This is a genomic window from Agrobacterium tumefaciens, from assembly GCF_013337285.1.
GTDB classification, from domain to species: Bacteria; Pseudomonadota; Alphaproteobacteria; order Rhizobiales; family Rhizobiaceae; genus Agrobacterium; species Agrobacterium burrii.
The window spans coordinates 57,672-288,357 of record NZ_SUPW01000006.1 but is presented as its reverse complement, the minus strand read 5'-3'; the positions used below and the strand labels follow the sequence as shown (position 1 = coordinate 288,357).

The window sequence follows — 230,686 nt, the reverse complement described above, 5'->3', positions numbered from 1 at the left end:
GACCGTGGTTCAATGGCACAGGAGCGCCAGCTTCTCCATCAGTACCGTGGCGCTCGGTGATGTTCTGCCGCTGGACAACAGCGCCTGCGGGCTGGTTTTTCAGGCTTACCTGCCGCCGGATAGAATTGCAGCCGTTCGCAAATTGCAGCCCGCCGCCTTTCGCGGCGCACGCCCCGAGGCGAAGGTTCTCAACACCATCCGCGAAACAGGCGGGGCGGAACTCAACGAACACCTGTTTTCCGCCCTGACGGGCAAGGCGGCCCCGGTTTTCGACGCCCAGCGCGAAATCTGTTGTGTCGTCACCACCGTATCCTTCCTGGCGACCGCCGAGGCCGAAGGACATTTTTCGCGACTGCTCCAAGCGGCCACAAAGGCGACGGGCGAATCCGGCGGATCGTAATTCTATTCGGCCAGATGCTCCGCAAAGGTGTGGCCGGAATAGCCGGTGCGAAAAAGCCCGGCATCGGCAAGCCTGGGAAGCAACCGCTCCAATACCAGCCGCATCGAAGCGACAGACCCGCCGGGCACCGCGACAAAACCGTCTATCGCACCCGCCTGCGCCCATTCCCGAATGCTTTCAAAAGCATCCTCGACGGTGCCGATGATCTGCCAGTGGCCTGACCCCATCACTTCCGGTCGTTGCAGCAGGTCCCCGACGCTTAACGTTTCCCGCTCGATCAACCGGCGGAGCAGATTGGCATGGGTGCGGCTTCTGGGTGTTTCAGGCGGCGATGGCAAATCCGAGGCGGTGACGATCCGCGTGAGCGGCCAGTCAGAGAGATCTAGGCCCGTCATGTCACGGATGGAGGCAAAGGCACGGGCGCGGTTGGCGCGGGTATGGGTCTCCGCGAAGAGGTCCTGCGCCTCCTTGCCGGTCTCCGCCAGATAGAGGCTGAGGCCCGGCATCAGCTTCACCCCATCCGGCTTTCGGCCATGCCCCTCGGCCCTGCGGCGCAGATCCGCCCTGAGTTCGATGGCGGCCTGCATATCCGGCGTCGAGGCAAAAACCGCATCCGCCACCGACGAAGCGAAATCGCGGCCCTCGGGAGAAGCACCGGCCTGCACAAGCGGAATGCGGCTGGCATGGGCCGGCAGGTTGAGCGGGCCTTTGACGCTGAAGTGCGGCCCTTCATGAGCAACCGGCCGCACCAGCGAGGAATCGGCAAAACGCCCGCTTTCCCTGTCGAGCTTCAACGCCTCGTTCGGAAAACTTGCCCAGAGTTGCCGCACCACTTGTGTGAATTCCGCGGCGCGTTCATAGCGCTCCTGCGGCGACGGCATCTCTCTCAGACCGAAATTTTCGTGGCCCTCCAGCGCCGTAACGATGTTCCACCCCGCCCGACCGTTGCTCAGCCAGTTCAGCGACTGAATCTGGCGGGCAACCACATAGGGCGGCAGGAAGGTCGTCGAAACGGTGGATAACAGGCCGACGCGACTGGTCTCCCGGGCGATTGCGGCCAGAAGCATTGTCGGGTCCATGCTGGCAAATCCGCCGCCGGTTTCCAGCCCCTCGGTGCGCAGAAAAAGCGTATCGGGCCGGAAGACGAAATCCACATGCGCCGCCTCGGCGCGCTGCGCCAGATCGACGAAATAATCGCTGGAAAACACCCCATCTATATCGCTGTCCGCGCGCCGCCACGCCTCGCCGCTGAGCCAGGTTGGGGCCAGCGACATACCGACATGGAGCTTGGCTGCGACTGACATGATGCACCTCGACTGAAATAACCGGGAAGAAATCTGCGGGTTGAATCGGCAAATTTCGATTTGTGGAGAGTTTTACTATAGTTTAGTGTCGCTTCAAGATCAGAGCGTCGCGCTTGCCGGAACGAGACCCGTTTTTCGCAGGATCGATATTTAAATTCAAATGCTTATAACGGCTGTGCGGCGTCTCGACGCATGGCCGCATGAATAACAGGAGTTGTATCCGGTGCTTGATGCGACGGACCTTCACGCCAGCTACGGACACGTCCCCGTCTTGAGAGGATTGTCCGCCCGCTTCCAAACCGGCCGGGTGACGGCGCTGGTCGGCCCCAATGGCTGCGGCAAGTCGACGCTGTTAAAAACCATCATGGGTTTCCTTCCCTTGTCATCAGGCAAAATAAGGCTTGGCGAGCGTTTGATCGGCGAAATCGGACGCCGGGAACTCGCCCGCCGCATCGCCTATCTGCCGCAGGAATGCCATTGCCCTGACTATATGACGCTTGGCGAGTTGGTCGAACTCGCGGGTTATGCGCGTTACGGGCTCGGCGGCGGTCCATCTGAGCGCGACCGAGCGCTTTTTGCCGAGGCGCTGAAGACCGTCGGGCTGGAAGACAAGGCGAAGGCGCAGGTCAACACGCTGTCCGGCGGCCAGCGCCAGCGCGCCTTCATTGCCATGGTGCTGGCGCAGGATACCGACGTGATCCTGATGGACGAGCCGGTCAACCATCTAGACATGAAATATCAATATGCCGTTCTCGGCCTCGTGCGCGAGTTGACCGACAGGCACGGCAAAACCGTGATCGTCGTGCTGCATGACCTCAACCTCGCCTCCACTTTCGCCGATGATGTCATCATGCTGAAAGCCGGACAGGTTCTCGCCTCAGGGCCGGTTGAAAAAACGGTCACCCCTGAAAATGTCGCCGAGGTCTTCGATCTCGAAGCCGATATCTTCTCCCGTCAGGGGCGGCTCATCTGCGTGCCCCGGCTGGACCGGCAGGAACAGGCCATTTCAGCATGACCTCGAAAGTAACGCTGATTTTTGCCGCCGCGCTGCTGCTGGCCGCCATTCTCACTATTAATCTGCTCGTCATGACCGGCGATATGCCGCTTGCCGAAATCGCGGCAACGCTCTGGCGTGGTGAGGCCGACACCTATGAACAGTCGGTGCTTCTCTATCAGCAAATCCCGCGCTTACTGATTGCGATTTATGTGGGCGCCACCACCGCCGTCAGCGGCTGCGTGCTGCAGGGGCTTGTCCGCAATCCCCTCGCCTCGCCCTCTACTCTGGGCTTGAATGCTGGCGCGACGCTTTTTGTGGTTGCCGGCGCGCTGGTGTTCGATTTTTCTCCTGACGTGCAGGGATTAGCGGCACTCGTCGGCGCCGGTCTCGGCTTTGGCGCCTGCTTCCTCGTCGCCCGTCTTGCCGGACGGTCGAACGATCCGCGCGGCCTGTCGCTCATCCTTTCCGGCGCGCTGGTTTCGATGCTGCTGATCGGCGTGACCAATGCCCTGCTGTTATCAAATCCGACACGGCGCAGCGAATTTCTGAGCTGGGTGGGCGGCAATATCAACCACGTCTATGCCGCGCGGCTCACCGATTTCTGGTGGATCGGAGCCATTGCGCTGGCAATATTGTTGTCGGTCGCCCGGCCGCTGACGCTCGTTCTGCTGGGCGCGGAAAAAGCCGCCTCCGCCGGTGTGAACGTGACGCGTATTTCCCGGCTCGCGCTCTTCGCCACCATGCTGGCGTCGGGCTCAGCGGTGGCGATCTGCGGCCCGATCGGTTTCGTCGGCCTTATCGTGCCGCATATGATCCGGCCGCTGGTGGGGGTGAACTTCACGCTCGCTCTGCCAGCCTCCGCCCTTGTCGGCGCGGGTCTCTGCGTGCTGGCCGATCTTGGTGCGCAGACCCTGTTTGCGCCTTATGTGGTCAATACCGGGCTGTTCATGGATCTGCTCGGCGGCCTCGTCTTCATTGTCATCGTCAAGCGCTTCTATCTTTCGCCTTCGCAAAGGGGGCTGTCATGAAACGCCATTTCGCCACCGACGGCAAAGCGGTGCTCAGGCTGCCCAGCGGCCTGCAAATCGGCATCGGCAATCTAAAAGCCGGCATCGCGCTGATGGGGCTGGCGCTTGTGCTCATCGCCATATCCGTTAGCCTCGGCAATACCGAAACAGGTCTATTCGATCTTTTGCGCGGCCTTGCCGGCGGGCATGTGGGCGACGATCAGGCCTATGCACTATGGACGGTGCGGCTGCCGCGCATTCTGCTCGGTTTCATGGCCGGCTGGAGTGTGGCGTTAGCAGGCGCCATGCTGCAATCCGTCGCCCGCAATCCGCTCGCCGATCCCGGCCTGTTTGGTCTGAGCCAGGGGTCGATGACCACCATCATGCTGCTTCTGGTGCTGGTGCCGGCCGCGCCGAAAACAATGGTAGCGCTGGCGGCCGTCGGCGGCGGTCTGGCTGTAGCCTTCCTCCTGATCACGCTCGTCGGGCGCGAACGATCGAGCGGTCTGGCCATCCTGCTGATGGGCATCGCAATCGAATCCGCCCTCTCGTCCGTTTCCTCGGTGCTTCTGCTTTACACGCCAGCGGAAACTTCGCTTTCACTGGCCGACTGGATGGCGGGTTCGCTGTTTCAGGCAAGCTGGTCCACCAATCTCGTTTTTGCTCCCCTCTTTGCCGCAAGTCTCGCCGGCATCTTTTTGCTCGGTCGGGCACTTGCGGTCTTCGATCTCGGCAACGAGATGGCCATGGCGCTCGGCGAAACCGTCAGGCATTCACGCCCGCTCGTCATCGTTTTCGCGGTCATCCTCAGTGCCTCAGCCGTCACCGCGGTCGGCCCGCTCACATTCCTCGGCGTCATAGCCCCACATCTCGCCACTTTCGTTTCGCCCGCCGTCGGCCGCGCCAGGCTTTTCCTGTCGGGGCTCACCGGCGGCATCTTGGTGGTAACCGCCGATACGCTGTCGCGCGGGCTGGTGGCTGATACGCCGATGCCGATCGGCCTTGCGCTGACGCTGATCGGCGTGCCGCTTTTCATCCTTACGCTGCGCCTGCAGGCGCTACGCAGAACCAACAGCCATTGAATGAACTGAATAAAGGGAATGCCATGCGAATTGCCATCCTACTCGCCGCCTTTTTGGCCGCTGGAACAAGCCTTGCCGCCGAGCGCAGCGTGACCGATGCTGCCGGCCGCACCGTCTCCGTTCCGGAGAAACCGCAACGCATCGTCGTCATGCATGAACCGCTCCTGGGTGTGCCGCTGATGGATCTCGGCGCCAATGTGGTCGGCGCCTATGGTCGCAATAGCGACGGCAAATTCGCCACCGCCGTCGATTTTATCGATACCGTTCTTGGCGAAGGCCGTACGAAACCCAAAGGTTTTGGCGCAGTCGGCCAGATTGATCTCGAAAAGCTGCGGGCGCTGCAACCGGACCTGATCGTGGCAACGGAAATGGATGGCGGCAAGGCCGAGCAGCTTTCCACCATAGCCCCCGTCTATCTGCAAAAGGTCAGCACTGGCCATGCCTATGGTTTCAACGTGGAAGAAAATCTTGCCGGTCTCGTGGGTCGGAGCGACGCTTTCGCCGAACGCCGGAAGGCCTATGACACCAAACTTGCCGCCGTCAAAAAGACGCTGGGCGAAGATGTCAAAGGCAAGACCTATCTGGCGATCCTGCTGACCGACCAGATCAATGCTGTCGGCGACATGTCCGGCGCAGTGCAGGCACTGGAGGATCTGGGTTATGCCCGATTGAAAATCGACAACGCCGCCTCTTCCGGCGGGCTTGGCTCCACCCTTACCATGCCGCTGAGCGCCGAGGCTTTCGGCAAGCTCAATCCTGATCTGCTGGTGGTGATGAACAGCTATAACAGCCCTGCCCGCGGCGAGGATGGAACGCGCGCGGCACTGGAAAAGATCATTCCCGGCTGGGAACGTTTCGTGAAACCGGCCCGCGAAGGCAGGATCGTGTTCCTCGATTCCACCAGGGTCACGACGCCTTCCATTCCCAGCGCCCTGCACACGCTGGACGCGGTGGAAGGCTGGGCGGGCCGTCCCTGATTTTCTCGAAAACGGCGCGTACCGGCGCGTATTTCATGCGTCGGTCATAAACTTGAGTTTTTGTGTAAAGTTATATTGCGACGGTCGGAAGCGCCTGTTATGGTTTGCACATCTTGACGCAACGATGCCGGATTATCGCACCGGATGACACTTCCGACTAGCGATCATCCCGCACGCCGATCCGGGACAGCGAGACTGCCGAACCCGTCGGCAACATCCCACGAAAGACAACAGCATGAGCATAACCGACAGCATTGAAACCGCCGTTCCGGACCGTACTCCGAAACGTCATCGCCACGCCGTCAAGCTGCGCTGCCTTGATGTTGCGCGGGTGGAACAGCTCAGCCGGTCCATGGTGCGCATCGTCCTCACCGGAGCGGAACTGGAGGGCTTTGCGAGCCTCGGTTTTGACGACCACGTCAAGATGTTCTTCCCGCTTCCCGGCGAAACCGAGCCGAACCTGCCGGTGATCGGCCCGAACGGCCTTGAATTCCCGGAAGGCGCGCCGCGCCCGCTGGCGCGCGATTATACGCCGCGCAGCTTCGATGCAGAGAAAGGCGAACTCGCCATCGATTTCGCCACCCATCATGACGGCCCCGCCAGCAACTGGGCGAAAGCCGCCAAAGTGGGCGACCGGGCGTGGATCGCCGGTCCACGCGGCTCTTTCACCGTTCCCTTCACCTATGACTGGCATTTGCTGATCGCCGACGATACCGGCCTTCCGGCGCTGGCGCGGCGGCTCGAAGAAATGCCGGAAGGCACACGGGCCGTGGCGCTGATAGAGGTCGAGACGGATGCGGATCGTCTGGACATCGCCACAAAGGCTGATGCTTCGATCGTCTGGGTGACGCAAAACACCGCAAGCGGAACCGATCACGACGCATTGACGGGCGCGCTGCGCAAGCTTGAGCTGCCGAAAGGCGATTTCTCCAGCTGGGTCGCCTGCGAATCGAAGACCGCAAAGGAGGTACGCACCCTCCTGATCGAAGAATTCGGCGCAAACCCCAAATGGACGCGCGCCTCCGGTTACTGGCGGCGGGGCGCCAGCGGCGTTCACGATCATTTCGATGAATGAACCGGCGGTCGCGGCGGATGCCATGCTGGAGGCGGGAACGATGCTGACGGACCTCAAGGCCCTTCTTGCCGGGGTTCTGGAGGATGAGGTGCGCGAGATCGAACCGGGGGACAACCTGTTCGGCCACGGGCTTCATTCGCTTGCCCTCATGCGCCTCATCCCGCCGCTTTCGCGGCTTGCCGGAACGCGTCTCGACTATGACGATCTGGCCCGCCAGCCCACGCTTGCCGCCTGGCAGGCGCTGATCGAACGGGCGCGCGTGGGAGACTGATCCCCGCCAACAGGATTTTTCGCGCCTGGCGCGATGTCCCTGAACATTTCCCGGAATATGAAGGAGAGGACCATGGCAGCAGACAATACGCGTATGCTCGCACGTCGCATCGAACAAAGCTTCGACAGAGGCGATGCAGCACCGCCGAGCCAATATGAAGAGCGGATCTGGTTCAAGCAGTTTCAGGAGCCCGATCAGGTCTTCCGGCATCTTCTCGCCTACCGCATCGGTGAAGAATGCGACCTGTTGCGCCTGACCGCAGCGCTGAAGACGATTGGCGAAGCCTGGCCTGAGCTTCGCGCACGCTTTACCTTCGGAGAGGATGGCGCCCTTTCAAAAAGCATCGAAGCGCTGTCCGCATCCGATGTGCAATTGCTGCAGGTGCGATCGTCAGCGGAAGCCCTCGCCCTTCTGCACGACCTTCAGGCAAGGCCCTTCGACGCCGAAACCGACCCATCCTTCCAGGCGGTGGTGCTGTTGAATGAAGGGGAAATCCTGCTGGCCTTTCTGGTCCATGGTCTGCTCGGCGAAGTCCTTTCACCAAAGATATTGCTGGATGGCATTTCCGCCGCCTATGCCGGTGAGACACCGAAACCGCTTTCCGCTCGCAAGGTCGAAGATGGCGGTATCAACCCGCTTCCACTCGGCTGGCTGCAGCGCCCGGCCTCCGGCTCAGCCGTCGTGGCGTTGCGGCAAAACAGGCTGGAGAGGCCGGCAAGCCACAGCCACGGCGTCGATCTTCCCACCACCCTGCTCGGCCTCAACAGTTCTACCGCGACGAATGCGCTTCTGGCGCGTGCCGGTGCGCGTTTCGCCCTGTTCCTCGCAGCAGGCGACGGTCCCGAAACCGTGACGCTCCGCCTGCAATCTGATGCCGCTACGCCACCTTCAGCGGAGGCTGCATCACGGATATCGATCTCGCGTCACCAATCGCCCGAACAGGCTGAAAAAGCCGTACTGGCGGGACTGGAACAGCGAAACGGCAATGATGACGAGGCCACCACCTTCACGCTGCATGCGCTGGCGGCACCTGTTCAGCCCGTATCGGAGCATGGCCTCCAGTTCGAACCCCTGCTCCTGCCCTCCCTGCAATCCGGTCTTGGCCTCACCCTTGCCGCCGGCCCGACAGCCGCTGGCGACATCCGTCTCGAACTGACGGGCGGCAAGGAAATGTCGCTGCATGCGACGGCCTTCCTGCTGGAGCGTTTCGTCAGCCATCTCGAAGGCGGCGCGGATTTTTCCGGCATCGCACCTCAAAATGCCTCCGCAGCACAGGAGCAGCCGGCTCTCCTATCCGCCCGCTTTGGCGATGACGCCACCGCCGCGATCATCCTTGCCGAATTCCGCGAGGCGCTTGCCTCACCCGATATGGGACCGGACGATGATTTCTTCGATTTCGGCGGTCATTCGTTGATTGCCACCCGCATCATCGGACGTCTGCTCAGCAATCACGGCATCGAGTCGCGTTTCAACGACCTGTTCAGCTATCCAACCGCCGCCGCGCTCGCCACCCAGGCGACCCGCCTCGAAACTGCAGCGCCCGCACATGCGGAAGCGACGGAAACCGGCTCACTGATCGCGCCGCTTTCGCTGGCGCAGATGTCGCTCTGGAAGGCCTATGCCGCCTTTGGTTTCGGCGACATATTCAACATCCCCTTCGCGCTCGATTTTCTCGATCCCGTCGATGAAAACGCTTTCGAATGCGCCTTCCTCGACATCATCGAGCGCCATCCCGGCCTGCGGACCCATTTTTACGTAGAGAACGACACGGTGCTGCAGAAGATCCTGCCGATGCATGATCTGCCCGGCTACAAATGGTTCTGGACCAGCGAAGAAAGTGAAGGCGTGGACCGGCATGCGGAAGCCGGCTGGCGCTTCGATCTTGCGCGTGAGTTACCAATACGACTGCGTTTCCTGCGGGATGCGCAGACCGGCAGGCAGGTGCTGTCCTTCCTCTTCCACCACATCGTCCTGGACGAATGGTCGGTGAACCTGATGATGGACGAACTGAGCGAGGCCTATAGGGCAAGGGCGGCGGGCAAGGCCCCGGTCTTTGCAACCAACCCTGCCCCCTTCCATGAATTTGCCAGAAAACAGGTCGCCTCAGGCGTCAATACCGGCCACCTTGCCTATTGGACCGATATGTTGCGGGATGCGCCGAAGGGCCTTGCCCTCAACGGACAGGATAGCGCGCCGCACGAGGCATCGCAGGACGAAGCACCGGCGGGCGGCTGGGTCGAATTCAAGCTTGAGAAGCACGTCAGCGATGGGCTTTACGCCATTGCCAAACAGAACAGCGCCTCGCTGTTCAACGTGGTTTATGCGGCAATCGCCGCATCGCTGCGTCACCTGGGTGGCTTGACCGATCTCGTGGTCGGCACCTCGGCTTCGGGCCGTACGGATAGCGGATATTTCGACACCATCGGCTATTTCACCACGGTCGTCGCCCATCGCGTGCGCTTCGGCGAGAACATGACTATTGGCGAGCTGATTTCCTCGGTGAAGAACACCATCAACGGCTCACTGGAACACAGCGAAATCCCGATCGATCTCGTTGAGGAAGCGCTGGGCATGACACCGGGCCGCGACCATCTCTTCGAGGTCTTCATCCAGATTCACGCCAGGAACAAGCTGAATGGCACGCTTGCCGGACCAGATGGCAAACCGGTAGAGTTTCGCCAGGTCGATCCCGACAAACACGAATCCATGCTGGGGCTGCAATTCGAGGTGATGGAAGAAATGATCGGCGGTGAACGCTCTATCCGCGTGCTGATGAGCTACCGCTCCGACCGTTACGGACCCAACGACGTCGAGCGGCTGCGCAACACCACCAGCGGCGTCTTCAGCCGCTTTGCCGAAGCCGGCGCTTCGAGCAAGGTGCTAACAACGCTCGCCTGAAACGCACAAAGGCAAATGGAAAACCCGGCTTCGCGTTGCGAGGCCGGGTTATTTTTTTGCTTATGACTGCTGATGCGAAAGTATCGTCACAGCCTCGGCATCCACGCGTCGACACACCGGATCAAATCCGGCAGGGCGGAGATCAGTCGCTTAAACCGCCAGACGGACGCTCGAAGACGCCTCTTCCGCCGCGAGCGTCAACACCTCCCCTTGCAACATGGCATCGAGGAACAATGGCAGTTCCTCGCGATAACGGGCGAAATCCTCCGCTTGCGTCAGTGCGGAATCCGCATCGATATGCAGGTTCAGGTCGCTGCCGTCATCTTCGCCACGGAAGGTGAGGTTGAAGCCGTCGCCGGGACCATTGGCAAGAATGTGCCGGGAAACAGCAAGACCGGCAAAGACCGGCGCGCTGAAGGGCAGGACATTGATGAGCGGCGAGAAGAAAAAGCGCCGGCCCTTCGAGATTTCCCGGTCGGCGGCAATCTGCTCGATGCGGTAGCGGCCATGCAGACGCTGGCGGCGCAGATTAGCGGCATTGCGCGCCAGAAATGCGCCGACGCTTTCCTGCGGCTCGATCGTGAGGTGGAAGGGCAGGATATTGACGAGCATCGCCGGCATATGCGCACCGACGCTGCCCCAGCGGCTCATGAAAGGCAGCCACAGGGTGAGCACATCACGGTCCGGACGCGGCAGGACCCGGTGCAGATAAAGACCGGACAGCAGTACCAGAAGATCAGGCCATCCGATTTCCAGACGGCCGGCTATCTGCTGTAACCGCATGCTGAAACCCGGCGGCAAGGCCGCATCGGCGTGCAGGCCGCCGCCGCCGTAATCCTCGCAATCCTTGTCCAGCACGGGCAGATCGGCGGATGCGACGAGATAGTCCGTCCAGAAATCGCGGTCCTTTTCGAAACGCCGGCTCTGCCTGTAGGCATCCTCTTCGGCGAGGAAACTGGCGAAGGGATGGAAATCCGGTCCCGCTTCGCCCTTGCCGCAATAATGCCCGTAAAGCTGGCCGCAACGCTGCTCCACCAGCGTCAGCCCATAGCCATCAACGACAATGTGATGGGCGCGGATGTACCAGAGATAACGATCATCGGCGATACGGTAGAGCAGCTGCGCGGAAAGCCTGTCGGTTCTGAGATCCAGCCTCGCCTCCACATCGGCGTTCATGCGCCGCAGCGCCTCTTCAAAGGGCGCCGGGTCCGTGCGGAGATCGACAAGCGCCACCACCGGGGCATGGCCGGCATCGCAGCATTGCTGCGGCGTCTCGCCATCCTCACCGATACGAAAACGGATCGACAGAACCTCGGACTCGCGCACCGTGCGGGTGATCGCCTGAAGCAGCGCGCTTTCGTTCACCGCACCGGAAAGATCGATGTAGTGGGCGACGGTGGAAACCGGCTCTTCGGGATGGAAGGAAAACTCCTCCCAGAAATCGAGTTGCGGCTGGGTCAGTGGAAGCCAGCCGCCGGCAGGATCGATATGCGCCATCTGTTTTTCCTTGAACTATTCCTGTTGTGGGACACCGCCCGAAATGGTTGGGATCACGCCGCCTTCGCAGCCAGAAGCGAAGTCACCTGCCTGGCGTTGCGGCACCGCAGAAGCTGCTGCGGCGTCAGTTCAACGCCGAAGGCGGTGCGGATTTCTGCCGAAACGGCCTTCAGATGCGATGGCAGGAGGCCAAGCGCGAGCAGGTCGCTGCCTGCATCCACCATCGCCGATTTTTTGCCCAGCACACCGAGATAGATATCCAGCACCCGGCGGTCGCCCTGATCAACGGCGGTAACCGCAGGTACGGAGATTTTTACCGGTTCCACACCGCCTGCCGCCGCCATCAGCAACTCCCGCGCCCGGCGGCGATCCGGCTTGCCATTGGCCGAAAGCGGCAGATCATCAACCTTGAGGAACCGGCCAGGCACATGCGATTCCGGCAGATGGCTGCGGGCGAAATTGCGCAGATCAGCGCTGGAGAGTTCAAGGCCGGGCGCGGTGACATAAAGCACGCCAATGGCGGCCTCGCCCTTTTGCTCGACGCCATAATCCACCACCAGCACCCGCTGGATGGCGGGATGGCGGATGAGTTCGTTTTCCACATCCGGCAGCGAGACGCGCACACCGCGCACCTTGACGTAGCCATTGACCCGGCTTGCAAACATGATCTTGCCATCCGGCCGGTAGCGCCCCCGGTCGCCGGTACGGAAGGTGCGCACCGGCTTGCCTTCGGGATCAGTCACCGTGACGAAATCCGTCTGGGTGATGGCGCCGTCCTCCAGATAACCGATCGCCACATTCACGCCGACCGTATGGATGCGGCCGACGACACCGGCCGGGCAATGCTGGCCCTGATCGTTGAGGATGAAATAACGATTGGCTGGCAGGGGATGGCCATAGGGGATGGCCGCGACATCCTCCGCAACGATCTCGTGCCAGATACTCCAGATCGTCGTTTCAGTCGGGCCGCCGAGCGATATCAGCCGCAGATCGGGCTTCAGCCGGCGCAACTCTTCGATGATGACAGGCTTGATGTAATCGCCGCCCTGCGCCACGAGCCGGAGTGAAGCAAGCTGGTCGCCACGGCGGCAGGACAGCAGCATTTCAAGGATGGCCGGCACCGAGCACCAGAGCGTCACGCCATATTCGGCCACCAATTCGTTCCAGCGCACCGCATCCTTTTCTTCGCCGGGTTCCGGCAGCACCAGAGTCGCGCCTGCGACCAGCGCGCCGAAAACATCGAAGACCGACATATCGTGGTGCAGCGGCGTGACCGAAATGAACACGTCTTTTTCCGTCACCGCCCATTCAGCAAGCGTGCTGCCGATGACATTGGCGGTGGCGCGGTTGGAAAGCACGACGCATTTCGGCTTGCCGGTGGTGCCTGACGTGTAGAGATAATAAGCTGGCGCTTCGCTGCGGGACAGCGCCGCCAGTTCCGCCAGGGCAACAGGCGTTCCCGCCGGTGCGGGCGTGGCGAGAAGCACCGCCGGATCGACGGCCTCGAAGCCCTGCGGAACGCTGCGGGCAACGATGATGGCCGGGCGGCAATTGGTCAGCAGATAGCGCAGCCGGTCTTCCGGCGAGCCGGCATCGACCGGTACCCAGATAGCCCCCATAAGTGCTGCGGCGAGTGTGATAGCCGTATGCTCAGGACTGCGCGGCAGGCACACCGCCACGACATCTCCCCGACCGATACCACGGGCTTTGAAGCCCGCTATCGCCCCGGCCATTATCTCACCGAGTTCGCCGTAGGAGATGCGCCTTTTGCCGCTGACGAGCGCGGTGCGCGACGGGTCACCCTCGAAAAGATGCGCGGCGATCCGTTCCAGAAATGGCGGGCAGACGAAACTCCGCTCGTCGCTATTCAGCCGATAATGGGACAGGTCGACAATATCGCATGCATTGAAAGCGTAAGCGCCGTTATCCGTGATCGCGGCAATCGTGCGCTCGATGGCAGCGAGAATATTCCCGACCATCGCGGCATCGATCGCCTCTTCCGCATAGTCGATATCGAGGACGAGATCACCCTGCGGATTTTGCGAAAAGCGGAAATCCAGCGCCACCTGCGGCGTCTGCGTGAGACCGTCCGTCCAGCGCATGGCCGATTCGGGCGACAGCGTCGGCCAAGTTAGGCCATTGGTGATGACAACAGGCAAAGCGAGCCCGCCCGCATTGGCGTTGAGAAGCACGCGATTAAGATCGATACCGGAAAAAGCGAGGTGGTTCAGCCCTTCCAGTACATCCGTCTGCAGCCCCGCGGCCCGCTCGGCAAACTCGCCCTTGGCTCCATCCCATTTGACCGCGATGAAGCTTGAGCGATTGGCAAAAGCCCCTTCCACCTGCGGCGCAACGGGAATGCCGACAACAAGCGCCCCCTCGTTAAGCCACAGCGACAGCACATCGAGGATTACCGCCGTCAGCGCCGAATTCTTGAACAGCCGCTCTTTTGCGCCGATGCGTGAAAAGGCGGCGAAGCGCTGCTTTTCCACCGTCAGGCTTTGGCGGCTGTAGCGGGAAACGGAAATGGTTTCGAGCGCGGCCTTCCACGGCAGTTGCAAGGGTACCTCGGCATCCTTCAGCTTGTCAGCCCAATAGGCGGCGTCCTCGGCACGAGCCGCCGCGATATCCGCCTGCGGCGTGGCTGCCACCGTGGCGGTCTCCAAAGGCAGAACGCCGTCGAAAAGTTCCGCCGCCAGGCTGGCGATGGCCCGACCGTCGAGGATAAGCGCATCAAAACGCAGGAAGGCCACGACACGGTCAGCCGTTGCCTCACGTGCCGGCAGGCGGAAGACCGTCACCTGCCAGGGAGAGGCGGCAAGATCAAAATGGGCATGAGAAAAATCACGGCGCACGGCGTCCATCCGCGCTTCCGCTTCGGTGGGAGACAGGGCGGAAAGATCAACAATATCAAGGTTGATCTTCAGCTCGTCGCTGACGACCTGCAACAGACGCCGCTCGTCGATGCGGGTGCGCAGGCTCTCATGTCGCTTCACCATTGTGGCGAGACGCGATTGAAGCAGCGCCGGATCGATGCTGCCGCGATATTCGCGAAACTCCTGCATCGCCACGCCACTGAGCGGCAGATGGGTGCCACGACCAAGAAGATAGGCCTGTTGCAGGGGCGAGAGCGGGCGTTCCATCAGTTTTCCTTTTGTTTCGGCTGTGGCTTTCGACACCTGTGCACCGAATCGCTCCGCATTCGCGGAGATGAGATCGGGGCTGGCAGCCAGTTGGCGAAGAAGGGCAGTGTAGGTGTCGAACAGGACGCGGAGCCAGCGTTCCGGCAAGGCGTCGAGCCGCACATCCCAGTTGATCAGCAATCCGCCATCCACCGCCGCGACCTGCGCATCCAGCGCGACCCCCGGCCCCTGCGAGACGGTGTGGACCATCTGACCGAACACCCGCCCAACCTTTTCAGAAAACAGCTCTCCTCCCGCCAGATCGACACCGGCGGTAAAGACGATTGGCGAGGTCTGCAAACCGCCGCGCAGACGGGAGAGGTCACGCATGACGCTGACGCCCGGATAGGCTTGATGGGCAAGAAGGTCGTTCATCTCGTTAAACAGCCGCCGGAGCAGCGCTTCGAGGCTTTCATTCGGCCTGATATCGACGCCAAGCACCAGCACATTGGAAAATTCGCCGACAATGCCATCGACCCCTTCCACCAGCGGCGCGCGCCAGAAAGCCGGCACGGAAAGCCTGAACTTTTGCGCCTGTGTCGCCTGCGACAATGCCACGGCGAAAACACCGAGCAGCAGGGCCGATGTCGTCACCGAGCAACGCCGCGCCGCCTGTTCCAGACTGCCTCGTTCGGCCGCTGAAAGCGTGGTGGCAAAGCGATCCGTGTGAACAGCGCGGGTGGCGTTTTCCGGCAAGAACGGCAGCGGCGGCGCATCGGGAATATCCGCAATATGCTGTCGCCACCACGATCGGTCCCTATCACGCAGGGTCCTCTGGTCCCGATCGGATGCGAGACGCTCCGCCCAGTCGAAAAAGGATGGTGCCGCCTCTCCAGAAAGCGAGGTTTCGTCTTTGCCTTCGCCCTCTTCGTAAAGCCGGGCGAGCTCCTCCATCACGATCCGCACACTGGCCGGATCAACCGCCAGCATGTCGGTATCCACATGCAACCGGCTGCGTCCCTGCGGCAACAGGCTGAGCGAGATCGCCGCCGGTGATGCGATGCGCAGATCCGTTTGCCGATGGCTCCAGTCCCGCCGCTTTGCCTCGAGCCGGTGCGCCAGCGCCTCCGAATCGAGGGCGGTCAGGTTCTCCACATCAAGGCGCAGCGGCCGGCCCAGAGGGTCGACGGATTGACGCCCTTCAGCATCGATCCTGAGGCTCAGCATGGGGTGACGCCGGCAAAGCTTTTCGACCGCAACAACCAGTTTTTCCACGTCAAACGCCCGCCCCTCGAACTCGAGATAGAGATGGGGCGTAACTTTTCCGAGTATCCCATCCGCCTCTCGGCCGACCCAATAGGCTACCTGCATCGGGGTTAAATTTAGCATGTGAGTTTGCACCGATTGACAAAACATGATTATCATAATCAAGTATAAGCCATCGTCAACCACTCGAACAGGAGGCATCCCATGAAAACGGGAGCACTCAGGACGAATGACGTCGAATCCGACGAAATTACTGATTTTAATAGAGAATTTTTGTTCACCTCCGGCACGGGACAATTGCGGGCCGAAGGTATTCGCGAAAGGATAACCCTTCCCGCCCGCGGTGGCGAAGACATGGCAAGCCCTTTGCAGCAGGCGATTAAGGGCGCTTTCGAACGGGCGCATCGGGCTGGACAGGACAATCCGATCGCTATCGGCGCAATCCCCTTCGATGTCAGCGAACCATCATGCCTTTACATCCCCAACAACTATGAGTGGAGTCCGCGCGAAGCGGTTCCGATTGCCACTGATTCGGCCATGCCGGCGCTTGTCGGCCAGAACAGCCTGCCGGACGAGGCCGGTTTCAAACATGCCGTCGAGCATGCCATCATCAATTTCCGCCATTCCGAAGTGCGCAAGGCGGTGCTTTCCGTCATGCGTGAACTGACCTTCGCCTCCGAGGTCAATGTGGAAAGATTGCTGGCCAGCCTCGCCAAGCAGAATCGCGAGGGTTACCAGTTCCGTATTCCGCTTCCGGATGGCGGCGACCTGATCGGCGTCAGCCCGGAACTGCTCATCCGCAAGCAGGGTGAGAAGATCATCTCGAACCCCTTGGCCGGATCGGCAAAACGCATGACCGACCCGGTGGCGGACAAGGCCAATGCGGACCGGCTTTCGGCGTCGGAAAAAGACCATTACGAGCATAGTCTGGTGATCGAGGATATCCGCTCGCTGCTTTCGCCATGCTGCGCGGAACTCGACGTTCCGGAAAAACCATCCCTCATCAATACGGCCGCGCTCTGGCATCTTTCCACGCGCATAGAAGGCCGTCTTGCCGATCCCGAAACCAACGCGCTGCAACTGGCGTGCCTGCTGCACCCGACACCGGCCGTTTGCGGTTTCCCGACCGAGCGCGCCCATCGTCTCATCCGTTTCGTTGAACCCTTCGAGCGTGGCCTGTTCACCGGCATGGTCGGCTGGACGGATGCGCAGGGTAACGGCGAATGGGTAGTGACGATCCGCTGCGGCACCGTGCAGCGCCAGACCGTGCGGCTTTTCGCCGGTGCCGGCATCGTGGAGGCCTCGGAACCCGAATCCGAATGGGCAGAAGTGCAGACCAAGCTCAAAACCATGCTGAACGCCTGCGGTCTTTCCGCCTGAGCGCGACCGAATTTTTCCAGGGACAAACCATGACAATCGAATTTGAACGCTGGCCCGACGATCTGGCGCGCCGATACCGCGAGCGCGGCTATTGGATCGACAGGCCATTGAGCCGCATCCTCACCGAACAGGTGCAGCGCCAGCCGGATGCGACGGCGCTGATCTGCGGTGAGCGCCGCTTCACCTATGCCGAACTCGACCGGCAATCCTCCAATCTCGCCGGCCATCTTGCGGCGGCAGGCATCGGCAAGGGCGATACTGCGCTTGTGCAATTGCCCAACATCGCCGAGTTTTATCTCGTCTTTTTTGCACTGATCAAAATCGGCGCGGCACCCGTCAACGCACTCTTCAGCCATCGCCGGCTGGAAATGACCTCCTATGCGGAACAGATCGCGCCCAAACTGATGATTGCCTCGCGCAGCCATGAGCTTTTCGCCAATGACGCGTTTCTGGACGGGCTTAAGGCTACCTCTCCGCAGCTCTCCCTGACCCTGTTGCTGGGCGCGACGGAGCCGCAGCGCAGCCTTGAACCGATGCTTGCCGCGCCTGCGGATAATCCGCCGGCCTACGCCCCTTCGGCGGCAGACGAGGTGGCGCTGTTCCAGCTCTCCGGCGGCAGCACCGGAACGCCGAAACTGATCCCCCGGACGCATAACGACTATGATTACAGCGCCCGGGCCAGCGCGGAGATTTGCGAACTTTCGCCGCAGACCCGTTTTCTTTGCGCCATTCCGGTGGCTCATAATTACCCGATGAGTTCACCCGGCGCGCTCGGCGTCTTTCACGCCGGCGGCACGGTGGTCATGGCGGCCAATCCGGAACCGCTTGCCTGCTTCGATCTCATCGAAAAACACGGCATCGACATGGTGCCGCTGGTACCGCCGGCCGTGGCGTTGTGGTTGCAGGCAGCACCCGCACATCGCCAAAGGCTGAAATCTCTCAGGCTGTTGCAGGTTGGCGGCGCAAGCTTCGCCGAAGCGCTGGCCCGCCAGGTGCCGGAAGTGCTGGGGTGCGCGCTGCAGCAGGTCTTCGGCATGGCGGAAGGTCTGGTGAACTACACCCGCGCCGGTGATCCCGACCATCTCGTCTTCACCACTCAAGGGCGGCCGATCAGCCCGGATGACGAAATCCGCATTGTCGACGAGGATGGCAACGATGTGCCCGAAGGCGAAGCCGGCATGCTGGCAACCCGCGGCCCCTATACGTTCCAGGGTTATTACCGCGCCGCCGAGCACAGTGCCCGGGTCTTCGACAAACAGGGCTTCTATTACTCCGGCGATGTCGTGCAGCGCACGCCCGAAGGTTATCTGCGGGTCGTCGGCCGGGTGAAGGACCAGATCAACCGCGGCGGCGAAAAAGTTGCCTCGGAAGAGGTGGAAAACCTGATCCTGCGGCACCCTGATGTGACGCATGCCGCGCTGGTGGCGATGCAGGACGAACTTCTCGGTGAGAAAAGCTGCGTCTTCGTCGTCTCGCGCAATCCCACGCTGAAAGCGCCGGCCATCCGCCAGCATCTCGCCGCTCTCGGCGTCGCGGATTACAAGCTGCCGGACCGGGTGCGTTTCATCGACGCAATGCCGCTCACCGCCGTCGGCAAGATCGACAAGAAACACCTGCGCGACCTGCTTGCGGCACCCGTCGCCGTCAGTGCCTGACACGCGCTCATATCGAAAGGGACGCTCAACAGGGCGTCCCCAAACCACAAGATTACGCGCCGCCCGGCGCGCCAAACCACCGAGGTCTTCATGACGATCCCTACTATTTCCGATTATCCGATGCCGGTTGCCACGAGCTTTCCGGCCAACAAGACAAAATGGCAGCCCGATGCCAAGCGCGCCGTGCTGCTCATTCACGACATGCAGCGTTATTTCCTGCGGTTTTACGAGGCCGACGGCAAGCTGATGACGACCCTCATAGACAATCTCGCGAAGGTGAAGGCCTGGGCGGTTCAGAACGGCGTACCGGTCATCTACACGGCTCAACCGCATGACCAGCCGCCGGGCGACCGGGCGCTCCTGAACGACATGTGGGGACCGGGCCTCACCGTCGTCGACCCGGAACTGCAGAAGGTGGTGGATAAGCTCGCCCCGACACCTGATGACGTGGTGCTGACCAAGTGGCGCTACAGCGCCTTCCAGCGTTCCGATCTTACTGAACGCATGAAAGGCTGGGGCCGCGACCAGATCATCGTCGGCGGCGTTTACGCCCATATCGGCTGCATGATGACGGCGGTGGAAGCTTTCATGAAGGATATCCAGCCCTTCATGATCGGCGACGGGGTTGCCGATTTTTCGGAAGCCGAACATCGCATGGCGCTGCAATATGTAGCGACACGTTGCGGCGTGGTGATCGACACCGCACGCCTCACCGGCACCGGGCAGGCCACAGACACCCGCGATTGGCTGAAAGCCCGCGTTCTGCAAATGGTGGAGGACGAAAGTGAGATCGACCCGGATGAGAACCTGATCTTCTACGGGCTGGACTCGCTGCAGGTCATGAAGCTTGCCGGCGAGTTGAAGGAACGCGGCGTCACCGTCGGCTTTGATGAGCTTGCGCGTGTGCCCACACTTTCCGCCTGGTGGGCGCTGATCGAAGAAAAGCGGCTTGCAGCCTGAGCGGACGGAAAAAATGACGCAACAGAGATTTACCGGGCGGCGTGTGCTGGTGACAGGCACGGCCCAAGGCATCGGCCGCCGCATCGCCGAACGTTTCATCGAGGAAGGGGCCGAGGTTATCGGCCTCGATCTTCTGGCCGACACAACGGAAGCCTCCTTCCGCCAGATTACCCTCGATATCACCGACGCTGCGGCGGTGGAGAGAGTATGCAAGGCAATCGAAAGCGAATGGGGCGGTCTTGATATTCTCGTCAATGCCGCAGGCATTTTGCGGCTCGGCGACAGCGAAAGCCTGACGCCGGAAGACTGGAAAGCCTGCATGGATGTCAATGCCGCAGGCCCGTTCTATCTGCTGCGGCAATGGAGCGGCATCTTCAAGCGGCAGCGGCGTGGCGCGATCGTCAATGTCGGCTCCAATGCCGCCGTGGTACCGCGCATCGGCATGCTGACCTATTGCGCTTCCAAAGCGGCGCTGGTCAGCCTCAGCCATTGCGCCGCCCTTGAGCTTGCACCCTATGGCGTGCGCTGCAACGTGGTCTCACCCGGCTCCACCGATACGCCGATGCTGGCCGGTATGCTGAACAATCCCGACGGCAAGGAGCGGCTGGTTGCCGGCTTGCCGGAGCAGTTCAAGCTTGGCATTCCACTCGGCAAGATCGCAAGGCCGGACGATATTGCCGATGCGGTGCTGTTTCTCGCCTCCGATCAGGCTGGCCACGTGACGATGCAGCAGATCGTGGTCGACGGCGGCGCAACGCTCGCCGCCTGACCTCGGCCGCTGGATGAGGGTGACGGACATGGCCATCGCAACAGCGTTTCATCGCAAAGCCGCCTCCGGCGATCCACCCGAGGCCATCTGGCCTTGGCCGGGCGACAGATGCGATTGCCATTGCCTCACCCTTCGTTACAGCGACGACGAAGGTTGCTGCGGCGAGGTCCCTCCCTTGCCGCCGCAGCTTTTGCACGCTGCGGCCCGACGCAGGGCGGAATTCATCGCCGGGCGTAGATGCGCGGCGGAAGCCATACGCCATCTCACCGGCCGGCCCATTTTTCCAGGCATGGGAGAGGACCGCGCGCCGATTTGGCCCGAAGGCGTGGTCGGCGCGATTTCCCACAGCCGCGACCGGGCGATTGCCCTTGCTGGCTCCAACAGCCGCTTCTGTGGCATCGGCATCGATATCGAAAAGCTTTTGACCGAAGAGGAAGCCCGCGATATCGCCCCACAGGCTTTGACGGCGAATGAGCGTCACAAGCTAGGAAAAGGCATTGATCCCTTCATGACCGGGCTGATTTTTTCAGCCAAGGAAAGCCTGTTCAAGGCGCTTTATCCAACTGTGAAGCGGCTTTTCTTTTTTGAGGCGGCCGAATTATCCGCTTACGATGCCGATGGCTCGGGCTCACTTCGACTGACCGCCGACCTCACCGGCAATTGGCGTGAGGGAACTGAGATTTCCTTCCGCTTTGGCCATTTCGACGGCCTCCTGCTTACGCGCGTCCTTCTCCCGCAATGAGGGAAAAATGGCAAATTCTGTTCTCATAATCTCATATTTAAAGCCACTCCTCCCGTCATCCGTGTGAAATACTCAAGCGGTACGCAGCTTGTTGGAATGATTCCAAACATGCAAACGGTGGAGATACGACATGACCGACATCGATACGAGCAAGCTGTCCTGGGACGAATGGGATGAACTGCAAAACCCGCCGCCGGCCGAAACCGATTTCGACCGCGTGGTCGAGACCGCAATTTCCCGCCGCGGTTTCCTCGGTGGCGTGCTGGCCTTCGGCTCGGCCGCAGCTGCCATGGGCACGCTCGGCAACCTGATGACCAGCACTTCGGCCGAAGCGCAGGAAGCCGCCGCCGGCCGCTTCCCCTTCAAGCCGGTAGCCGCCGCCACCGACCACACCATTCACGTGCCGGAAGGCTATAGCTGGAAGCCGGCTGCCAAGTGGGGCCAGCCGCTGTTCTCCAACGTTCCCGATCTCGACCCGGCCAAGGCTGTCAGCGTTGAAAACTCCGACAAGGTCTTCGGTGAAAACACCGACGGCATGGAACTCTTCATGGTCGGCGCCCATCAGCTGATCGCCGTCAACCATGAATACGTAAACCCGGAAATCAACCTCCCGCACACGGACAAGGGCAACCCGAAGACGGCCGACGACGTGAAGATACTGCAGAACCTGCAGGGCGTTACCGTCATGGAAGTCGCGGAAGGCAACGAGGGCTGGGAAATCGTTCTCGACAGCCCGTTCAACCGCCGTATCCACCACAACACGCCGATGAAGCTTTCAGGCCCGGCCGCGGGCTCCGATCTCGTCAAGACCGCAGCCGATCCTGATGGTGTCGACTGTCTCGGGACCTTCAACAATTGCGGCGCCGGCCGCACTCCCTGGGGCACTTATCTCACCTGCGAGGAGAACTTCAACGGCTATTTCGGCACTGCCGATACCGCCTTCAAGTTGCCCGATGACTACAAGCGTTACGGCATCGTCGCCGAGACGCGCTACGCCTATGAGAAATTCGACGCACGTTTCGACGTTGCCAAGAACCCGAACGAACCACGCCGCGCCGGTTACGTGGTCGAGATCGATCCTTCGGACGCCTCCTCCACCCCGATCAAGCGCACCGCGCTCGGCCGCATCAAGCACGAAAACGCCGCCGTGGTGATTGCCCGTGACGGCCGCGTCGTCGTTTACATGGGTGACGACGAGCGTGGCGAATTCCTCTACAAATTCGTCTCCAACGGCATCTATGTTCCGGGCGGCGATACCTCCAAACTGCTCGACGAAGGCACGCTCTACGTCGCCAAGTTCTCCGACGACGGCGCTGGCGAGTGGATGGCTCTCACGCCTGAAACCACCGGCATGAAGATCGACGAAATCTGCGTCTTCACCCGTCAGGCCGCCTCCAAGGTGGGTGCGACCACCATGGACCGCCCGGAATGGGTCGCCATCAACCCGGTCGCCATCGAAGCCTATTGCGCGCTGACCAACAACAGCCGTCGCGGCGAAATGAAGGACGGCAAGCTGCGTGCGAATGCCGGCGGCGACGCCATGGCAATCAATGCCGCCAACCCGCGCGAGAAGAACGAATATGGCCAGATCGTGCGCTGGTATCCGGAAAATGACGACCACGCGGATGCAAAGTTCAAGTGGGACCTGTTCTGCATGGCCGGCAACCCTTCCGTTCACAAGGACGCCTTTGCCGGCTCCTCGAACATCAACGAAGGCAACATGTTCAACTCGCCCGACGGCATGATGTTCGACAGTACCGGCCTGCTCTGGATCCAGACAGACGGTGAAGACAGCAACGAAGGCAACTTCGCCGGCCAGGGCAACAACCAGATGCTGGCGGGCGACCCGGCCACCGGCCGCATCGAGCGCTTCCTGACCGCGCCAAAGGGTTCCGAAGTCACCGGCCAGACATGGTCCGGCGACAAGCGCACCCACTTCGTCGGCATCCAGCACCCCGACGCCCCCTTCCCGGACGGCGAAGGCAAGCTGCCGCGCTCTGCCGTCATCGCCATCAAGCGTGACGACAACGCGCAGATCGGCTGACGCATAAGCACAAAAGAACCGGCTGCCCGTACAATGGAAAGCCGGTTCTATGATAAAAAACGCCGTGCGCCTGAAGGATGCACGGCGTTTTTCTTGAGGGTAATATCGACGCTTCGTTTTTTCGGAATCCTGTGTGGCCGGCTTTTCGTCACAAGCCGCATCGTTTTCAGAAAGAAATGCCGGTTAGGTCGGCACTGAGCTTCTGCTCACCCTCATCCCAACCGTTTACGGGAAGGATGGGCAAGACCTCTGCTGGCCGCCTGTCCTTCCCGTCACGGCGCTTCTGCCGGCCGATAACCCGACGCACAAACCGTCAGACCTCGCGGAACGTCCGGTTAGCCTGATCGAGCAGAGGCTTGAGAAAATACGACAAAACGCTTCTCTCACCGGTAGTGATAAAGGCTTCCACCGGCATGCCGGGCATCAGGCTGAATTCCCCAAGCCGCTTTATCTGCTCCGGAGAGGTTGCGACACGCACCACGTAGTGGCTGGCACCTGTTCTCTGGTCCACCGTCACATCCGCGGAAATGCGCTCCACCGTTCCGGTGATTTCCGGCGTGGTCTTCTGGTTGAAGGCGGAGAAACGCAGGTTCGTCAGCTGACCATAATAGATCTGGTCGATATCCTGCGGCGCAACCTTGGCCTCAACCACCAGCTTGTCGACCTCCGGTACGATCATCATGATCGGCTCACCGGGCGCCACAACACCGCCGACGGTGTGCACCGAAAGCTGATGCACGACGCCATCCTGCGGCGCGATGATATCGACACGTTTCAACTGGTCTTCAGCCGCCACGCGCCGCTCGACATATTCGCCGATGCGGGCTTCCATTTCACGCAGGTCCGAGCCGACCTCTTCCGACCATTGCTCATCAACCTGAAGGATTTGCAGTGCCGTTTCACTGATCTTCGCCTCGACGCCGGCAATGCCCGCCATCAGCCGGCCGATATCGCCTTCGATATCCGTTGCCTGACGCTCCAGCGTGCTGAGCCGGCTTCTTTCCATCAGGCCCCTTTCGTGCAGGGAGCGAAAGCGGTTCAATTCCTCATCGACCATCCCTTGCTCGCGGAAATTTGCTGCCCGCTCAGCCTCCATGCCGGTTATCTCATCACGAAGCTGCCGCACACGCTGTTCGAGCTGGCTTTTTTTGCTTTCACGGACGGCCTTGCGGGTTTCATAAAGACGCTGCTCCGCGTTCATCGCCGCGGCAATCTCGGCATCATCGGCCCGGACAAGCAAAGCCTGCGGAAACACCACGCTACCGGCTCGGTCGCGCTCAGTTTCAAGCCGCGCCTTGCGAGCGGTAAATTGATCGAGGCTTTTGACGACGATGGCCAGATTGGCCTTCGTCATTGTCGCATCAATGCGCATCACCACATCGCCAGCCTTTACCCGGTCACCGTCGCGCACCATCAGTTCGCTGACGACGCCGCCCGCCGGATGCTGGACTTTCTTGAGGCTGGTTTCAACCACCAGCGATCCCTGCGCAATTACCGCGCCGACAATCTCCGTGCCAACCGCCCAACCGCCGAACAGGCCCGTCAGGGTCAGAAATCCAAGGCCTCCGACAACAAGGTGATTGTGGATCGAGCGCCTGAGTGTCTGCCATTCATCCATTTTCAAGCCTTTCCTGTTTCCGCCGCCTGCACGACCTTGAGCGCGCCTGCCGTGCCGCCAAGCGGGCGCAGCACCTTGGCAAGCACTTCCTCCTTCGGACCGAAAGCCTGCTGGCGGCCGTCGGCAAGCATCAACACCTTGTCCACGGCAAAAAGCGCGCTTGGACGATGGGCAATGATGACGGCCACGCCGCCACGTTCGCGAACCCCGAGAATGGCCGCGGTCAGCGCATCCTCACCCTCTGAATCGAGATTGGAATTCGGCTCGTCGAGCACGACCAGAAACGGTTCACCATAAAGCGCTCGCGCAAGGGCGATCCGTTGTTTCTGCCCCGCCGACAATTGCCGTCCGGTTTCTCCGACCTCGGTGGAGTAACCGTCCGGCAGGCTGACAACGAGATCGTGAATTCGCGCCGCACGCGCCGCCGTGATGATCTTTTCCGAACTCGCTTCCGGATCGAAGGAGGCGATATTTTCGGCGATTGTGCCGTCCAGCAGTTCGACAGATTGCGGCATGTAGCCGATATGGCGGGCCAACGCCTCGGCCGGCCACTGGTCCAGCGTCGCACCATCCAGCCGAATGGCGCCTTTGAACGGCCGCCAGAGGCCGACGAGAAGCCGCGCCAGCGAACTCTTGCCGGAGCCGCTCGCACCGATCACACCGAGGCCGCTTCCGGCGGCGAGCGTAAAGACAATGTCCTGCAATACCGGCTCGGCCGCTTCCGGCGGAACTGCACCGACCCGCTCGACCGACAGAAGGGCGTGCGGCGCGGGCAGATCCATGCGCGCGTTCCCTTCCGGCAGCAGCGCCAACGTTTTTTCGAGACGTCGGCGGCTTTGCCGAGCGGCAATGAAACCTTTCCAGTTGGCGATGGCGAGATCGACCGGCGCCAGCGCCCTTGCCGACAGGATGGAACCGGCAATGATGATGCCCGGCGTCGCTTGCTCATTAATGACGAGCCAGGCGCCGACCGCCAGGATGCCGGATTGCAGCAGCATACGCAGCACCTTGCTCGCCACGCCGAAACCGGATGCAACGTCGCTTGCCGATCTCTGCTCGCGGACATAGGCGCGGTTATCCGCCTGCCAGCGTTCGCGTAGTGGCGAAGCCATTCCCATGACGGAAATAATATCAGCATTGCGGCGGCTGGTTTCGGCCAGTCGGTTACGTTTGGCGGAGTGGCGCGCCGCCTCCTCCACCGGACGTCGTGACACCAGCTCCGTCATCAGCGTGAAAATCGTCAGGATGGCGGCGCCGGCAAGCGCGGTAACACCGAGCCAGAAATGGAAGGCGAAACAGATGGCAATGTAAAATGGCAACCAGGGCAGGTCGAACAACGCAAGCGGCCCGCTGCCAGACAGGAACGAGCGGATCGTATCAAGATCGCGAAGCGGCTGCGCCTGACGGCCGCTGACGGGCAAGCGCAGCTGAAGGCCGAGAACCGCATCGTAGATCTTCGATGACAGCGCCTGATCGAGGCGATCGGAAAGCCGCACCAGCAAACGGCCACGCAGGGCATCGAACAAGCCTTGAAACGCGTAAAGAACCACGACGATGCCGAACAGGGCGACCAGCGTCGGCAGGCTGCGGCTTGGCAGGACGCGGTCATAGACCTCCATCATGAACAGCGAGCCGGTGAGATAAAGAATATTGACCAGACCGCTCATCAGCCCAATGCCGATGAAAGCGCCGGCACAGCCGGCGAACACACCCTTGATCTGGCGAACATTATTATTGGCAGAGTGAAAACGCATTTTTACTATCCGTTGAGATCGCGATGGCGATATCAGCCGGCGATAACGTACCGGTGACAGATGCCTGCGAGCGAAAAAAGGCGCATCCGATCGGATGCGCCTTTCATGGTTCAGGCGAAGCGGAAGTCGTCGATGGCGAATTGTTCTGTCTTCACATTGGCGAAGGTGATGGAAGAGCCATCGTTGAAGGCAATCTCAGCGCCGTTTTCCCCATTGGTGAAGGAACCGGACGCGATGAGCGTCTGGTAGTCCGCGAAGACATCCTTCGAGAGCTGAACGACATCCTTGCCCTCGGCACCGGCCTCGAAGTCGGTGACGACATCGCGACCATTACCGGCGGCGAAAATAAAGGTGTCGGCACCGCTGCCACCCGTCAGGGTATCATTGCCGGTGCCACCGCTCAGCGTATCATCACCTGCGCCGCCATTCAGCGTGTCGTTTCCAGCTCCACCGCTTATGACGTCGTTACCGGATCCGCCCATCAGCACGTCATTGTCCGCGCCGCCGTCGATCACATCATTGCCCTCGCCGGCGAGAACACGGTCGTTACCGGCTCCGGCATCCACCATGTCGTTGCCTTCACCGGCAACCATCGTGTCGTCACCATCGCCGCCTTCGAGCATGTCCTTGCGGCTGGTCCCGATCAGCATGTCGTCGCCATTACCGCCTTCAACGATGTTGTATTCGGTATAGCCGTCCACGGTGACCGTCGTGGTGCCCTTGGCTTCGCCGCCATTTGCATCACGAACCGTGTAGCTGAGCGTCACGGTCGCCAGCTGCCCATCCTCCAGCGCCGCAAAGGCGGAGGAAGGATCGACAACCAGCTTGCCGTCCACCACCGAGAAGGCGGCAGCCGCCTGCTGATTGGTTATGGCGAGGCCCGCAACCGCCGTCACGGCGATGCTGACGAGTGCAAGACGGTCGCCTTCGACGTCGGTGTCGTTGGCGACGAGATCGAAAGCGGCCTTGTCCTTTTCCGCCAGCGCAATCCTGTCCGCAACAGCAACAGGCACATCGTTGACCGGAGCGACCGTCACGGTCACCACGCTCTCGACGCTACCTCCCTTGCCATCCGAAACGACAACCGTGAAACTGTCGGTTCCGTTGACATTTGTGTTCGGCGTATAGGCCCATTCACCGGTTGCGGCATCCATCGCGACAGTGCCCTTCGAGGCACTTGCGCCCGTCTTGATGGCATAGGAAAGTGTGTCGCCATCGACGTCGGAGGCGACGATATTGCCTTTAAGGGCGATATCCTCGTTGGTAGTCACGGCGATCGAGGCGGCGACAGGCGCGTCATTGACCGGCGTGATGGTGAAGGCCGCAGTCGCTTCGCTGGAACCGTCGCGACCGTCAGCGATCTTGTAGCTGAAAGATGCCTTGCCGTTGAAATTGGCGGCTGCCGAAAAGCGGATGCCGGTTTCTTCCAGAACCGCAGTTCCGCCAACGACACTGAAAACGCTAGCCACTGTCAATACGTCCAGATCGGCGTCCTTGTCATTCGCGAGCAGGGCGCTGAACGGAATGAGGAAGGACACGGCATCCTCATCAATCGCGGCAAGTGTGTCGGACACGGCGACCGGACCACGGTTCACGAGGCCCTTGGCGATGGCCTCGCGGCTGAGGTTTGTACCATCAGCGAAACGCAGCATTTCTATACCGCCATCCGCCAGCTGGTTGTGCAGCGACAGTTTTTCGCCGCCCGCCAGTTCGATTTCGACGGACTGGCCATATTTGCGCAGAACGGCTTCATTTCTGGCAATATCGTGCAGGTAAAGAATGTCGGTCGCCCGAGATGCCGGCGCAGCCTCGAAGATGGTGTCGGAACCATCGCCGCGCCCGTAACGATAGAGGTCCGATCCATCGCCACCGATCAGCAGGTCATTGCCACGGCCACCCTCGATGAAATCGTCGCCAAGACCACCCGAAATCATGTCGTCGCCGGCATCGCCCCAGAGCTTGTCATTGCCGGCACCGCCGGAAAGCGCATCGCGGCCCGCGCCGCCAATCAGCGCATCGTCACCATTGCCACCGTCCAGACGATCATCGCCTGTTGAGCCGAGGAGCGTATCATTGCCGTCACGGCCGAGGATCGTCGTGTCGGCAGTTTTGGCTTCAAGTAAGTCGTGCCCATCGGTACCGTTGACGATATTGCCTGCATCAAGCCCGAATTTCAGGTCGACGACAGTCAGATTGTCGAAGGTCAGGCCGGCATTGCCCCAGGAATAAAGGCCGAAGGTACCAGCATCGAGTTCGCGGTCGCCGATCGGATAGGCGAACAGGGCCTCGTCATTGAGGAAGGCGGTGATCTTGTCGGCGACGACCTCGACGCGCAGTTTCATCGCTTGGCCGGGTTCGTATTTACCCGGAACCTGGGCCAGAATTTCCTCGATGCCGTTCTTCATGCGCACGAGGTTGAAGATGCTGCCGGCGCCGTTTCTTGGACTGCGGTCGAGAATGCCGTCAGCATCCAGTTCCAGCTTGTAGTAATTCTTGCTGTCCTTGTAGCGGAACAGGAAGCCGAGACCGTCCTTGTCTGGCGTCTGGATTGTCGCCTCAATGGCGTAATCGGTCCAGGCAAGCGCCGCCGGGTCATTGAACAGGGCGTAGGTGCCGAGACGAAGGACGTTAACGCCATCGCCAAGCGGGCTCCAGCCGCGCTGCCAGTAGTCTGTCGCCGTTGCTCCAGTCCACGTCAGTTCGCGGCTGGCAAGTCCGGTCGTCTGAAGCAGTTTGCCATCGGAGACCAGCCATTCGGACGCTTTGCCGTCCGGTCCGATACCGCCGAGTTCGCCCTCGTCGAAAACCTTGAAACGCGCCATTGCCTCGGCCGAGGAGAAATCCTCGGCGACCAGGATTTTCGTCCGGTCGACGATCGTGACATCGATGCGATCCGTCGAAACGGAACCATTGGCGGAGGTCACTTTCAGAAGCAGCTTGTTGACGCCGGCATCGAGGGCGACATCGGCCTTCTTGCCGGTTGCGACGACATTGCCCTTGAGGTCCGTCCAGACGAATCCGGTGAGTTGCTCAGGTCCAAAGGAACCCGACGCATCGAGCGTGACGGAAGCCTTGCCGTCGCCATCGATGTCATAGGCTCTTTGGTCGATACCCGCTTTTGCGGTCGTAACGGCCCTGGTGACAACGATATCGTCAAAGACCGAAGCGCGCTGGCCACTGGAATAGACGCCGATAGTGCCGCCGGAAAGCGGTGCGGTCGCGTCCATGAGGGGGCCGCCGAACACGTTCTTGTCACCGAGGAAAATGTTGATGGCACCGCCAACTACGGCAACCGTCAGCGGGATTTCCGTGTTATAAGGCGTGCCTTCTTTGACCTCGGCGAGCAGAACCGCCTTGCCATCGGCGACCTTTACCAGCTGGCGACGGTTTGTTTCACCGTCCATGGCGAAGCGATAATAATTATTCGCATCCTTGTAGAAGAAATAGACGCCCATCGCATCGTTATCGAGCTGAGTGAGCGTCGCCTCCAGCACGTAGTCGCTCCAGCCAGCCGACTGAGCGGCGGTATAAACGAGCTTGTTGCCCACCGCATCGCTCTGGTCGAAAAGCGCGGCCTCCGGCGCGGCGAGATTGGCGCTGCCGGTCGGCCGGGAAAATACCGTTCCTTTTAGCAGGAAAGCTCCGGTATTGCCGTCGGCGCCGCCGAAATCGGTGGCCCAGCCGTCGGCCTTGCCGTCGTTGAAGTTTTCAACAAGCAGAGTGCGGTCGCCGCGCACCAGAACATCGACCGTGTCTCTGGTCTTGACGCCGTTCACATCCGTTGCCGTCAGGGTCAGCTTGTGCTTGCCGAGAGCGAGATCGGCCACCGCTTCCTTGCCTTCGGCGACGATATCGCCATTTTTGTCGGTCCAGACGAAGCTCTGAACCTCACCCGCGAGCAGCGACTTTGCACCGGATAACGCGACGCTTGCGGAAGACGCGCCAGCAGTGGCGTTGGCGACGATGTCGTCCCCGGCCTCGGCCATGGCGCGCGCCGTGCCCTTGCCGACATAGACATTCTCAAACACTTCCTGATGGCCGCGATAATAACCGGTCAGGCCGTCGCGATCGAGTTCCGGCTTGGTGCGATAACCGTCGAGATAATCGTCGAAGGCGGTGAAATAGGTTTCGGTGGTGACGCGGTTATTGTCGGGATCGATTGTGATCAGGCGCATCGCGCCGTTACCGCCATTGTCACCCTTGTCCTGATCGCCATTGCCGGTAATTTCGCGCGACACGCCGTTCTGGTAGTTGACGAGGAACTGGAAGACCGGTTCGCCATACTGGTTGTAGGTGATGTCCGTTTCCGCGCCGTCGCCGAAAATATGGCCGGAGAAGGTCATGACGATGTTGGGATAACGCGACAGCAATATGCGGGCGACATATTCGCCGTCGTTTGCGCCGCGCTGGTCGGTGCGCATGCCATAGTCGTAACCGGCGCCTTCGTCATAAAGCGGCAGGGCCAGATTGTCCTGGCGCGTCGCATAGCTCGTCAGCGAATGCGTCGCCAGCATGACGCGATGGTCGGGATATTTCTCGATCACGTCGCCCGCCCAGCGGATCACGTCGTCGCGCGGGCCGAATTCGAGCGAGATCGACAGCCACTTGGTGCCGTCAGGAGCGGTGAAGGTGCTATAGGTATTGCGCCCGGCAGCCTGCTCCTGATCGTAAGCACCACCGAAGACGCCGGGATTGGTGGCGGCCTGCTTTTCCGCCGAGAAACGGCGATCCAGTTCGTTGGAAGAATGGTCGGCGGCACTTCCGCCATTCGCCTGATCGTGGTTTCCGGGCAGGATCGCGTAAGGAAGCTTGCCGTCGAGCTTGCGCAGCGCCGCCTCGGCGATGTCCCATTCGCCGCTCTGATTGTTCTGGGTGACGTCACCCACATGGCTCATGAAGACGATCTTGTGGTTCTGGCGGTTGTCGATCAGCCACTGCGTCATTTCGCCGAATACATGCTTGATGCCGTCATTGGACGTATAGTCCTGCGTATCGGGAAAAACGGCGATGGTGTAGGCATTGGGGCCTGCCACACGCACGCGGAAGTCGTCCGTAACGCTTGTGCCGGCGGCGTCGGTGGCCGTCACGCGGATGTCGGAGTGGCCGAGAGCCGAAAAGTCGAGCACCAGCTTGTTTCCGTCCGTCACCGCCGCGGTGAGGATCTCGTTCTTGCTGTTCTGCACGGTAAAGGTGAGGTTTTCGCCGGAGAAATGCTTGGAAAGGTCAAGCGTGACATTCTGCGCATCGGGCGTCACCATCATGTCCTTGATGGCGGCGGTCTTGGCGGCGGCGGCCGGATCGACCGGCGCAGGCAGTTCGCCGACAGCCGGAATTCCAGCGTCCTTTGCCGTCGTGGTCGAAAGCTCTACATTCTTGCCACCGATGGCGCCCTCGCCAATGGCCGGTGCGGTAGAACCCTCTGTAAACCGGAATTCAAGCGGGGCGGAGGCGAGAACCGCCTCTCTCATCGTATCCGGCAGAATACCGCCCGCCTTGACGCCGCCAAGGACCGCCATCTCGTCCTGCGTCAGCGCGCCTTTCAAGAAGAGAAGATTGCTGAGGTAACCGGCAGAGGTCTGCCCGTTATCATCGGAGAAGATCAGGAAGCCCTTGGCGAGGTCGATTGCGAAACGTCCCGCGCCGGAGGCGGCAATCTTCTGTTCCGAGATGAAATCGCCGTTAATGTATTTCTTCATCGATACGCCGCCGCTGGCGTCTTTTTCGATCGTCAGACCGATACGGTTCCAGGCGTCCAGCCTGGCCGTGCCGCGGAAATCGCCGCTTGTGCCGAGGCCGTAGCGTTCCATGCCGACGGTCTTGCCGAAAATATCGTTGTCGCTGGCATTGGTGGGATCTGTCTGCAGAAAGGGTATCCACTTGGCGCCGTTCGCCGCAAAACCGCCTGTCGGGAAGTAGGCGTCGTAAACGAGGCTGTAGGAGGTCGCGAGGCCAATGCCGTTCGGCGAAATGAGAATGCCCTGCTCGCGCGACAGGCGAGGAATGGCCAGCAGCCAATCAGAAGAGGATTCGATGGGATTGGCGATCGAGTTTTGAGGTGTCGTCATCTCATTGACCTTTTTGCGTGAAACGGGTTGGCCCTTTGGCCATGCCGGCACGATTAAGGACAGCGACTAACGCGCCGATGACGAATTCCTAACAAATCGTAAACGCGCCATAGCGATTTCCCATGCCCGCCATCGGTTTCGCAGTGAGGTTAATAAAGTCATCCCGCAGGCGTCATGGAGTTGTCAGCGTTTTCACCGATAATTACTCCGCATCGACGCCAGTCGTGTCGACCGGCGGCAGAACAGGACCCCATGTCGACCACGCAGCTGAAGGCCTTTCATATCGTCGCGCAATCGGGTGGTTTTTCCCAGGCTGCACGGGACATGGCGATAAGCCAGTCCACCCTTTCGGCCCATGTGCGGGAACTGGAGGCGATCAGCGGCGTGAACCTTCTGGAAAGAAAACCGCGGGGGGTAAGCCTTAGCCCGCAGGGCGAACGCCTGTTCGAAATCACCGCGCGCCTGTTCCAGGCGGAAAATGAGGCGAAAGCCCTCCTTCGCGGTGGGGAAAGTGCCGCGGGCGGGCACTTACGCGTGGCAGCCGATGGCCCAATTCTGCCGCTTCCCATTCTTTCGCGGCTGAAGGCCGAGCGGCCGCAGCTGACCTTTTCCCTTTCGGTCGACAATTCGGCACGGGTGGTGGAGCAGATCATCGATTACCGGGCCGATGTCGCCATCACCGCCCGAGCGCCCGACGATCCGCGCCTTTACGGCGTCAAGTTTCTCAGCATGCGGCTTGGTCTATGCGTCCCCGTCTCGCATCCGCTGGCGGCGCGGCAGAACGTTCTTATGGCCGAACTGGAAGGCCTGTCCTTCGTCATGCGAGAGCGCGGATCGCGCACGCGTGAAATCTTCGAAAAAAACCTTGCCGATCACGGCATCACCATCCAGCCGGTGATCGAAATCTCCTCCAGAGAAGGCGTGCGGGAAGCGATTGCCAACGGGGTGGGATGCGGCGTGGTCGCCGATCTGGAATTCGGCCACGATGCGCGGCTTTCCTTCGTTCCTCTGGGCGATGCCCGCGAACTGATCGACGAATACGCCGTCTGCCTTGCCGAAAGACGGCATCTGCCGCTATTGCGCCGGTTCATCGAGGAAGCCGGACGGGCCTGACCCCGGCTTCCCATGCCCGCACCTGATGCTCAGAAAACGTTCCGGTGCACATCGCTCATGGCGCGGCGCAGATCATCGACCGCAGACGCCGTCTGTCCCGGTTCATCGTTGAGCGCCGGCGGCATTTTCCAGCCGGGATCGATGCCTTCCATATTCGGCAATTCATGGGCGATGCCCTTGTGGCAATCGATGCAGGTGGCCTTGCCCGTCAGCAGATATTTAGAATGGATGTCTGCGGCACGCTGCGTCTGTTTGGTAAAGTCCATGGCGGCGGAGGAGTGGCAGTTGCGGCATTCAAGGCTGTCATTTGCTTTCAGGCGCGACCACTCATGCTGTGCAAGCTCCAGGCGATGGTCGAGAAACTTCTTGCGCGTATCGATGGTGCCGAAAATCTTGCCCCAGACCTCCTTGGAAGCCTGCATCTTGCGGGCAATCTTGTCGGTCCATTCATGCGGCACATGACAATCCGGGCAGGAGGCGCGCACGCCGGAACGGTTGGAGAAATGCACCGTCCGGGTCAGCTCCTCATAAACATTTGCTCTCATCTCATGACAGGAAATGCAGAAGGCTTCCTTGTTGGTCATTTCGAGCGCCGTGTTGAAGGCGCCCCAGAACATGACGCCGCCGACGAAACCGCCGAGCGTGAGGAAGGCGAGGCTGAGCGTGGCGGCCGGCGTCGTCAGGACCGCCCATAGCCAGGCGAGGAGCTTTTTCACTCGGGCGATCATCATTCGCTACCCGCCGGTTTGACGCCCATCGTGCTCATGTCCTCAAACGTGTTGGGCACGAGCGGCCGGGTATCAGCCTGCGGCACATGACAGGCGGTGCAGAAATAACGCCGTGGCGAAACATCCGCCAGCATCTGGCCTTCCCGCGTCATGTAATGGGTGACGCTGATCATCGGTGCGCCGGAATCCTGCGTAAATTCGCGCTTGTGACAGGACAGACAGCGATTGGCATTGACCGACAGCTGATAGCCGTCGATTGAATGCGGGATGACCGGCGGCTGTTCGGGATAGGCGCGCATGCGCCTGATATCGTCAATCACCCATTTCGGCAGGGGTTTGGCGGGCTCGGTCTTCATGGCGTCGCCACGCGGACCGGACAATTCCGGCACCATCTGCGCAACGGCCCCCGTCGCCAGGGCCACGACCAAAAGCGTGGCGGCGATCCATCCGTGCTTCCCGATCATGCGACTGGCTCTATCTTGACTGCGCATTTCTTGTAATCCGTCTGCTTGGAGATGGGATCGGTTGCGTCGAGCGTCACCTTGTTGATCAACTGGCTGGCATCAAACCAGGGAACGAAGATGACGCCGGGCGGCATGCGGTTGCGGCCGCGCGTTTCCACGCGGGAGCGAATTTCGCCACGGCGCGAAACGATGCGGATTTCAGCGCCCTGATTGAGCCCACGCTTGCGCGCATCATCGGCATTCATGAAACAACGCGCGCCGGGAAAGGCCTTGTAGAGCTCCGGCACGCGCATGGTCATGGAGCCGGAATGCCAATGCTCCAGCACGCGGCCCGTCACCAGCCAGGTATCGAATTCCTCATCGGGGGATTCGGCCGGCGGCTCGTAAGGCACCGCGATGATGACCGCCTTGCCGTCCTTGTTGCCGTAGAATTTCACGCCCTCACCCGGCTTGACGTAGGGGTCGTAACCCTCGCGGTAACGCCACAGTGTTTCCTTGCCGTCCACCACCGGCCAACGCATGCCGCGCACTTCGTGATAAGCATCGTAAGGCGCCAGATCGTGGCCGTGACCACGCCCGAAGGCGGCATATTCCTCAAACAGACCCTTTTGCAGGTAGAAGCCAAAATCCGTGGATTCCTGGTTCTTATAATCCGCATTGATTTCGCTCAGCGGGAATTTGCCGACATCGCTGTCCTTGTAGAGAACCTCAAACAGCGTCTTGCCGCGATAAGCGGGATTGGCGTCCAGCAGTTCCGCCGGCCAGACCTCATCCGTGGTGAAGCGTTTGGAAAACTCCACCAGCTGCCAGAGATCAGAGCGCGCCTCGCCTGTCACCTCCACCAGCTGGTGCCAGACATGGGTGCGCCGCTCCGCATTGCCGTAGGCTCCTTCCTTCTCCACCCACATGGCGGCGGGCAGGATAAGGTCGGCGCTCATGGCGGTGATGGTCGGATAGGCATCCGAGACCACGATGAAGTTTTCGGGATTGCGATAACCCAGATAGGTCTCGTTCTTGGTGTTGGGACCGGCCTGAACGTTGTTGTTGACCTGCACCCAGTAGAAATTCAGCTTGCCGTCATGCAGCATGCGATCCTGCTGCACGGCGTGGTAACCCGGCTTTTCCGGGATGATGCCGTGCGGGATGCGCCAGATTTCCTCGGCATGTTTGCGATGTTCCGGGTTGGTCACCGTCATGTCCGCCGGCAGGCGGTGGGCGAAGGTTCCCACCTCGCGCGCCGTGCCGCAGGCAGACGGCTGGCCAGTGAGTGAGAACGGGCTGTTGCCCGGCTCGGAGATTTTGCCCGTCAGAAGATGGATGTTATAGACCATCTGGTTGGCCCAGACGCCGCGGACATGCTGGTTGAAACCCATGGTCCAGAGCGACATGACCTTGCGTTTCGGGTCGGCGTAAAGTTCGGCCAGTTCCTCCAGAAACCCGGCTTCCACTCCGGTCATGGCCGCGGCCTTTTCCAGCGTATAGTCCGACACGAAGTCCTTGAAGGTCTCGAAATCGATCGCTTCCGTCTTCGTCGGATCAGCGGAATTGGCGGCATTCACCTCCACCGGATTGTCGGGACGCAGGCCATAACCGATATCGGTGACTCCGCGCACGAATCTCGTGTGGTTCTTCACGAAGTCTTCGTTGACGCGGCCGGTCTTGATGATGTGGTTGGCGATGTAATTGAGGATGACGAGGTCCGTACCCGGTTTGAAGATGATCGGAACATCGGCCAAGTCCATGCTGCGATGAGTGAAGGTCGAAAGCACCGCCACCTTCACATGGTTGAAGCCCAGACGCCGGTCGGCGATGCGGGTCCACAGAATGGGATGCATCTCCGCCATGTTCGAACCCCAGAGCACGAAGGCGTCGGCATGTTCAAAGTCATCATAACAGCCCATCGGCTCGTCCATGCCGAAGGTGCGCATGAAGGCATAGGCCGCAGAGGCCATGCAGTGGCGGGCATTGGGATCAAGATTGTTAGAGCGGAAACCGGCCCGCATCAGCTTGGTCGCGGCATAGCCTTCGAAGATCGTCCACTGGCCCGAGCCGAACATGCCGACGGCGGTCGGCCCCTTCTCCTTCAACACCCGCTTGCACTGCTGCGCCATCACGTCAAAGGCCTCGTCCCAGCTCACCGGCTCGAACTCGCCATCCTTGGCGTAGACGCCGTTTCTCTTGCGCAAAAGCGGGGTCTGCAGCCGGTCCTTGCCGTACATGATCTTGGACAGGAAATAGCCCTTGATGCAGTTGAGGCCGCGATTGACCTCCGCCTGCATGTCGCCATGGGTGGCGACAACCTTGCCTTCCTTGACACCCACCATGACGCCGCAGCCCGTGCCACAGAAGCGACAGGGCGCCTTCGACCATTTGATCTGCAATGCGGACACACCACCCGGCACCGGCTGGGCGGCAGCCGGCAGTGCAATGCCCGCCGTTGCCGCCGCAATGCCGGCGGCATGGGCCTTCAATAGATCACGCCGCGTCAGTTCGCTGCTCATCGCCGCCTGTCTCCTCTGTGTCGACGTGTTCGAAAACCATGTTGGCGGCAATCACACCGTCGAGTGTCGAAATATAAGTGAGCGTATCGCCCAGCATGCCGGTGCTCGTGCCGTCTATGACGATGACAATCTTGCCGTTGCCCTCGGCATGAACCTCGACATTGTCGAGGGTTAATAGCGTTGCGAACACGGCGTCCCGCATCTGCGGCATCACCGCCACGACAGCACTTGAAACATGATACCGGCCTCTATTTTCAGGCATATTGCATCTCCGTGGCTGTTTCCTTGATCTTGATCACACCCGTCGGGCAGACGGACACACAAGCCCCGCAGCCGGTGCAGGCATCCTCGATAAGCTCGGGCACGAAGGGGCCGCCACGGCGGGGACGAAACCGAATGGCTTCGGTCGGACAGGCATCGCGACAGGCCTGGCAATCGACATTGCCGAAGGCGAGACACCCATCGCCAATCGCCATGACATGATCGAAGCGCTGCGCCGCAGGGGCGGCAAAAACCGGCTCGGGACAGGCCTCCGCGCATTTGCCGCAAAAGGTGCACTCCCCGGCTGAGAAATCGACCAAGGGCAAGCCACCCGACATGGTGATGATGCCGGTGGGACAGACTTCCGCGCATTTTGCGCAACCGCTGCAGGCGGCGAGGTCGCTCAACGCGACCCCGGGGGGACAGATACGTGTTTCCCGTTTTTGTCCGCCGCGCAGAAAGTCACGCCGGGTGAGAGAGACTTGCATCGTCATTCGCCCTCAATGGCCGGGTGGTCCCGGCGGCCCGTAAATGATCTGGAACATCCAGACGATAAAACCATAGGCTCCGACAAATCCGACCGCCAGCACAGGCCAGATCCCAAAAGCCAGAACGGCGAAGGTAATAAGCTCCCTCGTCCGGCTCGGCTTTCCATCTGCGTGCAGAGGCGCGACTATTTTGGGCATATTCGCGTTTCCCTGTTCGGTTCGAGTTATCATCGGCCAAAAGGCAGAAATATTCAACCACTTGATTTTATTGATTATTTATTAGAAATAACATTCATCAATAGGGCCGGCCTAAGTCACTGATTTCATATTGCGCTTTTGCCAAAAAAATAATCAGGCGACACGAAGGCGGAAGGTGAGAGGAACACGTTGCACCTCAGCCACAGGCTCCCCCTGCATCAACACCGGGCGCACGCATGAAGGGCAGGAAGCCCTGAAGCCAGACGCCGAAACTTGCCGCCCACAGGATAGCACTGAGGCCGTGATGATAGGGTGACACGAACGCTGCGAAATCGAATTCCGGCAGGATGCGGATCAGCCCGGCCGCCACCATCAGGGCGGCGGCCATATGCGCCTGCCACGGCAGATATGTCAGGTTGCGTCCGGTATGCCGCAGCCCGGCAATGATGAACACCGCCATGATGGCGCAGCCAAGTGCGCCCACCGACAACAGGTGCAGGCCAGCGGCGGGCGTGACGGAAAAACCGAGCCGCCCCGCCCCGAGCGCCAGAAAACCCGCACCTGCAAAGGCATTGCCGAGACCGAGCAGCAGCACCTCGGTCTTGAAAGCGGCCCGCCCGATGAACCATTCCGCCAGCCGGTCAAAAAATGCCGCACCGGCCGCAAGCGCCAGCCAGGCGCAAACATCGCTTTCCGGAAAGAAGAGTTTTGCCACCATGTATAACGTCACCATGGCGCCCGCCATGTGCTGGCGGCCGGGATGTGGCCGGTAAGGTGTGGTCTCGCCGCTCGGATCGAGCGCCAGATTGATGACGACCACATTGATGCGGGCGGCCGAGAGCGAAAACAGCACGGTGAAGATGCACAGCGCCGCCTCCAGAAAGCGGGCTGCAAGTTCCAGATCACCGATCCACCAGGCGTAGCGCACGCCCGTCTCCATTGCCGCAAACAAAATGAGCCAGACGAGGAACGCCAGATGTCTCGTCGTTCGCCGCACCAGCATCGCCTTGCCGATAAGCACGGAGAGCGCGAGCAGAAACGCCAGATCAAAAAAGCCCGCCAGCAGGCTCCACGCATCGGCCCCGACGAAGCCGATCAGGCGACCCGGCAGCCAGAGGCCGGCGAGACAAAGCAGCGTGCGGCCCGCTGCCGCTTTCGTATCGGTCCATTCAGGCACTGCCGAACCGAGAAAACCGGCGAGCGCCATGCCATAGGTGCCGAAAATCATTTCATGGGCATGCCATTGCGATGGGGGAACGACATTGGCGAAAGGCAGGGCATAGCCGCCGATGACGATCCACAAAAACGGCCAGACCGCGCCATGCAGGGCGGCCAGAGGGAAAAACAGCCGCAGGGCTTCCGAAAGGATCGGTGGCTGTCTCATCGCATCCGCTCCTTTGCCGAAAACAATTCGGCGAAAGCCGGGCTCTCGGACAGGAATTCCACTTCGTCGAACACCGCGCGCGCCATGCGCCGCCCCGGCGAACCGGCCGGAGTATGTGCGGCAACAACGCGGCCATCGACACCCGAGAGCACGATCAGCCTGTCGGCCACCAGCAGCGCTTCATGAAGATCGTGAGTGACGAGCAGCGTGGAGAAACCACGCCTGCGAGCGGCATCCACCAGAAGTTCCTGCAAATGCCGGCGCAGGCCGACATCAACGGCACTGAAGGGTTCGTCCAGAAACAGCATGTCCGGCTCCACCGCGAGCGCCCGCGCCACCCCGGCACGCTGGCGCATGCCGCCGGAAAGCTCGACCGGATATTTGTGAAAATCCGTCTCCTCCAGACCAACTTCCAGGGCAAACTGCCCGGCGGTCTCCCGCCGTTGCCGTTTCGGCATACCCGCCGCAGCGAGACCATAGGCGATATTGTCGATCAACGTCATCCATGGCAGCAACCGCGGCTCCTGAAACACAAGACCCTGCCGGTGGTAATTGCGCCGCACACGGCCGCGAACGGGATCGATGATGCCGGCCGCGATCTGCAAAATCGTTGTCTTGCCGCTGCCGGAGGGACCAAGCAGGGCGACTGTTTCACCGGGCGCTATACGGAGATCGAAATTCTCGAACAGGCTGCGGCCGAGAAAGGCGTGGCCGACATGCTCGAAACTCAAGACGGAATGGTCGCTCATCGTTTGACACCCCATGGCAATCCGGCGGCACGCCAGCGTTCCAGCGCTTCGCGCAGCAGATGCAGCAGGCCGTAATCGGTGATGAGCGCCAGCGCGACGGTGATGGTGAGCCAGGCGCTGACCTGCGCGATATCGAACAGCGCCCGTGCTGTTGCCAGTTCACCGCCGATGCCGCCGGAATTCGACAGAAGCTCGGCCATGACGGTCACTTTCCAGGCGCTTCCGGCCGTGGTCGTCCATGCCGGGAAGAGATAGGAAAGCACATGCGGCATGGTGACGGTGCGCAGCCGGTAAAACCACGGAGCGCCAAACGCCTGCGCCATCACCTCCAGCTGACGGTCCCGCTTGGCCACCCCTTCCAGCGCCCCTGCGAAGGAAACGGGGGCCGAGGCGATGACAACGGTCATGACGGCCGTGCCACCCGACGAACCGAACCAGATGAGCGCCAGCACAATCCAGCCGATGGGCGGCACGCCGAGCAGGACGGTGACAACAGGCTTCATCAGCCGCATGGCAGCAAATGAGTAGCCCGCCGCCACACCCGCCACCGTGCCGATGCCGGCAGCGATGGCAAAACCGGTCAATGCCCTGATGGCGCTCTGCGACAGGATGGCGAAGAAATCCGGCCGCGCCGCCAGAAGCCCGATTGCCGCGAAAGTCTCACCCGGCGAGGGCAGGATGAAGGAGCCGTAAATCTCATGCCCCGCCTGCCAGGCGGCGAGAAAACAGAAAATGCCGGAAAGCCCGGCCCAGCCCGCCCAGAGATAGCGGCCGGTCCAGCCAAGACTTTCAAGAATGCGGTTCATGCCTGCTACACCAGATAAAAGCCGTCATCCGGCCGCCGCCCCCCGATGATTGCCGGGTCGGCCTTGGCGAGCTCGTCGTAAAATGCCTCGAGATCGGCGCGCGCAGCGCTCGCCTTCAGCGCCGACAAATGGCTTGTCGGGAAGGAAGCGGCGATGATTTCCGGTGGGAAACCTAGGGCATCGGCCGCGCCGGCGGCCGCCGTTTGCGGGTCAGCGGCGGCACTGGCAAGTGCCGTTTCCATGCCCGCCTGCAAAGCCTCTATACCCGCCTTGCCGAGCTTTTGCTGAACCTGCGACGTCAGGGCGAGACCCGCCTGCGGGATTTCCGGCTTGCCCGCCACCCTTGCCCATTCTTGCTGGATATCGATGGTGCGGTGAACGGTCATGAAAAACGACTTTGCCTTGATCAACACAGCGGTCGCAGCCGGTTCACTGAGCAGGGCCGCGTCCACCCGGCCCGTCAGCAGCAATTGCACGGCTTCCGGTGGCGAAGCCGCATATTCCAGCGTGATATCGCCGGGCTTCAAGCCGTTCTCGGCAACAAGGCGGCGCAGCACGAAATCGGGCATATCGTTCTTGAAAGGCAAAGCCAGCGTCTTGCCGGAAAGGCTTTCCAGCGAGGTCAGCGTCTCGTCCTTCGACACGACGTAAAGCAGACCGGTGGTCAGCACGTTTAGAAGCCCCAGGCCAAGGCCGCGATTATGGAGATTGGCGGCCCCATAACTCGGCATCACTACCGCCCCCATGGAGCCGGAGGCGACAGCGGCGCGCATTTCATCCGGCGTTTTCCAGGCCTTGAAGACGGCCCCAGGTGCGACATCCTTCAGGAACCCGCCTTTTACGGCATGGGCCAGCACGGCTGAGGGCGCGGCAGGAGGGCCATAGAAGGTGAGTGGCGTTTCCGCCTTCAGAAGATGCGGCGCGGCAAGTGTCGCCACCGTCAATCCCGAAAAGGCCGAAAGCGCCTGACGACGGGTGAGATGAGCCATGGTCCTGATCCTTGTTCGCGCCGAACGCGCCGTGATGCGTGTGACGCCCACTCGGGTCGATCTTCGGCCACAGGCGCGTCACCCATCTGGAAGTGACATTTTGCAAGCGGTCGCTCTTTGCGCAGGATCAAACAGCGCCGGAAAGCAGGCCTATTCGCCTGTCCTGAGAGACAGGGCGTCGCGCAGAATTCGCGATCCTTCCTGAGCGGCGGCGGCGATGTCGAGAAACATCAGGCTCGCCGTTTCGAGGACGCCTTCATCGACCGTATCGTCCTCGGCAAAATCCGCCAGCATCTCAGTCAGAAGCCCGATCTTGCGCCGCTCCTCGCGGGCGGCGGCCAGAAGCTTGACGATATTGCGCTGGCGCTCAAAATCCTCAAGTTCGCGCAGGGCCTCATGCACCTTGTCGCGGCAACCGCAATCGAGTGCGCTCTGCAAAACGACATTGCGCACCAGATGGATCGCCGCCGCAATATCCGCCCCGCCCGGTGCTACGGCCGCTTGCTGGTTTTGTCCGCTCATCATCATAGGTTCGCTCCATGCGCCGTGTTGCGGGCACGGGCGATCCAGGCCGCCCCTTCCTGCCCGTGGTGAAAACCATTGGAAAAAGGCACGTCGGGATAGGCTTTTCGCAGAAGGTGGAGACCGTTTTCCACATCCACCCTGCCGGCGAGAACATCGTCGTGGATCTGCGCCACGGCCACCATGTCGCAATCCTGCGGCGACAGCCGGAAGCGGGCGATCCCGGTGGCCGCCAAATCCTGCAACTCTCCAAGCAGCGACTGGCAGGTGTGCGACACCGTCTGCACGCCGTTCAGCGCCAGAAACGACTGCCGGTCGAGGGTGCGGACAGGTAGTCCGTCCGGATCGTCACCGCAGACGAACTGGCAATTATCCTTGATATTGCCCTTGGCGCGGGCATGGGCGCAGCGCGCCGAAATGGCGAGCGGCAGGCGGCCGAAAGCAAAAATCTCGAATTCAACATCCGGTGTCTCCGCCACGATACGCTCCACCGAGTTTACCGGCAGCTCCGGCGGCAGGCAGATGGCGGTCACCCCACGCGAGGCGAGCAGCCGCGCGGTGGCGGCATTGTAGACATTCACCATTGGCCCGACGACATGCGGCGTGCCGTGCAACAGGCCGAGCGCCGAAAGGTCGTTTACCTCGACGGGATAGGGACTGTCGGCGATCAAGCCTCGCAGCTGGCGGCTTTCCCGCTCCAGAGTCACCAGTGAAAGCGTCGAGAGGATCACCTGTTTTCCGGCACTCTCCAGCCGCTCGATCACCTCGGCCAGATGCGCCTCGGTGAAATGAAACCGTTTGGAACAGACGGTTTCGCCGAGATAGACATGGCTGACAGGAGCCTCATCGGCGATGCGGAAATAGAAATCGCGCCATTTCTCGCCCTGCCAGAGATAAAGGACCGGGCCGAGCGCCAATGTGGCCTTTGCGGTTTTTGCCATCGCCATCACCTCCAGCGTTTCTCGTAAGCACCGACAGTTGTGCGCTGGCCTTCGCTTAAGAGCCGCAAGCGTGAGAGCAGCCGTCCCCGCTCTTCGGCGCTGGCGGCCAGCGCGCGATGCAGGGTGGACACCACCTCCGCCACATAGGCCTTGCCGCGCTGGCGGCCCTCGATCTTCAGCGCGCTCACACCCGCGTCGCGCAAGGCATCGATCTGGTCCATCACGTCAAGCGATACCGGGTCCTCGAAGGCATAGGACTTGTCGTCGGCAATCTCGAAACGCCCCTTGCACAGCGTTGGGTAACCCGCCGCCTCTCCGGCCGGAAAGCGGTTGATGGTGTAATCGCCGAGTTCCGATACCAGCTCCTGCCCATCCTGCCGGTAACGCACATGGCTTGCCGGCGAGCAGACGCCGTTCATGTTGGGTGATTTGCCTGTGGCATAGGAGGACAGCGAACACCGTCCCTCCGCCATGACGCAGAGGCCGCCAAACACGAAGATTTCGATCTCGCAGCGGATTTGCCGCGCCAGCCGGGCGATGTCGGCAATCGTCAGCGTGCGCGGCAGCACCACGCGTTTTGCGCCGAAGGCATCGACGAGAAAATTCACCGCATCGGCATTGGAGGCAGAAGCCTGCACGGAGACGTGTATGCGCTGTTGCGGATGGTGTTCCGCCACATGCGCCATCAGGCCGAAATCGGCAAGGATCAACGCATCCGCTCCCGCCTTCACGGCATCGGCCGCGCCGCGATACCAGATATCCTCATTGCCAGCACGCATGAAGGTGTTGAGCGCCACGAAGGTCTGCACGCCGCGTTTCTTCGCGTAAGCGATGGCTTGGGCAAGCTCTTCGCGGGAGAAATTGAGGCCGGGGAAATTGCGAGCATTGGTCTCATCGCGAAACCCGCAATAGACCGCGTCTGCGCCGGCATCCACGGCCTCGCGGAACGCGGCGGGCGTTCCCGCCGGACAGATCAGTTCCATGCCTCACCTCCCCGCGTTTCGGATAGAACATGGCCACGCAAGCGGTTCGCGAGGCCCGTTACCACCGGCGCAAAGGGTCCGGCAAATGAACCGAGATCACGCGGCAGGTCGATGCCGCTGTCATCGAGCGCATTGCGCAGCGCCAGCGTCGCCTCCATGTCGCCGGTCACACTCAGATCACGCGAGAAAAACAGCGCATCGGCATCCTGCCGCCCCTCCATCAGCGCAAGCAGCATGAAAAGTGGCCCCTCGACCGCCGCATCCGCCTTCGGCAGGCGGCCCTTGCGGCTGACGGTGATGGCGGGACGCGCCGGTTCCACCATGAAGGCGAAGGGCAGATCGACGGGAAGAAAGGTAAAACGCTTGTTGCAATGTTCTCCCAGCCGACCGAACAGATCGGGATGTCGTTTCATGATCTGCGCCAGCATCGCCGCCGTCGCTCGCTGCACCACGGCAAGGGGCAGAAAATTCATGGGGCGGGCGATGGCGGCGGGAAACGGTCTCATAGATGGTCCTGTCAGGTCAGTTGCGGGCAGGAACCTAACCGCAGCGCGCCAGCACCGGTTTGAGCGAACGCAAAGACAGGGAGATTTTCGGGTGCAGTTTCACAAAAGCCGCTATAAATCACTCACTTGCGAAGCGAAGGAGGCCGCCCATGTCCGATATAAGGATCAAACGGATTTACGATGCCGCCAGCGATGATGACGGCGCACGCATTCTGGTGGACCGGCTGTGGCCGCGCGGCATGCGCAAGGAAACCGCACAGCTTTCGCTGTGGATGAAGGAAATCGCGCCCAGCAACGAATTGCGCAAGAATTTCTCGCATATGCCGTCGCGTTTTGCGGAATTCACCCGGCACTATCATGAGGAGTTGGACGCCAATCCCGATGCCGTGGGGCGCATGAAGGAGCTGATGGCGAAGGGCCGCGTCACGCTGCTTTATGCCGCCCATGATACCGAACACAACCACGCCCTCGTTCTCGCCGACTATCTTCGTTCGCACTGAAGCCGCATTTGCGGCAGCGCAAGGACATGTCGCATCGCCGCCGGCAAACAGGCGGCATGAGAGACGAACCGACAGATAAAAAGACAGAAGCGAAACCTGCCCGCGCCGCCGATCTGCGCGGTTTCGTCCGGTTGCTGGAAGAACGCGGGCAGCTGCGGCGAATCCGCCAGCCGGTTTCGCTGGTGCACGAAATCACCGAAATCCACCGCCGTGTGCTCGCCGATGGTGGGCCGGCCCTGCTTTTCGAGCAACCCGTTGACCATGAGGGCAAGGTGCGGGACATGCCGCTGCTTGCCAATCTCTTCGGCACGCGGCAGCGCATCGAATGGGGGCTCGGGCTTGAGACCGGCGGGCTGCCGGCGCTTGGGAAAATGCTCGCCGAATTGCGCGAGCCACAACCGCCGAAATCCATGGCCGAGGTATGGGGTAAACTGCCTTTGCTGAAGGCCGCACTGTCCATGCGGCCAAGCAACGTCTCGCGCGCGCCGGTGCAGGAAAAGATACTGACGGGTGATGTGGTCGATCTTGCCCGCCTGCCGGTGCAATGGTGTTGGCCGGGCGAGCCGGCCCCGCTCATCACATGGCCGCTGGTCATCACCCGTTCGCCCGATGATCCCGACGATATCAATGTCGGCATCTATCGCATGCAGGTGCTGGGGCCGGACAGGGTGATCATGCGCTGGCTGGCGCATCGCGGCGGCGCGCATCACCACCGGCTGTGGCAGGCGCGCGGGCTGGATATGCCCGTAACCGTCGCCATCGGCACTGATCCCGCCACCATTCTGTCCGCCGTCATGCCGCTTCCCGAACATATCAGCGAGCTTGGTTTTTCTGGCCTGCTGCGCGGCTCGAAAAGTCGCATCGCGAAAGCTTTGACGGTGCCGATGCCGGTACCAGCCAACGCTGAGATTGTGCTGGAAGGTACTGTTTCGGCCACGGAAACGGCAATGGAAGGCCCCTATGGCGACCACACCGGCTATTATAATTCCGTCGAGCCTTTCCCGGTCATGACGCTGTCGGCGATCACCATGCGCCGCGATCCGATCTATCTTTCCACCTATACCGGCCGGCCGCCGGATGAACCCTCGGTTCTAGGGGAAGCCATGCTCGAGATTTTCCTGCCGCTCGTCAAAAGACAGTTTGCGGAAATCGTCGATCTGTGGATGCCACCCGAGGCCTGTTCCTATCGCGTCATGGTCGCCTCTATCGACAAACGTTATCCGGGGCAGGCAAAACGGGTGATGATGGGCCTGTGGTCGATGTTGCCGCAGTTCAGCTATGTGAAGCTCATCATTCTGGTCGATCCAGACATTGATGTGCGCAGCTGGGCGGATGTCATCTGGGCGCTCTCCACCCGTTTCGACGCCTCGCGCGATACGACGATCATCGACGATACGCCGATCGATTATCTCGACTTCGCCTCGCCGAAAGCCGGCCTCGGCGGCAAGATGGGGCTGGACGCCACCCGCAAGCTTTCGCCGGAGACGGAGCGCGAATGGGGCCGCGTGCTGTCCATGACGCCTGACGTGATCGCGAAAGTCGATCTGATGTGGCGTGATCTCGGCCTTGGAGAACGGCCATGACCCCGTGCCGCGTCGTGGTCGGCGTCACCGGCGCTTCGGGTGCCGCCATTGCGCTGCGCATCATCGAGCGTCTCGCCGACATGAAAAACGTCGAAATCCATCTGGTCCTGTCGCAATCCGCCAAGCGTACGGTGTTGCATGAGGAAGGTGCTGAAGCCATGGGGCGGATGTTCTCGCTCGCCAGCGTCAATCATGCCGTCGATGATATCGGCGCGGCGATTGCCAGCGGTTCTTTCCCGACCACTGGCATGATCGTTGCGCCCTGCTCGATGCGGACGCTCGCGGCCATCGCAACCGGGCTTTCGGACAATCTTCTCACCCGCGCCGCCGATGTGCATTTGAAGGAACGCCGGAAGCTGGTGCTGATGACCCGCGAAACGCCGCTGCATCTCATCCATCTGCGCAATATGTGCGCGGTGACGGAAGCAGGCGCCGTCGTGATGCCGCCGGTACCGGCCTTTTACAATAGGCCGCAAAGCGTCAACGATATTGTCGATCAGCTCGCCGCCCGCGCCATTGATCAGCTTGGCATCGCTTCCGCACCGCAGGCGGCGATATGGCAGCCGCATGTGGTGAAGGCACCCTAAGCGATCAGAGATAGGCCATCGGGTCCGCGCCGAAGAGCGCGGCATGGCCACCTGCCAACAGCCACCAGACCGTCAATCCCGTCAGCGCCGCGGCTAACAGCATCGGCCCATCCACGGCGATGCGGGTTTTACCGGTGAGAATCGCCGCGAAGGGAACCGTGGAGCTTTCGCCGGCCGTAGCGCTCCATGCACCGCCCAGTCTTTTGCGGGCGCGTTTTTCGGTCATCGCCATTCCGCCAAGCGAAAACAGCGCAAAGCCGCCGAAGAGGATAACGGAGCGCAGATCGCCATTCGGCACGACATGCCCCAGAGACCAAAACAGAAAACCGACAAGCACAGGGTGCCGCGTGATGTGCACGATTGCCCCCGGCTTCTCTCCCTGTCGCACGGAAATGGAGAGCGGATTGACACTGAGAAGACCGGCCAGCACGAAAAACAGCCCAATCGGCGCTGCCAGAAAGGTGACATGCGCCTGCCAGGGCGCGACATCCCAGAGCGGAACGTATTCGACTGAGAGCGCGGCATAAAACACCCAGCCCAGCGCCAGAAGCGAGACAACGGAATAGAGACCGAAATAGGTGGGCCTGCCGATGGCCGCAATCAGCCGGCCGCGCACGGCAGGCACGGCGGGAATGGAATGCAGCGCCACGAAAAGCGAAAGAGCGGCGACAAGTTCAAGCATCCGACTGCCTTCTCACTGGTTCAGGAACAGCACCGAAGCAATGGCCACGGAGGCAAGCACGGCGGAAACCGCGCCCATGCGCTGCAACACTCCCATACGGTACAACAGCACCGCAAAGCCAATGATAATAGGGGTTGCGACAATCAGCCCGACCTGTGCGTCGTTCATGGGATGCTCCAATTTCCAGAGTTGCGCTTTGTCATGACAATAGGGCTTTGCGCGCTCCCTTCTTTGATCGACCGCAAAGAAGCGGGGTTTGAGGACGCCTATGCGTGGCTTGCTGTTTTACAATTACGGACGAGGCCATGGCGATCAATACGGAAGAGGAAAGCGGAAATCTGCTCCTGTGGATTCTGGTATGGAGCGAACTTGCAGCCTTCGGCGCGCTGACCGGGGCGTTCATCATCGCCTTCGCGCTCAACCCTGATGCGTTCGCCGCCGCTCGCCAGCATCTTCAGCCGCAGCTTGCCGGCCTCAACACTCTGATTTTGCTGGCGAGCGGCTGGCAGGCGGCCGTTGCGGCCAGCCGTCACACCGCGCTGCCGGGCAAAAGGCGGGCGCTTGTCCTTGCTGGCCTGCTGGGTTTCGCTTTCGTCGGTGTGAAACTCCATGAATATTCCACCGAAATCGCCTTCGCGTCCGATCCCGCCTATGGCGCGTTCTTCGAGCTCTATTTCCTGCTCACCGGCTTCCACCTGCTGCATGTCATCTTCGTGGCGATCCTGCTGTTCATCGTCGCCTGCTGGCCCAAAAACGAGAATATCACGCTGGTGACGACGCTATGGCATGTCATCGATCTGGTCTGGATCGTCATCTTTCCCGTCGTCTATCTGGTTTGATAATCATGATCCACCGCACCTCCCGCCAGCTTGCAAGAAGTTTTGCAGTGCTCGCCATTCTCGTTCTCGCCGGCACGGCCGTCGTCACATCCTGGAAGGCGGCGCTTCTGCCGCCGGTCGCCGCCGCCTGCCTGATGCTGCTTTTCGCGCTTATGAAATCCAGACGCGTCATCGACGATTTTCTGGGCTTTCGCGAAGAGCGAGGCCTGCTGCGCACAGCACTTCTGGTATGGCCCGCAATCTTCGCCGCCGCAGCCTTTTTGCGGGCGTTCCTGCAGGGCATTTTGTCGCTCTGAAAAGGCGGACCACACCACCTCTCCACTTGTTTGCCAAATGGCAAAGAACGCCGGCCGCCAGCGGCTAGAAAGGCTTCAGACCCCACCGCATTCCGCCAGCCTGCTGGCAAATCCCGGCAAGAGGGTTCGATCAAGCCAGTCCGCATAAGCGGTCTTCCGGATGGAAAGGACCATTGGCATGGCAGAACGCCTGACCAAAACAGGAGCACGAAACGTCTTTTACGGCGGCTCCATCTTCTTCTTCGCCATATTCGTCGGGCTGACCGCCCATAGCCACTATTACATGCGCACCACCTCGACGGATGAAAGCACGCTGACGGAAAGCGTCGCGCGCGGCAAACACGTGTGGGAGAAAAATTCCTGCATCAACTGTCACACGCTGCTCGGCGAAGGCGCCTATTTCGCACCCGAACTCGGCAATGTCTGGAAGCGCTATGGCGGCGTGGAAGACAAGGAGACGGCGCGCGATTCCATCAAGGGCTGGATGGCCGCACAGCCGACCGGCATCGAGGGCAGACGCCAGATGCCGCAGTTCAATCTCACCGAACAGGAGCTCGATGATCTCGTCGACTTCCTCGAATGGACGAGCCGGATCAAGACGCAGAACTGGCCGCCGAACGAGGCGGGTTGAGGTTGACGGCAAGGAGATGACGAGATGAAATACCAGACACAAAAAGTCGCCATGCTGTATTTTTACGGCGCAATCGGGCTGTTCGTGGCGCAGATCCTGTTCGGCGTCGTCGCCGCCACGATCTACGTGCTGCCCAACACGCTTTCCGAGCTTCTGCCCTTCAACATCGTGCGCATGATCCACACCAATGCCCTCGTGGTATGGCTACTGATGGGCTTCATGGGCTCGACCTTCTATCTTCTGCCGGAAGAAACGGAAACGGAGCTTTACAGCCCCAAGCTCGCCATCGCGCAGTTCTGGATCTTCCTGGTGGCCGCCGCGGTTGCCGTGGTTGGTTATATGTTCCGCATCCATGAGGGCCGCGAATTCCTCGAACAGCCGTTCTTCATCAAGGTCGGCATCGTTCTCGTGGTGCTGATGTTCCTGTTCAACATCACCATGACGGCGCTGAAGGGCCGCAAGACGACGGTCATCAACATCCTGCTCTTCGGCCTCTGGGGTCTGGCGATCTTCTTCCTCTTCGCCTTCTACAACCCCATCAACCTCGCACTCGACAAGATGTACTGGTGGTACGTCATCCATCTGTGGGTGGAAGGCGTGTGGGAACTGATCATGGCCTCGATCCTCGCCTTCCTGATGATCAAGCTCAACGGCATCGACCGCGAAGTGGTGGAAAAATGGCTCTATGTCATCGTCGGTCTTGCGCTTTTCTCGGGCATTCTCGGCACCGGCCACCATTATTACTGGATAGGCGCGCCGGGTTACTGGCAGTGGATCGGCTCGCTGTTCTCGACGCTGGAAGTGGCCCCCTTCTTCACCATGGTCATCTTCACCTTCGTCATGACCTGGAAGGCTGGCCGCAAGCATGAGAACCGTGCAGCGCTGCTGTGGTCGATCGGCTGCTCGGTCATGGCCTTCTTCGGCGCCGGCGTCTGGGGCTTCCTGCACACGCTGTCGTCGGTGAATTACTACACCCACGGCACGCAGCTCACCGCCGCCCACGGGCACCTCGCCTTCTTCGGCGCCTATGTGATGCTGAACCTTGCGATGATGGCCTATGCCATACCCGAAATGAAGAAGCGTGCGCCCTACAATCAGTGGCTTTCGATGACGAGCTTCTGGGTCATGTGCACGGCCATGTCGGTCATGACCTTCGCGCTGACATTCGCCGGCGTGGTGCAGATCCAGCTTCAGCGGGTCATGGGTGAAAGCTTCATGGATGTGCAGGACCAGCTGGCGATCTTCTACTGGATCCGTCTCGGTTCTGGTCTCGCGGTTCTCATTTCGGCGGTCATGTTCATCTGGGCAATCCTGGTACCGGGCAAGCAGAAACAGGGCGACGTTGCCCGCCTCGTGCAGCCCGCCGAATGAGAAACGGACCGGCTCTCCTTTTCCCCCGGAGAGCCGGTTCCTTACCACCAACCATGGAGATGACCATGAATACGATTTTCCGCCCCGCGCCGCAGCCTTTGCCGGACGCACCTTTTTACACACCGCTCGGCAATGAATGCACGCTGTTCGAAAGCGCCTGGGTGCGGCAATTGCCGCTGCTGCTGAAAGGCCCGACAGGCTGCGGCAAGACCCGTTTCGTCAGCCATATGGCAGCGAAACTCGGCCTGCCGCTTTCCACCGTTTCGTGCCACGACGATCTTGCTGCCGCTGATCTGACCGGCCGTTACCTGCTGAAAGGCGGTGAAACCGTGTGGATGGACGGCCCGCTAACACGGTCCGTGCGCCAGGGCGGCATATGTTACCTCGACGAAATCGTTGAGGCGCGAAAGGATGTGGCTGTCGTATTGCATCCCCTCACCGATGATCGCCGCATCCTGCCGCTGGAGCGCACCGGCGAAGTGCTGGAAGCACCCTCGGGCTTCATGCTCGTCGTTTCCTATAATCCCGGATACCAGAACCTTTTAAAGAGCCTGAAGCCCAGCACCCGCCAGCGTTTCGTCGCCATTGAATTCGATTTTCTGCCCAAGGAGCAAGAAATCGCCGTCGTTTCGCACGAAAGCGGGCTGGATGCGCGCGATGTCGAGCCGCTCGTCGATCTTGCCCACCGGCTGCGCGGCCTGAAGGGCCACGATCTGGAAGAAGGCGTCTCCACCCGCCTGCTCGTTTATTGCGCCAGCCTCATCGATACCGGCCTTCCCGCCCGTCAGGCCGTGCGTGCGACCATGATCGAACCGCTGACCGACGAGCCTGATGTGAAGGCCGCGCTGCATGAAGTCGCGGATGCGATCATCCGATAGGCGCTTTGATATCCACGCCGGATTGCGCGGCCCCGCGCGTTCCGGTCAGATGCCATGAGGATAAACCATGCTGGACTTTCTGGAACTGGAAGAAACCGTCGGCCGCGCCTGGCACAGGCTGATCGGCGAAACCGGCACATGGCTGCGCTTCCCGGATCACGCCGTGAAGCTGGAGGATATGCAGGCCGTGCTGGCCATCTGTTTCCGCGGTTTTGGTGGTGAATATGCGGTGCAGATCGCGCCGGCCCGCGCCCGTACCTCCACGCATCGGCTAAGGCTTCGTCAGCGCATGGGCCTTGGGGAAGAAAAGCTGGCCCAGCCGGGCCGCGATCACGCCACGCTGATGTTGCCGCCCGTACTCGATCTGTTTCCCGACCGCCGCCTCAACCGCGATCTTTATCTCTGGCTCGCTGCTGCCATGGCGCTGATGCCGCTTGAACCAGTCATGGCCGCCGACCCGTTGGGCAACGATCTTGCCCGGCTCGACCGCGCCACAGAGCTGGCAAAAGCCGTCACCCATGCCTTCCCCGGCATGAAGACCCGTTATCGCCGGCTTTGCGCCGCGATGCTCGCGGTGCGCCAGAAGCGGCCGTTGCCCCAGACGGAGCAGCAGGTGGAGCAACGGGTGCTTTCCATGCTGGCCGATGCAGCAGGGATCGAGGGCCATACGCCGCCCGCCGGCTTCCCGGAAAAGGCCCCGCCGCGTTATCTACCGATGCTGCCGGTGCCGCTGTGGCCGGATACGCTGCTGCGAGAAACCTCCGAGGCCCGGCAAGGCGAGGACCAGCCGGCCTCCAATGCAGCGCCGCAGAGTGCGGAAGCAGCTCGCCATATCGCCGTGCGCGAAAAGGCCGAGAATCGCAAGACCGAACGCAGCCCCTTCATCCTCAACCGTTTCGAAAAAATCCTCGCCATGGCCGAGATGGTCAATGTCGACCGGCCGGGTGACGACAGCGACGATGCCGATGGCAGTGCGGCGGATGAGCTTGACGATATGACGCTGGGTGAAAGAAAGGGAAGACCTTCCGCCCGCTTCCGTTTCGACCTCGACCTGCCGCCCGAAGCGCTGAACCATACGCCGCTGACGGCGGAACTGACCTATCCAGAGTGGGATTATCGCAGCGGCGCCTATCTCGCCGACCATTGCCGGGTCATTGCCGGACCGGCGAAGGACGCCGAGACGGCACCGGAACCCGACGCGGACACGAAAAGCCTCATCCGCCGCGTCAGGCGGCAGTTCGAGGTGCTGAGGCCACGCCACGAAATGCTGCGCGCCCAGCTTGACGGCAACGATCTCGATCTTGACGCCGTGGTTCGCGCCAGAAGCGATATCGCCGCCGGAGGACAGGGCAGCGACCGCATTCATATGGCAAGCCGCCCACAGGCGCATGATCTTGCCGTAACCATTCTTGTCGACGTGTCGCTATCGACCGATGCCTGGTTCGACAATCACCGGGTGCTCGATGTGGAGAAGGAAGCCCTGCTGGTGCTTGCCCACGGGCTTTCCGCCTGCGGCGACAGTCACTCGATCCTGACCTTCACCTCCCGCCGCCGTTCGTGGGTGCGGGTGGAAACGGTGAAGGATTTCGATGAGCCGATGGGCCACACTATCGAGCGTCGCATTGCGGCGCTAAAGCCCGGTTTCTACACCCGCATCGGCCCCGCCATCCGTCATGCCAGCGCCAAGCTGCGTGAAAGACCGGAACGCCGCAAGCTGCTTCTGCTGCTGACGGATGGCAAGCCGAACGATGTCGACCATTATGAGGGCCGCTTCGCCATTGAGGACAGCCGCCGCGCGGTTTCCGAGGCGCGACGCTCGGGCGTCAGCGTTTTCGGCGTGACTGTCGATAGCAAGGCGCAATCCTATATTCCGGCCATGTTTGGCCAGAACGGCTATGCCATCGTCAACAGAATAGCGAAGCTGCCATCGGCGCTGCCGGCGATCTATCGCAACCTCGCCGGCTAAGACCTTGAGCGATTCCGCTTTTCTTTGAAACGCAAAACCGTTCTAACTCTTTGTTTTTACGCATTGTCCGGACGCAAAACCGCTCCGCACTTTTGCTGGAAATGCTCCAATCTGACGAATCTCAGGTTTATTTGCGCGGCAACAATGTCGCCAGACGGCACGGCGGATAGGTTTTTCCAGTCCGCCGGCCGGCCGCACCGCCGGACATCATTCCATCCGCGGCCATGGAGCCAGCCTATGTCCGAAGCCCAGACCGCAACCAATATAGATGTGCGCATCATTCCGCCTCGTGAACGCCATCCGCGCATTTTCGGCGCGCTTGGTGCATTGACCGAAGGTCAATCGCTGCAGATCACCAGCGATCACGATCCCCGTCCGCTGCTCTACCAGCTGGCCACCAATTTCCCCGGCCAGTTCGGCTGGGAATATCTCGAACAGGGTCCGGAAGTCTGGCGTCTCGATATCGGCCGGCTGGAAGAACAGGCCGAAGGTTCCGAGGACGATATGTCCGGCTGCGAATGCTGCTGCGGATCCGAACATTGACCCCTGCCCCGGCGATGTGGTGAAAAGACCTCTGGCGGACGGCCCTTGCCGCCGCCAGCCGACAGATGAGGTGAAGCAATGACGGAAATGATCAGGGAACTCGATGTCCGGCCGCTTTTGCGGAGCGGCGGCGAGCCCTTTCCGGCCATCATGGAAGCCGTGGCCGGGCTTGCTCCCGGTGAGGCGCTGCGCTTATACGCCACCTTCCGGCCCGTTCCGCTGTTCAAGGTAATGGCCGAGCGCGGTTTCGACCATCAGGTGAGGGAAATCGGCGGCGGTGACTGGGAAGTGCTGTTTACGCCGCAATCCACTGAGACCGAACAGATTTCCGTTTCGCCGGCGCTTGCCGGCAATGCCGAGGAGCCGCAGATATGGCCCGACCCGGTCATCTATCTCGATCTGAGCGATGAGACGGTTGAGGGTCAGGCGAGCCGCACGCTTGCGGCGCTTGGCCGTCTTCCGCCGGGTGCCGTGATCTTCGTGTTGATGCCGCAGGAGCCGACCTTTCTTTATCCGGAACTTCTGGCCCGGGGCCATCAATGGGCCGGCAATTTCGACGAGGCGCGCACGGCGTTTCGCATCTTTATCCGTGCCGGTGTTGGCGCGCATTAGGCCGGATATCAAGTCCGTCGAAAACGAAACGCCCTGGAAATTGCTTCCGGGGCGTTTCGTTTTGGCGGTGTCGCGATAAAGCCTTCTATGCTTTCAGCGGTTTGCGTTCCCGCATCAGGATTGGCCCATATTCGATGCAGAAGAGACCGAAGCCCACGATCCAGAGAAGCGCGGAGCAGGCGTAAAGATGCATCATCGCACCGGGGAAGAACTCGGCTGCCGGTCTCAGCAGCGCGCAGGCGATCAGCGCCACATAAGCGGCGATGGTGACCCTGCTGGCCGCAAGCTTGCGCCCGGTATGACCAAGGCTTGCTCTCGTCATCACCGCAAGCATCATGCAGCCGATGACGCCGACGGTGAAGATATGCAGGACGGAGCGTGTGTCCATGACGTCACGAGCCGCCAGCGCTATGGTGATGAAACCGACGGGAATGAAGGCATAGGCCACATGCAGCACCACCAGCACCTGCTCGGGCCATGTCGTCCAGCCGCGCCAGCGGATCAGACGCACGGCATGCATGAATGACGCCAGAAGTGCCGTGGGTACGGCGACCATGCTCTCGGGTTCCATCGTCCAGACGGCCAGTGCTGCAATGCCGATCAGAATGGCGGCGGTATCGAAACCGTTATAGGGAACGGGGAAATCCGTGCGACCGAAACGGTTCAGCCAGTTGCGGGTAAAACTCGGCACGATACGGCCGCCGACGATGATGACGAGCACGGTATAGGCCGAGACCGCCAGGCGGGTCGCGATCAGGCTATGATCGCCCCCAATCGCCGCAACGTGGAATACGATATTGGCGACGGAAAGCGCCAGTAGCCCGCCCAGCACCTTCAGGTCCTTCCATTTGCGCCCGGCAATAACCTCGCGTGCGCAGATCGCCAGAAGCGCCGGCAGGAAAAGCCCATCGACCGCCGCCGCAACGACCACGCCCACCGTATCCGGCACAAGCAGGAAAAGCCGGCCGGCGCACCAGAGCGCAAACAGCCACACCAAAGGTTTGCCCGATACCGGCAGCCGCCCCGTCCAGTTCGGCACAGCCGTCAGGAGAAAACCGGCCAGCACCGCCGAGGCGAAACCGAACAGCATTTCATGAGCGTGCCAGTTCGGTGCACCATAATCCCCGCCAAGGTCGACGAAGCCGGAAAGGGCTGCGATCCACAACACCATCGCCACGATCGCCCAGATGGCTCCGCCGAGGAAAAACGGCCGGAAGCCGTAAGAAAAGATAACCGGGCCGGTGCGCGCCAGCCCTCTTGGAATGCCGCCCTTGGGCCGGGGCCGCCCTTGGGTGAGAACGGTTTCGCTGCCACTCATTATAATGCTCCTTGCTTGGTCTTGACATATGTCTAGACCCAAGCCCGTCCAGCCTCTTTGCGAACAGGCAAAGAGGAGGAGCAATGCTTCCGCACCGTTCCTCAATCGACTGCCAAAATGTCGCAGGTCGCCGCCAGGGTAGTTTGTTCCATCTCAAATTGTATTTCTGCATCTCCGCTACAAATGTTGTGACAGAGCGAAAGATGCTCTGCCCTAAGAGGGACAGGAGAAATATGATGACGGACGGGTTCCACATCACACGGCGTAATATTCTCGCAGGCGCAGCATTTGCAGGGGCTGTAGCGCCCATGATCATGCCTTCGGCAGCAAGCGCGGCAGAGGAAAAGAAGGCCGCGGCCAAGCCATTGACGAGCGCGGAGATTGCAGCGCTACCTCGCGTAAAGGTTGACCTCGTCAAACCGCCCTTCGTACACGCCCATACGCAAAAAGCCGAAGGCGGACCGAAGATCGTCGAGTTCACGCTGACGATCAAAGAGCAGAAGATGGTCCTCGACGACAAGGGCACCGAAGTTCACGCCATGACGTTCAACGGTTCGGTTCCCGGCCCCTTGATGGTGGTGCATCAGGACGACTATGTCGAACTGACCCTCATCAACCCCGATACCAACGAGCTGCAGCACAATATCGATTTCCATTCGGCCACCGGGGCGCTCGGCGGCGGCGGGCTGACCATCGTCAACCCCGGTGAAAAAGCGATCCTGCGCTTCAAGGCGACCAAGGCCGGCGTCTTCGTCTATCACTGCGCACCTCCCGGCATGGTGCCGTGGCACGTCACCTCGGGCATGAACGGCGCGATCATGGTGCTGCCGCGTGAGGGCCTGACCGACGGCCACGGCAAGGAGCTTGTTTATGACAAGGTCTATTATATCGGCGAGCAGGACTTCTACATCCCGCGTGACGAGAACGGCAATTTCAAGAAATATGAAAGCGCCGGCGACGCCATGGCAGATACGCTGGAGGTGATGCGCACGCTGACGCCAACCCACATCGTCTTTAACGGCGCAGTCGGCGCCCTGACCGGGGAACACGCCCTTCAGGCCGCAGTCGGTGAAAAGGTGCTGATCGTCCATTCGCAGGCCAACCGTGATACCCGCCCGCATCTTATCGGCGGCCATGGCGATTATGTCTGGGCCACCGGCAAATTCCGCAACCCGCCTGATCTCGACCAGGAAACCTGGTTCATTCCCGGCGGCACGGCGGGTGCGGCCTTCTACACCTTCGAGCAGCCCGGCATCTATGCCTATGTCAACCACAACCTCATCGAGGCCTTCGAACTGGGCGCGGCCGGCCATTTCAAGGTAACGGGTGAGTGGAACAACAGCCTGATGCAGGCGGTGCTCGCCCCGTCGAGCATCTGACACGACCAGAGGCGCGCCGCCAGTATGAGGTGCGGCGCGCTTCCCCTCCGGCTTTATCCGGCCTGAACGCAGGCCCGAACTTTAGCGTTCCCGCAACGCAGGCAGGTTCCCATGGGCATTCCCGGCAACAGCCTTTTCCCAAATACAGTCTCGCTTCTTTTGCCGCTCTCGCTTGCCACGCTGCTGGCGGCGGCCATCGGCTTCCAGTCAGGGATCATCCGCAGCGGCACCGATCCACGCGCAGTCATGACCGCGCCTCAGGTCGTCACCGTTCCGCCGGGCAGTTTCAGATACCGGGCGGAGGGCGAATATTTTCGCAATGGTTACGCCGTCGATGGCCCGATGGTCGAGGTGGCGATGCGGCAAAATTTGACGATCATGAAATATCAGGTATCGAGCGCGGATTATGCGCGCTGCGTGGCGGAAGGCGGCTGCCAGCAGCCGGAACCCGGCTTTGCCGCTCCGGTCGGCGGCGAGATACCGGCAACCGGCATCAGCCAGGATGATGCCCGCGCCTATGCCGCATGGCTGAGCGAGCGGACAGGCGCTGTCTGGCGCCTGCCGAGCGACGCTGAACTGGCTTTTGCCGCCGGATCGCTTTTTCCGGATGAGACGCTTGGTGTGGCTGCCAACAGTGAAAACCCGGCTTTGCGCTGGCTGGCCGATTACGAGCGGCAGACCAGCCGCAAGGCCTCGGGCAATCCCGTTCCGCAATCCTATGGCAGCTTCGGCGAAAACGAATATGGCCTTGCCGATTTCGGCGGCAATGTCTGGGAATGGACATCCAGCTGCAGCCACCGTGTGACGCTCGGCAAGGATGGTGAGGCGATCGATAGCGTCGCCTCCTGCGGTATCCCGGTCGCTTCGGGAAAACACCGGGCGGCGATGAGCGCCTTCGTCAAAAACCCGAAAAGCGGCGGCTGCGCCGTCGGCGTACCGCCTGATAATCTCGGTTTCCGGCTGGTAAAGGACACACGGTGGTATGCGCCGCTTCTCGAAAAGCTTCGTGCCACCACCCTGCTTTCTTGACATTCATCAATTAAAACAAGCGCTTGATTCATATCATTTGATCTTCTGCCGCCGGTGATAGTGCTGTATGCTGACAATACAGAAAAGGCCGATCTCCGATTGCCAATGCAATCATCCTGAGGATCGTCCAATCACCGGAGAGGGTGCAAGTGAAGATTGACCGAAGCGTCATCCGGTCGCTGGCCTTGTTTGCCAAGATGGCCGACGATGAGCTGGACGGACTGCTGACCCACGCCACATCCCGGCTGGTGCCGCCGGGCGAAGCCATTTTCGAGCAGGGGCAATCGGCAACACATTTCTTCCTGCTCATCCACGGCCGCCTGAAGGTGACGCAGGTGACGCATGACGGTCAGCAGATCATCGTGCGTATGGTGCATCCCGGTGATCTCTTCGGTTTCGCGCGAGCACTGCAACGGTCCGATTATCCCGGCACAGCCACGACAGCTGCCGAAAGCGTCATCCTGTCGTGGCAGACGGACCTCTGGCCGCAATTCGTCGAGCAGAACCCGCATCTCGCCGTCTCCGCCATGCAGACCATCGGTCAGCGTCTTGAAGAAGCCCATACGCGCATCCGCGAAATGTCGACACAGGAAGTGGAGCGCCGGGTGGCCCATGCCGTGCTGCGTCTTTCGCAGCAGGCGGGACGCAAGGAGGAGGACGGCATCCGTATCGATTTCCCGATCTCGCGTCAGGACATCGCCGAGATGACCGGCACGACCCTGCACACGGTCTCGCGCATCCTTTCCAGCTGGGAGTCCAAGGGACTGGTGCAGGGAGGGCGGCAGAAGCTGCTGGTGTGCAATCTGCCGGGCCTTGCCCAGCTGGCAGAGGGCGAAACAAGCCAAGTATAATTGGGCGTATCCCCGGTCTCGTCGCGTCCCACCTTTTCGTTGTCACTCGGCCGGTTTCGAAGCCGCGCTTTCGATATAGGCGATGAGGTTGTCCAGATCTTCCGGCTTGCTGATGCCGGCCAGCGCCATCTTGTTTCCAGGTATTTTCTTTTTCGGCGCGCTCAGGAAATCCCGCAATTCCTCCGGCGTCCAGACGAGACCGTCCTCGCCCGCTTTTTTCATCGCACTCGAATAATTATAGTCAGATACGCCACCGGCAGCGCGGCCAATGATGCCGTTAAGCTGTGGGCCAACCCGGTTTTTGGCGCCCTCGCCGATGGCGTGGCAGGCGGAACAGCGCTTGAACACCGCCTCCCCCTTGGCGACATCGCCTTCCGAAAGAGCGGGAATGGCGCTTGCAGTCAGCATTGCCGCCGCGATGATTGTTGTATTGCGCATCGTGTCATCCTTGTCTTGCCGCATAAATACGGCCCGCCCGCAAAAGCGGACGGGCCGGAGGTTGCTCTGTTCAGGTCGTGCCCCACGCGGGCGTGCCCTTGTTATAGGGAACGCGGTCTTCGAAACCGCCGGGAATTTCGTCATAAACGAGAACTTCCGTCGCGCCGATCTTCGAGGTGAAGAAACCGAGCAGCGTCAATTGCTTGACGAGTGTGAAGGCGTGCGGAGCGGTCGGCGTCTGTTCCGCCTTGGCCTGTTTGTCCAGCGCCGCAAGCAGCGTCTGCCGCTGCTGATCCGTCAACTCCAGAAATGCCTTTTTGTGCTCGGCCTGACTGCGCTTCTCGATTTCGGGGATTGCCGAGAGGAAGAGTGTCCGCTGCTCCTCGGTATAACAATCGGCCGCGTAAACCGCCATGAATGCGCCGACAGCGGCATCCTTTGCACCCGGCGTGGACGTGCGGGGAATAATGGTCTCCGCAACCTCATCCAGAAACCGGATATCCTCCGGGCTGAACACATGGCCGCCGGCGGGCTTGGCGGCGTTTTCCGCAGCCGTGAGGATATCCGCGCCGATCAGCGGAAGGCCGGTGGCAATGGCTATCAGTTTCAGCAGTTCGCGTCTGTTCATCACAGGTTCCCCTTCTTGCGTTCAGAAACGGCAAAATCGGCGGCACGCGCCGTCAACGCCATATAGGTGAGCGACGGGTTGACGCAGGACGCCGAGGTCATGCAGGCGCCATCGGTCACGAAGACGTTGGGTGCATCCCAGACCTGGTTATTGCCGTTGAGGACGGAGGTTTTCGGGTCGCGTCCCATGCGGGCCGTTCCCATTTCATGAATGCCCATGCCCGGCGCGTAGGTGCCCCGCGAGGGCTTGACGTTCTTGATGCCGACCGCCTCGAACATCTCGACGGCGTCATTGACCATGTCTTCGCGCATATCGAGTTCGTTCTGCTTCATCTCGACATTCATCGACAGGACGGGAAGGCCCCATTTGTCCTTCTTGTCCTGATCCAGCTTCACGCGGTTCTCATGATACGGCAGCATTTCGCCGAAGGCGGTCATGCCGATGGTCCAGCCGCCCGGCTCGGTCAGCGCCTCCTTGTAGTCGGCACCGATATTGAGTTCGGCGATTTCCCGCTCCCAGCGCGACCGGCTGGCGGATCCCTGATAACCGAACCCGCGCAGATATTTGCGCTTGTCGTCGCCGGTGTTGCGGAAGCGGGGAATATAGAAGCCCGCCGGGCGGCGACCCTTGAAATAGAAATCATCGAAACCCTCAACCTGGCCGGTGGCCCCCATGCGGAAATGGTGGTCCATCACGTTATGGCCGAGTTCGCCGGAGCTGCTTCCAAGCCCGCCCTCCCAGACGTCGGTGGCGGAATTCATCAATACCCATGTCGAGTTCAGCGTCGAGGCGTTAAGGAAGATGATGTCGGCGGTATATTCATAGGTCAGGTTCGTCTCGGCATCGATGATCTCGACGCCACGCGCCTTCTTCTTGTCCTTGTCGTAGAGGATTTCCTTGACGATGGAGAAAGGTCGCAAAGTGAGATTGCCGGTAGCGACCGCCGCAGGCAGGGTCGATGCCTGCGTGCTGAAATAACCGCCGAAGGGACAGCCCAGCCGACACTTGTTGCGGAACTGACAGCGCGTGCGCTCCTGATCCGGAAGTTCCTGGGTGATGTTGGCGCAACGCGAATTAATGAGGTGGCGCGTGCCTTTGAAAGCTTTCTTCAGCCGGCTGGCAACATCCTGCTCGACGAAATTGAGCGGAATGGGCGGCAAAAATTCACCATCGGGAAGAATATCCAGCCCTTCCCGGCTGCCGGAAATGCCGGCAAAACGCTCGACATAATCATACCACGGAGAGACGTCCTCATAGCGGATGGGCCAGTCGACGGCGATGCCATCTTTCGCATTGGCTTCGAAATCGGTCTGCGACCAGCGATAAGTCTGGCGTCCCCAGAGCAGCGAACGGCCACCGACGTGATAACCGCGGAACCAGTCGAAGCGTTTTTCTTCGACATAGGGCGTTTCCTGCTCATCGGCCCACATGCCGAGCGTGGCTTCTTCCAGCAGATAATCGCGGCTGAGAACGGGGTATTTCGCCTTCATCTCCTGCGTGGCGCGGTTGCGATGGGGATAATCCCAGGCTTCCTTGTCCGCATTCTGATAGTCGGTGATGTGCTCGATGTTCCGGCCGCGTTCCAGCAGCAGGACCTTCAGGCCCTTTTCCGTGAGTTCCTTTGCGGCCCAGCCTCCACTGATACCTGAGCCGACAACAATCGCATCATAATGATTGTTCGCCATGATAACTCCTCCGATGTGTACTTTGGAAAAAACGACGAGACGAAACGCTTCCCGTCGCGACGCGGCGGAAACTGGATATGCGTCTGTCGAACCTCATGCGCCCCGGCGAAACCGGCCGCCGGGGAGCGGTTCTGGTTTTACTGGCAGTGTTTACTGAAGGGTCGGCAGGCGTTCGTTAAGGAACGCATTGCCCTTGGTCACGACAGCTTCGGCATCGAGCGGAAGGTCGTGTTCAAGGATGAACCACTTGACGCCGGCCTGCTTGGCCGCCGGCAGAATTGCCTTCCAGTCTAGAACGCCGGTGCCCAGCGTGGCAAAGCCGCGCTCATTTTCCGCCGTGCCCGCAGGCGCATTGTCCTTGGCATGGATGGCAAATACCCGGCCCTTCAACGTGCCGAGGAACTGCGCCGGATCATTGCCGCTGCGCGCCACCCAGGCGACGTCGAGTTCGCTCTGCAGCTTCGGGCCAGCGGCATTGAGCAGCAACTCAAGCGCTGTCTTGCCGTCGAACTTGACCATTTCAAAGTCGTGGTTGTGGTAAGCCATGGAGAGGCCTGCCGCAGACAGCTTGTCGGCATATCCACCAAGCTCCTTGCCGAAGGCGGTCCAGCCAGCGGCGTCCTTCGGGCGATCTTCGGGTTTCAGGAAAGGCACGGTCACGACCGGATTGCCGACGGCCTTCTGCTCGGTGATGACCTCATCGAGGTTGCCGCGCAGTTTGTCGATCGGTACATGCGAGGAAATGACCTTGATCTTGTGCTTTTCCAGAAGCGCGTTCAGCTCGCTGGCGCTGACCTTCTGCATGTCCACCGTTTCCACGGCGGAAACGCCGGCGCGGTTGAGGATTGCAAGCTGCTCCTCAAGTGTTCCCGCATTGCGCAATGTGTACATCTGCGCGGCGATCGGCAGTGTCTTGCTGTCTTCAGCAAAAACCGGGTTTGCGATACCGGCCGCCAATGCGACGACGACTGCCATGCTTGCGAATTTTGACTTGAACGTTTTCAAACGCGTAACTCCCTTTCCGTTTGATCAATGTGACGACACGTGTGCCCACGCGTTTCCCGGCCTTCTGACCGGGTCATGCCGGGCACCGCCTCCTGTGCCCTGCGTCGTCCGTTCTCGGTATGCGATGATCTAGATGTCTATCCCTACCCAGGACGAGGTCCGGCTGGACCGAACGGCCGCATCGATGAATGCGAGACCCGCAAGGCCGTCCTCTATGCCGGGATAAATCACATCCCCGGCGGCTGTCTTTCCCTCCCTTTTTGCGATGATTGCGTCTGCGGCTTCGCGGTAAATCGTCGCAAAACCTTCGAGATATCCCTCCGGGTGCCCGGATGGCACGCGGCTGACACGGCTGGCGGCAGCACCTGCCCCCGCACCGTTACGGGTGATAAGCCGTTTCGGCTCTCCATAAGGCGTAAACCACAGCTCGTCTGGTATCCGGTGGTGCCACTCAAGTCCGCCCCTGTCGCCATAGACCCTGAGCGACAGCGCATTTTCATTGCCGACAGCGATCTGGCTCGCCCACAGCATTCCCTTCGCACCGCTTTCGTAACGCAGCAGAATATTGGCGCTGTCATCCAGCTGCCGGCCCGGCACGAACGAGGTCAGATCGGCATAAAGGCTCGTCGGGATTTCACCCGTCACGAAGGCGGCGGCGTTGAAGGCATGGGTGCCGATATCGCCGATTGCCCCGCCCGCGCCGGAGCGGCTGGGGTCGGTGCGCCATTCCGCACCCTTTGCGCCGGTCTTTTCCACCGCTTCGGTCAGCCAGTCCTGCGCATATTCCGCCTGGACATGGCGCAGCTTGCCGATGGCGTCATTCGCAACCATCTCGCGCATCTGCCGCAACATGGCGTAGCCGGTGTAATTATGCGTGAGGATGAACAGCCGGTCGGATGCGCCGACGATCTTGGCAAGCGCCCTCGCCTCGTCCATCGTCGCGGTGACGGGCTTGTCGCAGATGACGTGGATGCCAGCTTCGAGAAACGCCTTGGCCGGGGCGAAATGCAGATGGTTCGGCGTAACGATGGCGACTGCCTCAATGCCGTCTTCACGTCCGGCTTCGGCCGCCGCCATGTCCTCAAACGATGCATAAGAGCGCTCCGGCCCAATGCCAAGCAGGGTCGCAGAAGCGCTAGCGCGGGCCGCATCAGAGGAAAGCGCGCCGGCCACCAGTTCATAACGGTCGTCCAGCCTTGCGGCGATGCGATGCACAGCGCCGATAAAAGCGCCCTGACCACCACCCACCATACCGAGACGGATACGGCGGCTGTCGAATTTTTTTGTGCCGGAAGACATGGCTATCCCTTTCAAAGTCCAAGAAGGCGACGGTTGGCGGCATCATCGACGCCGCTCTTGGCGAAATCGTCGAAAGCCCGCTCAGTCACGCGGATGATGTGGTTTTCAATAAAGCCCGCACCTTCACGCGCCCCATCTTCCGGGTGTTTCAGCGCGCATTCCCATTCCAGCACCGCCCAGCCGTCGAAGTCATATTGGGTGAGTTTGGAGAACACCGCACCGAAATCGACATGCCCGTCGCCGAGCGAACGGAAACGCCCCGGCCGGTCGACCCAGCTCTGATAGCCGCCATAAACGCCGGAACGGCCGGTCGGATTGAACTCCGCATCCTTGACGTGAAAGGCGCGGATACGCTCGTGGTAGATATCGATGAACTCAAGATAATCCATCGCCTGAAGCACGAAATGCGAGGGATCATAGAGAATGTTGGCGCGCGGATGATTGCCGGTGGCCTCGAGAAACCGCTCGAAGGTGACGCCGTCATGCAGGTCCTCACCCGGATGCAGCTCGTAGCAGAGATCGACACCATTCTCCTCGAAAGCATCGAGAATCGGTGTCCAGCGCTTGCCCAATTCCGCAAAGGCCATTTCGACAAGACCAGCCGGACGCTGCGGCCACGGATAAACGAAGGGCCAGGCAAGCGCGCCAGAGAAAGTTGCGTGGCTTTTGAGGCCAAGATGCTGCGAGGCTTTCGCCGCACACTTCAGCTGGTTGACCGCCCATTCCTGCCGCGCCTGCGGTTTGCCGCGCAACTCGGCCGGTGCAAAACCATCGAACATTTCATCATAGGTGGGATGAACAGCAACAAGCTGGCCCTGAATATGGGTGGAAAGCTCGGTGATCTCGACGCCTGTCTCGGCCAGACGACCCTTGATATCATCGCAGTAGGTCTTGGAGGAGGCAGCTTTTTCGAGATCGAAGAGTTTTGGATCGGTCGGCAGCTGGATGCCCTTGTAACCGAGCGAAGCCGCCCATTGGCCGAGATTGTCGAGCGTGTCGAAGGGGGCTTCGTCCCCGACAAATTGCGCGAGGAAAATCGCGGGGCCTTTGATCGTCTTCATGTCCTTACACTCCTTGCATTCACAATTTCGGCGTAGCCGCTACCGATGCGGCGGGCGGCGGCAGGGCGCGACCGAGCCGCGCACCACCAATTCCGTATCCAGCACGATGGTTTCAGCCGTGCGCTTGCCGTTCAGCCGGTCAACCATCAGCGCCATGGCCCTGCGGCCCATTTCCTGCCGGGGCTGGCGTACCGTTGTCAGTGGCGGCTCAAAGGCGTTGGCAAAGATGATATCGTCGAAGCCAATGACCGAGACATCGGTCGGAACCGAAACGCCACGCGCCCGCAACTCACTGATCGCGCCAATCGCCATCTGGTCGCTCGATGCGAAGATCGCAGTAAAGGCAATGCCGTTTTCGAGAAGGCCGGTTATCGCCTGACGACCGGCTTCGATACTGTAATCGCCCGTCACCACCAGCTTGTCGGAGTAGCCAATACCGGCTTCAACCAGCGCATCCCGATAGCCTTCGAAACGCTCATTCGCCAGACTCTCCGGGAACGGACCGGCAAGATGCACGATCTCCCTGTGCCCCGCCTCGATCAGATGCCGCACGGCGTTTCTGGAAGCGGCGCGGTTATCCACCTTGACCGTGGGCAGCGCGATGCCGGGCACGGTTTCCGACGCGATGACGATCGGCGGCAGCGTGTCGGCCTGATCGAGAAACTCTGAAGGAAACTGACCGGTCATCAGGATCAGGCCATCGGCATGTTTCTGGCGCACCATATCGATATGGGTCGCCACGCGGTTCTCGTCATTGCGGGCGTCGCCCATCAGCACCTTGAAACCCGCTTCGCCGGCGGCCTCCTCCACACCCTTGTAGATTTCGAGATAAAACGGGTTGCCGATATCGCGAACGAGAAGGATGACGGTGTTGTTGGATTGACGCCTGAAGCTCGCGGCCTGGGCGTTGGGAACAAAATTCGCCAGCCGGACGGCGTCGAAAACCTTTTTCCGAGTTTCCGGGCGAACCTTGTCGGGTTGTTGCAGCGCCCTTGAAACGGTCGCGATGGAAACACCCGCGAGAGCTGCAACTTCCCTGATATTCGAACCTTGGTCTTTGCTCATCTGTCACACACGCAACTGCTTTTGGCGGCCATAAAGCAGCATCAGCGCTAGCAACGTGACACCGAATATGATCTGCCGTGCCCATACATCGAGGTTGAGCGTTATCAGTACGCTTTGCAGAATGGTGAGCGCAACCGCCCCGGCCATGGTTCCGACATATCCGCCCGCACCGCCGGCAAGCGAAGTGCCGCCGATGACGACCGCGATGATCGACGGAAGGACATATTGGTCGCCGACAGAAATGAAGGAGGTGCCGGTATAACCGATCACGCAAACCCCGGTCAGCCCGGCGAACAGGCCGGAGAGACCATAGAGCAGCGTGCGGATCAGGGAAACGGGCAATCCGGTTAGCGTCGCCGCCCGCTCGTTCGAGCCGATGGCGTAAACCGCGAAACCGAAGGCCGTGCGGCGCAGCACGAACAGCATGATCGCGGCAATGCCAAGCCAGACGAACAGCACGCCGGGAATACCGAAGATGAGCGGACGGTTGATGAAGCCCGCCAGAAGGGGGGCTGCCGCACCTGACGGAACGCCCTGCGAATAAACAACCAGCCCGCCCTGTATCACTGCCGTCATGCCGAGTGTCATGACCAGCGGCGGAATGCGCACGAAGGTAATGCCGAGGCCGTTGATGAGGCCGATGAGGAAGGGAACGCCGCCCGCGACGAGAATGGCGAGCGGGATGCCCGCATTCTGGCCGTTCATCATATTGCCTGCAAGGACCGCGCCGAGCGAGATCATCGCGCCGACGGAAAGATCAATGCCTTCGCGTCCGCCGAGGATCACGAGGTTCTGTCCCGCCGCGACGATGCCGAGAATGGCGGCGATCGTCAGCAGCCGCACGATCTGCGACCCCTGCGCAAAGCCGGGCGACAGCAATTCGCCGACCAGCAGCAGGAAGACCGACGCGCCAATCGCAATGGTCAGGGGATCGGTGATGATGGATTTGATTTGCAAGCCGGGATTGGTCATATCAACGCCTCGTCACCAGAACACCGCCGGCCAGCGCCGTCAGCACGATCAAACCCTGCACCAGTGTCTGGTACTCGAAGGGTAGCCCCGCAAAGAAAATCACATTACCGATCATGCCGAGCACCAGTGCTCCCGCAATTGACCCTGTCGAGCTGCCGAAGCCACCGGAAAGCGCGGTGCCACCCAAAACTACGGCCGAAATGGAGGACAACGCCAAGCTCGCACCGAGCAATGGATCGCCCGAGGCCGTCTCGCCCGTCAGGCACAGCGCCGCCAGCGCCGAAAACAGTCCAGAGATCATGTATGCGCCGATGCGGATGCCCGAAAGGCGCAGGCCCGTCTGGAAGGCGCCGGTACGATTGCCGCCAACCGCCAACAAATGGGCGTGAAACGGAATGCGCGACAGGATCAGCGTGAAGGCGATGCCGGCCAGCAGCACCCACAACACGAAGGGCAGGCCGATGAAGCTGCCGGAATAGGTCTGCCAATAGGCTTCCGGCACCGGAAGGCCAGCCTGCGGCAGGACCCAGATCGCCAGTCCGGCGAAGATGATGCCCGTCGCGAAGGTGGTGACGATCGGCTGGAAGCGTAAGCCCGATATGAACAGGCCATTCACCAGACCGCAAAGCAGCCCGACCGCAGCCCCTGCCGCCATGCCGGCGAAGACGGCACCCGTCGTGCCGCCAAGCGCCGCGATGACGCTGACGGTGACGACATTGGCAAGCGCCACGATGCTGCCGACCGACAGATCGATATCTCCCGCTAGAATGACATAGGTCTGGCCGATGGCGACGAGGATCAGGGGCAGAAACGTCGTCAGGTTCGACTGCAGCACGGAAGGCTGCACGAAGGACGGCTGCAGAAACGTGTTCACAGCAATGAGAACCGTGAGAACGAAGAGGGTTATGATCCAGGGTTGCTTGCGCAGAAAACCGGAGGAACTCATGCGGCGTCTCCGTAGGCGGCGCGGGTCATGTTGACGGATGTCATGTCGGCTCCGGTCAGTTCGGCGGAAATTTGTCCGCCGTTGAACACAAGAATGCGGTCGGCATATTCGAGGAGCTCCGCATCTTCCGACGAATAGAGAAGAATGGTCGCGCCGGCATCGGCCTGCTGTCGCATCAGCGCAAACAGGTCGGCCTTTGCGCCAAGATCGATGCCCTTGGTCGGGTCATCGAGCAAAAGCAGTTTCGGCGATGTGGCAAGCCAGCGGGAGATGAAGATCTTCTGCTGGTTGCCGCCCGAAAGCGTGCCGATGGCCATATCCATGCCGGCAAATTTTGTCTTCATATCATCCGCGACCTTTTGCATACGCGGTTTCAGCGCCGCTGGCCGGATCAGCCGCATCTTTTCGCGCACCATCAGCGCCGCCACGAGATTTTCGAAGATCGACCTTCCCTGAAGGGAGGCGTCGCGCCCACGATCACCCGAGACATAGGCAAAACCGTTGTGAACCGCCTGCGAAGGCTTGCCGATGGTGATTACACGGCCCTCGAACCGGACTTGGCCGGCGGCAAAGGGGCTGGCGCCGAAAAGGCCCTTCAGCAAGGCCGACTGCCCCTGTCCCTGCAGGCCGGCGAGACCGATAATTTCACCCGGATAGGCTTCCAGACTGACGCCGCGAATGCCCTCGCCCGCAACATCCGTCACCTTCAGGCTGGGCGCTGCAGCAGCGCGTCCCTGCTGGCGGGCGGGTGCGGCGCGGACATCACCGACCATATCGTGCACGACGGCTTCGCGAGTGGTGGCTGCCGTATCGAGTTCAGAAATCGTCGCGCCGTTGCGCATCACGGTGATGCGATCGCAGACGGCGAAAACTTCGTCGAGACGGTGGGAAATCATGATGGTGGAGATACCGTCCGCCTTCTTGGCCCTCAATATCTCGAAAAAGCGCTGCGACTGGCGGCCATCAAGCGCCGCTGTCGCCTCGTCCATGATCATCAGGCTGGCATTCTGTGCAAAAACCTTGAGGATTTCGACAAGCTGGCGCTGATCCGGCGGCAGATTGCCGACGATGGCATCCGGCTCCAGCCCTTTGCCTGCAACCCCGTCAAACAGCGCGATCAGCCTGGCCGCTTCGGCTTTCAGTGCCTTGCCGTCGACGAAAACGCCGCGCTTCGGTTCACGCCCGAGAAAGATATTGTCGGCGACGGAAAGCTGCGGAATGAGGCTCAGCTCCTGATAAAACAAGGCGATACCGGCATTTTCGGCGTCACGCGGGCTTTTGAAGCGCACTTCCGCGCCGTTGAAGCTGATCGTGCCGCTGGTTGGCGAGACCGCGCCCGCAACGATCTTGCAGAGCGTGCTCTTGCCGCAACCATTGGCGCCCAGCAGCGCGTGAATTTCGCCGCGACCAACCGTCAGCCTGCCGTCAGAAAGCGCGCGCACGGCCCCAAAATTCTTCGTTATGCCGGCCGCTTCCAAAGCGTTCGCCATCGCATGTCCCCGAATTGTAACTGTCATTGTTCTTGTCATGGGCGGACACGGAAAAGAACACATGGTCCCGCACCTGAAGTCCGCACTCGAATTGGAAGATTCGGGCTGGCAATTGCCGCCAGCCCGAAGCCGTTCTTACTTGAAGAACTCGCCAGCCTGCTCTGGCGTTACGGTTGCCGTGACGGACCAGTAGCCAGGCTTGCCATCGGCGGCCTTGATATTGTCGGCAAGGTTGTCGTTGCTAACGAAGGGGATCGGAATATAGATGGCGTTACCATAGGTGCCACCAAAAATACCGTCCTTGAATTCCTTGCCCTGCAGCTTCAGCACAGCAACGTTGAGCGCGCTTGCCATGACGCCGGGAGGATTGACCGACGCGCCGGAATTGAACTTTTCCTTCTCCCAGCGGGTCATGAAGTCCTTGCGGATTTCACCGGTGGCCGCAATGTCCTTGGTCTTGCCGGCAGCTTCGATTGCGCGCCATGCGCCATCGGCCATGCCGTCCTGCACCCACACGCCGCTGATATCGGGGTAGGTGGCGAGCAGGTTCTGCATGGCCTGCTGGCCCTGCGCCTGATCCCAGCTGGCATTTGCTTCGTTCAGCACCTTGATGTCAGGGTATTTCTTGAACACTTCGCGATAACCGGCGACGCGGGCTTCGTTGGCGGGGTTGCCGGCGATGCCGTTGATGGCGACGACGCTTCCCTTGCCCTTCAGCGCATCCGCAAGCCATTGCGCGGACTGCGCCGCCCATGCCTTCTGGTCGATGCCGACATAGAGCGCGTCCTTCGAGGACACTTCGGCGTCGGTTGCGATGACGAGAATGTTGCGCGCCTTGGCCTGCGCGAAGATCGGATCGAAAGCCGTCGGGCTGCCGGGATTGATGAGGATCGCATCAACGCCCTGGTTCATGAAATTGCGGATATGACCGATCTGCCCCTGCACATCGACATTACCGCTCTGAACGACAACCTCGACCTTGACGCCCTTTTCGCCCCACGCCTTTGCGGCAGCCTGGGCTTCCTCGATCATCTGCGTGCGCCATTCGCTGCCGACGAACGAGTTGGAAAGACCGATCTTGAAGCTCTGTTCCTGGGCGTACGCCGACGTGCCGGCCGCCAGCACCAAAGCGGCGGCAGCCATCAAATGTCTAAACATGAAATTTGCTCCTCCAAGCACGGTTTTTACTAATGAAACCGTTTACATGAGCAAATGTAACCGTTTTCATAATTGAGTCAATCCCGAGTGCGATTTTTCTCGCAGCGTCTGGAAGGAAGGCAAAATCAATGCTGACAGTGTCGCAAAATACGCGCAAAAGAGTGCGACAACCCATCAAAATGATCGAAGCCGGCGGCTTCAAAAAATGTCTGCAGCCTCTCCGCTCGATTGAACGCCCCTGTGGACAACAGGGGAATTCCCGCCTCAAATCACCACACGATTCCAATCAGGAGAATGACCATGGAAATATTGCGTGCAGGAACCCGGGCATCCGCCAAGGGACCCGAGGACTGGTTCACCGGCACGGTCCGCATTGATCCGCTGTTCAATCCCTTCGATGCAGAGCGGGTTCAGGGTGCACAGGTCACCTTTGAGCCCGGCGCCCGCACAGCCTGGCACACCCATCCACTCGGCCAGACACTGATCGTCGTCTCCGGCTTTGGCCGCGTACAGCGCGAGGGTGGCCCGGTGGAAGAAATCCGCCCCGGCGATATCGTCTGGTTCGCACCCGACGAAAGGCACTGGCACGGCGCTGCTCCCAATGTTGCCATGACCCACATTGCACTTCAGGAAGTCAAGGACGGCAAGGTGGTGGACTGGATGGAGAAGGTGACGGACGACCAATATGGCGGCTGACACCGCCGTCCCGGGGGGGACAGTTGCCCACCTGAAACGGGTACGCCCGCATCATCCGCCGAACGATACGCGGTGATGGCCAAACCCGGAAAGACCGAAATATTTCAGGCGTGCAATTTAAACTTTGACTTGTATCCGCAATGGGTGAAACCTTCATTTCATTACGGATACAGGGTGGAGAATCGTGATCATACCGGGTGAAAGTTTTATCGCCTCCATCGGCGTCGAAACGGTTGCAACCCCATGTCCGTGACATTCGACCGGCGTGATGTGATTGCTGGATTGTCGATCGCCGGCCTGATGCTGCCGGAAGCGATCGCCTATTCTGGAATTGCCGGTGTTCCGGCCCAGCACGCCATTCTCGCAGCCATTATGGGCTGCATCGTTTATGCCATTTTCGGCCAGAGCCGGTTTGCGGTCGTTTCGCCCACATCTTCCTCCGCCGCAATATTGGCGGCAATGCTCGCCACGCTTTCCGTCACACCGGCGCAGAAGATGCTGCTTGTCGCTATTTCGGTCGCATTGGTGGGCATCCTGTTTCTTGTAGCAGCGGCCACGCGGCTCGGCGCGCTGTCGAGTGTGATTTCGCGCCCGGTGCTGCGCGGTTTCGCTTTCGGCCTCGCCATTCTGATCACGATCAAGCAATTGCCGAGCCTCTTTGGAATCACGGAGCAAACGGGCGAACCGCTGGCGATCCTGTTGCAGATACTCTCCCATCCGCGAGACTGGAGCTTCGAAAGCATCGTCGTCGGCCTCACGGCGCTTGCCGTACTGCTCCTCCTGCGTAAACGCCCGATCCTTCCCGGCAGCCTTGTGGTGATCGTGGCAGGCATTGCCGTCTCGATGCTGCTTGATCTGCAAAGCCGCGGCGTTGCCATTGTCGGCACCATCGATCTTGCCGGAATATGGGCTGGCCCGCTTTCAGTGTCGCTCGATGACGTCGCGCATGTCGCCCGCTTTGCGCCGCCGCTGGTCCTCATTCTCTTTGCGGAATCCTGGGGTACGATCCGCAGCTTTTCGCTGCGCCATGGCGAGAACGTCGATTCCAATCGCGAATTGCGGGCCTTCGGGCTTGCCAATATCGCCAGCGCCGCCGTGCAGGGCATGCCGGTCGGCGCCGGTTTTTCCGCCGGTGCGGCAAGCGAAGCGGTCGGGCCGCAGAGCCGGCTCGCCTCGGCCATCGCCGCAATCGGCCTTGCGATTTTCAGCCTGCTCGCTTCCGGCTGGTTTGCCTTCATCCCCCTGGCCGTGCTCGCCGCCATCATCGCAGTCGCCCTGCTGCACGCGCTTGATCCGACGCCGATCATCCGTTTGTGGCGACTTGGCAACGATGCCTATCTGGCGCTTGCAGCCGCCGCCGGCGTGCTGGCATTCGGCGTTCTGAACGGCATGCTCGTTGCCGTCGCGCTGTCCTTCGCCGTTTTCGTCCGTCGGCTTTCGCTGCCGCATGTGATGCATCTCGGAAGGCTAGGCGACAGCCACGATTTCGTCGACATGGAACGCCATCCGGATGCGAAGGACATAGCGGGCATGATTATCCTGCGCCCGGCGCAGCCGCTGTTTTTCGGCAATGCCGAACCGATCCTTGCCGCCGTCACCAAACGCCTCGCCGCAAGGCCGGAACTGCATGTCGCGATCATCAGTCTTGAGGAAAGCTTCGAACTGGATTCCACCGCGCTCGATGCGCTGCTGGAATTCGATGCAGCGATGCAGCGCGGCGGCACTGCGATCTATTATGCCCGCGTGCACGACCATGTACGGGATCTGCTGCTCGCCGGCGGCGGGAGCGATCTGGTGGCGCGCAGCAGTTTCAGCGTCGATGATGCCGTAACGACGGCCATGGGCCGGGAGAACAGCCATGCCACAACCTCTTGAACCGCACCTCAGCCCGGTTGAAATCACCGCGCTCAGACCGACACAAATGACGGTCGGCCTTCGCGAGGTGGAAAACAAGCGCAAACAATGGGCCGCGATACGCGAGGAAAAAGGGCCGGACTTTCTCGGCCATCACATGGTGCCTGTCGTCATTGGCTATAAACAGCGCCTCTATCTGGTCGACCATCATCACCTTGCTCTGGCGTTACACTACGAGGGCGTGAAACATGTGCTGACCAGCATCGTTGCCGATCTTTCTCATCTGGGCAGGCAGGAATTCTGGTCGGTGATGGATCATCGCAACCTGGTTTATCCTTTCGATGCCGAAGGTGCGCGCCGCCCTGTCGACGAGTTGCCGAAGCGGATCATTGACCTTCAAGACGATCCGTTCCGCTCGCTGGCCGGCGCAGTTCGCGATGCGGGCGGTTTCGCCAAGATCGAAGCGCCCTTTACCGAATTTCTCTGGGCGGATTTTCTCCGCCGCCGGGTGAGCAGCAAAGACCTGCGGCATTCTTTCGATAAGACCATGGCAGGAGCAGTGGAACTGGCGCGCTCACACGATGCACGACATCTTCCCGGCTGGTGCGGGAGAGCCGAATGACAACCCTTCCCTCTCTTTTCAGATGGATTGCAGCGACCGTCATCGCACTTTTCGTGCTGGGAACAACCGGCCTTTCCGCGCAGGAGCCGCCGCCGGTAAAAGCGCCTTTCCCCACACAGACGACGGAGCAGAAGGTCGACCAGTTGCTGCAACTGCTCGGGCAGGACGACGTTCGTGCCCTGCTCGCACAGAAACTCGCGACAACTGGCGCGGAGCCGCCGCCGCAAACGGCGTCACCAAGTCAGTTGAGCGATCTCGACCAATGGGCAAGCAAGCGCCGGGAGCATTTTGCCCGCATCGTGGGTGACCTGCCCGTCATGTTCTCGCAAATCGCTTCCGCGTGGGAAAGGCTTGGCGATGCGATCCGTGCCTACGGTCCCTTCATTTTCTTGCTGCATGTGCTGGTACTGTTCGGCGCAGGCCTTGCAGGCGGTATTGTCACGAACCGCATCATCGTCATGCACGCATCCCGCAAAAACAGCGGGGAAATCGGCAAATATGCCTCGGCTGTCATGTCGCGAAGCCTCCTGCCGCTCTTCGGTTACGGCCTTGTCGCGACCGCCATGTTTCTAACCATCCAGTGGCCACGTCTGTTAAGCGCCGTTCTGCTGCCCTGGCTCGTGATGAGCATTCTCCTGCCGATGCTTTTTGCAGTTTCCGGCCTGTTGCGGCAGGTCGTCGGTCGCGAAACCAGCACCCGGCGCGATTTCTGGATCGTCCGCTGGACGTGGCTTGCAGCGCTAGCCGGGCTTTTCTGGGCCGTGCTCAGGACGCTCGAAAATCTCGATCTCCCGCGCGATACGCTCGGGCTTCTATCCACCGGTATGATCGGCATCCTGTTTCTGCTCGCCGGCCTCTGGATCTGGCGCAGACCCGGCGGCGATCCGGGGTCTGAGCGGACGCGCGCAATCGATGTGGCGCTGATCTTTGGCCTTGTCATCCTATTCGGGCTGCGACTCGCCGGTGCAGGCGTCCTGTTCTGGATCGGGCTTTATGCGCTGGTCCTGCCCGGCTTCGCCTCGACGCTCGGCATTGCGACGAGAAAACTGGCAATCGATATTGGCGGCTACGGCGAGAGCGATCTCCGCCCGGTTCTGGCCGAGCGCGGCGTGCGGCTCGCCATCGTCGGAACCGCCATAGTGTGGCTGATCTTTCTCGTGCGCGCCCATCCGGATTCTCTGCCAGACGGCGCATTGCTCACGTCGATCGTCGTCGGCCTCCTGCACGGGGCACTCATCCTGCTGCTTGCCGATCTCATATGGATCGCCATCAAATCGATGATCGCCCGGCGGCTGGAGCTGAGCGCTCCCGTTGGTGACCCCGTGAGCGGCCACTCCGGCGGCCAGCCACAGGATGATCGGCTTTTGACCATCCTGCCGATCCTGCGCAACATGCTCGGCATCATCATCGCCGCCGTCGCCGTCATGACGGCGCTTTCGGAACTCGGTGTCAATATCGGGCCGCTGCTGGCGAGCGCCGGCATTTTCGGCATCGCCATCGGTTTCGGCTCGCAGACGCTGGTCAAGGACATCATCAGCGGCGTGTTTTACATGATCGACGACGCTTTCCGTGTCGGCGAATATATTCAGAGCGGCTCCTACCGCGGCACGGTGGAATCCTTCAGCATCCGCTCGGTCAAGCTGCGCCACCATCGCGGCCCGATCTTCACCGTGCCGTTCGGGTCGCTCGGCGCAGTCGAAAACATGAGCCGTGACTGGTCGATCGACAAGTTTATGGTCACTGTCGCCTTCGATACGGATATCGCCAAGGTCAAGGCCATCACCAAGGAGATCGGCAAGGCCCTGCAAGAAGATCCGGAATTTGGGCCGTTCCTCATCGAGACCGTCAAGCTGAAAGGCGTCGAGCACTTCGGCGAATATGGGATGACGCTCGGCTTTGGCATGATGCTGCGCGCTGGCGGACAATCCTCAGTGGTGCGACGCAAGGCCTATTCGATGTTGAAGGATGCCTTTGCTGAAAACGACATTCAGTTCGCCAGCATGACAGGCGCCTATCCCGCTGCGCGGTCCGCGAAGCGCCCGGAGGAGCAGCAGGGCGGCGAAATGGAGCCGCCGCCCGAAGAGTAAAGCGCCCGCTCCCGCGTTCCGGTGCACTTATCCCATGCGTTCGGACACATATTCCCCCGGCGAAGCGGGAAACACCACGGTTCGGTTGCCGTTCAGGAAGACCCGGTGATGAATATGGGCGTGGATGGCGCGGGCCAGTACCTGGCTTTCCACGTCGCGGCCAAGCGAGACGTAGTCCATGCCGCTTTGGGCATGGGTCACGCGGATCGTATCCTGCTCGATGATCGGCCCCTCATCGAGATCGGCGGTGACATAATGGGCAGTCGCGCCGATCAGCCGCACACCGCGTTCATAAGCCTGCTTGTAGGGGTTGGCGCCCTTGAACGACGGCAGGAAGGAATGATGGATGTTGATGATGCGGCCCGACATTTCCTGGCAAAGCCGGTCCGACAGAACCTGCATGTAGCGCGCCAGAACCACGAGTTCCGCCCCCGCATCATGCACGACCTGCAAGATTTCCGCCTCGGCTTCCGGCTTCGTCTGCGGCGTGACGCGGATATGGTGGAAAGGAATATCCTCGTTCACCACCTGCTTCTGGTAATCGAGATGATTGGAGACTACCGCAACGATCTTCACCGGCAGGGCACCGATCCGGGAGCGATACAGCAGATCGTTGAGGCAATGGCCAAAGCGTGACACCATGATCACCACCTTGGTTTTGCGAGAGAGATCATGGAAATCGTAATCCATGTCGAAATCGGCAGCGACAGGAGCGAAGCCGTCAAAGAGAGCGTCACGCCCCAGCCCCTGCTCCGAAACGAAGCTCAGCCGCATGAAAAAACGGCCGGTCTCCTGATCGGTGAATTGCGAACTGTCATTGATGTTGCAACCGGATCGCGCGAGATATCCGGAGACGGCGGCAACGATGCCGCTGCGTGCCGGGCACGAGACTTTCATGACATAGGTGGTCAAAATCCTGCTCCCCTTGATGGATCAGCACTCGGACAGTTTTGAAACCGTGGCGAGTTCAGGCAATTTCGGCGGCAAGTTCCCTGCAACCGGTTTCAAGCAAATGGCCAAGATGCGGTACGAAACTGTTCCAGACATCCATGCGGAAACGGTCTTCCCCATCGCGCCACAGCACCACGGTCACGCCGTCGAAGATCGTGCGGCGCGCTTCGCCCACCGGAACGGTGTCGATATCGCGGGCGCAGCCTAGTGTCAGCAGTTCGGCGGCTTGGCACCCCTCGATCAGAAGCGTGACTTCTCGCCCACAAATATCCACGAGGCTGTGCGGGTGGCTGGCGTAAACGCTGGCGCAAGCCGCCTTCAGCCCGTCGAGTTCTCCTTCGGGAGCAAGGATCGTCCATTCGTCGGGACCGAGGCGCACGGCCTGCTTTTCGCCGGCTGCGGCGCGGGTGCCTATGCGGTCAGGCAAGGTCAGACCAATCGCTGCACTGAGCAGCGTCAGATCGCCGCGCGCCCGCAGCGACAGCCGCCCCTGCGTTGGCAGTATGCTGACCCGGGCCGCTTTGCTTTCGGCCAGCGTGCCGGAAATGGGGGAGGAAACGCGCATGTTCATTGTCATCTCCGGGTCAGATTTTCAGGCGGGTGTTTTCGGGATCGACAAACACCATCCCGGTGATTTTTGCGGCAATCGTGCGGTCCAGCATCGGAATGTAGACGGTCTCGCCCATCCGCTCGTGGCCGCCCTCGACCAGAGCCAGCGCAATCGGCCGGCCGGCCGCATCCGAATGGTAGGATGAGGTGACATGCCCCACCATCTTCATCGGGATTGGCTGTTTCGGATCGAAGACGATCTGCGCGCCCTCTTCCAGCTTCGACCGGTCTTCGGTCAAGAGGCCGACGAGGTGACGTCGATCCTTGGCGACAAGATCGGGGCGGGCAAGGCCGCGCTTGCCGACGAAATCCGGCTTCGCCTTGCCCACGGCCCAGCCCATCGCGGCGTCATAGGGCGTCACCGTGCCGTCGGTATCCTGACCGATGATGATGTAACCCTTTTCGGCGCGCAGCACATGCATGGTTTCGGTGCCATAAGCGGTGATGCCGTATTGCTGGCCGGCTTCCCACAATGTTTCCCAAAGCTTGCGGCCGAGAGGGGCCGGCACGTTGACCTCGAAGCCGATCTCGCCGGTGAAGGACACCCGGAACAGCCGCGCCGGTATTCCCGCCACGGTGCATTCCGCGCAAGACATATGCGGGAAAGCCTCTTCCGTCAGTTCGACGCCTTCAACGAGCGGAGCCAGCAGCTTTGCCGCATTCGGGCCGTTCAGCGCGATGGTAGACCATTGTTCGGTGGTCGACGTCAGCCAGACGTTGAGATCGGGCCATTCGGTCTGGAGGTAATCCTCCATCATGTTCAGCACCCGTGCCGCGCCGCCTGTCGTGGTGGTGACGTGGAAGCGGTCCTCGCTCATGCGGCCGATGACGCCGTCGTCGCGGATAAAGCCGTCATCGCCGAGCAGCAGGCCGTAGCGGCAGCGGCCGGGGGCGAGCTTCGACCACGGATTGGTGTACATGCGGTTCATGAACTCGACCGCATCCGGCCCGACAACCTCGATCTTGCCGAGCGTCGAGGCGTCGAAAATGCCGAGGCTTTGCCGCACCGCCCGGCATTCACGGCCGACCGCTGCATCCATGTCTTCGCCGGCTTTCGGGAAATACCAAGCGCGACGCCATTGGCCGACCGGCTCGTAGACAGCGCCGTGCTCTTGCGCCCAGCCGTCGATCTGCGTCTTGCGCGTCACCTCGAAATGCGCGCCGCGATGATAGCCCGCGAAGGCCCCGAAGGTCGTCGGCGTATAGGGCGGGCGGAAGGTGGTCAGCCCCACCTGCGGCTGGCGTTTTCCCAGCGCTTCCGCTGCAATATTCAAACCGTTGATGTTGGACATCTTGCCCTGATCGGTGGCCATGCCGTTGGTGGTGTAGCGCTTGACGTGCTCGATGGAGCGCATGCCCTCGCGTACGGCCAGCCGCAGATCCTTGGCGGTCACGTCGTTCTGGTAATCGACGAAAGCCTTGGCCTTGCCGGCATCGCGGTCGCTCGGCAGTTCGGTGTGCGAAACGCCGCTGCCGGTGCGGTCATGCTCCACCACATAATCGCTGGCCTCGCCCGTCTTGCCGAGCGCTGCGGCGATCTTGCGGCCCTGCTCCGCGCCATCTTTCAGCGCGGCCTCGATGCCCCAAAGTCCGCGTCCGGCACCGGCAATCGCGCAATCCTCGTTGGTCATGGCCGGCAGGAAGGTGGTCAGCCCGTCATCCCAGGCAAGCTTGCCCTGGGTGTGGGAAAACAGGTGCAGCGACGGCGTCCAGCCGCCAGACATCAGCACCGCGTCGCAGGCGATTTCCTGTCCCGCGCCGACGGTGGTGCCATTCACCGGGTTGACGCGGACCGACTTGACGCGCAGCCGGCCGGAGGTCGCCGTCACCGTGTGCGACAACCGCACGGCAATGCCGAGCGCGCGGGCTTCGTTGACCAGTTCCTCGCGCACCGTGGCGCGGGTATCGATGATGGCCTGAACGCGGGCACCCGCAGCTTGAAGATCAAAGGCCGCATACCAGGCGCTGTCATGGCTCGTCACCACCACAGGGCTGTTGCCGACCTTGACGCCGTAACGGTTGAGATAGGTCTGGGCGGAACCCGCCAGCATCACGCCCGGACGGTCGTTGCCGTTGAAGACCAGCGGCTTTTCCAACGCGCCCTGGGCCAGCACCACGTGGCGCGCCCGGACACGCCACAGACGTTCGCGCGGCATGTCCTTCGGCAGGGCTTCGAGGTGGTCGGTCAGCTTTTCGCAGAGGCCGATCATGTTCTGGTGGTAATAGGCAATCGCCGTCGTGCGGGTCATGATCCTGACACCGCGCGCCTTCAGCGCCTCAAGCTCGTCCGCCAGCCAGTTCCATACTGGCCGGCCGCCGATCTTCGCCTGCGGTTCGGACAGAAGCGTGCCACCGGCCTCGGCATTTTCATCGACCAGCACGACCTTCAGGCCATCCACCGCCGCCGCCCGCGCGGCGCCAAGACCCGCAGGGCCAGCGCCGACGATCAGCACGTCGCAATGCAGGTTGCGTGAGGCATAGGTATCGGGGTCTTCTTCCGTCGGGGATACGCCAAGACCGGCCGCCGCGCGGATGAAAGGCTCATAAACCTTGTTCCAGAAGCTCTTCGGCCACATGAAGGTCTTGTAATAGAAGCCGGCCGAAAACAGCATATAGGCGATGTCGTTGACCGCGCCGATATCGAATTTCAGGCTCGGATATTTGTTCTGCGAATTGGTTTGCAGCCCGTTCCAGATTTCCTGCACCGTGGCGCGGGTATTCGGCTCGAAGCGGCCGGTGCCGCGACGGGTGCCGATCAGCGCATTCGGCTCCTCGGAACCCGCCGCAACAGGGCCGCGCGGGCGGTGGTATTTGAACGAGCGGCCCATGAGATGTACGCCGTTGGCCAAAAGTGCCGAGGCGACTGTGTCCCCCTTGACGCCGCGATAGGTCTTGCCATCGAAAGTGAAGCTGACCGACCGGCTGGCATCCACCCGGCCACGGCCGGAAACGCGATAGGAATTCATTTCGACACCTCGGAAGAGACTGGTGCATCCGTCAGGGAAGCAAGATGAGGACGCGGTTCGCCGGCGGCGTAGGTCGTGAGGAACCGGTCGCTCACCGTGTCGCGCACGGCGTTGAAGAACCGGCCGCAGCCATGCAGGTGCCGCCAGCGTTCGAAATGCGGGCCTTTGACGTTTTCACGGATGAACAGGAATTCCTCCCATTGCTCATCCGTCTGCGACGAGGGATTGGCGGCGCGGACAACATGGGCCTGTCCGGCATAGGTGAATTCGGCCTCGGGCAGCGTTTCATTGCAATAGGGGCAGCGGATCAAAAGCATCGTTGTATCCTCAGTGCGCCACGGCGGCGGCAGCGGCCTCGTCGATCAGGCGGCCGGAGCGGAAACGTTCCAGCGTGAACGGCGCGTTGATCGGGTGCGGTTCGTTTTTGGCGATGGTCCAGGCGAAGGTGTGGGCCGCCCCCGGAGTGGCCTTGAAACCGCCCGTTCCCCAACCGCAATTGACATAAAGCCCGTCAACCGGCGTCTTGCCGAGAATGGCCGAGCGATCGGGCGTGACATCAACGATGCCGCCCCATTTGCGCAGCATCCGCATGCGGTTGAAAATCGGGAAAATCTCGACGATCGCCGCAATCGTATGCTCGATCAGCGGCAGGCCGCCGCGCTGCGAATAGGAGGTGTATTGGTCCGTACCCGAACCGATCACCAGCTCGCCCTTGTCCGACTGGCTGATATAGGCATGGACCGCGTTCGACATGACGACGCAGGGGAAGATCGGCTTGATCGGCTCGGACACCAGCGCCTGCAACGGATAGCTTTCGAGCGGCAGGCGAACGCCTGCGGTATCCATGACAACGGATGTATGACCGGCGGCCGAAACCGCGACCTTTTTCGCCTTGATGAAACCCCTCGCCGTCTCGACACCGGCAACCGAGCCATCGGGATTGCGGCGAATGGCGGTGACCGGGCAGTTCTGGATGATATCGACGCCGCGGGCCGCAGCGCCGCGGGCATAACCCCAGGCGACGGCATCATGGCGCGCCGTGCCGGCTCGTTCCTGCAGCGCACCGCCCATGACCGGATAACGCGAATTGGGGGAAATGCTGAGCGGTGGACAATACTCCTTGCACTCCTCAGTCGTGAGCCAGCGATTGTCGACGCCGTTCAGACGGTTGGAATGGATATGGCGCTTGAAGCTCTGCACGTCGTGGACGTTATGGGCGAGCATCAGCACGCCGCGCCTTGAATACATGACGTTGTAGTTCAGTTCCTGGCTGAGGTTCTCCCACAGGTCGACGGAATGGTCGTAGAGACGGGCGCTTTCATCATAAAGGTAGTTGGAGCGGATGATCGTGGTGTTGCGGCCGGTATTGCCGCCGCCGAGCCAACCCTTGTCGATGACAGCGACATTGGTGATGCCGTGCTGGCTGGCAAGATAATAGGCAGCACCCAGACCGTGCCCGCCGGCCCCGACGATGACCACGTCATATTCGGCCTTCGGCTGGCTGTCGGGCCATTGCTCGTCCCAGTTCTTATGGCCGGTCACGGCGTTCTTCAAAAGATTGAAAGCATTAAAACGCGTCATGAGCGGACCCAATGGTTGGAAAATCTCGTGTCGCAAAAGCTATGAGCATTTGCCGCGCCCCGGCTGGACAATCACGTCTCTTTGCGTGAATATTTGCGCCATGACCTCTCATCGCGCCAAAAAACGCCTCAGCGTCGCCTTCCTGCTTGCCGACCGGTTCACGCTGTCAGCCTTTGCGAATTTCGTCGACGTGTTGCGCCTTGCCGCCGATGAGGCCGATCGCTCAAGGCCAATTCTCTGCGAATGGTCGGTGCTGTCTGCGAGCCTTGCCAACGTGCAATCGAGTTGCGGCGTGAAGGTGCAGCCCGACACGCGGCTGATCGACGCCGCCCAATACGACTATATCGTCGTTGTCGGCGGATTGATCAGCGATCACAGCGCGCTGCCGCAGGAAGCGCTGCGGTTCCTGAAAGACCGCGCAGCGGCAAGCGTTCCGATCGTGGGGCTGTGCACCGGTGTTTTCATCCTGCATGAGGCGGGTCTGCTCGATGGTTATCGCTGCTGCGTCAGCTGGTTCCACCATCAGGATTTTCTCGACCGTTTCGACACGGTGCAGATGGTCTCCGACCAGATCTTCGTCATCGACCGCGACCGGCTGACCTGTTCGGGCGGCCATGGTGCCGCACATCTGGCGGCCTTCCTCGTGGAGCGCCATGTTGGCCACTCCGCCGCCATAAAGAGCCTCAACATCATGATGATCGACAGCGCGCTGAGCGGTGAAAAACCGCAACCAGGCCAGCAGAGCGCGCGCAGGGCCACCGACCCACTGGTCAAAAAGGCGATCCTGCGCATGCAGCAGAATATTGAAGTGCCGCGAACCGTGCTGGAACTTGCCCGCGACCTTGGCCTCGGTCGCCGCAGCCTCGAACGGCGTTTTCTTGGTGACCTGAAGGCGACGCCATCAAAGGTCTATCTAGAACTGCGGCTGGACCGCGCCTTGTCCCTGCTTCGCAAAACGGGAGACACGATCACCCAGATCGCGCTTGCCACCGGGTTTTGCGATGCCCCACATCTTTCGCGCACCTTGCGGGCCGAGCGCGGTTTCAGCCCCAGTGAATATCGCAAGACTCAGGTCGGCCACATAGCGACAGATGAGGAATTCGCCGTCGGCGTGCTCCTGCCGCAATCCTGAAAATCGGCCAAATCCTCATGCCGAAAGCTGCTCCGGCTGGCCGGTTTCGACCCGCACCGATATGGCGTCATGGCGCCAATATTCGAGATCACAATCGATGATGCGGCCATGCTGGTCCTGATTGACACGCGTGATTTTCAGACCGTAAGCCCCCTCGCTGCAACAGAGATGATGAGCCGGATATCCCCGCAACGCGACCGGATTGATTTCGAAATAGGCCGGACCATAGGTGATGGCATAACTGTCCTGATAGATCGTCGTGAGTGACCGGGTGAGGTCGTGCTGCACGATATCGGGGAAAATCTCCATCGAAAGATAATGCTCGACGAAAAGCACCAGCCGGCCGTCGATGCTGCGCTTTCTGCGGATGCGCCAGAACGGCGTTCCCGGCGCACAGCGCATGAGGGGCGCAAGCTCCTCGGGCAGCGCTGCGGCCTCCGCCTCCACCAGAAGGGTTCCGGCGGAGCGCCCCTGTTCGGCGGCCATGCGATGGAAGTGGGAGCGGTGCAGCGGGCTGTAGATCAGGCGCGGTCCGGAAACGAACCAGCCGCGCCGGCTTTCGCGAAAGATCAGCCCGTCAATCTCAAGATGGAAAAGCGCCTCGCGCAGGGTGATGCGCGTGGTGGTGTATCTTTCGATCAATTGTCTCTCGGAGAGAAGCCGGCCATCCTTCACCACCTCGCCTGCAGCAATGGCCTCACGCAATTGCTGCTCCAGCCCGCCGCGCCGGCCGGCGTCGATATCCCGGTCACTCATCGTCTTTTTGCCCAACATCGTCGCCCTTCGTTGCGCAGCCGAAAAAATAATGGGCGCATTTGTGTCCGCGCCGAAAACGTCATTGGCCTGTCATAGCGAACCGATAATGAGCATGCAACTGGTCTAGACCAAGGAGCAAGCGCCGTGAAAAATTCCATCCTCTCCCTTTCCCTTCTCACCGTTTTTTCCCTTCCCCTCACCGCCCAGGCGCAGGACGTTCCTGCCCTTGAAGCGGCCGCCCGCAAAGAAGGCGCCATCTACAGCGTCGGCATGCCGGACGGCTGGGCGAACTGGAAGGACACCTGGAACCAGCTGACCGAAAAATACGGCCTGAAACATGCCGATACGGACATGAGCAGCGGCGAGGAAATCGCCAAATTCGCCAATGAAGGCGCCAATGCGACGGCTGACATCGGCGATGTCGGTCTCGAATTCGGCCCGATTGCTGTCGCCCGCGGCGTCACCCAGCCCTACAAGACCACGACCTGGGACCAGGTTCCCGATTGGGCCAAGGACAAGGACGGCCATTGGGTCATCGGTTACACCGGCACCATCGCCTTCCTGATCTCCGCCGATGTCAAGAACCCGCCCGCTTCCTGGGCCGATCTGCTGAAGGGCGACTACAAGGTCTCGCTCGGCAATGTCGGCTCCGGTGCGCAGGACAATGCCGCCGTACTGGCCGCCGCCATCGCCATGGGCGGCGGTGAGGAAAACCTCCAGCCGGGCGTCGACCTCTTCGCCAAGCTGGCGGAAAAAGGCCGTCTGCTGGCCAATGGCGCAAACCCCGCCACGATGGAAAAGGGCGAAATCCAGGTCGCGCCGATGTGGGACTTCAATGCCCTCAACTACCGCGATGTGGTTGGCCGCGAGAAGTTCAAGGTCGTCATTCCTTCCGACGGTTCGGTGACCAGCGGTTACGCCACCATCATCAACAAATTCGCCAAGCAGCCCAACGCCGCCAAGCTGGCGCGCGAATATATCCTCAGCGATGCCGGCCAGATCAACCTGGCCAATGGTTACGCCCGTCCGATCCGTGTCGACCGCATCACCCTGCCGGCCGAGGCGAAGGAACGCCTGCTGCCTTCGGAACAATATGCCAAGGCACGTCCGATCAATGCCGCCGTCTGGACCCAGGCCGCCGGCAAGCTGGTCAATCTGTGGCGCGCCAGCGTCGCCCCGAAGATGTAATCGGGCAACCGGCCAAAAAACCGAACGACTGTTCCGCGGGCACCAAGCCCGCGGAACATGCTAAAAAGTGCTCGGTGCAAACCGAACCACAACCAGACGAGACAAAATCGATGCACAAGACGATCTTCATCCTGCTGGATGGCCTTAGATATGCGACGGCAAGGGATTGCCTCGGATATATGGAAGGGCTGGTAACGGCCGGAAAGGCCGGCATCCACACCGTGCGCAGCGAATTACCGTCGATTTCGCGGCCGCTTTACGAAACGCTGATGACCGGGCTGCCGCCGGTGGTTCATGGCGTCACCAGCAATGGCGTTGTTCGCCGCTCCCGTTTTCCCAATGTCTTCTCGCTGGCAACTGCTGCCGGCCGCACCACCGCTGCCTCCGCCTATCACTGGTATTTCGAACTTTACAATCAGGCGCCCTTCTCCCCGGAATTCCGCCATATCGAAAATTTCAACGGCGGCATCCATCACGGCTCGTTTTATTGGGCCGATCATTATCCGGATGACCATGTCTTTGCCGATGCGGATGTTCTGCTGCGCCGCCACAGCCCGGATTTCCTGCTGATCCACCCGATGAATATCGACAATGAAGGCCACAGGCACGGCGGCAGCTCGCGGGAATATCGCAATGCCGCCCGCAACGCCGGCGATCTCCTGGCGCGTTATCTGCCGGCTTGGGCGGCAGCGGGTTGCAGCATCATCGTCACCAGCGATCACGGCATGAGCGATGACGGCAATCACGGCGGGCCGCATGAGACCGAGGCGCTGGTGCCGTTTTATACCTTCGGCGAGGCCTTTACGCCGGCTGCTGATGCGAAGCTTGCGCAGACGGATATTGCCGGACTGCTCTGCACGCTTCTCGCCATTCCCGATCATGGCCTGCCCGTACCGCAAGGGCTGTTGTCCGCATGAGCGTGCAGAACCGCAAAATGCGGCTGCTGGCGGCGCCATTTCTGGGCGTGATCGCCATTCTCGTCATCTGGCCGCTGGTGAGCGTCGTCAAAGACAGTTTTTTTGCCGGCGGTGCGCTGTCGCTTGCCAATTACCGCACCATTCTCACCGATGCCTTTTACCTCCAGTCCTTTGCAACAACGACGATCATTTCGCTCATCAGCACGGGGACAGGTCTCCTGTTCGGCTTTCTGGTGGCAGTGGCGCTGCGGGCAAGATCGGGCGGTGCCCGCCGCACCGTCATGGCCTTCGCCAATATCGGCGCAAACTTCTCCGGTGTGCCGCTGGCCATGGCGCTCATCTTCCTCTTCGGGCTGAACGGCATGTTCACGCTTTTGCTGAAGGAACTGGGGTTGATAGACGATTTCAACGTCTATTCTTTTACCGGGCTCATCATCGCCTATTGTTATTTTCAGGTGGCGCTGGCCACACTACTGATCACGCCGGCGCTCGCCGCCGTTGGGCAGGATATCGAAGAGGCGGCAGCGCTGATCGGCGTCGGCAAGCTGCGGTTCTGGCTCAGGGTCGGCCTTCCCACCGTCGCGCGGCAACTGGTGGCGATCGCCATTCTGCTCTTCGCCAATGCCATGGGCACTTTCGCGACGACATTCGCTCTGACCGGCACAAGCATCAATGTCGTCACCATCCGCATCAGCGAACTGGTATCGGGTGATATTTTCTCCGATCCCAATCTCGCCAATGCCATCGCCATATGCCTTCTGGTCGTGCTTCTCGTGCCCATCACCGCAAGCCAGATATTGGCGGGAGAAAAGCGCCGATGACGCAGCATGGCTTCAAAGGCACAAGCCTGTTTCTATGGCTGATGGCGCTCGTCATGATATCGCCGCTACTGGCAACGATGTTGAATGCGGTGGCGACCGACTGGTCCGGAACCCTGCTGCCAGCCGGGCTGACCGCGGATAATTTCGTCACCATCCTATCGGACCCGCGTTTCCATGCGGCCCTGCTGCGTTCCACGCTGGTTGCCGCAGCCGCCCTGACGATCGCGACGATCATCATCGTCCCGGCCGTCGTTTCCGCCCATATCTACTGGCCTTCACTTGACCGCTGGTTCGCACGGCTCGTGATCTTGCCCTATGCCGCACCCGGCATCATTCTGGTGGTTGGTTATCTCAGGATATTTTCCGCCCCGCCGCTGCAGATCGGCGGCTCACCGCTGGTACTGGTGTTGACCTATGTGCCGCTCTGCTTTTCGATGTTCTACATCGCCGTGAAGAATGGCCTGCGCAACCTCGATATCAACGAGCTTCTGGATGCCGGCCGGCTGATCGGCGCCAGCGATCTTGCCATTCTGCGGCGCGTCGTCCTGCCCAGCATCCTGCCATCCGTTGCGGTTGCCATCGTGCTGAATTTCGCGACGCTGTTCAGCGAATTCGTCTACGCCAAGATGCTGGTCGGCGGCAATTTCGAAACGCTGCAAATGTACATGTTCGCCCAGCGCAGCCTCAGCGGCCGCATCACCAGCGTCATCGTCATTCTCTATTTCCTGCTCATCCTTGCCTTTACCCTGATCGCCTTTCGGATGGTCCGGGAAACGGAGCGTGCATCATGACCCATCTCGCGATCCATAATATCAGCGCCATATACGGCAACGCCACCGTTCTCGACACCATAGAGCTTGGCATCGACAGGGGTGAGATGCATGTGCTGCTGGGGCCGTCCGGCTGCGGCAAGACGACATTGCTGCGCTCCATCGCCGGCCTCGTTTCGCCCTCGTCCGGATCTATCACGCTGGACGGCCGGCGCATCGACACCCTGCCGCCAAAGGATCGCGGCATCGGCATGGTGTTCCAGCATTATGCGCTTTTTCCCAATATGACGGTGCGGCAGAACCTCGCCTTCGGTCTGGAGCAGCGCCGGCTGGCAAAAAAGATCATCGACGACAAGGTCTCCGCCGCGCTCGAAACCGTCTCCCTCAGCGACCGCGCCGACCGGCGGCCGCATCAACTCTCCGGCGGCCAGAAACAGCGCGTGGCGCTTGCCCGCGCGCTTGTGCTCGAACCCAAGCTGCTTTTGCTGGACGAACCACTTTCCGCACTCGATGCCCAGATCCGCAAGCGTCTGCGCGATGAGTTGAAACGCATCCAGCGCGAAAGCGGCCTTACCAGCATCCTCGTCACCCATGATCAGGACGAGGCCCTGTCGCTGGGTGACCGCATATCGGTGATGAATGCCGGCCGCATCGCCCAGACAGCGTCACCGCAGGAGCTTTATTACCGGCCGGCCGACCTGTTCGTCGCCGGTTTCATCGGTGACGCCAACATCATCACCGCCGAAGACATGTCGCGCATCACCGGCAACCGCTTCGAGCGGACCTGCATCATCCCGCCACACGCCTTCACGATCGGCAACGCGCCGGACGGAACTGGCGTGGCCTTTACTGCCGAGGTGAAAGACATCAGCATCGTCGGCCCCACCGTCCGTTACCAGCTGGATGCGGCCGGCGTGGCGCTCAAGGTCGAACATGCAAGCGCCCAGGACGCGCTTTACCCGCCGCCCGGCCAGCACGTCACCCTCACCGTCGCCGAACGTCAGCTGCATTACATCTGACCAAAGCGGCATTGCATGGCGGCGCCCCCGCCGCCATGCATCAATCTTGAGACGAGGTCAGTTGCCACTTTCCAGGGTGGCAAACCTCTCGAGGAGAGGACGCGGATGCGGGCAGTGGAGAGACCTAGAGAAGCTGCCGCCGTAACAGAGCTTCCAGCCAGTCCGCAAAGACCTGCAATCGCCGCGACAGATGCCGGCGATGCGGATAAAGCAGCGTCATCGGCATCGGTTCAGCCCGATGGGCAGGCATGATCTCGACCAGTTCACCGCTCTCGAGGTGCGGCCTGACATCATAAGCAGGTATCTGGATCAAGCCGAGACCGGCCAGACAGCAGGCGATGTAGGCCTCGGCATTGTTGACGGTGACGCGGCCGCGCATGGAAACCGAATGCAGCGCCTCGCCTTCGAGCCACTCCCAGTTTTCCACACGCCCGCTGGAGGGCGACGCGTAGTTGACGGCCCAGTGGCGGGAAAGATCATGGGGAAGCTGCGGCGTGCCGTGACGCTTCAGATAGACGGGGCTTGCGACATTGATCAGCGGCAGCTTGCCGATCGGCCTTGCGATGAGGCCGGAATCGCTGAGCGCACCGACGCGCAGCACGCAATCGATATTGTCCTCCACCAGATCGACGGCCCGGTCCGTCACGCCGAGACTGATGTCGATCTGCGGGTAAAGGTCGAGAAATTCCGGCAAGGCGGGTGCGATGACCAACCGACCGATCCGGCCCGGCACATCGATCCGCAGCCGCCCCGAGGGTTGCGCCGCGCTTTGCCGGAACAGGTTTTCCGCATCTTCGACATCGGCGATCAGCCGCTGGCACCGCTCGTAAAAAGCCGACCCATCCTCGGTTGGAGAGACCTTGCGCGTGGTGCGGTTGAGCAGGCGTGCACCAACGCGCGCCTCCAGCTCCTGCACCGCCGCCGAAACCGAGGAGCGCGGAATGCCGAGCGTATCGGCGGCCCGCGTGAAACTCGCGCAGTCTACGACACGCGCAAAGATACGGAACAGGTCGACGCGATCCAATGGACATCCTTCACTGTGCGGATTTTCTGACAAGTCATGTCAGAATGACAGTCTTTATTGCGCAATTCTAGACGATATCTTTACGGCATGAAAGCGCAGCAAGCATGGCTGCGCACCGGCAGGAGGCCAACCCCATGACCGACCATTCCATCAAAGGTAAAACAGTCATCATCGCCGGCGGCGCGAAAAACCTCGGCGGGCTGATCGCACGCGATTTCGCCAGCCAGGGCGCAGGCGCAATCGCCATCCACTATAACAGCCCCGCCACAAAGGCCGATGCCGACGCAACCGTGGCGGCCATGAAGGCAGCCGGCGCGCAGGCCGTTGCCCTCCAGGCCGATCTCACCACGGCAGGTGCGGTCGAAAAATTGTTTGCCGATGCCGTCGCCGCCATCGGCCGGCCGGATATCGCCATCAACACGGTCGGTAAGGTCCTGAAGAAACCGATCCTCGAAACATCGGAAGCCGAATATGACGAGATGACCGCCGTCAACGCCAAGTCGGCCTTCTTTTTCCTCCAGCAGGCTGGCCGCCACGTCAATGACAATGGCAAGATCTGCACCCTCGTTACCTCCCTGCTGGGGGCTTTCACGCCATTTTACGCCAGCTATGCCGGCACAAAGGCGCCAGTGGAACACTTCACCCGTGCCGCCGCCAAGGAATTCGGCGAACGTGGCGTCTCGGTGACGGCGATCGGTCCCGGACCGATGGACACACCGTTTTTCTACGGTCAGGAGAAGCCGGATGCACAGGCCTATCACAAGAGCGCCGCGGCACTCTCCGGCTTCTCGAAGACCGGCCTTACCGATATCGAGGACATCGTTCCCTATATCCGCTTTCTCGTTACCGACGGTTGGTGGATGACGGGGCAGACCATTCTGGTCAATGGCGGTTACACCACCAAATAATCTCGATCGATCTTCTTCGATACTGTGGTGGCGAAACGCGCAGGCGTTTTCGCCACCTTTCTTTTGGCGAGTATGACCAATCTCGACAGCTGCGAGACGATAAAAAAGACGCCTGTCATATAGCCTGCATGAATATACCGATATAAAACTCCCCCATCCTGTTGACGGAGCCATTTGGGGGTAGCGGATGAATTCAGGGCGTCGCGGTGTTCTCGCATTTTTGGGCGGTCTCGTTCTGGGGGCGCCATCCCTCGGCAAAGCAGCAAGCAAATCATCGGCCTTTGCCGAATCCCGGTCCGAATACAAACCCCGGCATGTTCTGTGTTTCCTCGGAGCGGAAAACGGTCTGGCGGCACTCCAGCAGAACGCCCGCACCGCAATCGGCACATTTGCCGCTGATTTCAGTCTCGATGAGGAATATTCGCAGGATGAAGCGGACGAGCGGATGGAGCGATCCTTCAATGTCTGCTGGGACCGTGTAGACCCGGACACCTATCAGGAGGCTGACGAAGAGGCTGTCGCTGGACATGGCTCGGTTCTTTATGTGCTCGGCCCGTCGATGGACGCGAAAAACGCGGTCATGACATCCGCCACGGCCTTGCAGTTCGTGCAACATATGCTTGACCACGGCGCCATCGCCGTCAAAGGCGAAAGCGCGGGCGTCGCGCATGGAGCGCGGCGCTGGAAAGAGCTTTTCGAACAGTCGCGCAGCGACGCCGCGTCAGGTGATTTGCTGGCGCTCGCCAGAACCTGCCGTCTCGCTTTCGCACGCCGACCGATCGGCGACGATGCCAACGGCATGGCAAGCGTCGGATTTCATCTGGTCGGGCTGCCTGATATTGAAGTGAGCTTTATCCGGAAAGACGAAAACCTGCCGTCAACCAATCCGGAGCAATTAAAGATCGCCGCGCTGATGGACGATATCGCCGATCAGATGGCGCGCGATGGTGTGGAAACGACCGTAACGGCTCATCATGCCGCCCTGTCCAATGACAGGCGGTATGAGGACGATAGTTACAAATTTAATCCGTTCGGCGTCGTGAGCATTCAAGACTACAAACTCTGACATAGAGGCGAGCCGCCGCTCCTGATGCTCTGGAGCTGGCGCCTAAGGTGCAAGGTCACTCTCTCCCGCCACAAGCAGCATCGGCCAGATGCAATGGCGGGCCTGATCGGGATAGAAGGGCGCAAAGGCCGGCATGGTCGATAAAAGCGTCTGGGCGACCGTTACGCCAAGCTCATGCAGGGACATGCGAAAACTGGTCAGGCGCGGTTCCAGAAACTGGCCGCGTGGACCATCACGAAAGCCGATGACGGCCAGATCACGCCCCGGTTTGAGGCCGACTTCGGCAAGCCGCCGGTAAAGACCGACCGCCATCAACTCATAGATCAGCACGATGGCCGTCGGTCGTGGGCGCATCTGAAGCCACTCGCTGGCGGCGTGATATCCACCCTGCTCGCTCGATTTTGTGCGGATAACCAGAGACGGATCGTATGTTATGCCGTTTTCCTCGAGGGCGCGTTTATAGGCCTCCAGAAAGACATAACCGAGGTTGATGTCGTTATCGGCTGCCGCCACCGCAATGGTGCGATGACCTGCCGCCACCAGCCGGTTGACGGCGCTTTTCGCCACGCCTTCGAAATCGAGATCGATCCAGGCATGGTCCGTGCTGGACGAGGTGCGGCCCAGAGCGACGAAGGGCAGACGCGTCTGTTTCAGGAAATCAACACGCTTGTCGATCCGACGGGTCGAGGAAATGATCATCGCGTCAACCATGCGGCGCGCCACCATGCGCTTCAGATATTCGTCAGGATCTTCCTCCCCCGGACAGGGCAGGACGATGAGATCGAGATTATGGCCGGAAAACACGCTTTGCAGGCCATCCGTAACGCCCATGAAGAAGTTGTCTGAATTTTCCACTGTCTGCGCGTCACTGCCGGTCATCAGGCCGATGACATTAGTGGTCCCTTGCCGCAGGCTGCGGCCCGATTGATTGGCGACATAACCAAGCTTTTCCGCCGCTTCCAGAACGCGGCGGCGCGTTTCCTCGTTCACATCGGGCTTACCGTTCAGGGCACGGGAAACGGTGCCTATCGATATCTCCAGATAATCGGCAAGCTGACGGATTCCTTTCATGCACTCCCCTCCCAAACCGGACGCGCCATCGGCACGCCCCTTAACGGTCTTGACATATCTAACATCATCGTCATAGTCTCGTAAACGTTTACGACGCTCTGCGCAAAGAGGAGTTTGCGAAAGAGTCCGGGGAGATGAGATGACATTCAACGCCGTTTTATGCGGGTGCGGAGCCATGGCCAAGGGCTGGCTGCGCGCCATTCAATCCACGCCGGAAATCGCCGGCGCGATCAGGATCGCCGGACTGGTTGATCTGAACGAGAGCACAGCCCGCGCGCTGGCAGAAGAATTCGGGCTGGCGGACGCGGTCATCGGCACCGATCTCCGTGCGGTGCTCGCGCAAACAAAAGCAGACATTCTATTTGACGTCGTCATCCCGCAGGCGCGCTTTGCGGTGGTCGCGGCAGGCCTTGAGGCCGGGTGCCATGTGCTCAGCGAAAAGCCGCTTGCGGCATCGATGGAAGAGGCTGCCACCCTTGTGGAATTGGCCAAAAAAGCGGGTAAAGTCCACGCGGTGGTGCAAAATCGGCGGTTCGTGGCTGGTATCCGGCGGCTACGACGCGCCGTGGAAGACGGCATCATTGGCGATTTGACGGCCATCCATTGTGATTTTTTCCTTGGCCCTCATTTCGGTGGCTTCCGTGAGGAGATGAAGAACGTCCTGCTTCTCGACATGGCGATCCATACCTTTGATGCCGCCCGTTTTGTCGCCAATGAGAAGCCCCTCGCCGTCTTTTGCGTGGAAAAGAACCCGGCCGGTTCCTGGTATGCCCACGGGGCAAGCGCCAATGCCATTTTCGAATTCTCCAACGATGTGGTCTTCACCTATCGAGGCTCCTGGTGCGCCGAGGGTGAAAGAACCAGCTGGGAAGCCCGTTGGCGGCTGATCGGCTCGAAGGGAATGATTCTCTGGGATGGAGAAGACGGTTTTTCGGCTTCCGTAGCGGGTGATGAACAGGGTCTGTTGCGAGGATCTGCGACCGTAAACGTTTCCGATGCCATTTCTGAACAAGATACACGCGGCCACGCCAGCGTCATTCTCTCGTTCCTCGAATCCATCCGCACCGGCCGGATGCCGGAGACAGCCTCTTTCGACAACATCAACAGCCTTGCCATGGTGATCGGCGCGATCGAAAGCGCCCGCCTCGGCCAGCGTGTTTCCATTGCAGCATAAGGACTGAAAGACGTGAGCAATCCGGCAAAATCCATCCGCATCGGCACCATGGTCAGCGCCAGCAAAGGACAGGCGGCTGAGCGCATCGGCCAGATAGCCGATCTTGGCTTTGAAAGCTTTGAGCCGTTCTTCTGGCAGACGACCAACGGTCAGGACCTTGCCGAACTCGGCAAGCGCTGCCGTGACGCCATCGGCGAGCGCGACATCACCATCAGCACGCTCGGCATGTTCGGCAATCCGCTGGAAGAAACCGAGATCGACCTTGAGACATTGCAGGGCTGGAAAGACTGCATCGACAACGCCCATCATTTCGGCGCCACCTGCGTTGCCGGTTTCACCGGCCGGCTGCGTGGCAAGCCCCTACCTGAAAGCCTGCCAAGATATAAGGAAATCTGGAGCGAGCTTGCAAAACGCGCCGCCGACAAGGGCGTGAAGATCGCCTTTGAAAACTGCGCCATGGACGGCAACTGGCAGACCGGCGACTGGAACATCGCCCATAACCCTGATGCCTGGGAACTGATCTTCAACGAAACCCCGGATGACAATATCGGCATCGAATGGGAACCCTGCCACCAGATGGTCTATCTCATCGATCCGCTGCCGCAGATCCGCAAATGGGCGGACAAGATTTTCCACGTGCACGGCAAGGACGCGACCATCCGCTGGGACGTCATTCGCGAGCACGGCATTTTCGGCAAGGAGAAGTTCGTCTTCATGCGCACGCCGGGCTTTGGCGACAGCAACTGGACGGATATCATTTCCGAGCTGCGCCTTGCCGGCTGGTCTGGCTCGATCGACATCGAAGGCTGGCATGACCCCGTCTATCGCGATGCGCTGGAAATGACGGGCCAGGTGCACGGCCTGAACTATCTGAAACATTGCCGCGGCGGCGATTTTGTCGTCGACCCGACATAACGGAAACCTTTGGGGAGAAGATTTCCGAAAACTGCAGCGACGATAACCAAAAGGAGGAGATTATGGGTATCGCGAAATGCATGATGGCCAGCGCGTTTGTGCTGGCGGGCGTATCCGCCGGCGCAATTGCCGCCCACGCGGAGGACGTGACGTTGACCTTGTGGTCGCTGGATCGTGATATCCAGCCGGCGCCGAACCTCATAAACGAGTTCAACAAGCTCAATAATGGCATCAAGATCGAATATCGGCAATTGCAGTTCGACGATGTGGTGAGCGAAGCGATGCGCGCCTATTCGACCGGCAATGCCCCCGATATCATCGCCATCGACAACCCCAACCACGCCATGTTCGCCGCCCGCGGCGCCTTTCTTGACGTGACGGACATGATCGCCAAGTCGGATGTCATCAAGACCGAAAACTATTTTCCCGGGCCGCTGAAATCGGTGATGTGGGACGGCAAATATTTCGGCGTGCCGAAGGCGACGAATACGATTGCGCTTTATTACAACAAGGACCTGTTCAAGGGCGCAGGGCTCGATGCGGCAAAACCGCCGCAGACCTGGGACGAGCTGGTGGAAGCGGCCCGCAAGCTGACCAACCCTTCAAAGAACGTCTATGGCATCAGCTTCAGCGCCAAGGCGAATGAGGAAGGCACCTTCCAGTTCCTGCCCTGGGCGCAGATGGCGGGCGCGACCTACAAGAACATCAATACCGAGGGTGCCGTGAAGGCGCTCGATACCTGGAAACTGATGCTGGATGAAAAGCTCGCATCACCGGATACGCTGACGCGCAGCCAGTGGGATTCCACCGCCACCTTCAACGCCGGCAATGCCGCCATGGTCATTTCCGGCCCGTGGGAAATCGACCGCATGCTGAAGGACGCCAAGTTCGACTGGGGTGTTGCCTTGCTGCCGGTGCCTACACCCGACGCCCCCCGGTCTTCGGCCATGGGCGACTATAACTGGGCGATCTTCTCCAAGACCAAACATCCCGAAGAAGCCTTCAAGGCCATCGAATTCTTCGCATCGCAGGACAAGGACATGTTCAAGAATTTCGGCCAATTGCCGGCGCGCTCGGATGTTCCCGTACCGCCAACCGGCAATGCGTTGAAGGATGAGGCGCTGAAGACCTTTGTCGAGCAGCTGAAATATGCGCAGCCGCGCGGCCCCTCACCCGAATGGCCGAAGATTTCCAAGGCCATTCAGGACGCTATCCAGGGCGCCCTGTCGGGACAGATGACGCCAAAAGCCGCGCTCGATCAGGCCGCTGAAAAGATAAAGCTGGTCGAAGGCTGATTGAATGGACGGGCGAGCGGAATATCCGACGCCCATCCGCAGGGTTCCTCCCGGTGGGGTCGCCTGTCGCAAAATGCGGCGGCGGCCCCAAGCGGAGCTTGCGAGGATGTTTCATGAAAAAACTGTTTTCCAGCGTCAGTGACGGTCGCGGTTTCGACATTGTCCTTGTCGCCCTGCCTTTAAGTTTCCTGTTCGTCATGGCGGGTCTGCCGCTGCTCTACAACATTGTCATGAGCTTTCAGGAAGTTGACATGTTCAGCCTGGGCACCTTCGTGCGCCCATTCGTTGGCTTCAAGAATTACGTCGATCTGTTCCGGCAGCCGGAGACCCTGCCGATCCTGATGAACACCGTCACTTTCGTGGTCGCCTCGATTGCCGGACAATTCGCCATCGGCTTTGGGCTGGCGCTGTTCTTCTGGGTGAATTTTCCCGGCGCCACCTGGCTGCGCGGCCTGTTCCTCGTGTCCTGGGTCATGCCCGGCCTCGTCGTCGGCGCCATCTGGAACTGGATCCTGTCCGGCGACTTCGGCGTGCTGAATTTCTTCCTGCGGGAGAGCGGTCTGATTTCAGGCAATATCTTCTGGCGTTCGGATGCGAATTTTTCGCTCTGGGCCGTCGTCATCGCCAATATCTGGCTCGGCACCTCCTTCAACATGATCCTGCTTTCCGTCGGCCTCGCCTCAATCCCCGGCGATCTTTACGAAGCGGCGGAGCTTGATGGCGCCAATGCCTGGCAGCGCTTCTACACCATCACCCTGCCGATGATGCGCTCCACCATCGGCGCGATCGTCTCGCTCGGGCTGATCTTCACCCTGCAACAATTCGATCTTTTCGCCGCCATTACCGATGGCGGGCCGAACAACAGTTCCAACGTGGCGCAATATTGGGCCTGGGACCTGTCGTTCCGACAATATGATTTCGGCAAGGGCGCGACGATCTCCGTCATCATGATCGTTTTCGTCATGCTGGCTTCCATCGTTTATGTGCGTTCCACACGACATGAGGTGCGCGGATGAGCACCACCAACCGCAACCGTCTGATGCTGGCAATCGCCATCGTGCTCGCCATCATCTATCTCTTCCCGCTTTACTGGATGTATCTGACCTCGCTTAAAAGCGGCTCGGAGATGTTCGCCAATCCACCCGGTTTCTGGCCTACAGACCCGCAATGGCAGACCTATTCCTATGTCTGGCAAAGCCGCAACATGGGCCGATATCTCTGGAATTCGGTGCTGATCGCCTCCGGCGCCGTGCTGTTGATCACCATTCTCGGTGTCGGTTGCGCCTATGTGCTGGCCCGCTATCGCAATGTCTGGGTGGATATCGGTCTGTTCCTCATCCTCATGCTCCAGGTTCTGCCAGCATCGCTGATGATCACACCGATCTTCGTCGGCTTCTCGCAATTCGGGCTTCTGGATTATCCGCGCCTGTCGGTCATCCTCGCCATTGCGGCGAAAAGCATGCCCTTCTTCGTCGTCCTGGTGCGCGCCACCTTCATGGCCGTGCCGCAGGAGCTGGAAGAGGCGGCGCTGGTGGACGGCAATTCCCGCGTCGGCGCATTTTTCAACATCGTGCTGCCGCTTGCCAGAAACGGCATTCTCGTCAGCGCCATCCTCATCTTCATGCAGGCCTTCGGCGAATTCGTCTATTCGAAATCGATGATACAGGCGGCCGAATTGCAGCCCGCCAGCGTCGGCCTCAATTCCTTCATGGGCCCCAATACCAGCGAATGGAACAACATCATGGCCTATGCGACCATGTATGTGACGCCCATTCTCGCCCTCTTCATTCTCTTGCAGCGCCGCATCGTATCCGGCCTGACCTCAGGAGCACTCAAATGACCCTTCAGATAGAACTTTCCGGCGTCAACAAATATTACGGCGCCTTCCATGCCCTGAAAAACATCGACCTTTCCATCAAGAAAGGCACCTTTGTCGCACTTGTCGGCCCCTCTGGCTGCGGCAAATCCACCCTTTTGCGTTCACTCGCCGGGCTGGAAACCATATCGGCCGGCGACATGCGCATTGCCGGCTCGCTCATGAACGGCGTGCCGCCGCGCAAGCGCGATGTGGCCATGGTGTTCCAGTCCTATGCGCTCTACCCGCATATGACGGTGGAGGAAAACCTCACCTATTCACTGCGCATGCGCGGCGTCGCCAAGGCCGAGGCGCGCAAGGCGGCGGAAGAGGTTGCCGCGACGACCGGACTTTCCAAGCTGATGAAGCGTTATCCGCGTGAACTTTCCGGCGGCCAGCGCCAGCGCGTGGCCATGAGCCGGGCGATCATCCGCAATCCGCAGGCCTTCCTGTTCGATGAGCCGCTTTCCAATCTCGATGCGGCGCTGCGCGTCCATATGCGCAAGGAAATCCGCGCGCTGCACGACCGCCTGCACGCAACCTCTGTCTATGTCACCCATGACCAGATCGAAGCGATGACCATGGCCGACCATGTCGTCGTCATGCGCGATGGCATCATCGAGCAGCAGGGCACGCCGCTGGAACTATACGATCGCCCCGTCAACCGCTTCGTGGCCGGCTTCATCGGCTCGCCCGCCATGAATTTCATACCGGCCACCGTCAGCCAGGACGGCGCTTCACTTCTGCTGCAGTTCGGCGAAGGTGAGCCGCAGCAGCCGATCAGCAATCCAGCCGCCCTGCCGCCGGGCAAACATGTGATCGTCGGCATCAGGCCGGAACATATAAGGCCCACAACTGCAAATGGAGCGGCATTGACACTGCCTGTTTCCGCCGTGGAAACCACCGGCTCAGCCACGTTCCTCACAACAGGAACATCCACAGAACTGGTCATCGCGATGCAGGGACGCAGCGAAGTCAAGGCCGGCGAGGTCATAGGCCTCGATATCAACCCGTCCGATATGCACCTCTTCGATGAAGAAACGGGTATCGGTCTCGGAACTGGGGCATTGAAGGTGTGAAACCGCTTCAGCGGTTCCTGAACAGATCGATGATGTTGCGGCGGGTGGTGGTCGCGGGTATCGCGGTGCCACGGTCGACCTCCCGCGCAGCGATGGCCGGCGAACCCGAGCCATCAATATCCACCCAGCGACCGGCATTTTCGGTGGATTGACGCTTGAGATAGCTATAGTGCGTTTCGTCCCAGCGAAGGATTGTCGGCTTCATATTATCGAGGATGAAATCACCGCGATCCGTCCTCACCGTGAGCACGGCATGGCCATCCCCCCGCTCGTCGCGGACGACGGTGATCAGCAGGTTGGAGGCCGGCAGACCGATATTCATCAGCCGCTTGCGCTTTTCCAGCACGAGGTCGTCGCAATCGCCAGCGCCCTTATAGGGATATTCCCAATAGTCCTCGTAACCCCATACTTCCATATCGGAACGCTGGTCGATTTCGACATTGACCGCGCTGTTGACCGAAACCATGGTTTTCCAGTTGTCGGGCGTGAGATGAAGCGGTGGCATGGCCTTCACGGGCTGGCACTCGGCCGAATGCCGCTGGCAGAATTCGTAATGCCCCACCGGCTGCGAGGTGATTGCGCCCGTCACCATCGAAGGCGAAGCCTCTGCCGGTGAAAGCAGACCGGCAACGGTCAGAACAAAACATGCCTGCAGCAATTTGTTGAAATAGGTCATGTCCATCTCCTGAGGACATGACCTATCGCTGCCGGTTTGAGTTCAAATGAAACAAACCGCTCGACTTTTAACGATCCCGAAAATTGGCGCACCTGTTACCGCCGGATTGTGCGACCCCTTTCACAATCGCCAACAACGGGAATGTGAGCGGCGGCAAACTTGCCATGCGTGGATGGCCTGCCTAAGAAAGGCCCACAACCACGATGAATCCCCGTTACAGAGACTGTTGCATGAGCCTGTTTGCGAAGATCACCCGCACAGCCACCCTCATCATGACGCTGGCCTGCCTTCCTTCTTACGCCGTCGCGCAGCAGATGACCGTCGTTCCTCCCGGAAATCGCTCCGCCGAGCAGCCGGAAATACCACGCGCCTCGGCGATCCGGACCAAGGCTTTCTACACGACCTACGAGGAAAAGTTCGGCAAGACGATCGATCTTCTAAACAGTGAACCCGCCCTTCTCAGCAAGATCAAGAGGGCCGCCGCGGCCTATGGCATCGATCCGATCCACATTGTCGGCGCCATCGTCGGAGAACATACCTTCAACGTCTCGGCCGTGGATCGCCTGCAGACCTATTACGTCAAGGCCATTTCCTACGCCGAACTCGATATCAAGTTCAGCTATAATGGCGTTTCCCTGAAGACCTTCCTCCAAAGGCCTGAATTTCAGTCATGCGAGCCGCTTGCCACCACCTCCGAACAATGGAGCTGCCGCGACACCGTGTGGGACGAGGACTTCCGCGGCAAGGTCGTGGATGGTGCGAGCTATGAGGCCATCTCGTTCCAGCGTGCCTTCTTCCAGCCCTTTTATGCCGGTCAGACCTTCGGACTTGGCCAGATCAGCCCGCTGACGGCGCTGCAGGTCACCGATCTCGTGAACAGGACGAGCGGCCTGCCGAAACTCTCGGCGGACAGGCCGAAGGAAATCTACCGCGACGTCATGGATCCCGACCGCAGCATCATCTACATCGCCGCCATCCTCAGGGATTCCATCGACGCCTACCGGGAAAAGGGCTTCGACATCTCAGGCAATCCCGGCATTACCTCCACACTCTACAATGTCGGCCAGCCAAGGCGTCGCGCCGAACGCCTGCGGGCAGCCGTGGATGCGGGCGCAAAAAACCGCCTGCCGGTCGAAAACTACTATGGATGGCTGATCAACGACCGCTTGGACACCCTGAAAAGCATTCTTGACGGCAAGGCCATCGACCAGCGGACGACTTCGGACATAGGCGAAAAAACGCGATAACGCTTTTTTGTTTTCGAATAGTAGTCAATCGCCTAGATTGTACAGGATCGGATGTTCTCGGGTAAAAACCCATAGGTATACACGCAAAGATTGCCAAACCGTACCTTCACAATGTAACCTTAAGCAAAAAGCGCTTTTCCATCCGCCGGAAATCTGCTAATTCGGCTGGCACAAGAATTCACGGATAGCGGGATAAATTCGCCCTATGCCTGACGAAGGCGACAGTACCGACAGTAGTCGACACCGAACGAGGCTGGCTCGCGTGAAGCGCAGCCAGCCTCGGATTTTCTTGTTTTCATCAACGCGACAGCTTTCAGCCTCGGATGTTCAGTCCGGGGCTTTGCGTGTTCGCATCCATTCCCATAAAGGCTCCTGAACATGGAATTCCTAGCAGATCCGAACATCTGGATCGGCCTCGTCACCCTTATCGTTCTCGAAGTCGTTCTCGGCATCGACAATCTCGTTTTCATCGCGATCCTTGCCGACAAGCTACCACCACACCAACGCCACAAGGCTCGGGTCATCGGCCTGTCGCTGGCGCTGATCATGCGCGTCCTGCTGCTGTTTTCGATCTCATGGATCGTCACGCTGACGCGGCCGCTGTTTACAATCGCGGATTTCTCCTTCTCCGGACGCGATATCATCCTCATCATCGGCGGTGCGTTTCTGCTCGCCAAGGGAACCATGGAACTGCATGAGCGGCTGGAGGGTGACCACAAGCCGAAGCAGGGCAAGGTGGTCCATGCGGTCTTCTGGCAGGTGATCGTGCAGATCGTCGTGCTCGATGCCGTGTTCTCGCTCGACAGCGTCATCACCGCCGTCGGCATGGTCAACAATCTCTGGGTAATGATCACCGCCGTCTGCGTGGCCATGGCCGTGATGATGGCGGCCTCCAGGCCGCTGATGACATTCGTGTCGAAACACCCGACCGTCGTCATTCTCTGCCTTGGCTTCCTATTGATGATCGGCTTCAGCCTCATCGTCGAAGGTTTCGGTTTCCATCTTCCGAAGGGTTATCTCTATGCGGCCATCGGCTTTTCCGTGCTCATTGAGGCGGCAAACCAGCTTGGCAGGCGCAACCGCGAAAGGCGCATCACCGCCGGTGATATGCGTGAGCGTACCTCCAACGCCATTCTGCGGCTTCTCGGCGGCCGGGTCGGTGAACAGCCGCTTGGCGAGACGGCCGATCTTATCGCCGAACAGGCAACCCTCAGCGACCTGTTCAAATCCGAAGAAAAGGACATGATCCGCGGCGTGCTGACACTTGCCGAACGCCCCGTCGTCTCGATCATGACGCCACGCACCGAGATCGACTGGCTGGATATCGACGCCGACCCGGAGACGCTGCGCCACCGTCTGCTCGAACTCGACCATTCCCGGTTGATGCTCGCGCAGGGCAAGCTGGACTCCTTCCTCGGCGTCGCAGCCACAAAGGACCTGCTGCGTGATCTTCTGCGTGATGGAAGCCTGAACCTCGAAAGCTCGCTGCGGCAGCCGCTCGTCGTGCATGAGAGCGCCACGGCCCTGCAGGTCATGGAACAGCTGCGCAAATCCCCGCTGCAGATGGCCGTCATCATCGACGAATACGGCACGCTGCAGGGGATCGCCACGCCAACGGATATTCTCGAGGCGATCGCCGGCGAATTCCCTGACGAAGGCGAAGAATTGCTGATTTCGGAAAAAGCGGAAGACGGCTCCTGGCTTATCGACGGCGCCGTCGATGTCAGAAGGGCGTCTTATCTTCTCGACATCGATCTGGTGGATGAAGCCGATCGTTATTCCACCGTCGCGGGCTACATTCTGTGGCGTCTAAATCGCCTTCCCGAGGTGGGTGAGCGTGTTTCCGGCGAAGGTTTTGCGTTCGAAATCGTTTCCTGCTCGGACAGGAACATCGAGAAGGTCCGGGCGTGGAACTATGCGGTGACCGAAGCTTAAACAAGAACGGCCGAGAGGATGCCATCTAACAACCTCCCGGCATATAAATGGCGACGTCCTTTTGTGCCGAGGACGTCGCCATTACCGCACGAAAACAAATGACACCGGGGTAATCTCTCCTCAATGCGCGGCGTCGATCATCGCGATCCAGCCGGCGGCCCGGCGGGCGGCGTCCGCAAGCACGGGTTTCGGCGCTTTGAACCATTCGTTTTCCGGCAGTTCGCGCTTCACGCGAACGAAGTCGATGGCATCATCCAACGTCGGGAATTCCACCGGCAGCGTCAGGTGCAGAAAGAGCGCAACGACGGCGACGGAACGCGAACGCCCTCCCCGGCAATTGATGAGTACGCTGCCGCGCTCCCGCCGGGGATAGGAAGGCTTGTCGGGCAATACCTGTTCCAGCGCCGCCCGCAGAATATAATGGGCCGCCACCATCTGGGTATCGGGATTTCCGGCACCATCGATCAGGCCGATCTTGTAATAGCGGATTTCGCCCGGCCCATAGATGCTGCCTTCATGATCGGAAACGACCTGTGGCTGTTCCACGAAGTTGAAGTCCAGATTGACGGCGCAATTGACGACAGTGGTGATACCGTTCTGACGCAGAAGGTTGAGGTCGCTGGCACCCTCCTTACCCGAGATGAACAGATCGACGCCATAAAGTGGGTGCTGCTCATAGATGCGGCTGAGCTTCGGCAATTCGCCGCTTTCCTGCTCGTGGGATAGGACCTGTTCCGGTTGTGGCATGTCATGTCTCCATCGGCGCCAACGTGGACACCGTCATATTTTTATCTGTTCAGGCTTTCGCAGCCGTCTGGCTTTGTCCTATAGCTGCGATACGGCTTTCGGATATGGACCGCGCCACCCGCTCTAATGTCGGGTAATTCGCCCCCTCACCCGTGGCGATATAACCAGGGCAGAGGAAATCGGCAGAACCTTCCGCCACCTTTCCAAGGGTCAGCGGCTCATAGGTTCCGCCGGCATTTTTGAGAATGAGGATGGCTGCGGCCACATCCCAGGCATTAACACCGAAACCGGCGGCCGCATCCGTCCAGCCCGCCGCAACATGGGCGATGCTGAGCGCGGCGCTGCCAGGCCGGCGCAATGTCGAGAAGGTCTCGACAAGAGCGCCGAAATTGGCGAGCGCCGCTTCCCGCCCATCCAGCCGGAAATCACGCGAGACGGGATAACCGGTGATCAAGGTCGCCCGGGTCTCGTCTGCAACACTGCGGGAGCGCAGCTTGTCTCCGTCCAGATAGGAAGCTTCAAGATTGGCGGAAAACATCTGGTCCGCCACGGGATCATAGACCACGCCGGCAACCGCCTCGCCGTCGATGACAGCTGCAATCGATACGCACCAGAAGGCAAGGCCACGGGCGAAATTTGCCGTACCGTCGATCGGATCGACATACCATTGCACCTCGCCGCTGCCGATCTGGCCGCCTTCTTCGCCCATGATCGCGGAATTGGGTTCGCTTGCGAGAATGACGGCACGAATGGCAGCTTCAGCCCGCTTGTCATGAATGGTGACGATGTCGTGGAGATCGACTTTATAGTCCACCGCCATTTCAGAGCGGAATGCCGAAAGCAGCGGATCACGCACGGCCCGCGCCGCCGTCTCGGCGATTTTCATCAGCCGCACCGAGCGGGAAAACGCCTCCTCATTTGCAAGGTTCCGTTCGGTCGAAGGTGAGGTCTGCATCGGCATATCCAGTCTGTTCGTTCGCAAAGAAGGAGGCGACGCGGCAGGAGCCGCGCCAGTCGGGATTATTTCCGGTAGTTGACGCGCCAGACGTCCTGCCATTCCTCGCGGCGGTCGAAATCATCGAGGCCGGTGGCGGAATCGTATCCCATCAGTCTGTCGGCAACCTTCATCAGCCCCGAGGGCTCGTCAGCCGGCATTTTGATGTCGATGTTGGTCGGTAGCTTGCCGTCCTTCATCTGCGGCGCGATGCCCTCTTCCGTCAGGATGTAATGAACAAAGAGCTTCGCCATGTTCGGGCTCTTGGTCTTGGACGCGATCAGCCCGAGCTTGATGTAGGTCCAGCCGACCCATGGATCGAGGCCCGTGCAGAGGCCGAGCTTGTAACCCTTGTCGGCATTGTCGCGGAACTTGGCGGAACTTAGCAGGCCGAAAAATGGCTGTTTCTGGCCGGGGGCACCGACAGCTTCCGCCACCGGGTCGTCACCTTCGGTGGCAAGCGGGCCGTTTGCAGCCATTGCCTTGATCCATGCGGCAGACGCGCCTTTTTCCTCTATCTCTTTGCCGAAATGGGCCTTGTAGGCCGCCGCCACCTTTTCGTTGCCGTGCGCTTCAAGCTGGTTGAACCAATCCGTATAGGTGCTCTTGCTCAAGGGATCGACCATGGCGACCTTGCCTTTCCATTTCGGCTCGGTCAGTTCCCAGATGTTGCCCACCGGGCATTTGTCATGGGCTTCGGTGTTGTAAGCCCAGACATTGGCATTGGTGGAAATTGCCAGCGGGTCCTGAAACTGCGCCGGGATTTTAGACGCCATGTCGCCCGGCAGGTAATTCTCGACGAAACCCGCCGGCAGAAGCTGCGCGAGCGCCGATGGCGCGTCGGTGATCAGCACCACGTCGCCCTGCACATTGCCGGACTGGCTTTCACGGATGATCATCTCCAGCTGGCTGTTGGCCGAGACCTTCACCCCTGTCGCCTTCAGCCCATATTTGGCGCTGAACTTATCGGCCATTTCGACGATCTTGCCGGTGCTGTCATAGATATTGATCGGTTTTTCCTGCTTCGCCGCTGCCAGGATCGTATCCAGATCGAAGGCTTCTTCGGCCGCAGCAACCATGGCAGACAATCCGATCATTGCCGCAGCAATGGCTGACGCCGTTGTCAAATTTGTTCTTTTCATCGTCTCCCCTCCCAAGGAAAAGTAAGGCAGGCTCGCGCCCGCCTTGCCGTTATTTTTTGTAGTTCACACGCCAGAAATCCTGCCAGCCTTCGCGCTTGTCGAGGTCATCGGCAGCCGTTGTCGCATCGAAAGCCATCAGCTCGTCGAGGTGAGCTGCCACCTTCGAAGGCTCATCCGCAGGCAAGGCGATTTTCGTATTGCCGGAGATTTTGCCGTCGGCGGTCTGTGGCGCGATGCCCTCTTCCGTCATCAGGTAGTGCAGGAAGAGCTTTGCCGCATTCGGACTTTTCGTCTGCCCGGCAATCAGGCCGAAGCCGGGATAAAGGAAGCCGGAAAAGGGTTTGACGCCGGTGCAAAGCCCGAGCTTCAGCCCCTTGGTCTCATTGTCACGGTATTTGGCCACAGAGGTGATGACGAAAAACGGATCGGCCTGCCCCGGCGCACCGGCCGCATCCGCAACCGTGCTTGAATCAGAAAGCAGGGGCGCGTTTTCGGCAAAGGCCTTTACCCAGGCTGCCGTCGCGCTTTTTTCGCCCGTTTCAAGCTTCTTGCCGTAGAGATCTTCGTAGGCCTTGGCGACATCCGCATCGTGATGGGTTTCGATCTGGTTGAACCAGTCGGCGTAAAGCGGCTTGTCGAAGAGATCGAGCATGGCCAGCTTGCCCTTCCACCGCGGCTCCGTCAGCTGCCAGATATTGGTGACCGGGCATGTGTCGTATTTCTCGGTATTATAGGTAAACACATGCGGATCGGAGACGATCACGAGCGGATCGCGCAGCTTTTGCGGAATATCGCCTTCCATATCCGGCGGTGACCAGCTGGTGGCGATGCCTTCCGGCAAAAGCTCCCCCATGGCGGAGGCGACATCGGTTGCAACGCTGACATCGCCGACGACGTTGCCGGCCCGATGCTCGCGGATCATCAGCTCGACCTGCGTTGCCTCGTTCACCTTCTTGCCGCTGGCCTGCACGCCGTATTTGGCTGTGAAGGCCTGCGCGGTGTCGACGATCTTGCCGGTCACCGCGTAAACGGTGATAGGCTTTTCCTTCTTTGCGGCGTCGATCAGCGCATCGAGATTAAAGGCGTCCTGCGCATGTGCGGCGGTGCCAAGCGCCAGCGAGAAGATCAGGGAGAGTGCGGAGGCCATTCGGCCCCCGCGCTGCCCACCATATCGGTTGTGGTTCATTGTCGTCACTGCGTCGGTCCCCCCGTTATTTTTTGTAGTTCACGCGCCAGAAGTCCTGCCACGTTTCGCGCGCATCCCAGTCGTCAAGGCTGGTGGCCATGCTGTAAGGCAGAATGTGGTCGAGAACCGCGCCGATACCCGAAGGCTCGTCGGCGGGCAGGCTCACCTCCTTGTTGGTCGACATCTTGCCGTCGATCGCCTGCGGCGCGATGCCTTCAGCGGTCATGATGTAGTGAATGAAGAGCTTCGCTGCGTTCGGGCTGTCCGTACCCTTGGTGATCAGGCCGACGCCCGGATAAAGCCAGCCGGCCCAAGGCTTCAGCTCCTTGCAAAGACCAAGCTTCATGCCCTTGTCGGCATTGTCGCGGAACTTCGCCGAGCTGATGAGGCCCATGAACGCATCCTTCTGGCCGGGCGTACCAACGGCTTCGGCGGCCGCCGCATCGGCATCGGTCAGAAGCGGAGCGTTGGCGGCAAGCGCCTTCACCCAGGCGGCGGTCGCTGTCGTCTCTGCTGTTTCGAGGTCTTTGCCGTAGAGCGCCTTATAGGCCGCCTTTACCTCGCCATCGCCATGTTTGGCCATCTGATTGAACCAATCGACATAGGAGGCTTTGCCGAGCGGATCCTGCATCGCCACCTTGCCCTTCCACTTCGGGTCGGTCAGTTCCCAGATGTTGGAAACGGGGCATTTTTCGAAAAGCTCGCTATTATAGGCCCAGACATTGGCGCTGGTGACGACGGTGAGCGGGTCCTGATATTCCGGCGGAATATTGCCGGCCAGATCCGGCGGCAACCAGCTTTCGACAAAACCCATCGGAATAAGCTGCGCCATCGCTGCCGGCGCATCGCTGATGATCGAAACGTCGCCCTGGATATTGTTGGCGCGCGCCTCGCGGATGATCATTTCCAGCTGGGCTGTGGCCTTGACCTTCGCGCCCTCGGCGCCCACGCCATATTTCGCCGCGAAGTTCTTCGCCATTTCGACGATCTTGCCGGTGCTGTCATAGACGGTGATCGGCTTTTCCTTTTTGGCCGCCTCGATCAGGGCATTGAGGTCGAAAGGCTCTTCCGCCTTCGCCGCGCCGCCAAACGTCGCAGCGATAGCCGTTGCGCATAACAGCCGGCTCAAACCCGTCATTGTCCGCTTCATACTGCTTCTCCTTCAGCCGTCTTTGCCGGCGTTTTCAGTTGTAGGTGCTGTTGCGTAGAACGGCGTCCGCCTCGGTGACCCGCTGCCCCCTTGCGTCAAAAGCATGCAGGGCCTCCGGCGACACGTGGAAAAACACGCGGTCGCCGCTGTCGATACGCGGCAGGGAATGGGTGGTGAGAAACAGCGTGTGGTTTTCGCTTCTCAGCTCAAGAATCCAGCTGCCGCCGGTCGGCAGCACGCCCGTCACCGTCATTTCACCGGAGAAACTGCCCTGCGGCACATCTTCCGGCTTCATCACGTAACCCATCGCCTCCGGCCGCATGCCGACCGACGCGATGCCGCGCAGTTGCGGATAACGCGCTGCAAAATAGGCTTCGCCCTTATCGGCAACATCGGAGACGCCGGGCTGGCCAAAGGTCAGGATATTGATCGGCGGGCTGCCGACAAATTCGGCGACGAAGCGGTTGGCCGGACGATCATAGATATCGTTCGGCGTGCCCATCTGCTGCAACGTGCCCTCGTTCATGACGGCGATAGTGGTGGCAAGCGTCATGGCTTCCCACTGGTCGTGCGTCACGAAGACGATGGTGGTCTTGAATTCCTTGTGCAGCCGCTTCAGCTCGGCGCGCATTTCCAGCCGCAGCCGGGCATCCAGATTGGACAGCGGCTCATCCAGAAGCAGAACGCCGGGATTGACGGCCAGCATGCGGGCCAGCGCCACACGCTGTTGCTGCCCACCGGAAAGCTGCGACGGATACCGGTCGCGATATTTGGCAATATCGAGCGCCTGCATGACGCGTTCCACACGGGCTTCACGCTCGGCCTTCGGCAGCTTGCGCAAGCGCAGGCCGAAATCTGTATTACGCTCGATGGTCAGATGCGGCCAGAGCGCGTAGCTCTGGAAGACGAGGCCCATTTCACGCTTTTCCGGCGGCACGAAGATGCCGTCATTGACAGAGTCTATCACCCGGTCGCCGACACGGATTTCTCCGCCGGAGAGGTTTTCGAGGCCGGCGATCATCCGCAGCGTCGTGGTTTTGCCGCAGCCGGAAGGGCCGAGCAGGCACATGAATTCGCCGTCGCGGATTTCGAGATCGAGATCGGAAACCGCATTTGCGGAATTCACACCGTAGTTTTTCTGCGCACCGCGCAAGTTGATGGTAGGCATCAGCTTCCAAGTCCTTCTGCAAGATTTGTGCGGGTCAGTTTCTGGGCCAACAGCGTGCCGAAATAGGCGATGCCGGCGATGATCAGCACCACGGCGTTTGCGGCCTGCGTGTAATGGTAATCGACCAGCCGAAGCGAGTAGGTGGTCAGCACGTCCGTGCTCGGCACGGCGAGGATGACGAAAAGGCTCAAGCCCTTGATGCCCGAGATGAAGGGCAGGAGAACCCCCGTCACCAGCGATCCCTTCTGGATCGGGATGACGATGGAGATCATGCGGCGGAACCAGCCGGCCCCGGCGATCTGCGCCGCCTCTTCCGGGTCCTTTCCAAGCTGCGTCATGGCCGAAATGCCGGCGCGTGAGGCATAGGGCATCTGGTCGGCAATCAGTGCGAGGATAAGGATCGTCACCGTGCCATAGAGCGCCGGCATCGGCCCGCGCGGAACGGCAAACAGCGACAGATAGGCGGCGGCAAAGGCGATGCCCGGCACGAGATAAGGCAGGAACGTTACCTGTCGCAGATAGACCGACAGCGCGCGCACCGGCGTGCGGATGACGACATAGCCGACCAAGAGACCGAGAACGCCTGATGTCAGCGAGGCAAGGCCAACGATCATCATCGTGTTTTTGGCGGCCGCCCAGAGATCGGGACTCAAGAGAACACCGGTCTGCAAGGCCACCGTGTTGAGGTTGGTGCCGATCCAGTAATCGAGTGTGAAGTTATCGAGCGAGAATCTGGCCGGCATCTTCATGACGGTCGAGAGCGCCAGGGTCAGAAGCGGCAGGCCGACGCTGAGTATAAAGACGGCAGCGGCAAAGCCGGTTGCCGGAAGCCGCATCTTGCCGAGACGGCTTAGACGGTTCATCGAACCCTTCGACCCGATCGTCACGAAACGGCGGGCTTCGCGAACGAGGCGGGCGTCAATCATCAGCGTGACGATGCCGATGAGCATGATCGCAGCCGCAACGACACCGGCAACGCCGGTCTGGCGCGAGGCGATGCTGCGGAACAGCGAAGTCGACAGGACTTCGAATTTCACGGGAAGCCCCAGAACATAAGGCACACCGAACTCGCCAAGGCACTTCGCAAAGATCAGCACCATGGAAGACAGCAGCGCCGGGCGCATCAGCGGCATGATGATCTGCAAGGCCACCTGATAACGGTGTGCGCCGAGAATGCGGGCGGAATCCTCAAGCTGCGAGTCGAAGCGGCGAAGCGCCGAGCCGAACAGCAGGATGACGAAAGGCGTGTAATGCAGCGCAAGGATGATGGTGATCGGGAAGCGCCCATAGGCCACCCAGTCCGGCGGTGTCAGGCCTATTGCCTCGAACCAGCCGGGCTGGCCGCCAACGGTGCGGTTTTTGAACAGGGTCGTCCATGCCAGCGCGAAGGTCCAGGCCGGCAGCATATAAGGCACGATCAGCGCGGTGGCGAACCAACGACGGCCGAACATATCCGTGCGGCTGATAAGCCAGGCAAGCACGGTGCCGATGACCAGCGAAAGCGCAATCGCCCCGAAAGCTACCGTCAGGGTGTTGAAGAGCGGTCGCCAGAAAAGGTCTGTCGCGACAGGCGAGAAAAACGCTCTGTCGAGATAATAAAGCGTGAGGTCGCCAACATCTTTGCCAAGACGCCGTTCGTGGCCGAATTGCACGCGCACCGCATCGAAAACGATCGAAATGATCGGAATGACGATCAGATAGGTGAAAAGCAGGGCCGTCAGAACGCCGATCAGCGTCGTCGGCTCCCGGAGCGCGACCTTGAGGCGATATCGCCAGGCCTGCCATGCCGAAGGCGCGGTCGCCGGGGGACGCCCCAATGCCTCCGCCTTCGTTGATTCGCTTAAAAGAGCCATTATCTCTCCCCGTATGGCCACACCACTGCCCTGACACGCCGGCAAAAAACTGCCTTCGCACAGCCTGCAAAACAGGCGGCGCGTGCGTGACCTTCAGCAATGCATCAATGCTTCAGAAGCGGGTGCCCAAAACCCGCCAACAACGATGATCCCAGCTCCTCCCGAAAACATCGTCGGCAAAGCGAATATGGAATAAAAATTCCATATATCACTCGACCTTGGAATGCATGATCCGTCTTTAAAGGCGGTTTGTCAACGAAAAAATGCACACGTGATCACTAAGTTATTTATTTGTTTTAAAACGTCTTTTTGTCACAAAACTGTAATTTTTTTAGCATGATGAACGGAGGAATGTTTTTCCCGGCGGGACAGCAATGGAACGAATGGGACGTTTTCCAGGAGTGTACGTCATCTCCCTGCCCTCGCGCAGCGGCGGGCAGCTGAAAAATTTCGATTGGAATAGCCGACGCCACATCGCCTGTGGTATCAGGCATAGGATTTCGCAACCGGGGGAATTGAATGGCGAGAGGGTTCGTGACAGCCGAAGAGGTGGCGAAAAAGGCCGGGGTTTCGCGCTCCGCCGTCTCGCGCACCTTCACCCCCGGCGGCAGCGTTTCGAAGGTGGTACGGCGTAAGGTGCTGAAAGCCGCGCAGGAACTTGGCTACCGCGTCAACCGTCTGGCGCAAGGCCTCAACAATGACCGCTCCAACCTCATCGGGGTCGTCGGCGCCAATCTCAGCTCTCCCTTCATTTCAAAGCAGCTCGACCTGCTCAGCATCGGCCTTCTGCGTCGCGGTCTGCAATGTCTGCTGCTGAATGCGGCCGATGCGCGCAAGGATATCGCGCCGCTGATCGAGCTTCTTTTCGAGTTCCGCGCCCAGGCGATCGTCGTTCTCTCCGGCGAACCGCCGGCCTCGATCGTCGATGAATGCATCGCCAATGGCGTGCGCCTCATCCTCATCAATCAGCGTCTCGACCGCACCGATACGAATATGGTGCTGAGCGACGATTCCCACGGTGCCGACCTTGCCGCCATGCGGCTTGTGGCGGCGAAATGCCGGAAGGTCGCGGTCATTTCCAGCGGCAGCCAGACCCCGGCACAATTGCGCCGCGCCGGCGCCTTCACCCAGCGCATGACCATCGAAGGCATCGAGGTCGTTCCCTGGTCCGGCGGACCGACAAGTTATGACAGCGGTTATCAGGCCGGTTGCGAATTGCTGGCCGACAAGGCGATCGATGGCGCTTTCTGTGTAACCGACCTGCTGGCGCTCGGTTTCATGGACGCTGCGCGGCTGGAAATGGGCCGCCGGGTGCCGGAAGATCTCTCGATCGTCGGTTTCGACGATATTCCACAGGCTGGCTGGAAAAGCTATCAACTGACCACCGTTGCCCAATCCTTCGACGCGCTGACCGAAAAAGTCCTGACCGCTCTCGACAGCGACCTGCCGGAAACCCGGCTTCAGGTCGTGCCCGTTTCCATGGTCGAGCGCATCACCGCGCGCTAACCCACCTGCTTGATGCGGCTTTCAATCAGGAGGCCGCTTTCATCGAGGATCGGATGAGCGACGGCGGCGATATGGGCGTTGATGCGTTTGAGGTCGCGCAGCATGTCCAGATGCACGGAACTGGTCTGGATGCTGTCGGCGCGGCCATCACGCAGGCGCTGCAAATGGCGCTCCGAAGACTGCTTTTCGAGACGCCGCACATCTTCCTTCACTTCCACCAGCCGGCGGGCAAGATCAGCATTGCGGGTCGCGAAAACCGATTGGGCCATGCGGATATTGTCGAGTGTGACGGCGAAAAGACGCTCCAGCTCACTCTTGCCGTCAGCGGAAAACTGCAGGCCAAGATCGATCTTCTTGGCGATTTCCGGACGGATACCCTTCTCGATAATATCGCCGATATGTTCGAGATTGATGGCATATTCGACGATATCCATCGCGCGGCGCTGGTCTTTCCGGCAAAGCCCATCCTGTCCGACCTTCGAGACATAGACCTTGATGTCATGCTGTATGCGGTCGACCCGGCCTTCCAGCCTGCTGATGTCGTTGAGTTTCGCGACGTCGCTATCGCGCATCGCCTCGCTTGCCTGCCGCAGCATGCGCTCGATCAGGTCGCCGACCAGCAGCACCTCGCGGCTTGCACCGGCAAGTGCTGCAACCGGCTGATCGAGATCGTGACTGTCGAGATAGCTGCGGCTGCTTTCGCTTCCCTCTTTTTCCGGCAGCATTGCCTTCGTTACCCGCAAAAGCAGCGGCGAGAGCGGCCACGCGATGGCGGCAACAGCCAGATTGAAGAAAAGATGCGCATCAACCGCGAGATTGGCGTGCGAAAAGGGCGACATATCCAGAAGCACCGCGCCATATCCGGCAAGAGGCAGGGCCAGAAGACAGCCGATGGCCCTGACGATGAGGTTGCCGACAGTCACCCGGCGCGCCGCAATCGGCGCTTTCAGCGTTGCCAGCACCGGTGGCACCGCACCGCCGAGATTGGCGCCGAGCACCAGCACGATGACGAGGCTCGTTTCGATGCCGCCGCTTGCCGCGAGCGACAGGATGAGAACGACAATCGCAAGGCTGGAAGATGCCAGCACCGCCAGGACGGCGGAGAAAATCAGCGCCACCGGCCAGGCATCGCCAAGCAATGAAATGAAGAGGCCAAGCGCCGGTGATTGTCTGATAGGATCGGTCGCGGCGGAAAGAAGATGCAGGGAAAGCAGCATCAGGCCGACACCGGCAAGGGCCGCACCCGCTCCCTGCCGCTGCGCCGATTTTCCCCGTAGCAGGATGACGCCCGCGAGGATGAGCATTGGCGACAGCCAGCCAAGCCCGAGCGCGACAATCCACGCAGTCATCGCGGTGCCAACATTGGCTCCCAGCAGCACGATCTGCGCCATGGCCGGCGCGATAAGGTCTTTTTCAACGAAAGAAGCGACCATCAGCGCGGTCGCAGTCGAACTCTGCAAGGCGATCGTCGCCACGAGACCGGCAACGAAGGAGCGAAAACCGCCCCGCGTGCCGGCGGCAAGACCGGTGCGAAGCCTGGCGCCAAACGCGCGCGACATGCCGTCCTTGATCTGCGCAAGGCCGAAAAGTAGCAGCGCCACCGCGCCGAACAGATTGATGCTGACAACGACCGATTCCATCGGATCACCTCGCCTGTCGTCCCCGCCGCCGGTCTGCACTCGGGGCTGCGATGCAGCAGCCCGTTGCAAAACCTTCAGATCAAACCGCTACGCGCTCATATTGTGGAGCGAACTGAAGCGTGAGATCACGCGAACTGCCTTCAGCACGCTCCAGAAACAGGCCAAGCGCACCGAAGAAGATTTCGATAAAGCTTTGAACGGAACCGTCGTGGCGATCCGCCTCGCGGCCGAAGCGTTCTGCAAGCACCCGATAGAGGGAAAGCCGCTCCGGCTGGATATGCGGCAGGGCAAGACCCGCGCCCTGACGCAGGCAATACCAATCGGCAATCAGCTCGAACATCGGTAATTCAGAAGCCAGCACGAGGCCGTCCGATGTGGATGCGCCCTTTTTTCCAATCAGGCCAATGACATCCTGCACGGTTTTATCCGCAATGGCCGCCACAACCTCGGCCGGCCATTCCTTGATGAAATAACGGTGCCTGATCAGCGCCCGTTTGTGACCAAGCAGAAACTCGCCATAGTTGCCCGCCGCAAACGCCCGGTCCTCGTCCTCGCCAGCCAGCACCGTTTCCTGCGCATAGCCTCGGCAAATAAGGCTGTTGATCGGCAGAGCGTCCATCTCCACCGTCTCCACAGTGATTTCCTGCCGCGACGGGTGGACAACCTTGAAGGCAGGCGGAAAGGCCACCAGCGACGGCACGGCGATATTGGTGAGCGAACTCTCCCCTTCCCCGCGCCTTGTCACACCTTCCACATGCAGGTGCCCGCTGAAATGGATGGCAAGCCCGGCGTGACGCAGCGCATCCTCCACCGCTTTGCGCGGCGTGCGGCGCACGACATTGGTTTCGCCGAACAGCGCGCCCTCGGCACCGCTTGCGCCATCAAAAGGATCGAGCGCCGGATAGTGGGAAAAGCCAAGCAACGTTTTGCCCAGCGCCTCTGCCCTATGACGCACATCGGCAATCCAGTCGATGATGAAGGGTTTGCAGCGCAAAAGCGCGTTCCAGCCGCCGGAGGTGCTGTCGGTGAAGGCCGCCTCTTCGCCTGTCTTGAAAGTACCATCGAGCGGTTCGAAAATATTGGCGTCAATCATCAGTAGCCAGAGACCCGGCTCCGGCTCGACGAGATAGGAGGCATCCATCAGCTGGTAGACATTGTGTCCATCGGGCGAGCGCACCTCGTACAGGCGGTCTTCCGCCAAGTCGGAGAGACCGAACGGCGTTTCCCAATGAATATAGTCCGGCTGGCGGAAATATCCGAAGGCCGCCATGGGGCCGAGGCCCACTGGATAGCCCTCGCAATACATCCGGTCGCTGATAACAACCCGCTCCCCGGCCCGCCGTGCATCGCTCGAAACGGAAAGGCATCGGCCATTTTCCGTCAGGAATTCCTTGGTATGGTGCCGGCCGCTTGGCCCGAAAATATCGTGGTTTCCGGGCAATGCATAAAAAGCGGTGCCGTGGGCATCACGATGACGCTCGAGAATGCCCTTCAGCGTTTCGGTGGTCGCCCGCTGGCCGTCATCGGTATAATCGCCAAGCAGCACCACATGGCGAATGCCGCGTTGCCTCACCTCTTCGAGTGCGGCATGCAGCGCATCGGCGCTCTCGTTGAAAACCCGGGTGGATTCGCGTGTATCCGACCAGCTGCGCATGGTGATGCGCTCACCATCGATCTCGATGCCCGGAAATCCGAAATCAGCGGCCGTGTCATGAAAATGCGCGTCGGCAATGACGGCGACGGAAGGAAGCGCACGTGTCAGCATGATTGAGCGGTCTTTCTGCCTTCAACCATGTCGATCCAGCCGGAAGCACGGCGGGCGGCGGCATAAAGCATGGGTTTCGGCGTCTCGAACCATTCATCGGGCCGCAATTCCCGCCTGGTGCGGATCACGGAAACCGCGTCGTCAAGTGTGGGGTAAAGATGCGGCTGCTGCTTGTGGAGGAAAAGCGCTACCAGCGAGACGGAGCGGCTGCGGCCGCTGCGGCAGTTGACCAGCACATTGCCACCATCGGGGAAAGGATAGGTTTCGCGTTTTGGCATTGTCTGCCGAAGCGCGCCGTCGAGAATGTAATAGGCTCCCAGCATCATCGTGTCGGGACTGCCTTCGCCATCGATCAGGCCAAGCTTGTAATAACGGATATCGCCATAGCCCACGGCGCGCTTATCACCCTCTTCCGCCACCGCCTGTACGAGATTGATGTCGAGATTGACGGCGCAATTGACGACGGTGGTGATGCCGTGCCGGCGCAGGAGCCCGAGATCACTCGCACCGTCGCTGCCGCCGATATAAAGCGCAGCATTGTGCGGGCCGAGCCCTTCCGAAATCAGGCTGATCGCAGGCCGGGCATAAACGGGTCCATCCATGTCATTCCTCCACATGCACGAAGCAGCCCTTCATCACGGGCTGAGCTTCGTCTAAAATCAGGCCGATGCGGCCCGCTGCCCACCGGACGGCTGCCGCTCGGCCAAAGGTATGTTCGATGCCTCACTGACACCTTTGGCAACACCGCCGGCTGCCGCCAGCACCGGCCCGCCATCTTCAAGACTACCGATTTCCAGGAAAGGGCAGACATCCCCGCCAGCTTCGCTGACGAGTAGCAGCCCCGCAAGACAATCCCATGAATTCATATGCAATTCGAGATAGGCATCGGAGCGGCCATCAGCCACATAGGCAAGCGCCATGGCCCCTGAGCCGGCGCGGCGGACATTGGTGCCCATATCGAGCAGGTTCTTGACGACGTCGAGATAGACGTCATTCGCCACGCGGGTCGACCAGCCCATTTCAATCGACGCCGCATCGAAACGCTCCGTCTCCGACACCCGGAGCGGCAAGCCGTTGCGCGTCGCCCCCTCCCCGCGACGGGCGAAATAAAGCTCGTCAAGGGCGGGATTATAGATCGCGCCAAGCTCTGTTCGCCCGTTTTCGACATAAGCGATGGAGATGCAGAAATGTGGAATGCCGCGGGCGAAATTCGCAGTGCCGTCGATGGGGTCCACGACCCAGACGCGCTCGCCAATCTCCCCGCCGCCTTCTTCTCCGAAAAAACTGTCATCGGGAAAACAAGCCGCGATGGCCCCGCGAATATGCGCTTCGGAGGCAGCATCCGTGACGGTCAGAAAGTCCTGTGGCCCCTTCATCGAGAAGCTGCGTGTCGCTTCGCCCTGAAAACCTTTCAGCACCAGTTCCCCGGCGGAAAGAATAACGCTGCGGCAGAGTTCGGCGCGAGCCGTCAATGTATCCGGATAAGGCATCGAGTCCATGCGCAACAACCATTTCCTCTAGAGTGAACGCGTGTTCATATTGCACACGTGTTCAGTGTTTTCAAGCACGATTTTTGGAGGAATTGATTGTGGCGGATCGGACACGGCCAATCCCGCCCGTGCAGGACGGCCATCGCAATTGTTGGCGCTGAATTAAACGCTTGTTTTGGATCACTCAAGACGTAGCAGCGCACTTTGATCAATGCAAATGATGTGTTGCGACAGACAATTGTACACATCTCGAGGTTGATATGGTTCTCCATCGATTAACCCTGTGTATTTTCAATGATGTAACTGTATTTATGTTATGAACGCCGTTCTCTACTTGATGAGCGGCCAATGAAAATACTAACTGCCAAACAAAAATTTCAAAATTTCATGTCTGTTCGATCTGATAATCCGGACTTGCTGAAAGCACAGTATCGCGCCTTCACACGGCAGATGCCGATGATGTATTTCATACTGCTTTCAAGTACATGGGCGCTTGCCATTACGCACATGCAACTGGCGCCGTTTTGGCTCACCATTGGAGTTCCCACTCTTTTCACCCTTGGCTGCACCCTCAGGGTCGCATTCTGGTGGAAGACGCGCGGCATCGATCCGAAGCCGAAAATGGCCCATGCCGCACTCCAGCGCACAAACCGCCTGGCGGTCGGCATCGCCATGGCATTCACGCTCTGGTCTTTTTTGCTGGTGCCTTACGGTGACGCTTATATGCAGTCTCACGTTGCCTTCTACATGGCAATCACCGTGATTTCCTGCATCTTCTGTCTGATGTATGTGCGCTCTGCCGCCTTCATTGTCACCCTCATCGTCAACGGCGCATTCATCGTCTTCTTTCTGGCATCACGGCAACCGACATTCATCGCCATCGCCATCAATGTTCTGCTGGTCTGCGCCGGCATGATGTCCATCCTGTTGACCAACTACCGCAATTTCGAGCGTATGGTCGTCTCGCAGCAGCGTACGGAAGCGCTGAGCAACGAGAACCTGCTGCTCGCCAATATGGACAGCCTGACCGAGCTGCCCAATCGCCGCGCTTTTTTTTCCCATCTGGAAGTCGAGCTGGAAAAGGCCAGCGCCGCAGGAACACGGCTGGCGTTAGGCGTCATCGATCTCGACGGCTTCAAGCCGGTCAACGACCTCTATGGACACTCCGTGGGCGACAGACTGCTGGTCAATGTCAGCAAACGCCTTACCGCCAGTCTGAAAGCCAGCAAGGCGTTCCGGCTGGGCGGCGACGAATTTGCCATCGTTGCTCCGATCATACCTGATGATGCGCAGCTCGTTGCCAATGCCAACGCAATTTCAGAGCAGTTGAGAGCGCCCTACCATATGCCGGAGGGAACGGTGCATGTTTCCGCCTCGATGGGGATAGCCGTCTTTCCAAATCTCGCCTCCACGCTGGAACAGCTTTTCGACAGGGCGGACTATGCCCTTTATCATGCCAAGAAGACCCGGCGCGGCGATGCCGTCCTGTTCGACGCGGAACACGAAAAGCAGATTAATATCGAAGCCCGCATCGAACATCTGCTCAAGCAGCGCGATATGGAAAACGAGCTTTCAGTCGTGTTCCAGCCAATCGTGGATATACGCGATGGAGAAACCGACGGTTTTGAGGCGCTGGCGCGCTGGCATAGCCCGATCCTCGGGCATGTGCCACCCGCCCAATTCTTCTCCATCGCCGAGCGGGCCGGAATCGTCAGTTCACTGACGCGGCCGCTTCTCAGGATGGCCCTGGCTTCCGCCTCGAAGTGGGAGCCTTCTCTCAGGCTGTCCTTCAACCTCTCGGCCCATGATCTCAATTCCTGCGAAGGCGTGCTATCCCTGATCGGCATCATCGAAAACAGCGGCTTCGACGCACGCCGTCTTGACCTTGAAATTACCGAGACGGCCTTTGCGCATGATTTCGAACAGGTCAGACAGTCAGTCGAACTGTTGCGGCGTCTCGGCTGCGGGATTTCGCTGGATGATTTTGGCACGGGTTATTCCAGCCTGACGCGGCTGCATGCCCTGCCTCTTACCAAAATCAAGATCGACCGCAGTTTCGTGACCGACCTGCACGAAAAGCCGGCGAGCTACAAGATCGTGAAATCCCTTCTCACCCTCAGCCGGGATATGGGACTGGAATGTGTGGTGGAAGGGGTCGAAACATCAGGAGAGCTTGCAGCCCTTGAAGGCCTCGGTGCGACTCTGGTGCAGGGCTATGTTTATGCGCCGCCGCTGCGAGAAGAGGATGTCGATGAATTTCTTTCTGGACGCCGCGCAGCGACCCGCAACAATGCAGGAAAGTCACGACCTGCCACCGCAAGTTGACCGGACGGGGTAGAGGCAAATAGCCGTCCTTTTTCGGTCGACCGGGGGAGGAGGACCAAGCGCCTCCCACAGAAGGGCTGCCTGTTCCTCCAGTTCTTCTGACGGGCATCCGCCCGGGACCCAACAATGCACCGATGAGAAATAACCCGTCTCCACCAGCCGCAAAATTGGATGGAACAGTTTTGCGATGCGGGAGTTTGTTTTCTGCAAACCAAGACAGGAGGAAGAACAATGGATCACACCAATCACGTACGTCTGGTTGAAACGGAACTCACGCCTTCGGTGCTCGAAGGAGCGACCGTTTATGGTGCGGATGACCATAAGGTCGGCAAGGTTGACCACGTGCACGGCGTTGGAGCCGGCAGCACAGCGATCATCGATGTCGGTGGTTTTCTCGGCATCGGCGCAAAGCCTGTCGCCGTGCCGCTCAGCGATCTCGATTTCATGCGGGATGAGGACGGCGATGTCCACGCGGTTACTTCATGGACGAAGGACCAGTTGAAGGACATGCCCGAGCATCGTCATTAATCTAGATGCGCCCGGCGGTTTGCCGGGCGTTCTCTTAACCTTCGGGCGCGCTTGCGCATCCGCTCATTATTCTCCGAGCCTGTTTGCCAAACGTCAAACGGCGAGGAAACCGCCATCCACAGGCAACACGGCCCCGGAAATCATCTTGCTGTCATCAGAGAGCAGCAGCGAGATGCTCTGCGCCACCTCTTCGGCTTCGGCAAAACGGTTAAGCGGATGGCGAACCATCATCGGCTGGCTCTTCACGGGATCGTTCCAGGCTTCCGCCGCCAGTTCGGTGAGCGTGATCGTCGGGGCAACGGCGTTAACGCGGATACCGTGCGCGCCAAGCTCCTTGGCGAGAACACGGGTTGCGCCTTCAAGCCCGGCCTTCGACGCCGCATAGCAAAGATGATCCTGAAAACCGCGATGGCCGGCGATGGACGTGATGTTGACGATGGCGCCACCGCCACCCTGCGCGACACGAGCGCGGGCAAATTCCTGGCAGGTGACGAGAGCGGCGCGCAGGTTGATGCCCAGCACGGCCTCATAGCCGGCATCGCTCATGTCTAGCACGCTTTCCAGCACGTTGATGCCGGCGCTGTTGATCAGGAAATCGCACGGACCAGCTTCGGCCATGGCAGCACGGGTGGCAGCGACGTCGGCAAGATCGACACGGATCGAACGGCCGCCAATTTCGCTTTTCAGGCTATCGAGATCGGACTGCGTGCGGCTGATCGCCACCACTTCCGCACCGCGTGCGGCCATCAGCTGCGCACAGGCGCGGCCGATGCCTTTGCCTGCGCCGGTGATGATGACGGACTTTCCGGAAAACTGCATGGAACCCTCGTTATTTTGCGGCCAATAGGGCCAGATGATCTAAGCTTTTGACGCGCTTCAGGAATGGCTGGCTGAGCGAATGGCGCGCGCCGCATTCTGGAGCGCCAGAAACGCGTCGTAACGCCACTGATGAACCTTTTGAAAAGCAGGATCTGGCGAAGCACAGCTGGCGATCCGCGACATGGCGGGCATTGCCGCCATAAGATCCGGATAGGTTTCCGCAGCAACGGCACCCAGCATGGCCGACCCCAGAAGCACCGGCTCTTCGCATTCGGTCAGTTCGACAGGCAGCCCCGTCGCGTCCGCCAGCAATTGCCGGGCAAGCGGATGAGCGCCTGCCCCGCCGCTGACGCTGATGGTTTCCACCGGCGCGCCGTTGCGGGCCTGCGTTTCGATGATCTGGCGAAGCCCGTAACCGAGGCCGAGAAGCCCCGCGACGTACAGCGCGACGAGGGAATCCACACCGGTCTCCATGCCATAACCGGCAATGACTGCGCGGGCATGCGGATCGGCAAAGGGAGCGCGGTTACCCAGAAACTCCGGCACCACATGAAAATCTTCGGCAATCTCAGCTGCGGCGGAAGCGGATGCGGCAAGGCTGAGAGCGCGGTCGGCAAGCCATACCGGCAAGGCTTTGCCTTCCTTGTCCGCAAGCGCCTTCGCCTCGGCAAAGGCCGGGTGCAATTGCACCAGATAATCGATGGCCGCACCGGCGGCAGACTGGCCGCCTTCGTTGAGCCATGCGCCGGGAACCATGGCGGAATAATAGGGACCCCAGACACCCGGCACGAAGGCGGGTTCGGCAGTAGTGGTCATGGTGCAGGAGGACGTGCCAAAGACATAACCAAGGCATCGCGATGCATCACCGCCGGCAGCCACCGTGCCGACGCCACCGGCATGGGCATCGATCAGGCCTGCGGCAACGGCGGTGCCTGCAACCAGCCCCATGGCCTTTGCCGCATCTTCGGTCAGGCCCGCGCCCAACGCTGTACCGGGATGGACGACGCTTTCACCGATGCGGCGGAAGCCCTGCTCGGCTAGATCGCCAAGCCCGATGTGGTTGAAATACTCCGCATCCCAGCGGTTTTCATGAGCCAGATAGGTCCATTTGCAGGTGACCGTGCAGGCGGAACGATCAAGCGCGCCGGAAGCCTTCCATGTCAGAAAATCCGTCAGGTCGAAGAAATGCTCGGCGCGCGCATAGATATCCGGCCTGTTTTCGCTGAGCCACAGCAGCTTGGGCGTCTGCATTTCCGGGGAAATGCGGCCGCCAACATATTTCAGGACGGCATGTTCGCCGGCGTTGATGCGCTCCGCCTGTTCGACGGCGCGGTGGTCCATCCAGACAATGATATCACGTTCAGGATGATCGGCAGCGCCGACTGGCAGGGTCTCATCATCAGGCCCGCGAACAACGAGCGAGCAGGTGGCATCAAAACCGATGCCGGCGACCTCGGCCGGATCGATACCGGCGCGCGAAACGCTTTCGCGAACGCTATCACAAACCGCCTGCCACACCTCACCGCTCGACTGTTCGGCAATGCCGCCATCCTCGCGATGCATGCCGATCGGGCGTTTGGCGGTAGCGAGAAGCTTGCCTGCGACATCGAAGACACCGGCCCGCGCCGAGCCTGTCCCGACATCGACGCCAACAAGGTAGGAAGCCATTTGCGATACTCCTCGGAGCGGATCATCCGGTGCTTGAACGATATGGAGCGGCTGGACCGGTTCCGATTTCCCCAGCCGCCCCAGACATTTTTAAACGCGGTCGAAGTTGGTCGGGAGAACCAGCATGTCGCGGATGGTGACGGTGCGCTTGCGCGTCAGCATGTAGATAACCGCATCGGCCACTTCGCTCGCGTCGATAAGGCTACCCGATTCCTTGGCTTTGCGGAGGTTTTCCTCCGGCCAGTCCGCCAGCAGTGCGGAGACGACCGGACCAGGAGAGACCTGCGCAACGCGCACGCCGTGCGGGATCATCTGGCGGCGCATGCCCTGAACGAAGCTGGTGATCGCCCATTTCGAGCCCGAATAGACCGGCTCCCAATAGGTCGGGAAATGGCCGGCGATCGAGCAGGTGACGATGATATCACCCGTCTTGCGCGCCGACATATGCGGCACGACGGCCTGAACATTCTTCATGACCGCGTTGACGTTGAGGTTCAGCATCTTGTCGATGGCTTCAGGCGTCGTTTCGGTCAGCTCACCGCCGATATAGGTGCCGGCATTGCAATAGAGAATGTCGATATGATCGACCTTCTCCAGGATTTCGGGAACCATGGCGTTGCAGCTGTCGGCATCCAAGAGGTTGGTAACCTGCGGAATGGCGCGCTCGCCGAGCTTGGCGGCCAGATCTTTCAAGGCTTTCTCGTTCCAGTCGACCATGACCACGGTTGCGCCCTGTTCCAGCAGCGCTTCTGTGGTTGCAAGCCCGATGCCGGATGCGGCACCGGTGATGACTGCGATCTTGCCTTGCAGCGATTCAGACATTTAATTCTCCTGCGTTTATGAAGATGTTTTCGGGCCGGCTCAGCGCCATTCGCGTCCGATATAGATGGCCAGCAGGATGATGCCGCCCTTGATGACATCCTGCAGATAGGGGTTGATGCCCATGAGGTTGAGGCCGTTATTGAGGATGCCCAGCAGCACCGCACCGATGAGCGTACCGAGAATAAGCCCCCTGCCCCCGGCAATCGCCGTGCCGCCGAGAACGACAGCCGCGATGGCATCAAGCTCAAAACCGACACCGGCGTTGGGCTGACCGCTCATCAGGCGGCCGGTGAGGATAAGCGCGGCAAAAGCTGCCGTGACACCTGAAATGCCATAGACGGCAAGTTTGACGCGCCGGGTCTTCACGCCCGAAAGACGGGCCGCCAACTCGTTGCCACCAAGCGCATAGACGTGGCGGCCGAAGGCGGTGCGCTGCAACAGCACCCAGGCCACGGCATAAATCACCACCATGATGATGACAGGCACCGGAACGATGCCGATGCGGCCCACGCCGAACCAGGAAATCCAGCTCGGAATGCCGCTGACCGGATAACCGCCGGAATAGATCAGACCAAGGCCACGCGCCATGCCCATGGTGGCGAGCGTGACGATGATGGCGGGCATCCTACCCCAGGCGACAAGCGCCCCGTTGAAGATACCGATGCCCAGACCGATAAAGAGGCCAGCCGGCAGGGCAACCGCGGGCGACAGGCCGGTATTCACCATCAGGCCGGCCGACAATGTGCCGACAAGCGCCATGACCGCACCGACCGACAGATCGATGCCGCCGGTGAGGATGACGAAGGTCATGCCGACAGCGAGAATGCCGACGACGGAGACCTGCCGCAGCACGTTCATGATGTTGTTGACGCTGAAGAAATTGTCGCTCGCAAGCCCCATCAGGATGGAGACGACAATCAGGCCCGCCAGAGGCAGGGCGAGCGGCGAACGCAGCATGGAGCTGAGACTGAAACCGCCCGTTTTCGCGGCAACGCCGGTGTTTGCATCAAGCGACATGTTCAACTCTCCCGGTGGTGGCGTTTGTCATTATTGTTTCTGAATTGATGTCGTCGCCTTCGACCGTGGCGACGATGCCGCCGGAACGGAAGACGCAGACCCTGTCGGACATGCCGATCACTTCCGGCAGCTCCGAGGAGATCATGATGATCGAATAGCCCTTGGCCGCGAATTCGCGCATCAGCGAGTAGATTTCCGCCTTCGCGCCGACATCGATGCCACGTGTCGGCTCGTCGAAGATCAGCACGCGCATGTCATGGTTCAGCCAGCGGGCGATAACGATCTTCTGCTGATTGCCGCCCGATAGCGTGCCGACGCGGGCGTAAGGCCCCTGCGCCTTGACCTGCACCTGCGCCATGGCCTTTGTCGTGTACTCCAGTTCCTTTTTGAGATCGAGGAACCAGTGGGCCTTGCGGTATTTGCGATAATTGTTGAGCGAAATATTCTGCAGGATGGAGAAACTGGTGATCAGCCCCTCCTCCTTGCGGCTTTCCGGAAGCAAGCCGATGCCGCGCATCAGCGCTTCATCAGGCCCGGAAAAACGCGTGTCCACGCCATCGACCTTGATCTTTCGGCGCGAGGCGGAATGCGCGCCCAGCATGGCGAGAACCGTTTCCGTGCGGCCCGAGCCGACAAGCCCGGCAAAGCCGAGTATTTCACCTTTCCGCAGCGCAAAGCGCGAGACGGGGCCGCCCTTTTTCAATTGCAGCTCTTCCACTTCGATCACCTTTGCGGCGGAAGGATCGAGCTGCGGCTTTGGCGGGAAGCTGGATTCGATGCGCCTGCCGACCATCATCTCCACCAGACGGTCATTGTCGACCTCCGAAGTCAGGCAGGAACCGATCAGTTCACCATCACGCAGAACAGTGATGCGGTCGCAGATCTCGAATATTTCCTCAAGATGATGCGAAATGAAGATGATCGCCACGCCCTGACGCCGCAACTCCCGCATGACCTTGAACAGGTGTTCGGTCTCGGACGGGGTGAGCGTTGCGGTCGGCTCGTCGAGCACGAGAATGCGGGCATCCAGCGACAATGCCTTGGCGATTTCGACAAATTGCTGCTGCGCGACGGACAGGCGATGCACCGGCACGTCGAGCGGAACATCTACGGCCAGACGGCTCATGATCTCAGCCGCGCGCTTGCGCATGGCGCCCTTGTTCAAAAGGCGCAGCGGCCCGCGAATTTCGCGGGCAAGAAACATGTTTTCAACGGCATTGAGATAGGGGATCAGGCTGAACTCCTGAAACACGATGCCGACGCCAGCGGCAATCGCCTCGTCATAATTGGCGAAGCGGCGATCCTTGCCGTCAATGCGGATCGTTCCTTCCGAGGGCTGCAAAATGCCGCACAGGATCTTCATCAAAGTCGACTTGCCAGCACCGTTTTCGCCCAGAAGCGCATGCACCTCGCCGGCGCGCGCTTGCAGGTCGACGCCGCGCAGGACTTCGATCTTGCCAAAGCTTTTTCTTATTCCATTCAGTTCCAGCATTTCACCCTCCTCAATGGTCGGGATTTAACCCCGCCCCCATACTAGATGGGGACGGGGCCTGGGAGGAGTTCTTACCAGCTGAACTCGCCGGCGTTTTTGCTGTCGACGACCATGACGTCGATCGGGACTTCCTTCGGCACGACGCGAGCGCCCCACTTCTGGGCAAGCGCCATGGCAAGGCCGACACGCACCTGGTCACGCGGGAACTGCGCGGTGGTTTCGATGAAAGGGCCACCGTCGGCAATCGCCTTCACAGCTTCCGGAGCACCGTCGACCGAGGTCAGCTTGATGTCCTTGCCGGAACCCTGAATAGCAGCGAGTGCACCCATCGCACCGCCGTCATTCACCGAGAAGATACCGGCGAGGTTCGGACGCGACTGGATCATGTTTTCAACGACGCCGAGAGCGACCGAGCGGTCCTGACGGCCGTTCTGCGTATCGACCAGTTTGATGTCGGCGAATTCGGCGAGAGCCGCCTTGCAACCTTCAACGCGCTGCAGGATCGGCACGACCGGGATACCGTCGAGGATCGCGACTTCACCCTTGCCGCCGAGCGCGTCACCGAGATGCTTGCACGACTTGTAGCCCGCGTCACGGTTCTTCGAGCCGACGAAGGTGTCGACCGGGCCGTTTGCGTTGGCGTCGACAGCAACGACAATCACGCCGGCAGCCTTGGCAGCATGCACGGCGGCTTCGATACCGGCGCTGTCCGTCGGGTTCAGGAGCAGAATGTCGATCTTCTGCTGAAGCATATCTTCAACGTCAGAAATCTGCTTTGCCACATCGTGGCCGGCATCGGTCACGACGACGTCAGCGCCGATGCTTGCTGCGGCTTCCTTCAGCGCTTCCTGCATCGACACGAAATAGGGGTTGTTAAGCTCCTGGAAGGTCATGCCGATCTTCAGCTTTTCCTGCGCCAGCGCCGGAGCGGCCATCATTGCAATTGCGGCTGTCGCCATCAGAAGCCTGGATTTCATTTTCATCTTACTATTCCTCCCGTTTGGAAAGTTGGGGCAACAAGTGCCCGTTTCCGGACAGCCCTCTGCCCGAATTGGTAAAAATCGGCGATGTGTCGCTGGTTTAATCCGCCATGACCGCTGCCTTCTGGGCTGCAAATATGGTTCGGAACCTCGACGGCGACATTCCCTTCAATTTCAGGAAATGCCGGTTGAAATTCGAAAGGTTGGAAAAGCCCACATCGTAGCAGACCTCCGCCACCTTCACATCCTGATCGGCCAGCAGCATCTGGCAGGCGAGATCGATGCGTAACTGATTGCGATACCGCACCAGCGTCGTGCCGGTATGGCGCTTGAAGGCACGGGAAAAGGCACTCGGGCTCTGGCCCACCATGTCGGCCAGATCGATTTCCTCGACCTGTTCAGTCAGATGCTGGCGCAGATGCGACAGAGCGCGGTTGATGCCGCTATCGCCGATGCCGGTCAGATCAAGCTCGTAGCTCAGGCTCGCCAGCACTTCTGAAGACGGCGCGTTGACCAGCAGATCAAGAATTTCCCAGAAAAGCGCCAGACGTGTCAGCCCCTGCGCTTCGATCAGCCGAAGCACCAGCGGGCGAACCCGGTCGCTCGTCTCGTCATCGAACAGAATGCCGCGGCGGCTGCGATCCAGCAGCGCACGCACCACATCCATCTCGGACATGGAGGTGCAGGCGTCTTCGATAAAGCTCTCCGGAAACTGGATCACGAGAGAGCGTGTCGGCACGATTTCGTCCGGCTCGATCTCGCTGATCCAGTTCTGGGGGAGATTGGGACCGGTCATGATGAGCTGACCGGGGCTGAAGCGACCGACGAAATCACCGATATAGAACGTGCCAGAGGTGGCGACGACCAGGTGGATTTCATATTCGGGATGGTAATGCCAGCGCACGGTGCGGAAAGGATAGCCATGCCGCCAGGCAGCGAAAGATTCGCCCTTGCGGATGTGTACCAGTTCCAGATCGGGCTGCATCAATATTCCTCCCATCAGTCACGTCCGCCGCATTTGCGGAGCAAGGCCATTCCTCTTATGGCTCGTCCCAGGCGTTAACGGGGAGCATATGGCCTGCCGCGCATTTACTTCCACATCATACCGGGGAAATTACCGATACTTTTTTGACTCTTTTTTGTCGGAAATTGAATAGTTGTGTGCAGACGCTGACAATTAAGCTGGCAGTTGCGCTGATTTTTTCGCGCAATTTTGCGTGATACGCCGATATAATATGCATGACGGGGAGAGATTTGATGAATTTTTGGAGCGCGTACGACCGATCACCGGCAGTTCGCGCTTATACTTTTCCGTAAGGCATCTGCCGCTCAGTCATCAGCGGGCAATTGGCCTGATCGGTTTATTGCGGCATCAGAATTTGCAGCTTCACATCCGTATCCCGTGCTTCCACCGCACGATCAAAACCGGCGATGCTGTCTTCGAAGGGAATGGTTGCGGAAATCAGCGGCTTCAGATCGACCTTGCCGGATGCAATGAGGGCAACTGCCCGGTCATAAACATTGGCGTAACGGAAAACCGTCTCCACCCGAAGCTCCTTGGCCTGCAGGCCAACAATATCGACCGGCACCGGATCGACCGGCATGCCGACAAGCACGATCGCACCGCCGGGCCGCGCCAGTTTCGCCATGCCGAGCACGGCGGGTGCAGCGCCCGAGCATTCAAAGACGATGTCGCAGCCCCAGCCATCCGTCGCGGCGGCCACGGCTTCGGCAAGATTACGCTCGCGGATGTTGACGGTCTCGATACCGTCATAAGCAGCGATGATATCAAGCTTCGGCTGGGCGAGATCGGCAACGATGACCTTGGCGCAACCGCCGGCAAGTGCTGCCAGGGCCACCATCATGCCGATCGGGCCGGCACCGGTGACGACGGCGACATCGCCCGGCTGGATGCGCGCTCTTAGCGCCGCCTGCATGCCGATGGCGAAGGGTTCAACCATGGCTCCTTCGGCAAAGGACACATTGTCCGGCAACTTGTAGGTGAAAGCGGCGGGGTGGATGACCTCAGGTGTCAGGCACCCATGGATCGGCGGTGTCGCCCAGAAGCGGACGGCGGGATCGACGTTATAGATGCCGAGCTTGGATGCGCGCGACGTCGGGTCGGGAATGCCCGGCTCCATGCAGACACGGTCACCGGCCTTCAGATGCGTCACCTCGGCACCGGTTTCGATGACCGTTCCCGACGCCTCATGGCCGAGCACCATGGGAGCATTGACGATGAAATGGCCGATCTTGCCGTGAGTATAATAATGGACATCCGAGCCGCAGATACCGACCGTATGGGTGCGGATGCGCACATCCTTCGGTCCGAGTTCACCCGAAATGTCAAAATCCCTGAGCGAGAGCTTGCCTTTTTCTTCCAGCACCAGTGCCTTCATCTCATCCTCCGTGGTTTGCGATACGCCTGGCAGCGAGTTCAATCAGCGTGATGGCGTGCAACTTCGGCAAAAGTAAACAGAAATCCGCCGGATCGTCCGGTTTTTCTTCACGACGGAAAAACTGTATCGAGGCGCCCGCGATTTCTCATCACCGGCCGGGCGTCATGGCTTTTCCAGAGAGGAAAACAGGACGTGATTCGTCTGCCCATGCCGGGGAGTTGCCTTCCCTGCAAGGCCTGACGAACCGCCCCTCCCTAGAGTTTCTCACCCGGCAATTGGCTCGCCTGTTTCACCCACTCAGCAAACTGCGCCTCATCGAAAACGCCCTCGTGAATATCGAGGTAACGAACCTTCGGCTGCTTCGACGTGCCGGTCGGCAGCGGCTGAAGGGATGCCCCGTTGAAGAAGCTGACTTTGATATATCTGGCGAAACAGTGAAGGCCGAGGAACCAGACGCCATCCTCCATGCCGTAGAGGGGCGAGTTCCACTTCACGGCCTTGCGCACGCCTGGCACCAGGTTTTCAATCAGCGCGTCGATCCGCGCTCCAACCGGGCTTTTCCAGCCCGGCATGGCGGCAATATAGGCCTGCACCGGTGCATCGCCATACCCCTTGGCAATCTGTGGATTGCCGCCTGAAAGAAGCTTCGGCGCGTCAAAGGACGGCTTGGCCTCCGCGATCTTGGCAGCTTTTTCCGGTTTCTTTTCAGCCATCGCGCCCCCCCCAATATTACGCAGTTTCCTGACGATTTCGCAGGTGTCGGGGAGAGCCTGCCACAAAAAACGACCACAGTAAAAAAACTATATTTTATATGCGTTCTTCGCTGCCCGGGCCGGTGGGCATGTGCAAAGCCGGATTACACGCCGATACAACCCGATCTACCGGAATGGCGATCAAAACAAGGGGACACGACCGTGCCAATCATCCGGGCTGGCACGCGTCAATAGACCCCAAAACGTAGCCCTATGATACACCTATGGGTGTTCTCAGGCGCGGAGCGCGGCTGCGGGAGACTGGCGATAGGCAAGCAGCGCGGGTATGGCCGCCAGAACGGCGGCAAAGCCCAGCAGGAAAAGCGCAAGACGCAAATCTTCGCGGGTGAAGCCGACCGGCAGGATCACACCACTTTTCGCGGTAAACAGCTGCGCGCCGATATGAGCAGCGCCTAATCCGAGCAGAAAACCGATACTGACACCAAGCGCCACCAGAAAGAAAAGCTCCAGCCAGACGATGGCGAATACCGAGCCGCGGGGCGCGCCGAATGCCCGCAATGCGCCGATCTGCCTGCGCCGTTGCCCGACATGGATCACCGTTACCAGCATCAATGCTGCCGCCACCAATCCCTGCGAGCCGGCCGCGACCGCACCCAGAACCATCTTGGCATCACCAAGCGTGGCATAAAGACCGGTCAGCACCTCGCCCGGAAAAACGCCAAGCGTATTGCCGCTGCGATATTCCTGTCTTAGCCGATAGGCATCGGCAATCGTCTTCGGTTTGACGAGAATGGCCGGCAGGCCGGGCATGTTCTCACCAAAGGTCTCTACAATCGGCGCGTCGGGATCGATGCTGCCATGATGATCGGACTCGGCATGCCCCGAAGAGGCGTCCGGCGTAAGAGCAGCTTTGGGCTCCCGCGGCATGCCGATCTGAATAACGGCATCGGCGTGGCCGTCCTCACCTCCGACATGCGTGTCGCCATCCTCATGATGTGCCCCCTCTTCATGGCTGTGCTCCTGATGCCCGTCATCATGCGCAACCGCGTGACCTTCCCCATGGTCCTCCCTCTGGCCCTCGTTGTGATTATGGCCATGTTCCTGGCCAAGACCATGAACGTGCCATACGGCCTGAATCGGCACGAGAATGGCACGATCCCAGGGTGTGCCGGTCGGCCGCAGCTTGCCGACGGCCTTGTAGGCGATCTCTGTATGGGTGCGGCCACCGGTTTCGGCGGAACCATGCATCGGCTTGATCTCTGCCCCGACGGACAGGTTGACGGCAGCACCAAGAAGGGCTTCGCCTTCCAGCGCAAACATCCTGCCCTCGGCAAAACCGGGTGTCGTATTACTGACGAGGCTCGTCGTCGTACCGACAATGGGATAGCCGGCGAAAGAATCTCCAAAACCGACGGGGGCAGCCCAGGCAACGCGCGGATCGGCGGCAAGTCTGGTGAGGACGGCACCATCCACGAGCGGCAATGGCGCCGCCTGCAGGAAGATGGATGAGAGGATCAACTGTGTTTCGCTGCCGGCAGCACCGACAACGAGGTCGAATTTATCGGCGGCGCGGGCGCTGCCGAGACGCAAAGACCTTTCCTGCAAGGTGACGGCCACGCCGAGCGCGGTGGCCAGCGCCACCAGCAGAACCACGACGGCCCCGCCCAGCCACAGGCGACGCAGGTCGGCCAGGATGAAGCCGATCATGCTGCGATCTCCTTCGCGTCAGTATCGGCAACAACACGGCCGCCACTGAGGGTCAGACGCCGGTCAAGGCGACCGATCAGATGCAGATCGTGGCTGGCGACAATCAGCGTGCTGCCGGTGCTGGCGGCAACGGCAAGCAGCAGGTCGCCGACAGCCTCGCCGCTTTCGAGATCGAGGCTGGCGGTCGGTTCGTCGGCAATGATGACGCCGGGGCTGCGCAGCAGCGCCCGGGCGATGGCAACACGCTGCATTTCACCCCGCGACATGGTCTCGACATGCTGCCCGGGGCGCTTGAGGCCGACGGTCGCAAACAGGGATTCCGCACGCTTTATAAGCTCTGCATTTGCCACACGCGACAGGCGGGCGGGCAACAGGATGTTATCCAGCGCAGACAGGCCGGGAAAAAGATGAAATTCCTGCATGACGAGGCCGATATTGGCAGCCCGCCAATGATCGCGACGGCCCTCTGACAGCTCCGCGATGTTCTCGCCCCCCCAAACAACGCGGCCGGTCTTAACACGCTCAAGGCCGGCGATGATGTTGATGAGGGTGCTCTTGCCCGAGCCGGAACCACCCGTCAGCGCCACGTGGCTTCCGGCAGTGATTTCCAGATGGTCGATAACGAGAACCGGGGCAACCAGTCCGGGAAAGGACACGGCAAGATTTTCTATCTTCAGAGGCAGCATGTCTCAAACCGTCGCGTATTCTGCCTGGCGAATGCGCAGCAGGCTGACGAAGCCGGTATCCGGATCGGTCCACGAACCCGTTTCCAGTGTGCCGCGCACTTCGATCGTCTGGCTGGGCTGGGTGAAAGTCTGCTTTTCGCCGAGATAGACGACGACAATATTGTCCGGCCAATCTGAATCCGTGGAGCAAAAAGGGCAGATCGACATGGGTATTTCGGTGAGCACGAAAAAATGCGCCTCGGCCTTCAGCGGCGGCGCCATGAAGCCGCGCATGGCGACCTCCTTGCCGTTCAGTTGCTTGACCTTTTCGGAAAATTCCAGCCCGAGAACGCTGACCTTGCCATAGAGCTCATCGAAGGTGATGTCGCTTTTCGCCTGCGCACACGTGCCGGCGGCCAGCAGCGGCAGCCCAGCAATGAGACCAAGGGTCTGGCGGCGATTGAACCGCGCCGGATCTGGCTTGCTCATGACCATTTTCCTTCCTGAAAGGTCTTTCATCGTCAGCCGTCTTGGCCGGCAATGCAGGACCGTCAATGACGGCAAGGGCACGCCATGGTGGCACGCCCTTGCCCCGTTCAGATATTAGTTGGTCTGCTTGGCGCCGAGAGCGAAAGCTTCGGCGAGACCCTTGTAGACATCGCTCTGTTCCATGTAACCGCGGAAGCCTTCGGCACCGGGTCCTTCGGCCTGCAGCACGACGTCATCAACCGCGTGTACGCCGCTGTCGGAGCTCTTCGGAATGATGCCGGTGACCAGCACGGCACCGGGAACATCCTTGTACTGCTCGTTGGCGATGTATTCCTTCTTTTCGTTCTGGATAGCCGGCGCAAACGGGCCATCGAGCTTCGGACGGAAGGTTTCGTAATGATCCGGACCGTTATTGGCGTTCAGGAACAGACGACGCGAAACATCGACCTTATCCGGATAGCCGTCGCCGTCCTTGTCTTCGTAGTTCGGGAAACCGGCTTCGGCATAGGTGCCGACCTTTTCACGCATGTCCGTACCGGGCTTGTCGTCATCGACAGTACCGATGATGGAAACGCCGTGGGTATGGTCGCCGGTGACGATGATCAGCGTATCGGAGTTCTTCGCCGCAAATTCGCGGGCGACGCCGATAGCCTTGTCGAATTCGATCGTATCGACGACAGCGCGATCCCAGTCGAGCGGATGAGACATCTTGTCGACGTTCGCCGCTTCGACCATCAGGAAGAAGCCTTCCGGGTTCTTCGACAGGCTGTCGAGCGCAACCTTGGTCATTTCAACCAGACCCGGTTGGTCCGGGAACTTGCCCGTGGTGCCCTTTTTCAGGAACTCGCGGTCAAGCGTGGTATCCATGTTGCCGGTGTGGAACAGGCCGAGGATCTTGCCGGTATTGGTGCCGGCAGCCGTTGCGAGTTCAGCCTTGCTGGTCGCCAGCGTGTAACCGGCTTCCTTGAACAGGGCGATATAGTCCTTGTCGTCCTTGCGCTTGGAGCCGGCGGTCGCCTGCGGCAGGAAATAAGCGGAACCGCCGCCGAGAAGCACATCCGGCTTCACGTCGAACAGCATGCCGTTGATGTCGGCCTTGTCGCCACGCTTGCGGGTATGGGCAACAACGGCAGCCGGTGTCGCATCCTGAACTTCGGCGGTGGAGATGATGCCGATCGACTTCTTGGTCTGGCGGCGCAGGGCTTCAGCCAGCGTTTCGACCTTCGGATCGTCGAGCGAGGCCGGAGTGCGGTCGGCATAAACGCCGATGGCGTTCACGGCGGTCTTGTGGCCGGTCATGTAGGCCGACATGGTGTTGGCGCTGTCGGTGGCGACAGCGTCGGTGGCGGAGGTGCCGATGAAGGCAACCGGCGGCACGTCATCCATGTTGAGACGGCCATTGGCCTTACCCTCGGTCATGCCCTTGGACATGATACGGGCGGCGGTGCGATGTGCGACCGACAGACCGTCGGCGATCAGGAAGATCACATTCTTGGCCTTCGCCTGGGCAGGCGTGCCATAAACCGTCCAGGTCACGTTCTTGGTTTCGGAACCGGCCGAAACTTCAACCTTGTAGTCACCGGCATTGGCGAGCGTGATGCCGCGCAGGATGACGGCTGAACCAAGAACCTTGTCCTTGTTCTTCTCTTCGGCAACGAACTCGACGTCCTTGCCGAGAACAGCCTTGTAATCCTGGCCGTTGACGGTGATCTTGACGTCTTCCGGCTTTACGACGGCGTCGAATTCCGCTTTGAAATCAAACGGCGAACCGGTCAGGATCGTAGCACGATCAAGCGGATAGACCTCGGCAGCCTGAGCGGCGCCGGCAAGAAAGGTCGTAGCGACCAAAGCAGCAACAATTTTGCGCATATTCCCCTCACGAGACATGTGAAAACCACAGCCTCTCCTAGACCCGCCATATGACAGTTGGATGACTTGTTGATTGCCGTGTCGTGAAAGCTTGCGCCGACGGGGAAGCTGTGAGGTGGGCGCTCAAGACGCCGCCCTCCCTTCAGTCCAGAGGTGCACGCCTGAACGGACGCGCATCAGCCTTTGTGAATGCGCAATCCCTCAAGCAACGTGCGGAAGCTCTCAACCGCCCGTTTGGAAGTCGTCTCAGGATCGTCGGAATTGGCGATCCACTGGGCGGCGCTGCTGCTTGCCGCGTTGATGAAACGGGCACACGCCTCCGGGTCAATATCGGTGATCGTCCCTTCCTGCTTCAGCACATCAAGGCTTCGCGCAACGGCGGAGATACAGCCATTGGCATTTGGCCAGCGGGAGGGATCACCGAGCACGGCCGGTCCATCGCGAAACATGATCCGCTGTATTTCCGGCTCAAGAGCCATGCGGACATAACCGACATTCTCATCGATGAAACCGTCCCACCGGGTCGCGGCTTTCGACGAAATCTCGCAGAGCCTTTTCGTCATCTCCGCGTCGATCTCAGCGACAACCGCCAGCAGCAAGCCCTTTTTATCACCGAAATGGTGATAGAGCGCGCCACGGGTCAGCCCCGCCTCGGCGGTGAAGTCGTCCATCGACGCTTCAGCATAACCGATGCTGCCAAATGCCTTGCGACCGGCGGACAGCAGCTTTGCCCGTGTCTCGGCAATCATTTCACTGCGGGGTTTGCGCATTTTTTCTCCGTAGTCCACATACATCACGTATATTAGTTGACATACGCGACGTATGCAATTATTTCATTCACATACGCCACGTATGTGTGTGGTGGATACTCCCTAAAGAAGGTGCATCCCGATGTCTAATCCATACAGAGAAATTTTTAAGGCTCCGGGCGCGAAGGGCTTTTCCGCCGCGGGCTTCTTCGCCCGCCTGCCAATTGCGATGGCGCCGATCGGTATCGTCGCGATGCTTTCGCAGACCCATGGGGAATATTGGCTTGCCGGCGCCGTCTCGGCAACCTTTGCACTCACCAATGCCGCAGCCGCACCACAGATCTCCCGCATGGTGGACCGCAAAGGCCAGAGCAAGGTGCTCATCCCGGCCACCATCATATCTGTCATCGCCTTTGTGGTTTTGATCCTCGCCACGAACCAGAAGTGGCCGGTCTGGACCCTGTTTCTTTCAGCTTTCCTTGCCGCCGCCATGCCCAGCATCCCCGCCATGATGCGTGCCCGCTGGACGGAAATCTTCCGCGACCGGCCAGAACTGAACACGGCTTTTGCCTTTGAATCCGCCGCGGATGAGCTGGTTTATATTTCCGGCGCGTCGCTTTCCGTCGGGCTTGCGGTCTCGCTTTTTCCGGAAGCGGGCATGATGATCAGCACGGCCTCACTGGCGCTCGGCACCTTTGCCTTCCTGCTGCAGCGGTCGACGGAACCCAAGGTGCGCCCGGTTGAAGGCGACAAACGGCAGCAATCAGCTATACGGCTGCGGCCGGTCCAGATCATTACACTTGCTCTGATCTTCGTCGGCTCGACCTTCGCCACGGCCGAGGTGAGCGCTGTGGCCATCACCAAGCAACTCGGCCAGCCGGAGGCCGCCAGCCTCGTCATCGGTGTGTATGCCATCGGCTCCTTCGTAGTCGGCCTGCTGCTTGGCGCGATCAACCCGAAAATGCCGTTACATCGCCAGTTGCTGATCGCAGTCAGTGTCCTTGCGCTTACCGCCCTGCCGCTTCTCTTTGCCACCTCCACCGTTGCCCTGCTCGCCTTTGCGGTTTTCCTCAGCGGTGTTGCAATCTCACCCATCTTCATCACCGCCTTCGGCCTGATCGAGCGCCGCGTACCGGAATCGATGCTGACGGAAGGTGTGACCTGGGTGATGACCGGCATCGGTATCGGCATGGCGCTCGGCGCCTTCATCGCCGGCTGGGTAATCGACAATTTCGGCCCCACCAACGGCTTCTGGATGTCCGTTGTTGCCAGCCTTTCGACAGTCGCCATCATTGGCCTCGGTCAGCGCAGCCTTTCCGGAGAGCAGAGATTTTCTGATCCGGCATGTGCGGCACAGCCCGCCGAATAATAACGGCGGCAAAATAGCTGGCATTATCATGCCCACAAGGCGCTTTTAGCCGCCGCTGAAACTCCCTTCAAAATCAAAACCCTTGCACCGGAGCGATCAAAGGATCGCTCCGGTTTTTTCGGTGTGGCGCTTCCCAACCGATCATTCACGCTTGACTCTCAAAAACACAATAGATATGTCACTACATAATCTGATATCTCAGTTTGGTAATTGATATGTCTAACGCTCTTGAATTTCCATCGCTGCCATTATCCGAACTCGTCACCCCGCGAGACTTGCCGGCTGATGGAAACATGACAAACCGGATCCATGCCCTGCTTCGCAAACTGATTGTCGAAGTGAAGCTGCTTCCCGGGCGTGCACTGTCGGAAAAGGAAATCGCAGCGCTCCTGCATGTCAGCAAGACGCCCGTGCGCGAGGCGATCATTCGCCTTTCCGAAGAAGGTTTCGTGACTGTCGTGCCGCAGGGCGGCACCTATATTTCGCCCATCGACGTGCAGCGTTACATGGAAGCCTGCTTCATCCGGTTCAAGCTGGAAGAGGGCGCTGTCATCGAGGCAACCAAGCGGCACTCGCTGGAAGACATAGCCCGTCTGAAAACCTGCATTTCCCAGCAGCGCACCGCTGCCGAGGACGAGGAATTCACGGATTTCTTCCTGCTGGATGAGGAATTTCACCGCACCATCTTCGCGGCAGCCCGCCTTCCCGGCGCCTGGAGCGTCGTCAATCAGGCGAAGGGCGAAATGGACCGGATGCGCCATCTGAAGCGTGTTTTTGCGGTTCGTCGCACTGAAAAGGTGATCGAGGAGCACGAAGCGATCGTCAGCGCCATCGAGTCAGGCGATATCGAGGCCGCACGCGAAGCCGTCCAGCGCCATCTCGGCTCACTCGAAACCAAGATCGCAGAACTCTCCAAGAACCCGAAGATCTGGACGTTCATCGAACAGGTCAACACGCGCGTCACGAGGAAGCGCGCCTCACGGGGGTCGAAGACGCCTGACTGAACATTCAAGGCTTTTGAGGAGGGGCCTTTCATGTCCGCAGTTCAAATCAACGACGTCGTCAAGCGCTATGGCGCCCTCGAAGTCGTCCACGGTATCAATCTTTCCATACAGCCGCAGGAATTCGTTGTCCTCGTTGGGCCTTCGGGATGCGGAAAATCCACCACGCTGCGCATGCTCGCCGGACTGGAGGACATCTCGGACGGCACCGTTTCGATGGACGGCCGGGTGGTCAACAAGGTCGCCCCGAAAGACCGCGATGTCGCCATGGTATTTCAGAACTATGCGCTCTACCCCCATCTGAGCGTGGCCGAGAACATCGCCTTCGGCCTGCGCGTCAGGGGTGAGAAGCGGGCCGTCATCGACAAGGCCGTTGCAGAAGCCGCACAGATATTGGGACTTACCGAATATCTGGCCCGCAAGCCGGCCGATCTTTCCGGCGGCCAGCGTCAGCGCGTCGCCATGGGTCGCGCCATCGTGCGCCAGCCGAAAATCTTCCTGTTCGACGAACCCCTCTCCAATCTCGATGCCAAGCTGCGCACCCATATGCGCGCCGAGATCAAGCTGCTGCACAAGCGGATGCAGGCCACCAGCATCTATGTCACCCACGACCAGGTGGAGGCGATGACGCTTGCCGACCGCATCGTCATCATGAATGGCGGCCATATCGAACAGGTCGGCTCGCCGATGGAAGTTTTCCTCGAACCGGCAAACACATTTGTCGCAAGCTTCATAGGCTCGCCGCCGATGAACCTTCTGGACGGGACGATCGAAAGCCATGACGGCCGCGTCACCGTTGTCCTGAGCGGCGGCTCCGGGCAGCGCTTCAACATTCCCGATGCCTTCGCGAAGAACGCAAAGCAAGGACAGGCGGTCAAGCTCGGCCTGCGACCGGAAATCATGTCGGTGGAGGCTGAAGAGGGTCGTGAAACATTGAATTGCAGCATCGATCTCGTAGAGCCTTTGGGCGCTGAAGCGCTGCTGCATGGGAAGGCCGATGGCCAGCCATTTATCGCCAAAGCCGAAACGCTTTATGGCGACCATGCCCTCAACGGCGTCAACCGGCTTTCCATCGATACCGCACGCGTCCACGTCTTTGATGCGGCGACGGGAAGGTCGCTCAAAAACCGGGGTGGAGCGCGGCCATGAATCAGGATTTCCAAGGGCGCCTTCACGACCTTCAGGAAGACATGCGCCGCGACTGGCAGCTCTACCTCCTGCTCGCGCCGATGCTCATCTGGTTTGCAGTTTTTCTCTACAAACCCATGTATGGGTTGGTCATCGCATTTCAGGATTTCTCGATCTTTCGCGGTATCGAAAAGAGCCCCTGGGTCGGATTTGCGAATTTCGTGGAGCTTTTCCAGAATGACATGTTCATTCGTTCCTTCTGGAACACCATCACCATCAGCGGCCTTGGCCTGATCTTCGCCTTTCCGGTGCCGATCATTCTGGCCCTGATGTTCAACGAAATTCAAAGCGGCATTGCCCGCAGCTGGGCGCAGACGGTCGTTTACCTGCCGCATTTCATTTCGGTGGTGATCGTCGCCGGCATCGTCATCAATTTCCTCTCGCCATCGATCGGCATCGTCAATCTTATGCTGAAAGGCCTTGGGTTTGAGCCGATCTACTTCCTGACCCAGCCGGAGTGGTTCCGTCCCATCTACATCGGCTCGTCAGTCTGGAAAGAGGCAGGCTTCGAATCCATCGTTTACCTCGCCGCCATCGCCGGCGTGAGCCCGACGCTTTACGAATCCGCCCGGGTGGACGGCGCGTCGCGCTGGCAGATGATGTGGCGCATCACCCTGCCCTGCATCCTGCCGACAATCGTGATCATGCTGATCATCCGCATCGGCAATCTGGTCGAAGTCGGGTTCGAATATATCATCCTGCTTTACCGCCCATCCACCTATGAGACGGCGGACGTCGTTTCTACTTTCATCTACCGCACCGGCCTGCAGGGCACCCAATATGATCTGGCGACGGCCGCCGGCCTCTTCAACGCGGTCATCGCCTTCGTCCTCGTCTATTCGGCAAATCGCATCAGCCGAAAAGTCTCTTCGACATCGCTGTGGTGAGGAGCTGAAACATGGCAAACTTCAATCTCTATTCCCGCGGCGACAAGATTTTCGGCTGGGCAAACGCCATTCTTCTCGGCCTGTTCGTCCTGTCGACGCTCTATCCCTTCATCTACGTGCTCTCGGTCTCGCTCTCTTCGGGCGCTGCCGTCACGGCCGGCCGCGTCACGCTCTGGCCCGTCGATGTCACGCTTGCCGCCTATGACCGGGTGTTGTCCGACCGGATGTTCTGGGTCGCCTATGGCAACACCTTCATCTACACCTTCGGCGGCACGCTCATGAGCCTGCTGATCATGATCCCCGGAGCCTATGCGCTTTCGCGCAAACGCCTGCGTGGCCGCACCTTCTTCAACATCGCTATCGCGTTTACGCTCTGGTTCAACGCCGGCATGATCCCCTTCTTCCTGAACATGCGCGATCTCGGGCTTCTCGACAGCCGCTTCGGCATCATCCTCGGGTTTGCCGCCAATGCCTTCAACGTCATTCTGCTGCGCAATTTTTTCGAAGCCGTGCCGAAATCCTTCGAAGAGGCCGCCAAGATGGATGGCGCCAGCGAATTGCAGCTGCTGTGGAAGGTATTCATTCCACTGTCGAAACCCGCAATTGTCACCGTCGCGCTGTTCTGCATCGTGTCGCGCTGGAACGGTTATTTCTGGGCCATGGTGCTGCTGCGCGGCGAGGAAAAAATCCCGCTTCAGGTCTATCTTAAGCGCGTCATCGTCGACCTCAACTCGAATGACGAATTCGCCTCTAGCCTGCTCACCGCTCACTATTCGTTCGAGACGGTGACATCAGCGATCATGATCGCATCGATCATTCCAGTCCTTATTATCTACCCCTACGCGCAGAAGTATTTCACCAAAGGAATTCTGCTGGGTGGGGTCAAAGAGTAGCAGCACAAGGGAGGAGAACCTGTGAGAGCACTACGAAAAGGCGCGCCCCTACTGGCGTTGATGACAGCCGCAACCCTGTCCTTGCCGGCATTGGCACAGGATACGGGCAAGATCACCGAAGACCCGCTAGAACTGACGATCCATTTCCACTTCCGCGACAAATACGTCTATTCGGAAAAGTGGCCGGTGGAACAGAAGGCCGCGGAAATCACCAATATTCACGTCCGGAACGTGGCGTCGCTGGCGACTACGAGCAGCCGCGATGCATTCAATCTTCTGATCGCTTCGGGCAACCTTCCCGATATCGTCGGCGGCGACGCCACCGGCGGTTTGAAGGAGGACTTCATCCGTTACGGGCTGGAGGGCGCGTTCATTCCGCTCGATGAGCTGATCGAGGAAAACGCCCCCAACCTCAAGGCGTTCTTCGACAGCCACAAGGAAATCCGCAACGCCATCTCCGGACCGGACGGCAAGCTTTATTTCATTCCCTATGTGCCGGATGGCAAGTTCTCGCGCGGCTGGTTCATCCGCCAGGACTGGCTCGACAAGCTTGGCCTGAAGCAGCCGGAAACACCGGAAGAGGTCTACGAAGTTTTGAAAGCCTTCCGCGACAAGGACCCGAACGGCAACGGCCTCAAGGATGAGGTGCCTTATTTTGCCCGTGAGGAAATCGATGCCGTCCGCCTCATCAATCTGTGGGACGCACGCGTTTCGGGATCGGAGCGATATGGCGACTTTGCCGTTTATGACGGAAAGCTGCGTCACCCCTGGGTGGAAGAAAACTACAAGACCGGCATTTCCAATGTCGCCAAGTGGTACAAGGAAGGGCTGATCGACAAGGAAATATTCACCCGCGGCGCCCGCTCGCGCGAATATCTCTTGGGCAACAATCTCGGCGGCATGACACATGACTGGTTCGCCAGCACCTCGACTTACAATGACGCCCTGTCACCGAAGATCGAAGGCTTTGCACTGAAGCCCATGCTGCCGCCCAAGACGGTTTCAGGTCAGCGTTTCGAAGATTCCCGCCGCCTGCGTGTCCAGCCCGTCGGCTGGGCCATTTCGGCGACCAACGAACACCCCGTCGAAACCATCAAATATTTCGACTTCTGGTTCTCGCAACAGGGCCGCATCCTGTCGAATTTCGGCGTCGAAGGCCTCACTTACGAAATGGTCGACGGCAAGCCGCAGTTCAAGAAGGAAATCCTCGACAACAAGGATCCCGTCAATGCCCAGCTATGGGCAGTCGGTGCGGCGATCCCGCGCGGATACTGGATGGATTACGAATATGAGCGCCAGTGGACGAACAAGATCGCGCTTGAAGGCATTGACATGTACGAGAAGTGCAACTGCCTCAAGGACGAGTTCATGGGCGTTTCCCTGAACGCCGAGGAAAAGGCGACCTTCGACCGCTACTGGCCGAGCATCCTCACCTACATGACCGAAATGCAGCAGACCTGGATTCTCGGCGCGCAGGACGTCGATACCGGGTGGGACGCCTACAAAAAGCGCCTCACCGCCCTTGGTTACGACGAGGTCATCAAGATGATGCAATCGGCCTATGACCGCCAGTACAAGGCGGCGCAATAAACCCTCCGAGCATGATGGCGGCTTTATCGCCGCCATCCTTTCCCATCTGTTTTCATAGGAGTTAGAGCGCAATGCGTCCCTCTGCCCCGGCCATCTCCAGACAGACACTTCTCGATGAACCCCGTCCGGGCTCATTGACCATTGGCTACGAGCCGAGCGAAGAAGCACAGCCGACGGAGAACCCTCCGCGATTTTCATGGCTACCCGATATCGACGACGGCGCGCGTTACGTGCTGCGCATTTCGACCGATCCCGGCTTTGCGGACAAAAAAACGCTCGTCTTCGAAGATCTCGCCTGGAATTTCTTCACACCGGATGAAGCGCTGCCGGAGGGCCACTATCACTGGTGTTATGCGCTTTGGGATCAGAAATCCGCAACGGCGCATTCCAACTGGAGCATCGTGCGCAGTTTCGAGATCGGTGCCGCACTGCCGGAAACGCCGCTGCCCGGCAGGTCTGCCCGCCACGCCGCCGCGCAAACCAGCCACCCCCGGCTGTGGCTTAACTCCGAGCAATTGAGCGCCTTCGCCGACGCCGTTGCCAAGGACCCCAACCATTGCGGCTGGACCGAATTTTACGAAAAATCGGTTGAACCATGGCTGCAGCGGCCGATCATGCCGGAACCGCAGCCCTATCCCAACAACATGCGTGTCGCCACGCTCTGGCGGCAGATGTACATCGATTGCCAGGAAGTGATCTATGCGATCCGGCACCTGGCCATCGCCGGCCGCGTGCTCGGGCGCGACGATCTGCTTGATGCATCCCGTAAATGGCTGCTGGCCGTCGCCGCCTGGGACCCGAAAGGTGCGACCTCCCGCGCCTATAATGACGAGGCGGGGTTCCGTGTCGTCGTCGCCCTCGCCTGGGGTTATGACTGGCTGTACGACCATCTGAGCGAAGACGAACGCAAGTCCGTGCGGTCCGTTCTTCTTGAACGGACGCGGGAAGTTGCCGATCATGTCATCGCACACGCCCGCATTCACGTCTTTCCCTATGACAGCCATGCGGTGCGCTCGCTCTCGGCTGTGCTGACACCAGCCTGCATCGCGCTTCAGGGCGAAAGCGATGAGGCCGGAGAATGGCTCGACTATACCGTCGAATTCCTCGCCACGCTCTATTCGCCATGGGCCGGAACCGACGGCGGCTGGGCGGAAGGTCCGCATTACTGGATGACAGGCATGGCCTATCTCATCGAGGCCGCCAATCTGATCCGCTCCTATATCGGTTACGACCTTTATCAGCGGCCGTTTTTCCAGAATACCGGCCGCTTCCCGCTTTACACCAAGGCGCCCGGCACCCGTCGCGCCAACTTCGGCGACGACTCCACGCTCGGCGATTTTCCCGGCCTGAAACTCGGCTACAATGTCCGGCAATTCGCCGGCGTCACCGGCAACGGTCACTACCAGTGGTATTTCGATCAAATCAAGGCCGATGCGACGGGCACGGAAATGGCCTTTTACAATTACGGCTGGTGGGACCTGAACTTCGACGATCTCGTCTATCGCCACGATTACCGGCAGGTGGAAGCCGTGTCGCCCGCCGACTTGCCGGCACTCGCCGTTTTCGATGATATCGGTTGGGCCACTATCCAGAAACATATGGAAGACCCGGATAAGCATCTGCAATTCGTCTTCAAATCCAGCCCTTACGGTTCGCTCAGCCACAGTCACGGCGACCAGAATGCCTTTGTGCTTTATGCCCATGGTGAGGATCTGGTGATCCAGTCCGGCTATTACGTGGCGTTCAATTCGCAGATGCATCTGAACTGGCGGCGTCAGACACGGTCGAAAAATGCCGTGTTGATCGGCGGCAAGGGACAATATGCGGAAAAGGACAAGGCACTAGCGCGCCGCGCCGCCGGCCGCATCGTCTCGGTGGAGGAAAAGCCCGGCCATGTTCGTATCGTCGGCGATGCGACGGCCGCTTATCAGGTTGCAAACCCGCTGGTTCAAAAGGCTCTGCGCGAAACCCACTTCGTCAATGACAGCTATTTCGTGATTGTCGACGAGGTGGAATGTTCCGAACCCCAGGAACTGCAATGGCTTTGCCATACGCTCGCAGCCCCGCAGACCGGCAGGTCGAGCTTCCGCTACAATGGCCAGAAAGCCGGCTTCTACGGGCAGTTCGTCTATTCTTCGGCCGGCACGCCGCAAATCAGCGCCGTGGAAGGTTTTCCCGATATAGACCCGAAGGAATTCGAAGGGCTCGATATTCACCACCATGTCTGCGCCACGGTTCCGGCCGCCACCCGGCATCGCCTTGTCACCCTTCTCGTCCCTTACAGCCTGAAAGAGCCGAAGCGTATCTTCAGCTTCATCGACGATCAGGGTTTTTCCACCGACATCTACTTCAGCGATGTCGATGACGAGCGTTTCAAGCTCTCACTTCCCAAGCAGTTCTAACCATACGAGGTTTTCCAATGCAGCGTTTTACCAACAAGACCGTTGTTGTCGCCGGCGCCGGCCGGGATATCGGCCGGGCATGTGCCATCCGTTTTGCGCAGGAAGGCGCCAATGTCGTTCTTACCTATAATGGTGCTGCCGATGGTGCGGCTACAGCCGTTACCGAAATCGAAAAGCTTGGCCGCTCGGCTCTGGCCATCAAGGCGGATCTCACCAATGCAAGCGACGTTGAGGCAGCCATATCCGCAGCTGCGGACAAATTCGGCGAGATCCATGGCCTCGTCCATGTTGCCGGCGGCCTGATCGCCCGCAAGACAATTGCAGAGATGGATGAAGCCTTCTGGCATCAGGTCCTCGACGTCAATCTGACATCGCTGTTCCTGACCACCAAGGCCGCATTGCCCAAAATGGCAAAGGGCGGGGCGATCGTCACCTTCTCGTCGCAGGCCGGCCGTGATGGCGGCGGCCCGGGCGCTCTTGCCTATGCGACCTCCAAGGGTGCCGTGATGACGTTCACCCGCGGGCTTGCCAAGGAAGTCGGCCCCGATATCCGTGTTAACGCCGTTTGCCCCGGCATGATCTCGACCACCTTCCACGACACCTTCACCAAACCGGAGGTGCGCGAACGGGTTGCCGGCGCGACGTCGCTCAAGCGCGAAGGGTCGAGCGAAGACGTCGCCGGTCTGGTGGCCTTCCTCGCGTCCGACGATGCCGCCTATGTCACCGGCGCCTGCTACGACATTAATGGCGGCGTCCTGTTTTCCTGATATCCCGGTAAAAACCATGTCCGTATCGTTATCAAGGGCGAGCCGGATTGCCATTCTCGGCACCTCGCTCGTCCAGCAGAACCATATTGGCGACGCCAGCTCGCTTGCCACATCGGCACGCGGCTGGATGAGCTGGGCCGAGGTGCTGTCGCATGGCAGGCTTTGTTGCCCGGTTCACCACGATCCATCCGTGCCGCCCGGCTGGGAGCCGAGTAATAGGCCCGGTGTCAGCCGGTTCTTTTCCGGTCTCAATTTCGGGGTTTCCGGCCAGAAGGCAGTCGAGATCGAACGGCGGCTGCCGCGACTGCTGCAATCGGATTTCGATCTCGTCATTGTCGATGCCGGTACCAATGACATGATGGTGGAAACGCGCCAGACGATTGCCGACACGCGGGCAAGGATCGCCTCAGTCCTGCTCGCCGCCGGCAAGACCGTGATCTTGCTTCCCATTCTGGCGCGAAGCGTCGGGAAATGGCCCGCGGGCGGTACGGAGCGGGCAAAGGCGCACTGGATCAACCGGCGAAGCATCGAATTTGCGGCAAACAACGCCAATTGCCATGTCTTCGACTGGAACGCCGCGTGGGTCGATCCTGACAGCGAATTCGGCGAGCCATATCCCGGCTATTCCGATGACGGAACTCATTTTTCCATACCCGGCGCCTTTGCCGTCGGGCAATTGCTGGCGGATTATCTCGAAACGATTGTGCCCCGCGCGACTGCCCGGCTGCTGTCAAAGGATGACCGCTTCGATCCGGTAAACAATCCCGCCGGCAATCTCGCATCGGATCTTTCGGCCCGGACCGTCACCGAAACGGGTGAGCAGAACCATCGTCTTGGCGGGCAGCTTGTCCACCCCGGCACCGGCGTGTGGGTGGAAGCGATCTGCGACGTGGAGGTGCCGGCCCATGATGGCGTTCTGGGCATATCGCTGCGACTGAAAGATGTCGCAGACGAAGGACAGTCAGTAACAGCGCTCGCACCGTTCCGTGCCAATGACGGCAGGCTCTTTTCCTTTCCTTCCGCACAGTGGCAAGGCGCGTTAAGGACCCCTCCCCTGAAACTGCGGCCGGGCAAAACACGGCCTGAGCTTTTTCTCGATGTGATCCTGCAGCCCGGTTCGCAACCGATCGAGATCGATGTTTCCAAGATCGACATCCGCCCCATTTCAAACCCGGTGCGCGCATGAAACATTCTCAGACCAAACCACGCCTGCTGATCGCCATGCGCAGCGAGCTTCCCGAAGGTTTCTTCGGTTCGCGCGAATGGGCGCGGCTGAATGCCATAACGGATATCATTCCGGGTTTTCCGCATATGGATTTCGACACGGCTAAAGGTGCCGAAGCTCTCGCCGAAGCGGATATTATGCTTGCCGCCTGGGGTACGCCGTCCCTCACACGCGAACGCCTTTCGCGCGCGCCACGGCTGAAAATGCTGGCCTATGCGGCATCATCAGTGCGGATGGTCGCACCCGCAGAATTCTGGGAGACGTCCGATATTCTCGTCACGACAGCCGCATCCGCCATGGCCGTGCCGGTTGCCGAATTCACCTATGCGGCGATCATCATGTGCGGCAAGGATGTCTTTCGACTGCGGGATGAACACAGGGTAGAGCGCGGCACCGGCGTTTTTGGCAGCAGGCGTGGCAAAAGCCTGGCTCATCTCGGTAACCATGCCCGCAAGGTCGGCATTGTCGGTGCCTCACGCATCGGACGGCTGGTGATGGAGATGCTGGCGCGCGGCACATTCGAGATTGCCGTTTACGATCCCTTCTTATCTGTGGAAGAAGCAGCCTCCTTCGGCGCGAGGAAAACGGAGTTGGACGAGCTTCTCGCATGGTCCGATGTGGTCTCGCTGCACGCGCCGATCCTTCCGGAAACGCACCATATGATCGGCGCCCGGGAACTGGCGCTGATGGCCGACCATGCCATCTTCATCAACACCGCGCGGGGTTGGCTCGTCGATCACGAGGCATTGCTGGCCGAGGCGCTTTCCGGGCGGCTGCGTATCCTGATCGACACGCCCGAACCCGAACCCCTGCCAACGGACAGCCCGTTTTATGACCTGCCCAATGTCGTGCTCACCCCTCATATTGCCGGGGCGTTGGGCAACGAATTACGCGCACTTTCCGATCTGGCCATTACCGAGATTGAACGCTTCGTCGCAGGGCTTGCGCCCCTTCACCCGGTCCACAAGCAGGATATGGAGCGTATGGCATGAGCGGTTCCAACTATTGCTTTTCGACCCTCGGCTGCTCCGAACTTAGCCTGCATCAGACCGCCGATCTGGCAGAGCGCCATGGTATAACAAGCGTGGAATTGCGCGCACTATCGGGCACCATAGATCTGATCGCCGCGCTCGTTGCCGAGTTCGGCACCCCTGCCCGATTTGCCGCCTTCCTGTCCGAACGCAACCTCAGAATTGCCGCTCTCAACACATCCATGCGGCTGTTCGGCAGCAGCAGTCTCTCCGAGCTCGACCCCTTCATTGACTGGGCGGAAGCTGCCAACATCTCCTATCTGCGGATATTCGACGGTGGCAAAAAAATTGGGGCGGAGGAGCTGGATCGCGCAGCGGCGCTGCTGGACGAGTGGCAAGGTCTGCGGCAATCACGCGGGCTGAATGTCGAGCTGATGATCGAAACCCACGATGCGCTGGCCGATTTCGATCAGCTGCTCGCGTTTCTGGAATACGTGCCGACGGCCCGGATATTGTGGGATACCCATCATACATGGGCCAGGGGCACCGATCTCAAAACCCTTTGGCACCATATCGCGAAAAACGCCGTCCACCTGCACGTCAAGGACAGCACGGCGGACAGAGACGGAAAACGGCGCTACGTCTTGCCCGGCCAGGGCGACTTTCCCATCGCGGAACTGCTTTCGTTGCTCAAGCCGGACGAACGGAAAATACCCCTCAGCCTCGAATGGGAACGCCACTGGCACCCCCAACTGCCACCATTGGAAGACGCGCTGAAGGCTGCGCGCCACTGGTGGCGACAAGGAGTTTCTTGACATGCGTATAGCCGAAATCCACCTCACTCCGGTCGCCATTCGCGACCGGCCATTGCTGAACTGCAAAGGCGTCCACCAGCCCCATGCGCTGCGCACCATCATCGAAGTCATATGCGACGACGGCACGATCGGGCTTGGGGAAAGTTACGGCAGCATCAAGGCGCTGGATGGGTTGCGCCGCGCCGCGCCAGCCCTCATCGGCTTGGACCCGTTTCATCTTCACGAACTGAAATCGCGTGTCATCGCAGCCTTGCCGGGCGGTGGCGGCATCAATGCCAAATCGGCTGTCGCCGATCACAAGCTGACGGATGTGGTTGCCTCGGCCTTCGAAGTCCCCTGCCTCGACATTCAGGGCAAGCTGCTCGGGCGGCCGGTTTCAGACCTGCTCGGCGGCGCGGTTCGCACAAGCGTACCTTTCAGCGCCTATCTCTTTTTCAAATTTGCAGGCCATATCGGCGAAGCGGCGGATGAATGGGGGGAGGTTCTGACCCCTGACCAGATGGTCGGCGAAGCCCACAGGATGGTCGACACTTACGGTTTTCAATCGTTGAAACTGAAGGGCGGCGTGCTGCATCCCGATCTCGAGATCGAGACAATGCTGAAGCTGCGGCAAGCTTTTCCCCATCATCCCCTGAGGATCGATCCCAATGGCGGCTGGACGGTGGAAACGGCCATCTACATTGCCCGCAAGCTTGAAAATATTCTGGAATATCTTGAGGACCCGGTCATTGGCATGGACCAGATGGCGCAGGTGGCGGCCGCAACCTCAATCCCGCTCGCCACCAACATGATCGTTCTGGAATTCGACCAGATCGCCACCGCCTTCCGTAAAAATGCGGTGCAGATCGTGCTGTCCGATCACCATTATTGGGGCGGATTGCGCGCTTCGACCCATCTTGCAAAGACCTGCGAGACACTGGGACTAGGTGTTTCCATGCATTCCAATTCCCACCTCGGCATCACCCTTGCGGCGATGGTGCATGTGGCCGCCGCAACGCCGAACCTTAGTTTCGATTGTGACACACATTACCCATGGACAGGCGTCGATGTGATCGAGGGCACCCCTTTCACATTCCGAAACGGTCGTCTGGATGTGCCGACAGCGCCCGGACTTGGCGTCAGTCTTAATCGGCAGAAGCTCGCCGAACTTGCGGCTCTTTATGAGCAGACCGCGATGAAGGAGCGTGACGACACAGCCTACATGAAGCTCTTCGACCCCGCCTATGAAAGGCGTGTGCCGCGTTGGTAATCTTGCATGGCCAGAACTCGACTGGGCGATTTCTTCGCGCTTCCGGCCAACCGCACGCCAGATCAGGATGATCGAAATGCCCCGGTGATGCGTCGAAGCACGGCGTTCGCACTGTCGCCGGTAACCGTCGAAATCATCACGACATCCAGTTTCGGAAGCTCCGGCACCGCGCGGGCCTTGACCTGCCGCACACCGGCGGGGGCGGCACTTTGTGCCAGAAGTGCTACGCCAATCCCGGCTTCGGCCGCGGCTCCGACCGCCGTGGCACCGGTGCCGACAAACACTTCGCGCCATTGGATATCCGCCGCCTCCAGCGCCCGAAGGGCCATGGCGCGCAAATTGCAGGGTTCGGGTTGAAGTACCAGCGGCAGCGGGGCGTTTGAAGGCAGATCGAAATCCGCGCTGCAATACCAGCCAAAGCTCTCCTGAAACAGAGGCTCGCCATCCCGGCGGATATCGTCGTGTCGCAGCACGACGATCGCGTCGAGTTCTCCGGCATCATAGAGGTCAAGCAGGGTTCGTGTGCCGGCCGTACGAAGATGAAGCGTCACGCTCGTCTCGCGCTCGCTGACCACCCGAAGTATCCGAGGCAGGTCGGCCCCGATCAGATGATGGGTGACGCCGATCGCCAGACGCGTTGGCTCTTGTCCAAAGACATCAAGCGCACGACGACCGGCAGCGACATAGGCGCGTGCCGGCTTCAGAAAGCGTTCGCCTGCAGCCGTCAACCGCACCCGGCGTGGCGTCCGCTCGACGAGGCGATGCCCCAGCAAGTCTTCGAGCCGGCGCAAGCGCAGGGATATGGCCGCCTGCGTCGTATTCATAACGCCTGCGACCCGCGTGAACGACTGCAATTCGGCAACAAGAAGAAAAGCCTCGACGGCTTCAGGATCCAATGAACGCATGCTTGCATAACAAACTGTTATCGCTGAAACTTGCAAGCTCCTAATTCTGTCGGCTGAACAGAAAGGTTACTGCACGAAAACCCTGATAGGAGCCTTTCGTGTCGTCACAGATTTCTTTGTCCTCGCCCCCACCCGCGTCCGAGACCGATCCCCGCATCTGGGCAGTCCTTGCCGTGGCGGTCGGAACGCAAACCGCAGGCTCATTCGTATCGCAGGGTATTTACATTCTCGTGCCCTTCTGGCGGGAAGCATTCGGGGTCTCCCTTGCATCTGCATCGCTTGCCGTGACCGTCATGAACGGTGTCCAGATCGCGACAATGTTCATGCTCGGCCGCGCCATTGATATTCACGGTGAACGTCACATCGTCGGCATTGCCATGCTCGGCATGGCGATCGCCATGGCCTGTGCGGCGGCATTCGCAAACAGCCTGCCCGCGCTGCTTGTTTGCATCGCTTTTCTGGGCGGCACCTATGCGGCCGTTCAACCGGGCGGCACGCGGGCGATCATGCGCTGGTTCCCGCCTGCCAAACGCGGCATAGCCACAGGGTTCAGACAAGCCGCCGTTCCCTTCGGAACAATGATTGCAGCCGCTCTCCTGCCATTCATGGCGGTCCGTTACGGGTGGCATGCCGCGGCATGGCTTTGCGGCGGTATTTCCATCGCCGGCGCGGCGCTCTTCTGGGGGCTGTATCGTGAGGGAGGCGATTTGGCCGCCAAAACCGAGCGTCCACTGCCTTTGGCAAAACTCGTCCGCATCGTCGGACAGGATCGCAGCTTCTGGCCCGTATTGCGGCTCGGTATCGCCATGTCTGCATTTCAATTCACCCTGACCGCACACATCATCGGCTTCATGGCGGATGGATTGGGGCTAGGCCTCTTTGTCGCTTCTTCGATGTTTGCCGCCACACAGCTTGCTGGTATTCCCGGCCGTATTCTGCTGCCATGGCTCAGCGATCGTTTCCGGCCCGGTCTTCGCGGCCAATCCTTTGGCCTGGTATCCGTCATTGCCGCCGGCGCGGCCACAATCCTTGCGCTTCTTCCCATCGGCACTCCGCCGCCGGTGATCCTCCTGGTGCTCGTCATATTGGGTATATTCGGGATCGGCTGGTTTCCGCTTTACCTTCTGCAGATCGCCGAGAGCGCACCGAAAGGTTCGATCGCATCGACAATCGCCTTCGCGTCCACGATCTGTTTGGGTGTGATGGCAATTGGTCCCTATCTCTTCGGGCTGATGGTTGATGGTTTTGGCTATGGGGCGGCATGGGCGGTACTCATCTTGCCGGTGGTTGTGACGGCCCTGCCCCTGGCAATCTCGCTGCGCCCCTCGATAGCCCAAACCGGCTCGTCGTGAAGAGACTGAATAAAGACGCCGATCAAAACCTCTCTGAGACGCCGCAACAGGTGGAAGAGGCTTGCCGCGGCGATGGAAATCTACGCAGCCCGCATCAAACAAGCCACAGATCTAGATGTCGGTTCTGCACTGGGCGTTGGCGCATCGCGTGGGCTGGGAGCGGTTGTGCGGCAAGCTTCACCCCCGCTACGGCATTGTCATATGGGTCAAAACGAAAACCAAGTATCCGGGAACGTACAGCATATCATTGCTTTTGGTCTCCATCGCGAATGGCGGGTTGAGATGGCGTCCGGCACAGGGTATCAGATGCCCAGCCCCAAAGCGGGCCTTCCGCAAGCAACAAGGCGTATCCTGACATGATCCCGGACTTCCTCGTCACCCATTCCGGTGGCTTCCATGCTGACGAACTTCTGTCCAGCGTCGTGTTGACCCGGCTTTTCCCGCAGGCCCGCCTCGTTCGCAGCAGGGCAGCCGAATGGATCACACCCGGCGCGGACCGCATCATCTACGACGTCGGTGGTGCTTATGACCCAGCGGGCAGGATCTTCGACCACCACCAGCGCGGCGCACCGTTGCGGGATGACGGTCAGCCCTATAGTTCATTCGGCCTGATCTGGAAGCACTTCGGCCGGGACTATCTTGCCGCCTCTGGCGTTCCACAAGAACATGTCGAAACCGTCCATGCATCGTTCGATACCAACTTTGTGCTGCCGGTCGACCTGGTCGACAATGGCGCGCTCAGCCCGTCCATCGCTGGGCCACTTGCCGGGCTAACGCTGCCTGTTTTGCTGGAAACCCTGAAGCCCGTTTTTGACGAGACAGATCCCGACGCGGACAATCGCAGTTTCCATGCAGCGCTGGCCATTGCCCGCAGCTTCATCGAGGCGAGAATAGCCAACAGCGCTGCAAAATTGCGGGCTGAGGCGCTTGTGAAACAGGCTATCGTGGATGCCGGTGAAGGGCATATTCTGGAACTACCGGTGGGAATGCCGTTTCGGTCCGCCATCGTGAAGTCGGGTGCCGACCATCTGCTTTTTGTCGTTCATCCCCGCAACAACGACTGGTGCCTGACCGGTATCCGCCGCGCGGATGAGGGTTTCGATCTGCGGGCAGATTTGCCGGCGGCCTGGGCCGGCCTGACAGACAAAAATCTCGAAGCGGTTTGTGGCGTCGAAGGCGCGAGCTTCTGCCACAACGGCCGGTTTGTCGCGGCGGCCAAAACCCGCGATGCCGCACTAGCCATGGCGGAGTTGGCGGTGAAAGAAGCACTCTCCCTCGGCAATGAAGCGACAGCGACAAAGCTGTGACATTAATAGGATGAGCATCGTCATGTTCTGATGGTTTGGGAAAAGGCTCCTCGGATATCGACAAGTGGGAACTTTGGTGCTCCAAGCAAAGGTGATACCTGACGCATCTCGGCCAATAAACGACAGGCAAACTCTAAGGATCGCCTATGCTTGCTTTCACACACCTTCGTCACGGCGCGGCCGTAATGTGCGCCGCCTTCGCTGTGCTTCAAGTCGGGAGCGCTGCGGCGGCGGAAGCGGATCCCACATTTTATGACGCGGCGTTGTGCAATCCTCCTTACTCGATGACATCCGCGACCGAGATTTACGATGCAGCGGAAAAGCTTGCAAAACCCGATACATCGTCACTGGGCGCCGCAATCTACACGCTTCCGTTTCAGATCGGCCGCGATGGATTTGAAAGTGAGGAAGTGTTCTTCGCCAATGGCGCAGTCGGTGTTTTGATCAAGGGCCAGCGCGCCGACGATCTGGCGGCGAAATATAATCTGAAGCCAGAAACCTCCGACCTGATGGGCACATCCAGCAAAGGCTACGCCCGGGAACTTTCGCAGGACCTGCAGCCCCCGGAAGGTCTGGCTGGCCCGGGGAAAGTTTCCATTGTGGCCCGGGAAGGTGACGCTCTAGGCGGTAAGACCCTGTTGGCTTGCGAATTCGCAGCGGACTGAATAACGCTTCCGTGGAAGGACCGCCACACAAGACTTTTGCGACCAGTTGCCTAGTTTGGCTTCAAGGCTTGGAGCCACGCAGCGGGTTGTCCGATACATTCACCGTTAGCCGGCAACTTTTCGGAGCGATTTTTCGATCTCTCCTCCGCAATAAGCCTCACCATAGTTTTCAAAACTCCGGCGGTTCAAGAGCGCCAGCGGAGCCGTATTCCCCACCCGCTTGGAAAGCCCCCAGATGACTGGCGAGGTGTCTTCGATGATGCCTTTAATGACCGGAAAGCGTTCAGCCACCGTCGTCCAAAGGAGGGCGGTGACTATATCTGCGACGCCGGGTTTTTCCGATCCGAGCATAAATCCGGAATCAGCAGTCAGGCCGTTTCTTGCTCCGGTATCCTCGAAAATACGGATCCACTTCTTCAAACGAGGGCCGAACTCCGCCCATTTTTCTGGCGTCCACATCTCGCGCCCCCCACTGAGCGTCAGCTCATCAAGGACGTCGTTGGCGTCGTTTACGACTTTGGCACTAAGCGCGCGGCCCTCGGCAGCGGCCGGCAAAATATTCAGCCGCTCACCCAGATAGAGGGCGATTGCCGGCATCTGAGAGATTGCGAAATGTCGCTCGCGATCAATCAAAACCGGCGGCCCCATGAAAGCTATCGGCTGTCCCCCCACCTCACGATGCATCATATCGTCTATCGCATCGACACCATGTTCATCCCAGGAGCATCCGCCATGGGCCAGAATTCCCCTGATGAACTGACCTCTAAACGGAACTGGCCAGTAATAAAGGTCGAAGTCGCTCATGTCGTCCTCCTATATGTTACGTAAACCACTAACGGGGCTGGCGATTGCCAGTTCCCCCCCGCATTGCGCTGAAAGCAAACACGGGAATTCGACGGCCTGCTGCAAGCAGCTGGTCGTTCAAATTTTGACGCATTACGGGTGATGACGACCGGGCGCGCTTGGGCTCAAGCTGTAAGCACCGCAGCACTTTCGGTTCATTGCATTTGCTACTTGCTCCACAGATGTCAGCCACGGCTTCAATCCGTTGGGTCGAAGATCAGGCGTATTAGAGTTCCGTCAGTCGCCGCGGCACTAATTGCTTTTGCAATCAACCGGAGCGGTCCGCGCGCGACGAGTGTCTCTGGCAAAGGTTTTTTTCCATGGCCCGGATCGATAAAGGCTGAACACTCATCATCCAAATTCAACATTGCCATGAACGATGTTGCAACGACGTGTTGGCCGCAAGCGGCGCATCGCAGAATATACGAACCGAAATGGATGACAGGTTCAGTCTCGTCCAATCCGCACGAGGTGCAGGCCAGCATCGTGTTCATGCTAAATATATCCCGAGTACAGCTGCCGATGCCCCTATGACGCAGCGGTCAAAATGATCGCGATACCGATCAGCATCGGTCCCATCCACTTGAAATGACGAACCACCGGTAACTGCTGCCTGGGGTTTTTCGATAGGGGCAAATAACCAAAACCCACTGCGGTCATCCACAGACCGGCGCAGAACATGATGAATTCGTCGATATAAGCTGCAATCATGACTGCTCCCAGCTACGAGTGGAGGTGAGACAATGTCCATCATCAGCCTCCAATGCTCAAATTAAAATCCCACCAGCGCGCAGGGTGAGGGTAACGCGCAGACGGCACGTGTTTGTTGCAGGTGACCCGCCACCACCAGCTAATTGTTCCCGATTGCTTCAAGCCAGATGCTGACGGCGACCGCGCCCGCGTCGGGGTGCCCGACAGCCCGTTCGCCGAGATAGCTCGCGCGCCCGAGGCGCGGCTTCATGGAAGTCGTCGCTTCCGCACCCGCAACGCCCGCCGCCACTGCGGACCACCAGGCCTCTTCGGTCGGAGCACCCGCTGCAAGTTTGTCCCGAAACGTTTCTGCCGCCGGATGAAGCGCATCTATCATCGTGCGGTCCCCTGGCTTCGCACCGCCAAGTTCCGAGATCGCGATAACCGCCGCTACAAATGCTTCCGCCATCTGCTGAGACGTCGGGCTTTCAATCCCGGCAAGATGGCGCGAGGCGCGCATCAGCGCCGTAGCGTAAAAGGGTCCGGAACTTCCGCCAATCGCCTTGCGCATCGCGTTTGCCATCGCCATCAGCCCATCGGAGACGTCTCCGAATTTTTCCTTTGGCAGTGCAAGTATCGCCTCGGCACCACGAACCATGCTTGCGCCAAGGTCACCGTCACCCGCAACACTGTCCAGCTGCGTTAATTTGGGCTCTGCTGCAATCAAGGCTTTGGCAATTCGATCTGCGGTGGAGCGCAGTCGATCGCCGGCTGCGGTCATCCTGTTTCCGACAGGCAGGCTCTTCTCGGCACTTGCCGAGGGCAGTATCCGCTCGCGGCTCACCACACCGCCGCGTGGCCATGCGCTGGCATCGGTTGGCGCATCGATGAGGCTGAGCGCTGCCTCGTCGACATGCATGAGCGACAACGAAAAACCCGGCATGTCCAGAGCGGAAAGAAAGGTGCCGGCCCACGCCCGGTCAACCACGACGCCCTTTTCTTCCAGTTGCGTGACCGCAGATCGCGCCACGATCGCGAGTTCCATTGGCGGCGTCGATCCCAGCCCGTTGACCAGCAACGCAACCCGGTCCCCGCTCTTTAGCCTGCTGTCGGCTTCGATCGTTTCGAGGACCAGTTTCACAAGCTCGTCCGCCGATGCAATAGGCATCCGCCGGACGCCCTGCTCGCCATGAATGCCGAGCCCGACTTCGATTTCAGCTTCGCCAAGCACAAAGCCCGGCCTGCCCACGGCGGGCAGAGTGCAGGAACCCAGCGATACCCCCATGGAGGATATTCTTTCGGCAGCGTCGCGTGCAATCCGGGCCACCTCTTGCAGCGAAAGTCCCCGCTCCGCGGCCGCACCGGCGAGCTTGTGAACAAACACCGTGCCCGCAATACCGCGGCGACGGTCAGCGGGAACCGTGTCCTTTAACGCGACATCATCGGCAACGACCACAATCTCGACCGGAATTCCTTCAGCCCTTGCCAATTCGGCCGCCAGTCCGAAATTCAGCCGGTCACCCGTGTAGTTCTTGACAATGACCAGAGCGCCAGCGGGTCCAGCCCCAGCCCTGATACCGGCAAGAACCGCATCGGTGCTTGGCGATGTGAAGACGTCGCCTGCCACGGCAACTGTCAGCATGCCCTCGCCGACATAACCTGCATGAGCCGGCTCATGTCCACTGCCCCCGCCCGACAGAACCGCCACCTTGCGCTTTTCCGTTTCCGGAAGGCCAGAGCGGATAACCACGTTCTCGTCTGCAAGCAGGACTGTCGCAGGGCTGAGCGTCACCACACCTTCGAGCATGTCCCGCACAACGGTGGATGGGTCGTTGATGAGCTTCTTCATGCCGTATTCCTCTTTTCAGGTCGCCGTTTGCTGGTGGAGGACGAGCCGTGCCCCCTGCTGGCCCTGAACAAGCACGATCTCCCGGCCGATTTCAAGCTCGGGCGTTCGTCACTTGCGAACCGCTGCCCAATAAAATGTTGCGAGAAAATACCCTGCATAAATGGGCTGCTGGTTTGCAAACCAATCAGCGCATCATGCGCAAAGTTTGAGTTGACCGTTTTAAGTGGTGAGGTGACACTTGCAGCAATGGACAGGGAGGAAGATGATGGACGACGCACAGCAATGGCGCCAAATGGCAAGTGCGCCGAAAAACGGCAACCGGATCCTCGTAACCATACGCTCGTCAGAACAGGGACCAGCCCAGGTAGATCTTGCGTATTGGGCGAAGAGCGACCGGTTCGGTGCAGAAGGCTGGCGCGCTTCAGACTCGTTACCAGGCCGGATTATCGAATACGCTGAGCCGGAATTGAAGTGTTGGATGCCCGTCCCCTCGGCCAATGCCGATGGTCTCGCAATGCCATCCCCCTGGAAAGGTGAGGACGATCGCGAACTCGATGGATCGGGAATATAACGGAGCGTACCGCCATATTTCGATCGTCGCACGCAGGCTCGATGGCAGCCATCTCCAATATCGCGGCGAGCGGGACAAAGGGATAGCGCGTTGACGAGTTAGGACGTGAACCACTCGGCCGCCGAGAGTATGCACCTTCAATATGGAACAACCTGGTGCGGCATAGACCCAAAAACAAAGTATTTTATACGGAGTAGCTGGGTCCAGCGGGGGGTGCCTCGACATAAGTAAAACTTGTGGTTTCCTCATCAACTCACAATTTATTGTGGTTGCACTCCGGAGCAATTTGGCCTTGTTTGTGGACTCAAAATATTCACGGGGAAAGAAACAATGTCGATAAAAACAACAACACGCGCCACTCTGCTGGTAGGATCGCTTCTGTTTGGTGCCAGTTCCGCGTTTGCAGAAACAGTTCTGCATCGTGGCAATGCCGGCGAACCACAGACGCTCGATCAGGCCCAGACTTCCATCAACATCGAAGCCTTTATCCTGAAAGACCTTTATGAAGGTCTCACCATTTACGATGCCGCCGGCAAGATCGTCCCCGGCACGGCCGAAAGCTGGACGCTGTCTGAGGATGGCACTGTCTACACGTTCAAACTGCGTGCGGATGCGAAGTGGTCGGATGGCACCCCGGTAACGGCCGGAGATTTTGTTTTCTCCTACCAGCGTGTCGAAGACCCAAAGACCGCCGCAAAATACGCAAATATTCTCTATCCGATCAAGAACGCCGAAAAGATCAACAAGGGCGAGGTTCCGGTTGACCAACTCGGCGTCAAGGCGGTGGATGACAAAACCCTTGAGATCACACTCGAGCGCCCGACACCTTTCTTCCTTGAACTCCTTTCTCACCAGGCGGCTCTGCCGATCTCAAAGGCAAGCTACGAAAAGAATGGCACCGACTTCGTAAAGCCCGGCGTCATGGTCTCGAATGGAGCCTACAAGCTCGAAGCGCATGTTCCCAATGACAGTTTGACCGTCGTCAAGAACACCAGTTTCTGGGATGCGTCCAACACCAAGATCGACAAGGTCATCTTCTACCCAATCGATGATCAGGCCGCATCCGTTCGTCGTTTCGAAGCAAAGGAAATGGACCTCGCCTACAACTTTTCCGCAGACCAGATCGACCGTCTGCGCAAGGCCTACGGCGAACAGGTTCACGTTTCGCCGACGCTTGCCACCTATTACTACACCTTCGACACCCGCGAAGCGCCTTATAACGATGTCCGTGTCCGCCAGGCGCTCTCCATGGCAGTGGACCGTGATTTCCTCGCCAAGGAAATCTATAGCGGTTCTCAGATTCCGGCCTACTCCATGGTTCCTCCGGGCATGGATTCCTACAAAGAGCCGGCAAAGGCAGATTTTGCCACGCTGTCGCAGCTTGATCGTGAAGACGAAGCCCTCAAGCTCATGAAGGAGGCTGGTTACGGTGAAGGCGGCAAGCCGCTTTCCATCGAAATCCGTTACAACACCAACCCGAACCATGAACGTGTCGCGACGGCTATCGCTGATATGTGGAAGAACACCTTCGGCGCGAAGGTGTCGCTGGTGAACCTCGACGTCGCCTCGCACTATGGCTACCTTCAGGAAGGCGGCAAATTCAACGTGGCGCGTGCCGGTTGGGTTGCTGACTATGCCGACGCCGAAAACTTCCTGGCGCTTTCGGTATCTTCCAACAAGACCTTCAACTATTCCAAGTTCAACAACGCCGAATATGACGCGCTGATGCAGAAATCCTACGACGAGAAGGATCCCGCAGCTCGCTCCAAGCTGCTGCATGAGGCAGAAACCATCCTCATGAAGGAACAGCCGGTTGTTCCGCTTTTGACGCAGGCCGATCTTTGGCTGGTTTCCAACCGCGTCAAGGGTTGGGTCGACAATGCTGCTAACGCACACCTCAGCCGCTTCCTGAGCGTTTCCGAATAAGCAGCGTCGGCACGGTGGCTCACCCCACCGTGCCATGCCGGAGCCTGAAAAACCATGATCTCGTTTATCCTGCGCCGTTTGGCGAGTGCGGTGCCGACTTTGTTTATCGTCGTCACGATTTCGTTTTTCCTGATGCGTTTCGCACCGGGTGGTCCGTTCAATCTTGAACGTCCCCTGCCGCCGCAGACGATGGAAAACCTGATGAGAACCTATCATCTGGATGAGCCGTTATGGCGCCAGTATCTCATCTACCTCGGCAATGCCGTCACCGGCGATTTCGGGCCGAGCTACGTCTACAAGGACAATACCGTCGCGCAGTTGATCGGCAAGGGTCTGCCTTATTCGCTGGAACTCGGCAGCTATGCTCTTTTGCTGGCGTTGGTGGGCGGCGTTCTTGCCGGCACCCTGGCCGCGCTCAGGCAGAATAGTGCCTTTGATTTTTCGATCATGTCCATTTCAACGGTCGGCGTTACCGTGCCGAACTTCGTTGTCGCCCCTGTTCTCACGCTCGTCTTTGCCGTTTTGCTCGGGCTTCTGCCCGCCGGCAGCTGGGGAGACGGATCACTGCGATATCTCATCCTTCCGATGATCGCGCTCGCTTTACCGCAGCTTGCGGTTATCGCGCGTCTGACACGCGGTGCAATGATCGAGGCTTTGCGGATGGACCATATCCGCACCGCCAAGGCTTACGGTCTTCCGGCGCGCAACGTGGTGGTGTTCCACGCCATGCGCGCAGCGATGCTTCCGGTCGTTTCCTATCTGGCTCCCTGCGCCGCAGCGCTGTTGACGGGTTCGGCTGTCATCGAGACGATCTTCACTATTCCGGGTGTTGGCCGCTACTTCGTTCTTGGCGCGATCAACCGTGACTATACCTTGGTGATGGGAACCGTCGTTCTCGTCGCCATTTTTGTCATCCTGTTCAATCTCGTGGTCGATATTCTCTACGGCCTGCTTGATCCGAGGGTCAGACATGACTGATATTTCCCGGAACATTGCCGATAAACCACCGGTGAAAAGCCGAAGCCTGTTCCAGCTGGCAGCCCTGCGTTTCAGACGAAACAAGGCCGCCATGGCGGGGTCCGTCATGCTGCTGCTGATCACGCTTTTCTCGTTCATTGGTCCGCATTTCCTGACACACACCTATGATCAGGTGTTTTCGTCCTATGTCTCCGTCCCGCCAAGCCTCGAGCCACGACCGGACGTAAACAACCTTCAGGGCGTCATGGAAGGTGTGGCAGGCCGCGCGCGCGTCGAACTGAAAGAATTTGCCGTCGAAGGGCAAAACTTCACCGCAACGGTTACCTCCAGCAGCCAGATCGACCCACGCACGACACGCTATTTCGACCGCGCCAACGAATTCGAAAACACGAAGGTCGTTGCAACGGAAGACGATGGTCGAACGCTGAAGCTGGAAGGCGACGTCAACCGCGAATACTTCTTCTTCGGCACCGATTCCAACGGTCGCGACATGCTGGCGCGCGTGATGCTGGGTGGGCAAATCTCGATCGCCGTCGGCGTTCTGGCCAGCCTCGTTTCGCTCGGGATCGGCGTTTTTTACGGCGCAACTGCGGGGTATATCGGCGGGCGCGTCGACAATGTGATGATGCGTTTCGTCGAAATCCTCTATTCGCTGCCCTTCGTCTTTCTGGTGGTCGTTCTGGTGGTCTTCTTCGGCCGCAGCTTCATCCTGATTTTCCTGGTCATCGGTGCAGTCGAATGGCTGGATATGGCGCGTATCGTCCGTGGCCAGACGCTTGCGTTGAAACGGCGGGAATTTGTGAGTGCCGCACAGGCTTTGGGTTTGAGCGACTGGCAGATCATCCGCCGTCACATCATTCCCAATACGATCGGGCCTGTCGTCGTGTTCGTCACGGTTGTCGTGCCCAAGGTCATTCTTCTGGAAAGCTTCCTCTCCTTCCTCGGCCTTGGCGTGCAGGCGCCGCTGACGAGCTGGGGGGCGCTGATTTCCGAAGGTGCCAACAATATCCAGTCGGCCCCGTGGCTGCTGATATTTCCGGCGATCTTCTTCGTGCTGACCCTGTTTTCGCTCAATTTTGTGGGTGACGGGTTGCGTGATGCACTCGATCCCAAGGATCGTTGACATGAATACGACATCTGAAACCATCCTCACCGTCCGTGACCTCAAGGTTGAATTCACAACGCCCGATGGCACGGTGAATGCCGTCAAGGGCATCGAGCTCGATGTCAAACAGGGTGAAACGCTTGCCGTCGTCGGAGAATCCGGTTCCGGCAAAAGCCAGACCATGATGGGCATCATGGGACTGCTTGCATCCAACGGCATTGTCGAGGGTTCGGCAAAATATCGTGGACGCGAGTTGATCGGCCTGCCGGTCAGCGAGCTCAACAATATTCGGGGTGCGAAAATCACCATGATTTTCCAGGAGCCGATGACCTCGCTCGATCCTCTCTACAGGATCGGCGCGCAAATCGCCGAGCCGATCATTCACCACAGGGGCGGTAGCAAAAAGGAGGCCCGCGCACGCGTTCTCGAGCTCCTGAAGCTTGTGGGAATTCCCGATCCGGAGCGGCGTATAGACAGTTACCCGCATGAGCTTTCCGGTGGTCAACGCCAACGCGCCATGATTGCCATGGCTCTCGCAAACGAGCCGGACATTTTGATTGCGGATGAACCAACCACTGCGCTTGACGTGACGATCCAGGCACAGATCCTCGACCTTCTGAAATCATTGCAAAAACGCTTCGGCATGGCCGTCGTCCTCATCACGCATGATCTCGGTGTTGTCCGCCATTTCGCCGACCGCGTCGCGGTTATGCGCCGCGGGGAAATCGTCGAGGCCGGCACGACGGAAGATATCTTCGATCGCCCGCAGGCTGACTACACCCGGATGCTTCTCGATGCAGAACCCAGCGGGCACAAGTTGCCAGTCGGTAAAGAGGCGCCTGTCGTTCTCTCCGGGAGTAACGTGACGGTCGATTATAAAATTGCGGGTGGCTTCCTGTCGAAATGGAGCAAGTTTCGGGCTGTCGATGACGTTAATCTCAGCCTTCGCCAGGGACAAACCATCGGCATCGTCGGCGAGTCCGGATCTGGTAAGTCCACCCTCGGTCGCGCGCTTCTGGGGCTTACCCATTCCAAGGGCCGCATTTTCTTCGGCGAGACGGAAATCAGTGGCCTTGACCGAAAGGCCATGCGGCCATTGCGGCAGCATTTGCAGCTTGTATTCCAGGATCCCTATGGTTCGCTTTCGCCAAGACAGACGGTCGGAGAGATCATCACTGAAGGTCTGTTCGTGCATGAGCAACAACTGAGCCGCGCGGAGCGGGACAAGCGTGCAATAGAAGCACTGAAAGAAGTCGGTCTGGATCCAGCCACCCGCAACCGCTACCCGCACGAGTTTTCAGGCGGGCAACGTCAGCGCATCGCAATTGCCCGTGCGATCATCCTCAAGCCCGATGTCGTCATTCTCGATGAACCGACATCTGCGCTGGACCGGTCCGTTCAGGGACAGGTTATCGATCTGCTGCGTGATCTGCAGAAGACGCATGGCCTTTCCTACATCTTCATCAGCCACGACCTTTCTGTCATCAAGGCCATTTCGGACTACGTCATCGTCATGAGAAACGGGAAGATTGTGGAGGAGGGAGAAACAGACGCGATATTCAACAGGCCGACGGCTGAATATACCGAAACACTCATCAAATCAGCGTTTTCGGCGGAAGCAGCACCATAGATTATCGGCCAGCTGAGCAACAGCCTGTATACTTTACCCCGATAAAGCATGCCCTTGGAAGAGTACTGCGAGGCCGAACGGCATGTTGCCTCGCAGTCCCAATCGAGCTTGACCCGATTTATGAAGACCTCACTTTTCCAAAACCGAAAGTCTTCCGCAGGCTTCCATCGACAGCCTTTGCAGGCATGAACCTGCGCAACCGACTGAGAAGGGTTGCCTGGCCGCCAACCGGCTGGCGCATTTTGTATGGCCCCTCAATGGCAGCCAGTATCTTTGCCGCAACCAATGTCGGCGCGGGAGCCGATTTGATTTGTACCTGTACTGTCTGGATGGTCGCTTCGGCCTGCTGGGCATAGACACCCAGCGGCGCTTCCGTGTGTGCAGCATTCACATCGAGGTTCGTATTGGTGAACGTCGGCTCCATGAGGATGACACGAACGTTAAAATCTCGGATCTCGTGATCGAGAGATTCGGACATACCCTCGAGAGCGTGTTTGCTGCTCGCATAAATGCCCATGAATGGCGCCGGCAGAAAGCCCAGAACAGAGCTCATATTAATGATAAGTCCGCTGCGTGCTGCCCGCATTGAAGGCAGGGCGCCCCGGATCATGCGAAGTGGACCGAGGACGTTCACATCGAAAACCCGTCCTGCTTCAGCAGGCGTGGTATTTTCGACAGGCCCGACCAGCGAGACGCCCGCATTGTTGATGAGGACGTCAATCCTGCCCGCCTCGGACAATACCCAGTCGATAAAACTTGAAACCGATGCGTCGTCGGTCACATCTACCGCCTCGAATTTTACGCCGGGGATAGATTTAGCGCGGTTGGGGTCACGCGCACCGCCGAATACGCGGTAGCCTTTCTGCGCCAGAAGACGAGCGGTGGCTTCGCCTATGCCTGACGACGCCCCTGTTATCACGATCACTTTCTGTTCGGCCACCGTGGCCTCCTTCATTTTCTGGTTGTTTTGGTAAGGACTGCTGGCGTGTCCGGGCAGACCGAGGCGGCTGCACCGGGCACGATAGATGCGAGTTGAAATTCATCAGGTTTGAAGATGCCGGGTGAGATCACTCTGCCGCCATCGCGAGCACCGGATTGGGAACGTGTTCTTCCGATTGGAGCTGTTTCTCACCCTTGGGCGGCTTGATGCGGAACCATGCCGCGTAAAGTGCTGGAAGAAACAGCAGGATCATTACGGTACCGACAGCCGTTCCGCCGATCAGCGTATAGGCCATCGATCCCCAGAAGACCGAATGCGTCAGCGGGATGAAGGCGAGGACGGCTGCGAGTGCTGTCAGGATAACGGGTCGCGTTCTCTGCACGGTCGCTTCGATGACGGCATGGTAGTCATCCAGACCAGCGGCCTGATTTTCCTTGATCTGCTCGGTCAGGATCAGCGTATTACGCATGAGGATACCGGCCAGACCAATCAAGCCCAGGATGGCGTTGAAGCCGAAGGGCTGGTTGAAAATCAGCAACATCGGCACCACGCCGGCAAGGCCGAGCGGTCCCGTCAGCATCACCATCGTCATCGTCGACAGGCTGCGGACCTGAAGGATGATGACGATGAGCATGGCGGCGACCATGGCCGGGAAAATCTTCACCAGCGCCCCATTCGCCTTGAGGGACTCCTCGATATTGCCGCCCATTTCGATGCGGTAGCCGACGGGAAGCGAGGCGATCAATGGCTGAAGGGCCTTGAAGACCTGCTGCGACACTTCCGGCGGCTGGGTTGCCTCGTTTATATCGGAGCGGATGGTGATGACCGGCGTGCGGTCACGGCGTTTCATGATCGGCTCCTCGAAACGGATTTCGGAATGACCGATCTGGTCGAGCGGAACCGGGCGACCGTTTCTGCTCATCAGCGAGAAATCCGAAAGCTTTGAAGGATCGAGTCGGTTTTCGCCGGCGCTGCGCGCCACCACGGGAACGTTGCGGATATTTTCGCGAACCTGCGTGATCGGCACGCCACTCAGCAGCAACTGCATCTGCTGCGCAGCCTCGGCGGGAGAGAGGCCGATAAGGTTGAGCCGATCCTGATCCGGGATGAACCGCAGCACAGGCGTGCGGTTGCCCCAGTCGCGGTTGGGCTGGCGAACGTCGGGTACGGTCTTCATGATGGCGAGCGCTTGGTCGGAGATCTTGTACAATTCGTCCGGATCAGGCCCCATGATGCGGAACTCCACGGGAAATGGCGTATAGGGACCGAAGACGAGCTGTGTGACACGCACATTGGCTTCCGGAGCAAGTCCGCTCGACACCGCTTCGCGAAGACGATGTTTCAGTGCCTCACGCGTATGGGCGTCGGATGTCAGCACGACGATCTTGGCGAAAGCCGGATCCGGCAATTCGGGCGCCATGGCGAAGAAGAAGCGCGGCGCGCCCTGGCCGACATAGCTTGTAGCGATCTTCGTTTCGGGTTGTTCTTTCAGCCAGCCTTCGAGCTTCTCGACGGTTGCCGTCGTCGTTTCGATGCTGGTGCCCTCGGGCATGCGCACTTCCACCAACACTTCGGGACGGTCCGACGTCGGGAAGAACTGCTGCTTGACGGACCCCATGCCGACGACGGAGGCGGCCATGATGACGCCCACTAGACCGCAGGTCAGGAACTTGTGGCGTACGGCAAATTCTATGAGGCTGCGAAGCCGCCGGTAATTCAGGGTGTTGTAGATGGCGTGGTGACCGCCTTCCACCGGTTTGATTTCAGGCAGCATCTTGACGCCGAGATAGGGCGTGAAGATCACCGCAACGAACCAGGAGACGATCAAAGCGAAGCCGACGATCCAGAAGATGTTGCCGGCATATTCACCGGCGGCGGATTTGGCAAACCCCACCGGCATCAACCCGATGATGGTCACAAGCGTGCCGGAAAGCATCGGCGCGGCCGTGTGGCTCCAAGCATAGGCGGCCGCCTTGATGCGGTCCATGCCTTCTTCCATCTTCACCACCATCACCTCGATGGCGATGATGGCGTCGTCCACGAGCAGCCCGAGCGCCAGAATGAGCGCGCCGAGTGTGATGCGGTCGAAGAACCGCCCGGTTTCCAGCATGATCAGGAAGACGACGCCGAGCGTCAACGGAACCGCAAGTGCGACGACAATGCCGACGCGCCAGCCAAGGCTGACGAGGCTGACGAAAAGGACGACGCCGAGCGCCATGGCGAATTTCAGCATGAATTCGCCGACGGCTTCCTGAATGTTGACTGCCTGATCGCTGACTTTGGCAAGTGTCATGCCGAGCGGCAGAGTTTGCGCAATCGTCGAAGACCGGTCTTCCAGCGCCTTGCCGAGTTCCAACCCGTTCCAGCCCTGCTGCATGACAACGCCAAGCATGATGGCGGGTTCGCCCTCGTGGCGGATGAGATAGGTGGCGGGGTCCTGATATCCACGCCGCACTTCGGCGAAATCCGACAGCTTCAGGACACGTCCGCCCGCGACGATGGGTGTTTCAGCAATCGACTCGACGCTGTCATAGGCGCCATCGAACCGGATGAAGACCTGCGGACCCTGCGTATCGATCGAGCCCGCCGGGGTGACGGTATTACGCCGTTGCAGGGCGGAAGCGATGTCCTGCGCCGAGATGCCCAGGGTGGCCAGCTTGGAATAGGAGAATTCCACGAAAATCTGTTCCGGCTGCTCGCCGAGAATGTTGATCTTTTTCACGCCCGGAACGTGAAGCATGTCCTGACGGATCGTCTCGGCCTGCCGCACGAGATCGCGCATCGCCATGCCCTTGGCTTTCAGGGCATAAAGCGCGAAGCTGACATCGGAATATTCATCGTTGACGAAGGGGCCGACGACACCGGGAGGCAGATTGCGGGCTTCATCGCCAAGTTTCTTGCGCGCCTGATAAAATTCGCCTTCGACGGCGGACGCCGGCGTATCGTCTCTGAGCGTAACGGTCAGGAAAGCGTAGCCCGGCCGGGTGGTCGTCTCCACGCGGTCGTACCAGGTCAGTTCCTGAAGGCGTTTTTCGAGCGGTTCGGCGACCAGATCCTGCATTTCGCGCGCAGTCGCCCCCGGCCAAACCGAGGTAACCGTAAGTGTCTTGATGGTGAAGGACGGGTCTTCGGCTCGTCCCAGTTTGACGAAGGCGTAAGCGCCGGCGGCAGCCAGCAGGACGATGAAGAACAGGGTGACGGACCGCTCGCGAACGGCAAGCGCGGAAAGATTGAAGCTCATCAGTTTGCCGCCTCTGCTTTTTCAACGCCGGTGCGCACGCTTGCGCCATCCTGAAGCAGATGCGCGCCAAGGGCGACGACAGCCTCCCCGGCCCGAAGGCTCGAAACGATTGCCTTTTCCTCGCCGATCCGTTCGACCTTCACTTCGCGAAAACGAACGCTTGAGGATTGTTCATCGACGACCCACACGCCCGTGCGCGTGCCGTCATCCAGAAGCGCACCGATGGGAACTTCGGCGTGCGCCAGCGCGTCCTTATTTTCCACGTTTATCGTAACCGTTGCCCCAAGCGGCGCGGATGCCGCCGCCCCCTGCAATACCCAGCGCGTTTCATAGGTTCTGGTTTGAGGGTCGGCAGCATCGGATATCTGGCGGAGCACCGCTTTCTCCTGCCCACCGCGGCCATAGACAGCGGCCTGCGCAATGGCACCAATTTCGGGCCTGAGATTTTCCGGCAACCAGACGAGTGCTTCGCGCGGCCCTGCTTTCGCAAGCCTTATGACCGGCTGGCCTGCCGAGACCACCTGTCCGGGTTCGCCGAGTGTTTCGACGATCGTACCATCTCCGCCCGCCACGAGCAGAGCATAGGTCGCCTCGTTTTCGGCCACGGCTGCGTCAGCCTTCGCTGCAGCAAGTTGCGCCGTGGCGGTATCCAGAGTGGCTTTCGCCCTTTCATACTGCTGGGTGGACGAAGCCTGAGATTTGACAAGAACAGCAAAGCGCTTCTCGTCGGCCTGAGCCTGTACGAACGTTGCCTGCGCGGCCGCAACCGCATTGCGTTTGGCGGTCAGAGCAAGCCGAAGATCGGTCTCGTCGATCCGCATCAATGGCTGTCCCGCTTTCACCTCTTCACCAAGTTCGGCGAACCGCTCGACGATCTTGCCCGGAACCCGAAAACCCAGATCGCTCTGCACCCGGGCTGCAACAGCTCCGGTAAAGCTGCGGTTTATCGTGTTCGGGGTCGTGGCCTTGGCCACACTGACGAGTGGAGCAAGACTGCGTGGATCTGCAGCCGCCGCCTGCCTTTCCGTCGGCACCATCAGGAAAATCACCGTGACGACACCGAGGATGGCAGCCACTGCCACGGTTGAGAGGAGAATTTTTCGTTTCATGGGACTGGCCTTTTTCACAGTGGTGCCATAATTCTTAGATTGCTATCAAACTCTAAAACATATATAGATGTCAAATGAAATCTAATTGGAGGTCCACATGAGAGTGAGCCGCGCACAGGCCGAGGAAAATCGGGACAGGGTGATCACCGTCGCAAGCCGACTGTTTCGGGAACACGGGTTCGACGGAATCGGACTGAAGGATTTGATGAAAGGCGCCGGCCTTACCCAAGGAGGCTTCTACAAACAGTTCACATCGAAGGACGATCTTGCCGCACTCGCATCCAGACGCGCTCTGGAAAGCGCCACAAGACGATGGTCCGCCGCGGCCGCAGACACCTCAGATCCGCTCGAAGCTGTTATGGCGTTCTATCTTTCCAGAGATCACAGGGGAGAAAAGGCGGAAGGTTGCCCGCTCGTCGCGCTGGGCGCGGATGCGGCCCGACAGAGTGTGGAAATTCGGCGTCCGTTCGAGGATGGCATTCGCGCTCACTTCGAGGTGCTGGATGAGCTCATGGGAGACGCTGATAATTCTGGCCCCAGCGAAAAGGCCATGGCGATACTGTCCATGATGGTGGGTGCCGTCACGCTCTCCCGCATCATCGAGGACGAAAGCCTGTCGCAACGCGTCCTGGACGCAGCCGCTGGCGAAGCCAGACGTATTGCCCGCAGTGACTGAGGGCATTTCAGGCTCCGCATGAACCGCATGTTTTTGAGACTGGTGCTGAGCTTCATTCAGGTCGGCGGCCGAAGGCATGCCTATTTTTAAATTTCAAAGACAGGTGGAAAGCAGATGCGTCGTATAGTTGTCACAGGTATGGGAGCTGTCAGCCCCCTTGGAGCAAACGTCGATATTTCCTGGTCGCGCCTCGTTGCGGGCCAAAGCGGCATTCGCCGGCTGGGTGACGATGTGGTTGGGGATATTCCTTCGAAAGTGGGCGGTGTTATCCCCTCTATCAGTGAAGACCCGGAAGGCGGCTTCGATCCGGACAAGATCATTGCGCCAAAGGATCAACGCAAGGTCGATCGCTTCATCATCCTGGCGCTCGCAGCGGCAGAAGAAGCGTTGGCGCAGGCCAATTGGAAGCCGGCCTCGAATGAAGACAGGCTGCGAACCGCGACAATCATCGCATCCGGCATCGGCGGCTTCCCCGCAATCACGGAGGCGGTGCGGACCGTCGATCAACGTGGTGTACGTCGCCTCTCTCCGTTCACCATTCCGTCGTTTCTCGTCAATCTCGCAGCCGGCCAGGTCTCGATCCGGCATGGCTTCAAAGGTCCACTTGGAGCGCCTGTGACGGCATGTGCCGCTGGCGTTCAGGCGATTGGCGATGCCGCAAGGCTGATCAGATCCAATGAAGCCGACATCGCGATTTGCGGTGGGACGGAGGCTTGCATGAACATCGTCAGCCTCGGCGGTTTCGCCGCAGCAAGATCGCTGTCGACCGGCTTCAACGACACGCCCGGCAAGGCATCGCGCCCCTTCGATTTGTCGCGTGACGGCTTCGTCATGGGCGAAGGAGCCGGCCTACTCGTCATAGAGGCCCTGAGCCACGCCCTTGCCCGCGGGGCAACCCCGATTGCAGAACTCGTCGGTTACGGAACGACCGCCGACGCCCATCACATCACCTCCGGTCCCGAAGACGGAAGCGGGGCGCGCAGAGCCATGGAAATCGCCATCGCGCAGGCCGGCATTGCCCCATATGAAATTGGCCATCTAAATGCTCATGCAACATCGACACCAGTGGGAGACCTGGGAGAGATCAGAGCCATAAAAAGTCTATTCGGCCAGAAAAAATCTATTGCTGTCAGTGGCACCAAGTCAGCGACAGGACATCTGCTTGGCGCGGCCGGAGGACTTGAAGCCATCTTCACGATCATGGCGCTTAAAAACCAGATCGCACCTCCGACACTGAACCTGAACACGCCAGATCCCGAAGCGAGCGGCATCGATCTCGTCGCAAACGAAGCACGATCCCTGGACGCAAACTATGCGATATCCAATGGCTTCGGTTTTGGCGGCGTCAATGCAAGCGCGCTTTTTCGCCGCTGGCCAAAGGGAAACAACAGCCCGACATCGCCCTTGAGCTAACGCTCATCGTCACATCCGTAGCACCACCACGCTGCTCAAGCAATCGCGACACCCAAGAACCTCCTGAAAACTGGAGGGAAGATGAGGCTCAGGTCACACTAGCTGTGTGCCAGGACATTTTGAACGCAAAAAGGGCTCCGAGTTTTCTCGAAGACCTTTGATAAGTCTCATAAATTCTGGTTGCGGGACCTGAACGCACGGAGGCTTGTAAATTCGCCGCTCTTGATGGAAACCGAACCGGCGTTCCTTGATACAGCTAAGCTAACCCGTTGGATTGATAAGACTGAAGCGTTCGGACACTTGAACGGCTGCAGCATAGGCACCTCAAGGCTGCCAAATCGCCGCTTCGGGTCTCCTGCCGTCTTCCGCTTCGCGCCAACAACGGACATTCGCGTCAGACGATGCACTGTCCGATTTAGGGCGATTCCTGTCGCAAGATTCGTCACTCTTGTCCAAGACACAAAGCTGCCAAGCTAGGCCGGGAAGCCTTCACGCCATCTCAACGTCAGAGGATTCCATTCCTTGCGCGATCAGCGGCGCAGGAGACTTCGACTGAAGGTGGGAAGCGTTAAGTCGCCGAGCCACAATATCATGGTTGAGCCATAGGACGGGACCGGAGGGTTCGGAAGATTCGCCGAAAATCAGCTGCCCGGTCGCCTTCACAACGAGGCCGCTGAGGAGGTCGCTGATCATCAACTTTCTATCGCGATGCATCTGGGTGATCTCATTGGACGTGCCGATGGTCAAATCGGCCTGTGCCTGGCTGTTTGCCATGGGCCAGGCCGAAAAATCATAGAATGGACGCATGACCTCGCTGGCCTGCATGGCGGCGATCTTGCCGAAGACGTCTTCCATAGTTAAGCCATCGACCAGCAACTGCTCGCAGGCCTGCCACTGTTCGTCTGCCCATTGGCCACCGTTTTCTTTCTTCAACGCAAGCAGCAGCGGTATCAGGGGCAACTCGATACCCGTGAACACATCGGAAGAATTGGTCCGGATTTCGGGACAATTATAGACAGTTGCCTTGATCCCTGCCGCCCAGGCTTCCTCTGCAATGCCTTCGAGCCGCATCTTTGCATAACCCTGCGTGTAGTTGGTGTAGGTCTGCCAACGATAGCTTCCGTCAATGAGGACGGCTGATCCGTGGTAACCATAGGCTGTATATCGCACCTGTCCGCCCGAAGCCTCCACGCGCCCGCGGATCGCCGCGCTGAAATCAATGAGATGGCGAAATGTGTTTGCGGAGACATCGTCAAAATTCTGCAGGATGAGTTTTCCCAGGTCACTGTCGAGCAAGGTCTGCGACGACATGTGGCGGGTTCCTGTACCCTTGTAGATTCGATTGGCGACGACAAGGAATACCTTCGCCTTCGGGATGCCCCCGGCCATTGTGTGGGCGAAGAAAACATTGCGGCCAGCGGCGATCATGCCGTCGAGAACGGCCATGACCTTTGAAAGCGACTCCGTAAAACGCGCAGTGGCAATATCGCGGCATTGCTCGACATAGTCCCAGTCGAGCTTGTCGTGTTCCCAGCTCTCAAGCGTCATCTTTGCCAGAAGATCGGTGGGCGTTGGGCCGCCTTCGGGCGCATCCAGATCAAAACCCGCCATAAGAGGGATGTTGATGATCCTGCCGCCCAGTTGGGCCTCCGCCGAAGACAGTTCCTCGGCGTCGAGCGGCCGCAGCCCGTTGTTCTCGTCGCGTCGCCCGACCGTGATCCCGACAATCTCCATTCCAGCCCGTCTGGCTTCATCGAGCAAGCCGGTGGCGTATCCGCGGCCGAACAGTTCGCCGAAGAGTACGAAAACATCGCCTTTACGGAAAACCGTGTTTTCGGAAAGATGATTCAGTGCAACCGGATTTTCCATGCTGTCAGCTCTTTGATTCGTGTGTCGTCGAGCAATGGCTCATACGAACTTCACAAACACATGACCGTATAGGCACGGAATGGAAACTCATTTTCGGTGACCGTTCATTTCAAAACGTGAAGTGGGTCTCTGTTGGCCCTGGAATAAAGGGAAATGCCGAGGCTGTTGGAGGCTCAATGTTGGGCATTCTATCATTGTCGAAGTCATCTATTCGGCCATCTTCCAGACATGACCGCGCGAAGCCGCCCGTCAGCTTTGGAGCCAGGTGGGTGCCTGCTAAATAATTAGACTAAAAACAGCTAGCAGCGATGCGTCAGATGGATTTGTCGAATAAGTCTGCCTCACTTTGGGTAGTGAACGTGAAAGTGACCCGTTCACTGTCATCTTCCTGGCGGATGCCAATTGCAGTCACAATCAACCGAGCGATCTCATCCTTGGCTTCACTTCCCGACCGAGACGAATTCACCGCTTTCTCGATGGCCGGTGCGAATACTTCGCTGATTACACCGAGGCGCATATTGTATTTCATGATGATATCCCGGTCTTCGATGATCGCTGCCTGTTCAGCTTCCGGGATTCCGGCATTGTCCATTGCAGTTATAGTGGCATTGGTCGCTAGCTTGATCGGACCCTCCTCAAGCCACCGGTCAACCATCTGATGGAACTGGCGCATACGCACAGCGGGGATTATTTTCTCTACAGTGATCGACATCTGTGTTCCTTTGTCAGCTTCTATGCATACCGATACGCGCTCCCTAGATAAGGGCTTCGTAGGTGAGCCAAGAACTTGGCTGGCCTGAAATGACCAATTTTGGGGTCGGAATTGGACTGCCCGATTTTGGCGACCAAGGATGAAATAGCTGCTATGGAGCGCGGCGGGTCACCATGGCAGCTTCTGACCCCAAAGCGGTCCTATCCAAGCGTTGCTAACCTGGACCGACATCTGACCTTCTCAGCCAATTCCGGGGATTTGGATTTACAACTCCCCCTGGTCGTAAGCGCGCCGGCGCGCCTTGATGGCGTTCAGATTGTCGTGGACCCAGAAGTTAAATCCCTCAAGGGCGCGCAAAGCTCCGTGGCCGATCTCTGTTAGCTCGTACTCAACACGTGGCGGCACTTCAGGGAAATAATGGCGTACAACGAATCCGTCACGCTCGAGATTGCGCAGGGTGAGCGTCAGCATGCGCTGGGTGATTTCGCCGACCTCTTTTCTCAAGGCTGAAAAGCGGAGCCGATGATCCGCAGCGAGCGAAAGACGCCAAAGAACCGGCACTGTCCATTTGTCACTCAGCAGGCCGCAGACCCCGTTTGACGGTATGGGTCTGAAGTGTCTGTCGTTTTCTGATCCGCGCGATGTGCCGGCATCGATCTGTTCATCCAAGGGTATCATCCTTGTGCCTGATGCTAAAGAATGTGCCGTCTTCCGGCAAAACTACATTCGTATATATAGACGGTCCTTGTTTAACGCGAGGGTTTCAAGTGACCAATAGCAAGCACCCCATTCTGGTTTTCGGCGCTACCGGAAGGCAGGGAGAATCTGTCGCCAAAGCCTTGTTGAAGGCGGGATGGCCTGTTCGCGCACTCGTTCAGGATTCCACCAAAGCTGCATCTCTGCAATTGCGGAATGCAGGCATCGAGCTTGTGCAGGGTTCATTTAAAGAGACCGATGTCATCCGCACCGCGATGAAAGGCGCTTACGGTGTCTTTAGCGTACTGCCGGCCAACCTGGCTGCCGAAGACGAAGTCCGTCATGGTATATCGATTGCGGATATCGCTGCCGAAACCGGCATCAACCATTTTGTTTATTCGTCGGGCGCCAGCGTGGGGAACGAACTGACAGGCGTTCCGCGTTTCGACGCCAAGCCTCGTATCGAAGCCCATATTCGACAGCTCGACATGACTACGACCATCATCCGGCCGATGATTTTCATGGAAATGCTGGTGCGACCCGGTTTCGGTCTGGATGAGGGCCGGTTGATATCCCTGATCCGGCCGGACCATTCCATTCAGCTCACAGCCGTGGAAGACATCGGCAGGTTTGTTGCTGCCGTGTTTGCCGACAAGCCCCGCTTTAGCGGCATAACGCTTAAGGTCGCGAGCGACCGCCTGACCGGGCGTGAACTTGAGGTCGCCTTCAGCGAAGCAGCCGGCCGGCAGGTAACCTATGAACGGTTTCCGGACGATGTTCTGGCTGCAAACGCTGATCTCGCGCATATGGCGGAGAGCCTGATAGACGGGCCGCTCGCCGAGCAGGTCGATCTGAAACTCATGCGCGAAATCAACCCCGACCTGTTGACTTTCGCGTCCTGGCTTGCTGGCAACGGGCGCAGGTCGCTAGATGCAGCCTTGTCGGCATCAGTGTCATGACACTACGCGAGACTCAATAATAACAACCGGGACGTAACGGGGACAGGATTGTCAGGCAGCTTTCGACCATTGCCGCCGTCACCTCCTCGTAGCGGCATGCCGCGCAGTCCACCCTTTGCGATCAAGTTATACTCCCTGTCCAAGTTGGACACGGATATCGTTGCTCGCAACCGAGCAGACGTTTGCGGGTCATCAGTCACGTGCCAAGGCTTCGATCGGGTCCAGCTTTGCCGCATTGCGGGCGGGAAGGAAGCCGAAGACTATTCCGATCAGGGTCGAGCAGGTGAAGGCCACCATGATGGAGCCCGAAGAGAAGATCATTTTGAAATCAGGGCTCAGCAAATTGAAAAGAGCGCTGATCCCGAGGGCGAGCATCACTCCCATGAAGCCGCCGACAAGGCAGACCATGATGGCCTCGATCAGGAACTGGGAGAGGATGTCGCTGCGGCGAGCGCCAACAGCCACACGAACCCCGATCTCCTTGGTGCGTTCAGTCACGGACACCAGCATGATATTCATCACACCGATGCCGCCGACAATCAGCGAGATCACGGCGACTGACGAAATAAGCAACGTCAGGGTTTGCGTGGTGGTCTCGATAGTCTCGCGAATGGTCGCCGAGTTGGTGAGGAAGAAGTCTTTCGCGCCATGCCGACGCTCGATAAGGCGCGAAACCGCGGCCTCGACATTGCCCGGATCAACATCGTCGCTGATACGGACCGTTATGCCGTCGACGTTCGGACGACCCAGCATGCGGCCCATGACGGTTGTGAAAGGCGCATAAACGGTCAACGTATCAACCGCCGGGCCGAAGGAGTTTTCCCGTTTCGTCACGCCCACAACCCTCGCCGGCATTGTGCCCAGAAGGATGACCTGCCCCACCGGGTTAACCCGGTCTGGAAACAGGTCTCGCGCGGCATTTGCATCGATCACCACATTCTGGCTGTAGGCGATAACGTCCTGGGCGTCGAACAGTTGTCCATGCGCCAGCTCAAGGCCCCGTACACGAAAGAAGTCCGCGCCAACTCCGGTGACTGACGCATTGACGGCCACGGCGGCGCGCTTGACAGTTACGCTCGTCGTGACGGTTGGTGTCACGCTGTCGACATAGGGCTGGTTCACCAGCGCTTCTGCATCGGCGGGAACCAGCGTCCGTATCTTGCCCGCTTCCAGATCGCCGAAGCCTTTCCCGGCCCGCACCTCGATCGTGTTGGTGCCAAGCGAACTGATACTGCTCAGGATTTGTTGCTGCGAACCGGCTCCCAGTGCCGAGATAGCCGCCACTGAGGCGATACCGATGATGATACCGAGCATGGTCAGAAGCGAGCGCATCTTGTGCGCCCATATCGCCGCGCCCGCCATACGAAAGGCCTCAGTCATCCGGTCAATTGCGCCACGCCAGCCAGCGCCCGGCGCGTGCTCGCGGATGGGACGGGCCGTCGCGGCGGATTTGGATATATTGCGCTCGTCGGAAATGATAACGCCGTCGCTGATCTCGACAACCCGATCCGCGTGTTCGGCGATCTTCTTGTCGTGAGTGACGAGGATGATGGTGTGCCCTTCGGCATGAAGCTCGCGCAGGATCTTCATGACTTCGGCGCCACTGTGCGTATCCAGCGCTCCGGTCGGTTCGTCGGCCAGAATTATCTCGCCGCCATTCATCAGGGCGCGGGCGATCGACACCCGCTGCTGCTGGCCGCCCGAAAGCTTGCCCGGGATATTGCCCGTCCGCTCGGCCAGGCCCAGTCGGGTCAACAAGGAGATCGCTCGCTTGTGCCGGTCGGATCGGCTGCGTCCGGCATAGATGGCTGGCACCTCGACGTTGCTGGCCGCGCTGAGATCGCCAAGCAGATGATAGCGCTGGAAGATGAAACCAAACCGCTCACGGCGTAGCGCCGCCAGTTCGTCCACGGACATCTTCGACGTCTCGCGCCCTTCGATCCAGTAGCTGCCGGCCGTCGGACGATCGAGGCAGCCAAGGATATTCATCAGCGTCGACTTGCCGGAGCCCGAGGCGCCGATGATGGCCATCATCTCGCCGGCCTCTATGTCGATGTCGACGTCTTTCAACACCCGCACCATCTCGTCGCCTGCGGGAAAAGCGCGGGATACCCCACGTACGCGGATCAGCGGTTCCGTCATAGCGCGCCCTATCGCTTCGCCGCGGCCAGTTGAGCCTGGCCATCCGTGCGTTCGTCCGTGGATGCTCCCAGGACAATGGTCTCGCCTGCCTGAAGACCGCTAAGGATCTGGATGTCCGCGCCGTTATCGATGCCGACCTGGACCTGCCGGATCTGGACCTCGCCCATCGCGCCCAGTGTGCGCACACGCGCCGTATCGCCGGCCCGGGGCGCCCCTTCCACTGCGCTGAGCGGGACAAGCACGGCGCCGCTGACGCGGCTCAGAACGATGGACACCTGCGCCGTCATGGAGGGCCGCAGGACCCCGTCCGCATTCGCCACGTCGATCAGCCCGGTGTAATAGACAGCGCCGTTGGTAGAGCCAATCCGGCTCGCGGCGGCGTTGCTCTCGTTGGCGATGGAGGCCGGGGCCGGTTCCACCTGTCGCAACTCCCCATCGAAACGACGCTTCGGATCGCCAAGAATGCTGAACCAGACCGGAAGGCCCCGCCGCACACGCACGACGTCAGCCTCGGAGATATCCGCGCGCACCGTCATTGTGTCCAATCGCGCGATCATGACGATGGTCGGCGCGGTCTGCAGGGCATTCACGGTTTGACCCTCGTCAGTGACGATCGCGACCACTGTTCCGGCGATTGGAGCAGTGATCCGCGTATAGTCCAGTTCTATACCCGCAGACTCCAGCGCGACCTGCGCTTGGGCGACCTGAGCGTCCAGCGATTGAACCTCAGCCCGCGCGGTGTCTCGCATCGCAACCGCGGCGTCATACTGGGCGCGCGGCGTGGAACCACCTGCCAGCAGGTCACGCTCGCGCTCGAAATCCTTCTCGGCTTTCACCAGACCGGCGCTACGCGCGGCGTGAACGGCGCGGATGTTGGCCAAAGCGGCCTCACGGTCCCGCAAGGTGTTGCGCCGGGTCTGGGAATCGATCTCGGCCACCAATTGGCCAGCCTCGACGATGTCACCGATCTTGACAGCCAGATGCTCAACGCGACCCGAGGCCTGGGCGCCGACACGCACCAGCTCGAGCGGCTCGAGAACCCCGGTCGCCAGCACCACCTCTTCAATGTCACCAGTTCGCGCCTGCGCGGTCACCAGTTCAAGCTTCGCCGGCGGACGCAGAAACAGGAGCCAGACGCCCAGCAGACCGACAAGGGTTGCCGCCGCCAGGATGAAACGCTTGCGGGTAATGTGTCGTGTCATTTAGTCGTGGTCCATGCTATTGAAATTTGCGGGCTTTCTCTGTCACGAGAGTTACCCGAAAATTACGGGGAGCGGTCGTCGCGCCTGATCCGTTTGGCACGCGCTGTAAAATCAACCGATCGGCAAAGAGTGTTTGCAATGTGGATGGTGTGCCAGAGATTGCCCGCCAGACATCAAGCGATCGCGGCCGTGCTCAGCCAATATCGGCGGATGAAGATGCCTTTACCTGTTGGCGCAGGCGACGGCCCCTACCGCTGCTGGAAAACGCGCTTCTCGCGCCAGCGCACGGCGAATGTGCTGCCCTTGCCTGGAGCGGACGAAAGCTCAACGTAGCCGCCGTGACGGGTAACGATCTCGTTGACCATGCTGAGCCCCAGGCCCGCACCTGAGCCGTGAGGGCTGACCCGGTAGAACGGTTCAAATATGCGCGATTGCTTATCGCCGGCAATTCCGCAGCCCTGATCGGCGACAGTCACGCTGCCGTCAGCCTCAATACTGACAGATATCTGTCCTCGTCCGCCTCCGTACTGAACTGCATTACGAACCAGATTGACGAATGCACGCTCCAGAGCTTCGGCATCCCCGGGAACGAACAGGTTTTCCGCATCGCTATCGAACGAAATCTCGTAGCCTTCGGCGATCGCCAGGGGAGCAAGGTCGGCGACCACCTTCGACACGACGCTGTTGAGATCGACAGGTGCATTCTGCTGGGGCTTCTGCCGGTACTTTTCGGTGTCGAGAAGCTGGTTCGCGATCGCTGTAAGTCGCTTGATGGCCGTCTGCAGGTGTGTCTTGTCCGCACCTGGTGAAAGCGTATCTATCCTCACCTGCAGGACAGCGATCGGCGTTCGAAGTTCATGGGCCGCGTTGACGAAGAAGCGCTCCGTCGCCTCGAAGCCACTATCGAGACGACGCAGCGCCCTGTTGATGTCGCGCACCAGGCGAAGCACCTCATTGGGCAGGCCGCGCTCTTCCACCAGGGCGCCACGTGTGTCGAGATCGATCCTGTCAAGACGCGTGGTCAGATCGCTGAAGGATCGCAAAGCCAGGCGTGTGACAAACGGGACGCCAATGAGGGACATGGCGACGAGGATCAGCGCCGGCACGCCGATGGCAAGGTTCCCCAACAGCACGGTCACACCATATTGGGACATCGAAACACCGCCAGCAAAAATCGTTGCCTCACCGGCCTCTGTGTCGAAACGCTCCATGCGGGCGACACTCAACGGATCATTCAGATCACCATGGAGCTCGACACTCCTGAACGCCCGCAGGAATGGCATGTTGTCGGCAATTTTCCCGGGAGGCGCGCCGTGTGCAAGGACAATATCTTTTCCAAGGTCTGCCACGAACCACAGGTCAGGCGCTTCCTCCATAATCTCTTTAAGCTCGGCCGTCGGAACCAGATGGGGTCGGCCATTCGGCTCGAGACGAACCGAGTCTGCGATTTCCTGAGACAGCCAGATGGACGTGATCGCCACATCGGGCTTGAGGCCAGAAAGGAGATAGAAAACCAGGCTGAGCGAGGCGATGACCGCGCAGAGCTGCAGGACAATAAAACCAAAAGTGAAGCGCCAGCGAAGGGATGTGCTGGTCATCCTATTTCTGCTCATGAAGGTAGTAGCCTATGCCACGAATGTTTTTGATAACAATGTCGGCCTCCGCTTCGCCAAGCTTTCGGCGCAGGCGAGACATATTGGATTCCAGTGAGTTCGACTGGATCTCATCGTCAAAGGAATAGACCTGACCCTCAAGTGACGAGCGCAACACGGTACGCCCACGGTTTCTCAGAAGAGTTTCGATGATGAGCAGTTCCCTGCGGGTAAGCGCAAGCCGGACGCCGTTGACATGCACATCGCATGAAACACGATCATAGGTGACGTTTCCTGCCGACAGGACGAATGGGCCGTTTGTCGGCACCCGCCTCAGCACAGCGCTCATTCTGGCAATCAGCTCGGGAATTTCGAACGGCTTCGGCAAATAGTCATCGGCGCCGTCATTGAGGCCGGAAATTCGCTCGTCGGTCGACCTCAGAGCGGAGATGATGATCGATCGCGTATTTGAACCCGCGCGGCGCAAATCGGCGAGAAAGGTACTGCCATCGCCATCCGGCAGTTGCCGGTCGATAAGGACAATATCGTAATCCGCCATGGCGATTGCTTCCCGCGCCGTTGCCAGATCTCCAACAGCGTCAAGCACGATGCCATGCTGCGAGAGGGCCGTCCTCAAGGCATCCGTCATTTCCGGATCATCTTCGATAAGCAGAAGTTTCATAGTGGCCTGATCGTGCAATTCCCGGACAGCTGTCTCAGGAATTCTAACAGCAAATTATATGTGTGGTTCAGATAAACTCGACTGTCATGACCGACTGGCCGCCAAGTTGATCGGCGGTCCAGATGTTCGGCAACGGGGAACCGAAATCTGCCCGGTATCCATTTGGCCTTTAGCCCCCGTCGCCCAAGGCCAGTTTTTTATCGGCAGCGACCGTAGTTATCCCGATATCTGCAATCGTAGCTGCGCCGGTCCCGATGTTCCCAGCGATCGCGGCGGTTCCTGTCGTTTCGTTCACTAATGTTCCCAATGACAGCCCCTCCTGCGCCACCCGCGGCGGCTCCCACTGCAGCACCTTCCCACGTGCCGCTTGCCAGCCCGCCGATGATCGCGCCACTGGCCGCACCAATGCCGGCACCCTTTTCCGTCTGGCTGCACGCCGTCAGCGTCAAACAAACGAATACGCCTGAAATGATCTTTTTCATGTCTGTCCTTTCGATCCATCGCCGCTACGATCGCCCGTCGACCGTTGAGACGCACCAAGGCGGAGACGTATGGCCAGCGAAAATTACGTGGAAGTTACGCAGAACCGTCGGTATCGACACCGGTCGAAAGTGCAAATTCGTGTAGGATGCGCGGCTTCGCAGATTTACTCTGCCTTGAGCTAGCACCGAACGACACTCGTCGCTTAGCCGTCTCCTCTCGCACGGGCATATGCGGCGGCATCGACAAGCTGCGCGTTATATAATTCGGCATTGGCACTTTCTGCATCTCGGAAGATTGCCGCTTACCAGCGACCATATTCGCTTATCCATCGGGCAAGCGGCGGCGTCAGCGCCTCCGACCGCCCCCCGGCTTTGCACCTGTCGCTTTTTAAATTTTTGTTTTTTGCCGAGGATTTAGCACCGATGATCGTAGCGTTTTAGCGTACTGGATCGTAGTTTGGGCTATTGGGGGATATTATGGAGTAGGAATTGGTTGCGGGGGCCTGCTTTCATCTTTACTTGCGATCATCGAAACCGCGCCATTCTTTGCTAAAATCGCTCACGAACGGCGGTAAAAGCGGCCTATTTCGTACAGTTGCGTAGTAGCGTCGACGCCGAGCCTGAGCGAACGGCCGCATTCTCACGGTTAACTGCCAAACGACAGGTGGCATGGCATCTGGATACTAACTGGTACCTGGTGTGCCGGAGGCGGCATGTAGGCCACTTCCAGCGCTCCATACTGCAAGCCGACCATTGTCACTCAAGGAATAGACGACCCACAGACCTCAACGCATAATGATCTCGCCGGAGAACTGGAAGCCTGCGGCATGGATCACATGTACCGGAAGTTCCAGTCCGGCCTCACGCGCCTTCACGCGCAGGCGCCGTAAAACCGCATCGAGGCTCCTGGTCTCCGGGGTCATTTCCCCGTAGCCCATGGCGCGCACAAGCTCTGCGCGAGATACGATACGACCGCCCTCTTCAGCCAGTCTTGAAACCAGCTTCGCCTCCCGCCCGGATAGCCTGATCGCTATCCCTTGCGGGGACACGAGGCGCCGGGCTGCGCTATCAAAACGCCAGCCTGTGGCCGGCTCAACCGGTGGCTTCGAGGTTTCGCCTGTCTGCACGATGCGATCTGCGAGATTTTTGATGGCCAGGACGAGTTCATCACCATCAACGGGCTTGGTCAGGTATAAATTCGCGCCTTCGGCATAGCCCCGGAGCTTGTCATCCCTCAATGTCCTGGCCGTGAGGATGATAATGCCCAGATTTGTGTTTTCCGTTATATAGCGTGCGATCTCGAAGCCGCTTACATCCGGAAGATTGAGGTCGAGGATGGCAATATCGAAGTTTTCGGTGGCAAATGCCCGATCAAACTCCGCACCATTCGCAACTGCCGTCACCGCGAGCGCGTTGAGACGAAGAAAATCTGTCAGCCCTTGCCGCAAGTCGAAATCATCTTCAACAAGGATTACGCGAATAGGTTGATTTCCGCCCGATTGTCTTGGATAAGGGCGTGGCGTTGGTTCTCTGATCATCGGCCTTACGTCTGGATGCCATGCAATGCAGCCCTGAAGCAAACTGCATGACTATCTTACCCGTTCCTCCTCCCGGTCGCAAACACATGAAAATCACGGGCAGGATTCTGCAAACGGAAAATCCGGGCCATGAGCACTATGTCCCGGTGACTAATCGTCCGCTCCGCAGGTTCACCCCGGAACCGGCAGGGCGATCGTTGCCTCGGTTCCACCCCCGGCCCTGCCTGCGAGCACGAAGCGCCCTCCGTGCGCATCCGTAGCCCGCTTGACCAGAGACAATCCCATACCGGTCCCCTCGATATGCGCCGAATTGGCTCCGCGAACGGAGTTCCTGACGAGATCTTCGGGTTGCTGTCCTGCGATCCCGATGCCTTTGTCACGGATCCGCAGGTGCACCTCATCCCCCTCGCAAAATACGTCCAGCCAAACCATTGATGATCCTGCGGGGGCAGAAAACTTGAAGGCATTTTCGAGAAGATTGATGACTGCTAGCCTGAGCATTTCGCGATCAGCACGAATTCGCGCACGTTCAGCCTCGCTCGTCACCGTAACGTTGATAGTGGCACCGTGGAAAAGATCATGTGCACCCGGAATGATGATACCGATCAGATCGGCAACGCTAGTTTCTGAAAATGCTGGTTGATAGGCTGGTCCCTGAAGCTTGCTGCGTGTCAGGTTGACTTCAAGCACCTCGACCAGACGTGAAATGCCGACACGCGCCCGATCCAGTCTGGCGCGATTGGCGTCATCGTTCTTCGGAAGCGTGAGCCTCACGCTTTCAAGGTTCGTGCGGATGACGCCAAGAGGGGTCCTATACTGGTGCGAAATAACTTCCATGAACCGGACCTGCTGCTCCTGTGCCTTTAACTCGGCATGCAATGCGTGTTCCGCAACGCCTTTCGCTTCCTCAAGTTCGCGCGTCCGTTTCAGCACCAGATCATTGGCATGCTGCTCGGCGGCATTTGCCGCAAGAACTGCACGGCGATCGGCTTCCCTTGCCGCCGCCTCGGCATTACGAAGCCGCACGGCAAGCGAACCTGTCAGCAGGGTAAAATGGATGATGCTCGTTGCCGCATAGGAACCGGCGACCCATACCGGCAAGGGGAGAACGCCGTAGCGCTGGCCATTGGTTGCCATCAACCCGGCCCACAGCAGGCCGAATGCCGCAAGGTTGAGGCCATGTTGAGCATCGCGGGAGCGGATAAAATCCAGAAATGCAACGATCATGGCCATTGTGGTAAGTATAAGAATGACGGGCCCGGCCACCAGCACGAAATAGCGGTTCACCCCATACAGCACACAGAATATGCCCACCACGCCAACCAGTGCGGCAAACCGGAAATAGAGATCGATAAGCGGATAGCGGGGGCGCAGATCAAGAATTGCGGCAATCGAGAGAGCACCGGCGATCAGGCCAAACCACGATGAGGTGCTGGTGAGATAGTCATTGCCGAGTCCGCCTTCATTGAAGAACAGCAGCCTGGCCAGGCCGAGGCTTCCAAAATATGTCGAGCTGACAGCCAGAATATCCATGGCGAGAATGATGTAAAATCTTTTTCGATCAAAATAAAAGAAGAAGAACTGGATGACGAGCAATATGCCCATGCCCCCGAACCACATGCCACGAACGATATTCTGGATGATCGACCCATATTCGTAATGAGCGGGAGACAGTATTTCCGCTGAAACGTTGAGACTTGCGTCATGATTCCGGGCGCGCAGATATATGATCGTCGTCTGGCCCGGCTGCAACTCAAGGGGAAGTATGTTCGCCGATGTGTTTACATTGGCGCGTGAGCGCGGCGAATGATCACCCATCTCGTAGACATCAAAATCCGCAGCACTCATTCCGGCTTTTTGCACGCCAACATATGCCTCCAGCTCATCCGTAAAATTCGGCGTGAGCGACAGGAGGAGATTCTGCGGATGTTCCGCCTGCGGCGACAAGGCCAGCGCAAATCTCATCCAGGCGGAGGTCCGGACGAAACCGAGATTGATATCATGCCCGGCAATCGGCGCGAATAACGAGTGCTGCGCGAGCAGATCATCCAGTGTCGCCTCTGCATTCTCGACAAGTGCGACATCGATAAAGCCATCAAGAGACAGGGAGCCGGAAAATACACCCGGCACTTCCCGAATGCGAATTTCCGAAGCGCCGTCGCCAGCGTTTGTGGCTGTGGCACCAAGGAACAACGCGATCAGCATGGCCAGAAAAAGCTTCAATATCGACATATGCCACACCCGGAAGGTCAATGGCCAGAATGGCCGCAACAGTCTGAACGAGCCGGTTCTTGTCCCCCGTCGCGCGCACACCACCCGTTCCCACTGGCTCCCGAAGGTAATGTTGTCAAGCATGAAGCCTGATTCCCGATAGCAGGAACCGGCGACCCGTCGAACCGGTCTTACGACCTGTCGATATTTAGGGCGATTGTGGCCACGCAGACACGCTTTCCGTTCCAAACCGTTTCAAACCGTTCCAATTGCGTTCTGTCCGGGCAGGGCGAAGCAAACTAAACATGTTCATTGCTGCAAAAGGCATACCTTCGGAAACGCATGCACGACGGAAAACTTTGAAATGATTGGTGTCAAGGCCACGGGATTTCTTGCAAGAAAACTAGTGCTCAGGAAATTTTTGCAAGCGTCACTAATCCGGAGGATCCTTCTTTCAACCTTAACGATGACGGGCCTTGCAGTAGCGGCATCTCCCGCTCTGGCGTTGTCGAACGCCTGCACGACCCTGAATAGCAATAGTGGCACCACATCCTATTCGGCAACATTCAATGCGGCGGATTTTGTGACCGGGGAAACGGTTACGGTGTCATTTACCGATAATGGCGGCGACCCAAAAACCGTCCCCGAGATCAACTCCGCCCAGATCAGGCTGAATAACCAGAATAGCAGCACCGTATTTTATCGGTATTCGAGCTATACAGGTTCTGCTGGACCCCATTTTGGCAGCCACAACTCCCTGAGCACCAACGGGCTATCGATCCAGATCAATTCCAGAACATTCCTGAGCGGGGTTACGATTGTTTGCTCGGCCCCTATCTCGGCCCCGAATGTTACCTCGATTTCGCCTGCATCCGGCACAACAGCGGGCGGAACGGCTGTTACCATTACGGGCACCAATCTGACCGGGGCCACTGCGGTCAGCATCGGTGGTGTAGCCGCAACCGGCGTTACGGTCGTGTCGGCAAGCTCGATTACCGCGACAACGCCCGCTCATGCGGCAGGTGCCGGGAATGTGGTGGTGACCACGCCTGACGGAACAGGCACACTCACCAACAGTTACACTTTTGTGGCACCGGCACCGCCGGTCGCCAATGCTGTTTCCGAGACTGTTGCTGCCAATTCGACCGGCAATGCCATTGCGCTGAACATTACAGGTGGTGTGGCAACTTCGGTTGCAATAGGCACCCAGGCAGCAAACGGTACAGCGAACGCTTCCGGCACGTCGATCACCTATACACCGACAGCAGGCTTTTTCGGCCCCGACAGCTTCACCTATACCGCGAGTAATGCCGATGGCACCTCGGCGGCGGCAACGGTCAACATCACCGTCCGCCCGCCCGTGCCGGTCCTCAGCGGTATCTCGCCCGCATCCGGCACAATCGCCGGCGGGACGGCAGTTACCATTACCGGCACCAACCTGACTGGAGCAACCGGAGTGAGCATCGGTGGCGTTCCAGCAACCGGTTTCACCATCAATGGTGCGACATCGATCAGCGCGACAACGCCAGCAAACAGGGCAGGTGCTGTGGATATCGTGGTTACCGCTCCGGGTGGCTCGGGCACATTGGCCAATGGCTTCACTTATCAGCCCGAAACATTCGTCATCTTACCGGCAAGCGGAAGATTGCCTGACGGAACGACTGCCAATGACTACCGTCAGACACTTTCTCTGAGGGGAGGCACCGCACCATTCACCTTCAGCGCCTCCGGATCCTTGCCGTCAGGTCTGGGCGTCGATCCTGCAACGGGCGAAATTTCCGGAAGGCCGACAGTCGCCGGAAGCTACAGCTTCACCATCACGGTAATCGATGCAAACAATGTTACAGGTTCTGCGAGCTACGCCGTCAGTATCGTCTCTCCTGTAACCACACTTGTGTTTACGCCAGGTGGCGGAGCCCTTGCGGACGCCATGGTCGGCGAGGAATATAGCCAGACTACCACAGCCACCGGTGGCACCGGTTCACTGGTCTACAGTCTCGCCTCCGGAACTCTGCCCAGGGGAATAGTGCTCAATATCTCCACCGGCGAACTGACCGGGCCCACCGCCGCCGATGCTGAAGAGAAGGATTATGCCTTCAGCATTCAGGCGCGTGACGGCAATGGCTCCACAGGAACAGCAAGCTATTCGCTGGCCGTCCGGCCCCGAACCGTCACTGTCACTGACAAGGTGGTCAATATCGATACCGGCTCCTCGCCTGTCGATGTTTATCTGAACCGCGGCGCGACAGGCGGCCCATTCGTGCAGGCCGAAACGACCTTCGTGGAGCCGTCAAATGCGGGAACTGCAACGATTATCCAGGGCCAGCTGGCCCAGAGCGGACCGGTTAACACGCCTGTTGGCTGGTATCTTCAATTCACGCCGAACCCGGCCTATTCGGGTCAAGCTCGTGTCGGTTTCAGGCTTACCAGCGCACTGGGTATCTCCAATACCGGCACAGTGGTCTATAATATCGCCTATGACGCCGGGCAGGTGGAATCGGATATCGACCAGCTCGTCCATAGCTTCATCCGCACCCGCCAGAGCATGATCGCTTCCACGATACATGTTCCCGGACTTCTCGAACGCCGGCAGATGAGCGAGGCAACCGGGCCAGTTACTGCCCGCGTGACGCCATCGCAAAACGGCATGACCTTAGACTTCTCCACCAGTCTCGCCCGGATTCAATCGGCAAGGGACAAGGCCGACGGCCAGGCTGGCGGCTATAGCTCACCATTCAATATATGGATCGATGGCGCCTTTCTGGCTCACACCGATACTTCGGACAACGGCGGCAAGTGGGGCAGCTTCGGCATGCTCAATGCCGGCGCGGACTACCTTCTGACAGAGAAGATCTTGTTCGGGCTGTCTTTCCACTATGATTACATGACCGACCCGACAGACGAGGACGCAGAATTGAGCGGCAACGGCTGGCTCGCTGGCCCCTATGCCTCTTTCGAAATCGGCAAGGGCGTGTTCTGGAATGCCAGCCTGCGCTATGGCGGATCTGTTAACGACATCGATACGCAAATCTGGGACGGCGAGTTCAGAACCAGCCGCTGGATGGCCGATACCGCAATCGAAGGCCAGTGGGATATCGGTAGTGATACAATGCTGAAGCCGAAGTTCAGGGCAGTCTATTTCTCGGAAAAAGTCGAGGATTACACCGTCGGCAACGGCACTGGCGACACTGTTATCATCAATGGCTTTAACGAGGAGCAGTTTCGCGTCAGTCTCGGTGCCGAGATCACGCGCTCCTTCACTCTCGATAACGGCTCGATGCTCAGGCCGAATATCGGTGTGACGGGAGGCTTATCCGGCCTCGATGGTTCCGGGGCCTTCGGCGCCCTCAAGGCGGGGCTGGCACTTCAGACGCCGGACCTGTGGATGGTTGATGCCAGTTTGCTGTTCAACTTCGAAGGGGATGGCGACAGGTCAATCGGCGGACGGATCGGATTGAACGGACAGTTTTAACAGCCGTACGTACGCCACCTGCACGGGACCGTGCAGGTGGCAGCATATTTCAGCTTTAACATTTCAGGAATCAGTGATGCCAGGTCCACAGCCCGCCGAACCGGATGAAGACGAGATCGAGCAGAAATACGAGGCGCTGAACCAGCGGACCCGTATCCACTGTCTGCAAGAGGCGGAACTGGAAGTCACAGAGGCTGAAAGACAGCTGAAGGTCCGGGCGGCACAAGTGCAGAAAGAAGCGGCAGACGACCGTGCCGCGATCCTCTCCGCCGTGCGGACCTCGACACCCGACATCACGAGCAAGCTCGTGGAAAAAATGGACGAGATGTCCATTGCAAATCATGAGTTTACGGCGCGCGATAAAACCACGCTGATGAATCTGGCCAATCTCCAGATCAACGACAGTCAGGACTTTTTCGATCTGACGCCGGCTCAAAGGGAAGACCTGCTGGATCGCGTCGGATTCTATCGCGGTGTGGCAATCGATCAGCGTGCTTCGAACCAGGTTCAGGTCGGTTTCAGGGATGTGCTGAGGCGACCCGGAGCAGAAGCGCTCTCTGCGCAGCCCGCGAATATCGTCGTCGCCAAGCCATTGTATCGAAAGCCGGCATTTGCAGGATATTTCGAGAATTATTTCGCTTTTTCGGAAGAGGTGCATCAGAACCAGAAGAATGGCGTCACTAACCTGAAGTTCTCGCTGGCGGTGAGTGCCGGTGTGGCTGTACGGGGCGGCCTGGGCGTTGCAGTCTCTTCCTCACGGCAAAGCCAGGAGGGGGCTGGCGGCCTGCAGAAGCAGGTTTTCATAACCTCGAACTTCTTTTTGCCCCGGATCGAATTGTCATTCGATGATCGAAAGCCCTGTGCCAGCCAGGAATTCATCGATGCGTGCCGCGAAGTGATGGACGATTACCAGACCATCGAAGGCCGGTTTTCAGCACTCCGGAAAGTGCTCGACGCTTTCGGCCACTTCGCCCCGACAATGATCCTTGTTGGCGGTCGCCTTTTCGCCACCGAAACCAGAACATACGAAGGTGCGCAGACGACGAGCGACGTTACAAAACGTTTCGCAGCCTCTGTAAAAGCAAACCTGAAAACGGTCTCCGCCAATGTCGAGGCATCTGTCGAGGGCGAAGATTCCTCGCAGGATCAGGCGAGTGAAAACTCACGGAAAGAAAACCAGTCGGCCACATTTCACGCTATGGGCGGAGAAGGCGGTCTTGTCCAGGATGCCGGCGGCTGGATCCGTTCATTATCTGATTACCGCCGCTGGAGCGTTGTGCAGCGTGAGGATCTCGTACCGAGCATCAATCTTCTTCCTACCGACCTGAGAGATGCGTGCTGGTCTATCCTCGGCGAATTCGCTGCAAGGAGTACCAAACGTGATCTGCTATACAGGGAGAACGCAGCATTTATTTTCTACGGGGAATATGGGGATCGTCTGGGCAATCTGGCCGCTGAAACATGGTTCCTTGCCGAGAATGCCGCGCACCTTTGCGGACTGACTATCAGCCAAGTACCGCCGACTGACGGAGGCAGCATTGGCCTGGTGGAAATCATCCCGTCGGATACGCAAGCCTGGAGAATGAGTCCCGAGGGACATCTCATCGCGTTTGTTACTCGCCCGGCCGGCCTCAAGGGTCGTGGAGCGACAGCCGAGTTTGCTATCAGTATAGGAGAGGCTGAAGCAGGCTCGAAACAGGCGGAACTTCCGGTCCTGTTGAAGCAGGTGGGCATGGCCGAGCATCAGCAATGGGCATATTCCGGTGCGGGAACCTTTACCAGCACCACCATGAAAGGGAATTATGTACTCGCCGTCAACCAGGCAAAAAGGCTGGTTGCGCGGCCGCAAGCAAAAAGCGCCAACGCAACGGAGATCTGGAACCTCACCGAGATCACACCTTCGCTCGACCTGAAGACATTTGCGCAACTGCCTTCGACAAAGCCCGATGGACTGTTCAAGCTGGGCTCCCGCGACAACAAGATGGTGTTGTCTGTTCAGGATGCAGAATGCGTCAGCAAAATAGCACCTGATATCGGTTCCCGCGTGGTCATGCTGCCTGATCTTGGCGGTGCGCACCAGGTATGGACCATGGGCGGCGATGGCGTGATCACCAGCCGTATCAAGGCAGTTGATGGCGATGTGGAGAGCGAGCTTCTGCTGACCGCCGATAGCAACGGGCAATTATGCGCAAGGACTAGGGCCGCGAGCGAACGCCAGCGGTGGGCCTTGACGAGTGAAGGTTATCTGAAGCCCATCACCGAAACCTCGAAGGTTGCAACATCCGGCACGGCGAACAATATGCACGGACAGTCTTATCCGGTCAGCCTCGAGGAACAGGCCGACACCGACCGTCAGAGATGGTCTGCGGTTATGACTGCCGATGCAGGCAGATCATTCACGCAGGACTTTCCCCGGGACACGAGCGTTTTTCCATACTCCATCTATTCCTTTTGCAGCCTTCCCATCCCGGTCAGGGGCAAGGTCAGGGGCCTGAGATTCAAGGCATATAACCGTGGCCGGACCCGAGATGGCTGGGGTTTGAAATGCGAACTCTATGTCCAGAGAACCGGTTCATCCACATGCCAATGGGTATATGAGGAGCGGGAGCCGGATGAGGCCGATCCAGAGCAGTCTGCCTATATCTGGAGCGACAAGGCACAAGGTAAATGCTTTATCCAGAACAGCCTGCTCTATCTGCCGTCCCATCCCATAAGCGAAATGCGTTTTGCCTTCGTCCCGGGAACCACGATACTAAGCCCGATGTACAGATATGACGGCCATGCCGAATGGATCGCCCCGATGAGTTCGCGCTCCGACACTCTGCGGGATGCAGACCAACTCGTCGTTGCGCAGAAGGGCGTCATCGCGGATGCGGCAAAAGATGTTATCGGCATAGGTTTCTATCGCGAGGAAAAAGTCAATTTCCTCGCACCCCGGATTCTTCTTGCAGACCGGATCCCGTCCGATCGCTGATGCGTGAGAAGGAGCATTGCGCACTATGTAACCCGGGCATGTGTCCGGGTTCGGGCGCCTGATACATGAAACTTGTTATAAATCTTTTCCAGCAGGTTGGTTGTCGCCAATGAATATTTCAGTCTTCACCTGGAATTTACAGAACTTTTCAGAAAGCAAGGCCCGTGAACTCTCCCGCGATGTGGCTGATCATATTGTGGCGGTCCTTGAGGATGGCGATAATAAGGACCGCAAATTTTTAGGGACCTTGCTGGAAATCAATGCTCCGCCAAGGACAAGGGCCCGTGGACTGAATTCGATAGACGTTATCGTGGACTTGATAAAACAGGCTTTCGATCCACACAGGGCGAAATATTCGCCCACCGTGGTTGCCTTTGATTGTGGCGGCCTTGCCTACACCCGTGAGTGGATAATTATAATTTACCAGGGCATCGAAGTTCTCGATGTCAAAAAGCTCGGCTTTCCGGCAAATCTGCGCCCCTATATCGATAAAGCCAATCAGGAGGCTATACAGGCAGCCCATGATGCACGGAAATTGCTGAGAAAGGCATATATCACGAACCCATACGCGACAGCGGTTCCAGTCATCGAGCAAACGTCGCTGAACAAGAAACGGTCGGCATCTGCTGTCGAGGGATCAGACGACATTGACAGCGATGAAGACGGAGGCATTATCGGGAAGAAAAAACTCCACTCGGATACCAACCCCGTCTACTCCGTTAAGGGGCAGGACTATCATTTGAGGCTGGATTCCGTCAAACGATGGGGTGCCAAGGTCGCCAATCAGGAAACAGGTTGGTATCGGGATGGTTGCGTCATCACCGCAGCAGTGAAAATGCCCCGCAGTTACGCCAACATCACGATTACGTCCGCGCACTTGCCCGGGCCGAATTTCACAAGCATGGACAAGAATATCGTTCCCGTATTTGTCGACACAAGTGTCATTCACGGAGCGGACATTATGATCGGGGACCTGAACCACTGGGGTTCGATAAAACGTCGCTTTTACAAAGATCTGAGCGCCGGACTTGAAAAGGGCACAACTCTTCTGCAGACATTGCCCACGGCATTGTCGAATTTCAAGGCCGACCGCGCGATCCTTCGTAAGGGCGGGAGATGGAAGGATGCTGTTACAAGAGTTGACGCGGCAGACCCCTTGTTAAACAAAAGCTTCGAACGCATTTCTGATCATGCAATGCTCACGGTTGTCCTTGAGCGCTGACATACTTGTCTCCTGTCTCCGATCCGGTCGCGGCCAGGGTTTCAAAAGCACTACCCCGTTCTCCCGTCAGTTAGAAGCCAATGTTTCGCGAGGCGATGAAGGTTCGACGTCTGCAGCAAGGCTCATCTCACGATTTCGTTCGCCAACCGGTCAATGCAACGAGGTCGGCCAGTCGCTCCTTATAGGAAACAGACCTCTGATGATCACCTAGTCTAACCCGGAGAGCTACCTCGTCGCCTGCCGTTCAACCCAAAATCGAGCGTGTTTATAGTTGCGTACTTCAATTGAAGCCGCGACCTCGAACAATATGCGCTCTCCACGGCGACAAAAAATGTACGCAGCGGGTCTATTCTGGTTCTTCTAAGTGCCCTGCCTTCTCTTGCCGCAGATGACGTCGATGAACTGACCCGCAAGGTCTCCAACCCCGTCTCTTTATGTTAAGCGTCCTCGTCCATTCGGATTTCGATATCGGTCGCTGGGCATGACTAGGAGCTACGCACAGCTACCTCATTTCAGCTGATGCGTCCGCGCGGAAAGTTTGTTTCCGTCGGGGTCGCGAAGATATGCGACGAACGCGCCGTTCGGTCGTTCCGTAGGCGGGCTCTCGATTGACGTGCCGCCGTGTGCGACACCAGCGGCATGCCATGCCACGACATGGTCGGGGGTCGTCGCCGCAATACCGATCGTTCCGCCGTTGGCAGCGGTCGCCGGCTTCCCGTCGATCGGTTTCGTTATCATCAGCCGCCCTCCTTCATGTGCGTAGAGCAGTCGGCCTCGCGCATCCATCTCGCCGGGCTTGCCCCCTAGGGCAACAAAGGTGGCGTCGTAGAAATTTCTAGACCGCTCCAGGTCGTTACTGCCGATCATGATGTGGGTGAACATGCCTTATCTCCTCTCAGGTGATAACTGAATTTCATGATGCTACCGGTCAAAGTTACCTAAATATCTGGCTGGCGATGTGCCAAGCGCTTTCTTGAACATGGTGATAAACGCAGACACGGATTCATATCCAAGGTCGCCCGAAACCTGCTGAACTGTCGACCCGGCCGCAAGGCTGCGGATTGCGACGATCAATTGCAGTTGCTGTCGCCAACGACCGAATGTGAGGCCGGTCTGGTGCTGGACGAGACGTGCGAGCGAATTCTCACTCATCCCCACCCGCCTTGCCCATAGCGCCATCGTACTGCGATCGGCGGGATAGTCGGCCAGCTCCGATGCAATCCGCACAAGCCGGGGCTCATCTGTAAGCGGGAGATGAAGATGCTCTATCGGCATCCGCGGCAACGCCGACAGAAGCAGTGTTGCCATGAGTTCTGAATCTGCGGTCACTGCTGCGGGCTGATTAGCCATCTCAATGATAAGTTCCCGGATGAGCGGGGATAGAGACAGTGTGCAGCACCGGTCTGGCAGATCGGCGGCGCCCGGCTCGATGAACAGAAAAAACAAACGGGCGTTGGCGGTTGCCACGTTGCTATGCGGCATGCCGCCGGGAACCCAGACGCCGCAATGGGGCGGCACCATCCACATCCCGCTTGGAACGCGACATGTCACGCCGCCCCGTGAGGCCATGACAAGCTGCCCTTTTTGGTGGCGGTGTTCAGGTGCCTCCCGTTCGTTCTGGGATACGTCGATCCTCACAGCGTGCACTCGCGCCGCGGACTTTTCTAGGTCGTGGTCGCCCAAGGCTGCAGAAAGGGATAGGGGCGGATGGTGGAATTTAGTCATCATTTGAGAGGATATCTAAATTCATCAACAGGCTTTGTCGATAGAGTCATCCCAGATAATTCGGAGAATGACGATGTCAGTGCAACATCATGAGCCTGGATACTGGTCTGATATCTTTCAGACAGAAATTCGATTGCCTCAGACGTGCTATTCCAAGCATTGCATCATGCTTCCAGACAGCGTGGGGCGCGGGGCCAGTCGCATAGCTATCGCGCGAATGGCCGTGAAAACCTTCCTTGAGAGAGTTGGCGTTTGGTTTGCCCGCCGGTCACGGACATCGTCGGTCGTTTCACGCGCTGATCTGTCGGATGCTTATATGCATGCATGTTTAGCGACACCGTTTTTTTGCTACGTCTCGCCTGAACTCTATGGACTGACCACCTCCAGGGGTGACAGAGGCGCGACGCAGGTCGACGCTCACCCGGTGGATGACTTATGAGCGCTCGAACCTTTGTCACCCCCGGGAACGTGATCTTTTCATTGAAGACGTTCCTTGCGGCAATGCTTGCTTATTACATCGCAATCAGGTTCGATCTGCCGCGACCGTTTTGGGCGGTTTCAACCGTCTACATCGTTGCTCATCCCCTTTCGGGCGCTATCTCATCAAAATCGTTCTATCGACTGCTGGGAACGCTGATCGGGGGCGGCGCGACCATCATTATGGTCCCAAATCTCGTGAACTCACCCGCACTGCTTTCCGCAGCGATTATCTTGTGGGTGTCGGGATGCACGTTCATCAGCCTTCTTGACCGCACACCCCGCAGCTATGTTTCCCTGCTGGCCGGATACACCGTGCTTCTCGCAGGATTGCCACTTGTCACGGCGCCGGCAAGCACGTTTGACACTGTCGTTGCGCGGGTCGAGGAGATCGGACTTGCGATCCTGTGTGCCTCGATCGTCAGCCACGTTGTTTTTCCAGTCCATGTCGGCACAGCACTGCTCGGGCGGATCGATGCTTGGATGGCAAGGGCGCAGGCGCTCCTTGCGGCAACTGCAACCGCCAGGGCGGATCAAGCCCGAAACAGAGCGGAACGATACGCCTTGGCGGCAGAAGCGGCGGACCTGCGGTCGTTCACGGTCCACCTTCGATATGACGGATCGAGATATCGATCTGCCGTTTCGCTTCTGAGGTCACTGCAGCACCGCATGGTCGCCATTCTTCCGTTGTTGAGCGAACTCGAGGATCAGCGAAGGGCATTCTCCAGACTCGGCACTCCGGGCACGGAGCAGGCCATGTCGATGATTGCGGCGATCGGATCGACATCGTTAAGCTCCCCGGAACTCTTCGGGATCAAAACCAATGCGCCAGCCTCTTTCGAAGCGCCTCGATCATGGGAAGTGCTTCTTCTTGCTAATGTTTCGCGGAACTTGCGGGATATTGCTCAAGTTTCTCGTGAGTATCAGTCGCTTCGAGACGCTTTGAAGGAAGAGAATGCAGCGAGGGCAGTTGGTCGCTTCGCGTCTCGGGAAAACATCCCATCCCAGCACGCTGACATCGCCATGGCGTTGCTTTCGGCACTGGCGGTTGCGATCTGCCTCACAACATCAATCACCTTCTGGATCGCCAGCGCGTGGACCGACGGCATGACATTTGCCCAGATTTCAGGCGTACTTTGCTGCCTTCTGGCGACGATGGACGATCCGGTGCCAGCCATGCGCAAATTCGTGTACGTCACCATCGGGTCGGTCATCGCGGCGTCCGTCTATGCCTTCGCGATCCTTCCGCTGATCGATGGTTTTGTGCCGCTTGTCGCTGCACTAGGCCTCTTCCTGATACCTGCAGGGATTTGCCTTGCCGTGCCTTCGCTTGCGATCGTCGGCATGGGCCTTTGTATAAACTTTCCACTTCTTCTTACTCTTCAGGCACACCAGAGCAGCGACTTCATGACGTTTGTAAACTCGGGTACCGCGACTGTTCTTGGGATGGTCTGGGCGATCGTGGTGTGCGGCATCTTCCGATCTGTGAGGGCCGAGACGAATGCCAGGAGGCTTTTCTCAGTGACACAGACGCATATCGCCGGGATCGCGGGGGGCCAGCATGCCGACGCGCATGTCACGCGCCATCACGTCATCGACGTGGCAGGCATGTTTGCAGTCAGGGCAGCGAAACTACCTGCCACCTCCGACACATCCGATACCGACCTGATGAGGGACCTGCGCGCGGGGCTCCACATGACGGCAATGCAGGTGCGCTCGAACGAAGCCTCGATACCTGTTTGTGTCCAGGCCGAAGTCATCTTCTCGGCGTTGGAGCTCTTGTATCGGATGACGCCCGCCAAGCGTGGCGAGGCCATGGAGCGTGCACTTGGTATGCTGGACGCCTTTATTCTTTCAACCGCGGACCTCTGCGTAACGGACGCCGACACGGAACTCATAGTGCACGCGGCCGCTCTTCGTCTGTGCCTTGCACCGGAGAAGAATCCTCCGGTTTCGACAACGTCTCCATCGAATAGGAATGCCAAGTGACCGGACAATTCGACCTCTATGGTGTCTTCCTGCCTTGGTTCTCCGCACTCGCGGTGTGTGCATACGGCCTGCTCCGGGTGCTCATGCCGGTGTTCGGCAGACTGAGGCTTTATTCAGCGGTGTGGCATCGCTCACTGTTCAACCTCGCACTTTATATCACTCTCCTTGGCGTGCTTTCCGCTGTTCTCAACTGGTTGCAGACATGACAAATTTTACCATCACCTTTGGCAGAGCCCTATTGACCTTATCCATGACATGTTGCGCAGCGGTTCTAAGCTGGCACCTGTGGTCTTTCTACATGGAAGCGCCGTGGACACGGGACGCTCACATCCGGGCAGATATCGTTCGTCTGGCACCAGATGTGTCGGGACCCGTCACAGAGGTTTTGGTATCCGACAACGCGCAAGTCGAGAAAGGGATGCCCCTGTTTCGGATCGAAGCAAACCGTTTCGAACTCTCTCTGCGCCAGGCAGAGGCCCAAGTGCAGAGCAGTAAGGCCGCAGCGAATCTGGCGAAAATCGAATTCGAACGATATCAACTGCTCGCCTCCAAAGAAGCCGCCAGCCTCAAGGAGCGGCAGCACGCAGAAAGCCTGCGGTACCAGGCAGACGCCACTTACCAATCGGCACTCGTCGCCCTTGATCTCGCGAAGCTGAACCTTGACCGAACAACCGTAAGAGCGCCAGTCTCGGGCAAAATCACGAACTTCCCTTTACGTCGAGGCAACTATGTCTCCGCCGGAAATGCGGTCGGGGTGCTAATAGAAAGTGACGCCATCTACGTTGCGGGGTACTTTGAAGAAACAAAACTCCCGCGGATCCATGTCGGAGATAGCGCGAAGATCGAGATAATGGGAGAACGGCAGCCGATTATCGGCCATGTCGCAGGTGTTGCCGCCGGGATTGAGGATCGCGAGCGAAGCGATTCTGCAGGCTCGCTGGCTAGCGTTGCTCCGACATTTTCATGGGTCCGCCTGGCCCAGAGGATTCCGGTGCGAATTGAGATCGACGACGTTCCGAAGTCGGTCAGCCTGATTGCGGGGAGGACCGCAACAGTCTCTGTTGAGCCGAGGAGCGACTGAGGCGTAAAGCCATCCTGTGCGCCGGAATACGTAGATCGAGGTGCACGCGCGTCCCAACGTTTTCGTGACCCCAATCTGCAAGGGTAGACTTGAGGGTCCCTCGGCGATGAGCCCTGCATTTTGTCTGGTTTAAGTCATTCCGAAAGCATGGTGCCTAGGACCACGTTAGCCCGTAAAGCGGGCCACTCCAACCCATTCGCGTTGAACGGGATACGAACCTGCGGCCTGGTTAAACACTGGTCTTCCCTGCCTTAAATTTAACAAATGGTCAAAGGCTTGTTTTCGCCCCAAAACCTGCGCCATGATCGCGTTCTCCTCGCGGCATATGCGAGAAGAACGGTGCAGATCGGAACTTATCCCGCGCGCATCTGAAAAATCATTCGGCCTTGCCCGCAAGCGCGTTTTTTTCCGCTTCGGCGGAAAGCGGTTCACCGGCGTCGATCGAGGCCAGATAGGCATCGATCGTTTCCTGGGAAGATGCCGGCACATACCCCTCCGCACGTGGCGACGACAGAGCAAGACGCGTGACCCAGTTTCCATCCGAGCGACAGGCAACGGTTGCCGTCGCGTCGTTCTGTCGTTTCACCTCGTATTCCCGGCAGAGTTCACCCTGGCCATCGATAAAACTCGAAACGATATGCAGCGCCTCGGATTTGCCAAGCGCGACATCGCTGCCGGAGGGTTGCCGGTCGAGGGCGGCGGAAAGGGCGCTTTCGAGGGCGGCACCCGGTTCGACACTTCCACGCCCTGCCATATAACCGCCGACACCAGTGATGACGGCAAGAATGGAGGCTGCGATCGGCATCATCCACGGCTGCCCGCTGCGGGCTGCCGTCCGCTTTCCGGGTGGTTGGAAAGCAAGGACATTGTTTTCGGCCGCACTCGCAGCCTTGGTTTCAGCGGCTTCGGCCATACGCCGCACGTTTGCGGCAAGCGCTTCAGGCACCGGCTCATCGATCAGCGGTTTCATGGCAGATCCAACCGCCATTCGTGTGTCGAGAAAGACGGCCAGACGTTCGGCCAGGGCATCGTCGGTCTCAAGCGCCGCTTCCAGACGCCGGCCGGTCGCGGCGTCAAGTTCGCCATCGGCGAACGCCATCAGTGTCTCGTCGTCAAAATGTTCCATGGTCATGCAACGCCGCCTTTCGTATCGGACGAACGTTTCTCCCCGAAACTTATTCCCGTCAGTTCAGCCAGATTTTTACGCGCCCGCGCCAGACGGCTCATAACCGTGCCGATGGGGATGGAGAGCACATCGGCCGCGTCGCGATAGCTCAGTTCTTCCACGCAGACCAGAACCAGCACTTCGCGCTGTTCTTCCGGCAATTTCTGCATGGCGGTCGCCACTTCCATCAGTTCCATGCGGGCATGGGTTGCGGTCTCTCCAGAAGGAACCGACACGTCATAAGCTTTCTCGATCTCCTCCTGCTGGCCTGCAGTGCGGGCGCGGCGGAGATGATCGATCCAGAGATTGCGCAGGATGCGGAACATCCAGGCATCGAAGCGGGTGTCGGGCGCAAAACTTTCGGCCGCAACGATTGCCCTCTCGCAAGCAGCCTGCACGAGATCATCGGCCAATTCACGTGAATGGCAGAGCGAGATCGCAAACCGACGCAGGTTGGGCAGAAACTCAACCAACCGCTGCGGCACTGTGGGCGTGTCATTCGTCATGTATGTTGTTTGGCACGATACGGAATATTTTGTCGAGACAAACGTTTATCCAAGATAGCGTTCCCGTATATGTTAGGAATGCTTCGGCTGTTTTCCACCGGAGGTAGCGCCTTGTCGATGACTTCACCGATCCGCTTCAGGTTTTTTATCGCGATTCTCATCGCTGGCGGCGGCGTGACTGCGCCGCCAGTGCTTCAGTCCGTTGGTATCGCACCCGGAATCACCGCGGCGTTTGCTGATGATGACGACGGAGGCGATGACGATGGAGACGATGGTGGCAGCGGCAGCCACGGTGGCTCTTCCAATGGCGGAAACGGCTACGATGCTCGGCGGCCACGAGGTGATTTGCGTTCGCTGTTCGGCTGGCCATTCAAACGGGCGGAACGCCGCGCACCCCCAACACGCACCGTCTCCGTTCCCAATCGTGCCCCAAATGAAATCGTAGCGTTGGGACTCCAAGAGGCCACGATCGCAAACCTGATGCAGGACGGGTTCGTAGTCGACGAACGGACGCCTATCGCGCTTACCGGCAGCGAAATGGTCAAGCTGACGATACCGCGCGGCATGACGCTTGAGGCGGCCCGGCAGGCAGTCGGCACCGCGGCACCTGCCGCTTCTGTGGATTTCAATCATTTTTATCAGCCCGAGCAGAAGGAAACGCCACCCTGCCCCGGCGGCAACTGCAAGCTGGCAAGGCATATCGTCGACTGGCCACAGCATGCCGGGTATGGACGGGCCACAAGCTGCGCCACGCCCCTGCCGATCGGCCTGATCGACACTGCCATCAACGCCGATCATGCCTCGCTTGCCGATGCGGCGATCGAAGTGCTGCGATTGGGAGACGGCGCGGAGCCGACATCTGCAGCGCAGCACGGCACTGCCGTTGCCGCCCTTCTGGTCGGGTCTGCCAGCAGCCGCGCTCCGGGTCTGCTGCCCGGCGGCAAACTGGTCGCGATTGATGCCTTTCAGCGTTATCGCAAGGCCGCCGATATCGCAGACATTTATGATCTCATCCGGGCTCTCGATATGCTCGCCGTCCGAAACATCCGGATCGTGAACTTGAGCCTGAGCGGGCCGCCGAACAGGCTGTTCGAACAGGCTGTGCGTGCCACAATATCGAAGGGCACAATCCTGATCGCGGCCGCCGGCAACGACGGCCCGAACGCCAAGCCGGTCTATCCCGCAGCTTATGCGGATGTAATCGCCGTAACGGCCGTGGACAGAAATATGAAGCCTTACCGCCGTGCGATTCGTGGCGAGCATATTGACATTGCTGCCCCAGGCGTCGGTGTATGGACAGCCGCTTCCGTTTCCGGTGGAAGGCAAAAGAGCGGCACTTCGTTTGCAGCACCCTTCGTCGCCGCCGCCGCCGCGCTGCTACTCGGCGCCGCCCCCGAAATGAGACCGGATGAGGTTGCGGATGCCCTCACGCGTTCGGCAAACGACATGGGAGAGCCGGGCAAGGACGCGATTTTCGGCTGGGGCCTTCTGAACGCAAAGGTTCTGTGCCAGAGTTGATGTCGCTAGTGCTGTGCCTGAAAACAAAATGCCCGGCGCATGGCCGGGCACGAAATGTCTGTTTTCGATGACGGAATATCAATCATCATCGTCGTCGTCATCATCGTCATAGTCACGGGAACCGCCACGAAATCTCGGCCATCCGTCATCCCCGCCACGATACCGACGGTCATAACGGCGATCGTCGTCATCATCATCGCCCACCAGGATAACCTGCGAGGATGCGACTGTGTGCGGGTGCACCTGCGGCATGGCTTGGGCCTGATGTACTGACGCCGCCAGTGTGACGGTGGCAAGCAGGGCCATCGCGCTCGTGGCAAGAACTTGGCTCATGACTGTTCTCCTTCCATGTTTCATGTCGATACCAGTCGATGAACGCCGTTGAAGCCGGTTTATTCCGAGCGCCATACATTTTTTTCGGCATCTCTTCTTTTCTCGAAAAAGCATCACGGCCGGGAATATCAGCCGTCATCAAACGTTCACAACCAGACACAGGGAGATCCAAGGCCGACTGACCGCCTCCCCACGATCTGAAACAGCCTTCTGATGACGGCGTAATCCAAAGGAGGCCAAGTGGTGGCGCACCTCATGTCCTTGCCCATGGCAAATCCGCAGAAAGACCAAACGGCGACTGTGGTATCCGAACCTGTTGTATCTTTGAAACATCTCAAGCAGGTGGTCGCAGCACTGCTCATCGGTTTTGCAGCCGTGCTGATCTTTCTGGCAATCGATGGCCTGACTATGTCGATGCGGGCAACGCTCTTCATCTTCTTCTCGGCGATCACCGCATGGACCATCCTTGAGTTGCCGGAGACTCCGGTCGCGCTGGCAGGTGCTGTCGCATTGGCTGTCGTCGGCGCCATACCGGAGGATCAGGTTTATCGCTCGCTGGGCAATGACATCATCTGGCTGCTTCTGTCGGCCTTCGTGATTGCCGGCGTGTTGCGGCATGTGGGCCTGATCGAGCAGGTGATGGATCGCCTGATGCCCAGGATGCGCAGTATCCGCTCGATGTTCTGGATGCTGACGCTTCTTACCTTCGCAACCGCTTTTATCATTCCCTCGACATCTGCCCGCGCCGCAATCCTGATGCCGGTCTATCTTGGCTTGTCATCCGCAATTGGCAATGCGCGGATTTCCCGTGCACTCGGCCTGCTTTTTCCCACCGTCATCCTGCTCTCGGCCGGTGCGTCACTGATCGGTGCCGGCGCACATCTCGTTGCTGCCGGTTTCCTGTCTCGCCTCACCGGCAGCCAACCGGATTTCATCGGCTGGCTGGTTCTGGCCGGCCCATTTTCACTGGCTACCTGCCTGATTGCCTGCATCATCCTTCTGCACGTGTTCCTGACGAGGGAGGAACGCGAAATGGCACCAGGTGGAAACGTCTCACCAAAACGCCCCACATCGCTTTCGCGCGAACAGATCGCCGTCGCCGCAGTGGTCTGCGCCACCGTGTTGATGTTTTCCACCCAATCCCTTCACGGCATCGGCATGGCGCTGGTCGGCGTGGTGGCAGCGCTTGTGTTGTGCATGCCCAATGTCTCCGGCATGACGCTGAAAGCCGCCCTGAAAACCGTCGAATGGAACCTGCTGCTGTTCATGGCAGGAACATTGGTCATCGGTGAAGCATTAATCGAAACGGGCACGGCCCAGATGCTGGCCGATCGGCTGGTGAGCCTCTTTCGCCAAAGCATGATCACCGCACCGATCGCAATCATCTCGTTTGCCGTCATCATCGCCACTTTTTCCCATCTGGTGATCACATCGCGCACGGCGCGGGCCACGGTGCTCATCCCCGCCTTTGCGCTGCCGCTCTCGGCCCTCGGCGTCGATCCCTCAATTCTTGTGATGGTCGTCACACTGGCCAGCGGCTTTTGCCAGATGACCATGGTATCGGCGAAACCGGTCGTGCTGTTCGGTGGCTTGGAGCCCCCGGCCTTTACACAGGCCGATCTGCGCAAGCTCGGTTACATCCTTGTCCCGCCTTTCATGTTTCTCCTTATTCTGGTGGCAACCGTATTGTGGCCGATACAGGAATTCGCCACAGAACAATAAGCAAAAACAACAATCTAAAAGCCTCAAGAGCCCGGCTATGGGCTCTTTTTTATTTAGCCGAATAAATTTCTTGGTGGCTGGAATAAGCACTCGGCCATCACGTTTTCCTCATGTCACAAACATGTCATGAAAGGATAATTCCCATGCCCTTCCGCGTCGTTGTCGCCCCTTCCGGTTTCAAGGAGAGCCTCTCTGCCGAACAGGCCGCTGACTGCATCGAAAAAGGCGTTCTGCGCGCATCTCCAGGCTCGGTCGTCACCAAGGTGCCGATGGCTGACGGCGGCGAAGGATTCACCCGGGCGCTGGTCGGCGCCACCCATGGCACGATCCATCCTGTCACCGTCACCGGACCGGTCGGAGAGCCGGTGCAGGCCTTTGTCGGTTTCCTTGGTGGTGGCGCCGAGCCAACAGCAGTGATCGAGATGGCTGCTGCTGCAGGCCTCAGCCTCGTCCCACGCGATCGTCGCAATCCTTGCCTGACCACAAGTTATGGTGTCGGCGAGCTTGTGCGCGCAGCGCTCGACCTGGGCGCCAAGCGGATTTTGCTCGGTTGCGGCGATAGCGGCATCAACGATGGCGGTGCCGGCATGGCACAGGCGCTCGGCATCCGCCTGCTGGATGTCAACGGCAACGAACTGGATCGTGGCGGTGCAGCTTTGACGCAGTTGAACCGTATAGGCATCAGCCCCCGCGACCCACGCCTCGCACATGTGCGCATTGATGCCGCCGTCAACTGGCACAACCAGCTTCTTGGCGAGCGTGGTGTCGCCCGCGTCTTTGGGCCACAGAAGGGTGCGACGCCGGAACAGGTGGAAGATCTTGCTGCGGCGATGGAAATCTACGCAGCCCGCATCAAAGACGTCACCGGTCTTGATGTCGGCTCAGCGCCGGGCGCTGGCGCATCGGGCGGACTGGGAGCAGCCGTTCTCGGTCTGCTTTGCGGCAGACTTCATCCCCGCTATGAGATTGTCATGCAATATCTGGAAATCGACGATTACATTCGTGATGCCGATCTGGTCATCACCGCGGAAGGAAGCCTCGATGGTCAGACGCCCTTTGGCAAGGTTCCTGCGGAGGTCGCGCGGCGCGCCAAGGAGGTCGGTGTTCCGGTGGTGGCGCTTGCAGGTACGATCGGCAAGGGCGTGAGGCTCAATCTGGATTGCGGTATCGATGCTTTCGCGTCGATCCTGACACGGCCATGCTCATTGGAAGACGCCATCTCGTCTGCTCCGAAGCTTCTTGCTCGTTCCGCGGAAGACGCGGTTCGGATGATCATGATCGGCACGACCTTGCGGCTACCATTGGCCAAAGTGGGATAAGGTTTTGCGGACTCGCTCACTTATTATTAGCTGAAGTGAACGCCACCAGATCCGAAGCTAACCAAGAACTTGGCTTCACTGTACGACTGATTTGGAGCCGGAACCGGAATGATCTCTTCTAATATCCAAACTGAGATAGCGGGCCATTTCCGGTTTTATCTGGCTGAAGATGGTGAATACTGTCCCACCTTCGTGCTGAAGGCACCCGCCGATCGGGATGAAGAACTTCGTCTCGCCATGCGCCAATACCTCGGCGTCGCGTGAGCGATCATTCTCTTAAATTTTTCTCCAGACCGGAGTCCCAAGTCCAAACAGTCAATCGTCTAGATCACGAGTGAATGTGTAGCCATTCCTCGTGGTGAACTTGCGGCGCCTTGAACGCCGCACGATTGGGGGTTTCTATGACTAAGACTAAATCCGTCTCGCGCGGGGCTGGGGCGAGCCTCAAGGCGGTGTTTCTGGCGGGAACAGCACTCGTGATGCTGAGCCCCATGCTGCCGGCAATGGTGCAAGAAGCTGCAGCACAGGCGTCCGAGCGAGCGATCGCGGTGCGGCCCGGTCCGTTGACGCCGGCGCTGAACAACCTCGCCGCCCAGACCGGCCTGCAAATCCTGTTCGATGCATCGGTCGCCGAGGGGAAGACGACCCGTGGTGTGAACGGCACGCTGACGCCGGAACAGGCGTTGAGGACAGTGCTCGCCGGAACAGGCGTGGATGCCCGCTTTGCAGGAAGCAACCAGGTGACGCTTCAGACCGGTGCGGCCACTTCCGGCGCGACAGCTGACGGCACCACGCAGCTTGAGGCAATAACGATTTACGGCGCCCGCAATGCGTCGACGTTGGGTGCCACGACCACCAGCGTTGCCATCGTCAATGCGGAAACCCTTGTCGAAAGCCAGATTCGCACGACGCAGGACACCTATCGTCGCATGGCAAACGTACTGGACAGCGCCACGGTCAACGCCGGGTTCGTCATCCGTGGCATGAGTTCTGAAGGTCTCGTCCCGTCCGGCGGGCCGGCCGGCTCAGTCTATGTCGACGGTATCGTTCAGACGCGTTACAATGCCCGTTTCGGGGCACGTAACCTCTGGGACGTCGAGCAGGTTGAGGTCTATCGCGGCCCGCAATCGACGCTTTCAGGCCGTGCGGCCATGACCGGCGCCATCTATATCAAGTCGAAAGATCCGACCTTCGACAGGCAGGTCGAACTTTCCGGCACCGTTGGCAGCGACGACCTCGCGGGCACGGCCTTCATGGTGAATACGCCCGTCGTCGAGGACCAGATAGCGCTGCGCATCTCGGGCGCTTTCGAGCGTTCGCACGCCCAACCCAATTACTCAAATTTCAGTATTTTTGACAATTTCGATGACCTTACGACCGACATCAGTGGTGTTGTTCGCGCCAAGGTGCTGATTACGCCCTCGGAAATGCCGGACACCCGCGCACTGCTCACTTACTCCTACTCGAAGGACCGGCCCAACGACGCGCTTGTTGGCCTCGATACAGGCCGCGGCGACTTCAACGATTCCCCGGTTACCTATACGGAATATCGCTGGACGGAAGCGCACAATGTCGGCCTCGAGGTTACGCATGATTTCTCGAATACGCTGCGCTTCACCTCGCAGACCGGCTATCAATATGGCATCAACAACCGGCGCTCCATCGACTACGGCACGCCAGGAACCATCTATGGAAGCACTGGCGAAGATGACAACTCCATCTTCACGCAGGAGTTCCGCCTCAACTACGAAGGCGATCGCTGGAAATGGGTTGCCGGCGTGTACGGCAGCCACGAGGTCTGGGATGGCGCGACAGACTTCATCGTAGACTATCCCGGCTTCGGGCCGGTGCAACTCAGCGACACGCAGAATCGCAGAACATCGAACTTCGCCGTCTTTGGTGAAGCTACCTATGAATTTGCACCCACGTGGTTCGCAACCGTTGGCGGCCGTCTCGATTATCTGAAAGACAGGGACTACCAGCGAAACTACTTTGGCCTGATCGATCCGTCTGCCGTCCTGACGGGTACCCCGTCATCCCTGAACGAATTGAATTTCGTGCCGAAGGTGGGCATTTCCAAGGAGCTCAGTGATACCCAGACGGTCGCCTTGACTTATACGCAGGGATTCCGCTCGGGCGGTTCCTATATCGACCGGCTGGATCCGACCAATTTCAAGGTCGCCACATACGATCCGGAGTTTTCCCAGAACGTCGAATTATCTTACAAGGGTATGCATCTCGACGACCGGCTGACACTCAATGCGAACCTGTTTTATACGAAATACGACGACCAGCAGATAGAAATCCGCCCGAACCCCGCTATCCCCGGCTATCGCATCACCTCGAATGCTGCAACGTCGAGAGCCTGGGGATTCGAAATCGAGCCGACCTACGAGGTTACGGATCAATTCACGGCCTTCACCTCGATCGGTTATCTCAATACGAAGTTCCTGGAATTCAACCATGCTTCCATCGGCGACCAGTCAGGAAAGGCTTTTCCTGAAGCCCCGGAATTAAGCTGGGCTTTCGGCGGACGTTATGAGTTCGATAACGGTGTCTTCGTTGGCACCGATGCCAAGTACACGACAAGCTACAATTCGCGCTTCGGCACGAAGGGCATGTACGATATCGACCCGCGCTTCATCGTGAATGCGCAGACGGGCTTCAAGAAGGACAATTGGGAAGTGACCGCCTTCGTGGAAAACCTCACGGACGAGAAATATTTCACGATCGTGGATCGCGACGCGGCAAAGCCCTTTGGCCAGCAGGGCAAGGGTCGCTCCTACGGCCTGAACGTCCGCGTGAAGTTCTGACGAACCCGGCTGTGGGGCGTCTTGCCGCACAGCCTTTTCCACCTTGCAGGATTTCCGCCCTTCCTCGAAAGGCAGGAATCCTGCAATTCTTTGTTTTTACGCATTTTCCGGACGTAGAACCGCTACGCACCTCTTCCTGGAAATGCTCTAACGACGAAATGATACCTGCCTTGCGCTTCTGTCTCGCTCTTCTCGCCTTTCTCCTTCCCGCCTCGTTTTCGCAGGCTGCCTGCGAGGGAAAGGCCATAACCGAGGGTGTCTACAATCCACCCTTCTGTATTCCGGCGGACGTAAAACGAATCGTGACGTTGGATCCGCTCATCACCCTTGGACTGCTGATCGAACTTAAGGCGCCCGTCGTTGCGACGCCCTATATGGCGATCACCGAGGATGAGGTTCTCGACGCGGTGAAGGCCCAGAAGATGGTCGACCTCGGCAATCCCAGGGAACCGAGCCTCGAGCGCGTGGCGGCGCTGAAGCCGGATCTTATCATCGGATCGGCAGAGGTTCACTCGGCGATTTACAAGCAGGCTGCACAGATCGCGCCAACCGTCCTCTTCAAGCATATGGACTGGAAGGCATATCTTCAGCGCCTTTCCGAAGTGACCGGCAAGGAAGGCGTGGCAAACGACGCACTCAAGGCTTACGACAGCCGCGTCGCCGGGATCCGCGCGCGGATGAAGGACCAGAACCTGACGGTCTCGACCGTCCGTTTCGCGCCAGACCGTTTCGTTGTCTTTGTGGATGGGCCTAACGCCTATGCCCCCTTTGCCGTGCTGCGCGAGGCAGGTGTGAAGCGCGCCACTTACGAGACTGTCACCGATGGAACGATCGTCAAACGGCCAGATTGGGAGGAACTCGCCAATCTCGATGGTAACGTGCTGCTCTACGTTTCTGCCAGCGGTTTCGAAAGCGGCCCGGACGATGCGCTCGAAAAGCAGGTGACCGAGAACCCTCTCTGGCAATTGCTGCCAGCCGTGCAGGCCGGACGCGCCCATCGGGTCGATCGCGGTCCCTGGCAGAGTTTCCACGGTATCGGTTCGGCAAATCGCATTCTCGACGATGTCGAGCGATATGTACTGGCTGGTCAATGATCGACCGAAAGGCCGCTCGGCCCGTCACTGCCTGTAGCGTGCGGTCGCTTGCACTCGCAGTGCTCCTCTGTCTGCTCATTCTTGCCGCCATGAACGCCGTTGCACTCGGTACATCTGCCATGTCGTTTTCCACCATAACGGCCGCTATTTTCCAGTTCGATGGCTCGCGCGACCATCTTCTCGTCACGACCATTCGCCTGCCCCGTGTCATTGCCGCACTGCTGTCCGGCAGTGCACTCGCTGTTTCCGGCGCCATCATGCAGGCGGTCACCAACAACCCGCTCGCCTCTCCCGGCCTGCTCGGCATCAACGCCGGCGCATCATTTGCCGTCGTTTTGGTGATGACACTCTTTGGCACGGGAATCGGCGACATCTATGTCTGGTTTGCCTTCATCGGCGCCGGTATCGCCGCCATCGTCGTCTATGCACTCGGTTCAATTGGCGCTGTCGGACACTCCCCGCTCGGGCTCGTGCTGGCGGGCGCCATCGTCGCAACCTTCCTGACCTCGCTGACCACCGCGATCCTGATCTTCGACCAGAGCACGCTCGATGCAGTTCGCCTGTGGACCGCAGGTTCGGTGACGGGGAGAACCATGGCGCAGGCGAAAACCGTTGCGCCCTATATCCTCACCGGCCTCCTCGCCGCTCTCTTTCTTGGCCGGCATCTCACGACGCTCAGCCTCGGCGCAGATGCCTCGCGTGCACTCGGACAGAACCCGGTCATTTGGCGCGGTGCATCTGTCCTCGTCGTCATCCTGCTTGCGGGCGGTGCCGTGGCACTTGCCGGACCGATTGGTTTCGTCGGCCTCGTCGTTCCGCATATGGTGCGCATGATTGCCGGTGTTGACTATCGCTGGGTTATCCCTTTTTCGGCGCTCGCTGGCGCGCTGCTGGTTGTCGTCTCCGATACGGTCGGGCGACTTGTCTTTGGAAGTCAAAGTTTCCCCGTCGGCGTGACGATCGCGCTCATCGGCGCGCCGTTCTTCCTGTATCTCGCCCGAACGCGCCTTAGAGGTTCGGCATGATCCGGCTTCTCACCATCCTTACCCTCCTGCTCGCCATCCTCGTCGCAGCAAGCCTCGCTTTTGGCGATATTCCTCTGACCTGGCAGGAACTCTACAATGTCATCGTCGGGATGGGGGAGCCTGCTCCACAGAGCACGATGATCGTCTTCGATTTGCGTTTGCCGCGAGCGCTTCTCGCCCTTCTCGTCGGCGTGGCGCTTGCGACCGCAGGCACGATCACGCTTGCGATCATGCGCAATCCATTGGCCGAGCCCGGTGTTCTCGGAATCAACAGTGGCGCTGCGGCGGCGGCCATGGCCGTCATCGTTCTGATGCAGAACCCGTCGATCGCGCTTTTGCAGGCAGCCAGCTTCCTGGGCGCCGCCATCATGGCGCTGGCGATCTATGCCCTTTCCTGGCGCGGCGGCACGTCCTCGCTCCGCATCATCCTCATCGGCATCGGCCTCTCCTCCCTCGCAACGGCTGGAACGACCTTTCTCTCCGCATTCGGCGACATTGGCGATGTACAGCGCGCCATGATCTGGCTTGCGGGCAGCGTTTACGACGCGAATATGGGCAAGGTCCAACTTCTCGCCCTATCACTCATTGTTCCGGTAGTGTTTGCCTTTCTCGCCGCGCGCGAACTCGATCTGATCCGCTTCGGCGATCATTCGGCCAAGAGCCTCGGTCAGCCAGTCGATCGCGTCCGTGGCCTGATGATCGTGCTCGTCACGGTGCTTTCGGGCGCTGCCGTAGCGGCCTCCGGCCTCATCGGCTTCGTCGGTCTCGTCGCGCCGCACATAGCCCGGCGGCTCACCGGGGCATCGCATGCCCGGATGCTGCCTGTCGCCGCACTTGTCGGCGCCTGCCTCGTCGTCGCTGCCGATCTCATCGGTCGCATCCTCCTGCCGCCGGTGCAGCTTCCGGCCGGCATTGTCACCAGCCTCATTGGTGCACCTTTCTTTGCCTATCTTCTCTGGGGACGCCGCCATGGCCAAGGATAAGCAACTCCCTGCCAAGATTGCCGGCAAGGGCATCGACATCGCCTACGGCCAGCGCCGCATCGTCGAGCGGCTCGACCTCGCTATCCCGGAACGGCGCTTCACGGCGCTGATCGGGCCGAACGGCAGCGGCAAATCCACGCTTCTGCGCAGTTTCGCGGGGCTTATGAAGCCTTCCGGCGGCAGCGTTCTTCTCGATGGGCAGGACTTGAACGACCTCTCGACCGGTGAGGTCGCTCGCAAGGTGGGCGTTCTGCTCCAGGGGCCTGTCGCACCGGAAGGGCTTACGGTCAGCGATCTCGTGCGGCAGGGACGGTATCCACATCGCTCGCTTTTCAGCCGCTGGTCGGCGCAGGATCAGGAAGCATGCGATGAGGCACTCATGCTGACTGGCACAGCGGATCTTTCCGACCGTGCGCTGGACAGCCTTTCCGGTGGTCAGCGCCAGCGCGCGTGGATCGCAATGACGCTGGCGCAGCAAAGCGAAGCGATCCTGCTTGACGAACCCACGACATATCTCGATCTCGAACATCAGATCGAGCTGATGAACCTCATTACGGCGCTGGTCGCCAAGCACGGAAAGACGGTTGTCGCAGTTCTCCATGACATCAACCAGGCGGCCCGCTACGCCCAGCATATCGTTATACTCCACGACGGCAGGGTCACGGCGGCAGGAACGCCCGATGCGGTCATCTCATCGGAGACGATCTTGGATGTCTTCAAGGTGAAGACAGTCGTGATCCGCGATCCCGTTGCGGGAACGCCGCTCTGCATTGCGCTGTGAGCACCACAGCCGTTACCGAAATATCACACCGCCGCCTGTTTTGAACATTCAGCCTGTCTAATGCGCAACCCCGAGCCAAAACGTGGGAGATGGAATCGAGCAACGAAATCAGGCATAAAGATGAGTTTTTAACTCTTGATTTATCCAGAGGCCGCCCGTGGGTTTTGAATGTTTCTAACCTATTGCACTTGCATGGGTTTTATAGATTAGCTAGCCATCGGTCTTCGAGATTCAGCAGTAGTTATGCTGAACTGGCTGTTGGTCGGGAACTGTTTGCCAATGTCGAGCTCTTCGCCCTCACCCCTTGTCTGGGACAGTGTTGACAGCAACGATTTGCTGAACCGGGCTATGGAAGCTTACTATGCCGACATTACGAACGCTGTTCGCAGACGCGGCCATCCATCATCCACTGCCCGGGATGTGGTGCACGATCTCTATGTGAAACTTGCCGCCAAGCCAGACCTGCTGCAACAAACACGCTCGATCAAATCCTTTCTTTGCCGGGCAGCTATCAATCTCGGCATTGACCGCCAGCGTCGCGAGACGAAAGAAGCTCGACTTTTCTCCGGCTCGGAGCGTGAAGCCCTTTCGGTCGCGAGCAGCGGGCCTGCGCCTGATCAGTCGCTGGAAATCGAGGCGCGGCTTGCCGCGCTCCGCGAGGCAATCGCCGAACTGCCGGAACGGCGACGCCTCGTTTTCATCCTGCACCGGCTCCATCATCTGACACCCGACCAGATCTCCGTCAGGCTCAACATTTCCAAAAACATGGTGGACCGACATTTGCGCCGGGCCTTCGCCCACTGCCTTGATCGTCTTCTCCAGTAAAACAAGAGATTCTCGCGTTCCGTGCGGAAAACCACTACGGATTATTGCCTGAATTGATCTAAGAGATCCCCCAATGGCGGCGTCGAACGTCTAGAGGTCAAGGTTTAAAGCTGGAGATGCCTATGCCGGCCAAAGGAGCGACGAAAGTTCAAAAAAAACGCAACCGTGAAGCGGCCGACTGGATCCTGCGCAATAGCGATGCCAACCAGTCGCCAACCGACAAGGCGCGCTTCAAGGACTGGCTTGATCGCGACCCGGAAAATTGTCGGACTTACAGTGCCGCTGAACGCCTGATGGGTGATGCCCGCCGGGCAATACAGTCGGATTCTGCGCTCGCCAACATCAAGGTGAAGCCGCGCAGTGCGGGAAAACCGGTCATCGCAGCGCTCTTGGCCATAGGCCTCGCGACGGGCGGCTTTTTCGCGTTCGATGGACCGATGCGCCTGGAAGCGGACATTATTGCCGGCACAGACGAGATGCCTGTCATCACGCTCGAAGACGGGTCTGAGGTTCAGCTTAATGCCTCCTCAACGATCGCGTTGGATTATACCAGAACCCGCCGTACCGTCCGCCTTCTTCAAGGCCAGGCCTTTTTTCGGGTCGCCCATGCTGTCGAAAGACCCTTTACAGTTGTTGCGGGGATGGCGACGGTTACTGCGCTCGGGACCGCTTTCGATGTCCGCTACGGCAACAACGACACCGAGGTGACCGTCACGGAAAATGCGGTCCAGATCGAAATCGACGGAGATGACGCCGTCCGCGTCGGCCAGGGCGAGCAAGCGACTTTCGACCACGCGAAAAAGAAGATGGCCATTTTACCGGTGGACAGCCTTGCTGCACTCGCCTGGAGGCGCGGCCAGATAGTGCTCGACAATGCTCCACTTTCCTACATCGTGGAGGAGATGAACCGGCACTTCTACGGTCGAATCGTCGTTGCCGACTCGGCTTTGGCTAATCGCCGCGTCAGCGGCACAATGAAGATTGCGGATACCAATGATGCGCTCGCTTTCGTAACGGAGGCTCTTCACGTGAAATCGACGCGCCTAGGCCCTCTCATCGTTATTAGACAATAAAAACACCAGTCTCGCCGTACTGACATTCGATATTCGGATCGATCTGGCTCGGTGCTGCAGCCGCCCTATGGTCAGAAAGCCGCCCGGCTCGATCAATCTAACCTTGATCCCGAAAGCCGCCACTTCCTGATCAAGGCAATCTGTAAAACCTTTCAGAGCCCATTTTGAGGCATGATATGCTCTGAGATAACGACGCGCCGTCATCATACGGCATTGGCTCAAAGCTTACGTGTGCCAAGCCACTTCACCTTTTCCGGATCGCGATGGTCGAAGAAGCTGCTGGCCTTCTGGTCAAGCGGGGAGATGGCTGCGACTTCGTTCTGGTCGAGTTCGAAATCGAAGACCTGGAAGTTCTCAGCCATGCGCTCCTTGCGCACCGACTTCGGGATCGCGACGATCTCGCGCTGGATCAGCCAGCGGAGGACAACCTGTGCGGTGCTCTTGCCATACTTCTGGCCGATCGACTGCAACAGTTCGTTCGTGAACAGCCCGTTCTTTCCTTCCGCAAAAGGTCCCCAGGCTTCCGGTTGAACCTTGTATTCCCGGAGGACTGCTTGAGCGTCGTCCTGTTGGTGGAATGGGTGGATTTCGATCTGATTGACCGCGGGCACGATTTCGTTGTGAAGCGCAAAGTCCACCAGTCGGTCGGGATAGAAGTTGCTGACGCCGATGGCGCGAATGCGACCGGCCCTGTGCAGCTCCTCCATCGCACGCCACGCGCCATAGACATCGCCATAGGGCTGATGAATGAGCCAGAGGTCGAGATAGTCGAGCTGGAGCTTGTTCAGTGAGCGTTCGAAGGCGGCCTTGGCACCTTCATAGGACGCATCTTCGATCCACAGCTTGGTCGTGACAAACAGCTCGCTTCGATCGATGCCGTGACTGCGGATCGCGTTGCCCACCGCCTCTTCATTGCCATATGACGTCGCGGTGTCGAGGAGACGGTAGCCGACATCGACCGCGTCACGCACGCTGCGTTCGCACTCTGCTGGATCGGGCACCTGAAAGACACCAAAGCCGAGGATTGGCATCTCGACGCCGTTATTCAAGGTCACTGTGGGTATTGAGCTGGTCATGTTGATTTCCTTCGATAGTTACGGGAGCACAAAGCCCAAAAATGTCGTTACTTGCCCACTCGGGCTTGAAGATGCGCGGGATACCGGTCGCCGACAATCTCGATTTTCGCGAGTGCGTCCGAGATGGCTGCGACGTCCTTGACCGACAGCTCCACAGTCGACGCACCGAGATTTTCCTCAAGGCGATGGAGCTTCGTCGTGCCGGGGATAGGCACGATCCAAGGCTTCTGAGCGAGCAACCACGCGAGCGCGATCTGCGCAGGGGTTACGCCTTTGCTCTCCGCGATATGGGTGAGTGCGGAGACGAGCGCCTTGTTGGCTTTCAGGTTTTCCGCTTGGAAACGCGGAACGACGCTGCGGAAGTCCCCCGGTCCGAACGTCGCCGTCTCGTCGATCTTACCTGTCAGAAAACCTTTGCCCAACGGGCTGAACGGAACGAAGCCGATCCCCAGTTCCTCGAGAGTTGGAATGATTTCCTTTTCAGGTTCGCGCCAGAACAACGAGTATTCGCTCTGGAGCGCTGTGACGGGCTGGACTTCGTGGGCCTTGCGGATCGTCTGCGCTCCCGCTTCGGAGAGACCAAAGTGTTTAACCTTGCCCTCCGCAATCAGGTTCTTGACCGTCCCAGCGACGTCTTCGATTGGAACGTTCGGATCAACGCGATGCTGGTAGAGCAGATCGATCACATCCGTGCGCAGTCGCTTCAAAGATGCGTCGACCGATTGGCGGATGTAGTCCGGACGGCTGTTCAAGTGCTGACCGCCGTCCGGGCTTGGAAGCTCGAAACCAAACTTGGTGGCGATGACGACGCCGTTGCGGATCGGCTGAAGCGCTTCGCCGACCACGTCCTCATTGGTGAAAGGTCCGTAGACCTGTGCTGTGTCGAAGAAGGTGACACCGCGATCGTGGGCCGCGCGAATAAGTGTGACAGCATCCTTGGTTGCGGTTGCAGCACCATATCCGTGGCTCAGGCCCATGCAGCCGAGGCCGAGAGCAGAGACTTTTAGATTGCCGATTTTACGTGTTTGCATGTCTGTCTTCCTTGATTACCCCGCGCTTTCCACAAGCGCGGCCTCTTCCTGGTTTTCTTTTGTCCGCCAGGCGGCGGGGAACGATGGTCACAGCGGCGATTGTGAGGGCAAGCACAAGCATGGCTGTTCCTGCGTCGAACGCATGCGAGACCCGGAATGCCGTAAGGTCGGCTCCTGCCAGGCCCGCCGATCCAAGGGCGGCGACTGCGATCAGAATGCCGAGGCCAACCGAGCTCCCCATCTGATGGGCCACGTTGACCGCACCTGATGCAGCGCCTGCGTCTTCCTTGGAAATCCGCGCGACGCCCGACGACGTAAGGGGGCTCAGGGTCAGTCCCTGGCTGATCCCGATCAACACCATGGGTAACGCCACCGCGGTCCAATAGTTCGAGCCGATGCCTGCGCGACTCAACCAGCCCATCGCGATTACACCAATGGCCATGCCTGCGATGAGAACGGCGTTGCGCCCGAAACGAGCGATAAGTCTTGGGACAAGTATCGCGAAGGGAACATGCAGCATGGTCGCGGGGACGAAGGCGAGGCCTGTGACGGCCGGGCGGAAGCCCGCGACGTCCTGAAGAAAGAGCGTGGTGAAGAAGAAGAAGCCGACCATGGCACCAAGATAGAGAACCCTCGCGGCGTAAGCTCCGGATCGCTCTATGTCCGAGAACAGTCGAAGGGGAAGAATCGGCTGTGCCGCGCGACGCTCGATCTGGATGAAGGCTGCGAGCAGGCAAACGGAGGACGCCAAGGTGGCGAGCGTCATTCCGTCCCATCCCGATTGCGCCGAGCGGATGAAGCCGTACACCAGCGCTCCCATGCCCAAGGTGGAGGTGATCGCGCCTGGAATATCTAGCGCACCCGGTTGCTTGGAGGCCTCTGGAACGTAGACCCGAGCGGCGAGGATCATCGCGATGCCGATCGGCAGATTGATGAAGAAGCCGACACGCCACGACAGCCAATCCGCCAGAAGACCGCCGACAATCAGTCCGACGGTCGCGGATACTCCCGCGGCAGCGCTGTAGAGCGACACCGCCCGGACACGCTCGTCGCCCTCGTCGAAGTTTGTCTGGATAAGAGCAAGTGTTGATGGAGCCAGGATTGCGGACCCCAACCCCTGAATGGCGCGCCAGGACAGCATCCACGTCGACGAGTGCGAGGCACCGATCGCCATCGAGGCGATCGTAAAGATCGCCATTCCCATAATGAACATCCGTTGTCGGCCGAGGATGTCGCCGGCGCGGGCTCCCAGAAGGAGGAACCCGCCGAATGTCAGCGTGTAGGCACTCTGTACCCACGCCAGGCCAGCGTCGGTGAAGCGCAGTTCCTGATGTATCTTGGGCAGCCCGGTCAAGATGACGGAGATGTCGAGCACGATCATCACGTAGCTGATCAGGATGATCGCCAGAATGGCGGATTTGTTCGGCAATGGTCTCGTTGGATTGCTGCTCGACATCATGTCTTCCATTTTCTGGTCGGCCACGTCGTCCTCCACGACCAGGCGTCTGTTTTGATGAATGCAAGATATGCCTTGCCGACCATTTAGATTAGAGGCACTAATCGGGATGTAGCTATAAGGATGTCTAATGAATGCCGCAGGAGAACTTCAACGATCTGGTCGCCTTCGTCATGGTGGCGCGCGAGGAGAGCTTTACAAAGGCCGCCGTCAAACTGGGCGTCTCGCAATCGGCGCTCAGCCAGACCGTTCGCGGACTTGAAGAGAGGCTGGGGCTTCGTCTGCTGACCAGAACGACGCGCCGCGTATCTCCGACGGTGGCTGGCGAGCGGCTTCTTCAGATCGCCGCTCCGAGATTCGAGGAGATACAGGCGGAACTCGCGGCGCTCACCGAGATGCGGGATAAGCCGGCGGGGACCATAAGGATCACTGCAGGCGAACATGCCGCGATCTCGGTCCTCGCTCCGGCGCTCGACAAGTTCTTACCCGACAATCCCGATGTGAAGGTCGAGATCACCGTCGATTACGGGCTCACCGACATCGTAGCGGAGCGCTACGACGCCGGGGTGCGGCTGGGCGAGCAGGTCGCCAAGGACATGATCGCGGTGAAGATCGGTCCTGACATGTCCATGGCTGTCGTCGGTGCCCCGTCGTATTTCCGCCAGAACCCGTGGCCGGAAACGCCTCAGGACCTGACGGGGCACAACTGCATCCAGATCAGAATGCCGACCCACGGGAATATCCTTGCCTGGGAATTCGAGAAGGAAGGCCACGAGCTGAAGGTGAAGGTGGAGGGGCAACTGGTCTTCAACAACATCGCAATGCGGCTCGACGCCGTCAAACGGGGGCTCGGACTTGCCTATATGCCGGAAGACCAGGTGGCGCAGCAGATAGCGAGCGGCGAATTGGTGCGCGTGTTGGAAGACTGGTGTGCTCCATTTCCAGGATATCACCTCTACTACCCTAACCGCAGGCATACATCTCCGGCGTTCGCGCTGATGATCAACGCACTGCGCTACCGCCAGTAACGAATTAATCAACCGTTTGTGATTGATAAGTCAGGCTAATGGCCTCAATCAGAAATAGCTATCTAATCATCTGGGTGATGCTCAAGTAGCGTTCCTCCAACTTAATGTTGTGAGATCGCTATGCCCCAGACATTCGCCAAGACCCTCTCTGTCCTACTGTTCTCGAGCGCGCTGCTGACATCCGGTGTCACCAGCGCTCAGTCTCCGGAAAAGCCTCAGCCCCTCGTCATTCAGGATCAGGGCAGCTTTGCCGTTGGCGGTACCGTCTCGAAGACGGCAGGAACGTACAACAACAATGCTCCAACACCAGAAGGCCAGTCGCTTCACGGCGATCATGCCTACGTCTTCTATCAGGTGCCGCAGAACCCCAAGCCATTGCCGATTATCATGCTGCATGGAGCGTTCCAGTCCGCCCGTAGCTGGGAGACCACCCCCGACGGTCGCGAGGGCTTCCAGAACATCTTCCTTCGTAAAGGGTTCTCCACCTATCTTGTCGATCAGCCGCGCCGTGGCCGCGCGGGCAATAGCACCGTGGCTGCTACGATTGAACCGACACCCTACGATCAGCTTTTCTTCGACCAGTTCCGTCTTGGAAAATGGCCTGACTATTTCCAGAATGTTCAGTTCGACCGCAGTCCGGCAGCACTCGACCAATTCTTCCGCTCCGTAACCCCGAACACCGGTCCATACGACGTCAAGGTGATCTCAGACGCGATGTCGGCCCTGTTCCAGAAGACAGGACCCGGCATTCTGTTTACCCACTCACAGGCGGGAGGCCCAGGCTGGATGACAGCGATCAAGAGCTCGAACGTCAAGGGCATCGTCGCACTTGAACCTGGCAGTGGCTTCATCTTCCCGCAGGGCGAGGTGCCCGCCGACATGCCAAGCGCCGCTGGCACGCTGAAGGGCGAGGCAGTTCCGCTCGCCGACTTCGAGAAGCTGACCAAGCTGCCCATCATCATCTATTACGGCGACAACTTCCCGGTCGAGCCGACAAGTGAGAGAGGTCAGGATAACTGGCGCGTTCGTCTCGCTATGGCCAAGCTGTGGGTCGAGACCGTGAACAAGCACGGTGGTGATGCGACCCTTGTCCATCTGCCGGAAATCGGCATCAAGGGCGGCACACACTTCCTGATGTCGGACCTGAACAACGTCGAGATCGCCGACCAGATATCCAAATTCCTCACCGACAAGAAGCTCGATTGAACCATCGGCGCTAGCCCTGAAAAAGGAGCCAGACGATGACTGACGAAATCATCAATAAGAGAAGACGCGAGTTCCTCGGAGCCTCCGCGCTCATCGTTACCGGTGCAATCCTGGGAGTGCCAACAATGCCGACCAATGCCATGGCTCTTGACTACAAGCAGAACCCGTTCACTCTCGTCTATGACGGTGCGATTACCCGAAACGAGCCCGGCAAGGTCAACATCCATCCAGTCAAGTACAAGCTGAACGGCCTCGACATCGTCGCCAACGTCTACACACCGCCCGATTACGATCCTGCGCAAAAGTACCCCACGATCGTTCTTGCCCACCCGAACGGCGGTGTGAAGGAACAGACCACGGGTCTTTACGCGCAGCGGCTTGCGGAGCGCGGGTTCATCACCATCACGGCCGACGCCGCGTATCAGGGCGGAAGCGGCGGCACGCCGCGCAGCACCGACAAGCCCCAGCACCGCATCGAAGACATCCATGGAATGGCTGACTTCATCAGCACCTTCCCCGGTGTCGATACGACGCGTCTTGGCCTGTTTGGCATCTGTGGCGGCGGTGGGTATTCCCTGGCCGCAGCCAAGACCGACAAGCGTTTCAAGGCGGTGGCGACGCTCAGCATGTTCAATTCAGGCCGGGTCCGTCGCAACGGATTCCAGGATAGTCAGATGGACACGATCCAGAGTCGCCTTCAGCAGGCCTCAGCGGCCCGAGCTCAGGAAGCGGCTGGCGGCGAAATCCTCTATTCCGGCGACGCCGATATGACCGACGCCCAGATCGCCGCATTGCCGTTCGATCTCTATCGGCAGGGATACGAATACTATTGGCGCACCAACGCCCACCCCGGTTCGACCTTCAGATACACGACCAGCAGCCTGATGGACCTGATGCGCTGGGACGCGGTCGACGAGATCGCGCTCATCGACGTACCCCTTCTGATGATTGCCGGCAGTGCCGCCGACACGCTGTACATGACGGAGGAAGCGTTCCCGAAGGCCACCGGCATAGCGGACAAGGAGCTCTTCAAGATCGAGGGCGCCAAGCACATCGAGACCTACTGGGTACCCGAATACGTCGAGGCCGCTCTGTCCAGGCTAAAGCCTTTCTTCGATCGCCACCTCGCTTCGACGTGATGACGGGACCCACGGGCACCTCATTCACCCCCTTACGAATAAACCCCATAGTCTCAGGACGAAAGGACTTGGACGTGAAGAAACTAATCACAGGAATTCTTGCCGCAGCAATCGTCTGCGGAACGGGAGTGGAGGCCAGTATGGCACAGCAACCAGCATCTAATCTTGATTCCGCACGGTCGCGCACCCAGCAATTGATGGGAGACATCGCTCCGAAGCTGGCGGAACTGACGGATGATGTCCTTTACGCCGACGTCTGGGAGCGGCCGCAGCTCTCCCAGCGCGACCGAAGCCTCGTGACGGTCACTGCCTTGATTGCCCTCAACCGTCCAGACCAGCTTCGCTCGCATCTCGTTCGCGCCAAGGCGAACGGTCTGACGGAGGAGCAGCTCGTCGAAACAATCACCCACATGGCGTTCTATTCCGGTTGGCCGAGCGCGGTTTCGGCCGTGGCGATCGCGAAGGAAGTATTTGCCGAGTAGCACGGACAGCCTGACTAAAACTCCTCGATCACAGGTGACCGATGAACATGAAAACCGTAATGACCGTTGCTCTCTCCCTTGGAGCGTCCGCCGCGTTTGCACAACCTGACAAGCCCGTATCGATCACCAGGGCAGGAACGCATCCCTCGACGGTTGGCCCGTCGAGCAACTTCACCGGGGCCGTTCGCGTCGATTCCCGTTTTTCGGCAACTGCACCGGCGACCGTCGGCGGCGGGACGGTAACCTTCGAACCCGGCGCACGGACCGCGTGGCACACCCATCCGCTGGGTCAAACGCTGATCATCACGGCTGGCGTCGGCCTCGTCCAGCACTGGCAGGGCGAAATCCAGGAACTCCGGCCGGGCGACATCGCCTGGATACCGCCAGGCGTGAAGCACTGGCACGGAGCGACCGAGACGACCGGCATGTCCCACATCGCCATTTCCGAAACGCTGGATGGCAAGTCGGTCGATTGGATGGAGCACGTCTCCGATGAGCAATACACGCGGTGACGTCGGATCACGCGCACATTACGAGGTGCCCATGCGAAGTTTGATTGGTGGTGTAGGCGGGGCGGTTCTCTCCGGGCTGGCTGTCATCCTGGTGGGGATGCAGGTGCAGGCCGAGCCGACACGCGCAACGATGCCCGACATCGACAAACTCATCCACTACACGACAGTGACGCGCGGCGAAGTTACCGAGCACATCATGACGACACGCGAGGCGATCGAAGCCGTGAAGCGCGGCGAGCCGATCCCCAACGGCACCCACGTGGCCCTCGTCGACTACCGTGACGGAAAGGTGTTCCGGACCTTCATCATGGAAAAGGGCGAGAACTGGGGTCAGGACTATCCGGAGAACCGACGGACCGCCGATTGGCAATTCCAGTGGTTCAAGCCGGATGGTACCATCAACGAGGCCGAGAACACGGCGCGCTGTCAGAGCTGTCACATGTCCCGCGCGGACCGGGACTTCCTCTACACGTTCAACGAGATGCGGCGGTTCGAATTCAAATGACTGTGTTTCGCGCTCGTCTCGTGCTGGATTTCCTGGCCATCGCGCTGATCATCGCCTGCCTTGCATATTGGTGGCTGGACAACCTGTCTCACGAACTGTTCGGCACGGCTCTCTTCACGCTGGTCATCGTGCACAACGTCTTCAATAGGCTGTGGTACCCGAGGGTCAGGAACGGTAGGCGCGACGCCGTTCGGATATTCAACATCGTCACGATCGTCTGTCTGGCAGTAGCTATGCTTATTATGCTGGGCACCAGTCTGCTCATCTCGCGCGACCTCTTCTGGTTTACGTCGATCGACGGCGGGTTCACAGTTCGCGAGCTTCACATGTTCGCCGGTTACTGGACCCTGCTGATCGTCGCCGTCCATTTGGGAACACGCTGGACCGTCGTGATGAACACCGTCCGATCGACGCTGGGTCTGACATCGACGAACGCCGTTCGCACCCTGGTTCTACGGATCATCGCCTTCGCCATTGCGGTTTGGGGAGTGAAAAGCTCTTTCGACATGACGTTCGGTTCGAAGCTCATGCTCAGCTATTCGCTGGACATGTGGGACTTCAACGAGAGCAGTCTGGGATTCTTTCTTAACTACCTGGCAATCGTCGGCCTCTATGCCGTCGTGACCCACTATGTCCTCGCGTTCATCAAAACGAGCGCCTCCAAAAGACTTGCAGCCTGATAGGAGCAAGCCGCGTTCGCTTCTCGATCTCTTGCTGAGCGGCACGCACCGCGGGCGGCTGCTCGGCCTGATGACGGAGCAGGAAGCACATGCGCGGGTGCCCGAGACCGTCGAGCAGGCCGTTGCCATCGTCTCTTGCGAGACGCAACCCTTTTGCCGAACGACAATCGAGGCTTGCCAGCATCCAACAACCCGTTCTTCCGATCATCGCCTATCATTGCGGTGCCGGAAACAAACGGGAGAACAGGAATGAAGCTCTATTACGCGCCGGGAGTCTGCTCAATGGCTGCCCATATCGTCGCCGCCGAGGCCGAAATTCCACTGACTTTGACGAGGGTGGACATTCGCAGCGAGCCGCACCGGATTGAGGACGGTCGTATTCTGAATCAAGTTAACGCGAAGGGCGTGGTGCCGATATTGGAGCTCGATGATGGCCGCGTGCTGACGGAAGGCGTCGCCATCCTGCATTTCCTTGCCGATCTGAAGCCGGAGGCGATGCTGAAGCCCGCACCTGACAGTTTCGAGCACTATCGCCTGCATGAATGGATGACCTTCGTCAGCTCCGAGTTGCACAAGACCTTCAGCCCGTGGCTGTTCCACCCGGAATATGGCGCGCAGGCCGCCGAGGTCGCAAGGGAGAGGCTGCGCGGGCGTTTCGACTTTCTGGACAAACATTTCGCCTCCGAAAGTTATCTTGTCGGAGGCCGGTTCAGCATCGCCGACGCCTATTGCTTCACTATCATGAACTGGTCGAGCGGACGCGAGCTCGATCTTGCCCCATGGGTCAACCTTTCTCATTACCTGTCGACGATCGCCCAAAGGCCGGCGGTACGCAGGACGATGGCCACCGAGGGCCTGCGCAACTAGCGCCAGCGGCTGAGCGACGGGACCTCTCAGCCCGCGGACCGAGCTGCATCATGCCTTTCTTCGTCCGGACTCGGGGCCCCGCCGCGCTTTCCCTCCAGCAGCGCGCGGCGCGCGAGAAGGCCACCGCCGACGTGATCGAAGAAAGCGCGAACGCGTGCCGTGTTGCGCAGATCCTTATGCGTGATCAGCCAGAGTTCGCGGGTGAGTTCGGGCAGTGGTTCCTGAACACGTTCGATATCGGGTTCGGGATCGCCAAGATAGCAGGGAAGCAACGCCAGCCCCAAGCCCGCCTTCACCGCCATCAGCTGGTTGACGAGGCTGCTCGAACGATAGGCAAAGGCGCGTGGAGAGATGTTTTCGGTCAGCCACATCGATGCCGCAGCAACGGCGGCGCTGTCCCACCCGACAACGACGTGGCTGGAGAGCGAGGCAATATCCGCAGGACGCCCTCGCTCGGCAAGGTAAGTGCTGCTACCGTAAAAGGTCCAGGGTGTCGATGCGATCTTGCGGCCGAACAGTTCGCCTTCATGCGGGCGCGTCGCCCGAATGGCGACGTCGGCCTCCCGACGCAACAGATCGAGCTGCCTGTTGTCGACCAGCAATTCCAGTTCAATACCATCATGCTCGCGACGAAAATCGGCGAGTACCTCGTTGAGGATACGATAGGCGAGCGTCTCCGACGAAGTAATCTTGAGTTTGCCCAGAAGCCTGTTGTCCTGGCCGGCGATGGATCGATCGAGCGTCATGATTTCTGCTTCAAGCCGCTCGGCGGCCATGATCATCTGGACGCCGGCGTCAGTGGGGACATAGCGGTTCATCGTCCGGTCGAAGAGCTTGACGCCCCTTCTTTTCTCGAGGGCGTTCAGCCAGCGGAAGATGGTCGAATGGTCGTGGCCAAGATCCCTGGCGGCGCCCACCAGCGATCCGGCACGCCCGATCGCCAGCACAATTCTGAACTCGTTCCAGTCCTTCACGTCTTTCCACCTCGCAAATATGCACAGCCTTCCGGATTGAGGAATTGCAAAACGGAAAGGCGGATTTCGCATGACAGGCCGATGACCTGCCTTCGGACAGTAACGCCATCGACCGGACGCGTCCTCTTGCAAAAATGCAAATCCGCCTTTCCGAAAGGAAAGCGCGCCGCTGCTCCGCAATTGCCCGATGGCAACGCCCGCTTGCCAAACCACAACGAGCTTTGCGGGCCGAGCATTCCTATCATCCCTGCCACTGCCGGGGTGCAAGCGCCGCCGGCCGAAACGGCAAAAAACAAGACGATGAAGGAATACGGCGGGCATGGCTTGGATATTGCTGGTCATATCGGGGTTTCTCGATGTCGGCTGGGCCATCAGCGTAAAGATGGCCGCAGGCTACAGCCGTCCGGGCTGGTCCGTCCTTTCCCTGGCTCTGCTCGCCGCCTTCATTTTCTGTCTCGGCAAAGCCCTGCAGACCCTGCCGCTCGGGACAGCATACGCCGTCTGGACCGGCATCGGCGCTATCGGATCTATCGTTGTCGGCATCGTGGTCTTCCGTGAGCCGGCAACGGCGGTCCGTCTTTTCTGGCTCGCCCTCACCCTCGGCGGGATCGTCGGCCTCAAGCTTTCAAGCAGTTGAGCCCCGTGCCGTCGTTTATGTTATTTAAAAAGGAATGAAGATGCCCAAGCTTAATGCCGACCCGAACTTCGTCTTTTCCAGGCAGGAAGAGTTGAAGGCCTTCAGAGACATGCTGCTCATCCGCCGCTTCGAGGAGCGATGCGGCCAGATGTATGGCGAAGGCCTGATTGCCGGCTTCTGCCACCTCTATATCGGCCAGGAGGCCGTGGTCGTCGGAATGCAGATGACGATAGGCGAAGGCGATCAGGTAATCACCGCCTATCGCGACCACGGCCACGCGCTGATGTCGGGCATGGATCCCAAGGTGGTGCTGGCGGAACTGACCGGCCGCATGGCGGGCGCCTCTAAGGGCAAGGGCGGCTCGATGCACATCTTCGATCCCAAGAGGGGTTTTTACGGCGGGCACGGCATCGTGGGCGCGCAAGCCTCGATCGGCACAGGGCTGGCATTCGCCAACAAGTATCGCGGCAATGATCGCGTCTGCCTGACCTATTTCGGCGACGGAGCCTCCAATCAGGGGCAGGTCTACGAAAGCTTCAACATAGCGAAGGTCTGGGGCTTGCCGGTGGTCTACATCATCGAAAACAATCATTACGGCATGGGCACCAGCGTCGAGCGCGCCTCGGCCAATCTCAACCTGTCGCACCGCGGCCTCTCCTTCAACATTCCCGGCGAGCAGGTGGACGCCATGGACGTGCGCGCAGTCCGCGCGGCGGGAGCGAAGGCGGTCGAACATGCGCGGGCAGGCAACGGGCCGATCATCCTGGAAATGCTGACCTATCGCTATCGCGGGCATTCGATGTCCGACCCGGCGAAGTACCGATCCCGCGAAGAGGTCGAAAAGGTCAAGAACGACAACGACCCGATCAACCGCTCGCGCACCCGCATTCTAGAGGAGGGGCATGCGACCGAAAGCGACATCAGGCTGATCGAAAAGGAAATCAAGGACATCGTCGCCGAAGCGGTCGATTTCGCCAAGACCAGCCCGATGCCGGATCCGCTGGAGCTCTATAGCGACGTCTATTCGTGACTTCGGGCAGCGCGGCCACCAATCGGCATGAGAAGGGTAAAGCCATGACGTACCAGGACAGAAGCTTGACCGTGCGGAATGTGACATGACGCTCAATCAACGGCTTTTGGCGAGCGCCAGACAATTCCGCGAGCGGCCCGCAATAACGGCGGCCGGCGTTCGGGCCTCCTACGAGGAGTTGTTTTCCGCCGCCGTTGGTGTTTGCAGGCGTCTGGATGCGGAGGGCGTCAAACCCTGTCAGCTCATCGCGGTCTACGGGGAGCGATCCTTCGCGACCTACGCCTCGATTCTCGGAATCCTGCTGGCCGGCTGCGGTTATGTTCCCCTCAATGTCGCCTTCCCGGCGGCCCGAAACAGCCAGATTCTGTCATCCTCGGCAGCAGCGGCGCTTCTCGTTGACCGCAATGTCGCGGACGAGGCGATCCGCCAGATCGGCCCCGCCACGGCCGCCCTGCCCGTCCTGGACATTGATCCCCTGCCGCAACCAAATACAGGCGGATACGCATTCGATACCTTCGTTTCGCGCCGCGCCCTGACAACCGAAGCCATTGCCTATCTTCTCTTCACCTCGGGAACCACAGGCGTTCCAAAAGGCGTACCGATCAGCGCCGGCAATCTGACATCCTATATCGACGCGGTTCACCGGCTGATTCCGATCGATTGCAGCGATCGCGTCCTGCAGGCGGCCGACCTGACATTCGATCTCTCGGTGCACGACATGATGCTGTGCTGGCTGCATGGCGCCGAGCTCATCGTCGCCCCTCAGAACGGGGCAATCCTCGCGCCACGGCTGATCAGAACCCATGAAATAACTGCTTGCCTGATCGTCCCCTCCGCGGCGGCGAAGGCGATCGAACTCGGTCTCGTTTCGCCGCATTCGATGCCATCGCTGAAATATAGTCTTTTCGCCGGCGAAGCATTGCCGGTGTCCCTCAGCAGCAAGTGGCACGCGGCAGCGCCCGGCACAGCGCTCTACAATATGTATGGCCCGACCGAAGGCACCATCCACACCTCCCATTACCGCGTTGATCCGCAGAACTTCTATCAGGGATCGGTAACGCCCATCGGTTACCCGCTCGGCGTCCAACGGATGTCAATTAGAGATGCGGATGGTATGGAGGTGTTCGCTGGCGACACCGGCGAAATATGGCTTTCAGGCCCCCAGATGACGGAGGGGTATTGGAACGCCCCCGCGCTAACCGCAGAGAAATTCCCGTTTCGGGATGGCCAGCGTTGGTATCGAACCGGCGATCTGGGACGATGGGACCCTCAACATGGCATCATTTTCGCCGGCCGCGTTGATCGCCAGGTGAAGATACTCGGTTATCGCATCGAGCTGCAGGATGTCGAAGCCGCGTTGGCGAAGGCTGCCGGGGCGGAGCAGGTCGCAGTGATTGTCCGGCCGAAACAGGAGGGTGGTTCAGACGCGATCATCGTCGGATTTATCGCTGGCCGCCAAGGGTCCTCCGATGAGATCAAAGTCGCGCTCCGGGGCGTGCTGCCATATTACATGCTGCCGTGCGAAATCCATTTCATTGCCGATCTGCCCATCAACGCGAATGGCAAGATCGACTATCGCGGGTTGGAAAAGCTACATGGCAGCCTTCGTGTGGCGGCGGTCCGTTGAGCATCCGCAGACCCATCCCGGCGGCTTTGGCTGTGGTGACCCGGGAGCGATCGGTTCTGCTGGTCCGCCGCGCCAACCCGCCCGACGCCGGCCTGTGGGGGTATCCCGGCGGGAAAATAGGGTCCGCGGAGCTGCTCGCGGCAGCGGCCGTGCGATACCGACCGCCCAGGTGAAGCCACGCTCACGTAGCCCCTTTCGGCACACATCACGACATTGCACTGCCGCGAAGTGTTGATCTGCCAGCCTCATGCGCCTTCGTCCCCTCATGAGAGCTGTCCTGATAAAAACCCAGATGCGCCAGGCCGTTTTTCACTTCCGGCGCATTCATGAACAGATCCCAGATGAGACCGGTGCGATGGTTTTCCATCATTGCGACCACCGGGCCCTGATTGATTGCAAGATGCGTTCGGGAGACCCAGCCCGTTGAAGGCTGAAAGGCATCCATCAGGCCGAAGCGGCCGATGAGCGCGCCGTCACGCCATTGCAGGAAGCGTAGCGCCGCCTGTTGTGACCGCAGCGGCATAAAAGGCATGCTGGAGAGGGCTGCCGTCGTCGCGATAATACCGTGATCGTTGGTCGGAGAGTTGACGACGTAACCCTTTGGCCCATCACAGGCGGACAGTCCCCATCCGTCTTCGATTGCGTAGCGCGTTCGGCAGTAGCGGTAATTGATCTGGCAATGCGCGTGAACCTGCTCCAGATAATCACGGCAGTAAGCATCGCCCAAGCCTTGCGGGTTGAGTGTACAAAAAGAGTAATGCGACAGAAAGAGCGGCCCTCCATATGGCTCGCCGAGCGGCAGCCGCACAGCGAGATACTTCGATTCATTCCGGATTGCGCCACGGCGCGCCCACCCGGAATGATAACACTCCGGGCTTATCGGATGCGCAACCGAACCTGCCGCCAGCACATAGCAGACCAAAGCCTCGTTCCAGCCCACAATCGGCAGATTTTTCGCCCAGGCATACCGAGGGCTCCAGAGCCAGAAAAGCGGCCCTGTTTCTCCCCTGGTAAACCAGTTCCATTCGACAGCCTCGACTATTTCAGTGATAGACCGGCGCAAACCAATCTCTTCGGATGTCTCTCCGCTGAAGAACTCCCGCACGCAGATAAGCGCCTGAACAAGAAGCGCGGTTTCGACAAGATCACCGCCGTCATCGTATTTCGCAAAGGGTATTGTTTTTCCGCTCGATGTATTGACGAAGTGAGGAAAGGCGCCGTGAAAACGCTTCACTCCAGCCAGCGATTCCAGCATATGGCACACGCGCGCAA

At 59.5% G+C, this 230,686-nt stretch carries 202 protein-coding genes (2 of these 202 only partly in view); 104 read left to right on the top strand and 98 right to left on the bottom strand.

Features of this window, described 5'->3' with window-relative positions; genetic code table 11:
- Positions 1-400 carry the 3' portion of an IclR family transcriptional regulator gene (locus FCH38_RS17635; RefSeq protein ID WP_174374603.1) on the top strand. Its footprint begins 377 nt before the window's first position, so the window shows 400 of its 777 coding nt (coding positions 378-777); its start codon lies off the left edge, out of view; it ends in the stop codon at positions 398-400.
- A gap of 2 nt (positions 401-402) precedes the next feature.
- On the opposite strand, the gene FCH38_RS17630 is transcribed toward FCH38_RS17635, so the two are convergent.
- Positions 403-1,704 (bottom strand): NtaA/DmoA family FMN-dependent monooxygenase, encoded by a 1,302-nt coding sequence (locus FCH38_RS17630; RefSeq protein ID WP_174374564.1) that lies wholly within the window; start codon positions 1,702-1,704, stop codon positions 403-405.
- Between the two features lie 214 nt (positions 1,705-1,918).
- Between FCH38_RS17630 and FCH38_RS17625 the strand changes: the two genes are divergently transcribed.
- The 7 genes from FCH38_RS17625 (at position 1,919) to FCH38_RS17595 (ending at position 10,011) form a co-directional block, all read left to right on the top strand.
- Positions 1,919-2,719 (top strand): ABC transporter ATP-binding protein, encoded by an 801-nt coding sequence (locus FCH38_RS17625; RefSeq protein WP_174374563.1) that lies wholly within the window; start codon positions 1,919-1,921, stop codon positions 2,717-2,719.
- Positions 2,716-3,729, top strand: a complete 1,014-nt coding sequence (locus tag FCH38_RS17620) for a FecCD family ABC transporter permease (RefSeq protein ID WP_174374562.1) — start codon at positions 2,716-2,718, stop codon at positions 3,727-3,729. The genes FCH38_RS17625 and FCH38_RS17620 overlap by 4 nt, the downstream gene beginning before the upstream one ends.
- Entirely contained in the window at positions 3,726-4,790 is a 1,065-nt protein-coding gene (locus tag FCH38_RS17615) for a FecCD family ABC transporter permease (RefSeq protein ID WP_174374561.1), read from the top strand. Before FCH38_RS17620 ends, FCH38_RS17615 begins: the two co-directional genes overlap by 4 nt.
- A gap of 23 nt (positions 4,791-4,813) precedes the next feature.
- Complete coding sequence (locus tag FCH38_RS17610; protein ID WP_174374560.1) at positions 4,814-5,767, top strand: ABC transporter substrate-binding protein; 954 nt, start codon at positions 4,814-4,816, stop codon at positions 5,765-5,767.
- Between the two features lie 235 nt (positions 5,768-6,002).
- The gene (locus tag FCH38_RS17605; RefSeq protein ID WP_174374559.1) at positions 6,003-6,842 is read left to right on the top strand and encodes a siderophore-interacting protein; all 840 of its coding nucleotides are present in this window, start codon (positions 6,003-6,005) and stop codon (positions 6,840-6,842) included.
- On the top strand, positions 6,835-7,113 hold the full coding sequence (locus FCH38_RS17600; protein WP_174374558.1) for a phosphopantetheine-binding protein: 279 nt from the start codon (positions 6,835-6,837) through the stop codon (positions 7,111-7,113). The genes FCH38_RS17605 and FCH38_RS17600 overlap by 8 nt, the downstream gene beginning before the upstream one ends.
- Positions 7,114-7,185: 72 nt before the next feature.
- The gene (locus FCH38_RS17595; RefSeq protein WP_174374557.1) at positions 7,186-10,011 is read left to right on the top strand and encodes a condensation domain-containing protein; all 2,826 of its coding nucleotides are present in this window, start codon (positions 7,186-7,188) and stop codon (positions 10,009-10,011) included.
- 150 nt (positions 10,012-10,161) lie between these two features.
- Here FCH38_RS17595 and FCH38_RS17590 read toward each other — a convergent pair whose 3' ends face one another.
- Positions 10,162-11,508, bottom strand: a complete 1,347-nt coding sequence (locus tag FCH38_RS17590; RefSeq protein WP_174374556.1) for a condensation domain-containing protein — start codon at positions 11,506-11,508, stop codon at positions 10,162-10,164.
- A gap of 53 nt (positions 11,509-11,561) precedes the next feature.
- Positions 11,562-16,019, bottom strand: a complete 4,458-nt coding sequence (locus tag FCH38_RS17585) for an amino acid adenylation domain-containing protein (RefSeq protein ID WP_174374555.1) — start codon at positions 16,017-16,019, stop codon at positions 11,562-11,564.
- Positions 16,020-16,100: 81 nt separating this feature from the next.
- On the opposite strand from FCH38_RS17585, the gene FCH38_RS17580 reads away from it, so the two are divergent.
- From FCH38_RS17580 to FCH38_RS17555, 6 genes are all read left to right on the top strand, one after another.
- The gene (locus FCH38_RS17580) at positions 16,101-17,276 is read left to right on the top strand and encodes an isochorismate synthase (RefSeq protein ID WP_174374554.1); all 1,176 of its coding nucleotides are present in this window, start codon (positions 16,101-16,103) and stop codon (positions 17,274-17,276) included.
- 29 nt (positions 17,277-17,305) lie between these two features.
- Positions 17,306-18,931 carry a (2,3-dihydroxybenzoyl)adenylate synthase gene (locus tag FCH38_RS17575; RefSeq protein ID WP_174374553.1) on the top strand — a complete coding sequence of 542 codons (1,626 nt, stop codon included), beginning with the start codon at positions 17,306-17,308 and terminating at the stop codon, positions 18,929-18,931.
- 90 nt (positions 18,932-19,021) lie between these two features.
- Positions 19,022-19,891: an isochorismatase family protein gene (locus FCH38_RS17570; RefSeq protein WP_174374552.1), complete on the top strand. Its 870-nt coding sequence runs from the start codon at positions 19,022-19,024 to the stop codon at positions 19,889-19,891.
- A 13-nt stretch (positions 19,892-19,904) separates the two neighbouring features.
- On the top strand, positions 19,905-20,660 hold the full coding sequence (dhbA, locus tag FCH38_RS17565; protein WP_174374551.1) for a 2,3-dihydro-2,3-dihydroxybenzoate dehydrogenase: 756 nt from the start codon (positions 19,905-19,907) through the stop codon (positions 20,658-20,660).
- A gap of 28 nt (positions 20,661-20,688) precedes the next feature.
- Positions 20,689-21,402, top strand: a complete 714-nt coding sequence (locus FCH38_RS17560) for a 4'-phosphopantetheinyl transferase family protein (RefSeq protein ID WP_174374550.1) — start codon at positions 20,689-20,691, stop codon at positions 21,400-21,402.
- Positions 21,403-21,532: 130 nt separating this feature from the next.
- Positions 21,533-23,446 carry a PhoX family protein gene (locus FCH38_RS17555; protein WP_174374549.1) on the top strand — a complete coding sequence of 638 codons (1,914 nt, stop codon included), beginning with the start codon at positions 21,533-21,535 and terminating at the stop codon, positions 23,444-23,446.
- Positions 23,447-23,759: 313 nt separating this feature from the next.
- On the opposite strand, the gene FCH38_RS17550 is transcribed toward FCH38_RS17555, so the two are convergent.
- The 3 genes from FCH38_RS17550 to FCH38_RS17540 all read right to left on the bottom strand — a co-directional run bounded on the left by FCH38_RS17550 (position 23,760) and on the right by FCH38_RS17540 (position 32,883).
- Entirely contained in the window at positions 23,760-25,064 is a 1,305-nt protein-coding gene (locus FCH38_RS17550; protein WP_174374548.1) for an HlyD family type I secretion periplasmic adaptor subunit, read from the bottom strand.
- 2 nt (positions 25,065-25,066) lie between these two features.
- Entirely contained in the window at positions 25,067-26,818 is a 1,752-nt protein-coding gene (locus tag FCH38_RS17545) for a type I secretion system permease/ATPase (protein WP_174374547.1), read from the bottom strand.
- A 110-nt stretch (positions 26,819-26,928) separates the two neighbouring features.
- Complete coding sequence (locus FCH38_RS17540) at positions 26,929-32,883, bottom strand: Ig-like domain-containing protein (RefSeq protein WP_174374546.1); 5,955 nt, start codon at positions 32,881-32,883, stop codon at positions 26,929-26,931.
- A 252-nt stretch (positions 32,884-33,135) separates the two neighbouring features.
- Between FCH38_RS17540 and FCH38_RS17535 the strand changes: the two genes are divergently transcribed.
- Positions 33,136-33,996: a LysR substrate-binding domain-containing protein gene (locus tag FCH38_RS17535; protein ID WP_153515853.1), complete on the top strand. Its 861-nt coding sequence runs from the start codon at positions 33,136-33,138 to the stop codon at positions 33,994-33,996.
- Between the two features lie 29 nt (positions 33,997-34,025).
- Here the strand turns inward: FCH38_RS17535 and FCH38_RS17530 are convergent, their stop codons facing one another.
- From FCH38_RS17530 to ubiT, 14 genes are all read right to left on the bottom strand, one after another.
- On the bottom strand, positions 34,026-34,721 hold the full coding sequence (locus FCH38_RS17530; protein ID WP_309574415.1) for a cytochrome c3 family protein: 696 nt from the start codon (positions 34,719-34,721) through the stop codon (positions 34,026-34,028).
- A 2-nt stretch (positions 34,722-34,723) separates the two neighbouring features.
- Positions 34,724-35,215, bottom strand: a complete 492-nt coding sequence (locus FCH38_RS17525; RefSeq protein WP_149900843.1) for a nitrate reductase cytochrome c-type subunit — start codon at positions 35,213-35,215, stop codon at positions 34,724-34,726.
- Entirely contained in the window at positions 35,185-37,689 is a 2,505-nt protein-coding gene (gene napA, locus FCH38_RS17520; RefSeq protein ID WP_174374545.1) for a periplasmic nitrate reductase subunit alpha, read from the bottom strand. Before napA ends, FCH38_RS17525 begins: the two co-directional genes overlap by 31 nt.
- On the bottom strand, positions 37,664-37,951 hold the full coding sequence (locus FCH38_RS17515) for a chaperone NapD (RefSeq protein WP_174374544.1): 288 nt from the start codon (positions 37,949-37,951) through the stop codon (positions 37,664-37,666). The genes napA and FCH38_RS17515 overlap by 26 nt, the downstream gene beginning before the upstream one ends.
- Positions 37,944-38,444, bottom strand: a complete 501-nt coding sequence (locus tag FCH38_RS17510) for a ferredoxin-type protein NapF (RefSeq protein WP_174374543.1) — start codon at positions 38,442-38,444, stop codon at positions 37,944-37,946. The genes FCH38_RS17515 and FCH38_RS17510 overlap by 8 nt, the downstream gene beginning before the upstream one ends.
- Positions 38,445-38,450: 6 nt before the next feature.
- Complete coding sequence (gene napE, locus FCH38_RS17505) at positions 38,451-38,636, bottom strand: periplasmic nitrate reductase, NapE protein (RefSeq protein WP_046800942.1); 186 nt, start codon at positions 38,634-38,636, stop codon at positions 38,451-38,453.
- 196 nt (positions 38,637-38,832) lie between these two features.
- A complete protein-coding gene (locus FCH38_RS17500; protein ID WP_174374542.1) occupies positions 38,833-40,020 on the bottom strand; it encodes an NnrS family protein in 1,188 nt (395 codons plus the stop codon).
- Positions 40,017-40,769, bottom strand: a complete 753-nt coding sequence (locus tag FCH38_RS17495) for an ATP-binding cassette domain-containing protein (RefSeq protein WP_174374541.1) — start codon at positions 40,767-40,769, stop codon at positions 40,017-40,019. The genes FCH38_RS17500 and FCH38_RS17495 overlap by 4 nt, the downstream gene beginning before the upstream one ends.
- Positions 40,766-41,575 carry an ABC transporter permease gene (locus FCH38_RS17490; protein ID WP_174374540.1) on the bottom strand — a complete coding sequence of 270 codons (810 nt, stop codon included), beginning with the start codon at positions 41,573-41,575 and terminating at the stop codon, positions 40,766-40,768. Before FCH38_RS17490 ends, FCH38_RS17495 begins: the two co-directional genes overlap by 4 nt.
- Positions 41,576-41,580: 5 nt before the next feature.
- The gene (locus tag FCH38_RS17485) at positions 41,581-42,564 is read right to left on the bottom strand and encodes an ABC transporter substrate-binding protein (RefSeq protein ID WP_174374539.1); all 984 of its coding nucleotides are present in this window, start codon (positions 42,562-42,564) and stop codon (positions 41,581-41,583) included.
- A gap of 150 nt (positions 42,565-42,714) precedes the next feature.
- On the bottom strand, positions 42,715-43,092 hold the full coding sequence (locus tag FCH38_RS17480) for a hypothetical protein (protein ID WP_174374538.1): 378 nt from the start codon (positions 43,090-43,092) through the stop codon (positions 42,715-42,717).
- The gene (gene ubiV / locus FCH38_RS17475; RefSeq protein WP_174374537.1) at positions 43,089-44,027 is read right to left on the bottom strand and encodes a ubiquinone anaerobic biosynthesis protein UbiV; all 939 of its coding nucleotides are present in this window, start codon (positions 44,025-44,027) and stop codon (positions 43,089-43,091) included. The genes FCH38_RS17480 and ubiV overlap by 4 nt, the downstream gene beginning before the upstream one ends.
- A gap of 5 nt (positions 44,028-44,032) precedes the next feature.
- Positions 44,033-45,010, bottom strand: a complete 978-nt coding sequence (gene ubiU, locus FCH38_RS17470) for a ubiquinone anaerobic biosynthesis protein UbiU (RefSeq protein WP_174374536.1) — start codon at positions 45,008-45,010, stop codon at positions 44,033-44,035.
- A complete protein-coding gene (ubiT, locus tag FCH38_RS17465) occupies positions 45,001-45,516 on the bottom strand; it encodes a ubiquinone anaerobic biosynthesis accessory factor UbiT (protein WP_174374535.1) in 516 nt (171 codons plus the stop codon). Before ubiT ends, ubiU begins: the two co-directional genes overlap by 10 nt.
- 149 nt (positions 45,517-45,665) lie before the next feature.
- Between ubiT and FCH38_RS17460 the strand changes: the two genes are divergently transcribed.
- From FCH38_RS17460 to FCH38_RS17450, 3 genes are read left to right on the top strand one after another with little or no spacing between them, the layout of a single operon-like run.
- Positions 45,666-46,016 carry a DUF488 domain-containing protein gene (locus FCH38_RS17460; protein ID WP_174374534.1) on the top strand — a complete coding sequence of 117 codons (351 nt, stop codon included), beginning with the start codon at positions 45,666-45,668 and terminating at the stop codon, positions 46,014-46,016.
- Positions 46,017-46,072: 56 nt separating this feature from the next.
- Positions 46,073-47,599: a UbiD family decarboxylase gene (locus FCH38_RS17455; protein ID WP_174374533.1), complete on the top strand. Its 1,527-nt coding sequence runs from the start codon at positions 46,073-46,075 to the stop codon at positions 47,597-47,599.
- The gene (locus tag FCH38_RS17450) at positions 47,596-48,186 is read left to right on the top strand and encodes a UbiX family flavin prenyltransferase (RefSeq protein ID WP_174374532.1); all 591 of its coding nucleotides are present in this window, start codon (positions 47,596-47,598) and stop codon (positions 48,184-48,186) included. Before FCH38_RS17455 ends, FCH38_RS17450 begins: the two co-directional genes overlap by 4 nt.
- 4 nt (positions 48,187-48,190) lie before the next feature.
- On the opposite strand, the gene FCH38_RS17445 is transcribed toward FCH38_RS17450, so the two are convergent.
- The gene (locus FCH38_RS17445) at positions 48,191-48,868 is read right to left on the bottom strand and encodes an NnrU family protein (RefSeq protein ID WP_174374531.1); all 678 of its coding nucleotides are present in this window, start codon (positions 48,866-48,868) and stop codon (positions 48,191-48,193) included.
- 12 nt (positions 48,869-48,880) lie between these two features.
- Entirely contained in the window at positions 48,881-49,036 is a 156-nt protein-coding gene (locus FCH38_RS17440) for a hypothetical protein (protein WP_003520964.1), read from the bottom strand.
- Between the two features lie 137 nt (positions 49,037-49,173).
- On the opposite strand from FCH38_RS17440, the gene FCH38_RS17435 reads away from it, so the two are divergent.
- From FCH38_RS17435 to FCH38_RS17400, 8 genes are all read left to right on the top strand, one after another.
- Complete coding sequence (locus FCH38_RS17435) at positions 49,174-49,707, top strand: cytochrome c oxidase subunit 3 (protein WP_174374530.1); 534 nt, start codon at positions 49,174-49,176, stop codon at positions 49,705-49,707.
- 5 nt (positions 49,708-49,712) lie between these two features.
- Complete coding sequence (locus FCH38_RS17430) at positions 49,713-50,003, top strand: hypothetical protein (RefSeq protein ID WP_174374529.1); 291 nt, start codon at positions 49,713-49,715, stop codon at positions 50,001-50,003.
- A 178-nt stretch (positions 50,004-50,181) separates the two neighbouring features.
- Complete coding sequence (locus FCH38_RS17425; protein WP_149900826.1) at positions 50,182-50,634, top strand: c-type cytochrome; 453 nt, start codon at positions 50,182-50,184, stop codon at positions 50,632-50,634.
- Positions 50,635-50,658: 24 nt separating this feature from the next.
- Positions 50,659-52,005, top strand: coding sequence for a cbb3-type cytochrome c oxidase subunit I (locus tag FCH38_RS17420; protein ID WP_174374528.1), 1,347 nt, complete (start codon positions 50,659-50,661; stop codon positions 52,003-52,005).
- A 65-nt stretch (positions 52,006-52,070) separates the two neighbouring features.
- Positions 52,071-52,883: a CbbQ/NirQ/NorQ/GpvN family protein gene (locus FCH38_RS17415; RefSeq protein ID WP_153515871.1), complete on the top strand. Its 813-nt coding sequence runs from the start codon at positions 52,071-52,073 to the stop codon at positions 52,881-52,883.
- Between the two features lie 67 nt (positions 52,884-52,950).
- The gene (locus FCH38_RS17410) at positions 52,951-54,849 is read left to right on the top strand and encodes a nitric oxide reductase activation protein NorD (protein WP_174374527.1); all 1,899 of its coding nucleotides are present in this window, start codon (positions 52,951-52,953) and stop codon (positions 54,847-54,849) included.
- Positions 54,850-55,086: 237 nt separating this feature from the next.
- Positions 55,087-55,392 carry a DUF2249 domain-containing protein gene (locus FCH38_RS17405; protein WP_149900822.1) on the top strand — a complete coding sequence of 102 codons (306 nt, stop codon included), beginning with the start codon at positions 55,087-55,089 and terminating at the stop codon, positions 55,390-55,392.
- A gap of 78 nt (positions 55,393-55,470) precedes the next feature.
- A complete protein-coding gene (locus tag FCH38_RS17400; protein ID WP_174374526.1) occupies positions 55,471-56,004 on the top strand; it encodes a DUF2249 domain-containing protein in 534 nt (177 codons plus the stop codon).
- A gap of 85 nt (positions 56,005-56,089) precedes the next feature.
- On the opposite strand, the gene FCH38_RS17395 is transcribed toward FCH38_RS17400, so the two are convergent.
- Positions 56,090-57,322 (bottom strand): NnrS family protein, encoded by a 1,233-nt coding sequence (locus tag FCH38_RS17395; RefSeq protein WP_174374525.1) that lies wholly within the window; start codon positions 57,320-57,322, stop codon positions 56,090-56,092.
- Positions 57,323-57,558: 236 nt separating this feature from the next.
- Between FCH38_RS17395 and nirK the strand changes: the two genes are divergently transcribed.
- The 3 genes from nirK to FCH38_RS17380 all read left to right on the top strand — a co-directional run bounded on the left by nirK (position 57,559) and on the right by FCH38_RS17380 (position 60,581).
- On the top strand, positions 57,559-58,701 hold the full coding sequence (gene nirK, locus FCH38_RS17390; RefSeq protein WP_174374524.1) for a copper-containing nitrite reductase: 1,143 nt from the start codon (positions 57,559-57,561) through the stop codon (positions 58,699-58,701).
- Positions 58,702-58,812: 111 nt separating this feature from the next.
- On the top strand, positions 58,813-59,730 hold the full coding sequence (locus FCH38_RS17385) for an SUMF1/EgtB/PvdO family nonheme iron enzyme (RefSeq protein ID WP_174374523.1): 918 nt from the start codon (positions 58,813-58,815) through the stop codon (positions 59,728-59,730).
- Between the two features lie 149 nt (positions 59,731-59,879).
- The gene (locus FCH38_RS17380; RefSeq protein ID WP_137454302.1) at positions 59,880-60,581 is read left to right on the top strand and encodes a Crp/Fnr family transcriptional regulator; all 702 of its coding nucleotides are present in this window, start codon (positions 59,880-59,882) and stop codon (positions 60,579-60,581) included.
- 42 nt (positions 60,582-60,623) lie between these two features.
- Here the strand turns inward: FCH38_RS17380 and FCH38_RS17375 are convergent, their stop codons facing one another.
- The 11 genes from FCH38_RS17375 to FCH38_RS17325 all read right to left on the bottom strand — a co-directional run bounded on the left by FCH38_RS17375 (position 60,624) and on the right by FCH38_RS17325 (position 72,328).
- On the bottom strand, positions 60,624-61,019 hold the full coding sequence (locus tag FCH38_RS17375; protein WP_174374522.1) for a c-type cytochrome: 396 nt from the start codon (positions 61,017-61,019) through the stop codon (positions 60,624-60,626).
- Between the two features lie 70 nt (positions 61,020-61,089).
- A complete protein-coding gene (locus tag FCH38_RS17370; protein ID WP_153515879.1) occupies positions 61,090-61,647 on the bottom strand; it encodes a gluconate 2-dehydrogenase subunit 3 family protein in 558 nt (185 codons plus the stop codon).
- Positions 61,647-63,332 (bottom strand): GMC oxidoreductase, encoded by a 1,686-nt coding sequence (locus tag FCH38_RS17365; protein ID WP_174374521.1) that lies wholly within the window; start codon positions 63,330-63,332, stop codon positions 61,647-61,649. Before FCH38_RS17365 ends, FCH38_RS17370 begins: the two co-directional genes overlap by 1 nt.
- A 150-nt stretch (positions 63,333-63,482) precedes the next feature.
- Entirely contained in the window at positions 63,483-64,337 is an 855-nt protein-coding gene (locus FCH38_RS17360; protein WP_174374520.1) for a TIM barrel protein, read from the bottom strand.
- A gap of 129 nt (positions 64,338-64,466) precedes the next feature.
- Entirely contained in the window at positions 64,467-65,636 is a 1,170-nt protein-coding gene (locus FCH38_RS17355; protein ID WP_174374519.1) for a Gfo/Idh/MocA family protein, read from the bottom strand.
- A gap of 11 nt (positions 65,637-65,647) precedes the next feature.
- Positions 65,648-66,697, bottom strand: a complete 1,050-nt coding sequence (locus FCH38_RS17350; RefSeq protein ID WP_174374518.1) for a sugar phosphate isomerase/epimerase family protein — start codon at positions 66,695-66,697, stop codon at positions 65,648-65,650.
- 39 nt (positions 66,698-66,736) lie between these two features.
- Positions 66,737-67,762 carry a LacI family DNA-binding transcriptional regulator gene (locus tag FCH38_RS17345; protein ID WP_174374517.1) on the bottom strand — a complete coding sequence of 342 codons (1,026 nt, stop codon included), beginning with the start codon at positions 67,760-67,762 and terminating at the stop codon, positions 66,737-66,739.
- Positions 67,763-67,765: 3 nt separating this feature from the next.
- On the bottom strand, positions 67,766-68,734 hold the full coding sequence (locus FCH38_RS17340) for an ABC transporter permease (protein WP_149900810.1): 969 nt from the start codon (positions 68,732-68,734) through the stop codon (positions 67,766-67,768).
- Position 68,735: 1 nt separating this feature from the next.
- Positions 68,736-69,680, bottom strand: coding sequence for an ABC transporter permease (locus FCH38_RS17335; protein WP_174374516.1), 945 nt, complete (start codon positions 69,678-69,680; stop codon positions 68,736-68,738).
- Positions 69,677-71,170: a sugar ABC transporter ATP-binding protein gene (locus tag FCH38_RS17330; RefSeq protein ID WP_149900808.1), complete on the bottom strand. Its 1,494-nt coding sequence runs from the start codon at positions 71,168-71,170 to the stop codon at positions 69,677-69,679. Before FCH38_RS17330 ends, FCH38_RS17335 begins: the two co-directional genes overlap by 4 nt.
- Before the next feature lie 135 nt (positions 71,171-71,305).
- Positions 71,306-72,328 carry a substrate-binding domain-containing protein gene (locus tag FCH38_RS17325; RefSeq protein WP_149900807.1) on the bottom strand — a complete coding sequence of 341 codons (1,023 nt, stop codon included), beginning with the start codon at positions 72,326-72,328 and terminating at the stop codon, positions 71,306-71,308.
- Between the two features lie 300 nt (positions 72,329-72,628).
- Here FCH38_RS17325 and FCH38_RS17320 point away from each other — a divergent pair, with 300 nt between their 5' ends.
- From FCH38_RS17320 to FCH38_RS17305, 4 genes are all read left to right on the top strand, one after another.
- Complete coding sequence (locus FCH38_RS17320) at positions 72,629-73,024, top strand: (R)-mandelonitrile lyase (protein WP_174374515.1); 396 nt, start codon at positions 72,629-72,631, stop codon at positions 73,022-73,024.
- Between the two features lie 243 nt (positions 73,025-73,267).
- Positions 73,268-74,899 (top strand): SulP family inorganic anion transporter, encoded by a 1,632-nt coding sequence (locus FCH38_RS17315; RefSeq protein ID WP_174374514.1) that lies wholly within the window; start codon positions 73,268-73,270, stop codon positions 74,897-74,899.
- Entirely contained in the window at positions 74,883-75,500 is a 618-nt protein-coding gene (locus FCH38_RS17310) for a ParB-like protein (protein ID WP_174374513.1), read from the top strand. The genes FCH38_RS17315 and FCH38_RS17310 overlap by 17 nt, the downstream gene beginning before the upstream one ends.
- Complete coding sequence (locus FCH38_RS17305; protein WP_174374512.1) at positions 75,497-77,587, top strand: mechanosensitive ion channel family protein; 2,091 nt, start codon at positions 75,497-75,499, stop codon at positions 77,585-77,587. The genes FCH38_RS17310 and FCH38_RS17305 overlap by 4 nt, the downstream gene beginning before the upstream one ends.
- A 27-nt stretch (positions 77,588-77,614) precedes the next feature.
- On the opposite strand, the gene purU is transcribed toward FCH38_RS17305, so the two are convergent.
- From purU to FCH38_RS17280, 5 genes are read right to left on the bottom strand one after another with little or no spacing between them, the layout of a single operon-like run.
- The gene (gene purU / locus FCH38_RS17300; RefSeq protein ID WP_153515890.1) at positions 77,615-78,499 is read right to left on the bottom strand and encodes a formyltetrahydrofolate deformylase; all 885 of its coding nucleotides are present in this window, start codon (positions 78,497-78,499) and stop codon (positions 77,615-77,617) included.
- 55 nt (positions 78,500-78,554) lie between these two features.
- Positions 78,555-79,109, bottom strand: coding sequence for a sarcosine oxidase subunit gamma family protein (gene soxG / locus FCH38_RS17295; protein ID WP_174374511.1), 555 nt, complete (start codon positions 79,107-79,109; stop codon positions 78,555-78,557).
- 13 nt (positions 79,110-79,122) lie between these two features.
- Complete coding sequence (locus FCH38_RS17290) at positions 79,123-82,113, bottom strand: sarcosine oxidase subunit alpha (protein ID WP_174374510.1); 2,991 nt, start codon at positions 82,111-82,113, stop codon at positions 79,123-79,125.
- Entirely contained in the window at positions 82,110-82,430 is a 321-nt protein-coding gene (locus FCH38_RS17285; protein WP_149900799.1) for a sarcosine oxidase subunit delta, read from the bottom strand. Before FCH38_RS17285 ends, FCH38_RS17290 begins: the two co-directional genes overlap by 4 nt.
- Before the next feature lie 10 nt (positions 82,431-82,440).
- On the bottom strand, positions 82,441-83,694 hold the full coding sequence (locus FCH38_RS17280) for a sarcosine oxidase subunit beta family protein (RefSeq protein ID WP_174374509.1): 1,254 nt from the start codon (positions 83,692-83,694) through the stop codon (positions 82,441-82,443).
- A 100-nt stretch (positions 83,695-83,794) separates the two neighbouring features.
- Between FCH38_RS17280 and FCH38_RS17275 the strand changes: the two genes are divergently transcribed.
- Positions 83,795-84,826, top strand: a complete 1,032-nt coding sequence (locus FCH38_RS17275) for a GlxA family transcriptional regulator (RefSeq protein WP_174374508.1) — start codon at positions 83,795-83,797, stop codon at positions 84,824-84,826.
- Positions 84,827-84,841: 15 nt separating this feature from the next.
- Here FCH38_RS17275 and FCH38_RS17270 read toward each other — a convergent pair whose 3' ends face one another.
- The gene (locus FCH38_RS17270; RefSeq protein ID WP_236776636.1) at positions 84,842-85,600 is read right to left on the bottom strand and encodes a UTRA domain-containing protein; all 759 of its coding nucleotides are present in this window, start codon (positions 85,598-85,600) and stop codon (positions 84,842-84,844) included.
- Positions 85,601-85,726: 126 nt separating this feature from the next.
- Here FCH38_RS17270 and FCH38_RS17265 point away from each other — a divergent pair, with 126 nt between their 5' ends.
- The 5 genes from FCH38_RS17265 (at position 85,727) to FCH38_RS17245 (ending at position 90,297) form a co-directional block, all read left to right on the top strand.
- The gene (locus tag FCH38_RS17265) at positions 85,727-86,770 is read left to right on the top strand and encodes an ABC transporter substrate-binding protein (RefSeq protein WP_174374507.1); all 1,044 of its coding nucleotides are present in this window, start codon (positions 85,727-85,729) and stop codon (positions 86,768-86,770) included.
- Positions 86,771-86,880: 110 nt separating this feature from the next.
- The gene (locus FCH38_RS17260) at positions 86,881-87,687 is read left to right on the top strand and encodes an alkaline phosphatase family protein (RefSeq protein ID WP_174374506.1); all 807 of its coding nucleotides are present in this window, start codon (positions 86,881-86,883) and stop codon (positions 87,685-87,687) included.
- Entirely contained in the window at positions 87,684-88,508 is an 825-nt protein-coding gene (locus FCH38_RS17255; protein WP_174374505.1) for an ABC transporter permease, read from the top strand. Before FCH38_RS17260 ends, FCH38_RS17255 begins: the two co-directional genes overlap by 4 nt.
- A complete protein-coding gene (locus FCH38_RS17250; RefSeq protein ID WP_174374504.1) occupies positions 88,505-89,299 on the top strand; it encodes an ABC transporter permease in 795 nt (264 codons plus the stop codon). Before FCH38_RS17255 ends, FCH38_RS17250 begins: the two co-directional genes overlap by 4 nt.
- A complete protein-coding gene (locus tag FCH38_RS17245; RefSeq protein WP_153515898.1) occupies positions 89,296-90,297 on the top strand; it encodes an ABC transporter ATP-binding protein in 1,002 nt (333 codons plus the stop codon). The genes FCH38_RS17250 and FCH38_RS17245 overlap by 4 nt, the downstream gene beginning before the upstream one ends.
- A 124-nt stretch (positions 90,298-90,421) precedes the next feature.
- Here FCH38_RS17245 and FCH38_RS17240 read toward each other — a convergent pair whose 3' ends face one another.
- Positions 90,422-91,321, bottom strand: coding sequence for a LysR family transcriptional regulator (locus tag FCH38_RS17240; RefSeq protein WP_174374503.1), 900 nt, complete (start codon positions 91,319-91,321; stop codon positions 90,422-90,424).
- A 134-nt stretch (positions 91,322-91,455) separates the two neighbouring features.
- Between FCH38_RS17240 and FCH38_RS17235 the strand changes: the two genes are divergently transcribed.
- Both FCH38_RS17235 and FCH38_RS17230 read left to right on the top strand, forming a co-directional pair.
- Positions 91,456-92,229 (top strand): SDR family oxidoreductase, encoded by a 774-nt coding sequence (locus FCH38_RS17235; protein ID WP_174374502.1) that lies wholly within the window; start codon positions 91,456-91,458, stop codon positions 92,227-92,229.
- A 187-nt stretch (positions 92,230-92,416) separates the two neighbouring features.
- Entirely contained in the window at positions 92,417-93,295 is an 879-nt protein-coding gene (locus tag FCH38_RS17230) for a hypothetical protein (protein WP_174374501.1), read from the top strand.
- Positions 93,296-93,337: 42 nt separating this feature from the next.
- On the opposite strand, the gene FCH38_RS17225 is transcribed toward FCH38_RS17230, so the two are convergent.
- Positions 93,338-94,366: a LacI family DNA-binding transcriptional regulator gene (locus tag FCH38_RS17225; protein ID WP_149900788.1), complete on the bottom strand. Its 1,029-nt coding sequence runs from the start codon at positions 94,364-94,366 to the stop codon at positions 93,338-93,340.
- Between the two features lie 139 nt (positions 94,367-94,505).
- Here FCH38_RS17225 and FCH38_RS17220 point away from each other — a divergent pair, with 139 nt between their 5' ends.
- The 6 genes from FCH38_RS17220 (at position 94,506) to FCH38_RS17195 (ending at position 100,684) form a co-directional block, all read left to right on the top strand.
- Entirely contained in the window at positions 94,506-95,540 is a 1,035-nt protein-coding gene (locus FCH38_RS17220) for a Gfo/Idh/MocA family protein (RefSeq protein WP_174374500.1), read from the top strand.
- 12 nt (positions 95,541-95,552) lie between these two features.
- A complete protein-coding gene (locus FCH38_RS17215) occupies positions 95,553-96,455 on the top strand; it encodes a TIM barrel protein (protein ID WP_174374499.1) in 903 nt (300 codons plus the stop codon).
- A 62-nt stretch (positions 96,456-96,517) separates the two neighbouring features.
- Positions 96,518-97,750, top strand: coding sequence for an ABC transporter substrate-binding protein (locus FCH38_RS17210; RefSeq protein WP_174374498.1), 1,233 nt, complete (start codon positions 96,518-96,520; stop codon positions 97,748-97,750).
- Between the two features lie 113 nt (positions 97,751-97,863).
- On the top strand, positions 97,864-98,766 hold the full coding sequence (locus tag FCH38_RS17205) for a carbohydrate ABC transporter permease (RefSeq protein ID WP_149900784.1): 903 nt from the start codon (positions 97,864-97,866) through the stop codon (positions 98,764-98,766).
- Positions 98,763-99,590, top strand: a complete 828-nt coding sequence (locus FCH38_RS17200) for a carbohydrate ABC transporter permease (RefSeq protein WP_174374497.1) — start codon at positions 98,763-98,765, stop codon at positions 99,588-99,590. The genes FCH38_RS17205 and FCH38_RS17200 overlap by 4 nt, the downstream gene beginning before the upstream one ends.
- The gene (locus tag FCH38_RS17195; protein ID WP_174374496.1) at positions 99,587-100,684 is read left to right on the top strand and encodes an ABC transporter ATP-binding protein; all 1,098 of its coding nucleotides are present in this window, start codon (positions 99,587-99,589) and stop codon (positions 100,682-100,684) included. Before FCH38_RS17200 ends, FCH38_RS17195 begins: the two co-directional genes overlap by 4 nt.
- Before the next feature lie 7 nt (positions 100,685-100,691).
- Here the strand turns inward: FCH38_RS17195 and FCH38_RS17190 are convergent, their stop codons facing one another.
- Positions 100,692-101,360, bottom strand: a complete 669-nt coding sequence (locus FCH38_RS17190; protein WP_174374495.1) for a transglutaminase-like cysteine peptidase — start codon at positions 101,358-101,360, stop codon at positions 100,692-100,694.
- 230 nt (positions 101,361-101,590) lie between these two features.
- Between FCH38_RS17190 and FCH38_RS17185 the strand changes: the two genes are divergently transcribed.
- Together FCH38_RS17185 and FCH38_RS17180 are read left to right on the top strand one after the other, a co-directional pair.
- The gene (locus FCH38_RS17185; protein ID WP_174374494.1) at positions 101,591-102,607 is read left to right on the top strand and encodes a DUF1402 family protein; all 1,017 of its coding nucleotides are present in this window, start codon (positions 101,591-101,593) and stop codon (positions 102,605-102,607) included.
- Positions 102,608-102,985: 378 nt separating this feature from the next.
- Positions 102,986-104,542 carry a TerC family protein gene (locus FCH38_RS17180; protein ID WP_153515909.1) on the top strand — a complete coding sequence of 519 codons (1,557 nt, stop codon included), beginning with the start codon at positions 102,986-102,988 and terminating at the stop codon, positions 104,540-104,542.
- 120 nt (positions 104,543-104,662) lie between these two features.
- On the opposite strand, the gene FCH38_RS17175 is transcribed toward FCH38_RS17180, so the two are convergent.
- The 7 genes from FCH38_RS17175 to FCH38_RS17145 all read right to left on the bottom strand — a co-directional run bounded on the left by FCH38_RS17175 (position 104,663) and on the right by FCH38_RS17145 (position 112,782).
- Positions 104,663-105,289 (bottom strand): dual specificity protein phosphatase family protein, encoded by a 627-nt coding sequence (locus FCH38_RS17175; RefSeq protein ID WP_174374493.1) that lies wholly within the window; start codon positions 105,287-105,289, stop codon positions 104,663-104,665.
- A 49-nt stretch (positions 105,290-105,338) separates the two neighbouring features.
- Complete coding sequence (locus FCH38_RS17170; protein WP_174374492.1) at positions 105,339-106,244, bottom strand: inositol monophosphatase family protein; 906 nt, start codon at positions 106,242-106,244, stop codon at positions 105,339-105,341.
- 65 nt (positions 106,245-106,309) lie between these two features.
- Entirely contained in the window at positions 106,310-107,380 is a 1,071-nt protein-coding gene (locus FCH38_RS17165) for an ABC transporter substrate-binding protein (protein WP_423753172.1), read from the bottom strand.
- A gap of 94 nt (positions 107,381-107,474) precedes the next feature.
- Positions 107,475-108,611, bottom strand: a complete 1,137-nt coding sequence (locus tag FCH38_RS17160) for an ABC transporter substrate-binding protein (protein WP_174374490.1) — start codon at positions 108,609-108,611, stop codon at positions 107,475-107,477.
- A gap of 25 nt (positions 108,612-108,636) precedes the next feature.
- Positions 108,637-109,761 carry an ABC transporter substrate-binding protein gene (locus tag FCH38_RS17155; RefSeq protein ID WP_174374489.1) on the bottom strand — a complete coding sequence of 375 codons (1,125 nt, stop codon included), beginning with the start codon at positions 109,759-109,761 and terminating at the stop codon, positions 108,637-108,639.
- Positions 109,762-109,795: 34 nt separating this feature from the next.
- Positions 109,796-110,929, bottom strand: a complete 1,134-nt coding sequence (locus tag FCH38_RS17150) for an ABC transporter ATP-binding protein (RefSeq protein WP_174374488.1) — start codon at positions 110,927-110,929, stop codon at positions 109,796-109,798.
- A complete protein-coding gene (locus tag FCH38_RS17145) occupies positions 110,929-112,782 on the bottom strand; it encodes an ABC transporter permease (protein ID WP_149900773.1) in 1,854 nt (617 codons plus the stop codon). Before FCH38_RS17145 ends, FCH38_RS17150 begins: the two co-directional genes overlap by 1 nt.
- A gap of 519 nt (positions 112,783-113,301) precedes the next feature.
- Between FCH38_RS17145 and FCH38_RS17140 the strand changes: the two genes are divergently transcribed.
- Complete coding sequence (locus FCH38_RS17140) at positions 113,302-114,288, top strand: LacI family DNA-binding transcriptional regulator (RefSeq protein ID WP_142842946.1); 987 nt, start codon at positions 113,302-113,304, stop codon at positions 114,286-114,288.
- Here FCH38_RS17140 and FCH38_RS17135 read toward each other — a convergent pair.
- The 4 genes from FCH38_RS17135 to FCH38_RS17120 all read right to left on the bottom strand — a co-directional run bounded on the left by FCH38_RS17135 (position 114,285) and on the right by FCH38_RS17120 (position 119,192).
- Positions 114,285-115,928 (bottom strand): Na/Pi cotransporter family protein, encoded by a 1,644-nt coding sequence (locus FCH38_RS17135; RefSeq protein ID WP_153515916.1) that lies wholly within the window; start codon positions 115,926-115,928, stop codon positions 114,285-114,287. The two genes, FCH38_RS17140 and FCH38_RS17135, sit on opposite strands and share 4 nt — an antisense overlap.
- Positions 115,929-116,007: 79 nt before the next feature.
- Positions 116,008-117,693: a metallophosphoesterase family protein gene (locus FCH38_RS17130; protein ID WP_174374487.1), complete on the bottom strand. Its 1,686-nt coding sequence runs from the start codon at positions 117,691-117,693 to the stop codon at positions 116,008-116,010.
- The gene (locus FCH38_RS17125) at positions 117,687-118,295 is read right to left on the bottom strand and encodes a dual specificity protein phosphatase family protein (protein WP_174374486.1); all 609 of its coding nucleotides are present in this window, start codon (positions 118,293-118,295) and stop codon (positions 117,687-117,689) included. Before FCH38_RS17125 ends, FCH38_RS17130 begins: the two co-directional genes overlap by 7 nt.
- 57 nt (positions 118,296-118,352) lie before the next feature.
- Positions 118,353-119,192: an inositol monophosphatase family protein gene (locus FCH38_RS17120; protein ID WP_153515919.1), complete on the bottom strand. Its 840-nt coding sequence runs from the start codon at positions 119,190-119,192 to the stop codon at positions 118,353-118,355.
- A gap of 339 nt (positions 119,193-119,531) precedes the next feature.
- On the opposite strand from FCH38_RS17120, the gene FCH38_RS17115 reads away from it, so the two are divergent.
- Positions 119,532-121,508 (top strand): putative bifunctional diguanylate cyclase/phosphodiesterase, encoded by a 1,977-nt coding sequence (locus tag FCH38_RS17115; protein WP_174374485.1) that lies wholly within the window; start codon positions 119,532-119,534, stop codon positions 121,506-121,508.
- A 231-nt stretch (positions 121,509-121,739) separates the two neighbouring features.
- Complete coding sequence (locus tag FCH38_RS17110) at positions 121,740-122,036, top strand: PRC-barrel domain-containing protein (RefSeq protein WP_003522015.1); 297 nt, start codon at positions 121,740-121,742, stop codon at positions 122,034-122,036.
- Between the two features lie 93 nt (positions 122,037-122,129).
- On the opposite strand, the gene FCH38_RS17105 is transcribed toward FCH38_RS17110, so the two are convergent.
- The 14 genes from FCH38_RS17105 to FCH38_RS17040 all read right to left on the bottom strand — a co-directional run bounded on the left by FCH38_RS17105 (position 122,130) and on the right by FCH38_RS17040 (position 137,446).
- Positions 122,130-122,855: an SDR family oxidoreductase gene (locus FCH38_RS17105; protein WP_174374484.1), complete on the bottom strand. Its 726-nt coding sequence runs from the start codon at positions 122,853-122,855 to the stop codon at positions 122,130-122,132.
- Between the two features lie 57 nt (positions 122,856-122,912).
- The gene (locus FCH38_RS17100; RefSeq protein ID WP_174374483.1) at positions 122,913-124,523 is read right to left on the bottom strand and encodes an FGGY-family carbohydrate kinase; all 1,611 of its coding nucleotides are present in this window, start codon (positions 124,521-124,523) and stop codon (positions 122,913-122,915) included.
- Between the two features lie 90 nt (positions 124,524-124,613).
- Positions 124,614-125,345 (bottom strand): SDR family oxidoreductase, encoded by a 732-nt coding sequence (locus FCH38_RS17095; RefSeq protein WP_149900765.1) that lies wholly within the window; start codon positions 125,343-125,345, stop codon positions 124,614-124,616.
- A 39-nt stretch (positions 125,346-125,384) separates the two neighbouring features.
- Positions 125,385-126,362 (bottom strand): ABC transporter permease, encoded by a 978-nt coding sequence (locus tag FCH38_RS17090; RefSeq protein ID WP_153515922.1) that lies wholly within the window; start codon positions 126,360-126,362, stop codon positions 125,385-125,387.
- Positions 126,352-127,854, bottom strand: coding sequence for a sugar ABC transporter ATP-binding protein (locus FCH38_RS17085; RefSeq protein ID WP_174374482.1), 1,503 nt, complete (start codon positions 127,852-127,854; stop codon positions 126,352-126,354). Before FCH38_RS17085 ends, FCH38_RS17090 begins: the two co-directional genes overlap by 11 nt.
- 71 nt (positions 127,855-127,925) lie before the next feature.
- On the bottom strand, positions 127,926-128,837 hold the full coding sequence (locus FCH38_RS17080) for an ABC transporter substrate-binding protein (RefSeq protein WP_174374481.1): 912 nt from the start codon (positions 128,835-128,837) through the stop codon (positions 127,926-127,928).
- A 97-nt stretch (positions 128,838-128,934) separates the two neighbouring features.
- Positions 128,935-129,819 (bottom strand): helix-turn-helix domain-containing protein, encoded by an 885-nt coding sequence (locus tag FCH38_RS17075; RefSeq protein ID WP_149900761.1) that lies wholly within the window; start codon positions 129,817-129,819, stop codon positions 128,935-128,937.
- A 376-nt stretch (positions 129,820-130,195) separates the two neighbouring features.
- Positions 130,196-131,233: an NAD(P)-dependent alcohol dehydrogenase gene (locus tag FCH38_RS17070; protein ID WP_153515925.1), complete on the bottom strand. Its 1,038-nt coding sequence runs from the start codon at positions 131,231-131,233 to the stop codon at positions 130,196-130,198.
- 254 nt (positions 131,234-131,487) lie between these two features.
- Positions 131,488-131,946: a DUF1801 domain-containing protein gene (locus FCH38_RS17065; protein ID WP_149900759.1), complete on the bottom strand. Its 459-nt coding sequence runs from the start codon at positions 131,944-131,946 to the stop codon at positions 131,488-131,490.
- A gap of 273 nt (positions 131,947-132,219) precedes the next feature.
- Positions 132,220-133,653 carry an ABC transporter permease gene (locus FCH38_RS17060; protein WP_174374480.1) on the bottom strand — a complete coding sequence of 478 codons (1,434 nt, stop codon included), beginning with the start codon at positions 133,651-133,653 and terminating at the stop codon, positions 132,220-132,222.
- Positions 133,650-134,339: an ABC transporter ATP-binding protein gene (locus FCH38_RS17055; protein ID WP_174374479.1), complete on the bottom strand. Its 690-nt coding sequence runs from the start codon at positions 134,337-134,339 to the stop codon at positions 133,650-133,652. The genes FCH38_RS17060 and FCH38_RS17055 overlap by 4 nt, the downstream gene beginning before the upstream one ends.
- Before the next feature lie 3 nt (positions 134,340-134,342).
- Positions 134,343-134,807, bottom strand: a complete 465-nt coding sequence (locus tag FCH38_RS17050) for a hypothetical protein (RefSeq protein WP_174374478.1) — start codon at positions 134,805-134,807, stop codon at positions 134,343-134,345.
- Between the two features lie 114 nt (positions 134,808-134,921).
- Positions 134,922-136,676, bottom strand: a complete 1,755-nt coding sequence (locus FCH38_RS17045; protein WP_174374477.1) for an alkaline phosphatase — start codon at positions 136,674-136,676, stop codon at positions 134,922-134,924.
- 176 nt (positions 136,677-136,852) lie between these two features.
- Complete coding sequence (locus FCH38_RS17040) at positions 136,853-137,446, bottom strand: TetR/AcrR family transcriptional regulator (protein WP_174374476.1); 594 nt, start codon at positions 137,444-137,446, stop codon at positions 136,853-136,855.
- 121 nt (positions 137,447-137,567) lie between these two features.
- Here FCH38_RS17040 and FCH38_RS17035 point away from each other — a divergent pair, with 121 nt between their 5' ends.
- The 12 genes from FCH38_RS17035 (at position 137,568) to FCH38_RS16980 (ending at position 151,782) form a co-directional block, all read left to right on the top strand.
- Positions 137,568-138,794: an MFS transporter gene (locus FCH38_RS17035; protein ID WP_174374475.1), complete on the top strand. Its 1,227-nt coding sequence runs from the start codon at positions 137,568-137,570 to the stop codon at positions 138,792-138,794.
- 293 nt (positions 138,795-139,087) lie between these two features.
- Entirely contained in the window at positions 139,088-139,798 is a 711-nt protein-coding gene (locus FCH38_RS17030) for a GntR family transcriptional regulator (RefSeq protein WP_052819159.1), read from the top strand.
- A gap of 30 nt (positions 139,799-139,828) precedes the next feature.
- Positions 139,829-140,944 (top strand): ABC transporter ATP-binding protein, encoded by a 1,116-nt coding sequence (locus FCH38_RS17025; RefSeq protein ID WP_174374474.1) that lies wholly within the window; start codon positions 139,829-139,831, stop codon positions 140,942-140,944.
- Positions 140,941-141,870 carry an ABC transporter permease gene (locus FCH38_RS17020; RefSeq protein ID WP_174374473.1) on the top strand — a complete coding sequence of 310 codons (930 nt, stop codon included), beginning with the start codon at positions 140,941-140,943 and terminating at the stop codon, positions 141,868-141,870. The genes FCH38_RS17025 and FCH38_RS17020 overlap by 4 nt, the downstream gene beginning before the upstream one ends.
- Before the next feature lie 11 nt (positions 141,871-141,881).
- Entirely contained in the window at positions 141,882-142,763 is an 882-nt protein-coding gene (locus tag FCH38_RS17015) for a carbohydrate ABC transporter permease (RefSeq protein ID WP_035223884.1), read from the top strand.
- Positions 142,764-142,823: 60 nt separating this feature from the next.
- The gene (locus tag FCH38_RS17010; RefSeq protein ID WP_174374601.1) at positions 142,824-144,353 is read left to right on the top strand and encodes an extracellular solute-binding protein; all 1,530 of its coding nucleotides are present in this window, start codon (positions 142,824-142,826) and stop codon (positions 144,351-144,353) included.
- A gap of 71 nt (positions 144,354-144,424) precedes the next feature.
- Positions 144,425-146,755: an alginate lyase gene (locus FCH38_RS17005; protein WP_174374472.1), complete on the top strand. Its 2,331-nt coding sequence runs from the start codon at positions 144,425-144,427 to the stop codon at positions 146,753-146,755.
- Positions 146,756-146,772: 17 nt separating this feature from the next.
- Positions 146,773-147,522 carry an SDR family NAD(P)-dependent oxidoreductase gene (locus tag FCH38_RS17000; protein WP_174374471.1) on the top strand — a complete coding sequence of 250 codons (750 nt, stop codon included), beginning with the start codon at positions 146,773-146,775 and terminating at the stop codon, positions 147,520-147,522.
- A 16-nt stretch (positions 147,523-147,538) separates the two neighbouring features.
- On the top strand, positions 147,539-148,708 hold the full coding sequence (locus tag FCH38_RS16995; RefSeq protein WP_174374470.1) for an SGNH/GDSL hydrolase family protein: 1,170 nt from the start codon (positions 147,539-147,541) through the stop codon (positions 148,706-148,708).
- Positions 148,705-149,739 (top strand): hydroxyacid dehydrogenase, encoded by a 1,035-nt coding sequence (locus FCH38_RS16990; protein ID WP_174374469.1) that lies wholly within the window; start codon positions 148,705-148,707, stop codon positions 149,737-149,739. Before FCH38_RS16995 ends, FCH38_RS16990 begins: the two co-directional genes overlap by 4 nt.
- Positions 149,736-150,533: a sugar phosphate isomerase/epimerase family protein gene (locus FCH38_RS16985; protein ID WP_174374468.1), complete on the top strand. Its 798-nt coding sequence runs from the start codon at positions 149,736-149,738 to the stop codon at positions 150,531-150,533. The genes FCH38_RS16990 and FCH38_RS16985 overlap by 4 nt, the downstream gene beginning before the upstream one ends.
- Before the next feature lies 1 nt (position 150,534).
- Positions 150,535-151,782: a glucarate dehydratase family protein gene (locus FCH38_RS16980; protein WP_174374467.1), complete on the top strand. Its 1,248-nt coding sequence runs from the start codon at positions 150,535-150,537 to the stop codon at positions 151,780-151,782.
- A gap of 62 nt (positions 151,783-151,844) precedes the next feature.
- Here the strand turns inward: FCH38_RS16980 and FCH38_RS16975 are convergent, their stop codons facing one another.
- Positions 151,845-152,687 carry a LysR family transcriptional regulator gene (locus FCH38_RS16975; protein ID WP_174374466.1) on the bottom strand — a complete coding sequence of 281 codons (843 nt, stop codon included), beginning with the start codon at positions 152,685-152,687 and terminating at the stop codon, positions 151,845-151,847.
- A gap of 98 nt (positions 152,688-152,785) precedes the next feature.
- On the opposite strand from FCH38_RS16975, the gene FCH38_RS16970 reads away from it, so the two are divergent.
- The 3 genes from FCH38_RS16970 to FCH38_RS16960 all read left to right on the top strand — a co-directional run bounded on the left by FCH38_RS16970 (position 152,786) and on the right by FCH38_RS16960 (position 156,011).
- Positions 152,786-154,039: an MFS transporter gene (locus FCH38_RS16970; protein ID WP_174374465.1), complete on the top strand. Its 1,254-nt coding sequence runs from the start codon at positions 152,786-152,788 to the stop codon at positions 154,037-154,039.
- Positions 154,040-154,395: 356 nt separating this feature from the next.
- Positions 154,396-155,346 (top strand): MYG1 family protein, encoded by a 951-nt coding sequence (locus FCH38_RS16965; protein WP_174374464.1) that lies wholly within the window; start codon positions 154,396-154,398, stop codon positions 155,344-155,346.
- 146 nt (positions 155,347-155,492) lie between these two features.
- Entirely contained in the window at positions 155,493-156,011 is a 519-nt protein-coding gene (locus FCH38_RS16960; RefSeq protein ID WP_210267239.1) for a hypothetical protein, read from the top strand.
- Between the two features lie 105 nt (positions 156,012-156,116).
- Here the strand turns inward: FCH38_RS16960 and gst are convergent, their stop codons facing one another.
- The 4 genes from gst to FCH38_RS16940 form a co-directional block, all read right to left on the bottom strand.
- A complete protein-coding gene (gene gst / locus FCH38_RS16955; RefSeq protein ID WP_174374463.1) occupies positions 156,117-156,815 on the bottom strand; it encodes a glutathione S-transferase in 699 nt (232 codons plus the stop codon).
- A gap of 236 nt (positions 156,816-157,051) precedes the next feature.
- Positions 157,052-157,348, bottom strand: coding sequence for a hypothetical protein (locus FCH38_RS16950; RefSeq protein WP_174374462.1), 297 nt, complete (start codon positions 157,346-157,348; stop codon positions 157,052-157,054).
- 34 nt (positions 157,349-157,382) lie between these two features.
- Positions 157,383-157,565, bottom strand: coding sequence for a hypothetical protein (locus tag FCH38_RS16945; RefSeq protein WP_174374461.1), 183 nt, complete (start codon positions 157,563-157,565; stop codon positions 157,383-157,385).
- Between the two features lie 139 nt (positions 157,566-157,704).
- Positions 157,705-159,393 carry a dihydroxyacetone kinase family protein gene (locus tag FCH38_RS16940; RefSeq protein ID WP_174374460.1) on the bottom strand — a complete coding sequence of 563 codons (1,689 nt, stop codon included), beginning with the start codon at positions 159,391-159,393 and terminating at the stop codon, positions 157,705-157,707.
- Positions 159,394-159,658: 265 nt separating this feature from the next.
- On the opposite strand from FCH38_RS16940, the gene FCH38_RS16935 reads away from it, so the two are divergent.
- From FCH38_RS16935 to FCH38_RS16915, 5 genes are all read left to right on the top strand, one after another.
- Positions 159,659-159,964: a hypothetical protein gene (locus tag FCH38_RS16935; RefSeq protein WP_153515999.1), complete on the top strand. Its 306-nt coding sequence runs from the start codon at positions 159,659-159,661 to the stop codon at positions 159,962-159,964.
- A gap of 330 nt (positions 159,965-160,294) precedes the next feature.
- Entirely contained in the window at positions 160,295-161,890 is a 1,596-nt protein-coding gene (locus tag FCH38_RS16930) for a peptide ABC transporter substrate-binding protein (RefSeq protein ID WP_174374459.1), read from the top strand.
- Positions 161,891-161,944: 54 nt separating this feature from the next.
- Complete coding sequence (gene oppB, locus FCH38_RS16925) at positions 161,945-162,868, top strand: oligopeptide ABC transporter permease OppB (protein ID WP_149900736.1); 924 nt, start codon at positions 161,945-161,947, stop codon at positions 162,866-162,868.
- The gene (locus FCH38_RS16920; RefSeq protein WP_174374458.1) at positions 162,861-163,991 is read left to right on the top strand and encodes an ABC transporter permease; all 1,131 of its coding nucleotides are present in this window, start codon (positions 162,861-162,863) and stop codon (positions 163,989-163,991) included. Before oppB ends, FCH38_RS16920 begins: the two co-directional genes overlap by 8 nt.
- Before the next feature lies 1 nt (position 163,992).
- Entirely contained in the window at positions 163,993-165,603 is a 1,611-nt protein-coding gene (locus FCH38_RS16915; RefSeq protein WP_153515945.1) for an ABC transporter ATP-binding protein, read from the top strand.
- A 118-nt stretch (positions 165,604-165,721) separates the two neighbouring features.
- Here FCH38_RS16915 and FCH38_RS16910 read toward each other — a convergent pair whose 3' ends face one another.
- The 3 genes from FCH38_RS16910 to FCH38_RS16900 form a co-directional block, all read right to left on the bottom strand.
- Entirely contained in the window at positions 165,722-166,543 is an 822-nt protein-coding gene (locus FCH38_RS16910; protein ID WP_174374457.1) for an oxidoreductase, read from the bottom strand.
- 127 nt (positions 166,544-166,670) lie between these two features.
- Positions 166,671-169,784: an efflux RND transporter permease subunit gene (locus tag FCH38_RS16905; RefSeq protein ID WP_174374456.1), complete on the bottom strand. Its 3,114-nt coding sequence runs from the start codon at positions 169,782-169,784 to the stop codon at positions 166,671-166,673.
- On the bottom strand, positions 169,784-170,893 hold the full coding sequence (locus FCH38_RS16900; RefSeq protein WP_174374455.1) for an efflux RND transporter periplasmic adaptor subunit: 1,110 nt from the start codon (positions 170,891-170,893) through the stop codon (positions 169,784-169,786). The genes FCH38_RS16905 and FCH38_RS16900 overlap by 1 nt, the downstream gene beginning before the upstream one ends.
- Before the next feature lie 97 nt (positions 170,894-170,990).
- Between FCH38_RS16900 and FCH38_RS16895 the strand changes: the two genes are divergently transcribed.
- On the top strand, positions 170,991-171,569 hold the full coding sequence (locus FCH38_RS16895; protein WP_174374454.1) for a TetR/AcrR family transcriptional regulator: 579 nt from the start codon (positions 170,991-170,993) through the stop codon (positions 171,567-171,569).
- Between the two features lie 114 nt (positions 171,570-171,683).
- Positions 171,684-172,982 carry a beta-ketoacyl-ACP synthase II gene (gene fabF / locus FCH38_RS16890; protein ID WP_174374453.1) on the top strand — a complete coding sequence of 433 codons (1,299 nt, stop codon included), beginning with the start codon at positions 171,684-171,686 and terminating at the stop codon, positions 172,980-172,982.
- A 489-nt stretch (positions 172,983-173,471) separates the two neighbouring features.
- On the opposite strand, the gene FCH38_RS16885 is transcribed toward fabF, so the two are convergent.
- From FCH38_RS16885 to FCH38_RS16875, 3 genes are all read right to left on the bottom strand, one after another.
- A complete protein-coding gene (locus tag FCH38_RS16885; protein WP_174374452.1) occupies positions 173,472-174,851 on the bottom strand; it encodes an enoyl ACP reductase FabMG family protein in 1,380 nt (459 codons plus the stop codon).
- A gap of 313 nt (positions 174,852-175,164) precedes the next feature.
- Positions 175,165-175,563: a hypothetical protein gene (locus FCH38_RS16880; protein ID WP_174374451.1), complete on the bottom strand. Its 399-nt coding sequence runs from the start codon at positions 175,561-175,563 to the stop codon at positions 175,165-175,167.
- Between the two features lie 264 nt (positions 175,564-175,827).
- The gene (locus FCH38_RS16875) at positions 175,828-176,241 is read right to left on the bottom strand and encodes a winged helix-turn-helix transcriptional regulator (RefSeq protein ID WP_153515952.1); all 414 of its coding nucleotides are present in this window, start codon (positions 176,239-176,241) and stop codon (positions 175,828-175,830) included.
- An 11-nt stretch (positions 176,242-176,252) separates the two neighbouring features.
- Here FCH38_RS16875 and FCH38_RS16870 point away from each other — a divergent pair, with 11 nt between their 5' ends.
- On the top strand, positions 176,253-177,218 hold the full coding sequence (locus FCH38_RS16870) for an NmrA/HSCARG family protein (RefSeq protein WP_210267242.1): 966 nt from the start codon (positions 176,253-176,255) through the stop codon (positions 177,216-177,218).
- Between the two features lie 192 nt (positions 177,219-177,410).
- On the opposite strand, the gene FCH38_RS16865 is transcribed toward FCH38_RS16870, so the two are convergent.
- The 7 genes from FCH38_RS16865 to FCH38_RS16835 form a co-directional block, all read right to left on the bottom strand.
- Entirely contained in the window at positions 177,411-179,360 is a 1,950-nt protein-coding gene (locus FCH38_RS16865; RefSeq protein ID WP_174374450.1) for a MacB family efflux pump subunit, read from the bottom strand.
- Between the two features lie 8 nt (positions 179,361-179,368).
- Positions 179,369-180,562 carry an efflux RND transporter periplasmic adaptor subunit gene (locus FCH38_RS16860; protein WP_174374449.1) on the bottom strand — a complete coding sequence of 398 codons (1,194 nt, stop codon included), beginning with the start codon at positions 180,560-180,562 and terminating at the stop codon, positions 179,369-179,371.
- Between the two features lie 248 nt (positions 180,563-180,810).
- Complete coding sequence (locus tag FCH38_RS16855) at positions 180,811-182,160, bottom strand: sensor histidine kinase (RefSeq protein WP_174374448.1); 1,350 nt, start codon at positions 182,158-182,160, stop codon at positions 180,811-180,813.
- Position 182,161: 1 nt separating this feature from the next.
- On the bottom strand, positions 182,162-182,836 hold the full coding sequence (locus FCH38_RS16850) for a response regulator transcription factor (RefSeq protein ID WP_174374447.1): 675 nt from the start codon (positions 182,834-182,836) through the stop codon (positions 182,162-182,164).
- Positions 182,837-183,033: 197 nt separating this feature from the next.
- Positions 183,034-183,318: a YMGG-like glycine zipper-containing protein gene (locus tag FCH38_RS16845; RefSeq protein WP_149900712.1), complete on the bottom strand. Its 285-nt coding sequence runs from the start codon at positions 183,316-183,318 to the stop codon at positions 183,034-183,036.
- Between the two features lie 785 nt (positions 183,319-184,103).
- Positions 184,104-184,856, bottom strand: a complete 753-nt coding sequence (locus FCH38_RS16840) for a response regulator transcription factor (RefSeq protein WP_174374446.1) — start codon at positions 184,854-184,856, stop codon at positions 184,104-184,106.
- A gap of 171 nt (positions 184,857-185,027) precedes the next feature.
- Positions 185,028-187,211, bottom strand: coding sequence for an ATP-binding protein (locus FCH38_RS16835; protein ID WP_174374445.1), 2,184 nt, complete (start codon positions 187,209-187,211; stop codon positions 185,028-185,030).
- A 220-nt stretch (positions 187,212-187,431) separates the two neighbouring features.
- Here FCH38_RS16835 and FCH38_RS16830 point away from each other — a divergent pair, with 220 nt between their 5' ends.
- The 3 genes from FCH38_RS16830 (at position 187,432) to FCH38_RS16820 (ending at position 194,735) form a co-directional block, all read left to right on the top strand.
- On the top strand, positions 187,432-190,539 hold the full coding sequence (locus tag FCH38_RS16830) for an IPT/TIG domain-containing protein (protein WP_174374444.1): 3,108 nt from the start codon (positions 187,432-187,434) through the stop codon (positions 190,537-190,539).
- Between the two features lie 76 nt (positions 190,540-190,615).
- Complete coding sequence (locus FCH38_RS16825) at positions 190,616-193,513, top strand: RICIN domain-containing protein (RefSeq protein WP_174374443.1); 2,898 nt, start codon at positions 190,616-190,618, stop codon at positions 193,511-193,513.
- Positions 193,514-193,622: 109 nt separating this feature from the next.
- On the top strand, positions 193,623-194,735 hold the full coding sequence (locus FCH38_RS16820) for a hypothetical protein (RefSeq protein WP_174374442.1): 1,113 nt from the start codon (positions 193,623-193,625) through the stop codon (positions 194,733-194,735).
- Positions 194,736-195,242: 507 nt separating this feature from the next.
- Here the strand turns inward: FCH38_RS16820 and FCH38_RS16815 are convergent.
- Positions 195,243-195,617 (bottom strand): VOC family protein, encoded by a 375-nt coding sequence (locus FCH38_RS16815; RefSeq protein ID WP_149900706.1) that lies wholly within the window; start codon positions 195,615-195,617, stop codon positions 195,243-195,245.
- Positions 195,618-195,656: 39 nt separating this feature from the next.
- The gene (locus FCH38_RS16810; protein WP_149900705.1) at positions 195,657-196,463 is read right to left on the bottom strand and encodes an AraC family transcriptional regulator; all 807 of its coding nucleotides are present in this window, start codon (positions 196,461-196,463) and stop codon (positions 195,657-195,659) included.
- 432 nt (positions 196,464-196,895) lie between these two features.
- Here FCH38_RS16810 and FCH38_RS16805 point away from each other — a divergent pair, with 432 nt between their 5' ends.
- From FCH38_RS16805 to FCH38_RS16795, 3 genes are read left to right on the top strand one after another with little or no spacing between them, the layout of a single operon-like run.
- Entirely contained in the window at positions 196,896-198,926 is a 2,031-nt protein-coding gene (locus tag FCH38_RS16805; RefSeq protein ID WP_174374441.1) for an FUSC family protein, read from the top strand.
- Entirely contained in the window at positions 198,923-199,132 is a 210-nt protein-coding gene (locus FCH38_RS16800; protein WP_149900703.1) for a DUF1656 domain-containing protein, read from the top strand. Before FCH38_RS16805 ends, FCH38_RS16800 begins: the two co-directional genes overlap by 4 nt.
- Entirely contained in the window at positions 199,129-200,007 is an 879-nt protein-coding gene (locus FCH38_RS16795; RefSeq protein ID WP_174374440.1) for an efflux RND transporter periplasmic adaptor subunit, read from the top strand. Before FCH38_RS16800 ends, FCH38_RS16795 begins: the two co-directional genes overlap by 4 nt.
- 376 nt (positions 200,008-200,383) lie before the next feature.
- Here the strand turns inward: FCH38_RS16795 and FCH38_RS16790 are convergent, their stop codons facing one another.
- The 3 genes from FCH38_RS16790 to FCH38_RS23500 form a co-directional block, all read right to left on the bottom strand.
- Entirely contained in the window at positions 200,384-201,139 is a 756-nt protein-coding gene (locus FCH38_RS16790) for an anti-sigma factor family protein (RefSeq protein ID WP_174374439.1), read from the bottom strand.
- On the bottom strand, positions 201,136-201,678 hold the full coding sequence (locus tag FCH38_RS16785; RefSeq protein WP_174374438.1) for an RNA polymerase sigma factor: 543 nt from the start codon (positions 201,676-201,678) through the stop codon (positions 201,136-201,138). The genes FCH38_RS16790 and FCH38_RS16785 overlap by 4 nt, the downstream gene beginning before the upstream one ends.
- 123 nt (positions 201,679-201,801) lie before the next feature.
- On the bottom strand, positions 201,802-201,969 hold the full coding sequence (locus FCH38_RS23500) for a hypothetical protein (protein ID WP_236776635.1): 168 nt from the start codon (positions 201,967-201,969) through the stop codon (positions 201,802-201,804).
- 189 nt (positions 201,970-202,158) lie between these two features.
- On the opposite strand from FCH38_RS23500, the gene FCH38_RS16780 reads away from it, so the two are divergent.
- Entirely contained in the window at positions 202,159-203,196 is a 1,038-nt protein-coding gene (locus FCH38_RS16780) for a S8 family serine peptidase (protein ID WP_236776634.1), read from the top strand.
- A 78-nt stretch (positions 203,197-203,274) separates the two neighbouring features.
- On the opposite strand, the gene FCH38_RS16775 is transcribed toward FCH38_RS16780, so the two are convergent.
- Positions 203,275-203,529, bottom strand: coding sequence for a hypothetical protein (locus tag FCH38_RS16775; RefSeq protein WP_174374437.1), 255 nt, complete (start codon positions 203,527-203,529; stop codon positions 203,275-203,277).
- A 240-nt stretch (positions 203,530-203,769) separates the two neighbouring features.
- Between FCH38_RS16775 and FCH38_RS16770 the strand changes: the two genes are divergently transcribed.
- The 10 genes from FCH38_RS16770 (at position 203,770) to FCH38_RS16725 (ending at position 215,164) form a co-directional block, all read left to right on the top strand.
- Complete coding sequence (locus FCH38_RS16770) at positions 203,770-205,251, top strand: SLC13 family permease (RefSeq protein ID WP_336510808.1); 1,482 nt, start codon at positions 203,770-203,772, stop codon at positions 205,249-205,251.
- Between the two features lie 143 nt (positions 205,252-205,394).
- Entirely contained in the window at positions 205,395-206,570 is a 1,176-nt protein-coding gene (locus tag FCH38_RS16765; protein ID WP_174374436.1) for a glycerate kinase, read from the top strand.
- A 108-nt stretch (positions 206,571-206,678) separates the two neighbouring features.
- Positions 206,679-206,834: a hypothetical protein gene (locus FCH38_RS16760; RefSeq protein ID WP_174374435.1), complete on the top strand. Its 156-nt coding sequence runs from the start codon at positions 206,679-206,681 to the stop codon at positions 206,832-206,834.
- 137 nt (positions 206,835-206,971) lie between these two features.
- Positions 206,972-209,383 carry a TonB-dependent receptor domain-containing protein gene (locus FCH38_RS16755; RefSeq protein WP_174374434.1) on the top strand — a complete coding sequence of 804 codons (2,412 nt, stop codon included), beginning with the start codon at positions 206,972-206,974 and terminating at the stop codon, positions 209,381-209,383.
- A gap of 302 nt (positions 209,384-209,685) precedes the next feature.
- Positions 209,686-210,477: an iron-siderophore ABC transporter substrate-binding protein gene (locus tag FCH38_RS16750; protein WP_336510807.1), complete on the top strand. Its 792-nt coding sequence runs from the start codon at positions 209,686-209,688 to the stop codon at positions 210,475-210,477.
- Entirely contained in the window at positions 210,474-211,502 is a 1,029-nt protein-coding gene (locus tag FCH38_RS16745; protein WP_174374432.1) for a FecCD family ABC transporter permease, read from the top strand. Before FCH38_RS16750 ends, FCH38_RS16745 begins: the two co-directional genes overlap by 4 nt.
- Positions 211,499-212,485 carry a FecCD family ABC transporter permease gene (locus tag FCH38_RS16740; protein ID WP_174374431.1) on the top strand — a complete coding sequence of 329 codons (987 nt, stop codon included), beginning with the start codon at positions 211,499-211,501 and terminating at the stop codon, positions 212,483-212,485. The genes FCH38_RS16745 and FCH38_RS16740 overlap by 4 nt, the downstream gene beginning before the upstream one ends.
- On the top strand, positions 212,472-213,266 hold the full coding sequence (locus FCH38_RS16735) for an ABC transporter ATP-binding protein (RefSeq protein WP_174374430.1): 795 nt from the start codon (positions 212,472-212,474) through the stop codon (positions 213,264-213,266). Before FCH38_RS16740 ends, FCH38_RS16735 begins: the two co-directional genes overlap by 14 nt.
- Positions 213,267-213,545: 279 nt before the next feature.
- Positions 213,546-214,091, top strand: coding sequence for an RNA polymerase sigma factor (locus FCH38_RS16730; RefSeq protein WP_149900902.1), 546 nt, complete (start codon positions 213,546-213,548; stop codon positions 214,089-214,091).
- A gap of 122 nt (positions 214,092-214,213) precedes the next feature.
- A complete protein-coding gene (locus FCH38_RS16725) occupies positions 214,214-215,164 on the top strand; it encodes a FecR family protein (protein ID WP_153515974.1) in 951 nt (316 codons plus the stop codon).
- Here FCH38_RS16725 and FCH38_RS16720 read toward each other — a convergent pair.
- Genes FCH38_RS16720 through FCH38_RS16705 form a run of 4 tightly spaced genes read right to left on the bottom strand, consistent with a single transcriptional unit; the run spans position 215,135 to position 218,754 of the window.
- On the bottom strand, positions 215,135-215,368 hold the full coding sequence (locus tag FCH38_RS16720) for an SDR family NAD(P)-dependent oxidoreductase (RefSeq protein ID WP_236776643.1): 234 nt from the start codon (positions 215,366-215,368) through the stop codon (positions 215,135-215,137). The genes FCH38_RS16725 and FCH38_RS16720 overlap by 30 nt on opposite strands.
- A gap of 14 nt (positions 215,369-215,382) precedes the next feature.
- Complete coding sequence (locus FCH38_RS16715) at positions 215,383-216,240, bottom strand: aldo/keto reductase (RefSeq protein ID WP_174374428.1); 858 nt, start codon at positions 216,238-216,240, stop codon at positions 215,383-215,385.
- 47 nt (positions 216,241-216,287) lie between these two features.
- Positions 216,288-217,271, bottom strand: coding sequence for an aldo/keto reductase (locus FCH38_RS16710; RefSeq protein ID WP_174374427.1), 984 nt, complete (start codon positions 217,269-217,271; stop codon positions 216,288-216,290).
- On the bottom strand, positions 217,258-218,754 hold the full coding sequence (locus FCH38_RS16705; protein WP_336510806.1) for an MFS transporter: 1,497 nt from the start codon (positions 218,752-218,754) through the stop codon (positions 217,258-217,260). The genes FCH38_RS16710 and FCH38_RS16705 overlap by 14 nt, the downstream gene beginning before the upstream one ends.
- Positions 218,755-218,861: 107 nt before the next feature.
- Between FCH38_RS16705 and FCH38_RS16700 the strand changes: the two genes are divergently transcribed.
- The 8 genes from FCH38_RS16700 (at position 218,862) to FCH38_RS16665 (ending at position 225,146) form a co-directional block, all read left to right on the top strand.
- Positions 218,862-219,755 (top strand): LysR family transcriptional regulator, encoded by an 894-nt coding sequence (locus tag FCH38_RS16700; RefSeq protein WP_149900688.1) that lies wholly within the window; start codon positions 218,862-218,864, stop codon positions 219,753-219,755.
- Between the two features lie 120 nt (positions 219,756-219,875).
- Positions 219,876-220,961 (top strand): alpha/beta hydrolase, encoded by a 1,086-nt coding sequence (locus FCH38_RS16695; RefSeq protein ID WP_174374426.1) that lies wholly within the window; start codon positions 219,876-219,878, stop codon positions 220,959-220,961.
- Positions 220,962-220,996: 35 nt separating this feature from the next.
- Entirely contained in the window at positions 220,997-222,100 is a 1,104-nt protein-coding gene (locus FCH38_RS16690) for an alpha/beta hydrolase (RefSeq protein WP_174374425.1), read from the top strand.
- A gap of 140 nt (positions 222,101-222,240) precedes the next feature.
- Entirely contained in the window at positions 222,241-222,582 is a 342-nt protein-coding gene (locus FCH38_RS16685) for a carboxymuconolactone decarboxylase family protein (protein WP_153515980.1), read from the top strand.
- Positions 222,583-222,623: 41 nt separating this feature from the next.
- Entirely contained in the window at positions 222,624-223,094 is a 471-nt protein-coding gene (locus FCH38_RS16680; protein WP_174374424.1) for a (R)-mandelonitrile lyase, read from the top strand.
- A 31-nt stretch (positions 223,095-223,125) separates the two neighbouring features.
- Positions 223,126-223,599, top strand: coding sequence for a cytochrome P460 family protein (locus tag FCH38_RS16675; RefSeq protein ID WP_149900684.1), 474 nt, complete (start codon positions 223,126-223,128; stop codon positions 223,597-223,599).
- Positions 223,596-224,279: a DUF4405 domain-containing protein gene (locus FCH38_RS16670; RefSeq protein WP_174374423.1), complete on the top strand. Its 684-nt coding sequence runs from the start codon at positions 223,596-223,598 to the stop codon at positions 224,277-224,279. Before FCH38_RS16675 ends, FCH38_RS16670 begins: the two co-directional genes overlap by 4 nt.
- Before the next feature lie 249 nt (positions 224,280-224,528).
- Positions 224,529-225,146, top strand: a complete 618-nt coding sequence (locus FCH38_RS16665) for a glutathione binding-like protein (protein WP_174374422.1) — start codon at positions 224,529-224,531, stop codon at positions 225,144-225,146.
- 26 nt (positions 225,147-225,172) lie between these two features.
- On the opposite strand, the gene FCH38_RS16660 is transcribed toward FCH38_RS16665, so the two are convergent.
- The gene (locus tag FCH38_RS16660; protein WP_174374421.1) at positions 225,173-226,120 is read right to left on the bottom strand and encodes a LysR substrate-binding domain-containing protein; all 948 of its coding nucleotides are present in this window, start codon (positions 226,118-226,120) and stop codon (positions 225,173-225,175) included.
- 319 nt (positions 226,121-226,439) lie between these two features.
- Here FCH38_RS16660 and FCH38_RS16655 point away from each other — a divergent pair, with 319 nt between their 5' ends.
- The 4 genes from FCH38_RS16655 to FCH38_RS23595 all read left to right on the top strand — a co-directional run bounded on the left by FCH38_RS16655 (position 226,440) and on the right by FCH38_RS23595 (position 229,587).
- Positions 226,440-226,757, top strand: a complete 318-nt coding sequence (locus tag FCH38_RS16655; RefSeq protein WP_149900681.1) for a DMT family transporter — start codon at positions 226,440-226,442, stop codon at positions 226,755-226,757.
- A gap of 34 nt (positions 226,758-226,791) precedes the next feature.
- A complete protein-coding gene (gene pdhA, locus FCH38_RS16650; protein ID WP_174374420.1) occupies positions 226,792-227,787 on the top strand; it encodes a pyruvate dehydrogenase (acetyl-transferring) E1 component subunit alpha in 996 nt (331 codons plus the stop codon).
- 85 nt (positions 227,788-227,872) lie between these two features.
- Positions 227,873-229,414, top strand: coding sequence for an amino acid adenylation domain-containing protein (locus tag FCH38_RS16645; RefSeq protein WP_174374419.1), 1,542 nt, complete (start codon positions 227,873-227,875; stop codon positions 229,412-229,414).
- Positions 229,306-229,587 carry an NUDIX domain-containing protein gene (locus FCH38_RS23595; RefSeq protein ID WP_336510805.1) on the top strand — a complete coding sequence of 94 codons (282 nt, stop codon included), beginning with the start codon at positions 229,306-229,308 and terminating at the stop codon, positions 229,585-229,587. The genes FCH38_RS16645 and FCH38_RS23595 overlap by 109 nt, the downstream gene beginning before the upstream one ends.
- A 32-nt stretch (positions 229,588-229,619) precedes the next feature.
- Here the strand turns inward: FCH38_RS23595 and FCH38_RS16635 are convergent, their stop codons facing one another.
- Positions 229,620-230,686, bottom strand: the 3' portion of a protein-coding gene (locus FCH38_RS16635) for a glucoamylase family protein (RefSeq protein WP_174374594.1). Its footprint extends 115 nt past the window's final position; only the last 1,067 of its 1,182 coding nucleotides appear in the window; its start codon lies off the right edge, out of view; its stop codon occupies positions 229,620-229,622.

What these genes read in the sequence shown, in the direction of transcription:
- ubiV (WP_174374537.1), bottom strand. Translation starts at nt 44,027, where the DNA reads ATGGCAAAAACCGCAAAGGCCACATTGGCGCTCGGCCCGGTCCTTTAT.
- FCH38_RS17110 (WP_003522015.1), top strand. Translation starts at nt 121,740, where the DNA reads ATGGATCACACCAATCACGTACGTCTGGTTGAAACGGAACTCACGCCT.
- FCH38_RS17405 (WP_149900822.1), top strand. Translation starts at nt 55,087, where the DNA reads ATGTCCGAAGCCCAGACCGCAACCAATATAGATGTGCGCATCATTCCG.
- FCH38_RS16695 (WP_174374426.1), top strand. Translation starts at nt 219,876, where the DNA reads ATGCCCCAGACATTCGCCAAGACCCTCTCTGTCCTACTGTTCTCGAGC.
- FCH38_RS16735 (WP_174374430.1), top strand. Translation starts at nt 212,472, where the DNA reads ATGGCCAAGGATAAGCAACTCCCTGCCAAGATTGCCGGCAAGGGCATC.
- FCH38_RS17450 (WP_174374532.1), top strand. Translation starts at nt 47,596, where the DNA reads ATGACCCCGTGCCGCGTCGTGGTCGGCGTCACCGGCGCTTCGGGTGCC.
- FCH38_RS17035 (WP_174374475.1), top strand. Translation starts at nt 137,568, where the DNA reads ATGTCTAATCCATACAGAGAAATTTTTAAGGCTCCGGGCGCGAAGGGC.
- FCH38_RS17145 (WP_149900773.1), bottom strand. Translation starts at nt 112,782, where the DNA reads ATGGCTCTTTTAAGCGAATCAACGAAGGCGGAGGCATTGGGGCGTCCC.
- FCH38_RS17230 (WP_174374501.1), top strand. Translation starts at nt 92,417, where the DNA reads ATGAATTCAGGGCGTCGCGGTGTTCTCGCATTTTTGGGCGGTCTCGTT.
- FCH38_RS17150 (WP_174374488.1), bottom strand. Translation starts at nt 110,929, where the DNA reads ATGCCTACCATCAACTTGCGCGGTGCGCAGAAAAACTACGGTGTGAAT.
- FCH38_RS17120 (WP_153515919.1), bottom strand. Translation starts at nt 119,192, where the DNA reads ATGGACTCGATGCCTTATCCGGATACATTGACGGCTCGCGCCGAACTC.
- FCH38_RS17160 (WP_174374490.1), bottom strand. Translation starts at nt 108,611, where the DNA reads ATGAACCACAACCGATATGGTGGGCAGCGCGGGGGCCGAATGGCCTCC.
- FCH38_RS16745 (WP_174374432.1), top strand. Translation starts at nt 210,474, where the DNA reads ATGATCGACCGAAAGGCCGCTCGGCCCGTCACTGCCTGTAGCGTGCGG.
- FCH38_RS17175 (WP_174374493.1), bottom strand. Translation starts at nt 105,289, where the DNA reads ATGCCACAACCGGAACAGGTCCTATCCCACGAGCAGGAAAGCGGCGAA.
- FCH38_RS17580 (WP_174374554.1), top strand. Translation starts at nt 16,101, where the DNA reads ATGAAAACGGGAGCACTCAGGACGAATGACGTCGAATCCGACGAAATT.
- FCH38_RS16725 (WP_153515974.1), top strand. Translation starts at nt 214,214, where the DNA reads ATGCCGGCCAAAGGAGCGACGAAAGTTCAAAAAAAACGCAACCGTGAA.
- FCH38_RS17555 (WP_174374549.1), top strand. Translation starts at nt 21,533, where the DNA reads ATGACCGACATCGATACGAGCAAGCTGTCCTGGGACGAATGGGATGAA.
- FCH38_RS17375 (WP_174374522.1), bottom strand. Translation starts at nt 61,019, where the DNA reads ATGCGCAATACAACAATCATCGCGGCGGCAATGCTGACTGCAAGCGCC.
- FCH38_RS16900 (WP_174374455.1), bottom strand. Translation starts at nt 170,893, where the DNA reads ATGAAACGAAAAATTCTCCTCTCAACCGTGGCAGTGGCTGCCATCCTC.
- FCH38_RS17065 (WP_149900759.1), bottom strand. Translation starts at nt 131,946, where the DNA reads ATGGCTGAAAAGAAACCGGAAAAAGCTGCCAAGATCGCGGAGGCCAAG.
- FCH38_RS17510 (WP_174374543.1), bottom strand. Translation starts at nt 38,444, where the DNA reads ATGACGATGCAAGTCTCTCTCACCCGGCGTGACTTTCTGCGCGGCGGA.
- FCH38_RS17525 (WP_149900843.1), bottom strand. Translation starts at nt 35,215, where the DNA reads ATGCGCAGTCAAGATAGAGCCAGTCGCATGATCGGGAAGCACGGATGG.
- napE (WP_046800942.1), bottom strand. Translation starts at nt 38,636, where the DNA reads ATGCCCAAAATAGTCGCGCCTCTGCACGCAGATGGAAAGCCGAGCCGG.
- FCH38_RS17180 (WP_153515909.1), top strand. Translation starts at nt 102,986, where the DNA reads ATGGAATTCCTAGCAGATCCGAACATCTGGATCGGCCTCGTCACCCTT.
- FCH38_RS17330 (WP_149900808.1), bottom strand. Translation starts at nt 71,170, where the DNA reads ATGGCGAACGCTTTGGAAGCGGCCGGCATAACGAAGAATTTTGGGGCC.
- FCH38_RS17320 (WP_174374515.1), top strand. Translation starts at nt 72,629, where the DNA reads ATGGAAATATTGCGTGCAGGAACCCGGGCATCCGCCAAGGGACCCGAG.
- FCH38_RS17415 (WP_153515871.1), top strand. Translation starts at nt 52,071, where the DNA reads ATGAATACGATTTTCCGCCCCGCGCCGCAGCCTTTGCCGGACGCACCT.
- FCH38_RS17495 (WP_174374541.1), bottom strand. Translation starts at nt 40,769, where the DNA reads ATGAGCGACCATTCCGTCTTGAGTTTCGAGCATGTCGGCCACGCCTTT.
- FCH38_RS16710 (WP_174374427.1), bottom strand. Translation starts at nt 217,271, where the DNA reads ATGCAAACACGTAAAATCGGCAATCTAAAAGTCTCTGCTCTCGGCCTC.
- FCH38_RS17310 (WP_174374513.1), top strand. Translation starts at nt 74,883, where the DNA reads ATGCCACAACCTCTTGAACCGCACCTCAGCCCGGTTGAAATCACCGCG.
- FCH38_RS16720 (WP_236776643.1), bottom strand. Translation starts at nt 215,368, where the DNA reads ATGACGGCGCGTCGTTATCTCAGAGCATATCATGCCTCAAAATGGGCT.
- FCH38_RS16655 (WP_149900681.1), top strand. Translation starts at nt 226,440, where the DNA reads ATGGCTTGGATATTGCTGGTCATATCGGGGTTTCTCGATGTCGGCTGG.
- FCH38_RS16785 (WP_174374438.1), bottom strand. Translation starts at nt 201,678, where the DNA reads ATGACGAATGACACGCCCACAGTGCCGCAGCGGTTGGTTGAGTTTCTG.
- FCH38_RS17445 (WP_174374531.1), bottom strand. Translation starts at nt 48,868, where the DNA reads ATGCTTGAACTTGTCGCCGCTCTTTCGCTTTTCGTGGCGCTGCATTCC.
- FCH38_RS17060 (WP_174374480.1), bottom strand. Translation starts at nt 133,653, where the DNA reads ATGATCGGCTTCATCCTGGCCGACCTGCGTCGCCTGTGGCTGGGCGGG.
- FCH38_RS17595 (WP_174374557.1), top strand. Translation starts at nt 7,186, where the DNA reads ATGGCAGCAGACAATACGCGTATGCTCGCACGTCGCATCGAACAAAGC.
- FCH38_RS17210 (WP_174374498.1), top strand. Translation starts at nt 96,518, where the DNA reads ATGGGTATCGCGAAATGCATGATGGCCAGCGCGTTTGTGCTGGCGGGC.
- FCH38_RS17545 (WP_174374547.1), bottom strand. Translation starts at nt 26,818, where the DNA reads ATGCGTTTTCACTCTGCCAATAATAATGTTCGCCAGATCAAGGGTGTG.
- FCH38_RS17155 (WP_174374489.1), bottom strand. Translation starts at nt 109,761, where the DNA reads ATGAAGCGGACAATGACGGGTTTGAGCCGGCTGTTATGCGCAACGGCT.
- napA (WP_174374545.1), bottom strand. Translation starts at nt 37,689, where the DNA reads ATGAGCAGCGAACTGACGCGGCGTGATCTATTGAAGGCCCATGCCGCC.
- FCH38_RS17075 (WP_149900761.1), bottom strand. Translation starts at nt 129,819, where the DNA reads ATGCAGCCCGATCTGGAACTGGTACACATCCGCAAGGGCGAATCTTTC.
- FCH38_RS16670 (WP_174374423.1), top strand. Translation starts at nt 223,596, where the DNA reads ATGACTGTGTTTCGCGCTCGTCTCGTGCTGGATTTCCTGGCCATCGCG.
- FCH38_RS17255 (WP_174374505.1), top strand. Translation starts at nt 87,684, where the DNA reads ATGAGCGTGCAGAACCGCAAAATGCGGCTGCTGGCGGCGCCATTTCTG.
- FCH38_RS16870 (WP_210267242.1), top strand. Translation starts at nt 176,253, where the DNA reads ATGCTAAAGAATGTGCCGTCTTCCGGCAAAACTACATTCGTATATATA.
- FCH38_RS17190 (WP_174374495.1), bottom strand. Translation starts at nt 101,360, where the DNA reads ATGACCTATTTCAACAAATTGCTGCAGGCATGTTTTGTTCTGACCGTT.
- FCH38_RS16840 (WP_174374446.1), bottom strand. Translation starts at nt 184,856, where the DNA reads ATGATCAGAGAACCAACGCCACGCCCTTATCCAAGACAATCGGGCGGA.
- FCH38_RS17540 (WP_174374546.1), bottom strand. Translation starts at nt 32,883, where the DNA reads ATGACGACACCTCAAAACTCGATCGCCAATCCCATCGAATCCTCTTCT.
- FCH38_RS16915 (WP_153515945.1), top strand. Translation starts at nt 163,993, where the DNA reads ATGAATACGACATCTGAAACCATCCTCACCGTCCGTGACCTCAAGGTT.
- FCH38_RS16880 (WP_174374451.1), bottom strand. Translation starts at nt 175,563, where the DNA reads ATGTCGATCACTGTAGAGAAAATAATCCCCGCTGTGCGTATGCGCCAG.
- FCH38_RS17305 (WP_174374512.1), top strand. Translation starts at nt 75,497, where the DNA reads ATGACAACCCTTCCCTCTCTTTTCAGATGGATTGCAGCGACCGTCATC.
- FCH38_RS17250 (WP_174374504.1), top strand. Translation starts at nt 88,505, where the DNA reads ATGACGCAGCATGGCTTCAAAGGCACAAGCCTGTTTCTATGGCTGATG.
- FCH38_RS16990 (WP_174374469.1), top strand. Translation starts at nt 148,705, where the DNA reads ATGAAACATTCTCAGACCAAACCACGCCTGCTGATCGCCATGCGCAGC.
- FCH38_RS17400 (WP_174374526.1), top strand. Translation starts at nt 55,471, where the DNA reads ATGACGGAAATGATCAGGGAACTCGATGTCCGGCCGCTTTTGCGGAGC.
- FCH38_RS17125 (WP_174374486.1), bottom strand. Translation starts at nt 118,295, where the DNA reads ATGGATGGACCCGTTTATGCCCGGCCTGCGATCAGCCTGATTTCGGAA.
- FCH38_RS17535 (WP_153515853.1), top strand. Translation starts at nt 33,136, where the DNA reads ATGTCGACCACGCAGCTGAAGGCCTTTCATATCGTCGCGCAATCGGGT.
- FCH38_RS16815 (WP_149900706.1), bottom strand. Translation starts at nt 195,617, where the DNA reads ATGTTCACCCACATCATGATCGGCAGTAACGACCTGGAGCGGTCTAGA.
- FCH38_RS16930 (WP_174374459.1), top strand. Translation starts at nt 160,295, where the DNA reads ATGTCGATAAAAACAACAACACGCGCCACTCTGCTGGTAGGATCGCTT.
- FCH38_RS17015 (WP_035223884.1), top strand. Translation starts at nt 141,882, where the DNA reads ATGGCAAACTTCAATCTCTATTCCCGCGGCGACAAGATTTTCGGCTGG.
- FCH38_RS17070 (WP_153515925.1), bottom strand. Translation starts at nt 131,233, where the DNA reads ATGAAGGCACTGGTGCTGGAAGAAAAAGGCAAGCTCTCGCTCAGGGAT.
- FCH38_RS17220 (WP_174374500.1), top strand. Translation starts at nt 94,506, where the DNA reads ATGACATTCAACGCCGTTTTATGCGGGTGCGGAGCCATGGCCAAGGGC.
- FCH38_RS17290 (WP_174374510.1), bottom strand. Translation starts at nt 82,113, where the DNA reads ATGAATTCCTATCGCGTTTCCGGCCGTGGCCGGGTGGATGCCAGCCGG.
- FCH38_RS17275 (WP_174374508.1), top strand. Translation starts at nt 83,795, where the DNA reads ATGACCTCTCATCGCGCCAAAAAACGCCTCAGCGTCGCCTTCCTGCTT.
- FCH38_RS17205 (WP_149900784.1), top strand. Translation starts at nt 97,864, where the DNA reads ATGAAAAAACTGTTTTCCAGCGTCAGTGACGGTCGCGGTTTCGACATT.
- FCH38_RS17285 (WP_149900799.1), bottom strand. Translation starts at nt 82,430, where the DNA reads ATGCTTTTGATCCGCTGCCCCTATTGCAATGAAACGCTGCCCGAGGCC.
- fabF (WP_174374453.1), top strand. Translation starts at nt 171,684, where the DNA reads ATGCGTCGTATAGTTGTCACAGGTATGGGAGCTGTCAGCCCCCTTGGA.
- FCH38_RS17325 (WP_149900807.1), bottom strand. Translation starts at nt 72,328, where the DNA reads ATGTTTAGACATTTGATGGCTGCCGCCGCTTTGGTGCTGGCGGCCGGC.
- dhbA (WP_174374551.1), top strand. Translation starts at nt 19,905, where the DNA reads ATGACGCAACAGAGATTTACCGGGCGGCGTGTGCTGGTGACAGGCACG.
- FCH38_RS17350 (WP_174374518.1), bottom strand. Translation starts at nt 66,697, where the DNA reads ATGAAGACGATCAAAGGCCCCGCGATTTTCCTCGCGCAATTTGTCGGG.
- FCH38_RS16975 (WP_174374466.1), bottom strand. Translation starts at nt 152,687, where the DNA reads ATGCGTTCATTGGATCCTGAAGCCGTCGAGGCTTTTCTTCTTGTTGCC.
- FCH38_RS17480 (WP_174374538.1), bottom strand. Translation starts at nt 43,092, where the DNA reads ATGATGATGAGCGGACAAAACCAGCAAGCGGCCGTAGCACCGGGCGGG.
- FCH38_RS16940 (WP_174374460.1), bottom strand. Translation starts at nt 159,393, where the DNA reads ATGAAGAAGCTCATCAACGACCCATCCACCGTTGTGCGGGACATGCTC.
- FCH38_RS17185 (WP_174374494.1), top strand. Translation starts at nt 101,591, where the DNA reads ATGAGCCTGTTTGCGAAGATCACCCGCACAGCCACCCTCATCATGACG.
- FCH38_RS16805 (WP_174374441.1), top strand. Translation starts at nt 196,896, where the DNA reads ATGAGCGCTCGAACCTTTGTCACCCCCGGGAACGTGATCTTTTCATTG.
- FCH38_RS17200 (WP_174374497.1), top strand. Translation starts at nt 98,763, where the DNA reads ATGAGCACCACCAACCGCAACCGTCTGATGCTGGCAATCGCCATCGTG.
- FCH38_RS16885 (WP_174374452.1), bottom strand. Translation starts at nt 174,851, where the DNA reads ATGGAAAATCCGGTTGCACTGAATCATCTTTCCGAAAACACGGTTTTC.
- FCH38_RS16860 (WP_174374449.1), bottom strand. Translation starts at nt 180,562, where the DNA reads ATGACACGACACATTACCCGCAAGCGTTTCATCCTGGCGGCGGCAACC.
- ubiT (WP_174374535.1), bottom strand. Translation starts at nt 45,516, where the DNA reads ATGAGACCGTTTCCCGCCGCCATCGCCCGCCCCATGAATTTTCTGCCC.
- FCH38_RS17080 (WP_174374481.1), bottom strand. Translation starts at nt 128,837, where the DNA reads ATGAAAATGAAATCCAGGCTTCTGATGGCGACAGCCGCAATTGCAATG.
- FCH38_RS17600 (WP_174374558.1), top strand. Translation starts at nt 6,835, where the DNA reads ATGAATGAACCGGCGGTCGCGGCGGATGCCATGCTGGAGGCGGGAACG.
- FCH38_RS16715 (WP_174374428.1), bottom strand. Translation starts at nt 216,240, where the DNA reads ATGACCAGCTCAATACCCACAGTGACCTTGAATAACGGCGTCGAGATG.
- FCH38_RS17115 (WP_174374485.1), top strand. Translation starts at nt 119,532, where the DNA reads ATGAAAATACTAACTGCCAAACAAAAATTTCAAAATTTCATGTCTGTT.
- FCH38_RS17195 (WP_174374496.1), top strand. Translation starts at nt 99,587, where the DNA reads ATGACCCTTCAGATAGAACTTTCCGGCGTCAACAAATATTACGGCGCC.
- FCH38_RS17410 (WP_174374527.1), top strand. Translation starts at nt 52,951, where the DNA reads ATGCTGGACTTTCTGGAACTGGAAGAAACCGTCGGCCGCGCCTGGCAC.
- FCH38_RS17570 (WP_174374552.1), top strand. Translation starts at nt 19,022, where the DNA reads ATGACGATCCCTACTATTTCCGATTATCCGATGCCGGTTGCCACGAGC.
- FCH38_RS16690 (WP_174374425.1), top strand. Translation starts at nt 220,997, where the DNA reads ATGACTGACGAAATCATCAATAAGAGAAGACGCGAGTTCCTCGGAGCC.
- FCH38_RS16755 (WP_174374434.1), top strand. Translation starts at nt 206,972, where the DNA reads ATGACTAAGACTAAATCCGTCTCGCGCGGGGCTGGGGCGAGCCTCAAG.
- FCH38_RS17235 (WP_174374502.1), top strand. Translation starts at nt 91,456, where the DNA reads ATGACCGACCATTCCATCAAAGGTAAAACAGTCATCATCGCCGGCGGC.
- FCH38_RS17280 (WP_174374509.1), bottom strand. Translation starts at nt 83,694, where the DNA reads ATGACGCGTTTTAATGCTTTCAATCTTTTGAAGAACGCCGTGACCGGC.
- FCH38_RS17225 (WP_149900788.1), bottom strand. Translation starts at nt 94,366, where the DNA reads ATGAAAGGAATCCGTCAGCTTGCCGATTATCTGGAGATATCGATAGGC.
- FCH38_RS17040 (WP_174374476.1), bottom strand. Translation starts at nt 137,446, where the DNA reads ATGCGCAAACCCCGCAGTGAAATGATTGCCGAGACACGGGCAAAGCTG.
- FCH38_RS17335 (WP_174374516.1), bottom strand. Translation starts at nt 69,680, where the DNA reads ATGAGTTCCTCCGGTTTTCTGCGCAAGCAACCCTGGATCATAACCCTC.
- FCH38_RS17420 (WP_174374528.1), top strand. Translation starts at nt 50,659, where the DNA reads ATGAAATACCAGACACAAAAAGTCGCCATGCTGTATTTTTACGGCGCA.
- FCH38_RS17025 (WP_174374474.1), top strand. Translation starts at nt 139,829, where the DNA reads ATGTCCGCAGTTCAAATCAACGACGTCGTCAAGCGCTATGGCGCCCTC.
- FCH38_RS17270 (WP_236776636.1), bottom strand. Translation starts at nt 85,600, where the DNA reads ATGTTGGGCAAAAAGACGATGAGTGACCGGGATATCGACGCCGGCCGG.
- FCH38_RS17165 (WP_423753172.1), bottom strand. Translation starts at nt 107,380, where the DNA reads ATGATCGGATTGTCTGCCATGGTTGCTGCGGCCGAAGAAGCCTTCGAT.
- FCH38_RS17435 (WP_174374530.1), top strand. Translation starts at nt 49,174, where the DNA reads ATGGCGATCAATACGGAAGAGGAAAGCGGAAATCTGCTCCTGTGGATT.
- soxG (WP_174374511.1), bottom strand. Translation starts at nt 79,109, where the DNA reads ATGAACATGCGCGTTTCCTCCCCCATTTCCGGCACGCTGGCCGAAAGC.
- pdhA (WP_174374420.1), top strand. Translation starts at nt 226,792, where the DNA reads ATGAAGATGCCCAAGCTTAATGCCGACCCGAACTTCGTCTTTTCCAGG.
- FCH38_RS17550 (WP_174374548.1), bottom strand. Translation starts at nt 25,064, where the DNA reads ATGGATGAATGGCAGACACTCAGGCGCTCGATCCACAATCACCTTGTT.
- FCH38_RS16865 (WP_174374450.1), bottom strand. Translation starts at nt 179,360, where the DNA reads ATGACGGAACCGCTGATCCGCGTACGTGGGGTATCCCGCGCTTTTCCC.
- FCH38_RS16675 (WP_149900684.1), top strand. Translation starts at nt 223,126, where the DNA reads ATGCGAAGTTTGATTGGTGGTGTAGGCGGGGCGGTTCTCTCCGGGCTG.
- FCH38_RS16875 (WP_153515952.1), bottom strand. Translation starts at nt 176,241, where the DNA reads ATGATACCCTTGGATGAACAGATCGATGCCGGCACATCGCGCGGATCA.
- FCH38_RS16680 (WP_174374424.1), top strand. Translation starts at nt 222,624, where the DNA reads ATGAACATGAAAACCGTAATGACCGTTGCTCTCTCCCTTGGAGCGTCC.
- FCH38_RS17610 (WP_174374560.1), top strand. Translation starts at nt 4,814, where the DNA reads ATGCGAATTGCCATCCTACTCGCCGCCTTTTTGGCCGCTGGAACAAGC.
- FCH38_RS17245 (WP_153515898.1), top strand. Translation starts at nt 89,296, where the DNA reads ATGACCCATCTCGCGATCCATAATATCAGCGCCATATACGGCAACGCC.
- FCH38_RS17455 (WP_174374533.1), top strand. Translation starts at nt 46,073, where the DNA reads ATGAGAGACGAACCGACAGATAAAAAGACAGAAGCGAAACCTGCCCGC.
- FCH38_RS16830 (WP_174374444.1), top strand. Translation starts at nt 187,432, where the DNA reads ATGATTGGTGTCAAGGCCACGGGATTTCTTGCAAGAAAACTAGTGCTC.
- FCH38_RS17100 (WP_174374483.1), bottom strand. Translation starts at nt 124,523, where the DNA reads ATGGCTTCCTACCTTGTTGGCGTCGATGTCGGGACAGGCTCGGCGCGG.
- FCH38_RS17560 (WP_174374550.1), top strand. Translation starts at nt 20,689, where the DNA reads ATGGCCATCGCAACAGCGTTTCATCGCAAAGCCGCCTCCGGCGATCCA.
- FCH38_RS16920 (WP_174374458.1), top strand. Translation starts at nt 162,861, where the DNA reads ATGACTGATATTTCCCGGAACATTGCCGATAAACCACCGGTGAAAAGC.
- FCH38_RS16780 (WP_236776634.1), top strand. Translation starts at nt 202,159, where the DNA reads ATGCAGGACGGGTTCGTAGTCGACGAACGGACGCCTATCGCGCTTACC.
- FCH38_RS16960 (WP_210267239.1), top strand. Translation starts at nt 155,493, where the DNA reads ATGCTTGCTTTCACACACCTTCGTCACGGCGCGGCCGTAATGTGCGCC.
- FCH38_RS16965 (WP_174374464.1), top strand. Translation starts at nt 154,396, where the DNA reads ATGATCCCGGACTTCCTCGTCACCCATTCCGGTGGCTTCCATGCTGAC.
- gst (WP_174374463.1), bottom strand. Translation starts at nt 156,815, where the DNA reads ATGAGCGACTTCGACCTTTATTACTGGCCAGTTCCGTTTAGAGGTCAG.
- FCH38_RS17575 (WP_174374553.1), top strand. Translation starts at nt 17,306, where the DNA reads ATGACAATCGAATTTGAACGCTGGCCCGACGATCTGGCGCGCCGATAC.
- FCH38_RS17045 (WP_174374477.1), bottom strand. Translation starts at nt 136,676, where the DNA reads ATGCGCAAAATTGTTGCTGCTTTGGTCGCTACGACCTTTCTTGCCGGC.
- FCH38_RS16980 (WP_174374467.1), top strand. Translation starts at nt 150,535, where the DNA reads ATGCGTATAGCCGAAATCCACCTCACTCCGGTCGCCATTCGCGACCGG.
- FCH38_RS17005 (WP_174374472.1), top strand. Translation starts at nt 144,425, where the DNA reads ATGCGTCCCTCTGCCCCGGCCATCTCCAGACAGACACTTCTCGATGAA.
- FCH38_RS16895 (WP_174374454.1), top strand. Translation starts at nt 170,991, where the DNA reads ATGAGAGTGAGCCGCGCACAGGCCGAGGAAAATCGGGACAGGGTGATC.
- FCH38_RS17490 (WP_174374540.1), bottom strand. Translation starts at nt 41,575, where the DNA reads ATGAACCGCATTCTTGAAAGTCTTGGCTGGACCGGCCGCTATCTCTGG.
- FCH38_RS16795 (WP_174374440.1), top strand. Translation starts at nt 199,129, where the DNA reads ATGACAAATTTTACCATCACCTTTGGCAGAGCCCTATTGACCTTATCC.
- FCH38_RS17395 (WP_174374525.1), bottom strand. Translation starts at nt 57,322, where the DNA reads ATGAGTGGCAGCGAAACCGTTCTCACCCAAGGGCGGCCCCGGCCCAAG.
- FCH38_RS17365 (WP_174374521.1), bottom strand. Translation starts at nt 63,332, where the DNA reads ATGGCGAACAATCATTATGATGCGATTGTTGTCGGCTCAGGTATCAGT.
- FCH38_RS17485 (WP_174374539.1), bottom strand. Translation starts at nt 42,564, where the DNA reads ATGGCTCATCTCACCCGTCGTCAGGCGCTTTCGGCCTTTTCGGGATTG.
- FCH38_RS17085 (WP_174374482.1), bottom strand. Translation starts at nt 127,854, where the DNA reads ATGCTGGAACTGAATGGAATAAGAAAAAGCTTTGGCAAGATCGAAGTC.
- nirK (WP_174374524.1), top strand. Translation starts at nt 57,559, where the DNA reads ATGACGGACGGGTTCCACATCACACGGCGTAATATTCTCGCAGGCGCA.
- FCH38_RS17585 (WP_174374555.1), bottom strand. Translation starts at nt 16,019, where the DNA reads ATGCTAAATTTAACCCCGATGCAGGTAGCCTATTGGGTCGGCCGAGAG.
- FCH38_RS17050 (WP_174374478.1), bottom strand. Translation starts at nt 134,807, where the DNA reads ATGAGCAAGCCAGATCCGGCGCGGTTCAATCGCCGCCAGACCCTTGGT.
- FCH38_RS17315 (WP_174374514.1), top strand. Translation starts at nt 73,268, where the DNA reads ATGTCCGTGACATTCGACCGGCGTGATGTGATTGCTGGATTGTCGATC.
- FCH38_RS17020 (WP_174374473.1), top strand. Translation starts at nt 140,941, where the DNA reads ATGAATCAGGATTTCCAAGGGCGCCTTCACGACCTTCAGGAAGACATG.
- FCH38_RS17055 (WP_174374479.1), bottom strand. Translation starts at nt 134,339, where the DNA reads ATGCTGCCTCTGAAGATAGAAAATCTTGCCGTGTCCTTTCCCGGACTG.
- oppB (WP_149900736.1), top strand. Translation starts at nt 161,945, where the DNA reads ATGATCTCGTTTATCCTGCGCCGTTTGGCGAGTGCGGTGCCGACTTTG.
- FCH38_RS16905 (WP_174374456.1), bottom strand. Translation starts at nt 169,784, where the DNA reads ATGAGCTTCAATCTTTCCGCGCTTGCCGTTCGCGAGCGGTCCGTCACC.
- FCH38_RS16790 (WP_174374439.1), bottom strand. Translation starts at nt 201,139, where the DNA reads ATGACCATGGAACATTTTGACGACGAGACACTGATGGCGTTCGCCGAT.
- FCH38_RS17385 (WP_174374523.1), top strand. Translation starts at nt 58,813, where the DNA reads ATGGGCATTCCCGGCAACAGCCTTTTCCCAAATACAGTCTCGCTTCTT.
- FCH38_RS16945 (WP_174374461.1), bottom strand. Translation starts at nt 157,565, where the DNA reads ATGATTGCAGCTTATATCGACGAATTCATCATGTTCTGCGCCGGTCTG.
- FCH38_RS17105 (WP_174374484.1), bottom strand. Translation starts at nt 122,855, where the DNA reads ATGCAGTTTTCCGGAAAGTCCGTCATCATCACCGGCGCAGGCAAAGGC.
- FCH38_RS16845 (WP_149900712.1), bottom strand. Translation starts at nt 183,318, where the DNA reads ATGAAAAAGATCATTTCAGGCGTATTCGTTTGTTTGACGCTGACGGCG.
- FCH38_RS17460 (WP_174374534.1), top strand. Translation starts at nt 45,666, where the DNA reads ATGTCCGATATAAGGATCAAACGGATTTACGATGCCGCCAGCGATGAT.
- FCH38_RS17355 (WP_174374519.1), bottom strand. Translation starts at nt 65,636, where the DNA reads ATGTCTTCCGGCACAAAAAAATTCGACAGCCGCCGTATCCGTCTCGGT.
- FCH38_RS16950 (WP_174374462.1), bottom strand. Translation starts at nt 157,348, where the DNA reads ATGAACACGATGCTGGCCTGCACCTCGTGCGGATTGGACGAGACTGAA.
- FCH38_RS17095 (WP_149900765.1), bottom strand. Translation starts at nt 125,345, where the DNA reads ATGTCTGAATCGCTGCAAGGCAAGATCGCAGTCATCACCGGTGCCGCA.
- FCH38_RS17370 (WP_153515879.1), bottom strand. Translation starts at nt 61,647, where the DNA reads ATGAACAGACGCGAACTGCTGAAACTGATAGCCATTGCCACCGGCCTT.
- FCH38_RS17135 (WP_153515916.1), bottom strand. Translation starts at nt 115,928, where the DNA reads ATGGAATCGGTCGTTGTCAGCATCAATCTGTTCGGCGCGGTGGCGCTG.
- FCH38_RS17590 (WP_174374556.1), bottom strand. Translation starts at nt 11,508, where the DNA reads ATGGCGCATATCGATCCTGCCGGCGGCTGGCTTCCACTGACCCAGCCG.
- FCH38_RS16740 (WP_174374431.1), top strand. Translation starts at nt 211,499, where the DNA reads ATGATCCGGCTTCTCACCATCCTTACCCTCCTGCTCGCCATCCTCGTC.
- FCH38_RS17440 (WP_003520964.1), bottom strand. Translation starts at nt 49,036, where the DNA reads ATGAACGACGCACAGGTCGGGCTGATTGTCGCAACCCCTATTATCATT.
- FCH38_RS16685 (WP_153515980.1), top strand. Translation starts at nt 222,241, where the DNA reads ATGGCACAGCAACCAGCATCTAATCTTGATTCCGCACGGTCGCGCACC.
- FCH38_RS16825 (WP_174374443.1), top strand. Translation starts at nt 190,616, where the DNA reads ATGCCAGGTCCACAGCCCGCCGAACCGGATGAAGACGAGATCGAGCAG.
- FCH38_RS16820 (WP_174374442.1), top strand. Translation starts at nt 193,623, where the DNA reads ATGAATATTTCAGTCTTCACCTGGAATTTACAGAACTTTTCAGAAAGC.
- FCH38_RS17620 (WP_174374562.1), top strand. Translation starts at nt 2,716, where the DNA reads ATGACCTCGAAAGTAACGCTGATTTTTGCCGCCGCGCTGCTGCTGGCC.
- FCH38_RS16645 (WP_174374419.1), top strand. Translation starts at nt 227,873, where the DNA reads ATGACGCTCAATCAACGGCTTTTGGCGAGCGCCAGACAATTCCGCGAG.
- FCH38_RS17515 (WP_174374544.1), bottom strand. Translation starts at nt 37,951, where the DNA reads ATGCCTGAAAATAGAGGCCGGTATCATGTTTCAAGTGCTGTCGTGGCG.
- FCH38_RS16835 (WP_174374445.1), bottom strand. Translation starts at nt 187,211, where the DNA reads ATGCTTGACAACATTACCTTCGGGAGCCAGTGGGAACGGGTGGTGTGC.
- FCH38_RS16855 (WP_174374448.1), bottom strand. Translation starts at nt 182,160, where the DNA reads ATGACCAGCACATCCCTTCGCTGGCGCTTCACTTTTGGTTTTATTGTC.
- FCH38_RS17010 (WP_174374601.1), top strand. Translation starts at nt 142,824, where the DNA reads ATGACAGCCGCAACCCTGTCCTTGCCGGCATTGGCACAGGATACGGGC.
- FCH38_RS17000 (WP_174374471.1), top strand. Translation starts at nt 146,773, where the DNA reads ATGCAGCGTTTTACCAACAAGACCGTTGTTGTCGCCGGCGCCGGCCGG.
- FCH38_RS16760 (WP_174374435.1), top strand. Translation starts at nt 206,679, where the DNA reads ATGATCTCTTCTAATATCCAAACTGAGATAGCGGGCCATTTCCGGTTT.
- FCH38_RS17605 (WP_174374559.1), top strand. Translation starts at nt 6,003, where the DNA reads ATGAGCATAACCGACAGCATTGAAACCGCCGTTCCGGACCGTACTCCG.
- FCH38_RS17260 (WP_174374506.1), top strand. Translation starts at nt 86,881, where the DNA reads ATGCACAAGACGATCTTCATCCTGCTGGATGGCCTTAGATATGCGACG.
- FCH38_RS16765 (WP_174374436.1), top strand. Translation starts at nt 205,395, where the DNA reads ATGCCCTTCCGCGTCGTTGTCGCCCCTTCCGGTTTCAAGGAGAGCCTC.
- FCH38_RS17090 (WP_153515922.1), bottom strand. Translation starts at nt 126,362, where the DNA reads ATGTCGCTTGATGCAAACACCGGCGTTGCCGCGAAAACGGGCGGTTTC.
- FCH38_RS16985 (WP_174374468.1), top strand. Translation starts at nt 149,736, where the DNA reads ATGAGCGGTTCCAACTATTGCTTTTCGACCCTCGGCTGCTCCGAACTT.
- FCH38_RS17430 (WP_174374529.1), top strand. Translation starts at nt 49,713, where the DNA reads ATGATCCACCGCACCTCCCGCCAGCTTGCAAGAAGTTTTGCAGTGCTC.
- FCH38_RS17140 (WP_142842946.1), top strand. Translation starts at nt 113,302, where the DNA reads ATGGCGAGAGGGTTCGTGACAGCCGAAGAGGTGGCGAAAAAGGCCGGG.
- FCH38_RS16730 (WP_149900902.1), top strand. Translation starts at nt 213,546, where the DNA reads ATGTCGAGCTCTTCGCCCTCACCCCTTGTCTGGGACAGTGTTGACAGC.
- FCH38_RS17340 (WP_149900810.1), bottom strand. Translation starts at nt 68,734, where the DNA reads ATGACCAATCCCGGCTTGCAAATCAAATCCATCATCACCGATCCCCTG.
- FCH38_RS17170 (WP_174374492.1), bottom strand. Translation starts at nt 106,244, where the DNA reads ATGCAGACCTCACCTTCGACCGAACGGAACCTTGCAAATGAGGAGGCG.
- FCH38_RS16700 (WP_149900688.1), top strand. Translation starts at nt 218,862, where the DNA reads ATGCCGCAGGAGAACTTCAACGATCTGGTCGCCTTCGTCATGGTGGCG.
- FCH38_RS17500 (WP_174374542.1), bottom strand. Translation starts at nt 40,020, where the DNA reads ATGAGACAGCCACCGATCCTTTCGGAAGCCCTGCGGCTGTTTTTCCCT.
- FCH38_RS17425 (WP_149900826.1), top strand. Translation starts at nt 50,182, where the DNA reads ATGGCAGAACGCCTGACCAAAACAGGAGCACGAAACGTCTTTTACGGC.
- FCH38_RS16935 (WP_153515999.1), top strand. Translation starts at nt 159,659, where the DNA reads ATGGACGACGCACAGCAATGGCGCCAAATGGCAAGTGCGCCGAAAAAC.
- FCH38_RS17130 (WP_174374487.1), bottom strand. Translation starts at nt 117,693, where the DNA reads ATGCTGACACGTGCGCTTCCTTCCGTCGCCGTCATTGCCGACGCGCAT.
- FCH38_RS17030 (WP_052819159.1), top strand. Translation starts at nt 139,088, where the DNA reads ATGACAAACCGGATCCATGCCCTGCTTCGCAAACTGATTGTCGAAGTG.
- FCH38_RS17615 (WP_174374561.1), top strand. Translation starts at nt 3,726, where the DNA reads ATGAAACGCCATTTCGCCACCGACGGCAAAGCGGTGCTCAGGCTGCCC.
- FCH38_RS16850 (WP_174374447.1), bottom strand. Translation starts at nt 182,836, where the DNA reads ATGAAACTTCTGCTTATCGAAGATGATCCGGAAATGACGGATGCCTTG.
- FCH38_RS16775 (WP_174374437.1), bottom strand. Translation starts at nt 203,529, where the DNA reads ATGAGCCAAGTTCTTGCCACGAGCGCGATGGCCCTGCTTGCCACCGTC.
- ubiU (WP_174374536.1), bottom strand. Translation starts at nt 45,010, where the DNA reads ATGGAACTGATCTGTCCGGCGGGAACGCCCGCCGCGTTCCGCGAGGCC.
- FCH38_RS16810 (WP_149900705.1), bottom strand. Translation starts at nt 196,463, where the DNA reads ATGATGACTAAATTCCACCATCCGCCCCTATCCCTTTCTGCAGCCTTG.
- FCH38_RS16665 (WP_174374422.1), top strand. Translation starts at nt 224,529, where the DNA reads ATGAAGCTCTATTACGCGCCGGGAGTCTGCTCAATGGCTGCCCATATC.
- FCH38_RS16995 (WP_174374470.1), top strand. Translation starts at nt 147,539, where the DNA reads ATGTCCGTATCGTTATCAAGGGCGAGCCGGATTGCCATTCTCGGCACC.
- FCH38_RS17345 (WP_174374517.1), bottom strand. Translation starts at nt 67,762, where the DNA reads ATGAGCAAAGACCAAGGTTCGAATATCAGGGAAGTTGCAGCTCTCGCG.
- FCH38_RS17630 (WP_174374564.1), bottom strand. Translation starts at nt 1,704, where the DNA reads ATGTCAGTCGCAGCCAAGCTCCATGTCGGTATGTCGCTGGCCCCAACC.